Origin of the sequence: Micromonospora sp. 050-3, from assembly GCF_046549335.1 — a bacterium.
In the GTDB taxonomy this organism is placed as follows: Bacteria; Actinomycetota; Actinomycetes; order Mycobacteriales; family Micromonosporaceae; genus Micromonospora; species Micromonospora trifolii.
Genome location: NZ_JAJPVX010000002.1, coordinates 2497775 through 2722156 on the forward strand (window position 1 = coordinate 2497775; position 224382 = coordinate 2722156).

At 71.8% G+C, this 224382-nt stretch carries 215 protein-coding genes and 1 pseudogene (2 of these 216 only partly in view); 132 read left to right on the forward strand and 84 right to left on the reverse strand.

The annotated features are described in order from the left end of the window. The 4 genes in view from ACLJOK_RS26510 to ACLJOK_RS26525 are tightly spaced (at most 19 nt apart) and all read left to right on the forward strand, a layout consistent with a single transcriptional unit that may run on beyond the window. A protein-coding gene (locus ACLJOK_RS26510) for a FecCD family ABC transporter permease (RefSeq protein ID WP_410821286.1) crosses the window boundary here: on the forward strand, positions 1 to 1040 show its 3' portion. It extends 7 nt beyond the left edge of the window; the window shows 1040 of its 1047 coding nt (coding positions 8-1047); its start codon lies beyond the left edge, outside the window; the stop codon is at positions 1038 to 1040. Next, on the forward strand, positions 1037 to 2110 hold the full coding sequence (locus ACLJOK_RS26515) for a FecCD family ABC transporter permease (protein ID WP_410821287.1): 1074 nt from the start codon (positions 1037 to 1039) through the stop codon (positions 2108 to 2110). Before ACLJOK_RS26510 ends, ACLJOK_RS26515 begins: the two co-directional genes overlap by 4 nt. A 19-nt stretch (positions 2111 to 2129) precedes the next feature. After that, positions 2130 to 3032 (forward strand): ABC transporter ATP-binding protein, encoded by a 903-nt coding sequence (locus ACLJOK_RS26520; protein WP_410821288.1) that lies wholly within the window; start codon positions 2130 to 2132, stop codon positions 3030 to 3032. Continuing rightward, positions 3032 to 3979, forward strand: coding sequence for an ABC transporter substrate-binding protein (locus tag ACLJOK_RS26525; RefSeq protein WP_410821289.1), 948 nt, complete (start codon positions 3032 to 3034; stop codon positions 3977 to 3979). Before ACLJOK_RS26520 ends, ACLJOK_RS26525 begins: the two co-directional genes overlap by 1 nt. A 123-nt stretch (positions 3980 to 4102) precedes the next feature. Here ACLJOK_RS26525 and ACLJOK_RS26530 read toward each other — a convergent pair whose 3' ends face one another. Together ACLJOK_RS26530 and ACLJOK_RS26535 are read right to left on the reverse strand one after the other, a co-directional pair. Beyond that, on the reverse strand, positions 4103 to 5005 hold the full coding sequence (locus ACLJOK_RS26530; protein ID WP_410821290.1) for an endonuclease domain-containing protein: 903 nt from the start codon (positions 5003 to 5005) through the stop codon (positions 4103 to 4105). A 237-nt stretch (positions 5006 to 5242) separates the two neighbouring features. Then, positions 5243 to 5887: a hypothetical protein gene (locus tag ACLJOK_RS26535; protein ID WP_410821291.1), complete on the reverse strand. Its 645-nt coding sequence runs from the start codon at positions 5885 to 5887 to the stop codon at positions 5243 to 5245. A gap of 287 nt (positions 5888 to 6174) precedes the next feature. On the opposite strand from ACLJOK_RS26535, the gene ACLJOK_RS26540 reads away from it, so the two are divergent. Together ACLJOK_RS26540 and ACLJOK_RS26545 are read left to right on the forward strand one after the other, a co-directional pair. Next, positions 6175 to 7278, forward strand: coding sequence for a hypothetical protein (locus ACLJOK_RS26540; protein WP_410821292.1), 1104 nt, complete (start codon positions 6175 to 6177; stop codon positions 7276 to 7278). Positions 7279 to 7405: 127 nt separating this feature from the next. After that, complete coding sequence (locus ACLJOK_RS26545) at positions 7406 to 7618, forward strand: hypothetical protein (protein WP_410821293.1); 213 nt, start codon at positions 7406 to 7408, stop codon at positions 7616 to 7618. Here the strand turns inward: ACLJOK_RS26545 and ACLJOK_RS26550 are convergent. Both ACLJOK_RS26550 and trmB read right to left on the reverse strand, forming a co-directional pair. Then, a complete protein-coding gene (locus ACLJOK_RS26550) occupies positions 7596 to 10109 on the reverse strand; it encodes a DEAD/DEAH box helicase (RefSeq protein WP_410821294.1) in 2514 nt (837 codons plus the stop codon). The genes ACLJOK_RS26545 and ACLJOK_RS26550 overlap by 23 nt on opposite strands. Before the next feature lie 112 nt (positions 10110 to 10221). Then, entirely contained in the window at positions 10222 to 10929 is a 708-nt protein-coding gene (gene trmB, locus ACLJOK_RS26555) for a tRNA (guanosine(46)-N7)-methyltransferase TrmB (protein ID WP_410821295.1), read from the reverse strand. 130 nt (positions 10930 to 11059) lie between these two features. Between trmB and ACLJOK_RS26560 the strand changes: the two genes are divergently transcribed. Together ACLJOK_RS26560 and ACLJOK_RS26565 are read left to right on the forward strand one after the other, a co-directional pair. After that, complete coding sequence (locus ACLJOK_RS26560; protein WP_410821598.1) at positions 11060 to 11797, forward strand: hypothetical protein; 738 nt, start codon at positions 11060 to 11062, stop codon at positions 11795 to 11797. Between the two features lie 146 nt (positions 11798 to 11943). Further along, positions 11944 to 12609, forward strand: coding sequence for a class F sortase (locus ACLJOK_RS26565; protein WP_410821296.1), 666 nt, complete (start codon positions 11944 to 11946; stop codon positions 12607 to 12609). Positions 12610 to 12744: 135 nt separating this feature from the next. Here the strand turns inward: ACLJOK_RS26565 and ACLJOK_RS26570 are convergent, their stop codons facing one another. The 4 genes from ACLJOK_RS26570 to ACLJOK_RS26585 all read right to left on the reverse strand — a co-directional run bounded on the left by ACLJOK_RS26570 (position 12745) and on the right by ACLJOK_RS26585 (position 15869). Next, the gene (locus ACLJOK_RS26570) at positions 12745 to 13620 is read right to left on the reverse strand and encodes an alpha/beta fold hydrolase (protein ID WP_410821297.1); all 876 of its coding nucleotides are present in this window, start codon (positions 13618 to 13620) and stop codon (positions 12745 to 12747) included. A gap of 158 nt (positions 13621 to 13778) precedes the next feature. Beyond that, on the reverse strand, positions 13779 to 14096 hold the full coding sequence (locus ACLJOK_RS26575; protein ID WP_410821298.1) for an antibiotic biosynthesis monooxygenase family protein: 318 nt from the start codon (positions 14094 to 14096) through the stop codon (positions 13779 to 13781). Between the two features lie 17 nt (positions 14097 to 14113). After that, on the reverse strand, positions 14114 to 14911 hold the full coding sequence (locus tag ACLJOK_RS26580; protein WP_410821299.1) for an exodeoxyribonuclease III: 798 nt from the start codon (positions 14909 to 14911) through the stop codon (positions 14114 to 14116). A gap of 37 nt (positions 14912 to 14948) precedes the next feature. After that, positions 14949 to 15869 carry a proteasome assembly chaperone family protein gene (locus ACLJOK_RS26585; RefSeq protein WP_091401570.1) on the reverse strand — a complete coding sequence of 307 codons (921 nt, stop codon included), beginning with the start codon at positions 15867 to 15869 and terminating at the stop codon, positions 14949 to 14951. A gap of 420 nt (positions 15870 to 16289) precedes the next feature. On the opposite strand from ACLJOK_RS26585, the gene ACLJOK_RS26590 reads away from it, so the two are divergent. From ACLJOK_RS26590 to ACLJOK_RS26600, 3 genes are all read left to right on the forward strand, one after another. Continuing rightward, positions 16290 to 17150 (forward strand): peptidase M23, encoded by an 861-nt coding sequence (locus ACLJOK_RS26590; RefSeq protein WP_410821300.1) that lies wholly within the window; start codon positions 16290 to 16292, stop codon positions 17148 to 17150. Positions 17151 to 17256: 106 nt separating this feature from the next. Next, entirely contained in the window at positions 17257 to 17403 is a 147-nt protein-coding gene (locus tag ACLJOK_RS26595) for a hypothetical protein (protein ID WP_167457721.1), read from the forward strand. 49 nt (positions 17404 to 17452) lie between these two features. Continuing rightward, positions 17453 to 18208 carry an EcsC family protein gene (locus tag ACLJOK_RS26600; protein WP_410821301.1) on the forward strand — a complete coding sequence of 252 codons (756 nt, stop codon included), beginning with the start codon at positions 17453 to 17455 and terminating at the stop codon, positions 18206 to 18208. A gap of 18 nt (positions 18209 to 18226) precedes the next feature. On the opposite strand, the gene ACLJOK_RS26605 is transcribed toward ACLJOK_RS26600, so the two are convergent. Both ACLJOK_RS26605 and ACLJOK_RS26610 read right to left on the reverse strand, forming a co-directional pair. After that, the gene (locus ACLJOK_RS26605; RefSeq protein WP_410821302.1) at positions 18227 to 19078 is read right to left on the reverse strand and encodes a GDSL-type esterase/lipase family protein; all 852 of its coding nucleotides are present in this window, start codon (positions 19076 to 19078) and stop codon (positions 18227 to 18229) included. A gap of 120 nt (positions 19079 to 19198) precedes the next feature. After that, a complete protein-coding gene (locus ACLJOK_RS26610; RefSeq protein WP_410821303.1) occupies positions 19199 to 19792 on the reverse strand; it encodes an antibiotic biosynthesis monooxygenase in 594 nt (197 codons plus the stop codon). A gap of 122 nt (positions 19793 to 19914) precedes the next feature. Here ACLJOK_RS26610 and ACLJOK_RS26615 point away from each other — a divergent pair, with 122 nt between their 5' ends. From ACLJOK_RS26615 to ACLJOK_RS26635, 5 genes are read left to right on the forward strand one after another with little or no spacing between them, the layout of a single operon-like run. After that, positions 19915 to 20178 (forward strand): DUF6343 family protein, encoded by a 264-nt coding sequence (locus ACLJOK_RS26615; protein WP_354943480.1) that lies wholly within the window; start codon positions 19915 to 19917, stop codon positions 20176 to 20178. Between the two features lie 12 nt (positions 20179 to 20190). Continuing rightward, the gene (locus ACLJOK_RS26620; protein ID WP_410821304.1) at positions 20191 to 21606 is read left to right on the forward strand and encodes an NADP-dependent succinic semialdehyde dehydrogenase; all 1416 of its coding nucleotides are present in this window, start codon (positions 20191 to 20193) and stop codon (positions 21604 to 21606) included. 52 nt (positions 21607 to 21658) lie between these two features. Then, positions 21659 to 22624, forward strand: coding sequence for a TIGR03885 family FMN-dependent LLM class oxidoreductase (locus tag ACLJOK_RS26625; protein ID WP_410821305.1), 966 nt, complete (start codon positions 21659 to 21661; stop codon positions 22622 to 22624). A gap of 37 nt (positions 22625 to 22661) precedes the next feature. Next, on the forward strand, positions 22662 to 24233 hold the full coding sequence (locus ACLJOK_RS26630) for a Na+/H+ antiporter (RefSeq protein WP_410821306.1): 1572 nt from the start codon (positions 22662 to 22664) through the stop codon (positions 24231 to 24233). Next, the gene (locus ACLJOK_RS26635; RefSeq protein WP_366335545.1) at positions 24230 to 24487 is read left to right on the forward strand and encodes a UBP-type zinc finger domain-containing protein; all 258 of its coding nucleotides are present in this window, start codon (positions 24230 to 24232) and stop codon (positions 24485 to 24487) included. The genes ACLJOK_RS26630 and ACLJOK_RS26635 overlap by 4 nt, the downstream gene beginning before the upstream one ends. Positions 24488 to 24578: 91 nt before the next feature. Here ACLJOK_RS26635 and ACLJOK_RS26640 read toward each other — a convergent pair whose 3' ends face one another. Then, positions 24579 to 25493 (reverse strand): hypothetical protein, encoded by a 915-nt coding sequence (locus tag ACLJOK_RS26640; protein ID WP_410821307.1) that lies wholly within the window; start codon positions 25491 to 25493, stop codon positions 24579 to 24581. Positions 25494 to 25606: 113 nt separating this feature from the next. Here ACLJOK_RS26640 and ACLJOK_RS26645 point away from each other — a divergent pair, with 113 nt between their 5' ends. Continuing rightward, positions 25607 to 26263, forward strand: a complete 657-nt coding sequence (locus ACLJOK_RS26645; RefSeq protein ID WP_410821308.1) for an HAD family hydrolase — start codon at positions 25607 to 25609, stop codon at positions 26261 to 26263. A 65-nt stretch (positions 26264 to 26328) separates the two neighbouring features. On the opposite strand, the gene ACLJOK_RS26650 is transcribed toward ACLJOK_RS26645, so the two are convergent. Continuing rightward, complete coding sequence (locus ACLJOK_RS26650; protein WP_410821309.1) at positions 26329 to 28938, reverse strand: glycoside hydrolase family 9 protein; 2610 nt, start codon at positions 28936 to 28938, stop codon at positions 26329 to 26331. A 274-nt stretch (positions 28939 to 29212) separates the two neighbouring features. Between ACLJOK_RS26650 and ACLJOK_RS26655 the strand changes: the two genes are divergently transcribed. After that, positions 29213 to 29938: a PP2C family protein-serine/threonine phosphatase gene (locus ACLJOK_RS26655; protein WP_410821310.1), complete on the forward strand. Its 726-nt coding sequence runs from the start codon at positions 29213 to 29215 to the stop codon at positions 29936 to 29938. Positions 29939 to 29946: 8 nt separating this feature from the next. On the opposite strand, the gene hrpB is transcribed toward ACLJOK_RS26655, so the two are convergent. From hrpB to ACLJOK_RS26670, 3 genes are read right to left on the reverse strand one after another with little or no spacing between them, the layout of a single operon-like run. After that, complete coding sequence (hrpB, locus tag ACLJOK_RS26660) at positions 29947 to 32469, reverse strand: ATP-dependent helicase HrpB (RefSeq protein ID WP_410821311.1); 2523 nt, start codon at positions 32467 to 32469, stop codon at positions 29947 to 29949. 28 nt (positions 32470 to 32497) lie between these two features. After that, the gene (locus tag ACLJOK_RS26665; RefSeq protein WP_410821312.1) at positions 32498 to 32698 is read right to left on the reverse strand and encodes a DUF397 domain-containing protein; all 201 of its coding nucleotides are present in this window, start codon (positions 32696 to 32698) and stop codon (positions 32498 to 32500) included. A gap of 41 nt (positions 32699 to 32739) precedes the next feature. Beyond that, the gene (locus tag ACLJOK_RS26670) at positions 32740 to 33564 is read right to left on the reverse strand and encodes a helix-turn-helix domain-containing protein (RefSeq protein WP_410821599.1); all 825 of its coding nucleotides are present in this window, start codon (positions 33562 to 33564) and stop codon (positions 32740 to 32742) included. Positions 33565 to 33747: 183 nt separating this feature from the next. On the opposite strand from ACLJOK_RS26670, the gene ACLJOK_RS26675 reads away from it, so the two are divergent. From ACLJOK_RS26675 to ACLJOK_RS26685, 3 genes are read left to right on the forward strand one after another with little or no spacing between them, the layout of a single operon-like run. Then, positions 33748 to 34374: a GOLPH3/VPS74 family protein gene (locus ACLJOK_RS26675; protein ID WP_410821313.1), complete on the forward strand. Its 627-nt coding sequence runs from the start codon at positions 33748 to 33750 to the stop codon at positions 34372 to 34374. A 48-nt stretch (positions 34375 to 34422) separates the two neighbouring features. Then, positions 34423 to 35934: an APC family permease gene (locus ACLJOK_RS26680; protein ID WP_410821314.1), complete on the forward strand. Its 1512-nt coding sequence runs from the start codon at positions 34423 to 34425 to the stop codon at positions 35932 to 35934. Next, on the forward strand, positions 35931 to 36521 hold the full coding sequence (locus ACLJOK_RS26685; RefSeq protein ID WP_410821315.1) for a GNAT family N-acetyltransferase: 591 nt from the start codon (positions 35931 to 35933) through the stop codon (positions 36519 to 36521). Before ACLJOK_RS26680 ends, ACLJOK_RS26685 begins: the two co-directional genes overlap by 4 nt. A 138-nt stretch (positions 36522 to 36659) precedes the next feature. Here the strand turns inward: ACLJOK_RS26685 and ACLJOK_RS26690 are convergent, their stop codons facing one another. Continuing rightward, positions 36660 to 37484 (reverse strand): SigB/SigF/SigG family RNA polymerase sigma factor, encoded by an 825-nt coding sequence (locus tag ACLJOK_RS26690; RefSeq protein WP_410821316.1) that lies wholly within the window; start codon positions 37482 to 37484, stop codon positions 36660 to 36662. 392 nt (positions 37485 to 37876) lie between these two features. On the opposite strand from ACLJOK_RS26690, the gene ACLJOK_RS26695 reads away from it, so the two are divergent. Beyond that, positions 37877 to 38626 (forward strand): hypothetical protein, encoded by a 750-nt coding sequence (locus tag ACLJOK_RS26695; protein WP_410821317.1) that lies wholly within the window; start codon positions 37877 to 37879, stop codon positions 38624 to 38626. On the opposite strand, the gene ACLJOK_RS26700 is transcribed toward ACLJOK_RS26695, so the two are convergent. Then, on the reverse strand, positions 38575 to 40164 hold the full coding sequence (locus ACLJOK_RS26700) for a phospholipase D family protein (RefSeq protein ID WP_410821318.1): 1590 nt from the start codon (positions 40162 to 40164) through the stop codon (positions 38575 to 38577). The genes ACLJOK_RS26695 and ACLJOK_RS26700 overlap by 52 nt on opposite strands. 134 nt (positions 40165 to 40298) lie before the next feature. Between ACLJOK_RS26700 and ACLJOK_RS26705 the strand changes: the two genes are divergently transcribed. Further along, positions 40299 to 40427, forward strand: a complete 129-nt coding sequence (locus ACLJOK_RS26705) for a hypothetical protein (protein ID WP_256441970.1) — start codon at positions 40299 to 40301, stop codon at positions 40425 to 40427. A 65-nt stretch (positions 40428 to 40492) separates the two neighbouring features. Here ACLJOK_RS26705 and ACLJOK_RS26710 read toward each other — a convergent pair whose 3' ends face one another. Both ACLJOK_RS26710 and ACLJOK_RS26715 read right to left on the reverse strand, forming a co-directional pair. Next, positions 40493 to 41479, reverse strand: a complete 987-nt coding sequence (locus tag ACLJOK_RS26710; RefSeq protein ID WP_410821319.1) for a pirin family protein — start codon at positions 41477 to 41479, stop codon at positions 40493 to 40495. Between the two features lie 10 nt (positions 41480 to 41489). After that, positions 41490 to 41972, reverse strand: coding sequence for a MarR family winged helix-turn-helix transcriptional regulator (locus tag ACLJOK_RS26715; protein WP_238682906.1), 483 nt, complete (start codon positions 41970 to 41972; stop codon positions 41490 to 41492). 157 nt (positions 41973 to 42129) lie between these two features. On the opposite strand from ACLJOK_RS26715, the gene ACLJOK_RS26720 reads away from it, so the two are divergent. Then, entirely contained in the window at positions 42130 to 42663 is a 534-nt protein-coding gene (locus ACLJOK_RS26720; RefSeq protein ID WP_238682907.1) for a GNAT family N-acetyltransferase, read from the forward strand. A gap of 58 nt (positions 42664 to 42721) precedes the next feature. Here the strand turns inward: ACLJOK_RS26720 and ACLJOK_RS26725 are convergent, their stop codons facing one another. Then, positions 42722 to 43210 carry an FBP domain-containing protein gene (locus tag ACLJOK_RS26725; RefSeq protein WP_410821320.1) on the reverse strand — a complete coding sequence of 163 codons (489 nt, stop codon included), beginning with the start codon at positions 43208 to 43210 and terminating at the stop codon, positions 42722 to 42724. Positions 43211 to 43285: 75 nt separating this feature from the next. Here ACLJOK_RS26725 and ACLJOK_RS26730 point away from each other — a divergent pair, with 75 nt between their 5' ends. Further along, positions 43286 to 43840 carry a TetR/AcrR family transcriptional regulator gene (locus ACLJOK_RS26730; protein ID WP_410821321.1) on the forward strand — a complete coding sequence of 185 codons (555 nt, stop codon included), beginning with the start codon at positions 43286 to 43288 and terminating at the stop codon, positions 43838 to 43840. A 55-nt stretch (positions 43841 to 43895) separates the two neighbouring features. Here ACLJOK_RS26730 and ACLJOK_RS26735 read toward each other — a convergent pair whose 3' ends face one another. Both ACLJOK_RS26735 and ACLJOK_RS26740 read right to left on the reverse strand, forming a co-directional pair. Continuing rightward, positions 43896 to 44309, reverse strand: coding sequence for a VOC family protein (locus tag ACLJOK_RS26735; protein WP_410821322.1), 414 nt, complete (start codon positions 44307 to 44309; stop codon positions 43896 to 43898). Then, positions 44306 to 45313, reverse strand: coding sequence for a hypothetical protein (locus ACLJOK_RS26740; RefSeq protein ID WP_410821323.1), 1008 nt, complete (start codon positions 45311 to 45313; stop codon positions 44306 to 44308). Before ACLJOK_RS26740 ends, ACLJOK_RS26735 begins: the two co-directional genes overlap by 4 nt. Positions 45314 to 45407: 94 nt before the next feature. Between ACLJOK_RS26740 and ACLJOK_RS26745 the strand changes: the two genes are divergently transcribed. Together ACLJOK_RS26745 and ACLJOK_RS26750 are read left to right on the forward strand one after the other, a co-directional pair. Next, positions 45408 to 45812, forward strand: a complete 405-nt coding sequence (locus ACLJOK_RS26745; protein WP_410821324.1) for a winged helix-turn-helix transcriptional regulator — start codon at positions 45408 to 45410, stop codon at positions 45810 to 45812. Continuing rightward, entirely contained in the window at positions 45809 to 46396 is a 588-nt protein-coding gene (locus ACLJOK_RS26750; protein ID WP_410821600.1) for a DUF1684 domain-containing protein, read from the forward strand. The genes ACLJOK_RS26745 and ACLJOK_RS26750 overlap by 4 nt, the downstream gene beginning before the upstream one ends. 52 nt (positions 46397 to 46448) lie before the next feature. Here the strand turns inward: ACLJOK_RS26750 and ACLJOK_RS26755 are convergent, their stop codons facing one another. Then, the gene (locus ACLJOK_RS26755; RefSeq protein WP_366629945.1) at positions 46449 to 47036 is read right to left on the reverse strand and encodes a general stress protein; all 588 of its coding nucleotides are present in this window, start codon (positions 47034 to 47036) and stop codon (positions 46449 to 46451) included. Between the two features lie 111 nt (positions 47037 to 47147). Here ACLJOK_RS26755 and ACLJOK_RS26760 point away from each other — a divergent pair, with 111 nt between their 5' ends. From ACLJOK_RS26760 to ACLJOK_RS26770, 3 genes are all read left to right on the forward strand, one after another. Next, positions 47148 to 48977, forward strand: coding sequence for a glycoside hydrolase family 15 protein (locus ACLJOK_RS26760; protein ID WP_410821325.1), 1830 nt, complete (start codon positions 47148 to 47150; stop codon positions 48975 to 48977). Positions 48978 to 49129: 152 nt separating this feature from the next. Beyond that, positions 49130 to 52006, forward strand: a complete 2877-nt coding sequence (locus tag ACLJOK_RS26765) for a ricin-type beta-trefoil lectin domain protein (RefSeq protein WP_410821326.1) — start codon at positions 49130 to 49132, stop codon at positions 52004 to 52006. A 130-nt stretch (positions 52007 to 52136) separates the two neighbouring features. Then, positions 52137 to 52637, forward strand: a complete 501-nt coding sequence (locus tag ACLJOK_RS26770; protein ID WP_410821327.1) for a metallophosphoesterase family protein — start codon at positions 52137 to 52139, stop codon at positions 52635 to 52637. Between the two features lie 132 nt (positions 52638 to 52769). On the opposite strand, the gene ACLJOK_RS26775 is transcribed toward ACLJOK_RS26770, so the two are convergent. Then, positions 52770 to 52991 carry a DUF3072 domain-containing protein gene (locus ACLJOK_RS26775; protein ID WP_410821328.1) on the reverse strand — a complete coding sequence of 74 codons (222 nt, stop codon included), beginning with the start codon at positions 52989 to 52991 and terminating at the stop codon, positions 52770 to 52772. 100 nt (positions 52992 to 53091) lie between these two features. Between ACLJOK_RS26775 and ACLJOK_RS26780 the strand changes: the two genes are divergently transcribed. Next, positions 53092 to 54030 carry an NAD(P)/FAD-dependent oxidoreductase gene (locus ACLJOK_RS26780; RefSeq protein WP_410821601.1) on the forward strand — a complete coding sequence of 313 codons (939 nt, stop codon included), beginning with the start codon at positions 53092 to 53094 and terminating at the stop codon, positions 54028 to 54030. Between the two features lie 9 nt (positions 54031 to 54039). On the opposite strand, the gene ACLJOK_RS26785 is transcribed toward ACLJOK_RS26780, so the two are convergent. The 3 genes from ACLJOK_RS26785 to ACLJOK_RS26795 all read right to left on the reverse strand — a co-directional run bounded on the left by ACLJOK_RS26785 (position 54040) and on the right by ACLJOK_RS26795 (position 58287). Beyond that, the gene (locus ACLJOK_RS26785; protein ID WP_410821329.1) at positions 54040 to 55335 is read right to left on the reverse strand and encodes a cation:proton antiporter; all 1296 of its coding nucleotides are present in this window, start codon (positions 55333 to 55335) and stop codon (positions 54040 to 54042) included. A gap of 106 nt (positions 55336 to 55441) precedes the next feature. After that, positions 55442 to 56119: an HAD family hydrolase gene (locus ACLJOK_RS26790; RefSeq protein ID WP_410821330.1), complete on the reverse strand. Its 678-nt coding sequence runs from the start codon at positions 56117 to 56119 to the stop codon at positions 55442 to 55444. A 29-nt stretch (positions 56120 to 56148) separates the two neighbouring features. Continuing rightward, complete coding sequence (locus ACLJOK_RS26795; RefSeq protein ID WP_410821331.1) at positions 56149 to 58287, reverse strand: SpoIIE family protein phosphatase; 2139 nt, start codon at positions 58285 to 58287, stop codon at positions 56149 to 56151. A 198-nt stretch (positions 58288 to 58485) separates the two neighbouring features. Here ACLJOK_RS26795 and ACLJOK_RS26800 point away from each other — a divergent pair, with 198 nt between their 5' ends. Further along, positions 58486 to 59295 carry a mechanosensitive ion channel family protein gene (locus tag ACLJOK_RS26800; RefSeq protein WP_238682919.1) on the forward strand — a complete coding sequence of 270 codons (810 nt, stop codon included), beginning with the start codon at positions 58486 to 58488 and terminating at the stop codon, positions 59293 to 59295. A gap of 68 nt (positions 59296 to 59363) precedes the next feature. On the opposite strand, the gene ACLJOK_RS26805 is transcribed toward ACLJOK_RS26800, so the two are convergent. Continuing rightward, positions 59364 to 59717 carry a DUF6401 family natural product biosynthesis protein gene (locus ACLJOK_RS26805; protein WP_410821332.1) on the reverse strand — a complete coding sequence of 118 codons (354 nt, stop codon included), beginning with the start codon at positions 59715 to 59717 and terminating at the stop codon, positions 59364 to 59366. A 161-nt stretch (positions 59718 to 59878) separates the two neighbouring features. Between ACLJOK_RS26805 and ACLJOK_RS26810 the strand changes: the two genes are divergently transcribed. Continuing rightward, the gene (locus ACLJOK_RS26810) at positions 59879 to 60328 is read left to right on the forward strand and encodes a hypothetical protein (protein WP_410821333.1); all 450 of its coding nucleotides are present in this window, start codon (positions 59879 to 59881) and stop codon (positions 60326 to 60328) included. Here the strand turns inward: ACLJOK_RS26810 and ACLJOK_RS26815 are convergent. Beyond that, positions 60325 to 60534: a hypothetical protein gene (locus tag ACLJOK_RS26815; RefSeq protein WP_196922173.1), complete on the reverse strand. Its 210-nt coding sequence runs from the start codon at positions 60532 to 60534 to the stop codon at positions 60325 to 60327. The genes ACLJOK_RS26810 and ACLJOK_RS26815 overlap by 4 nt on opposite strands. A gap of 157 nt (positions 60535 to 60691) precedes the next feature. Between ACLJOK_RS26815 and ACLJOK_RS26820 the strand changes: the two genes are divergently transcribed. After that, positions 60692 to 61999, forward strand: a complete 1308-nt coding sequence (locus ACLJOK_RS26820; protein WP_410821334.1) for an MFS transporter — start codon at positions 60692 to 60694, stop codon at positions 61997 to 61999. Here the strand turns inward: ACLJOK_RS26820 and ACLJOK_RS26825 are convergent. The 4 genes from ACLJOK_RS26825 to ACLJOK_RS26840 all read right to left on the reverse strand — a co-directional run bounded on the left by ACLJOK_RS26825 (position 61957) and on the right by ACLJOK_RS26840 (position 64355). Next, entirely contained in the window at positions 61957 to 62217 is a 261-nt protein-coding gene (locus tag ACLJOK_RS26825; protein WP_410821335.1) for a hypothetical protein, read from the reverse strand. The genes ACLJOK_RS26820 and ACLJOK_RS26825 overlap by 43 nt on opposite strands. A 109-nt stretch (positions 62218 to 62326) precedes the next feature. Beyond that, positions 62327 to 62788, reverse strand: a complete 462-nt coding sequence (locus ACLJOK_RS26830) for an SRPBCC family protein (RefSeq protein ID WP_410821336.1) — start codon at positions 62786 to 62788, stop codon at positions 62327 to 62329. Between the two features lie 51 nt (positions 62789 to 62839). Further along, entirely contained in the window at positions 62840 to 63256 is a 417-nt protein-coding gene (locus ACLJOK_RS26835; RefSeq protein ID WP_088947320.1) for a DUF2795 domain-containing protein, read from the reverse strand. 103 nt (positions 63257 to 63359) lie between these two features. Further along, a complete protein-coding gene (locus ACLJOK_RS26840) occupies positions 63360 to 64355 on the reverse strand; it encodes a YihY/virulence factor BrkB family protein (protein ID WP_410821337.1) in 996 nt (331 codons plus the stop codon). Between the two features lie 176 nt (positions 64356 to 64531). Between ACLJOK_RS26840 and ACLJOK_RS26845 the strand changes: the two genes are divergently transcribed. Next, entirely contained in the window at positions 64532 to 64933 is a 402-nt protein-coding gene (locus ACLJOK_RS26845) for a ChaB family protein (RefSeq protein WP_410821338.1), read from the forward strand. A gap of 69 nt (positions 64934 to 65002) precedes the next feature. On the opposite strand, the gene ACLJOK_RS26850 is transcribed toward ACLJOK_RS26845, so the two are convergent. Beyond that, a complete protein-coding gene (locus ACLJOK_RS26850; protein ID WP_410821339.1) occupies positions 65003 to 66436 on the reverse strand; it encodes an aldehyde dehydrogenase family protein in 1434 nt (477 codons plus the stop codon). A 72-nt stretch (positions 66437 to 66508) separates the two neighbouring features. Between ACLJOK_RS26850 and ACLJOK_RS26855 the strand changes: the two genes are divergently transcribed. Then, entirely contained in the window at positions 66509 to 68116 is a 1608-nt protein-coding gene (locus ACLJOK_RS26855) for a phytoene desaturase family protein (RefSeq protein WP_410821340.1), read from the forward strand. Between the two features lie 131 nt (positions 68117 to 68247). Here the strand turns inward: ACLJOK_RS26855 and ACLJOK_RS26860 are convergent, their stop codons facing one another. From ACLJOK_RS26860 to ACLJOK_RS26870, 3 genes are all read right to left on the reverse strand, one after another. After that, the gene (locus tag ACLJOK_RS26860) at positions 68248 to 69015 is read right to left on the reverse strand and encodes a polyprenol monophosphomannose synthase (protein WP_410821341.1); all 768 of its coding nucleotides are present in this window, start codon (positions 69013 to 69015) and stop codon (positions 68248 to 68250) included. A gap of 149 nt (positions 69016 to 69164) precedes the next feature. Further along, a complete protein-coding gene (locus tag ACLJOK_RS26865; protein WP_410821342.1) occupies positions 69165 to 70166 on the reverse strand; it encodes an SDR family oxidoreductase in 1002 nt (333 codons plus the stop codon). Continuing rightward, complete coding sequence (locus ACLJOK_RS26870) at positions 70163 to 70591, reverse strand: SRPBCC family protein (RefSeq protein WP_410821343.1); 429 nt, start codon at positions 70589 to 70591, stop codon at positions 70163 to 70165. The genes ACLJOK_RS26865 and ACLJOK_RS26870 overlap by 4 nt, the downstream gene beginning before the upstream one ends. 174 nt (positions 70592 to 70765) lie before the next feature. Here ACLJOK_RS26870 and ACLJOK_RS26875 point away from each other — a divergent pair, with 174 nt between their 5' ends. Genes ACLJOK_RS26875 through ACLJOK_RS26910 form a run of 8 tightly spaced genes read left to right on the forward strand, consistent with a single transcriptional unit; the run spans position 70766 to position 79444 of the window. Next, positions 70766 to 72442 carry an HAD-IIIA family hydrolase gene (locus tag ACLJOK_RS26875; RefSeq protein ID WP_410821344.1) on the forward strand — a complete coding sequence of 559 codons (1677 nt, stop codon included), beginning with the start codon at positions 70766 to 70768 and terminating at the stop codon, positions 72440 to 72442. Then, entirely contained in the window at positions 72439 to 73413 is a 975-nt protein-coding gene (locus ACLJOK_RS26880) for a glycosyltransferase (protein ID WP_410821345.1), read from the forward strand. Before ACLJOK_RS26875 ends, ACLJOK_RS26880 begins: the two co-directional genes overlap by 4 nt. Then, entirely contained in the window at positions 73398 to 74615 is a 1218-nt protein-coding gene (locus tag ACLJOK_RS26885) for a glycosyltransferase (protein ID WP_410821346.1), read from the forward strand. Before ACLJOK_RS26880 ends, ACLJOK_RS26885 begins: the two co-directional genes overlap by 16 nt. Continuing rightward, entirely contained in the window at positions 74612 to 75328 is a 717-nt protein-coding gene (locus ACLJOK_RS26890; RefSeq protein ID WP_410821602.1) for an SIS domain-containing protein, read from the forward strand. The genes ACLJOK_RS26885 and ACLJOK_RS26890 overlap by 4 nt, the downstream gene beginning before the upstream one ends. Positions 75329 to 75368: 40 nt before the next feature. Continuing rightward, complete coding sequence (locus ACLJOK_RS26895; RefSeq protein ID WP_410821347.1) at positions 75369 to 76829, forward strand: PfkB family carbohydrate kinase; 1461 nt, start codon at positions 75369 to 75371, stop codon at positions 76827 to 76829. After that, a complete protein-coding gene (locus tag ACLJOK_RS26900; RefSeq protein WP_196927386.1) occupies positions 76826 to 77527 on the forward strand; it encodes an SDR family oxidoreductase in 702 nt (233 codons plus the stop codon). The genes ACLJOK_RS26895 and ACLJOK_RS26900 overlap by 4 nt, the downstream gene beginning before the upstream one ends. After that, positions 77524 to 78477: a glycosyltransferase family 9 protein gene (locus tag ACLJOK_RS26905; RefSeq protein ID WP_410821348.1), complete on the forward strand. Its 954-nt coding sequence runs from the start codon at positions 77524 to 77526 to the stop codon at positions 78475 to 78477. The genes ACLJOK_RS26900 and ACLJOK_RS26905 overlap by 4 nt, the downstream gene beginning before the upstream one ends. After that, the gene (locus ACLJOK_RS26910; RefSeq protein ID WP_410821349.1) at positions 78461 to 79444 is read left to right on the forward strand and encodes a DNA topoisomerase IB; all 984 of its coding nucleotides are present in this window, start codon (positions 78461 to 78463) and stop codon (positions 79442 to 79444) included. The genes ACLJOK_RS26905 and ACLJOK_RS26910 overlap by 17 nt, the downstream gene beginning before the upstream one ends. A gap of 156 nt (positions 79445 to 79600) precedes the next feature. Here ACLJOK_RS26910 and ACLJOK_RS26915 read toward each other — a convergent pair whose 3' ends face one another. Both ACLJOK_RS26915 and ACLJOK_RS26920 read right to left on the reverse strand, forming a co-directional pair. Next, positions 79601 to 80635 (reverse strand): helix-turn-helix domain-containing protein, encoded by a 1035-nt coding sequence (locus tag ACLJOK_RS26915; RefSeq protein ID WP_410821350.1) that lies wholly within the window; start codon positions 80633 to 80635, stop codon positions 79601 to 79603. Positions 80636 to 80644: 9 nt separating this feature from the next. Then, the gene (locus tag ACLJOK_RS26920) at positions 80645 to 81406 is read right to left on the reverse strand and encodes a TetR/AcrR family transcriptional regulator (protein WP_410821351.1); all 762 of its coding nucleotides are present in this window, start codon (positions 81404 to 81406) and stop codon (positions 80645 to 80647) included. A gap of 82 nt (positions 81407 to 81488) precedes the next feature. On the opposite strand from ACLJOK_RS26920, the gene ACLJOK_RS26925 reads away from it, so the two are divergent. Further along, positions 81489 to 83078 carry an MFS transporter gene (locus tag ACLJOK_RS26925; protein ID WP_410821352.1) on the forward strand — a complete coding sequence of 530 codons (1590 nt, stop codon included), beginning with the start codon at positions 81489 to 81491 and terminating at the stop codon, positions 83076 to 83078. Here ACLJOK_RS26925 and ACLJOK_RS26930 read toward each other — a convergent pair. The 4 genes from ACLJOK_RS26930 to ACLJOK_RS26945 all read right to left on the reverse strand — a co-directional run bounded on the left by ACLJOK_RS26930 (position 83068) and on the right by ACLJOK_RS26945 (position 86561). Further along, positions 83068 to 83571 (reverse strand): hypothetical protein, encoded by a 504-nt coding sequence (locus ACLJOK_RS26930; protein WP_410821353.1) that lies wholly within the window; start codon positions 83569 to 83571, stop codon positions 83068 to 83070. The two genes, ACLJOK_RS26925 and ACLJOK_RS26930, sit on opposite strands and share 11 nt — an antisense overlap. 88 nt (positions 83572 to 83659) lie before the next feature. After that, the gene (locus tag ACLJOK_RS26935; RefSeq protein ID WP_410821603.1) at positions 83660 to 85291 is read right to left on the reverse strand and encodes a RecQ family ATP-dependent DNA helicase; all 1632 of its coding nucleotides are present in this window, start codon (positions 85289 to 85291) and stop codon (positions 83660 to 83662) included. A gap of 105 nt (positions 85292 to 85396) precedes the next feature. Continuing rightward, positions 85397 to 86347 (reverse strand): TIGR03557 family F420-dependent LLM class oxidoreductase, encoded by a 951-nt coding sequence (locus ACLJOK_RS26940; protein WP_410821354.1) that lies wholly within the window; start codon positions 86345 to 86347, stop codon positions 85397 to 85399. 88 nt (positions 86348 to 86435) lie between these two features. Then, on the reverse strand, positions 86436 to 86561 hold the full coding sequence (locus ACLJOK_RS26945) for a hypothetical protein (RefSeq protein ID WP_255750123.1): 126 nt from the start codon (positions 86559 to 86561) through the stop codon (positions 86436 to 86438). A 217-nt stretch (positions 86562 to 86778) separates the two neighbouring features. On the opposite strand from ACLJOK_RS26945, the gene ACLJOK_RS26950 reads away from it, so the two are divergent. Next, positions 86779 to 88269 carry a glycoside hydrolase family 3 protein gene (locus tag ACLJOK_RS26950; protein WP_410821355.1) on the forward strand — a complete coding sequence of 497 codons (1491 nt, stop codon included), beginning with the start codon at positions 86779 to 86781 and terminating at the stop codon, positions 88267 to 88269. 10 nt (positions 88270 to 88279) lie between these two features. On the opposite strand, the gene ACLJOK_RS26955 is transcribed toward ACLJOK_RS26950, so the two are convergent. Together ACLJOK_RS26955 and ACLJOK_RS26960 are read right to left on the reverse strand one after the other, a co-directional pair. Further along, the gene (locus ACLJOK_RS26955) at positions 88280 to 88567 is read right to left on the reverse strand and encodes a GNAT family N-acetyltransferase (protein WP_357202622.1); all 288 of its coding nucleotides are present in this window, start codon (positions 88565 to 88567) and stop codon (positions 88280 to 88282) included. Then, entirely contained in the window at positions 88564 to 89790 is a 1227-nt protein-coding gene (locus ACLJOK_RS26960) for a cysteine desulfurase-like protein (RefSeq protein WP_410821356.1), read from the reverse strand. Before ACLJOK_RS26960 ends, ACLJOK_RS26955 begins: the two co-directional genes overlap by 4 nt. Positions 89791 to 89885: 95 nt before the next feature. Here ACLJOK_RS26960 and ACLJOK_RS26965 point away from each other — a divergent pair, with 95 nt between their 5' ends. The 7 genes from ACLJOK_RS26965 to ACLJOK_RS26995 all read left to right on the forward strand — a co-directional run bounded on the left by ACLJOK_RS26965 (position 89886) and on the right by ACLJOK_RS26995 (position 94174). Then, positions 89886 to 90251: a hypothetical protein gene (locus tag ACLJOK_RS26965; RefSeq protein WP_410821357.1), complete on the forward strand. Its 366-nt coding sequence runs from the start codon at positions 89886 to 89888 to the stop codon at positions 90249 to 90251. Between the two features lie 59 nt (positions 90252 to 90310). Then, a complete protein-coding gene (locus tag ACLJOK_RS26970) occupies positions 90311 to 91132 on the forward strand; it encodes a DUF1206 domain-containing protein (protein WP_410821358.1) in 822 nt (273 codons plus the stop codon). A gap of 83 nt (positions 91133 to 91215) precedes the next feature. Next, the gene (locus ACLJOK_RS26975) at positions 91216 to 92403 is read left to right on the forward strand and encodes a mechanosensitive ion channel family protein (RefSeq protein WP_410821359.1); all 1188 of its coding nucleotides are present in this window, start codon (positions 91216 to 91218) and stop codon (positions 92401 to 92403) included. A 204-nt stretch (positions 92404 to 92607) separates the two neighbouring features. After that, positions 92608 to 93042 carry a phage holin family protein gene (locus ACLJOK_RS26980; RefSeq protein ID WP_030338239.1) on the forward strand — a complete coding sequence of 145 codons (435 nt, stop codon included), beginning with the start codon at positions 92608 to 92610 and terminating at the stop codon, positions 93040 to 93042. Then, positions 93039 to 93413: a DUF3618 domain-containing protein gene (locus ACLJOK_RS26985; RefSeq protein WP_210785212.1), complete on the forward strand. Its 375-nt coding sequence runs from the start codon at positions 93039 to 93041 to the stop codon at positions 93411 to 93413. Before ACLJOK_RS26980 ends, ACLJOK_RS26985 begins: the two co-directional genes overlap by 4 nt. Beyond that, the gene (locus ACLJOK_RS26990; protein WP_091401703.1) at positions 93410 to 93682 is read left to right on the forward strand and encodes a DUF4235 domain-containing protein; all 273 of its coding nucleotides are present in this window, start codon (positions 93410 to 93412) and stop codon (positions 93680 to 93682) included. Before ACLJOK_RS26985 ends, ACLJOK_RS26990 begins: the two co-directional genes overlap by 4 nt. A gap of 288 nt (positions 93683 to 93970) precedes the next feature. Beyond that, positions 93971 to 94174, forward strand: a complete 204-nt coding sequence (locus ACLJOK_RS26995; RefSeq protein WP_088962828.1) for a cold-shock protein — start codon at positions 93971 to 93973, stop codon at positions 94172 to 94174. 121 nt (positions 94175 to 94295) lie between these two features. Here ACLJOK_RS26995 and ACLJOK_RS27000 read toward each other — a convergent pair whose 3' ends face one another. Both ACLJOK_RS27000 and ACLJOK_RS27005 read right to left on the reverse strand, forming a co-directional pair. Then, positions 94296 to 94487, reverse strand: a complete 192-nt coding sequence (locus ACLJOK_RS27000; RefSeq protein WP_410821360.1) for a hypothetical protein — start codon at positions 94485 to 94487, stop codon at positions 94296 to 94298. A gap of 88 nt (positions 94488 to 94575) precedes the next feature. Next, positions 94576 to 95559: an aldo/keto reductase gene (locus ACLJOK_RS27005; RefSeq protein ID WP_410821361.1), complete on the reverse strand. Its 984-nt coding sequence runs from the start codon at positions 95557 to 95559 to the stop codon at positions 94576 to 94578. 83 nt (positions 95560 to 95642) lie between these two features. On the opposite strand from ACLJOK_RS27005, the gene ACLJOK_RS27010 reads away from it, so the two are divergent. Together ACLJOK_RS27010 and ACLJOK_RS27015 are read left to right on the forward strand one after the other, a co-directional pair. After that, a complete protein-coding gene (locus ACLJOK_RS27010; protein ID WP_410821362.1) occupies positions 95643 to 96437 on the forward strand; it encodes a trans-aconitate 2-methyltransferase in 795 nt (264 codons plus the stop codon). After that, positions 96434 to 97456, forward strand: a complete 1023-nt coding sequence (locus ACLJOK_RS27015; RefSeq protein ID WP_410821363.1) for an adenosine deaminase — start codon at positions 96434 to 96436, stop codon at positions 97454 to 97456. The genes ACLJOK_RS27010 and ACLJOK_RS27015 overlap by 4 nt, the downstream gene beginning before the upstream one ends. Before the next feature lie 256 nt (positions 97457 to 97712). Here ACLJOK_RS27015 and ACLJOK_RS27020 read toward each other — a convergent pair whose 3' ends face one another. Beyond that, positions 97713 to 99116, reverse strand: a complete 1404-nt coding sequence (locus ACLJOK_RS27020) for an ATP-binding protein (protein WP_410821364.1) — start codon at positions 99114 to 99116, stop codon at positions 97713 to 97715. 29 nt (positions 99117 to 99145) lie between these two features. Beyond that, positions 99146 to 99835 carry a response regulator transcription factor gene (locus tag ACLJOK_RS27025; protein ID WP_091401712.1) on the reverse strand — a complete coding sequence of 230 codons (690 nt, stop codon included), beginning with the start codon at positions 99833 to 99835 and terminating at the stop codon, positions 99146 to 99148. A 73-nt stretch (positions 99836 to 99908) separates the two neighbouring features. Here ACLJOK_RS27025 and ACLJOK_RS27030 point away from each other — a divergent pair, with 73 nt between their 5' ends. Further along, positions 99909 to 100829 carry an ADP-ribosylglycohydrolase family protein gene (locus ACLJOK_RS27030; protein ID WP_410821365.1) on the forward strand — a complete coding sequence of 307 codons (921 nt, stop codon included), beginning with the start codon at positions 99909 to 99911 and terminating at the stop codon, positions 100827 to 100829. 85 nt (positions 100830 to 100914) lie between these two features. Here the strand turns inward: ACLJOK_RS27030 and ACLJOK_RS27035 are convergent, their stop codons facing one another. Next, entirely contained in the window at positions 100915 to 101829 is a 915-nt protein-coding gene (locus tag ACLJOK_RS27035; protein ID WP_410821366.1) for a DUF1775 domain-containing protein, read from the reverse strand. A gap of 188 nt (positions 101830 to 102017) precedes the next feature. Between ACLJOK_RS27035 and thrS the strand changes: the two genes are divergently transcribed. Then, complete coding sequence (gene thrS / locus ACLJOK_RS27040) at positions 102018 to 104027, forward strand: threonine--tRNA ligase (protein ID WP_410821367.1); 2010 nt, start codon at positions 102018 to 102020, stop codon at positions 104025 to 104027. 171 nt (positions 104028 to 104198) lie between these two features. Here thrS and ACLJOK_RS27045 read toward each other — a convergent pair whose 3' ends face one another. Further along, positions 104199 to 104927: a D-Ala-D-Ala carboxypeptidase family metallohydrolase gene (locus tag ACLJOK_RS27045; protein WP_410821368.1), complete on the reverse strand. Its 729-nt coding sequence runs from the start codon at positions 104925 to 104927 to the stop codon at positions 104199 to 104201. Positions 104928 to 105103: 176 nt separating this feature from the next. Between ACLJOK_RS27045 and ACLJOK_RS27050 the strand changes: the two genes are divergently transcribed. Beyond that, a complete protein-coding gene (locus ACLJOK_RS27050; RefSeq protein WP_410821604.1) occupies positions 105104 to 105616 on the forward strand; it encodes an HIT family protein in 513 nt (170 codons plus the stop codon). 49 nt (positions 105617 to 105665) lie between these two features. Here ACLJOK_RS27050 and ACLJOK_RS27055 read toward each other — a convergent pair whose 3' ends face one another. Continuing rightward, the gene (locus tag ACLJOK_RS27055; RefSeq protein ID WP_410821369.1) at positions 105666 to 106160 is read right to left on the reverse strand and encodes a hypothetical protein; all 495 of its coding nucleotides are present in this window, start codon (positions 106158 to 106160) and stop codon (positions 105666 to 105668) included. 86 nt (positions 106161 to 106246) lie between these two features. Here ACLJOK_RS27055 and ACLJOK_RS27060 point away from each other — a divergent pair, with 86 nt between their 5' ends. Continuing rightward, positions 106247 to 107305, forward strand: a complete 1059-nt coding sequence (locus ACLJOK_RS27060; RefSeq protein WP_410821370.1) for an aldo/keto reductase — start codon at positions 106247 to 106249, stop codon at positions 107303 to 107305. 290 nt (positions 107306 to 107595) lie between these two features. On the opposite strand, the gene ACLJOK_RS27065 is transcribed toward ACLJOK_RS27060, so the two are convergent. Beyond that, a complete protein-coding gene (locus ACLJOK_RS27065; protein WP_410821371.1) occupies positions 107596 to 109752 on the reverse strand; it encodes an elongation factor G-like protein EF-G2 in 2157 nt (718 codons plus the stop codon). A 249-nt stretch (positions 109753 to 110001) separates the two neighbouring features. Between ACLJOK_RS27065 and pgsA the strand changes: the two genes are divergently transcribed. From pgsA to ACLJOK_RS27105, 8 genes are all read left to right on the forward strand, one after another. Beyond that, positions 110002 to 110631 (forward strand): phosphatidylinositol phosphate synthase, encoded by a 630-nt coding sequence (gene pgsA, locus ACLJOK_RS27070; RefSeq protein ID WP_410821372.1) that lies wholly within the window; start codon positions 110002 to 110004, stop codon positions 110629 to 110631. 46 nt (positions 110632 to 110677) lie between these two features. After that, positions 110678 to 111610 carry a phosphatidylinositol mannoside acyltransferase gene (locus ACLJOK_RS27075; RefSeq protein ID WP_410821373.1) on the forward strand — a complete coding sequence of 311 codons (933 nt, stop codon included), beginning with the start codon at positions 110678 to 110680 and terminating at the stop codon, positions 111608 to 111610. A gap of 16 nt (positions 111611 to 111626) precedes the next feature. Beyond that, complete coding sequence (locus ACLJOK_RS27080) at positions 111627 to 112787, forward strand: glycosyltransferase family 4 protein (protein WP_410821374.1); 1161 nt, start codon at positions 111627 to 111629, stop codon at positions 112785 to 112787. Between the two features lie 81 nt (positions 112788 to 112868). After that, positions 112869 to 113372, forward strand: a complete 504-nt coding sequence (locus tag ACLJOK_RS27085) for a hypothetical protein (protein ID WP_410821375.1) — start codon at positions 112869 to 112871, stop codon at positions 113370 to 113372. Between the two features lie 147 nt (positions 113373 to 113519). Further along, entirely contained in the window at positions 113520 to 114437 is a 918-nt protein-coding gene (gene pdxS / locus ACLJOK_RS27090) for a pyridoxal 5'-phosphate synthase lyase subunit PdxS (RefSeq protein ID WP_091401733.1), read from the forward strand. Between the two features lie 44 nt (positions 114438 to 114481). Continuing rightward, the gene (gene pdxT, locus ACLJOK_RS27095; protein WP_354943565.1) at positions 114482 to 115087 is read left to right on the forward strand and encodes a pyridoxal 5'-phosphate synthase glutaminase subunit PdxT; all 606 of its coding nucleotides are present in this window, start codon (positions 114482 to 114484) and stop codon (positions 115085 to 115087) included. A gap of 282 nt (positions 115088 to 115369) precedes the next feature. Further along, a complete protein-coding gene (locus ACLJOK_RS27100) occupies positions 115370 to 116122 on the forward strand; it encodes a YebC/PmpR family DNA-binding transcriptional regulator (protein ID WP_112583375.1) in 753 nt (250 codons plus the stop codon). Between the two features lie 157 nt (positions 116123 to 116279). Further along, the gene (locus ACLJOK_RS27105; RefSeq protein WP_410821376.1) at positions 116280 to 116894 is read left to right on the forward strand and encodes a DUF402 domain-containing protein; all 615 of its coding nucleotides are present in this window, start codon (positions 116280 to 116282) and stop codon (positions 116892 to 116894) included. A gap of 36 nt (positions 116895 to 116930) precedes the next feature. Here ACLJOK_RS27105 and ACLJOK_RS27110 read toward each other — a convergent pair whose 3' ends face one another. Next, positions 116931 to 117995: a helix-turn-helix domain-containing protein gene (locus ACLJOK_RS27110; protein WP_410821377.1), complete on the reverse strand. Its 1065-nt coding sequence runs from the start codon at positions 117993 to 117995 to the stop codon at positions 116931 to 116933. A 263-nt stretch (positions 117996 to 118258) separates the two neighbouring features. On the opposite strand from ACLJOK_RS27110, the gene ACLJOK_RS27115 reads away from it, so the two are divergent. Next, on the forward strand, positions 118259 to 119464 hold the full coding sequence (locus tag ACLJOK_RS27115; protein ID WP_410821378.1) for a peptidoglycan-binding protein: 1206 nt from the start codon (positions 118259 to 118261) through the stop codon (positions 119462 to 119464). A gap of 192 nt (positions 119465 to 119656) precedes the next feature. On the opposite strand, the gene ACLJOK_RS27120 is transcribed toward ACLJOK_RS27115, so the two are convergent. The 7 genes from ACLJOK_RS27120 to ACLJOK_RS27150 form a co-directional block, all read right to left on the reverse strand. Then, positions 119657 to 120718 carry an ABC transporter permease gene (locus tag ACLJOK_RS27120; RefSeq protein ID WP_410821379.1) on the reverse strand — a complete coding sequence of 354 codons (1062 nt, stop codon included), beginning with the start codon at positions 120716 to 120718 and terminating at the stop codon, positions 119657 to 119659. Continuing rightward, entirely contained in the window at positions 120715 to 121608 is an 894-nt protein-coding gene (locus tag ACLJOK_RS27125; protein WP_410821380.1) for an ABC transporter ATP-binding protein, read from the reverse strand. The genes ACLJOK_RS27120 and ACLJOK_RS27125 overlap by 4 nt, the downstream gene beginning before the upstream one ends. Positions 121609 to 121688: 80 nt before the next feature. Then, positions 121689 to 122405 carry a response regulator gene (locus tag ACLJOK_RS27130; protein ID WP_410821381.1) on the reverse strand — a complete coding sequence of 239 codons (717 nt, stop codon included), beginning with the start codon at positions 122403 to 122405 and terminating at the stop codon, positions 121689 to 121691. After that, complete coding sequence (locus ACLJOK_RS27135) at positions 122402 to 123739, reverse strand: sensor histidine kinase (RefSeq protein ID WP_410821382.1); 1338 nt, start codon at positions 123737 to 123739, stop codon at positions 122402 to 122404. Before ACLJOK_RS27135 ends, ACLJOK_RS27130 begins: the two co-directional genes overlap by 4 nt. A 121-nt stretch (positions 123740 to 123860) precedes the next feature. Further along, complete coding sequence (locus ACLJOK_RS27140) at positions 123861 to 124811, reverse strand: permease prefix domain 1-containing protein (RefSeq protein WP_410821383.1); 951 nt, start codon at positions 124809 to 124811, stop codon at positions 123861 to 123863. Beyond that, on the reverse strand, positions 124808 to 125149 hold the full coding sequence (locus tag ACLJOK_RS27145; RefSeq protein WP_091401756.1) for a PadR family transcriptional regulator: 342 nt from the start codon (positions 125147 to 125149) through the stop codon (positions 124808 to 124810). Before ACLJOK_RS27145 ends, ACLJOK_RS27140 begins: the two co-directional genes overlap by 4 nt. A gap of 130 nt (positions 125150 to 125279) precedes the next feature. Beyond that, the gene (locus ACLJOK_RS27150; protein ID WP_410821384.1) at positions 125280 to 125879 is read right to left on the reverse strand and encodes a hypothetical protein; all 600 of its coding nucleotides are present in this window, start codon (positions 125877 to 125879) and stop codon (positions 125280 to 125282) included. 134 nt (positions 125880 to 126013) lie between these two features. Here ACLJOK_RS27150 and ACLJOK_RS27155 point away from each other — a divergent pair, with 134 nt between their 5' ends. Then, positions 126014 to 127432 (forward strand): protein kinase domain-containing protein, encoded by a 1419-nt coding sequence (locus ACLJOK_RS27155; RefSeq protein WP_410821385.1) that lies wholly within the window; start codon positions 126014 to 126016, stop codon positions 127430 to 127432. Between the two features lie 142 nt (positions 127433 to 127574). Here ACLJOK_RS27155 and ACLJOK_RS27160 read toward each other — a convergent pair whose 3' ends face one another. From ACLJOK_RS27160 to ACLJOK_RS27170, 3 genes are all read right to left on the reverse strand, one after another. Beyond that, positions 127575 to 128123, reverse strand: coding sequence for a hypothetical protein (locus ACLJOK_RS27160; protein ID WP_410821386.1), 549 nt, complete (start codon positions 128121 to 128123; stop codon positions 127575 to 127577). Next, complete coding sequence (locus ACLJOK_RS27165) at positions 128120 to 128659, reverse strand: RNA polymerase sigma factor (RefSeq protein WP_410821387.1); 540 nt, start codon at positions 128657 to 128659, stop codon at positions 128120 to 128122. The genes ACLJOK_RS27160 and ACLJOK_RS27165 overlap by 4 nt, the downstream gene beginning before the upstream one ends. Before the next feature lie 99 nt (positions 128660 to 128758). Next, positions 128759 to 129379, reverse strand: a complete 621-nt coding sequence (locus tag ACLJOK_RS27170; protein ID WP_410821388.1) for an L-threonylcarbamoyladenylate synthase — start codon at positions 129377 to 129379, stop codon at positions 128759 to 128761. A 145-nt stretch (positions 129380 to 129524) separates the two neighbouring features. Between ACLJOK_RS27170 and dnaE the strand changes: the two genes are divergently transcribed. Further along, positions 129525 to 133055 carry a DNA polymerase III subunit alpha gene (gene dnaE / locus ACLJOK_RS27175; protein ID WP_410821389.1) on the forward strand — a complete coding sequence of 1177 codons (3531 nt, stop codon included), beginning with the start codon at positions 129525 to 129527 and terminating at the stop codon, positions 133053 to 133055. Positions 133056 to 133099: 44 nt separating this feature from the next. Here dnaE and abc-f read toward each other — a convergent pair whose 3' ends face one another. From abc-f to ACLJOK_RS27190, 3 genes are all read right to left on the reverse strand, one after another. Continuing rightward, on the reverse strand, positions 133100 to 134737 hold the full coding sequence (gene abc-f / locus ACLJOK_RS27180) for a ribosomal protection-like ABC-F family protein (RefSeq protein ID WP_410821390.1): 1638 nt from the start codon (positions 134735 to 134737) through the stop codon (positions 133100 to 133102). A 325-nt stretch (positions 134738 to 135062) separates the two neighbouring features. Then, positions 135063 to 135758, reverse strand: a complete 696-nt coding sequence (locus ACLJOK_RS27185) for a response regulator (RefSeq protein WP_410821391.1) — start codon at positions 135756 to 135758, stop codon at positions 135063 to 135065. Further along, the gene (locus ACLJOK_RS27190; RefSeq protein WP_410821392.1) at positions 135755 to 137341 is read right to left on the reverse strand and encodes an ATP-binding protein; all 1587 of its coding nucleotides are present in this window, start codon (positions 137339 to 137341) and stop codon (positions 135755 to 135757) included. Before ACLJOK_RS27190 ends, ACLJOK_RS27185 begins: the two co-directional genes overlap by 4 nt. A gap of 97 nt (positions 137342 to 137438) precedes the next feature. Here ACLJOK_RS27190 and ACLJOK_RS27195 point away from each other — a divergent pair, with 97 nt between their 5' ends. Further along, positions 137439 to 138824, forward strand: a complete 1386-nt coding sequence (locus tag ACLJOK_RS27195; protein ID WP_410821393.1) for a cation:dicarboxylate symporter family transporter — start codon at positions 137439 to 137441, stop codon at positions 138822 to 138824. An 88-nt stretch (positions 138825 to 138912) separates the two neighbouring features. Here the strand turns inward: ACLJOK_RS27195 and ACLJOK_RS27200 are convergent, their stop codons facing one another. Next, positions 138913 to 140055: a serine hydrolase domain-containing protein gene (locus ACLJOK_RS27200; protein ID WP_410821394.1), complete on the reverse strand. Its 1143-nt coding sequence runs from the start codon at positions 140053 to 140055 to the stop codon at positions 138913 to 138915. 76 nt (positions 140056 to 140131) lie between these two features. Between ACLJOK_RS27200 and ACLJOK_RS27205 the strand changes: the two genes are divergently transcribed. Further along, entirely contained in the window at positions 140132 to 140671 is a 540-nt protein-coding gene (locus tag ACLJOK_RS27205; protein WP_410821395.1) for a helix-turn-helix transcriptional regulator, read from the forward strand. Between the two features lie 60 nt (positions 140672 to 140731). Here the strand turns inward: ACLJOK_RS27205 and ACLJOK_RS27210 are convergent, their stop codons facing one another. Both ACLJOK_RS27210 and ACLJOK_RS27215 read right to left on the reverse strand, forming a co-directional pair. Continuing rightward, a complete protein-coding gene (locus ACLJOK_RS27210; RefSeq protein WP_410821396.1) occupies positions 140732 to 141604 on the reverse strand; it encodes a DUF4231 domain-containing protein in 873 nt (290 codons plus the stop codon). A 129-nt stretch (positions 141605 to 141733) separates the two neighbouring features. Further along, positions 141734 to 142372: a hypothetical protein gene (locus ACLJOK_RS27215; RefSeq protein WP_410821397.1), complete on the reverse strand. Its 639-nt coding sequence runs from the start codon at positions 142370 to 142372 to the stop codon at positions 141734 to 141736. A gap of 182 nt (positions 142373 to 142554) precedes the next feature. On the opposite strand from ACLJOK_RS27215, the gene ACLJOK_RS27220 reads away from it, so the two are divergent. The 5 genes from ACLJOK_RS27220 to ACLJOK_RS27240 all read left to right on the forward strand — a co-directional run bounded on the left by ACLJOK_RS27220 (position 142555) and on the right by ACLJOK_RS27240 (position 148567). Further along, positions 142555 to 143967, forward strand: a complete 1413-nt coding sequence (locus tag ACLJOK_RS27220) for an FAD-dependent oxidoreductase (RefSeq protein WP_410821398.1) — start codon at positions 142555 to 142557, stop codon at positions 143965 to 143967. A gap of 88 nt (positions 143968 to 144055) precedes the next feature. Beyond that, a complete protein-coding gene (locus tag ACLJOK_RS27225; protein WP_410821399.1) occupies positions 144056 to 146245 on the forward strand; it encodes an FUSC family protein in 2190 nt (729 codons plus the stop codon). Between the two features lie 78 nt (positions 146246 to 146323). Next, a complete protein-coding gene (locus ACLJOK_RS27230) occupies positions 146324 to 146932 on the forward strand; it encodes a permease-like cell division protein FtsX (RefSeq protein WP_410821400.1) in 609 nt (202 codons plus the stop codon). Beyond that, entirely contained in the window at positions 146932 to 147468 is a 537-nt protein-coding gene (locus ACLJOK_RS27235; protein WP_410821401.1) for a SigE family RNA polymerase sigma factor, read from the forward strand. Before ACLJOK_RS27230 ends, ACLJOK_RS27235 begins: the two co-directional genes overlap by 1 nt. A 61-nt stretch (positions 147469 to 147529) precedes the next feature. Beyond that, complete coding sequence (locus tag ACLJOK_RS27240) at positions 147530 to 148567, forward strand: aminotransferase class V-fold PLP-dependent enzyme (RefSeq protein ID WP_410821402.1); 1038 nt, start codon at positions 147530 to 147532, stop codon at positions 148565 to 148567. Between the two features lie 62 nt (positions 148568 to 148629). Here ACLJOK_RS27240 and ACLJOK_RS27245 read toward each other — a convergent pair whose 3' ends face one another. Further along, a complete protein-coding gene (locus ACLJOK_RS27245; protein ID WP_238681532.1) occupies positions 148630 to 149802 on the reverse strand; it encodes an acyl-CoA dehydrogenase family protein in 1173 nt (390 codons plus the stop codon). A 196-nt stretch (positions 149803 to 149998) separates the two neighbouring features. On the opposite strand from ACLJOK_RS27245, the gene ACLJOK_RS27250 reads away from it, so the two are divergent. From ACLJOK_RS27250 to ACLJOK_RS27260, 3 genes are all read left to right on the forward strand, one after another. Further along, the gene (locus ACLJOK_RS27250; RefSeq protein WP_210784958.1) at positions 149999 to 150655 is read left to right on the forward strand and encodes a TetR/AcrR family transcriptional regulator C-terminal domain-containing protein; all 657 of its coding nucleotides are present in this window, start codon (positions 149999 to 150001) and stop codon (positions 150653 to 150655) included. Between the two features lie 80 nt (positions 150656 to 150735). Next, positions 150736 to 152190, forward strand: coding sequence for an aldehyde dehydrogenase family protein (locus tag ACLJOK_RS27255; protein WP_410821403.1), 1455 nt, complete (start codon positions 150736 to 150738; stop codon positions 152188 to 152190). After that, a complete protein-coding gene (locus ACLJOK_RS27260) occupies positions 152187 to 153362 on the forward strand; it encodes an alcohol dehydrogenase catalytic domain-containing protein (protein ID WP_410821404.1) in 1176 nt (391 codons plus the stop codon). Before ACLJOK_RS27255 ends, ACLJOK_RS27260 begins: the two co-directional genes overlap by 4 nt. A gap of 20 nt (positions 153363 to 153382) precedes the next feature. Here ACLJOK_RS27260 and ACLJOK_RS27265 read toward each other — a convergent pair whose 3' ends face one another. Together ACLJOK_RS27265 and ACLJOK_RS27270 are read right to left on the reverse strand one after the other, a co-directional pair. Then, positions 153383 to 154132 (reverse strand): phosphotransferase family protein, encoded by a 750-nt coding sequence (locus tag ACLJOK_RS27265; RefSeq protein ID WP_410821405.1) that lies wholly within the window; start codon positions 154130 to 154132, stop codon positions 153383 to 153385. Positions 154133 to 154260: 128 nt separating this feature from the next. Further along, entirely contained in the window at positions 154261 to 154548 is a 288-nt protein-coding gene (locus ACLJOK_RS27270) for a hypothetical protein (protein ID WP_030488337.1), read from the reverse strand. Positions 154549 to 154701: 153 nt separating this feature from the next. On the opposite strand from ACLJOK_RS27270, the gene ACLJOK_RS27275 reads away from it, so the two are divergent. Both ACLJOK_RS27275 and ACLJOK_RS27280 read left to right on the forward strand, forming a co-directional pair. Next, positions 154702 to 155067 (forward strand): PadR family transcriptional regulator, encoded by a 366-nt coding sequence (locus ACLJOK_RS27275; RefSeq protein ID WP_091401794.1) that lies wholly within the window; start codon positions 154702 to 154704, stop codon positions 155065 to 155067. After that, on the forward strand, positions 155064 to 156440 hold the full coding sequence (locus ACLJOK_RS27280) for a permease prefix domain 1-containing protein (RefSeq protein ID WP_410821406.1): 1377 nt from the start codon (positions 155064 to 155066) through the stop codon (positions 156438 to 156440). The genes ACLJOK_RS27275 and ACLJOK_RS27280 overlap by 4 nt, the downstream gene beginning before the upstream one ends. Before the next feature lie 21 nt (positions 156441 to 156461). On the opposite strand, the gene ACLJOK_RS27285 is transcribed toward ACLJOK_RS27280, so the two are convergent. Continuing rightward, positions 156462 to 157319 (reverse strand): SPFH domain-containing protein, encoded by an 858-nt coding sequence (locus ACLJOK_RS27285; RefSeq protein ID WP_410821407.1) that lies wholly within the window; start codon positions 157317 to 157319, stop codon positions 156462 to 156464. A 223-nt stretch (positions 157320 to 157542) separates the two neighbouring features. Here ACLJOK_RS27285 and ACLJOK_RS27290 point away from each other — a divergent pair, with 223 nt between their 5' ends. From ACLJOK_RS27290 to ACLJOK_RS27325, 8 genes are all read left to right on the forward strand, one after another. Then, complete coding sequence (locus tag ACLJOK_RS27290) at positions 157543 to 158304, forward strand: ABC transporter ATP-binding protein (protein ID WP_410821408.1); 762 nt, start codon at positions 157543 to 157545, stop codon at positions 158302 to 158304. Then, a complete protein-coding gene (locus ACLJOK_RS27295; protein ID WP_410821409.1) occupies positions 158291 to 158983 on the forward strand; it encodes an ABC transporter ATP-binding protein in 693 nt (230 codons plus the stop codon). Before ACLJOK_RS27290 ends, ACLJOK_RS27295 begins: the two co-directional genes overlap by 14 nt. A gap of 51 nt (positions 158984 to 159034) precedes the next feature. Continuing rightward, entirely contained in the window at positions 159035 to 160285 is a 1251-nt protein-coding gene (locus tag ACLJOK_RS27300; RefSeq protein WP_372471847.1) for an ABC transporter substrate-binding protein, read from the forward strand. Positions 160286 to 160295: 10 nt separating this feature from the next. Continuing rightward, positions 160296 to 161177 (forward strand): branched-chain amino acid ABC transporter permease, encoded by an 882-nt coding sequence (locus tag ACLJOK_RS27305; RefSeq protein ID WP_410821410.1) that lies wholly within the window; start codon positions 160296 to 160298, stop codon positions 161175 to 161177. After that, entirely contained in the window at positions 161174 to 162187 is a 1014-nt protein-coding gene (locus ACLJOK_RS27310) for a branched-chain amino acid ABC transporter permease (protein ID WP_112583339.1), read from the forward strand. The genes ACLJOK_RS27305 and ACLJOK_RS27310 overlap by 4 nt, the downstream gene beginning before the upstream one ends. A gap of 79 nt (positions 162188 to 162266) precedes the next feature. Then, entirely contained in the window at positions 162267 to 162938 is a 672-nt protein-coding gene (locus tag ACLJOK_RS27315; RefSeq protein ID WP_410821411.1) for a transcriptional regulator, read from the forward strand. A gap of 84 nt (positions 162939 to 163022) precedes the next feature. After that, entirely contained in the window at positions 163023 to 164591 is a 1569-nt protein-coding gene (locus tag ACLJOK_RS27320) for an MFS transporter (protein ID WP_410821412.1), read from the forward strand. 11 nt (positions 164592 to 164602) lie between these two features. Further along, positions 164603 to 165211 carry a TetR/AcrR family transcriptional regulator gene (locus ACLJOK_RS27325; RefSeq protein WP_145795537.1) on the forward strand — a complete coding sequence of 203 codons (609 nt, stop codon included), beginning with the start codon at positions 164603 to 164605 and terminating at the stop codon, positions 165209 to 165211. Positions 165212 to 165283: 72 nt separating this feature from the next. Here the strand turns inward: ACLJOK_RS27325 and ACLJOK_RS27330 are convergent, their stop codons facing one another. Both ACLJOK_RS27330 and ACLJOK_RS27335 read right to left on the reverse strand, forming a co-directional pair. After that, positions 165284 to 167203 carry a helix-turn-helix domain-containing protein gene (locus ACLJOK_RS27330; RefSeq protein ID WP_410821413.1) on the reverse strand — a complete coding sequence of 640 codons (1920 nt, stop codon included), beginning with the start codon at positions 167201 to 167203 and terminating at the stop codon, positions 165284 to 165286. Positions 167204 to 167217: 14 nt separating this feature from the next. Further along, entirely contained in the window at positions 167218 to 168000 is a 783-nt protein-coding gene (locus tag ACLJOK_RS27335) for a 3-hydroxybutyrate dehydrogenase (RefSeq protein ID WP_091401815.1), read from the reverse strand. Between the two features lie 572 nt (positions 168001 to 168572). On the opposite strand from ACLJOK_RS27335, the gene ruvC reads away from it, so the two are divergent. From ruvC to ACLJOK_RS27375, 8 genes are all read left to right on the forward strand, one after another. After that, on the forward strand, positions 168573 to 169100 hold the full coding sequence (ruvC, locus tag ACLJOK_RS27340; protein ID WP_112584546.1) for a crossover junction endodeoxyribonuclease RuvC: 528 nt from the start codon (positions 168573 to 168575) through the stop codon (positions 169098 to 169100). Continuing rightward, positions 169097 to 169699 carry a Holliday junction branch migration protein RuvA gene (gene ruvA, locus ACLJOK_RS27345; protein ID WP_091401818.1) on the forward strand — a complete coding sequence of 201 codons (603 nt, stop codon included), beginning with the start codon at positions 169097 to 169099 and terminating at the stop codon, positions 169697 to 169699. The genes ruvC and ruvA overlap by 4 nt, the downstream gene beginning before the upstream one ends. A gap of 16 nt (positions 169700 to 169715) precedes the next feature. Continuing rightward, positions 169716 to 170783 (forward strand): Holliday junction branch migration DNA helicase RuvB, encoded by a 1068-nt coding sequence (gene ruvB, locus ACLJOK_RS27350; RefSeq protein ID WP_410821414.1) that lies wholly within the window; start codon positions 169716 to 169718, stop codon positions 170781 to 170783. A 122-nt stretch (positions 170784 to 170905) separates the two neighbouring features. Continuing rightward, positions 170906 to 171262 carry a preprotein translocase subunit YajC gene (gene yajC, locus ACLJOK_RS27355; protein WP_410821415.1) on the forward strand — a complete coding sequence of 119 codons (357 nt, stop codon included), beginning with the start codon at positions 170906 to 170908 and terminating at the stop codon, positions 171260 to 171262. A 278-nt stretch (positions 171263 to 171540) separates the two neighbouring features. After that, a complete protein-coding gene (gene secD, locus ACLJOK_RS27360; protein WP_410821416.1) occupies positions 171541 to 173445 on the forward strand; it encodes a protein translocase subunit SecD in 1905 nt (634 codons plus the stop codon). Between the two features lies 1 nt (position 173446). Next, positions 173447 to 174646: a protein translocase subunit SecF gene (secF, locus tag ACLJOK_RS27365; RefSeq protein ID WP_410821417.1), complete on the forward strand. Its 1200-nt coding sequence runs from the start codon at positions 173447 to 173449 to the stop codon at positions 174644 to 174646. Positions 174647 to 174724: 78 nt separating this feature from the next. After that, positions 174725 to 175291 (forward strand): adenine phosphoribosyltransferase, encoded by a 567-nt coding sequence (locus ACLJOK_RS27370; RefSeq protein WP_410821418.1) that lies wholly within the window; start codon positions 174725 to 174727, stop codon positions 175289 to 175291. 197 nt (positions 175292 to 175488) lie between these two features. Next, positions 175489 to 178011 (forward strand): RelA/SpoT family protein, encoded by a 2523-nt coding sequence (locus ACLJOK_RS27375; RefSeq protein WP_410821419.1) that lies wholly within the window; start codon positions 175489 to 175491, stop codon positions 178009 to 178011. 100 nt (positions 178012 to 178111) lie between these two features. Here ACLJOK_RS27375 and ACLJOK_RS27380 read toward each other — a convergent pair whose 3' ends face one another. After that, complete coding sequence (locus ACLJOK_RS27380; RefSeq protein ID WP_410821420.1) at positions 178112 to 178951, reverse strand: peptidylprolyl isomerase; 840 nt, start codon at positions 178949 to 178951, stop codon at positions 178112 to 178114. Positions 178952 to 179008: 57 nt separating this feature from the next. After that, positions 179009 to 179893, reverse strand: coding sequence for a peptidylprolyl isomerase (locus ACLJOK_RS27385; protein WP_410821421.1), 885 nt, complete (start codon positions 179891 to 179893; stop codon positions 179009 to 179011). 270 nt (positions 179894 to 180163) lie between these two features. Here ACLJOK_RS27385 and ACLJOK_RS27390 point away from each other — a divergent pair, with 270 nt between their 5' ends. The 3 genes from ACLJOK_RS27390 to ACLJOK_RS27400 all read left to right on the forward strand — a co-directional run bounded on the left by ACLJOK_RS27390 (position 180164) and on the right by ACLJOK_RS27400 (position 183289). Beyond that, positions 180164 to 180874, forward strand: coding sequence for an MBL fold metallo-hydrolase (locus tag ACLJOK_RS27390; RefSeq protein WP_410821422.1), 711 nt, complete (start codon positions 180164 to 180166; stop codon positions 180872 to 180874). 73 nt (positions 180875 to 180947) lie between these two features. After that, positions 180948 to 182276, forward strand: coding sequence for a histidine--tRNA ligase (gene hisS, locus ACLJOK_RS27395; protein ID WP_410821423.1), 1329 nt, complete (start codon positions 180948 to 180950; stop codon positions 182274 to 182276). Positions 182277 to 182347: 71 nt separating this feature from the next. Beyond that, positions 182348 to 183289, forward strand: a complete 942-nt coding sequence (locus tag ACLJOK_RS27400; RefSeq protein WP_410821424.1) for an acyl-ACP desaturase — start codon at positions 182348 to 182350, stop codon at positions 183287 to 183289. A 122-nt stretch (positions 183290 to 183411) separates the two neighbouring features. Here ACLJOK_RS27400 and ACLJOK_RS27405 read toward each other — a convergent pair whose 3' ends face one another. Further along, positions 183412 to 183918 carry a PaaI family thioesterase gene (locus ACLJOK_RS27405; protein WP_410821425.1) on the reverse strand — a complete coding sequence of 169 codons (507 nt, stop codon included), beginning with the start codon at positions 183916 to 183918 and terminating at the stop codon, positions 183412 to 183414. 55 nt (positions 183919 to 183973) lie between these two features. Here ACLJOK_RS27405 and ACLJOK_RS27410 point away from each other — a divergent pair, with 55 nt between their 5' ends. Both ACLJOK_RS27410 and ACLJOK_RS27415 read left to right on the forward strand, forming a co-directional pair. Beyond that, complete coding sequence (locus tag ACLJOK_RS27410; protein ID WP_112677957.1) at positions 183974 to 184450, forward strand: winged helix-turn-helix transcriptional regulator; 477 nt, start codon at positions 183974 to 183976, stop codon at positions 184448 to 184450. Positions 184451 to 184742: 292 nt separating this feature from the next. After that, on the forward strand, positions 184743 to 185789 hold the full coding sequence (locus tag ACLJOK_RS27415) for a S1 family peptidase (protein WP_410821426.1): 1047 nt from the start codon (positions 184743 to 184745) through the stop codon (positions 185787 to 185789). Positions 185790 to 185885: 96 nt separating this feature from the next. On the opposite strand, the gene ACLJOK_RS27420 is transcribed toward ACLJOK_RS27415, so the two are convergent. Further along, entirely contained in the window at positions 185886 to 186512 is a 627-nt protein-coding gene (locus tag ACLJOK_RS27420; protein ID WP_410821427.1) for a DUF998 domain-containing protein, read from the reverse strand. Between the two features lie 124 nt (positions 186513 to 186636). Continuing rightward, positions 186637 to 187368, reverse strand: a complete 732-nt coding sequence (locus tag ACLJOK_RS27425; RefSeq protein ID WP_410821428.1) for a DUF998 domain-containing protein — start codon at positions 187366 to 187368, stop codon at positions 186637 to 186639. A gap of 154 nt (positions 187369 to 187522) precedes the next feature. Between ACLJOK_RS27425 and aspS the strand changes: the two genes are divergently transcribed. From aspS to ACLJOK_RS27445, 4 genes are all read left to right on the forward strand, one after another. Continuing rightward, a complete protein-coding gene (aspS, locus tag ACLJOK_RS27430; protein WP_410821605.1) occupies positions 187523 to 189328 on the forward strand; it encodes an aspartate--tRNA ligase in 1806 nt (601 codons plus the stop codon). Between the two features lie 105 nt (positions 189329 to 189433). Next, positions 189434 to 190297 (forward strand): SDR family oxidoreductase, encoded by an 864-nt coding sequence (locus ACLJOK_RS27435; RefSeq protein WP_410821429.1) that lies wholly within the window; start codon positions 189434 to 189436, stop codon positions 190295 to 190297. A gap of 98 nt (positions 190298 to 190395) precedes the next feature. Next, positions 190396 to 190992 (forward strand): ArsR/SmtB family transcription factor, encoded by a 597-nt coding sequence (locus tag ACLJOK_RS27440; RefSeq protein ID WP_410821430.1) that lies wholly within the window; start codon positions 190396 to 190398, stop codon positions 190990 to 190992. A 55-nt stretch (positions 190993 to 191047) separates the two neighbouring features. Continuing rightward, positions 191048 to 192334: an MFS transporter gene (locus ACLJOK_RS27445; RefSeq protein WP_410821431.1), complete on the forward strand. Its 1287-nt coding sequence runs from the start codon at positions 191048 to 191050 to the stop codon at positions 192332 to 192334. A 15-nt stretch (positions 192335 to 192349) separates the two neighbouring features. Here the strand turns inward: ACLJOK_RS27445 and ACLJOK_RS27450 are convergent, their stop codons facing one another. After that, a complete protein-coding gene (locus tag ACLJOK_RS27450) occupies positions 192350 to 193090 on the reverse strand; it encodes a GNAT family N-acetyltransferase (protein ID WP_410821432.1) in 741 nt (246 codons plus the stop codon). A 139-nt stretch (positions 193091 to 193229) separates the two neighbouring features. Between ACLJOK_RS27450 and ACLJOK_RS27455 the strand changes: the two genes are divergently transcribed. The 8 genes from ACLJOK_RS27455 (at position 193230) to mltG (ending at position 203492) form a co-directional block, all read left to right on the forward strand. Continuing rightward, positions 193230 to 193451 (forward strand): hypothetical protein, encoded by a 222-nt coding sequence (locus ACLJOK_RS27455; RefSeq protein ID WP_030335598.1) that lies wholly within the window; start codon positions 193230 to 193232, stop codon positions 193449 to 193451. 74 nt (positions 193452 to 193525) lie between these two features. Beyond that, positions 193526 to 195064 carry a replication-associated recombination protein A gene (locus ACLJOK_RS27460; protein WP_410821433.1) on the forward strand — a complete coding sequence of 513 codons (1539 nt, stop codon included), beginning with the start codon at positions 193526 to 193528 and terminating at the stop codon, positions 195062 to 195064. A gap of 2375 nt (positions 195065 to 197439) precedes the next feature. Next, positions 197440 to 198135: a hypothetical protein gene (locus ACLJOK_RS27465; RefSeq protein WP_410821606.1), complete on the forward strand. Its 696-nt coding sequence runs from the start codon at positions 197440 to 197442 to the stop codon at positions 198133 to 198135. A gap of 149 nt (positions 198136 to 198284) precedes the next feature. After that, positions 198285 to 198749, forward strand: a complete 465-nt coding sequence (locus ACLJOK_RS27470; RefSeq protein ID WP_238679808.1) for a DUF948 domain-containing protein — start codon at positions 198285 to 198287, stop codon at positions 198747 to 198749. A gap of 29 nt (positions 198750 to 198778) precedes the next feature. After that, the gene (locus ACLJOK_RS27475; RefSeq protein ID WP_091401860.1) at positions 198779 to 199084 is read left to right on the forward strand and encodes a hypothetical protein; all 306 of its coding nucleotides are present in this window, start codon (positions 198779 to 198781) and stop codon (positions 199082 to 199084) included. After that, the gene (gene alaS, locus ACLJOK_RS27480) at positions 199081 to 201759 is read left to right on the forward strand and encodes an alanine--tRNA ligase (protein ID WP_410821434.1); all 2679 of its coding nucleotides are present in this window, start codon (positions 199081 to 199083) and stop codon (positions 201757 to 201759) included. The genes ACLJOK_RS27475 and alaS overlap by 4 nt, the downstream gene beginning before the upstream one ends. A 72-nt stretch (positions 201760 to 201831) precedes the next feature. After that, positions 201832 to 202290: a Holliday junction resolvase RuvX gene (gene ruvX, locus ACLJOK_RS27485; protein ID WP_410821435.1), complete on the forward strand. Its 459-nt coding sequence runs from the start codon at positions 201832 to 201834 to the stop codon at positions 202288 to 202290. Beyond that, positions 202290 to 203492: an endolytic transglycosylase MltG gene (gene mltG / locus ACLJOK_RS27490; RefSeq protein WP_410821436.1), complete on the forward strand. Its 1203-nt coding sequence runs from the start codon at positions 202290 to 202292 to the stop codon at positions 203490 to 203492. The genes ruvX and mltG overlap by 1 nt, the downstream gene beginning before the upstream one ends. A gap of 111 nt (positions 203493 to 203603) precedes the next feature. Here the strand turns inward: mltG and ACLJOK_RS27495 are convergent, their stop codons facing one another. Then, entirely contained in the window at positions 203604 to 204035 is a 432-nt protein-coding gene (locus tag ACLJOK_RS27495) for a peptidoglycan-binding domain-containing protein (protein ID WP_410821437.1), read from the reverse strand. A gap of 271 nt (positions 204036 to 204306) precedes the next feature. On the opposite strand from ACLJOK_RS27495, the gene ACLJOK_RS27500 reads away from it, so the two are divergent. The 15 genes and pseudogenes from ACLJOK_RS27500 (at position 204307) to ACLJOK_RS27570 (ending at position 221789) form a co-directional block, all read left to right on the forward strand. Next, positions 204307 to 205131 carry a shikimate dehydrogenase gene (locus ACLJOK_RS27500; RefSeq protein WP_410821607.1) on the forward strand — a complete coding sequence of 275 codons (825 nt, stop codon included), beginning with the start codon at positions 204307 to 204309 and terminating at the stop codon, positions 205129 to 205131. Positions 205132 to 205854: 723 nt separating this feature from the next. After that, positions 205855 to 206222, forward strand: a pseudogene (locus ACLJOK_RS27505) (shikimate dehydrogenase); the annotation flags it as partial. Positions 206223 to 206459: 237 nt separating this feature from the next. After that, positions 206460 to 208166 (forward strand): glycosyl hydrolase, encoded by a 1707-nt coding sequence (locus ACLJOK_RS27510; protein ID WP_410821438.1) that lies wholly within the window; start codon positions 206460 to 206462, stop codon positions 208164 to 208166. A gap of 222 nt (positions 208167 to 208388) precedes the next feature. Beyond that, on the forward strand, positions 208389 to 210326 hold the full coding sequence (locus ACLJOK_RS27515; RefSeq protein ID WP_410821439.1) for a hypothetical protein: 1938 nt from the start codon (positions 208389 to 208391) through the stop codon (positions 210324 to 210326). Between the two features lie 127 nt (positions 210327 to 210453). Further along, on the forward strand, positions 210454 to 210972 hold the full coding sequence (locus ACLJOK_RS27520; RefSeq protein WP_181518689.1) for an acyltransferase: 519 nt from the start codon (positions 210454 to 210456) through the stop codon (positions 210970 to 210972). After that, complete coding sequence (locus ACLJOK_RS27525; protein ID WP_410821440.1) at positions 210965 to 212563, forward strand: lipopolysaccharide biosynthesis protein; 1599 nt, start codon at positions 210965 to 210967, stop codon at positions 212561 to 212563. Before ACLJOK_RS27520 ends, ACLJOK_RS27525 begins: the two co-directional genes overlap by 8 nt. A 68-nt stretch (positions 212564 to 212631) precedes the next feature. Then, positions 212632 to 213924 (forward strand): O-antigen ligase family protein, encoded by a 1293-nt coding sequence (locus ACLJOK_RS27530; protein ID WP_410821608.1) that lies wholly within the window; start codon positions 212632 to 212634, stop codon positions 213922 to 213924. Then, a complete protein-coding gene (locus tag ACLJOK_RS27535; protein ID WP_410821441.1) occupies positions 213921 to 215558 on the forward strand; it encodes a lipopolysaccharide biosynthesis protein in 1638 nt (545 codons plus the stop codon). The genes ACLJOK_RS27530 and ACLJOK_RS27535 overlap by 4 nt, the downstream gene beginning before the upstream one ends. Positions 215559 to 215566: 8 nt before the next feature. Beyond that, a complete protein-coding gene (locus ACLJOK_RS27540; RefSeq protein ID WP_410821609.1) occupies positions 215567 to 216469 on the forward strand; it encodes a sulfotransferase domain-containing protein in 903 nt (300 codons plus the stop codon). Further along, positions 216466 to 217728, forward strand: a complete 1263-nt coding sequence (locus ACLJOK_RS27545) for a hypothetical protein (protein ID WP_410821442.1) — start codon at positions 216466 to 216468, stop codon at positions 217726 to 217728. Before ACLJOK_RS27540 ends, ACLJOK_RS27545 begins: the two co-directional genes overlap by 4 nt. A 214-nt stretch (positions 217729 to 217942) precedes the next feature. Then, a complete protein-coding gene (locus ACLJOK_RS27550) occupies positions 217943 to 218422 on the forward strand; it encodes a UDP-N-acetylglucosamine--LPS N-acetylglucosamine transferase (protein WP_238679818.1) in 480 nt (159 codons plus the stop codon). After that, positions 218419 to 219093, forward strand: a complete 675-nt coding sequence (locus ACLJOK_RS27555; RefSeq protein WP_410821443.1) for a glycosyltransferase — start codon at positions 218419 to 218421, stop codon at positions 219091 to 219093. The genes ACLJOK_RS27550 and ACLJOK_RS27555 overlap by 4 nt, the downstream gene beginning before the upstream one ends. After that, on the forward strand, positions 219090 to 220013 hold the full coding sequence (locus tag ACLJOK_RS27560; RefSeq protein ID WP_410821444.1) for a glycosyltransferase family 2 protein: 924 nt from the start codon (positions 219090 to 219092) through the stop codon (positions 220011 to 220013). The genes ACLJOK_RS27555 and ACLJOK_RS27560 overlap by 4 nt, the downstream gene beginning before the upstream one ends. Positions 220014 to 220107: 94 nt before the next feature. Further along, positions 220108 to 221286, forward strand: a complete 1179-nt coding sequence (aroC, locus tag ACLJOK_RS27565) for a chorismate synthase (RefSeq protein ID WP_410821445.1) — start codon at positions 220108 to 220110, stop codon at positions 221284 to 221286. Further along, the gene (locus ACLJOK_RS27570; protein ID WP_410821446.1) at positions 221286 to 221789 is read left to right on the forward strand and encodes a shikimate kinase; all 504 of its coding nucleotides are present in this window, start codon (positions 221286 to 221288) and stop codon (positions 221787 to 221789) included. Before aroC ends, ACLJOK_RS27570 begins: the two co-directional genes overlap by 1 nt. Before the next feature lie 115 nt (positions 221790 to 221904). Here ACLJOK_RS27570 and ACLJOK_RS27575 read toward each other — a convergent pair whose 3' ends face one another. Continuing rightward, positions 221905 to 222630, reverse strand: a complete 726-nt coding sequence (locus tag ACLJOK_RS27575; RefSeq protein WP_410821447.1) for an alpha/beta fold hydrolase — start codon at positions 222628 to 222630, stop codon at positions 221905 to 221907. 79 nt (positions 222631 to 222709) lie between these two features. Between ACLJOK_RS27575 and ACLJOK_RS27580 the strand changes: the two genes are divergently transcribed. Together ACLJOK_RS27580 and aroB are read left to right on the forward strand one after the other, a co-directional pair. Further along, the gene (locus ACLJOK_RS27580) at positions 222710 to 223708 is read left to right on the forward strand and encodes a helix-turn-helix transcriptional regulator (RefSeq protein WP_410821448.1); all 999 of its coding nucleotides are present in this window, start codon (positions 222710 to 222712) and stop codon (positions 223706 to 223708) included. 10 nt (positions 223709 to 223718) lie between these two features. After that, positions 223719 to 224382, forward strand: partial view of a 3-dehydroquinate synthase gene (gene aroB / locus ACLJOK_RS27585; RefSeq protein ID WP_410821449.1) — the 5' portion only. The gene runs 416 nt beyond the window's last position; 664 of the gene's 1080 nt are visible here — the first part of the coding sequence; it begins with the start codon at positions 223719 to 223721; its stop codon lies beyond the right edge, outside the window.

Sequence of the window (224382 nt, forward strand, 5' to 3'; positions counted from 1 at the left end):
CCCTCGCCACCCGGCCGACCCCGGCCCGCAACCGGTCCGGCACCCGCACCGGCCGTCGGGTGGCCGTCACGGTCGGGGCCGCGCTGGTGCTGCTGCTCACCGTGCTGGCCAGCTTCGCCCTCGGCAGCCGACAACTCGGCGTCGACCAGGTCTGGCACGCGCTCGTCGCTCCGGACGGCGGCGACGCCAGCACCATCGTCCGTGAGCTGCGGATGCCCCGGACCGCGCTCGGCCTCGCTGTCGGGCTCGCGCTCGCCGTGGCTGGGGTGCTGTTCCAGGCGCTCACCCGCAACCCCCTCGCCGAGCCGCGCATCCTCGGCATCAGCGCGGGCGCGTCGTTCGGGGTGGTGCTCGCGATCTCCGTCTTCGGCGTCAGCACGCTCGCCGGGTACGTCTGGTTCGGCATCGCCGGGGCCCTCATCGCCGGGCTGCTGGTCTTCGCCATCGCCACCCGCGCCCGCGAGGGCGCCAGCCCGGTCACCCTCGCGCTGGTCGGCGCGGCGCTCGACGCCAGCCTGGCCTCCGGGGTGTACGCGCTGCTCAGCATCGACGCCCGCACCTTCGAGGAGTACCGCTTCTGGGTGGTCGGCGGGCTGGCCGGACGGGACCTGTCGGTTGCCGCGCAGGTGCTGCCGTTCGTCCTCGTCGGGTTGGTGCTGGCCGCCCTGGTGGCCCGGGGCCTGGACGCGCTGGCCCTCGGCGACGACGTGGCCCGTGGTCTCGGCCACCGGATCGGTCTGGTCCGCCTCGGTGGTGGCCTCGCGGCCGTGCTGCTGACCGGCGCCGCGGTGGCCGCCGCCGGACCTGTCGCGTTCGTCGGGCTGGCCGTGCCGCACCTGGCCCGCGCCCTGGTCGGCGCGGACCACCGCTGGACCCTCGCCGTCTCCGCCCTGCTCGGGCCGGCGCTGCTGCTCGCCGCCGACATCGTCGGTCGGCTCGTCGCCCCGCCCGGCGAGATCCCGGCCGGGATCGTCACCGCGCTGATCGGCGCGCCAGTGCTGGCCGTGCTGGTCCGCCGCGCCCGGGTGGTGACCGCGTGACCACCACCCGGCACCCAGGCTCGCCTGGTGCCGATGCGGCTCGGCTGCCCGGGCGGTCGCTGCTGCGGATCGGCCCGGTCAGCCTGCTGATCCGTCGGCGCGCGGTACTGGTGGCCGCCGTGCTGACCGTGCTCCTCCTGCTGGCCGTCGTGCTCAGCCTCTCGCTGGGTACCCCGTACGTCGCCCCGGCCGACGTGCTGCGCGCCCTCTCCGGCGCTGGCACCCCGTACGACCTCGTGGTCTTTGATCTTCGGCTGCCGCGGGTCGTGCTGGCGGCCGTGGCCGGCGCCGCCTTCGGCGTGGCCGGCACGCTGATCCAGAGCGTGGCCCGCAACCCACTCGCCAGCCCGGACGTCATCGGCATCACCCAGGGCGCCGGCCTCGCCGCGACAGTGGCCCTGACCAGCGGAATGGCCGCGGTGCTGGTGGCACCCACAGCGCTGGTGGGCGGGCTGCTCGCGGCGGTCCTGCTGTTCGCCCTCGGCGCCCGGCACGGGCTGGCCGCGCAGCGATTCGTGCTCGCCGGGGTGGCGGTCGCGTTCGGCTTCCGGGCGCTCACCGAGGTGGTCATGCTCACCGCCGACCCGATCGACGGACTGCGCGCGCAGATCTGGCTGATCGGCACCCTGGCGGGTAAGGGCTGGACCGAGGCCGCCTGGATCGCCGGCACACTGCTGATGCTGCTGCCGGTGCTGGCCTGGGCCGGCTGGGCGCTGAACAGCACCGCCCTCGACGACGACACCGCCCGGGGCGTCGGGCTGCGCCCGGTGGCCCGCCGGATCGGCCTCGCCGGCACCGGCGTACTCGTCGCCGCGATGGTCACCGCCCAGGTCGGCGCCGTCGATTTCGTGGCGCTGGTCGCCCCGCAGGTGGCCCGACGACTGGTACGCGCCGAACGACCACCGCTGGTCTGCGCGGCGCTGCTCGGCGCCCTCCTGCTCGTGCTGGCCGACCTGGCCGGCCGGCGGCTGTTCGCACCCACCCAACTACCCGCCGGTGTGCTGACCGCCGCGATCGGCGGCCCGTACCTGATCTTCCTGCTGCTGCGCGGCCGGCGGCGGTCGTCGTGACGCCTCAAGGAGTCGTGTGATGCTCTCTACCCGCGATCTGGTCGCCGGCTACGACGAGCGGACCGTGCTCGACGGGCTCGACCTCGACCTGCCCACCGACGCGTTCACAGTGATCGTCGGACCCAACGCGTGCGGCAAGTCCACACTGCTGCGCACGATGGCCCGGCTGCTCACCCCCCGCCGCGGCACGGTACTGCTGGACGGCACCGCCATCCGCGAGCTGCCGACCCGGGAGGTCGCCCGCCGCCTCGGCGTCCTGCCGCAGAGCCCGCTGGTTCCCGAGGGCGTCAGTGTGGCGGACCTGGTCGGACGCGGCCGGCAGCCCTACCAGCGGTGGTGGCGGCAGTGGTCGTCGGAGGACGGCGCGGCGGTGGACCAGGCGATGGCCCTCGCCGACGTCACCGACCTGGCCGACCGGCCGGTGGACAGCCTCTCCGGCGGTCAACGGCAACGAGTGTGGATCGCCATGACACTCGCCCAGGACACCGACGCCCTGCTGCTGGACGAGCCGACCACCTTCCTCGACCTGGCCCACCAGGTGGAGGTGCTGGACCTCCTGCACCGGCTGCGCTCCGAGCGGGGCCGCACAGTGGTCGCCGTCCTGCACGACCTGAACCAGGCCGCCCGCTACGCCGACCACCTGGTCGCCATGCGCGCCGGCGCAGTGGTCGCCGCCGGCCCGCCCCGGGAGATCCTCACCGCCGACCTGGTCCGCGACGTCTTCGGGCTGGCCTGCGTGGTAGTGCCCTGCCCGGTGACCGGCGCACCGCTGGTGGTGCCCGCGTACACCGGCGGCAACGCTCCGGCTCCCGCTGTCGCGGGTGACCACTCTTCGTCGACGGCGTCCGTACCGGACGCCCGACCCGCCACCGGCGACGCGGCCAACCCGCTCGCCGGCTCGCACCCCTCGAAAGGACTCTGATGCGTCGTCTCGTCGCAGCTCTCGCCGCGGCCGTCGCCCTCGGTGCCGGCCTCACCGCCTGCGGTAAGAGCGACCCGGTCGCCGGCTCCACCACCGGGGAGACCCGGGAGATCACCCACGCCATGGGCACCACCAAGGTCCCGGCCGAGCCCAAGCGCGTCGTCGTGCTCGACACCGACAAGATCGACACGGCGCTGTCGCTGGGCATCACGCCCATCGGCGCGGCCACCGCCGGTGAGGCGAAGAGCTGGCCCACCTACTTCGGCGCGGACAAGCTCGCCGGCATCAAGGAGGTCGGGGTGCTCACCGAGCCCGACCTGGAGGCGATCAACGCGCTGAAGCCGGACCTCATCCTCGGCAGCAAGTTCCGCCAGGAGAAGTTCTACGACGAGCTGGCCGCCATCGCGCCGACCGTGTTCACCGACAAGGTGGGCATCACCTGGAAGGACAACCTCCTCCTCGACGGCAAGGCGCTCGGCCGCGAGCAGCAGGCCAAGGATCTGCTGGCCACGTACGAGAAGCGGGCCAAGGACTTCGGCGCGACGCTCGGCGACGCCGCCGCGCGCAAGGTCTCCATCGTGCGGTTCCTGCCCGGCAACATCCGGGTGTACGGCCCGGACTCGTTCTCCGGCATCGTCATCGGCGACACCGGCCTGGGCCGCCCCGAGCGGCAACTGCTCGCCAACAAGGAGGACAAGCGCTTCGACCTGGTCAGCCCCGAGCGGATCAACGAAGTCGACGGTGACGTCATCTTCGTGACCGCGTACGGCGACAAGGCCGCCGCCGAGCAGACCAAGGTCGCCGGCGGGACGCTGTGGAAGGGCCTCGGCGCGGTCAAGGCCGGCAAGGCGTACCCCGTCTCCGACGAGGTCTGGATGACCGGCATCGGCGTCGGCGCCGCCAACAAGATCCTCGACGACCTGACCAAGTACCTCCCCGCCGCCTGACACCCCCGCCGCCACCATGCGTCAGCGAACCCCGCGCGCCGGCTCATGATCGTGCTCGATCCAGGAAGTAGTGGCCTCCTCGTTTAGGGAGGCCACTATTTCCATGTTCGAGCGCGATCATCGTCACCGGGGGGAGCGCGAGCGTGCCCGTAGGGCGGCTCGGACCTCGGCGAGGAACCCGTCGAAGTCGTCCCGGAGGCGCTTGGCAGTCAGGTGCAGCACGATCCAGTCGCCGCCGAGCAGTCGGTTGAGGCGCTGGCGGTCCCGATGGAACTGCTCGGGGTCGTCGTGCCAGAGCCCGTCGTACTCCACCGCGACCTTGAACTGCGGCCAGGCCAGGTCCAGGCGGGCCACGAAGCGGCCCTGATCGGCCACGACCCACTGCGTCTCCGGCCTCGGCAGGCCGGCGAGCACGAGCCGCACCCGGGCGCGGGACTCCTGAGGGGACTCCGCACCCGCGTCGGCCAGGTCGACCGCGCGTAGCAGCGACCGCCAGCCGCGTCGACCGGCCCGGCCCAGCGCGTACTCGCGCAGGGCGGGCATGGTCGTCAGCCGACTGGCCAGCATGGCGTCGATGACGACCACCGCCTCGATCACATCGAGCCAACGGGCCAGGTCCCAGCAGGTACGTGCCGGGCTGGTCACAGTGACCCCGGCCCGTTCCACGGTGTCGCCGGAGTCGATTTCTCCGTGGTGTATCCGGATGCCGGCGGTCGGGCCGGTACGGGTGGCGGCGGAAACGAGGACGTCGACCGGCTCGTTCGCGATCGGCTTCGCGCAGCCGAACAGGCCGGCGGCAGCGCGCCCTGCGATCGCCGCACCGGGCGGAACCAGCCAGCGTCCAACGGCGGCGCATCTGAGGGGGTGGGTGACTGTGACCTCCGCATCGGCGTAGACGTCGCGGAAGAGCGGTCGCCACGCCGAGCTGCGTAGGTCATTGCGGGTCAGTAGGCCTCGCGAGACGGCGGTCGAGCCACGGAAGACCCGACCCCGCAACTGCGGCGGCCGACGAGGAACTTTCGGCATGGACCCCAGGCTGGCCGAAACCCGTCGCGTCACGCTGCCCCTGTGGATAACCGCCGTCGCCACATCGGCGCCGATGCGCGTCGTTATCCCCAAGATCGCGCTCGAACATGGTTGTAGTGGCCTCCCAACAGGCGGAGGCCACTACATCCTGGATCGAGCGCGATCTTGCCTGCCAGGCGCCTGGAGCGGGTGGGGTGCGTGGAGCGGGGGTGGGGTGCGGTGGGATGTGGAGGGGGGTTAGGCGGCGGTGGACCAGATGGCGCGGAAGGCGGCGGCCTCGCCGGAGAGCCATCGTTCGATCTGGTCGGGCTTGGCGTCGGTGGGCATGCGGTGGGCCAGGCCGCGGCGGACGTCGACCAGGACCGGCTCGGCGTGCGGGAGCACCGCATCCATGTGTCGGGCCATCAGGTGCAGGGTGGCGAGCACCGATTCCTCACTCGGTGGAGCCTCGTCGAAGTGCAGGCGGACCGCTTCGGCGCGGCCGCCGGCGTGGCGTACCCCGAAGTGGGGGTTGATCTTGACGGGCAGGTCGCCCAGCATGGCCAGGGCGTCGCGGGTCTGGGCGAGATCGACGGCGGCCGGCTCGCCGAGGGAGTGCAGCCAGGTCGCGGCGCCGGGGACGAGCGCCTGGTAGAGCGGGCGCCATCGTGGCTTGACGATGTCGGCCACCCCGGCCAGGTGGGTGCCGCCGGTGTGGAAGGCGATGTCGGCCTTGAGCGCCTTGACGAACTGGCCGTGCGGGTTGAAGCCGGACCGGCTGGCGCGCTGCTTGCGCAGCCCGCCGACGAAGGTCGCCTTGGTGGGGCCGGTGCGGTCGACGTAGCGGGTGAAACCGAGCAGTGTCGCGTAGGGGGTGAGGGGCGTGGAGGCGGGCGCGGTCACGGGCGTCCTCCCAGGTCAGGATCTTGATTAGTACATACATTCTAATCGACAGGTCTGACATTGCCCAGCAAAGTTGAGGGGTCGACCACCACTTGGCCACCGGACGATTTGCCCGATTGGCTGAGTGTCGTGGGCCGCCGTCGGTAGGTCGTCGCCGATAGCATCTGCCCGGGCTCACCGGCCGTTCCTGCCTCGGAGTGACGCGGCGTAGGGGCACCGTCTTCGCCGTCAGGGCGTCGCGCCGGCCGGGTCGATCCAGCCCGGCTCACCTCATTGCAGGAGCGCCCATGATCAGTATCCGATCGTGGCCACGGCGAGCACTTGCCGCCCTCGGAGCGGTCGTGGTCAGCCTCGCCGGGACGCTGGTCTTCATGACCCCGGCGAACGCGGACTATCCGGGCTTCAGCATCAATCACGAGGTGCGGTGCACGGCCGACGGCACCTACCAGATCCGCTGGACCATCCTTGCCGAGACGCCTACCACCGACGCGACGCGATACCGGTTCGTCAAGGTCGAGGTGATTCCGCCCGACACCAACATCGACCCCATCGCTGCCAGCCCCGAGGGCGTCTTCCCGCACTCCCTCGGCGAGCCGGTGATCGGCAGCCAGGCCCTGCCCGGCACCACCACCTACGCCGACCTGATCGTGTGGGTGCAGTGGGACGACGGCTACTACGAGACGTCCGGCTTCTCCGGCGGCTTCCCGCTCGACGGCAGGTGCGGGCAGCCGCCCACCGATCCGACGGCCACCTTCCAGTCCCGGTGCGACGGCAGCGTGCTGGTCGACCTGGCGAACCCGCCCGCTGGGCGCGCGGTCGACCTGGTGGTCAAGACCTTCCCCGGGAGCTTCTCACGAACCGTCTCCGTGGCCCCGGGGCAGACGGTCAAGGGCATCGTGGTTCCTGGAGGGTTCGACGTCCTCTCGGTGACCGTCGCGGGCGAGCGGGAGTCGTTCGCCGCGTACTCCTGGGCCTTCGATCCCAGTCACTGCGTCGTCCCGGACATTCGCGCGCGCTCCACCTGCGACGAGTTGGTCATCGTGGTGTCGGTTCCGGATGTCGGCCTGTACCTGTTCGTCACCTTCGATCCCAATCACGGCCCGGAGCAGCGACGAACCATCGTCAGCGGCACCACCGTCGACGTCTCCTTCCCGGCCGTTGCGGGGCTGGCTGTCACGCTGCGGTCGGACGAGTTCGACCCGCAGGTCACCCGCCTGAATGGTCCGTACCGGTGGGAGCGGCCGGCGGGTTGCGCCGACGGTGGGGGAGGCGGCCTGCCGGTGACCGGTCAGTCGACCGGCGGCGTGGTCGCCGGTGCGGGCCTGCTGCTGGGCGTGGGTGCGACGCTGTTCGTCCTGGCCCGTCGTCGACGGATCTGGTTCACCGTCTGACACCTGCCGGCCCGCCGGTTGGGGAAGCTGGCTGATCAGAGGAACAGCCGCCCGGGGAGACGGGACGCAGTCCTGGGCCTGGGTTTTCCACATCGGGATCTGGTACGTCGTCACCTATCTGTGGTTGGTGCTGCTCGCGCCGGTGCTGCCGTACAGCTCGGTGGCCTCGATCGCGCTGCGGCTGACCGGGGTGTGCCTACTGACCGCCGGGGCGGTGCTGCTGTTCGGCGGGATCGAGGACGTGGCCGCCCGGCGTACCCCGGCGCTCTTCCGCCCCGGGCCCGTTGGCCCCCGACGGTCCGTCGGGGGCAGACACGTCAGAGCTGGCCGACGTCGGTGATCCGCACGACCGCCGCGCCGACCTCGTCCGAGGCCACCAGGTCGATCTCGGCGCTGATGCCCCAGTCGTGGTCGCCGTTGGGGTCGTCGAAGCTCTGGCGGACGGTCCACCGTTCCCGGCCCTGCTCGATCATGAGCAGCGCCGGACCGCGGGCGTCCGGCCCGACGCCGATCGAGTCGTACTCCTCGAAGTACGGCGCGAGCGCGTCGGCCCACGCGTCGTAGTCCCAGCCGTCCTCGGCGTCCAACTCGGCGAGCAGGTCCCAGCGGCGTAGCGCGGCCAGTTCGACGCGGCGGAACAGCGCGTTGCGCACCAGCACCCGGAACGCCCGCGCGTTGCGGGTCACCGCCGGCGGCCGATCGGTCAGGGCGGCGTGCGCCTGGGCCACCTCGGCCACGTCGGACGGGTTGCGCAGTCGCTCCCACTCGTCGATGAGACTGGAGTCGACCTGGCGGACCAACTCGCCCAGCCACTCGATGAGATCGATCAGCTCCTCGGTCTTGGCGTCCTCGGGCACGGTCTGGCGCAGCGTCTTGTACGCGTCGGCCAGGTAGCGCAGGACGAGACCTTCCGAGCGGGTCAGCCCGTAGAACTGCACGTACTCGGTGAACGTCATGGCCCGCTCGAACATGTCGCGGACGACGGCCTTGGGGGAGAGCTGGTGGTCGGCGACCCAGGGGTGCCCCTGCCGGTACATCTCGTACGCGGCCTCCAGCAGCTCGGCCAGAGGCTTCGGGTGGGTCACCTCGTCGAGTAGTTCCATGCGCGCCTCGTACTCGATGCCCTCGGCCTTCATGGCGGCGACCGCCTCGCCGCGCGCCTTGAACTGCTGCGCGGAGAGGATCTGCCGCGGGTCGTCGAGGATCGACTCGATGACGCTCAGCACGTCGAGCGCGTACGACGGGGACTCGGCGTCGAGCAGCTCGATGGTGGCCAGGGCCAGGGGCGAGAGCGGCTGGTTGAGGGCGAAGTCGAGCTGGAGATCGACGGTGAGCCGGATCCGGCGGCCGGTCTCGTCCGGCTCGGGCAGCTCCTCGACGACCCCGCCGGCCCGCAGCGCCCGGTAGATCGCGATGGCCCGGCGGATGTGCCGGCGCTGTGCGGCGGGCTCCTCGTGGTTGTCGGTGAGCAGGTGCCGCATCGCTGTGAACGCGTCCCCGGGCCGGCCGATGACGTTGAGCAGCATCGAGTGGCTGACCTGGAAGCTGGAGGTCAGTGGCTCCGGCTCGGCGTCGACGAGCCGGTCGAAGGTGGGCTGGCCCCAGCCGATCGAGCCCTCCGGCGGCTTCTTGCGGACCACCTTGCGTCGCTTCTTCGGGTCGTCGCCGGCCTTGGCGAGGGCCTTCTCGTTGTCGATGACGTGCTCCGGGGCCTGCACCACGACCCGGCCGATGGTGTCGTAGCCGGCCCGGCCGGCCCGCCCGGCGATCTGGTGGAACTCCCGGTTCTTCAGCAGCCGGGTACGGACCCCGTCGTACTTGGACAGCCCGGTGAACAGCACGGTGCGGATCGGCACGTTGATGCCGACGCCGAGGGTGTCGGTACCGCAGATGACCTTCAGCAGGCCGGCCTGGGCGAGGGTCTCCACCAGGCGGCGGTACTTGGGCAGCATGCCGGCGTGGTGCACGCCGATGCCGTGCCGGACCAGCCGGGAGAGCGTCTTGCCGAAGCCGGCGGTGAACCGGAAACCACCGATCGCCTCGGCGATCATGTCCTTCTCTGCGCGGGTGCAGACGTTGACGCTGGTCAGCGCCTGGGCGCGTTCCAGCGCGGCGGCCTGGGTGAAGTGCACCACGTACACCGGGGCCTGCTTGGTCTCCAGCAGCTCCTCGAGCGTCTCGTGCAGCGGTGTCATCGCGTACGAGAAGATGAGCGGGACCGGCCGCTCCGCCGTGCGTACGACGGCCGTGGGCCGCCCGGTGCGCCGGGTCAGGTCGTCGACGAAGCGTGTGGTGTCCCCCAGCGTGGCGGACATCAGGATGAACTGGGCCTGTGGCAGTTCGATGATCGGCACCTGCCACGCCCAGCCCCGGTCGGGCTCGGCGTAGAAGTGGAACTCGTCCATGATCACCTGGCCGACGTCGGCCTTCGCGCCCTCGCGCAGCGCCAGGTTCGCCAGGATCTCCGCCGTGCAGCAGATGATCGGGGCGTCGGCGTTGACGCTGGCGTCGCCGGTGAGCATGCCGACGTTCTCGGCGCCGAACACCTCGCAGAGCGCGAAGAACTTCTCCGACACCAACGCCTTGATCGGCGCGGTGTAGAAGGTCGTCCGGCTGTCGGCGAGGGCCGCGAAGTGCGCGGCGATCGCCACCAGGCTCTTACCCGAGCCGGTGGGCGTGTTCATGATCAGGTTGGCGCCGGAGACGATCTCGATGACCGCCTCTTCCTGATGGGGGTAGAGGTCGAGGCCGCGCTCCTTCGCCCAGCCGGCGAACGCGTCGAAGAGGGTGTCGGGGTCGGCGCTTGTCGGCAGCGCGGCGGTGAGCGTCATAGCCTGTCCATGGTGCCTGGATCATGCCCCGGTACGCCAACCCGGCCCGCACCTGACCCCCGTCCGGACGTTCCGAACGCCCTGCCGCGTTCCGGTTCGGGCGTTTCGTCGGTCACCGTCGGCGGTACAGCAGGTCGGCGACCGGCCGACCGGCCGTGATCGCCCGCCGCTCGAACTTCGTCACCGGTCGGTGCGCCGGACGCGGCGCGAAGCCGCCGTACGCGTCCACCAACTCCGGGTCCGCCTCCAGGGTCTCCCGCATCGCCTGGGCGTACTCGGCCCAGTCGGTCGCGCAGTGCAGCATGCCGCCGGAGCGCAACCGGGACCGCAGCAGCGCCACGTGCGCCGGCTGGATGATCCGCCGCTTGTGGTGGCGGGACTTCGGCCACGGGTCCGGGAAGAAGACGTGCACCGCGTCCAGCACGCCCTCAGGCAAGCCGTTGACCAGGGACAACGCGTCACCCTCCGCAACCCGCACATTGTGCAGGCCACCGCGCTCCACCAGGTAGAGCAGGTTGGCGATTCCCGGCGTGTGCACCTCGACCGCCAGATAATCTCGATCCGGGTCGGCGGCAGCCATCGCAACGGTGCTGTCGCCCATGCCCGAGCCGATCTCCAGCACCACGGGCGCCCGGCGACCGAACAGGTCGGCCAGGTCAACGGGCACCACAGGTCCGTCCGGGACGTCCAGGCCGTACGCGGGCCAGAGCCGGCTCAGCGCGTCGGTCTGCCGGTCGCTCATCCGACCCCGGCGGGGGTGGAACGTGCGGATCGTCCGGCTCACGGGCGGGACGGCGGGGTCATGGTCGGTGGCGGTCACAGCGACCCGAGCGTACGCGACGCCGCAGACGGATCGGGTGTGATGTGCGACCGGAAATGAGAGGATCCAACTGGTACGGCAGGTCGGGTGCTCCACTGCCCGGCCGGGCCGCACGGCGTCGAGAGGGGGCATCGTGACAGTGACCCGCGGCGTCGTGACCCTGTCCCTGGTGACAGTGCTCGCCGGCCCCCTGCTGGCCGCCACGCCGGCCCTCGCGGCGCCCCAGCCTGCCGCCACTGCCCTCGCCGAATCCCAGCCTGCCGTCGCCGTCTTTCCCGTGCCCGAGCAGCCTGGTGGCGTCCTTGCCGTGCCCGAGCATGCTGTTGCTGTCGCGCCCGTGCCCGAGCAGGCTGTTGCTGTCGCGCCCGTGCCCGAGCGGGTCGTCGCCGCCGCGCCCGCGCCGCCGCCCGAAGGGCCGCCCGGTGGAGCGCCTCAACCGACGCCCGCGGTGGACATCTTCGTCGAGGTGAGCCCCAGCACTGTGCAGCCCGGCTACCTGGTCGGGATCCGGGCCAGTTGTCGGGACAACTCGGTGGGCGCAACAGTGGTCTCGGACGCCTTCGGGGCGGTCGGCGTGCAGCCGCAGCGCGGGGTGCTCACCGCCGCGCCGGTGGTCCGCGAGCGCACCCGCCCCGGCAACTACCGGGTCAAGCTGGAGTGCCGCGACGGCGAGACCGCCTCGACGATGCTTCAGGTGGTCAAGAAGGTCCCCGTCCAGCCCAGCCGTGGTCCGGCGACCGGCTTCGGTGGGAGCACCGGCGGGATGACCGGCAAGCTGCTGCTGCCCGGCGGCGCGGCACTGATCATCACCGGGCTGATCCTCGCCGTGATGGCGTTGCGCCGTCCCCGAGCCGCCACGCGTCGCTGAGGCCCGCCATGACGATCTTCCGCCCCACGCCGCCGCCGGCCGGTTCACGCCCGCCAACTCCCCATCGCCCGCCGGATCCCCATCGCCCGCCGGATCCCCATCGCCCGCCGGATCCCAACCGCCCACCGGATCCCGACCGCCCGTCGGTGGCCGCGCGTCCGCCGACCGCCGTCGCCCCCCGGCGCAGTCGTCCCTCCGGGCGCAGCCCCTGGTCCGTACCGCTGGCCGTGGTGTTGGTATTGGCCGGAGTCTTCGCCACCGGGGCGGGGCTGGGCCGTTCGGTCGGCCCGTTCGACCTGGCCCCGACCGGCGGCGACCGACCGGCCCGCAGTGAGTCGGTCGGGCTGTCGGCCAGTCGCCCGGTGCGCCTCTCGGTGCCGGCGATCAAGGTGACCGCGCCGGTGGCACCCGTCGGGCAGGCGCGCGACGGCTCGATCGCCGTACCGCCGTTGGAACGGCACAACGAGACCGGCTGGTACGACCGGGGGCCCACCCCCGGTGAGCCTGGCCCGGCGGTGATCGTCGGGCACGTGGACACGAAGACCGGCCCGTCGGTCTTCTACGACCTGGGCAAACTGCACCCCGGCGACCTGATCGAGGTGGCCCGGGCGGACGAGTCGGTGGTGGTGTTCCGGGTCGACACCGTCGAGCACTTCCCGAAGGACCAGTTGCCCGCCGAGCGGATCTACGGCCACGACGGGCCACCCGGGCTGCGGTTGATCACCTGCGGTGGGCAGTTCATCGGTGGCCGCACCGGCTACGCCGACAACGTCATCGCCTTCGCCACCCTCCAGTCCTCCCGCAAGGCCTGAGATCGACCCCGGCTGACCCACCCGCCCGTTGGGGTTTGATCGACTCGGGATCATTGAAGTCGCGGTATCGGGCCGACCGGGACACCCCGGTTTCATTGAACCCGGAGTGGATCAAGCCGGCGGCGGGCGTCGGCCTCAGCTCAGGAACGCCAGGAGTTGGCGGGTGGTCTCGTCGGGGGCTTCCTCCGGGATGAAGTGCCCGACACCGACCGGCTCGCCGCGTACGTCGTCGGCCCACTCCCGCCAGATCGCGAGCGGGTCGTCGTAGAGCTTCGCGACCTGGCCGTGTTCGCTCCAGAGGAACAGCACCGGGCAGGTGATCTTCCGGTTGCCGCGATCCGCCTCGTCCTGCTGGTAGTCGAGCGTCGCGGCGGCGCGGAACTCCTCGCAGATCGCGTGGACCGTGGCGGGATCGCTGAACTGCTTGACGTACGCCGCCCGGACCTCGGCGGGGAAGGCGTCCTTCACCTTGGGCCAGGTGTCGAGCATGAAGTCGACGAGCACCGCGGGCGCCGCCTTGATGAACTGCTCGGGCACCGGCGTGGGTGCCGCCAGGAAGGACCAGACCCAGTAGGAGAGGCTGAACGTCTTGTCGGCGCGGTTGTAGACGTCGCCGATGGGGACGACGTCCATGACCGCCAGCCGGGTGACGGCGTCCGGCTCGTCCAGCGCGAGACGGTAGGCGCAGCGGGCCCCCCGATCGTGGCCGACGACTCGGAACCGCTCGTGGCCCAGACTCCGCATCACGGCGACCTGGTCGCGGGCGATGGCGCGCATGCTGTACGGCTCGTGATCCTCGGTGCTCGGCGGTTTGCCGCTGTCGCCCCAGCCCCGCAGGTCGGTGGCGACGACCGTGTAGTTCTCGGCGAGCCGTGGCGCTACCTGGTGCCACATGAGGTGCGTCTCGGGGATGCCGTGCAGCAGCAGAACGGGCGGCCCGCTTCCGCCTCGGCGCCCGTGGATCGTCGCGCCGGGCGTCTCGATGTCGAACTCTTCGAAGCCGTCGAACATGGCGGGACCCCGCACCTTCCTGGGACCGCCCGGCGCGAACGGCCTGTGCCGGCGGGCAGGGCGACTGGTGGCCGGCTACCGCTCGGGCCACTTCGACGCTATCAACGGAAACGTCCGGCCTGGCCCGGTTTGGCGGCGGTGCGGGATCCTCGGCGCGGCTAGGGCTGGGGGACGTGCAGCGCCACCTCGAACTCCAGCAGGCTGGCGCCGGTGGAGACCGGGGGACGGGGCTTGTCGCCGGGGGCGGGGGCGTGGGCGGCGCGTGAGGGACCGGCGGCCCACGCCTGGAACGCTTCTTCGCTCTCCCACTTCGTGTAGACGAAGTAGCGGGTCTCGCCGGCCACCGGGCGGAGGAGTTCGAAGCCGAGGAAACCGGGGGAGTTCTCCACAGTTCCGGCCCGGGCGGCGAACCGCTTCTCCAGCTCCGCGCCGCCACCGGGCGGGACGTCGATTGCGTTGATCTTCACGACTGCCATCTGCCCACCCTAGCCACTCAGAACGCCTCGACCGCCGGGACCAGGTCCGCGTCGACCACGATCGGCGCGTGGTCGGAGGGGCCCTTGCCCTTGCGGGCCTCCCGGTCCACGTACGCGGCGCGGACCGCTCGGGCGAACGGCGCGGACGCGTACACCAGGTCGATCCTCATGCCCTTGTTCTGGTGGAACATGCCGGCCCGGTAGTCCCAGTAGGTGAAGGGGTGCGGGCCCTTCATCGGGGTCGGCACGACGTCGCTGAGGCCCAGGTCGCGGAGCGCCGCGAGGGCTGCCCGCTCGGCCGGGGTGACGTGGGTGGAGTGGGTGAAGACCGCCGGGTCCCAGACGTCGGCGTCGGTCGGGGCGACGTTGAAGTCACCGCAGACCGCCAGCGGCAACCCGCCGGCCAGCTCGGTGTCCAGCGCGTCGCGCAGCGCCGCGAACCAGGCCAACTTGTACGCGTAGTGCGGGTCGTCCGGCGTCCGGCCGTTGGGCACGTACACCGACCAGACCCGCACCCCGTCGCAGGTGGCGGAGATGGCCCGGGCCTCGGGCTCGGGGAAGCCGGGCTCGTCGGCGAACCCGACCCGGACGTCGCCCAGCCCGACCCGGGAGAGGATGGCCACCCCGTTCCACCGGCCGTCACTGTGGCTGGCCACGGCGTAGCCCAGCTCGCCGACCTCGGCCACCGGGAAGGCACCGTCCGGACATTTAGTCTCCTGGAGGCAGACGACGTCCGGCTCGGTGTCGGCCAGCCACTCCAGCAGCCGGGGTAGGCGGGCCTTCACCGAGTTGACGTTCCAGGTCGCCAGGCGCATGCCCCCAGCCTGCCGTATCCGACGCCGCGACGCCCTGTCAGCTGCCCGGGGTGTCGCCGGGACGGGTCTGCTCGGCCAGGAACCGTTCCAGTTCGGCGCCGAGTTCGTCGGCCGTGGGCAGCGGGCCGGCATCCGGGGCGAGCAGGCTCTTCTCGCCCCGACCTCGGGCGAACGCGTCGTACTGCTCCTCCAGGGCCTGGACCAGGGCCGCGGCGTCCTCGGTCTGCGCGACCTGCCGGTCGATCTCCACCCGGACCACCTCGGCGGCCGAGCGCAGCCCGTCGCCGGGCAGCAGCAGCCCGGTGCTGCGCGACACCGAGGTGAGCAGCACCTCGGCGGCCGCCGGGTACTCGGTCTGCGCCACGTAGTGCGGCACGTGGGCGGCGAAGCCCAGCGCGTCACGGCCCTGCTCGCCGAGGCGGAACTCCAGCAGGTGACCGACGCTGCCGGGCACCTGGACGCGTTGCAGCCAGGGCTCGTAGCCGGCGATCAGCTCGGGTCGGGTGGCGTGCGCTGTCACCCCGGTCGGCCGGGTGTGCGGGACCGCCATCGGGATCGAGTTGAGCCCCACTGTGAGCCGGACGTCCAGCCGGGCGGCAAGCCCTGCCACGGCGGCCACGAAACGCTCCCACTGCAGGTCCGGTTCGGGGCCGGTGAGCAGCAGGAACGGGGTTTCGTCGTCGTCCTGCAACAGGTGTAACTCCAACTTGGGCGCGTCGACGCTCTCCCAATGGTCCTCGACGAAGGTCATCACCGGTCGTCGCGATCGGTAGTCGAAGAGCTGGTCGACGTCGAAGGTGGCGATCGGCCGACCCTCCAGCGAGGTGAGTAGCTGCTCACGCGCCAGTCGGCTGGCGTTTCCGGCGTCCACGAACCCGGTGAGGGCCTGGATGAGGACCGGCTGCCCGAGGTCGGGCAGATCGTCGGTGAGCTGGTAAAGCTCGTGTGGGTCGAGCACCGGTGCGGACCTCCCTGAAATGTGCCTGCGGGGCGCCGTCGCGACGGAGGGCACCCGTTCGGGCAACGTACCCGCCATCCTGGTGCATTCCTGCGCCGGGCGATCCGTTGGCCGGGTGGTGGGCGTGACCGGACTTATCGGCTGTTTACGCCACCAGGCCGAGCCTCGTGGCCGATCGGCCGAGGGGCGGTTCGGCCCAAAGGCCGAGTTTGTCGATCATGTCAGGCTCGGCGGTCGGATGTCCGGCGCTGTCCCGGCCCGTGCCGGTCCGCGTGCGGCGCCAGCTTCATCCGGTACGCGAGGTCCGTTCCCCGGGCGGGTCGACCCGCCCAGGTCGTCCACCAGTACGGGTCAGATCTGTGTCGAGCGCCACGTGATCACCGTGCGTGATCAGGGTTTCCACCTGCCTAGCCTCGGTTGATGCGTGACGACGGCACCCTCGACGACCCGTACGCCCCGAGCAGGCCCACTGCCGATACGGAGGATGGCACCTCAACCGAACGGACAACCGCCGCGAGCCGGCTCCGGGCGTACGCCCGGGACCTGACCGGTCGACGCCGGGCACAGATGGCGCTGGCCACCGGTGTGGTGTGCTGCCTCGGTCTGACCGCCGTCGTCCAGGTTTGCAACGAGGACGCCGACGCGGCGACCCGGAGTGGATCGCTCTCCAGCTCCGAGCTGGCGCAGCGCGCCGAGCAGCAGAGCGCCTCCCGTTCCCTGGACCGCACGGCTGCCCCGAGCACCTCCGCCGCCGCCCAGTCCGCGTCGGCGAGCCCCGCCGACCCGGACACCAGCGCGCCGGCCCGCAAGGTCGCCCCGGCTCGCCCGACCGACCCGGCGCCCGTCGCCGGGCTGGACGAGGACCAGATGGAGAACGCCGAGGCGATCGTCCGCGCCGGTCGCAAGATGGGGGTGCCGCGCCGGGGTCTGGTGATCGCGGTGGCCACCGCCATGCAGGAGAGCAACCTCTACAACGTGGCCAGCGGCGTGCTGCCCGAGTCGCAGGACTATCCGCACCAGGGCGTCGGCTGGGACCACGACTCGGTTGGGTTGTTCCAACAGCGTTCCAGCAGCGGCTGGGGCCCGGTGGGGCGGCTGATGGACCCCGAGTTCGCCACCCGGCAGTTCCTCAGCGCGCTGGAGCAGGTGCCTGGCTGGCAGCGGATGCGGCTCACCGACGCGGCTCAGGCGGTGCAGGTCTCCGCGTTCCCCGAGCACTACCAGCAGCACGAGTGGCGGGCCACCCGGGTCGTTGACGCCATCGTGCCGGCGGGGCGGTAACCTACCGCCCACTATGGACGGTCAGGGTTGAGGCTGTCGCATCCCGGGTACATGTGTTGCAGGTTCGGGGTACACATGAGTACGGGATCATCGACAGGAGGACGCCATGTCACTGATGCAGCGGATCACCACGTTCTTGAGATCGCCGAAGGGGCAGCAGTTGGTCGAGCGAGGTCGTCGAGAGATGGCCAAGCCGGGCAACCAGCAGAAGCTGAAGGGGTTGGCGGCTCGGCTGTCCAACCGCCGCCGCTGACCGCTCCATCGGCCGCCCTGTCCACCGTTTCCACCCCTGGGGAGACCTGGTGACCGACACCCCGCCCGTCGGCGGTCAGCCCGCCGCCCCTACTCCGCAGCCGTCCGTCGACCTGCCGGCCGGGCCGGTGGACGCCCCCGAGGGTCCGCCGGCCCGGCTCTGGGACCGGATGCGGGACGACCCGCAATACGCGCCCGAGCACCTGGCCCTGGAGGCGGTGCGCCGCCTCGGGCCGGAAGCCGTGCAGTGGGCCGCCCGAGCCCGGGCCGAGCAGCCCGGGGTTTCGGCCGACGTCCTGGCCGACCAGGCGGCCCGTAAGTTCGTCAACCTGGCCCGACTGTCCGGCGCGGTCTCCGGCGTGGCCGGGCTGCCCGGCGCCGTGATCGACGTGGGTGTGCTGGCCTGGACCCAGGCGCGGATGGTGCTGCACGTCGCCGCCGCGTACGACGTCGACCCCCTGCACAGTGATCGGGCCACCGACCTGCTGGTGCTACAGCGGGTGCACAAGGTCGCCGAGAGCGCCCGGCTGGCGCTCGGCGTGGCCGCCGGCCGGGAACGCGCCGACGCCCTCTTCGGTCTGGGTGGCCAGCGTCCCCTGGGTCGGGTCATGCTGCAACTCGGCATCCGGCTGGCCCAGATGGCCGGCGTCCGGGCCGCGAAGCGGATGATCGCCAAGATCGTCCCCGGTGCGGCCATCGTGCTCGGCACCTGGGCCAACTCGTCGGCTACGAAGGATCTCGCCCAGCGATCCCGGGCCCTCTACGGCGCCCGCGGCAACGGCGTTCCGGAGCCGCGCCAACCCTGACGGCCCGTCCGGCGGTCGTCAGCCGGCCAGGCCGGAGGAGCGCCAGGTCACCTCGGCGATGCGGCCCTGGCCGGTGGCGTTGGGGTGGAACCAGTCCAGCGGGTTGAGCAGGTCCAGGGTGAAGCGGACCTTGTGCAACGCGCCGCCGTCGTGCCGGCACCGTGACCCGTACGCCCGGCAGGCCGCCTTCAACTCGGCGTTGTACGCGTCGATCCGGTCCCGGACGGCGGCCCGGCGCGCCCGGTCGGCGGGTGCGGTCGAGGTCGCCTCGGCCAGCAGGGCCGGGCAGATGCCCCGCCGCCACGCGCGGGTCGCCCGGGCGTCGTCGTGCCCGACCTCCCAGAGCCGGTACAGGTCGGGGATGCTCACCACCAGCACCCGGGCCTTCGGCCGGCCGGTCCGCAGGACCCGCAGCCCCCGGTCGACGTCGGCCCGGAACTGCGCCACCGGCGTCATCGCGTCCACCCCGCCCCGACAGACGTCGTTGGCGCCGATCAGCACCGTGACGTAGTCGGCGCGGTCGCGTACCGCCGCCTGGGCCTGACCGACGAGGGCGTCCGCGCGGGCGCCGGGACGGGCATGGTTGTACGTCCGGTCGCGGATCGCCGGGTTCTGTTCGAGCAGCCGTCGGTAGTGGCTCTGCACCCGCAGCCCGTCCCCGGTCGACCAGGAGTTGCGCTCGCACGAGGTGAGCACCAGGCAGGAGGCGAAGCCGGTGCTGATCGAGTCGCCGAGGGCGGCGATGCCGCCGGGCCCGCTCGACGGCGGGGCACTCGTGGTGGGGCGGGGTGTTGCGGAGTTGCCGCCCTCGCAGGCCAGCGCGACCAGCGCCGCGAGACAGGCCAGGGCGGCGACCCAGCGTCGAGGCATGACGTCTCCCGTTCCCGCAGCACAGAGCGACAGCGCGGTAACTCTATGCGCAGGATGTGGTTTGCCGGGAAGTTGCTGTCGGCTATGCGGCAGAGTGCCGACGCGGAAGCCGTCGGCGTGCTATGCGTCCCGCCACGGTGCCCGCTGACCGTGCAGCCACCAGTGCAACGCCCGGGTGATCCGGGGCAGCACCAGATAGGTCATCAGCGGGGTCAGGCAGAGCGTCATCAGCAGCACCCGGGCCGCCAGCGGCACCGCGTCGAGGAAGCGGCTCGTCAGCAGGGTGGCGGTCAGGCTCAGGGGGAAGAACGCCAGCCAGATGGTCACCGCCTGCTTCCAGCGCGGCGGCGACGCGGGCGGGGCCGGCTCCACCGGGTCCACCGCATGCTCCAGCGGCCTGTCGAACCAGCCCTCGATCCCGGTACGCCGCTCGACCCGGGTGTGCTCGACGATTCCCTGTGCAGAGCTGAGCCACCAGTGCCGCTGCGGCGACTCCTCCCACCGGCGCAGCGTCTCGGCGTCGGCGAAGCGGTAGAGCATGTGCCACTCCGGCGAACCGGGGCCGCTCTGCACCCAGCCGGCGCCGAGGAAACCGGGGAACGCCTCGGCCAGCGCGGTGCCGGCCCGCATCCAGGCCACCATCTCGCTCGCCCGGCCGGGGTCGACACGGCGGGCGATGGAGACTGTCACCGGCACGGCGAGGGTCATTGACATGCGCCCATCCTGCGGTCGACGGGGCCGCGGCGCGAACGGATGTGCCGGAGCACACCGGCGGGTGCGGGTTCACAGGCGCGCGGTACCGGTTATTTCGGCCGATCGGGGGTAGGTCCCTGGGCATGACGAGATCGCAGCCCCGGCGCGCCCGTGGCACGGTCGGCCACGCGAACAGCGCGTTGAACCTTCGGCTCACCCTCGCCAGCTTCGGGCTGGTGATCATGGTGCTCTTCGCGGTGCTGGCGTTCTGGGCCGGCATCGCCTGGCTCGGCGTGGTCTGCGCGATCCTCGCCGTGGTCGCCGTGGTCGACCTGGTCGTGATCCAGCGCCGCCGCGCCGCCCGCCGCCGCGAGGAGCCGGGCGTACGACACTCGTTGTTCGAGTAACAGGAGGACGAGATGCCCCACATCGCCACCACCAACCCCGCCACCGGACAGGTGCTCAAGACCTATGAGGCGATGTCCACCGAGCAACTCGACGACGCCATCGAGCGCACCGATCTCGCGTTCCACCAGCTGCGGTCGACGACCGTCGACCAGCGCGCCCAGTGGATGAACGCCGCGGCCGACCTGCTGGACGCCGAGCGCGACGAGATCGCCCGGATCATGACAACGGAGATGGGCAAGACGTACGTCGCGGCGCAGGCCGAGGTGACCAAGTGCGCCACCGCCGCCCGCTTCTACGCCGACAAGGCCCCCGCGTTCCTCGCCGACGAGCCCGCCGACGCCGACGCCGTGAAGGCCACCCGGGCGTTCATCCGCTACCAGCCGATCGGCGTGGTGCTCGCGGTGATGCCGTGGAACTTCCCGCTCTGGCAGGTGATGCGCTTCGCCGCCCCGGCGCTGATGGCCGGCAACACCGGCCTGCTCAAGCACGCCTCGAACGTGCCGCAGACCGCGCTGCTGCTGGAGGACGTGTTCCGGCGAGCCGGCTTCCCCGAGGGCGCCTTCACCACAGTGCTGGTCGACTCGGAAGCCGTCGACCACATCCTCAGCGACCCCCGGGTACGCGCCGCGACGCTCACCGGCAGCGAGCCCGCCGGCCGGTCCATCGCGCAGATCGCCGGGCGGGAGCTGAAGAAGACCGTCCTCGAACTCGGCGGCAGCGACCCGTTCGTGGTGATGCCCTCGGCCGACGTGGACCGGGCGGCCGAGGTGGCCACCACCGCCCGCTGCCAGAACAACGGCCAGTCCTGCATCGCCGCGAAGCGGTTCATCGTGCACACCGACGTGTTCGACGCCTTCGCCGAGAAGTTCGCCGCCAACATGGCCGCGCTGCGCGTCGGCGACCCGATGGACCCGAACACCGACGTCGGGCCGCTGGCCAGCGAGCGTGGCCGCGACGAGGTGCACGCCCAGGTCCGCGACGCGATGGACAACGGCGCGACAGTGCTCTGCGGCGGCCAGCCGCCGGCCGGCGACGGCTGGTTCTACCCGCCGACAGTGGTCACCGACCTCACCCCGAAGATGCGGATGTGGTCCGAGGAGGTCTTCGGCCCGGTCGCCGGCCTGTTCCGGGTCTCGTCGTACGAGGAGGCCATCGAGGTCGCCAACGGCACCAGCTTCGGGCTCGGCTCGAACGCCTGGACCCGGGACCCGGCCGAGCAGGAGCGCTTCGCCACCGACCTGGACGCCGGCAACGTCTTCATCAACGGGATGACCACCTCCTACCCGGAGTTGCCGTTCGGCGGTGTGAAGAACTCCGGGTACGGGCGGGAGTTGTCGGCGCTGGGCATGCGGGAGTTCTGCAACACCAAGACGGTCTGGGTGGGCGAGGGCGCCGCCTCGGCCGGTGCCGGCGCGCACGCCGAGTAGTTCGGGGCGCGGCACGCGTCAGCCGGTGCCGTCGTGGGTAGGAAGTGTGCCCATGACGTCGTTCGGGTTTCACGCCTCGCATGAGCAGATCGGTCCACGCGCCCTGTTGGAGGCGGTGATCCACGCCGAGCGGGCCGGCTTCGACGCTGCCATGTGCTCCGACCACTTCTCCCCGTGGAGCGCCCGGCAGGGCGAGTCCGGCTTCGCCTGGTCCTGGCTGGGCTCGGCGTTGCAGGCCACCGGCATGCCGTTCGGCGTGGTCAACGCGCCCGGTCAGCGGTACCACCCGGCGATCATCGCGCAGGCGATCGGCACCCTCGGCGCGATGTACCCGGGCCGGTTCTGGGCGGCCCTGGGCACCGGCGAGGCCAGCAACGAGCACATCACCGGCGACCCGTGGCCGCGCAAGGACGTGCGCAGTGCCCGGCTGCGCGAGTGCGTTGACGTGATCCGGGCCCTGCTGGCCGGCGAGGAGGTCAGCCACGACGGTCTGGTCCGGGTGGATCGGGCCCGGCTGTGGACCCGCCCCGAGCAGCCGCCCGCGCTGGTCGGCGCCGCGGTCAGCGTGGCCACCGCCCGCTGGTGCGCCGAATGGGCGGACGGGCTGATCACAGTGAACGCCCCGGTGGCGCACCTGCGCGAAATGATCGACGCGTACCGGGACGCGGGCGGGCGCGGGCCGCTGCACCTCCAGGTGCACGTCTCCTGGGCGCCGGAGCAGGCCCAGGCCGAGGCGCTCGCGTACGACCAGTGGCGCAGCAACGTCTTCGCCCCGCCGGTCTGCTGGGACCTGGAGACCGTCGAACACTTCGACGCGGTCTCCGCCGACGTGCCGGCGCAGCGGGTCGCCGAAGTGGTGAACGTGTCGGCGGACCTGGGCCGGCACGTCGGCTGGTTGGAGGAGTACGCGCAGCTCGGCTTCGACCAGATCGCCCTGCACCACGTCGGGCAGGAGCAGCGCGGCTTCATCGACGCCTTCGGCGCGGAGGTGCTGCCAAAGCTGCGCCCGGGCGGCTGATCGAGGCCGAACAGGCGTACCCCTAGGCTCGTACCCCATGGAAAGCCTGTTTCCGGTCGTCGTCTTCCTGGCGATCGCCACCCTGGGCGCCGCGTTGGCCCGCCGGCTCGGCCTGCTCGCGCCGATCGTGCTGGTCGTCCTCGGCCTGGCCCTCTCGTTCGTGCCGGGCTTCCCGCAGATCGAACTCGACCCGGAGCTGGTGCTGGTCGGCATCCTGCCGCCGCTGCTCTACGTGGCGGCGCTGGAGACCTCGGTGCCGGCGTTCAAGAACAACATCCGGCCGATCCTGCTGCTCGCGGTCGGCCTGGTGTTGTTCACCGCGTTCGTGGTCGGGTTGGTGCTGCACCTGCTGTTGCCGCAGCTTCCGTTCGCGATCTGCCTTGCGCTCGGCGCGGTGGTCGCCCCGCCGGACGCCGTGGCCGCCACGGCCGTAGCCCGCCGGGTCGGGCTGCCCCGCCGGGTCGTCACCATCCTGGAGGGCGAGAGCCTGGTCAACGACGCGACAGCGCTGGTGCTGCTGCGGGTCGCGACGATGGCCACCGTCGGCTCGGCCGTCGGCGCCGACAAGATCGCCATCGAGGTGCTGCGATCCACTGGCGGTGGCATCCTGATCGGGGCGCTCGGGGCTCTGGTGTTCGGCTTCCTGCATCGGCGGATCACCGACCCGCTGCTGGACAACGCGCTGTCGTTGATCATCCCGTTCGCTGTGGTGTTCACCGCCGAACACCTGCACGCCTCCGGTGTGGTCGCGGTGGTCGTCACCGGTCTGGTGCTCGGGCACAAGCTGCCCCAGCTGCTGTCGGCGGCGTCCCGGTTGCAGATCGGCGCGTTCTGGCGGCTGGTCCGTTTCCTGCTGGAAGGTCTGGTCTTCCTGCTGGTCGGGCTGCAACTGCGGGAGGTGCTGCGCGACCTCGACGAGCCGATCGGCTCGCTCATCCTGATCACCTTCGCGGTGCTCGCCGCAGTCTTCCTGACCCGCTTCATCTGGCTCTTCCCGGCCACCTACCTGGCCCGGTTGGTCCCCCGGGTCCGCCGCCGTGACGCCCGGCCGTCGCCGAAGTTCCCGATCATCATCGGCTGGGCCGGCATGCGGGGCGTGGTGACCCTGGCAGCCGCGCTGGCCCTGCCGCTGACCCTGGCCGACGACGAGCCGTACCCCAGGGCGTTGTTGATCTGGCTGGCCTTCGCCGTGATCGTTTTCACCCTGGTCGGTCAGGGCGCCACCCTGCCGCTGGTCGCCCGTCGGTTGAAGCTGCCGCAGGACGACCCGGTGCAGGACGCGCTCTCCGCGGCCGCCGTACAGCAGCAGGCCAGCAAGGCCGCCCAGGACCGCCTCGACGAGTTGGCCGACAGCGCCCCGGACGCGGTGGTGGACCGGCTGCGCCGAGCGGTGGAGGACCGCACCAACATGGCGTGGGAACGACTCGGCGGCGACGAGCGGGAGACCCCGTCGCAGGCGTACGGTCGGCTGCGGCAGAAGATGATCGACGCCGAGCGGGATGTGTTCCGGGCGGCCCGGGACTCCGGTCGGATTCCTGAGGAAGTGTTGGTGCGGGCCTACCGTGACCTGGACCTGGAAGAGTCGTTGCTGCGAGAGGTTGAGAAGTGAGCTGTCAGCACCTGACCGAGGCCGGCGCCGCCGAGCCGCGCACCCCCGACGAGTGCGCGGACTGCGTCGCCATCGGCGACACCTACTGGGTGCACCTGCGCACCTGCCTGAGCTGCGGGCAGGTCGGCTGCTGTGACTCGTCGCCGAACCAGCACGCGAGCAAGCACTTCGCGTCCACCAGCCACCCGGTGATCCGCTCGGCGCAGCCGGGCGAGGCCTGGCGCTGGTGCTTCGTCGACGAGGAGATCGGCTGAGAAGTCACGTCCGTCGGTGGTACTGGCTGCGGCGGGGGACTCGGGGTGGCCGCGGCGGTGGGCGACCACTGTGGTCGTCGCCCGGCCCCGCTCAACGGCTGATGGAGTCGACGAGACGTTCGGTGGCGATGCAGGAGACGAGGCAGCGTTCCTTCGCGTCGCCGCTCAGCCGGGCGGTCCAGTCGGTGAGGCCGCCGTCGCCGATCTCCAGGCTCCCGCCCAGAGCGGTGATCCGCAGGGCGCAGCCCGTGTAGTAGCCGCGACCGCGAGACCGCTCCGGGTCGTCCACGAGCGGCACCACACCCCCGTCGAGTGCCGGTCGGACGGTGTCGGCCAGCCGCTCCCGGACGGTCCGGTCGTCGAAGGTGGTGACGTGCAGCTGAGGCGCGACGGCCGGCGCCAGCTCGGCGAGGACTGTCCGCCAGTAGGTGAGGTGCCGGACGAGCAGCCGGGCCTGCGTGCCGCCCGAGCCGGTGTCCCGGGCGCTGGACACCAGGGCGAAGAGCCGGAAGTGCGGCGATACGTCGCTGCCGAAATCCTGCGCCCGCAGCACCCGATGGGCAGCGGCCAGGTGCACCTCACCCTGTCGGCGGCGGCGTACGGCCGCCTCGACGGCGAGGGCGTTGGTGGGATCGCTCAGCACCTCGCTGGCGCGCATCGTGGTGACGATCCTGTTCTGGCTGACCGGTGCGACCGCCGAGCAGGTGCCGACCGGTACGACCGGCGGCAACTCCACTCCGGCGACGTCGGCGGGCAGCAGTTGCCACATCCGGGCCTCCACCCGTGCGAGCACGCGCGGGTCGGTGCCGGCGGGGCGGACGAAGCGGTCCTCGCGCCATCGTCGTACCACCTCGGATGGACGCGTAGCCGCCGCCCGGTCGCGGGCCACGCTCAACAGCAGACTGCGCAGGTCCGCGCTGGAAAGCCCGGACAGTGCCCTGCGGGTTCCCGCAGGCATCGCCGCCCACACCCGACGCTCCGCACCAGCCAGATCACCGCCATCCATGGCGTCACCATCGCTTACTCGGCGCGTCGGATCCATCGGTTTTGCGGCGTGCCCGGCCGCTCGTGCCCCCGTCTATGCTGCACCGACGGTGCGAGCGTCGACGGGGGACGGGCATGATTGGCACGGTCATCTTCGATGTTGGTGGGACGATTCTCGATGAGTCCCATGAGTTCGCTGCCTGGGCCGACTGGCTCGGCGTGCCCCGGCACACGTTCTCGGCGGTCTTCGGTGCGGTGATCGCCCGGGGTCTGGACTATCAGGAGACGTTCCGGGTCTTCCGGCCTGACTTCGATCTCACCATGGAGCTTGAGCGTCGGGCGGCTGCCGGCCAGCCGGAGTCGTTCGCCGAGGAAGATCTCTACCCGGACGCGCGGGGGTGCCTGGAGTCCTTGAAGGACCAGGGCCTGTTCGTCGGCCTGGCCGGTAACCAGCCAGCTCATGCGGAGGCGACCCTGCGCGATCTCGACCTTCCGGTTGACGTGATCGGCACGTCGCACGGGTGGGGCGTGGCGAAGCCGTCACCGGCGTTCTTCGAGCGGGTCGTCGCCGTTGGCGGTGGTGTCGCGTCGTCGATCCTGTACGTCGGCGACCGGCCCGACAACGACGTGCGCCCGGCCCTGGAGGCGGGCATGAGGACGTGCCTGATCCGACGCGGCCCGTGGGGGCACATCCTCGACCCGTCCACAGTGGCCGAACTGTGCCTCTTCCGGATCGACTCGCTGGACGAACTCCCGAGCCTGGTCGCGAAGCACAACGCGGCCGGCGGTTGACCCGCCGGCCGCGCGATCGTGCGATCCCGGTGGCCGCCTTCCCCGGGCGGCCACCAGGACGTCGGTCAGGTCAGTGAGCAGGCCGCCCCGTTGACAGTGACCAGGCCGGGGCTCGGGTTCGCGCCGCCGCCTGTCGTCGCGTTGAAGCCGAACGTCACACTGCCGCCGGGTGCGATCTTGGCGTTGTACGACTCGTTGCGCGCGGTCACCGTCGCGCCGGCCTGGGTGACCTTCGCCAGCCACGCCTCGCGGACCCGCTGGTCACCGGTGAACGCGAAGCGCACGCTCCAGCCATTGATGGCCGCGGTGCCCGTGTTCTGGATGGTCAGCTGCCCGGTGAACCCGGTGCCGCCCTGCCAGGCGCCGTAGTTGGTGTAGCGCGCCGTGCAGGTGGTGGCCGGCACGGCGCCGGCGTCACCCTGGTCGGCCAGGAACGAGGAGATCCAGGCCAGCGCGGAGTTCCAGTTGATCGCCACCTCGTTCGTCGAGTACGAGTTGATGTCGTCGACGTAGCAGAACATCGGCTTGCAGCCGGCGAGCAGTTGCGCCACGAACGGGTCCTGGAGGGCCGCGTTCGGGCCACCGGCGAGGGAGCCCGCGGGCGGTCGGGGCAGGTTCGGGTCGAGCTGGTGGCCGAAGATCCGGCTGTGCTGGTTCTGCGCGGCGTGCTCTCCCCACCCGGTGACGTAGGAGATGTTCAGGGCGTTGCGACCGAGGATGTAGTCCATGGCCTGTACGGCGCCGTCGCGGTACACGGGGTTGCGGGTCAGGTCGAACGCGGTGGCCAGCACCACGGCGTTGTTGATGACGTTGCTGTTGCCGCCCCAGAAGTAGCTGTTGGCGTCACCGGGCATCGGCAGCCCGTACGCCTGCTGGCGCAGCTCGGCGAGGTACGTGTCGGCGGCGGCGGTGACCGAGGCGCGGACCCGGGCCAGATCGGCGGCGGGCAGCCCGTTCGGCACGGTGGCCAGGTCGAGGCGGCCCAGCGCGGCCACGCTCTGCCAGCCGAAGCCCCGTGCGTCGAACACGTTTCCGGTGTGGTGCGGTGATGCGGTCACGTCGGTCAGGTAGTTCTGCGCCCCGGTGGTCAGGTACAGCTCGGCCGCCGCCCAGTAGAACTCGTCGGTGACGTTGCTGTCGTCGTACGCGCCGCCGCCGGTGCCGTCGGTCGGGCTGGCGTACACCGCCGGATGGGCCTTGGCCGCGGCGTAGGCGGTCTTCGCGGCAGTGCCGCAGCGGGTCGCGAACGCCGCGTCGTAGGGGGCGAAGAGCCGGGCGCACTGGGCGGCGGTGGCGGCGAGGTTGAGGGTGGCCGCTGTCGACGGCGGGTGCAGCTCGCGCGGCTGCGGGTCGTCGTGCGGGGCGAGGGGCAGCCCGGTCCAGTTCTGGTCGTGGATCTTGTGGTGGACCATGCCGGCGAGCGGCTTGCCGGCGGGCACCTGCATGCGCAGCAGGAACTCCAGTTCCCAGCGGGCCTCGTCGAGGATGTCCGGCACCCCGTTGTCGCGCTCGGGCACTCGCAGCGTGCCGTCGGCGAGTTCGGCGCCGCCGTTGGCGGTGGCCGCCGTCCTGGTCCGCTCGAAGGTGTTCAGCAGCTGGTAGGTGGCGATGCCGCCGTTGACCACGTACTTGCCGTGGTCGCCGGCGTCGTACCAACCACCGCGCACGTCCAGGGAGTAGTCGCAGACACCCGGCTGGCAGGGCACGTTGGTGTCGCCCTGGTTGGGTGCGACGCCGAGGTGGCCGGCGGGCCGGGCGTACTCGTCGCCGATCAGGTCACCGTCGATGGCGATGCCGCTGCGCTGTGCGTAGAAGAACTGCAACGAGTCGGAGCGCAGCTGGTCGTAGAGGGCGCCGGAGATGTCGAACGGGTGGCTGGTCTCGCCGTCCACGGTGAGCGTGAGCCCGGTTCCGGGGGTGCGGTAGCTGGAGAAGTCGACGGTCTGCACGTTCTGCCCGGAGGCGGCGTCGACACCGCGAGCGGTGGTGGTGCCACTGGCCACGACGGCACCGGCGGCGCTGCGTAGCTGCCAGGGCAGCGCTGCGGTGGCCTCGGTGACGACAGTGGCGTTCTTCGGGCCGCCGGGAAGGTAGCCGACCTGGTTGACGCGTACCCGTGGCCCGGTGTCCGGCTCGTACGGCTCGGGCGGCTCGCCGCCGCGCAGCGAGACGTCGTCCAGGCAGATGGTCTGCGCCTGGGCGGAACCGCCGACCTGGAAGATCAATTGGGCGTTGGGGTTGTCGTCCGGAACGGTGAAGGTCTGCTCGAACCGCTGGAGGGTGCCGGTCGCTGTGGCGTCCACTGCCGCGTACGTGGTGTACGGGGCGCTGCCGAGCTGCAACACGGCCTTGACCGCGGCGCCGGGGGTGGCGGAGACAGCGAAGCCGAGGGTGTATTCGGCGCCGGCGATCAGTGGCACGCCGTCCTGGCCGATGCCGGCGTCCCACGGGTTGGCGAGCCCGCCCGCGACGGTGGTGCAGAGCTGGCCGTCGGTGACCGCCAGCGCGCCGGTGCCGAAGGAGAACCAGGGGCTCACCCCGGCGCTGAAGTCGCCGTTGTCGATCTGCTCGGGGGCGTCCGGCGGTGGGTCGGCGTGGGCCGCGCCGGCGCCCGCGCCGGTGAGGGCCAGAGTGGTCGCCGCAGCCAACAGCAGGCGGCGTCGGGATGGCGTCACGGGGAGTCCTTCCGGGACGGAAAGTGGGACGGTGGCGGTGGCACTGTGGTGCGGATAGACCTGGGAGCGCTCCCAGGTATCGGCTCGATGTTTCCAGTGCCGGTACGCCATGTCAATTGATCTGGTTGGATGGGTTTCAGCATCCGACGAGGGCGGTCAGCTCGACTGGCATCCCCCGACGCACCGCCACCCGGACGTGAGATTGGCCGCGCCACGCGCCGACGTCCTGATCTCCTAGAGACAACTGCGCCCTTCGCCTGGCAGGCTGCCTCCCATGACCCTGAAGCTGCGTTCCGTGGGAACGAGCGACCGTGGGCTGATCCGCAGCGGAAACCAGGACGCCCTGCACGCCGGCACCTGGCTCGTCGCCGTCGCCGATGGCATGGGCGGAATGGCCGCCGGCGACCTGGCCAGCGCCCTCACCATCGACGCGTTCGCCCCGCTGGACGTGGAGACACCCGAGGACGCCCTGGTGGCCGCGCTCGAAGGTGGCATCGCACTGGCCACCTCCCGGATCCGACAGGCGGTCGCCGAGGATTCCGAGCGCCAGGGCATGGGAACCACGCTGACCGCCCTGCTCTTCGCCCGTACCGGCAGCTGCCTGGCACTCGCACACGTCGGCGACTCCCGGGCCTACCTGTACCGCGAGAGCGTGCTCAAGCAGGTCACCCGGGACGACACGTTCGTCCAGATGCTGGTGGATCAGGGCGTGATCACCGCGGACCAGGCCAGCAGCCACCCGCGCCGGGCCGTGGTCACCCAGGCGTTGCAGGGCGAAGAGGTCTCCCCGTCGTACGCGACAATGGTGCCCCGGGCCGGCGACCGGTGGCTGCTGTGCAGCGACGGCCTCTCCAACGTGGTCCGCCCGGACACCCTCACCGAGGTGCTCAGTGGCTATCCGGACCGGGACGCCTGCGCTGCCAAGCTGATCGACCTGGCCCTGCACGCCGGCGCGCCGGACAACGTCACGGTCGTGGTGGCCGACGTCGTCGAGGAGTAGACCGACGCTCAGCGCCGGCGCGGCGTGGCGTGCCGGGTGGGTGCCGCCGTTCCCGGATCCTCCGGCCACGGGTGCCGGGGATAGCGCCCGCGCAGCTCGGAGCGGACCTGCGGATAGCCGGTACGCCAGAAGGACGCCAGGTCGGCGGTGACCGCCACAGGGCGGCCGGCGGGGGAGAGCAGGTGCAGCAGCACCGGCACCCGACCGTCGGCGATGCGGGGGGCCGCCGGCCAACCAAAGGTCTCCTGGAGTTTCACGGCGAGCACCGGCGCGCCCGGGTCGCCGTAGTCCAGCCGGATCCGAGAACCACTCGGCACCTCGATCCGCTCCGGGGCCAGCTCGTCGAGGCGGGCGGCCTGCGCCCACGGCAGCAGCCGACGCAGCGCCGACGACACGTCCACTCGCGCCAGGTCGGCCCGGCGTCGCGCGGCGGCCAGCTCCGGGCCCAGCCAACTCGGCGCGGCGTCGAGCAACGAGTCGTCGCCGACCTCCGGCCATGGCTCGCCCAGGTGGTGCCGGAGGAACGCGAGCCGCTCGCGCAGCGCCCGCGCCGCCGGCGTCCACTGCAACAGGCCCAGCCCGTCCTGGCGCAGGCCGGTCAGCAGCGCGGCGGCCACCTCCGCCCGGTCCGGCCGGTCCAGGCGCCGCTGGACCAGCTCGATCGCGCCCAGCCGGGTCACCTCCCGGGCCACCACGTCCCCGTCGGACCAGCCGACCTCGCGGCCGGTGCGCAGCAACGGACCGGCCGCCTCCCGGGCCGTCGCCTCGTCCACCGGGGAGGCCCGGCGGATCCGGGCCGACGGCGCGCCGGGGGTGCGGTCCGCGACCGCCACCGCCAGCCAGTCGGACCCGGCCAGCCCCGAGCCGGCCGCCAGCTCCGCGGCGGTCCCGCCGGTCATCAGGTACGCCGAGCCGCCCGGCCGCCGCACCCGGGCCAACCGTTCCGGGTACGCCAGACCGACGAGCAGCCCGGCGGCGAGATCGTCGCTCAGCCCACCCGAGCCGGCGCGGCCCTTCGGCGGGGCGCCGGCCGGCAGCGCGGCCCGCAGCCGGCGTACCTCGGTGCGCCAGCGGGCTGTCGCGCCCGCGTCCACACCGGCGCGTAGCCGACGCCAACCGGCGACCAGATCGTCACCGGGGCCGGCCGCGCTCTCCTCGGCGAGCAGGGCGACCACCTCGGCGGCCCGGTCGGCGCCGACCCGACCGGCGCCGTCGAGCAGCGCCCGGGCCAGCCGTGGGTGCGCCCCGGCCGCGGCGATCGACCGCCCCCGCGCCGTGATCCGACCGTCGGCGTCGACAGCGCCCAGCGTCTCCAGGGTGTCCCGGGCCACCGTCATCGCGGCGACCGGCGGCGCGTCGGGCAACGCGAGCCCGACACCGTCCGGTCGGCCCCAGGCGGCCAGCTCCAACGCGAAACCGGTCAGGTCGGCGGTGGCGATTTCCGGCTCGGCGCGTGCGGGCAGCCGCTCGTGGGTCGCCGCCGACCAGCAGCGGTACACGTACCCGGGGGCCTCCCGGCCGGCCCGGCCGGCCCGCTGGGTGGCGGCGGCGCGGGAGACCGGCACGGTGACCAGCGCGCCCAGCCCACGGGCCAGGTCGATCCGGGGTACCCGGGACAGCCCGGCGTCCACAACGATCCGCACACCCGGGACGGTCAGGCTGGTCTCGGCCAGCGCGGTGGCCAGCACCACCCGCCGTCGGTCCGCGCGACGCAGCGCGGCGTCCTGCTCGGCGCCGCGTTGCCGGCCGTGCAGCGGCAGCAGCGCGACAGCGTCCCGCAGGTCGGCCAGCCGGCCGGTGACCGCCGCGATCTCGCCGGCCCCGGGCAGGAAGACGAGCACGTCGCCGTCGTGCTCGCGCAGCGCCCGCCGGACGGTGGCGGCCACGTGGTCGAGCAGGGCCCGGTCCACCGGCCCGGCCCCGGGCGGGGCGATCGGGCGCGCCGGGGGCACCCAGATCCGCTGCACCGGATGCAGCGCCGAGTCGGCCCGTACCACCGGGGCCGGGGTGGGCCCGCCGAGCAGCGCGGCGAACCGGTCGGTGTCCGGGGTCGCCGACATGGCCAGCAGCCACAGGTCCGGCCGGAGGGTGGCGCGCGCCTCCACTGTGAAGGCCAACGCGAGGTCGGCGTCGAGTTGGCGTTCGTGGCACTCGTCCAGCAGCACGGCCCCCGTGCCGGGCAGCTCCGGGTCGTGGTGCAGCCGGCGGACCAGCAGACCGGTGGTGACCACCTCGATCCGGGTGGCAGGGCCGACCCGCCGCTCGCCGCGCACCGCGTAGCCGACCCGCTCACCGACCCGCTCGCCGAGCAGCTCGGCCATGCGCCGGGCAGCGGCACGGGCCGCCACCCGGCGGGGTTGGGCGATCACCACCCGACCGGTCACCCGGTCGGCCACGGCCAGCGGCGCGAGGGTGGTCTTGCCGGTGCCCGGCGGGGCCACCAGCACACCGGCGCCGGCCGCGTCGAGTGCCGCGACCAGCGCCGGCAGCACCGGGCGGACCGGCAGGTCAAGGGTTACGTCGGAGAGCACGGCCCAGTCTCGCACCGGGACGGGTGCGTCAGGAGCGACGGACCTCGCCGGCGCCGAGCACGAAGGCGCGCCAGGCCGTCGCACCGAAGGCGAGCACCGGGCCGGAGCGGTCCTTGCTGTCCCGGACGGCGACCTGACCGTCGACTGTCGCGACCTCCACGCAGTTGCCGTTGCCGCTGCTGCGCGTGCTGGTGCGCCAGTCCGCTCGGGTCAGGTCGTACGCCGTCATCCGCGGTACCTCTCGTCTGCGTCGGCGTGCCGCAGAAGCGGTCACGCAAAGTTACGAGAAGCATGCTCAAGACGGGTCAACGACGCCGTCGGATCGAGCGCCATCCGGCACAGCTCCTCGTGCAGAAGGCTATACCCGAGCACATGATCGGCTTCCTCCAGAGCCAGCCCCATCGTGAGGTTATCCAGGTAAACCACGGACGCGTCGGCGGCATCGGCGAAGTTGAGGATCACGTACGGGGTGCTCATCGCGGGATGCCCGCCGGCCGTGAAGGGAAGTACCTGGATTGTCACGTTGGGTAGCTGCGCGATCCGGCTCATGTGGACCAGTTGTTCGGCCATCACCGCGGCGCCGCCGACCGGGCGCAGGAGCACCGCCTCGTTGAGGATCACCGACAGGTCGACCGGGTCCTCGTGGCGCAGCACCTCCTGCCGGCGGAGTCTGGCGGCGATCTTGCGCTCCAGACCGTCCTCGCCGGCGGTGCGCCGGAAGATCTCCCGGGCGTACGCCTCGGTCTGCAACAGCCCGGGTACCGACTCGGCCTCGTACGTGCGCAGCGCCGCCGCCTCCGCCTCCAGCCCGACGTAGAACTCGAACCACTCGGGGAGCACGTCGCTGTAGTTCTGCCACCAGCCGCGCTGCTGTGCCCCCCGGGCGATCTCGATCAGCGCCTCGGCATCCGAACCGGTCACCTCGTACAGGGCGAGGGCGGCCCGGACGTCGCGCGGCTTGATGCCGATCTGCGCGGTCTCGATCCGGGAGAGGTTGCTCTTCGACATGTCGAGCTGACGGGCGGCCACATCGAGGGTCATGCCCGCCCGTTCCCGGAGTTGGCGGAGCTCCCGGGCGATGCGGCGGCGCCGCACGGTCGGGCTGGCGGCGGGTCGGATGGTGGGAGTGGCAGTCACCGTCCGAGTCTGCCACGACAAGATCCGCAGGTCGCGGATGCACGGAGTGCAACTTTCAAATCTGGGAGTTGCGTTGCAGTAGCTGTCGGTGCATCCTTTCCCGGTCGCGATCACTGTGGACACACCTGTGCGGGAGGACCGTTGCTCATCGCCGACGAGTTCTTCCTGATCGCACACAACGACAGTCGTGGCAAGGCCAAACTGCACCCGGCGGCGACCGGGCTCGGGCTGGCCGGCGGGCTCCTCGGTGAACTGATCCTTTATGGACACATCACAGTGACGGGCGGGCAGGTCACCGTCATCGACCGACGTCCGCCGGCCGACGCCCTGGCGCACACCGTGCTGGACCAGTTGGTCGGCGAGGCTCAGCACCGGGAGCTGCGTACCTGGCTGAGTTTCCTGGGGCAGAGCGCGACGGCCTCGGTGGGAGAGCGGCTGGCCCGCGCCGGGGTGCTGCGCCGCCAGGAGAGCCGCCGGCTGCTGCGTACCTCGGTCAGCTACCTGCCGATCGACCTCAACGCGGTGGCCTGGCCGGCCACCCGGCTACGGGCCCTGCTGGACCGGCCGGACCCACCGGGTGTGCCGGACGCCCTGCTGCTCGGCCTGGTCGTGGCCGCCGGGCTGACCCGCGAGGTGCTGTGGAGCGCCGGCCCCCGCGCGCACCACCGGCTGAACGTCCTCATCCCCGCGCTGCCGGCTCCCCTCAAGGAACTCGTCGGGCACACCGAGGCCGCCGTCGGCGCCGCCGTGCTGCGCGGCATCCCCTGACCCCCCCCGGTAACCCCCAACCCTCCCCTCGACAATCGGAGTAGTCGTATGCCCCCGACATCGACAGTCGACCGACCCAGCAACGTCTCCGAAGCCCTGGCCCGAGGCCGCCTCGGCATCCCGTCGGTCATCTTCTTCGTTCTCTCCGCCGCCGCGCCGCTGACAGTGGTGGCCGGCGTCGTCACCACCGGCTACGGCGTCATCGGGGTGACCGGAATCCCGCTGGCCTTCCTGCTGATCGCCGCGGTGCTCGCGCTGTTCTCGGTGGGTTACGTGGCGATGTCCCGCCGGGTGGAGAACGCCGGCGCCTTCTACGCCTACATTTCCCGAGGGCTCGGCCGACCGGCCGGCGTGGGTGCCGCCTGGGTCGCGCTGATCGCGTACAACGCGCTCCAGGTCGGGCTGTACGGCACCATCGGTGCGGCGGCCCAGCCGGTGCTCGACCGGCTCTTCGGCGGACACCCGCACTGGGCCGTCGTGGCCCTGGTGGCGTGGGCGTTGGTCGGCCTGCTCGGCCTGCTCCGGGTCGACCTCAACGGCATGGTCCTGGCCGCGCTGCTGGTCGCCGAGATCGTGGTGGTCCTCGTCTTCGACCTGGGGCAGCTCGGCAACCCGGCCAACGGTGAGGTCAGCTTCGCCTCGTTCTCGCCGGACAACCTCTTCGTGCCGGGGGTCGGCGCGGTGCTGGTGCTCGCCGTCCTCGGCTTCGTCGGCTTCGAGTCGGCGGTGGTCTTCAGCGAGGAGAGCAAGGACCCGAAGCGGACGGTGCCGATCGCGACCTACCTGTCGGTGGCGATCATCGCCGGGCTGTACGCGCTGTCGTCCTGGACCATGACGGTCGCCGTCGGGCAGGACCAGATCGTCGCCGAGTCCGGCGCGCAGAGCGTCGAGCTGATCTTCAACCTGGCCGCCGCGCAGCTCGGCAGCACTGTGGTCACCATCGGGCAGGTGCTCTTCCTGACCTCGGTGCTCGCCGCGATGATCTCGTTCCACAACACCACTGCCCGCTACACGTTCGCGCTCGGTCGGGAGCGGGTGCTGCCGGCGGTGTTCGGGCAGACCTCGGCCCGTACCGGGGCGCCGCGGGCCGCCTCGGTGGCGCAGAGCGTCCTCGGACTGCTGGTCATCCTGCTGTACGCGATCAACGACTGGGACCCTGTGGTCCAGCTGTTCTTCTGGGTCGGCACCACCGGCGGCTTCGGCGTCCTGCTGCTGATCGCCACCACCTCGGTGGCGGTGATCGCCTACTTCGCCCGCTCCGCCAGCGGCGAGAACCTCTGGCGACGGGCCATCGCGCCCGGCCTGGCCACCATCGCGCTCTTCGTGATCATCTGGTTGGCCGTGTCGAACTTCGCCAACCTGCTCGGCGTCGCGCCGGACTCGACGCTGCGCTGGGCGTTGCCCGCCGCGTACCCGGTGGCCGCCCTGCTGGGCATCGGCTGGGCCCTGCTGCTGCGCAGCAACCGCCCGGACACGTACGCCCGGATCGGCCTGGGCGCGGCTAGCGCCGCGGCCGCCGTCAAGCCGGAGGCGCCGGCCGCCGTGGAGGTGACCCGATGAGCGTGGTCATCGAGCAACTCGGGCCGGAGGAGACCACCCTCGTGGCGGGTCGGATCGCCGAGGCGTTCACCGTCCTGGAGGTGACGTACTGGCTGGTCCCCGACCCGAGCAAGCGGGAGGCCGTGCTGGCCGGCGACTTCGAGATCCTGGTCGCGCACGCGATGCGGCACGGCATGGTCCACGCCACCGCGGACCGGGCCTCGGTCGCGGTCTGGTTCGCGTCGGTCGGTGAACCGGCGCCGCCGCCGGCGGACTACGACGCCCGACTGGCCGCCGCCTGCGGCGAGTGGACCGACCGGTTCCAGCACCTCGACGAGCTGTTCGCGGCGAACCACCCGCACCCGGACCACCACCACCTCGCGTTCCTGGCGACCCGGCCGGACCGGCAGGGGCAGGGCCTGGGGAGCGCGTTGATGCGGCACCACCACGACTGGCTGGACGCCAACGGGATGCCGGCATACCTGGAGGCGAGCAGCCCGCGGAGCCGGGACCTGTACGCGAAGCACGGCTACCTGGCCGGCGAGCCGTTCCGGGTGCCCGACGGCACGCCGTTCTGGCCGATGTGGCGGGAGCCGGTCGGGCGCTGAGCTGGTCTGGTCAGGTCGACGCGACCAGCACGCCCTGTGGTGGCACTGTAACGCTCACGTGACAGCACGGACAGCACGGACAGCACGGACAGCACGGAGGGCCGGGTCCATGGACCCGGCCCTCCGCTCGTGAACCGATCAGTACGTGCCGTCGAGCTGGCCGCGCAGCTTGGTCAGCGCCCGGGTCAGCAGCCGCGAGACGTGCATCTGCGAGACACCGATCTGGTCGGCGATCTGCGACTGGGTCAGGTTGCCGTAGAAGCGCAGCGTGAGGATCTTCTGCTCGCGCTCGTCGAGGGTGGCCAGCGCCGGGCCGAGGGCGACCCGCAGCTCAGCCAGCTCGAACTCGCTGTCCTCGCCGCCGAGCATGTCGCCCAGCTCGGTGGCGCGCTCGCCGTCGCCGGTCGGGGTGGACAGCGACACCGCGTTGTACGCGCGGGCGCCTTCCAGGCCCTCCAGCACCTCTTCCTCGGTGAGCTTGAGGTGCGCGGCGATGTCGGCGACCGTCGGCGAGCGGCCGAGGGTCTGCAGGAGCGAGCTGTTGGCGTCGGAGATGGCCAGCCGCAGCTCCTGGAGCCGGCGGGGCACCCGGATGTCCCAGGTGCGGTCCCGGAAGTGCCGCTTGAGCTCGCCGATGATGGTGGGGATCGCGTAGCCGGCGAAGTCGACACCGCGCTCGGGGTCGAACTTGTCGATGGCCTTGATCAGGCCGATCGCGGCGGTCTGCGCCAGGTCGTCGTTCGGCTCGCCGCGCCCGCTGTAGCGGTGGGCCAGGTGGTTGGCGAGCGGCAGCCAGGCCTCGATCGCCCGGTCCCGCAGCGCGGCGCGCGACGGGTGGTTGGCGGGCAGCGCCGCCATCGCGTTGAGCAGGTCGGCGGCGCTGTCGGTGAGAGCGCGCGGGTCGAGCTTGGTGGTGGTCTTGACTGTGGCGCTCGGCTGCTCGGTGATCGTTGGCGCGGTCATGGGTGGTCCTCCCTGCACCTCGTCCGCTGACGAAAAAGACGTGACGCTTTGGTTTAGCTTCCAATTGGCCGTTCGGGAGTCACCTTAACCTGATCGTCTCCCAGAAATCTAGCCGAAAGGTTGACGTACTTAAGGTGTGTCGAGTAACAAAAGGGGCAAATAGCGCGGAAGTCGGGGTGGCTGTGAGGATCCTTACCCGTTTCCCCCCGCTGCCCGGTCCGCTGCCCGGTCCGCTGCCCGGTCCGCCGACCGGCTCGGCCGATCGGCCCACGGGTAGCGTCGACTGGTCAACATGAAATCCGACAAGTCGCCAGGAGTGTCGACTATCCGTCCTTGTCCCGCTGGTGGGACCGGCCGTAGCGTCGCGTGTACACACCCGGTTCGGAGGCACCGTGCTCGATCCAGCCGCTCCCCAGCTTGTCGTGAACAGTCGCACCCTCTACTTCAGCTGGCTGCCGGCGGACCCCGACGCGGTCGCCGCGCTGGTCCCGCCAGGGCTCTGCCCCCGTCCCGACCGGCAGGTCTTCCTCAACCAGTACATCGTCGACGACGAGACGCAGACCTCCGGCTTCGGCGCGTACTCGCTGACCTACCTCGGCGTCTCGCTCCTGGGCGTCGACGCGCCCGGTGGCCTCAACGCCGGAGGCTGGTGGACCCACTACGTGGCCTCCAGCCGGCGGGTCCGTGAGTACGCCGTCGCTCGCGGCGCCCCGGTGCTCGCCGGGCGCACCCGGATCGACGTCAACGGCGAGGACCTGGTCTCCGAGACGGCGATCGACGGCACGCCGCTGGTCCGGGCGCGGTGTCGGGTGGGGGAGACCGGGCACGTGATCAGCAGTGGGCACCACCGCTACTTCACCCGGCGCGACGGCCAGTTGCTCAGCTCGGCGTACCCGTTCGTCGCCGAGCCGGTCGCCCCGTTCGAGATCGAGTCGGTGGAGTTCCTCCAGCCGGGCCACCCGATGTACGCCATGCGCCCGGCCAACCCGCTGACCATCGGCTTCGGCTACTACTCACCGCGCTCGTCGTTCGCCTACCCCGGCGGGCTGAACGTGCACGCGGTCGCCGCGCCGGAGCCGGCTCGACCGCCTCACCAGGTGCCGGCCAGCCTCGCGCGCAGCGGCCTGCCGTCCGGGTCGTAGACCAGCCGGTACACCGGCAACGCCCAGGCCCGGGTGTACCACGGCAACCGCTCGGGGCGGTGCGGGCGCAGCCGCCCGGGCGGCCGTTCTCCTACCTGGCCGTCGTCGTACCACTGCTGGAGCGCGTCGGCGGCGGCCGTGACGGCCGCGACGGCGTCCGCCGGGTCCAGCAGGTCGGCGTCGTCCGCGCCGTGCGGGTCGCGGTCCAGGTGCTCGCGCCACAGCCGCAGTCGTAGATCCCGGGCGAAGCTCCGCGCGCCGTCGCCCCGCCCAGCCGGGTCGGTGGGCTCCCGCTGGTCCGGGGTGTCGTCGAGCACCGCGCAGGACAGCTCGCTGTCGTGCGTCCAGGACCTCCGGTTGAAGTTGTCGCTGCCCACGCTGGCCCACACGTCGTCGATTACGCAGACCTTCGCGTGCACGTAGACCGGGTCGCCGGCGTGGTTCTCCACGTCGAACACGTGCACCCGGTCCGGTGCGGCCCGCTCACACAGCGACAGGGCCTGCTCGCGCCCGACCATGTTCGGCGGCAATGCCAGCCTGCCGTCCACGTCCGGGTGGCGGGGGACGACGGCGATCAGGTGCAGGTCCGGGTTGTCCCGCAGCGCGTGCGCGAACAGGTCCGCCACCTCGGCTGACCAGAGGTACTGGTCCTCCAGGTAGATGAGCCGGCGGGCTCGGCGCACCGCCTTGGTGTAACCCCGGGCCACGGTCCGCTCGCCGTCAGGCGCGAACGAGTAGCGAGGGCGGACAGCGGGGTAGGTGCGCAGCACCTGGATCTGGTGCGGACCGCAGGGCGGCGGATCGGCCGGCTGTTCGGGTAGTGGGTCGGGGCGCAGGTCCGAGCCGCGCAGCCGATCCCGCAGGTAGGCCATCGGGTTCTCCGAGTCCAGCGGCATCGGGTCGGTCCAGCGTTCCCGGAACAGGGTGTCCAACGCGCCGACCACCGGACCGCGCACTGCGAGCTGCACGTCGTGCCAGGGCGGATTGGGTCCGTACCGGGGGGACATCTGCACCGGCTGGGGGTCGCCGTGGTGCGCGGCGTCATCGCGGCGGCTGTGGCACAGGTCGATACCGCCGGCGAAGGCGACGTCCCGCTCGGGCGCGCCCTGGTGCCGCAGCACCACGAGCTTCTGATGGTGCGAGCCGCCGCGCCGGACCCGTTGGTCCAGCAGCACCTCGCCACCGGCGGCCGAGATCGTCTCGCTGAGGTCGCGGTTCTCCGCCTCGCTGTACGCCAGGACGTCGAGGTGCGAGCGCCAGATCAACCCCTTGACCACCACACCGCGCTGCGCGGCCTGCGCGAAGAGTTGGGCCACCGTCGGACCGTCCGGGCGCAGCCGCTGGTCCGGGTCACCCCGCCAGTCGGTGAAGAACAGGTGGTCGCCGGGGCCCAGGGCCTCGACCTCGTCGACCAGTCGGTCGAAGTACGCGGCACCGTGAATCAACGGCTCGGCGAGGTTTCCCGTGGTCCAGACGGGTATGCCAGAGACCGGGTTGGCGCGTTCCTCAGCGGTGAGAAACCAGTCCTGCAACGGCACCGTCCAGCCCCCCTGGAGGTCGGCAACGTCCTCACGGTAGGACCCCCGACGCGGGTCCGCACGCCAGGCCGACATACCGGTGGCCTGGCCAACGCCATCGGAAGCGACGCGACAACAGCCGAGGAGGCCACACTATGCCCCGCGACACGACGAATCCCGTGACCGAGAACCGCGAGCCGGCGGTGGAGAGCGAACGGGGTGCGCTGGTAGCGGTGTTGGTGATGGTGATCCTGGGTGTCGCCGGGATTTTTGCGGTCTCCTGAGGCGGCGCCGACGCCCCCGGGGGTGAACCGGAGGCGTCGGCGCCGAACTCAGCGGTCGACGGTGGTCAGGGCCGGGTGCCCTGGCCGCCGGTGTGCGGGAGCCGCTCGGTGGGGATCACGCCGAGGCGACCGGCCTGGAAGTCCTCGAACGCCTTGAGCAGCTCGTCCCGGGTGTTCATCACGAACGGGCCGTACTGTGCCACCGGCTCCCGGATCGGCTGACCACCCATGATGTAGAGGTCCAGTGCCGGGGTGTTGCTGTCCTGCGTGGTGTCGGCGCTGAACCGCAGCGCGTCACCCGCGCCGTGCACCGCGAGCTGACCGGTGCGCACCGGCCGCCGGTCGGTGCCGACCGTGCCGCGGCCGCCCAGCACGTACACCAGGGCGTTGAAGTCCGGCCGCCAGGGCAGGTCGACCTGCGCGCCCGGCTGCACTGTGACATGCGTGATGGTGATCGGGGTGAAGGTCGAACCCGGGCCGCGGTGCCCGGCGACCTCGCCGGCGATGACCCGGATCAGCGCGCCCCCGTCGGGCGTGGTGAGCAGCGCCGACTCCCGACCCCGGATGTCCTGGTAGCGGGGCGGGTTCATCTTGGCCGAGCGGGGCAGGTTGACCCACAGCTGGGTGCCGTGGAAGAGCCCGCCGCTCACCACCAGGTGCTCCGGCGGCGCCTCGATGTGCAGCAGGCCGCTGCCCGCCGTCATCCACTGGGTGTCGCCGTCGGTGATGGTGCCGCCACCGCCGTTGGAGTCCTGGTGGTCGAAGACGCCGTCGATGATGTACGTGACGGTTTCGAAGCCGCGGTGCGGGTGCCACGGGGTGCCCTTGGGCTCGCCCGGCGCGTAGTCGACCTCGCCCATCTGGTCGAGGTGGATGAACGGGTCCAGGTCGCTGGTCGACACCCCGGCGAAGGCGCGGCGGACCGGGAAGCCCTCACCCTCGAAGCCGCTGGGCGCCGTGGTCACCGTGCGGACCGGCCGGATCGTGGTGGCCTCGTCGAGTCGGGGCAGGCGGGGCAGGACGAGGACGTTGTCGACGGTGATCGCGGGCATGTCGAGGCTCCTAGCGTGAGGCGGGGGTGGTCGAGCTGACCCGCGATGCCCGCAGGCGCTCGCCGAGCCGGTCGAAGACCCGGGTGAGGCAGGCGACCTCGGCATCGTCGAGGTCGTCCATGAGATGGGTGCGCACCGACGCCAGATGGTGGGGTGCGGCTTCCCGCAGAGCGAGCAGCCCGGCGGCGGTGAGCACCGCCTCGCTGCCGCGCCGGTCGTCCGGGCAGGGCTCCTTGCTGACCAGGCCACGACGCTGCATGGAGGAGACCTGGTAGGTGAGGCGGCTGGGCGAAAAGATCAACCGGCCGGCCAGCTCGCCCATCCGTAACCGCTGCCCGGGTGCCTCGGAGAGCAGGACCAGCACGTGGTAGTCGGCGAAGCTGAGGTCGCTGTCGACCCGCAGATCCTCTTCCAACTGGGTGTAGAGACGCTGGCTGGCCTCGATGTAGGCGCGCCAGGCGGCCTCTCGGGTGCTGTCCAGGCTCTCGGTCATGTCCACGACGATAGCACTCTTTCAAAATTTAAATAATGCTGTTGAGCGTCGCCTGGGTCACTTCTCCACGCCCTGGCCGCCGGATCGTGCAGCTTTGAAGGAAATGTGCGTTAATCCGGCGGCGCGTAAGCCTCGGGTTGTGTCAGACTCCGGCCTCGTGGAACACGTGGAACTCTCCGCCGCCGACCTGTTGCTGCGCCCGTGGCGAGACGAGGACGCCCCGGCGGTGCGCGACGCCCTCCGGGACCCGGCGATCGCCCAGTGGAACCCGCAGGGCGGCGACCCGATCGACGACGAGGTCGCGCTGCTCTGGGTGCGTCGCCGGGCCGACTGGTCCACCGGTGGTCATGCCTCGATGGCGGTCACCGCGGCGGCCGACGGCAAACTGCTCGGCTCGGTGTCGCTGCACCGCATCCACGACGGCGACGCGTCCATCGGCTACTGGACGGTGCCCGCGGCACGGGGGCGTCAGGTGGCGGTCCGCGCCGTCGTCCGGCTCACCGACTGGGCGTTCGCGGATCTCGGGCTGCACCGGGTGGAGCTGTGTCACGCGGTGGCCAACCCGGCGTCCTGCCGGGTCGCCGACCGCGCCGGCTACCCGGCCGAGGGGACCCTGCGCGAGTCGTACCGGTACGGCGACGGCCGCCGCTACGACGAGCACCTGCACGCCCGCCTGGCCACCGACCGCTAGCCGGCGGACCGGGGCTCGAACACGCTCCGGCCCCGGCCGCGCCCGGTCGCCTCGACCGTCACTCGCTGACCTTGCGGAGGAATGTCGCGAGGGCGGTCCTGACGCGGTCGATCCGCTCCGGCAGGGGCAGCGGCTCGGGCGCGGGGGGCCCGGCGTGCTTCTTCCCCCGCAGATACAGCGAGCAGGCCAGGTCGGAGCACAGGTACGTGCCCACGGAGTCGCCCTGCCGTCCGCTCGGACCGGCCTTGGGGGCGGTCATCAACGAGACGCCTCCGCCGAGGTGCGTGGTCAGGCAGAACGAGCACATGCTGTGCCGCACGCGCCCCGTCTGGTGCGTCGCGGCCCGCAGCACCACCCCGGCCAGTTTGCCGTCGGTTTCGGCCACCAGGTAGGCCCGCTGCGGCGCGGAGGGATCCCGCCAGCCGAGGAAGTCGAGGTCGTCCCAGGGGCGCATTACAAGATCATTCGGCATCGCCAGCCGCTTCGCCTCGCCCCGGCTGCAATTGACGAAGGACGCGCGGATGACGGATTCGGTCAGGACCAACATAGGTAGTAGCCTAGCTCTCCTAGGCAAACGATTATTACGGCTAGGTTGGGGTGTGCTGGGGTGGTACGTGCCAAGGTGACCGTCGAACGTCTGACACTGGCTGCGGCCGAGCTGGCCGACGAGGTGGGCGTGGAGAACGTCACGGTCGCCGCGCTCGCACGCCAGTTCGGGGTGAAGGACGCCAGCCTCTACTTCCACCTCAAGAACGCGCACGACCTGCGGGTCAGGATCGCCCTGCTGGCGCTGGCGGAGCTGGCCGACCGGGTCGCCGCAGCGCTCGCCGGCCGGGCCGGCAAGGACGCGCTGGTGGCGTTCGCCAACGCGTACCGCGACTACGCGCGGGAGCACCCGGGCCGCTACGCCGCCATGCAGATCGACCTCGACCCGGAGACCGCCGCCGCGAGCGCGGGTGTCCGGCACGCCGAGATGACCCGGGCGATCCTGCGCGGCTACCGGCTCTCCGAGCCCGACCAGACCGACGCGGTGCGGATGATGCACAGCACGTTCCACGGGTTCGTGAGCCTGGAGAAGACCGGCGGCTTCCGGCACACCCCGCGCCCCACCGACGACTCCTGGTCGCGCACCCTGGACGCCCTCGACGCCGTCCTCACCAACTGGCCGTCGCGCTGACGGCCGAGCGGGCATGTGTCCGCCCACCCGGCCGGCGCTCAGGGTTGTGCTCAGATCAGGGTGTCGCCGACGCGGTGACGTTCACCAGCCAGTCGGTTCCGAACCTGTCGGTGCACCTGCCGTAGAGCGCGCCCCACGGCGATCTGGCGAACGGCACCGTGACCGTCCCATGCGAGGACAGCCGCTCGAAGTACGTGGCGAGGTCCGCCTCGTCGCCGCCCAGGGTGATCGACGAGCTGCCCCCGGCCCCGTCGTCGCCCGGCGTCCGATCGGAGGCCATCAGCACTACCCCCGTCGCCCCTCTGAGCGTCGCGTGCGCGATCAGCTCGTCCTGCGCTGTACCCGTCGCCCCCTGGAGAGCGCCGACGGTGGTGATCTCCAGGTTGCCCCCGAACACCGACTGGTAGAACCGCATCGCCGGTCGAGCATTGCCGGGAAAGCTGAGGTACGGGCTGACCCGGGCGGTCACCGTCCCACCTCGGCGGTGAGCGGGCGGCGCCGAGCGGTTTGCTGCCGGAGCAGGACGAATCCGAGGCCCGCAAGGAACCAGGTGGCGAGGACGGCGAGGGGCGCCACTGTGTGTGCGCCGTCGAAGTAGCCGAAGTTGTTTACCGCTCGCACGGCCGCGCCCGGTGGGAGCTTCCCCGAGATCGCCTGTGCCCATTCCGGCAGCAGGTCGACCCCGATCGTCGCTCCGCTCGTCGCGTTGCCGATGGTCGTGAGAGCGAGGACGGCGAGGGCGATGCCCGCCGGGCCGAGCCAGGCCCCCAGGGCCTTCGTCGTGAAGGCGCTGGCGGCGGACAGGAGGATGAGCGAGAGCGCGAGCAGCGGGAACGGGGCCGTCAGTGATCCGTAGATCGGACCCGCGACGGTCGCCGCGATCACACCGATCAGGACGGCGAATCCGCCCATCGCGTAGATGCGGTGGCGCAGCCGCACCTTCGCGGTGGCTGCGGTGAGCCCCTGCGCGAGGACGAACGACGAGAGGGTGACGCCGAACACCACATAGAAGGCGGACAGACCTCGGCTGTCATAGGTCGCCAGCGGCACGATGTCGTTCTCCTGGATGGTCGCCCCAGCCTTCTTGGCGAGACCGGCCGCGAGCTGACGCGCGGCGCCGCTCTCGCTGAACCCGCTCGCGCCGGCGTAGTCGAGTGTCAGCGTGGTGGGGGAGGTCGCGCCGAGGACGGCGACGGCGTCGCCGTGTCGCACCATCGCCTCGCCGTCCGCGACGCTCGCGACCTCGGTGACGGCCACGGCGTTGCCGAACCCGGTCTGTGCGGTGTTCGACAGTTGCGCGCTGACCACGGCGATCGGCAGCTGGCTCGGCTGAGGGCTGCGTTGCAGTCCGACATAGACCGCGATGAACGCCGTGCCGATGATCAGCCCGGTGATCACGAGAGTGGTCCAGGCTCGGCGCTGGGTGACGACGAGCGATGGTCCGTCGGTACGTGGATCGGATGGCGACGTCATGGGTGCTTCCTCGGGTAGTGTGGTTTGAATGTCCAACCACACGAACCGTAGCACCGACGGTTTGAAAATCAAACCAGAGCGAGACTCCCTCGCTGTGGCGCTCGACGCGGTCAACGACAGGTGGTCACTGCACATCGTGCGAGCGCTCGCATTCGGCGCATCGCGGTACACCGAGATCCTTCGCGCCGTCGGCGCGCCCAGGGACGTCCTCGCCGCCCGACTGCGAAAACTGGCCGAATCCGGCATTCTTCAGGCCCGTGCCACCGAGAACGGCAAGGTCGCGGGGTATGAACTCACCCAGAAGGGCAAGGATCTCGGGCAGGTCATCCTCGTGCTCAAGCGCTGGGGTGACACCTACAGCGAGGGCGACGTGCCCAGTGTTGAGTTCATCCACGACGTCTGCGGCCAGGTCTTCGTCGCCGAGGTGCGCTGCCAGGCATGTGGCAAGCCCGTCCGGTCCGGCGAGCTGTCATTCGATCAGGAGTCCCCGGCATGCTGAGCGATCTGGAGTTGGCCGACTGGCGGGAGCGGGTCGCCCGGTTGTACCTCTCCGACGTCGACCTGGCCGGCTTCCGCGCCGGCCGCGACGAACTCTTCGCCACCCACCCGCAGAGCCCGATCCCGCCAACGGAGCGGGCCGGCTTCAGCGGGGTGCGCTACTTCCCGCCCAACCCCAATGCCGTGGTCGAGGCGCCCCTGCGATCGGCCAGCGGTGAGCTGCGGATCGACACCGGTGGCCCGGACGGGGTGGTCGCGTACCGGCGGGTGGCGGTGGCCGAGACGCCGTGGGGGCCGTTGACCCTGTGGTGGATCGAGGCGTACGGGGGCGGGCTGTTCGTTCCGCTGCGCGACGGCACCTGCGGGCGGGACAGCTACGGGGGAGGCCGGTACCTCACCGACACGGTGAAGGGCACCTTCGGTCGGGGTGTGCAGCTGCTGCCCGGCGACCGGGTCAGGCTGGACGCCAACTACCTCTACAACCCGAGCTGCGCCTACGACGACCGCTGGGCCTGCCCGCTGGCACCACCGGAGAACCGGGTCGAGGTCGACATCCACGCCGGCGAGCTGGCGTACCACGACTGAACGACGAAACGGCCGCCCCGGCTTGTTGGCGGGACGGCCGGTCGATCGTCGGTCAGCGGGCGTTCGCCGCCGAGTTGGGCATCTGCATCCGACCGAGCAGCTGTCGCGCCTGGTCGGCGAGCTGCGCGTCGACGGTCACCGCGTACTGGCCGGCGCGCAGTGAGCTGGCCGAGGTGAAGTCGCGCTGCCCGCCCGTCATGGCGTGCGCGACCGCGCCGAAGACGGCACCCCAGATCGCACCGATGACCAGCCCGACCAGGATCACCGCCAGCCAGTTGCCGACTGTGAAGATGCCGAACAACAGGCCGATGAAGAGCCCGAACCAGGCGCCGGTACCGGCGCCGAGCAGGCCGGCTCGACCGGTGGTCATTCGCCCGAGCACCGTCTCCACCAGGGTGAGGTTGGTGCCGACGATGGCGCTGTGCTCCACCGGGAAGCGGTTGTCGGCCAGGTAGTCGACGACCCGCTGCGCGGTCGGATAGTCCGGGTACGAGCCGATCGTCACGGTCGGCGGGCCGGCCTCCGGCCCGTGGCCGTCACCGGCCGGTGTTGACAGGCGGCCGGCCGGCCCGGATGGAAGCAGGTCGCCACCCTGTGTGCCGGACCGCCAGGCGGCGGTCGGCCCCGAAGCTGACGTCATGAGCATCCTCCCTCGTCAGCTCTGCGCGTTCCCCTCCAGGCCGACCGGTAACGCGGTCTTCACCGCCGGGCAGGAGGGGAATGGGCGCGGACTGCCCGGGTAGGCAGTCAGGTGGAGAGCGGACAGATCAGCGACTACGGTTTCCTCGCCGACGGCCGCAGCGCGGCGCTGGTGGACGCCTCGGGCTCGGTGAACTGGTGGTGCCCGGGGCGGTTCGACGCCCCGTCGGTGTTCGGGCGGCTGCTCGACGACAACGCCGGGCACTGGTCGATCCAGCCCGAGGGCGACTACCGGGTCGAACGCTCCTACCTCGAGGACACCCTGGTGCTGCGGACGGTCTTCCGCACCGCCCAGGGTGAGGTCGCGCTGACCGACGCGCTCGCCTTCGAGCCCGGCTCACGCAGTCACGACATCGGCCTGCACTCGCCGCAGGTGCTGGTCCGTTCGGTGGAGGGGCTGTCCGGTTCCGTGCCGATGCGGTTGCACTACCGGCCGCGCTTCGAGTACGGCCGCACCGTCGCGTACCTGATCGAGCGGGAGGACATGCTGGAGGCCATCGCCGGGGCCGCCCGACTCACCCTGCGCGGCAGCGAGCGGTTGACCGCCGGGGACGGCGAGGCCACCGGGACGTTCACCGCCCGCGAGGGCACGAAACACAACTTCACCCTCGGGTACGCCCCGACCTACGACGCCCCGCTGCCCGAGGTGCCGGACGCCGACCAGACCATCGCCGACACCGTCGCCGGCTGGCGCTCCTGGTCGGCCGATCACCCCTATGACGGGCTCTACCCCGAGCAGGTGCGGCGCAGCCGGCTGGTGGTGCAGGGCATGACGTACAGGCCCAGTGGAGCGGTGGTGGCCTCGGTGACCACCTCGCTGCCGGAGAAGCTCGGCGGGGACCGCAACTACGACTACCGCTACGTCTGGGTGCGCGACTTCAGCCTGACCCTGCGGGCGCTGTGGCGGACGGCGTGCCTGGACGAGGTGCAACGGCAGTTCGCCTGGTTGGGCCGGGCGATGGGCCGTATCGACGACAAGCCGGTGCCCATCATGTACGGGGTGCTGGGGGAGCGGGATCTCACCGAGCACCGCCTGGAACAGCTCGGCGGCTACCGCGACAGCCCGCCGGTGGTGATCGGCAACGACGCGTGGCAGCAGCGGCAGACCGACATCTTCGGCGAGGCGCTCGATGCCGCCTGGTTGATGCGCGACAAGCTGGAGCCGCTGGGCCCGGAGGTGCAACACGTGCTCCGGTTGCTCGCCGACCAGGCCGCGCGGGACTGGGCGTTGCCCGACGCGGGGATGTGGGAGGAACGCGGCGTCCAGCACCACCACGTGTCCTCGAAGGTGCAGTGCTGGGTCGCCCTGGATCGGGCGGTCCGTTTCGGTGACAAGCTCGGCGAGCCGCAGGACGTGGCCCGCTGGGCGGCCGCCCGCGACTTGGTGCGCACGGAGGTACTCGAGCGGGGCTGGAACGAGCGGCTCCAGTCGTACACCGGGAGCTTCGAATCCGAGGACCTGGACGCCTCGGTGTTGGTGATGCCGCTGGTCGGCTTCGTGCGGGCCGACGACCCGCGGATGCGCTCGACGATCCGTGCGGTGGAGCAGCGGCTGTCCCACGACGGCCTGCTGCGGCGTTGGGAGGGCGACCCGGCGGGGTTTCTCATCTGCTCGTTCTGGCTGGTGTGTTGCCTGGCGCTGGCCGGTGAGCGGGACCGGGCGCACGAGTTGTTCCGGGGGCTGGCGGAGCGGGTCAACGACCTCGGCCTGTTCGCCGAGCAGATCGACCCGCTGACCGGGGAGCAGCTGGGCAACTTTCCTCAGGCGTTCTCCCACATCGGACTGATCAACGCGGCCGGTGTGCTGACCGACGTCGAGCGGGACCCGACGCTGCGTCAGTGCGGAATGCCGCCGGCGCACTTCTCGCCGATGCGCCAGTGAGCCGGACTTTCGCGCGAAACGTGACAACTTTCTATCTGGTGACGCGAAGTTCTATCGCTTTCCAGTGAAAGGCGTTAATGTCCGGGACACCCTGCGGTGCTCCTCCAGTCGGCGGGAGCGGCACCGAGATCCCCCGGACAGCTGGAGGTCTCGTGTCCCGCACACCGCGCCGACGTCTCGTCAGCGCCACCACACTGCTCACCGTCCTGGTCACCCTCTGCCTCGTCCCGCAGGCAAGCGTTCTGCCGGCCGCCGCGTCCCCGGCCCAGGCCGCCGCTCTCGCCCCGCCCGCCACCGTCGGTTTCGAGAAGGTCGCCCTCGACGGAGGCCTCTCCATGGGCGAACCGATCGAACTGGCCGTCGCCCCCGACGGCAAGGTCTTCTACATCAACCGGGGCACCAGTGCCGCCGGTGGGCAGGTCCGCCTCTACAACCCGGCGACCAGGTCCACCACTGTGGCCCTGACCCTGGCGCTGGACGCCCGCTTCGAGGACGGCCTGATCGGCATCACCCTGCACCCGAGCTTCGCGAGCAACCGCTGGGTCTACCTCTTCTACTCGCCGAAGGTCACCCCACTGGTCAATCGGATCAGTCGGTTCACCTTCAACCCGTCCACCCTGCTGCTCGACCCGGGCAGCGAGGACGTGCTCATCGAGTGGCCCACCGAACGCGATCTCTGCTGCCACTCGGCCGGCTCGATGAGCTGGGACACCGCCGGCAACCTGTACTTCGCGGTCGGCGACAACACCAACTCCGGCGGCGACTCCGCCGGGATGGCCCCCATCGACGAGCGGACGAGCCGCAACGCGCAGTACGACGCCCAGCGCACCTCGGGCAACACCAACGACCTACGCGGCAAGATCAACCGGATCCACCCGGAGAACGACGGCAGCTACACCGTCCCCACCGGCAACCTCTTCGCCGCCGGCACCGCGCGAACGCGCCCGGAGATCTACGTGATGGGCGTGCGCAACCCGTACCGGATCTGGGTGGACCGCAAGGCCAACAACACCCTCTACTGGGGTGAGGTCGGCCCGGATGCCGGCACCGACCTCGCCAACCGTGGCCCGGCGGCCTACGACGAGTTCAACCGGGCCAACGGGCCCGGCAACTACGGCTGGCCGTACTGCGGCGGTCCCAACGTCGCCTACAACGACTGGGACTTCGCCACCGCCACCCCGCGTGGCTGGTTCCCCTGCGGGGGCTCGGCCGGCCCGGTCAACAACTCACCCCGCAACACCGGCGTCCAGCAGCTTCCGCCGACGAAACCGGCACTGGTCTGGGAGCAGCACGGCGGCAGTGAGGACTGGCCGGCGCTGGACAACCCGGGTGGGTGCGGGTCGCCCAACCACGTCGAGGTCTACCACTACGACCCGAACCTCGTCTCGGACGTGAAGTGGCCGGCCTACTACGACAACAAGTGGCTGATCTCCGAGTACTGCCGCAACTGGATCAAGGAGGTCCAGTTCGACAACGGCAACCCGTCAACCGGGGCGCCGACCGTCATCGAGCCGGTGCTCGCCGGCATGAAGCTCGTCCACCCGATCGACTGGCAGTTCGGCCCGGACGGCTCGCTCTACCTGCTCGAGTACGGCAGCGGCTACTTCTCCGGCGCTGTCGACGCCGGTCTCTACAAAATCAACTATGTCCAGGGTGGCCGGTCGCCGGTCGCCAAGGCCACCGTCAACCGGGACAGCGGCCTGGCCCCCCTGTCGGTGACCTTCTCCAGCGCCGGCAGCTCGGACCCGGACGGCGACCCTCTGACGTACGCCTGGGACTTCACCAACAACGGCAGCACCGACTCGACCGCCGCGAACCCGTCCTTCACGTACTCCGCCAACGGCAGCTACAGCGCCCGGCTCACCGTCAACGACGGCACCGGCCGCAGCGCCACCACAGTGGTGTCGGTGGTGGTCGGCAACAATCGGCCGACTGTCACGTTGACCGGCCTGCCCGCCGGCGGGCTCTTCGACTGGGGGCAGGACCTGGCGGTGGGCGCTTCGGCCAGCGACCCGCAGGACGGCACGCCGGCCTGCTCGGCGGTGGTCGTCAGGGCCGCCCTGGGCCACCAGGAGCACGCCCACGAGGAGGGGGAGGGGACCGGCTGCGGCGCCACCTTCAACACCGGCCCGGTGCACGCCGGCCCCGACTCGGTGCTCTTCTTCGTCCTGCGTGGCAGCTACACCGATCGCGGCGCGACCGGCTCGGCCGCACTCACCGGTGAGCAGGAGATCAGCCTCTACCCGAAACAGTGGCAGGCCGAGCACTTCGTCCAGCTCAACGGCCCCAAGGTGATCGACCAGGCGGCGGCCGAGGGCGGCAGGCGGCTGGGTGACGTTCAGAACGGCGAAAGCGTCCGGCACCACGCGGTGAGCCTCAAGGGGATCACCGGCGTCCGGGCCCGGATCTCCTCCGGCGGCCCCGGCGGCACCCTCTCCTTCCGGTACGACTCACCGACCGGCACCGAGGTCGCCCGGATCGCGGTGCCGAACACCGGCGGCTGGGACAACTACACCGAGCTGAGCGCCACGGTGACCAAGCCCGACGACGGCACCCACGACCTGTACCTGGTCGTCACCGGTGGCAGCGGGGCGTTGCTGGACGTGGACAGCTACACCTTCACCGGCCCGGGCGTCGGCACCGGCGGGGCGCGCACCGGTGAGGTCAAGGCCCTCGGCAAGTGCGCGGACATCGCCTCCAGCCAGACCGCGAACGGCACCAAGGTGCAGACCTGGACCTGCAACGGCACCGCCGCTCAGAGCTGGACACTGCCCGGCGACGGTACGGTGCGGGGGCTTGCCAAGTGCCTGGACGTGAAGGCGAGCGGCACCACCGACGGCACCCTCGTGCAGCTTTACGACTGCAACGGCAGCGGGGCCCAGCAGTGGGCCGCCCAGTCGGACGGCAGCCTGCGCAACCCCCAGTCCGGGCGTTGCCTGGACATCCCCAACTCGGATCTCACCGACGGTCGGCAACTGCGGATCTGGACCTGCAACGGCACCGGGGCGCAACGCTGGACCCTGCCGTGACCGCCCCCTGACCGGCTCGGCACCCGTACCCGAGCGTCGATGACGCACGGGGCCGGGCGGCGGAGGCGGAGCCCGGCCGTCCACCCACGTCCCCCGGGTGGGCGGCCGGGACTCGGGGCACAATGCCGGTATGCGGCTGGTGCTCACGGCGGACACCCACGTACCGAAGCGGGCCCGGGACCTACCCGGGCCTCTCTGGGCGGCGATCGAGGCGGCCGACGTGGTGGTGCACGCCGGCGACTGGGTGGACGAGGCACTGCTCGACGCCATGACCGCGCGATCACGCCGACTGATCGCTGTGTACGGCAACAACGACGGCCCGGCGCTGCGCGCCCGGCTGCCGGAGGTGGCCCGGGTCGATCTCGACGGCCTGCGGGTCGCGGTGGTGCACGAGACCGGGCCCCGGACCGGCCGGGAGAAGCGGTGCGCGGCCCGCTTTCCGGATGTCGACCTGCTGGTCTTCGGGCATTCGCACATCCCCTGGGACACCGAGGCGCCCGGTGGGCTGCGCCTGCTCAACCCCGGCTCACCCACCGACCGCCGCTCCCAAACCCACGGCACCTACCTCACCGCCGAGGTGCACGCCGCCACCCTCAGCAAGGTGAACCTGCACAACCTGCCCCGTCCCTGACGGGCCCACCCCGCCCCTCACCCGGGCCAGCACGCCCCTTCCCCGCGATCTTGCACTTGCTGTCGATGGTTTGCGCGTTAAGCGGCTTCTATCGCGACAGGAAGTGCAAGATCGCGGGGAAGGGGTCGGGTCCTACTGGCCTCGGCCGGTCTTGGCCTGGAGTTCGTCGATGCGCTTGGACGCCTCGGCCTTGGTGAGGTCGTCCGGGAGATCCGCGTCGGCCTCACGGGCGAGCGTGCTCAGGTAGGACTCCTGTGCCGCCGTCGGCGGCTCGTCCCCGGTGACCCACTCGTCCGGGTCCTTGATCGCGGCGTTCTGGTCGGCCTGCTCGGTGCGGCGGTCCGTCATCGTCATCACCCTCTCTTTCGAACAGGTGTACCAGTACCCCGCTCTCCGGTGATTCATGCCGAACGCCGCCACCTACGATCATCTGATGACGGAGGACCGGTCGAGCGTGGTGGTGGTCGGGGCGGGCATCGCCGGAATGGCCTGTGCGGTCGAGCTGACCCGGGCCGGGGTGCCGGTGCAGGTCCGGGAGCGGGGGCACGTCTGCGGTGGCCGGATGGCCAGCAAACGCTTCCAGGGCCGGCCCGCGGACATCGGCGCCGCCTACTTCACCGCCACCGACCCGGACTTCGCCGCACTGGTCGAGCAGTGGCGCGCCGCCGGGCTGGTCCGCGAGTGGACCGACACCTTCCAGGCGTACGACCGGAGCGGAACCCACGAGGTCCCCGGACCGATGCGCTTCGCCGCCCCCCGTGGGCTGCGCTCGTTGGTCGAACACCTGGCCGGCGCGGTGCCGGTGACAGTCGACCGGCTGGTGCTCACCGTGGAGCCCGGCCCGATCGTGGACGGGCAGTCATGTTCGGCGGTCGCCCTGGCCATGCCGGGCCCGCAGGCCGCCCTGCTGCTCGACCCGGCCCTGACCGACGCCACCCGGGTCGTGCAGGAGCAGCGCTGGTCACCGTCGCTGGCCGCCGTGCTGCGCTTCCCGACCCGGCACTGGCCGGACTTCCGGGGCGCGTTCGTCAACGAGCACCCGGTCCTCAACCTCGTCTGCGACGACGGCGACCGGCGCGGAGACGGCGCGCCGGTGCTGGTCGCGCACACCGTGCCGGAGTTCGCGGCTGGGCACCTGGCCCAACCCACCGGGGCCGGCCCGGCGATCGAACAGGCCGTCCGAGATCTGCTCGGGCTGCCCGAGCAGGCCGTCGACGTGCACGTGCACCGCTGGACGTACGCGAAGCCGACCAGCGACGCCGGCGGCGCCACCCACCACCTCGACGCCGACGGGATCGGCCTGGCCGGCGACGCGTTCGGCAAACCCCGGGTGCAGAGCGCCTGGCGCTCCGGCCGGGACCTGGGCCGGGCGCTGGCCGCCCGCCTGGGCTGAGTTACCCGCTCAGGCGTGCCCGGCTGCCGCGACCGGCCGCGCGTCGTCGCTCCGCTCGGCCGGGTCGGAGGTCCGCTCTCCCTCCCGGTCCAGCAGCTGCATGACCGGGGTCGCCGTGATGCCGTGCACCACGACGGAGACGAGCACCACCAGCCCGACCGTCGCCCAGAGCAGCTCGGCCTGCGGGAAGTCGGCTTTGGTGGTGGCGTACGCGAGGTAGTAGAACGAGCCGACGCCACGAATGCCGAACAACGAGATGACCCAGTGCTCGGCCGGGCGTCCCGGGGCGCCGCGCAGCGACAACCAGCCGATCAGCGGCCGCACCAGGAACACCAGCGCCAGCCCGACGGCGGCCGCCGGCCAGGTCAGCGGGCCCAGCAGGCCACCCACTATCGCGCCGCCGAGCAGCAGCAACAGCACCAGTGTGAGCAGCCGTTCGACCTGCTCGGCGAAGTCGTGCAGCACCGAGTGGAACTCGCTGGTCCGCTCGGCGGCCCGAATGGCCCGGGCGGCCACGAACACCGCCAGGAAGCCGTACCCGCCGACCACCTCCACCAGCCCGTACGCCAGGAACGTGGCGGCCAGCGCCAGGAAGCCCTCGGCGTGCCGGGCCAGCCGCAGCTTGCTGGGCGCGCGGAAGAACAACTTGCCGAGCAACCAGCCGATGAGCAGGCCACCGCCGACGCCGACGCTGATCTTCCAGAGCACGTCCACCGTGAACCACTCGGCCAACCAGTCGCTCGGGGCGAGGCTGGTCGAGGCGATGGCGATGGCGGCGTAGACGAACGGGAACGCCAGCCCGTCGTTGAGGCCGGCCTCGGAGGTCAACGCGAAGCGGACCTCGTCCTCGGAATCCTCCACGTCGGTCGGCTCGCCGACCTGCACGTCCGCGGCGAGCACCGGGTCGGTGGGCGCCAGCGCGGCGCCCAACAACAGCGCGGCGGCCGGCACCAGCCCCGCCCACCACCAGCCGAGCAGGGCCACCGCCGCGATGCACAGCGGCATCGCGATCGCCAGCAGCCGCCAGGTGGACGACCACCGCCGCCAACTCAACGGCCGGTCGATCTTCAGCCCGGCACCCATCAGCGCGACGATCACGCCGATCTCGGTGAGGTGGGTGGTCAGCTCCGGGTGGGCCAGGGGGTCCGGTGACGGCAGCCCGACCGGCAGCAGGAACACCAGCATGCCGAGGGCGAGGAAGGCGATCGGCATGGACAGCGGGCGTTGCTCCAGCACCCGCGGCAGGATGCCCGCGAGCAGAGCGCCCAGCCCTACCAGCGCAAACGCCACATCTACCGGCTCCACGGCACCACCCTTCTGCCCGCACCCGCGAGGCGCGGGCAGGTGGTGACGTCCTTGCCCCGCAAGGGCTCCGGCTATGCGCGTCCGCGTCGGTGGAGCCGAGTGATCCTCACCGGGGCCGGGTGAGTGGCGAGTCCGTCAACTCGTGCAACAGCGCGGCCGGGTCGTCGTACACCGCCACGGCACCCGCGCCGGCGAGCTCACCTCGGCTGGTGCCACCGCAGGTCAGGCCCACACACGGGATGTTCAACGCCCCGGCCGCGACGACGTCCCACACCGAGTCGCCGACGAAGACCACCCGCTCGGCGGTCAAGCCGGACTGCTCCAACGCGGCGACCAGGATGTCCGGTGCCGGCTTGCTCTGCTGGGCGTCCGCCGAGGAGGTGATCGTGTCGATCACGTCATCGGCGGCCAGCGCCCGACGAAGCGCGCCCACTTCGGGTTCCGAGGCGGAGGTGGCCAGCACGACCCGCAACCCCCGCTCGGCGCAGGAGCGCAACAGGTCGGCCGCCTGGGGTAGCGGCGTGAGTCGTTCCCAGTACTCGGCGTAGAGGGTGTCGTGCGCGTCGCGCAGCCTCGAGTCGGCGTCGCGGTCCCGCTCCGGGCCGAGGAGATGGTCCAGGAGTTTGTCCGACCCCATCCCGATCGAGCGGTGCACCACCGCCATCGGCACCGGCTGGTCGGTCTGGCGTAACGCCTCCCACCAGCTCACCGTGTGCAGGTAGGTGGTGTCGACCAGGGTGCCGTCGACATCGAAGAGGACCCCGGCGGGCCGGTCGGTAGCCATGGTCCTTCCTCCTCCTACCCTCGAGCGGCTCAGGGGTGCACGGTCGGCGGCGTGAGGATCTCGAACCAGACCGTTGAGCCCCGAACCGACGGGTCGGTGCCCCAGGCGTCGCTGAGCTCCTCGATCAGGCCGAGGCCGCGCCCGCGACTGCTCAACGTGTCGGTACGTGCCCGGGTCACGGTGCCCCGGGTGCCGGAATCCGCTACCGAGACGAGCAGCCGTTCGGCGCTGAGGTCGATCTCCACCCGGGCGGCAGTGCCGGCGTGCAGCAACGCGTTGGTGGTCAGCTCGCTGGTGCAGAGCACCGCCGCCCCGATCACCGACTCGGGCACCTGCCACTCGGTGAGATGGCCGGTCAGCCAGTGCCGTACCCGGCTGGGCGCGGTCGGCTCGGCGGGCACCTCCATGCTCGCCGAACGACTCGGTTTGAGCGCGTGCTCAACCGCCAGCACTGCCACGTCGTCCTCCGTGCCGCCCGGGACCGCCGCGGTGGCCACCGCGCAGAGCGCGCGGGGGTCGCCGCTGCCGGCCTTGGCGATGGCGTCGCTCAGGGTGGCCAGCCCGGCGCTCAGGCTCTGCCGGCGACGCTCCACCACCCCGTCGCTGAACAACAGGAGGGTGTCACCGGGACGGAACGGGACAGTCGTGGTGCCCGGCCGGCCGCCCAGCCCCAGCGGCGGCCCGGCCGGGACGTCGACGTACTCGGCGTGAAACCGACCATCCGGGGCGCCGCGGCGGATCAGCGGCGCGGGATGCCCGGCGCTGGACAGGGTCAGCTCCCGCCGCTCCGCGTCGATCACCCCGAACGCCACAGTGACGAACAGCTCGTGGGTGCCGGCCTCCGCGCCGAGGCTGGTCACCAGCCGGTCCAGGCCGGCCAGGACCGAGGCGGGCGTCGGGTCGGCCAGGGCCAGGGCGCGCAGCGCGGCCCGGACCTGCCCCATCCGCGCGGCGGCCTGCACGTCGTGCCCGGCGACGTCGCCCAGCACCACGCCGAGCGAGCCGTTGGGCAGCAGGAACGCGTCGTAGAAGTCACCGCCGGCCGCGTTGCCGTCCACGCCCGGGTCGTAGCGGGCCGCGATCCGCAACCGGGGAAGATCCGGCAGGTGCTCCGGCAACATGCTGCGCTGCAACAGTTGGGCAGTGCCGTGCTGGGTCTCGAACCGGCGGGCCCGCTCGGCGGCCTGGCCGATGAGCTCGGCCGAGGCGGCCAGCAGTGCCCGCTCGGCGGGAGACCAGGTGTGCGGGACCTGATAGCCGACCGCCAGCCCGCCGCGGACCACCGAGGTGCCCAGCGGCAGGGCCGCCATCGCCTGAACCTTCTGGTCGTGGCGGTCCACGGCGGTGTCCCGCAGCGGCTGCCCGTCGCGGGTGAACGACGGGGCGCCGGAGCGGGCCGCCTGCACCACCGGAGCCGACCAGTCCGCAGATGCGCGCCGCCAGAGCGGGGGAAGCCGCTCATCGGCCTCGTCCAACAACTCGCCACGGACCCGACGCACCATGCGCCAGCCGCCGCCGCCCTCGTCGACAGCGAACGAGGCCTGGTCGGGGTCGAACGTGGTGATCGCGTACCGCAGCGCCACCCGGGCCACGTCGTCGAGGGTGAGGGTGCCGGCGAGCGCTGCGGCCACCTCGCTGAGGCTCTGCAGCTGCTCGGTGACGTGGGTGGTCTCGGCAGCGACCGTCAACACGCCGACGATCTGCCCGGCGCTGTCACGCACCGGTGAGTAGCCCCGGGTGAAGACCGCCTGCTCCACCGTCGCGGAGTGCCCACGGACAAGCGGCAGGGTGGACTCCTTCTCCAGGAAGGGCTCGCCCTGCCGGTAGCAGCGCTCGATCACCGCACCGACGCCGGGAAGCGCCCAGATCTCCGCGAACACCTCGGCGGCCGGACGGCCGAGGGCGCTCGGGTGCTTGGTGCCCAGCAGTTCGGCGTAGCCGGCGTTGTAGAGCAGGACGAGATCGTCGCCGTACGCCAGGGCCATCGGCATCGGCGAGGTGAGGACCAGCTCCACCACGGCCTGGAGGGCGACGTCCCAGTCGTCGACCGGGCCCAGCGGGGTGTTGGCCCAGTCGTGGGCGAGCACGCCGACGGCCGGGCCGGACCCGGTGGGTGCGCCCGGGCCCGGAGTTGCTGGCGTGGGGACCCGCCCGACCGTTCCTGGCATGTTCGCAGCCTAGTCGGCCGACCGGAAAAGGCATCCGACCACGGCCGCGGGCCGTCGCCGAGTCCGTCGCGGTGGCCGTTCGGGCAGTTCAGGGCCCCTGTCCGGAGGTCTGTCGGGAAAAACGCCGCTCGCTGCGCGGAGTGCCGGACCGGTTGCCGGGTATGCGCCCGGCGCAGTCCATGCGACAGGAGGGACATCATGCTGAAAACCCTCGCGGTCCGGCAGGCCGACATCGGCGATGCCATCGCCGACACCTGGAGGTCGGTGCTGCTCTTCATCCCGAAGGCAGTGGCCTTCATCGTCATCCTCGTGGTCGGCTGGCTCATCGCCAGAGCCGTCCTCAAGATCGTGGATACGGTGCTGGAACGGGTGCGTTTCGACCAGGCGGTCGAACGCGGTGGTATCAAACGGGCCCTGGAGAGAACGAAGTACGACGCCAGCGACATTCTGGCCAGACTGGCGTACTACGCCGTACTGCTGTTCACGCTGCAGTTCGCTTTCGGAGTCTGGGGGCCCAACGCGATCAGTGACCTGATCAGCGGCGTGGTGGCCTGGCTGCCGCGCGCGTTCATCGCGATCGTCATCGTGGTGGTGGCGGCCGCGATCGCCAACGCTGTCCGGGATCTGGTCACCGGGGCGCTGGGAGGGCTCTCGTACGGCAAGGTCCTGGCCGACCTGACGGCGATCTTCATCATCGCGCTCGGTGTGATCGCCGCCCTGAACCAGGTGGGTATCGCCACCACGGTGACCACTCCGGTGCTGATCGCGGTGCTCGCCACTGTGGCCGGCATCCTGATCGTCGGCGTCGGCGGTGGTCTGGTGAAGCCGATGCAGAACCGCTGGGACGGCTGGCTGCAGCGGGCGGCCCAGGAGGCTCGGGCGGTGCAGCAGCAACGTCAGGCCGCCTCGGCCGGGCGTAGCGACGTGGAGCGGCAGATGGCCGACCGCGGGGGTGACCGCACCCAGGCCATGCCTCGGGTGGACGAAGCCCAGCAGTACCGCTCGTAGCGGCGAGGAACGGCACAAAGGGTGGGAGGGTGCTCCGCGTACGACGCGGGGTGCCCTCCCGTCGCGTGTCAGTGCCGGTCGAGTGCGCGTGCCAGCGCGCAGACCGCGACCAGGCGGGTGAGCAGCCACTCCGGCTGGCTCCAGTCCACCGGCCCGCTGGGCGGCGTCCACCCGTGCTCCAGGGCGGCGGCGCGCACCCCCTCGGCGTAGCCGGCGAGCGCCGCGGAGGTCAGCGGCGTGCGGTCCCCGTCGAGGCTGTCCCGGACGGCCGCCGCATGCTGGTCGACGAGGGCCAGCAGCCCCGGCCGTGCGGCGGCGGCGGCGAGGCCGACAGTGCCCACGGAGACGGTGAGGGCGGCCAGGGTGGACCGCGCCGAGTCGACGGCGGTACGGGAGGCGACCCGGTTGAACGGCACACGCATGGTGACCGAGGCTAACCGACCAGTGACCGGGTCGACCTCGTCCGCTCGGTGGATGTCGGCTGCGCCACTGGGCGCTCGCCGCTGACCTGGGGGACTGATCCGGCACAGACGGGGCAGCAGGAGAACACCCACTGATGACGGGACACGGCACGGAGGCACGGATGGGACAGCACGCGGACGGACCCGACGAGCGGCACCGGCGGCCGGACGGCGTCAGCGACGCGACGGTCGCCGCGCTCGGCAAGCTCAGCGAGGCGCTGGAGTGTGTGGAGCGGGCCCGGGGGCACCTCTACTCGATGCACCAGTTGATCGGCCATGCCGACCTGATGCTCGACGACGCGGTGGAGCAGTTCCACGCCGCCGGCCATCCGCACCTCGCCGACCGGATCGCCACCGAGTTGCGCGGCCGCAACGTCATCGCCGGACGGTGGACGTTTCAGATCGTCGAGGACTTCGACGACGGCTACCACGCGCTGTTCCGGGAGTTGGACCAGCAGGCCCGCGACGAGTTGGTGTGCGGGCGACGCCACCTGTACGAGGCGGAGATGAAGGAACGCCGCCGTAGCCGGGGCCGGCCGGGCCACGAGGCCCGGCCGGGCGCCGAGGGCTAGTCGCTTGTCGCGTCGGCCGGGCGACGCCGTGCCGCGTCGTCAGCGATGATCACGGTGGCCACCATCAGCGCGACGCAGAGGCTGAACAGCCACGACTCGTCGGCGACGAGCCAGGCGGACACGGGCGCCTGAAGCGCGGCGAGCAGGAAGCCGAGCCAGGCGAGCCGGCGCTGACGCGTGGAGAGGATTCCGGAGCCTTGATGCATCCCGAAATTCTTACGCGAACCGGCCGGCTTGCCGTCCTCCGATCGGCCGATTCTGGTCGAGCTGTCCGTTTTCTCGACCGTACGGACACGACTTCTTTGCGTCGGGGGCGGTTGGGTCCCGACGGCGTTAGGGTGCGCTGCGGCAGGATGGTGTCTCGTGTCCACCGCGCCCGCGCGTCCCCGCGCCTCGCTGCTCCTGCTGGCCTACCTCGCGTTCGTCAGCCTCGGTCTGCCCGACAGTCTGCTCGGCGTCGGCTGGCCATCGATCCGGGGCGACTTCGACGTACCCACCGAGGCGGTCGGGTGGGTGCTCACCGCCGGTACCGTCGGCTATCTCACCTCCAGCGTGCTGGCCGGTTTCACGCTGGCCCGGGTCGGCGTGGGGGCCCTGCTCGCCGGCAGCACCCTGCTGGCCAGCCTGGCGCTGACCGGCTACTCGGTGAGCTCGACGCTGGCGGTGCTGGTGGGCTGTGCGCTGCTGGTCGGGCTCGGCTCCGGCGCTGTCGACTCCGGGCTCAACGCGTACGCCGCCGGTGCCTTCGGGGCCCGCCACATGAACTGGTTGCACGCCTTCTTCGGCCTCGGTGTGGCCATCGGTCCACTGATCATGACCGGGGTGCTGAGCGCCGGGCTCGCCTGGCGCTGGGGGTACGGCATCGTGGCCGCCGCCCAACTCGTCCTCGCCGTCGCGTTCGCGCTCACGATACGGGCCTGGCACCGCGGCGTACCGGCCGGCGTCGGCGCCGGGGTGCCCACCGAGGCGGGCGCATCGGTCCAGGCCACGCCCGCCGCACCGATCCTCGGGGTCCCGGTTCGGGACACGCTGCGGCTGCCGGCGGTCTGGTCGGGGATGCTCGCCTTCATGCTGTACGTCGCGATCGAGGTGTCCGCCGGGCTGTGGGCGTTCCTGCTGCTGACCGAGGGGCGCGGGCTCAGCGCGGCGCTGGCCGGCGGCTGCGTCTCCGCGTACTGGGGCAGTCTCTTCGTCGGTCGGATCGTGCAGGGCCTGGTGGCCGAGCGCCTGGGGGCGGGGCTGGTGTTGCGCGCCAGCCTTGCCGGGATGGCCGTCGGCGCGGCGCTGATCGCCGTTCCCGGGCCGGCCGTCCTGGCGGTGCTCGGCCTGGTCGTTGTCGGTTTCGCCGCCGCACCGGTGTTTCCGCTGCTCACCCTCACCACCGCCGAGCGGGTCGGCGCGGCGCACGCGGACCGCGCCATCGGCCTCCAGATCGGCGCCTCGGGCGTCGGCGCGGCGCTCGTTCCGACCGGGCTGGGCGTGCTGATCGGCAACACCTCGGTGCAGGTGCTGGGCTCGGCACTGCTGGTGCTCGCGCTGGCGCTGATCGCGCTCTACGAGTGGGGCGCACGCCGACCCACCGTCGGGCCACCCGTGCCGGCGGTGCCCGCCCAGCCCGGGAGCGATCCTCAGACGTCCGGCCCGGTCCTGCCGGTGGTGGACGGGCGGTAGGCGCGCTGCGGGTCGGTGTCCTCCCGGCTGTTGCCCCGGACGGCACCGTCTCGGTCCGACGCGGCCGGTCCGTGCCCGAACGCGGACTCCTCGCCGGCGTCGTTACCCGTCACGTCGTCAGCCTCCCCGTCGAGGCTGGAGCCCGACACGGCGCGCTCCAACTCCTCCAACGGAAGCCGCTCCTCGTCCCGCCACACCCTGATGTTGTCGTCGGTCATACCTTCAGCCGTACCCGGGCACGATGATCGCAAACGGTGCCCGGCGAGCATGCTCGGGTACGGCGATGGCCGCCGGGATACCGGCGGCCATCTCAGGTCCTGCTCACTGTCACGGCTGCGGACGGTCCACCTGTCCGCGCCAGGCACCGGTCTCCTGACCACGCCGCTCGATGTAGGTCTTGAACCGTTCCAGGTCGCCCTTGGCCCGCCGGTCGACGATGCCGAGCTTGTCGCCGGCCTGCTCGACCACACCGTGCGGCTCGAACTCGAGCTGCAGGGTGACACGGGTCTTGTCCTGGTCCAGTCGGTGGAAGGTCACCACGCCGGCCTGCTGGGAGCCGTCGGTCGAGCGCCAGGCGACCCGCTCGTCGGGGAGCTGCTCGGTGATCTCCGCGTCGAACTCGCGCTTCACCCCGGCGATCTCCACCGTCCAGTGGGTCATCGTGTCGGAGAGCTGCCGGACTTCCTGCACACCCTCCATGAACTCGGGGAACTCCGCGAACTGCGTCCACTGGTCGTACGCGGTGCGTACGGGTACGGACACGTCAACATGTTCGGTTACGCCACTCATCGGGGAACCTCCTTCAGCCGCTGGGGATTGCCGGATCGGGGGCGATCCTGCTCACCAGCGAGTTGTCTCGTTCTTGTTGCCGAGCGCGGCCCACACCTCGGAGACCGTCTGGTAGACGGTGCCCTCGGGCAGCCGTTCCAGCGCCGCCACGATGTCGTCCGGCGCCTCGTTCTCGCGGGCGCTGGCGATGAGCACCAAGCGGTCGCCCGGCAGCGCGCTCATCGAGATGAACCGGCCGAGCCGGCTGCGCTGCTCGACGTCCGTGGAGCTCATGCCCTGTGGGGTGCCGGTGCGCAGGTCGCCGGCCGGGGCGGTGGTCGTCTCCGGCTGGTCCTCGCCAGCCGGTTCCGGCACCCGCGACTCGTCGACCCGAGAGCCACCGGTCCCCGGCCCCTGTACGAGGCCGCTGACCTCCTGACTCATCTGTTCGTCGATCCTCGGTCCGTGCTTGCTGTTGCCACGCTCCATGCCTTCTGCGCTACCCGGCACCTCGTCCGATAAACCGGCACCGGGCCACGAACCGGCCCTCGGCCCGACCGTGGACCGGACATGCGAGCCGGAAAGCGAAGGCTCAGTCGTCGGCGGGCTTGCGCGGCGGCAGCACCGGCTCCTCCGGGTCCGGGTCGCCGGCCTGCAACTGTCGCCCGCGTTGCACCTCGGAGTTGATCTGCGCGCCCAGCATCAGCGCCGAATTGGACAGGTAGAGCCAGACCAGGAACGCGATGGCCGCTCCGAGGCTGCCGTAGGTGGTGCTGTACGAGCCGAAGTTCGCCACGTAGAGGCCGAAGCCGAAGGAGGCCGCCGCCCAGGAGATCAGGGCCACCGCGCCGCCCGGGGTGAGCCAGCGGAACCGGGGCTGACGCACGTTCGGAGCGATCCAGAACAGCAGGGACAGCAGCACCATCATGATCATGGCGAGCACCGGCCACTTCGCCACGCTCCAGGCCGTGCGGGCCAGGCCGCCGGCGTTGACCAGGTCGCCGACCGCGTCGGTGACCGGCCCACTGACGATCAGGCCAAGGGCGACCACCGCGAGCAGCACCAGCGTGATCGCGGCCAGGCCGATCTGTAGCGGCCGAAGCTTCCAGACCGGGCGGCCCTCGGTCACCCCGTAGACGGCGTTCGAGGCCCGGGTGAACGCGCCGATGAAACCCGACGCGGACCACAGCGCGCCCAACAGGCCGAAGCTCAGCAGCAGCTTGGGGTTGCTCTGGTCGAGCACGACGGTCCGGATCACCCCGACCACGCCGCCCTCGTCGCCCTTGTCGTCCGTCAGCACCGACCCGGCGCCCACCTGGTTGGCCAGGTCGACCACAGTGTCCAGGGTCCGCTCCCCGTCGGAGACCAGACCGACCAGGGCCACCACCACGATGGCGGACGGAAAGAGCGCCAGAACCCCGTAGTAGGTGAGCGCGGCGGCCCAGTCGGAGCAGTTGTCGTTGACGAAGTTCTGCACGCTGCGGACCAGTACCCCGCGCCAGGTTCGCCAGCTCAGCTGCCGCATCCGTCGGGGCACCCGGGTGCCCGGTGTGCCGTCGAGCGTCGTACCGGGGTCCGTGGTCGTCATGCCCGCTCCCTGCGCCCCGGCCGCCGGATGACCGGTCGTCCGGTCTGGCCTGGCCCGGCGGTACCCGGATGGGGAAATTGACAAACCCGCCCGGTACCCGGCCGGCGCCGCTAGGGTTTGCCGCCACGTCACCGGGGAACGGTCACAGTGACCCTGTCGACACGGAGGAGGACGAGATGCCCGGGCGCGAGGACCTGCCCAGCACGCTGCGACGCTCCCCGGAGAAGGCGCAGCACACCTGGGAGAAGACGCACGACTCGGCGGTCGAGACCTACGGCGAGGGGGAGCGGTCGCACCGCACCGCCTTCGCCGCAGTGAAGCACCAGTTCGAGAAGGTGGGCGACCACTGGGAGCCGAAGGGCCGCAAGGGCCCCAGCGACCAGCAGGCCGCCGGTGGCGGGCCGGAACGACGGGCTCCCACCGCCGGCGGCGTGGACGCCAACGCCACCAAGGACCACCTGATGTCGGTGGCCCGCAAACTCGACGTGCCCGGGCGGTCCAGCATGACCAAGCCGGAGCTGGTCACGGCCATCGAGAAGGCCAACGACCGCGCCACCCGAAAGGCCCGCGGCGACTGACGCCACCGCATCACAGCACAACAGACGCGGTACGGGCGGACGCGCCACTCCTGCGTCCGCCCGCACCGTTCACCAGTGCCCGCCGCCCGGCGCCTCGATGTGCACCGCCTTCGTGGCGGTGAACTCGTCCAGCAACTCCGGGCCGTACCCGAAGCCCTGCCCGCTGGCCCGGCGCGGATGCGCGGCACCCCCCGGCGCACCCCCGAACACCGCGTTGACCTTGACGGTTCCCACTGGCAGCTCCCGCCAGGCCCGCTGCGCGTGACTCATCGACGGGGTCAACACCGAGGCGGCCAGCCCGTACGGGGAGTCCGCCGCGCACTGCAGCGCCTCGTCGAACGAGTCGACGACCACCACCGGGGCTACCGGCCCGAAGGTCTCCTCCCGGACCAGTGGCATGTCGTGGCGGCAGTCAGTGACGACGGTGGCCGGGTAGAACGCCCCCGGCCCGTCCGGCACCTCGCCGCCCACCCGCACCCGGGCGCCGTCCGCCATCGCGGCCGCCACCTGTCCGTGGACGTGGTCCCGGTGCGACCGGTCGACCAGCGGACCCAGCTCGGTGCCCGGGTCCCGGCCCGGCCCGATCCGCAGCGCTCCGGCGCGTCGTACCAGCGCGGCCACGAAGTCGTCCGCCACCTCCCGGTGCACGTAGAGCCGCTCCACCGCCACGCAGATCTGCCCGGCGTTGGCGAACGCGCCGAGCGCGGCCTGCTCCGCCGCCCACTCCGGGTCGACGCCCGCGTCCACGATCAACGGGTCACTGCCGCCGTTCTCCAGTAGCACCTTCGCGCCGGTCCGGGCCGCCGCGGCGGCGATCGCCCGCCCGGTCGCCGTGGAACCCACATGGGCCACCACGTCGACCTCCTGCGCCGCCAGTGCCGCACCCACCTCCGGGCCGCCGGTGAGCAGCGACAACACCCCGGCCGGCAGCGCCTGATCCAGTGCCCTGGCCAGCAGCCAACCCGTCGCCGGTGTCCGTTCGCTCGGCTTGTAGAGCACCACGTTCCCGGTCACCAGGGCCGCGCCGAGCAGTCCACAGGAGACCGCCACCGGGTCGTTCCAGGGGGTGATCGCCGCGACCACCCCGCGTGGCTGCGGGGTCAGGAAGTCCAGCGCGTCGGTTTCGCCGTTCAGCGTGCGCCCGCCGCGCAGCGGCGCCAGTTCCGCATACTGTCGCAGGGTGCCGATCCCCGCCTCGACGCCGCCGCGGGCGTCCGCCAACGGCTTGCCCATCTCCGCGGTGACCGCCGCCGTCAACTCCTCGACGACCGCCTCCACCGCGTCCGCGGCCCGGTGCAGCGCCGCCGCCCGTTCCGCCGGCGCGGTCGCCGCCCACTGGGCCGCCGCGTTGCGGGCCGCCTGGGTCGCCTTGCCCACCTCGTCGGCAGTGGCCACCGGCACCGTGCTCACCGGCGCGTCGTCCGCCGGATCACGCACGACCAGTTCGCCGCCGTCGCCGCCCGCACCCCACACCCCGCCCACCAGCTGCGCAACCGTGTACATGCGGCGCTGGTTGCCCCGGCCTCGACGAGGCAAACGCGTTTCGCCCGGTTGCGCGCCGGGTAGGCGGATCCGATGACTACCACCACCGCGCAGAGCGCTGACGCCGTCATCGTCGGCGCCGGGCACAACGGCCTGGTGGCGGCCAACCTGCTGGCCGACGCCGGCTGGGACGTGGTGGTGCTGGAGGCGACAGCGGTGCCCGGCGGCGCGGTCCGCTCCGCCGAGGTCACCGCGCCCGGCTACCTCAGCGACCTCTACAGCTCGTTCTATCCCCTCGGGTACGCCTCGCCGGTGCTGGGCGGCCTCGACCTGGGTCGACACGGACTGTCCTGGCGGCACTCGCCGGACGTGCTGGCGCACCTGCTGCCGGACGGTCGGGCCGCCGTGATCAACCGGGACCCGGACGTCACGGCCGCGTCGCTGGAGCAGTTCGCCCCCGGGGACGGTAAGCGCTGGCTCAACGCGTACACCGACTGGCTCGACGTGGCCGAGCCGATGCTGGAGGCGATCACCTCGCCGTTCCCGCCGGTACGTGGCGGACTGGGCCTGCTGCGCCGGCTGCGCGTCGCCGGCGCGCTGCGACTCGCACGCCGGCTCGTCGTACCGGTCCGCAAACTGGGCGACGAACTCTTCGACGGCCCCGGCGGGCCGGCCCTGCTGGCCGGCTGCGCCCTGCACACCGACCTCTCCCCGGAGGAGGCCGGCTCCGGGGTGTACGGCTGGCTGCTGGCCATGCTCGGCCAGCAGATCGGTTGGCCGGTGCCCGACGGCGGCGCGCAGCAGATCACCAACGCGCTGGTGGATCGGCTACAGGGGCGCGGCGGAACGATCATCTACGGTGCACGGGCCGACCGGGTGCTCACCGCCCGGGGCCGGGCGATGGGGGTCCGGACCGTCGGCGGGGCACTGTGGCGGGCCCGGCGGGCCGTGCTCGCCGACGTGCCCGCGCCGGCGCTCTACCTCGACCTGGTCGGCGCGGCGGCACTGCCGTCGCGGCTGGTGGAGGACCTGGCGCACTTCCGGTGGGACGGCTCCACCCTGAAGGTGGACTGGGCGCTCTCCGCGCCGGTTCCCTGGACGAACCGGCAGTTGGCCGGCGCCGGCACCGTGCACCTCGGCGCGGACCTGAACGGGCTCACCCACTACGCCAGCGAGTTGGCCCGTGGCGAGCTGCCTCGCGACCCGTTCCTGCTGGTCGGGCAGATGTCGGTGGCGGACCCGAGCCACTCCCCGCCGGGCACCGAGTCGCTCTGGTCGTACACCCACCTGCCGTTCCGGCGGAACTGGCGGGCCGAGGAGGTCGCCGGGCACGTGCAGCGGGTGGAGGACGTGCTGGAAGCGGCGGCACCGGGTTTCCGGCAACTGATCGTGGGCCGACACGTGGCCGGGCCGGCCGACCTGGAGAAGGGCAACCCGAGCCTGGTCGGTGGCGCGCTCGGTGGCGGGACCGCAGCCGCGTACCAGCAGCTCTTCCTGCGCCCGATCCCTGGCCTGGGCCGGGCCGACACGCCGGTGGACCGGCTCTTCCTGGCCAGCGCGTCGGCGCACCCCGGCGGCGGTGTGCACGGCGCACCGGGCGCGAATGCGGCCCGCGCGGCGCTGGCCCGCGACCGCGCGCTCACCGGCCGCGCCTACGCCGCAGCCATCTCCACCGCCCACCGAGCCATCTACCCCACCTAACCCCACCCCCCACCTAACCCGCCTCGCTCGTCGATCAAGGAGTTGTGGTGGGTGACAAAGCGCCCGCCGAGGCTCTAAACGGGCACCACAACTGCATGATCGACCAGGGCGGGTGGGTGGGTGGGGTGGGGTCAGCGGGTGATGTTGCGGTGTTTGCTGCGGAGGCGGAAGGGCATGAGGGCGCTCTCCACCTTGGTCGCGGTGGTCATCTTGGAGACGCCGTCGCGCCGCTCCTCGAAGCGGATCGGCACCTCCAGGATGGTGTGCCCCAGCTTGGTGGCGAGGTAGTGCATCTCCACCTGGAAGCTGTAGCCGTTGGACTGCACCCGCTCCAGGTCGATGTCGCGCAGGGCCTCGGCCCGCCAGATCTTGAAGCCGGCGGTGAGGTCCCGGATGCGTACCCGCAGCAGCGTGTGCACGTAGAGGTTGGCCCAGCCACTGAGCGCCCGACGGTAGAGCGGCCAGTTCTCGTCCAGCTCGCCGCCGGGCACGTACCGGGAACCGATCACCACGCTGGCCTGGGTGGAGAGCAGCGCGCCGAGCATCCCCGGCAGCGCCTCGGGCGGGTGCGAAAGGTCGGCGTCCATCTGCGCCACGTACTCGGCGCCGCCCTCGATCGCCCGGGTCATCCCGTCCACGTACGCCCGGCCGAGGCCCTCCTTGCCGGCGCGGTGCACGACCTCGATCCGGTCGGGGTGCTCGATGGCCAGCTTGTCGGCCACCTCCCCGGTGCCGTCGGGGGAGTTGTCGTCGGCGACGAGGATGCGCAGCCCCGGCAGCGACAGCGCGAGCAGCCGCTCGACCAGCGCCGGGAGGTTGCCCGCCTCGTTGTACGTGGGCACGACGACGGTCACGCGTGCGTCCCGCCACGGCGACGGCAACTGCACCGGCTTGATCATGTCGGTCATCCTCGGTTTGCGGACAAGGGTCATGGAAAGGGTATCTAGTTCCCGCATTCGGTCCGAGGGAGGCACCCCTCCCGGGCGTTGCGGACCCTCGCCGCCCGCCGCCTGCGGACGTCGAAGCCCTGGTCAGAGGCTTGCGCCGGTCAGCGCCGCCGGCGAGCGACAGCACTGAGGGCGAGCGCCGCGAGGGCGAGCGCGACACCGGAGAGCGCCGGTTTGTGCGTGCCGACCCAGAGCGCCGCGGAACGGTCACGCGCCCGTTCGCGGAACACCCCCGCGGTGCCCCGGTCCGTGTCCGCATCGCCGGGGTGATCCAGATTGTCCCGCCAGGTCGCCGGATCGATCTTCTCACCGGTCTGCTGGCTGTCATAGCCGTCGCGGGCCAGCTTCCGGTCCAGCAGGCCGGGGAACAGGGCGTCGCCCACCCGCGCCTGCCAGGTCGGGCCACCCACGTTCAGCTCCCTGGTGCCGCGGTCGGCGGCCCAGACGATGGCCCGGGCGGCCAGCTCCGGAGTGAAGATCGGCGGTACCGGCTGCGGATGGCGGGGCAGCCGGGTGCGGACCCAGGAGAACTGTGGCGTGTTGACAGCGGGCAGCTGCACCATCGACAACTTCACCCCCGGGCAGTCGTGCAGCAGCTCGGCGCGCAGCGAGTCGTTGAACCCCTGGACGGCGTGCTTGCTGGCGCAGTACGCCGACTGGAGCGGAATCCCCCGGTAGGCCAACGCCGAGCCCACCTGCACGATCGTGCCCCGCCCGTGCGCCCGCATGTGCCGCAGCGCGGCGAGGGTGCCGTGCACCGTGCCCAGGTAGGTGACCTCGGTGACCCGACGGAACTCGCGTGCCGGGATCTCCCAGGCCGGCGCGAACACCGACGCCATCGCGTTGTTGACCCACACGTCGATGCCGCCCCAGCGGTGCACCACGTCGTCGGCGGCCTGCTGCACCGCGCCCGCGTCGGCCACGTCGACCTGGTACACCCGGACGTCGGTCGCGCCGCGCAGCCGGCACTCCCGTTCGGCGGCGACCAGACCCGCCTCACCCCGAGCCAGCAGCGCCAGCCGCGCGCCGCGCGCCGCGTACGCGTGGGCGACGGCCCGGCCGACGCCGGCGCTCGCGCCGGTCACCACCACGGTCCGGGTCATGAGGCCCCCTTCTGTCGGACGGCGATGTCGGAGAGTCGGGCCAGCGTCTCCCGGTTACGCCGGTGCAGCACCAAATCGTTGACCTTGTTGTGGACCCAGCGCAGCGGGCCGGCGGCAAAGTCCTCCCCGAGGCGGACCCGGGTGGCGCCCTCGCCCACCGGTTGAAGGGTGAAGGCCACGATCGCCTCGCCGGCCGGCCAGAGCCCGGCCTTGAGCACGAGCCGGTGCGGTGGTTCGCAGACCAGCACCGTCGAGGCGTCCTGCAAGGAGAGCGGCCACGGCCCGGCCCGGTGATGCAGTTGGCTGCCCACCCGGGGCCAGGCGTCGTCCACGTCACGTACGTGTGCGGTGCCCACCACCCAGTCGCTGTACGTCCACCCGTCCGCGAGCACGTCGAACACCTGCTGCGGGGGGGCATCGATCACTTTCTCCACAATCGCCACCGGGATCCCATACCCGGAGCACGGGACGGGCTAACGGCTGACCGGGTTAGCTTCTCGGCGACGGCGGGTAAGGCCGACCCGGGGCATCGCTGGCGGCGCTGGCCCACCGCCTGTACGACGACGTTTACTCCTCGGGGCGCAGGGAACCCGCCGCCTGTGCGACAGGACCAGGAGGATCCGTATCAGCGCAGGTCAGCCCAGGTGTACGCCGCTGCTGACCGCGCCAGCTCCGGGTCTGTCGCAAGCCCTCGACCGGTGCTCTACGACGCGGTGCTGCTGGACCGCGACGGCACCCTAATCGAGGACGTTCCGTACAACGGCGACCCGGAGAAGGTGCGGCCGGTGCCGGGCGCGCGGGCAGCGCTGGACCGGCTGCGCGTGGCCGGGCTGCGGCTGGCGGTCGTCACCAACCAGTCGGGCCTGGCCCGGGGTTACTTCAGCGGTGAGCAGATGCGGGCGGTGCACGCCCGCGTCGAGGAGCTGCTGGGCCGGTTCGACGCGTGGCTGGTCTGCCCGCACGACGACGCCGACGGCTGTGACTGCCGCAAGCCGGCGCCCGGTCTGGTGTACGCCGCCGCCCGCGAGCTGGGAACGACGCCGTCCCGGTGCGTACTGGTGGGCGACATCGGCCGGGACGTCGGCGCCGCCATGGCCGCCGGCGCCGCGGGGGTGCTGGTGCCCACCCCGGTGACCCGGCCGGAGGAGGTCGCCGCCGCCGGCTGGGTGGCCACCGATCTGCCGGCGGCGGTGGCGGAGATCCTGCGCCGCCAACAGGCAGTGCAGCCGTCGACCCCGCCCACCGGACCGGTACGGACGGCGCTGGTGGTCCGCTCGGACTCGGCGGGCGACGTGCTGGTCACCGGCCCGGCGATCCGCGCCGTCGCGGCCGGAGCGGAGCGGGTGGTGCTGCTCTGCGGGCCGCGCGGTCGGGCCGCCGCCAACCTGTTGCCCGGCGTCGACGAGATCATCGAGCATCCGCTGCCCTGGATCGACCCCACGCCGGGGCCGGTCGACAGGGAGGCCATGCGGAGTCTGACCGAGCGGTTGGGCGCTGTCGACGCGGACCAGGCGGTGGTGTTCACCTCGTTCCACCAGTCCGCCCTGCCGCTGGCGCTGCTGCTGCGGATGGCGGGGATCGACCGGATCGCGGCGATCAGCGACGACTATCCGGGCTCGCTGCTGGACGTCCGGCACCGGGTGCCGGTGGGCGTCCCCGAACCCGAACGCGCCCTCTCCCTGGCCGCCGCCGCCGGTCACCGGCTGCCCGACGGCGACGAACCGGTCCTGCGGCTGCGCCGCGACGCCGTGCCGCCGCGCCCGGCCGACCTCGGCGAGCCGGGGTACGTGGTGTTGCACCCCGGGTCGGCCGCGTCGAGCCGGGCGTGCCCGCCCGAGGTGGCGACCCGGATCGTCGGGGCGCTGACCGACGCCGGGCATCGGGTGCTGGTCACCGGCGGCCCGGACGAGCGCGCGGTCACCGCCCGGGTCGCCGCGGCCGGCGGCACCGACCTGGGCGGCCGTACCGACCTGGCCGGGCTGGCCGCGATCGTCGCGGACGCCAGCGCGATCGTGGTCGGCAACACCGGGCCCGCGCACCTGGCGGCCGCCGCCGGTGTGCCAGTGGTGAGTCTCTTCGCGCCGACCGTCCCCTTCGGCCAGTGGGGGCCCTACCGGGTGCCCACCGTCCGGCTCGGCGACGCCGCCGCGCCCTGCCGGGACACCCGGGCGGCCAGTTGCCCGATCCCCGGGCACCCCTGCCTCAGTGGCGTCGACCCGGACGACGTGGTCGACGCGCTCCGGACCCTCGCCGTCAGCGGTGGTGGCGGCCGATGAACATCCTGCTCTGGCACGTGCACGGCTCCTGGACCACGTCGTTCGTGCACGGCAGCCATCGCTACCTGATTCCCACCACACCTGACCGCGGCCCGTACGGCCTCGGCCGGGCCCGCACCTACCCGTGGCCGGACAGCGCGGTCGAGGTCAGCCCGGAGGAACTGCCGGGCGCGGACATCGACCTGGTCATCCTGCAACGCCCCGAGGAGATCGACCGGGCCGGGCAGTGGCTTCGTCGCCGTCCGGGCCGCGACCTTCCCGCGATCTACGTCGAGCACAACACCCCGAAGGGCGACGTGCCGAACACCCGCCACCCGATGGCCGACCGCGACGACCTGCTCATCGCCCACGTCACCGGGTTCAACCAGATCTTCTGGGACACCGGGGGAACCCGCACCACAGTGGTCGATCACGGCATCGTCGCCCCGTCCGCGTCCTACACCGGCGAGCTGGACCGGCTCGCCGTGGTGATCAACGAGCCGGTACGGCGAGGTCGGGTCACCGGCACCGACCTGCTGCCCCAGTTCGCCGAGATCGCGCCGCTGGACGTGTTCGGCATGGGCGTCGCCGGCCTCGCCGACCACCTCGGGCTGCCCGCCGACCGGCTGACCAGCCACGACGACGTGCCCCAGGAGCGGATGCACACCGAACTGGCCCGGCGGCGGGCGTACCTGCACCTGTGCCGGTGGACCTCCCTCGGGCTCAGCCTCATCGAGGCGATGGCGATCGGCATGCCGATCGTCGCGCTCGCCACCACCGAGGCGGTGATGGCGGTGCCCCCGGAGGCGGGGGCGCTCGCCACCCGGACCGACACCCTGCTCGACGCCGCCCGCCGGTTCATCGCCGAACCGGCGACCGCGCGGCAGGCCGGAGCGGCGGCGCGAACCGCCGCGCGCGACAGGTACGGCCTCGACCGTTTCCTCGCTGACTGGGACCGGCTGCTGGAGGAGGAAGTATGCGGATCGCGATGATCTCGGAGCACGCCAGCCCGCTCGCCGTCCTCGGGGGGGAGGATGCCGGCGGCCAGAACACGCACGTCGCGGAGCTGTCCGCCGCGCTCGCCGCCGCCGGGCACGAGGTGCGGGTCTACACCCGCCGCGACGCGCCCGACCTGCCGGTGACCGTCCGCAGCCCGGACGGGTACGACGTGGTGCACGTGCCGGCCGGTCCGGCCGAGCCGGTGGCGAAGGACGCGCTGCTGCCGCACATGCGGGAGTTCAGCAACTGGCTGATCGAGCGCTGGCGCGGCGGCGACTGGGTGCCCGAGGTCGTCCACGCGCACTTCTGGATGAGCGGCCTGGCCGGGCTGACCGCAGGCCGGCAGACCGGGGTGCCGGTGGTGCAGACGTACCACGCGCTGGGCACTGTGAAGCGCCGCTACCAGGGTGTGCAGGACACCAGCCCGGCCCGACGGGTCTCCTACGAGCGGGAGCTGGGCCGATCGGTGGACCGGATCGTCGCGCAGTGCCGCGACGAGGTGGGCGAGTTGGTCCGGATGGGCGTGCCCCGGTCCCGGATGACTGTGGTGCCCTCCGGGGTCAACCTCGCCACCTTCGCCCCGCTCGGGCCGGCCGCCGATCGGGAACCGGGACGGGCCCGCATCCTCACCGTGGGTCGGCTGGTCGAGCGCAAGGGCTTCCAGACCGTGATCCGCGCGATGGAGCTGGTCCCGGGCGCCGAGTGCGTGGTCGTCGGTGGCCCACCCGAGGGGCTGTTGGAGACCGACCCGTACGCCCGCCGGCTGCGGGCCCTCGCCGAGTCGTGCGGGGTGGCCGACCGGGTGCACCTGGTCGGCGCGGTGCCCCGGGAGGAGATGGGCCGCTGGTACCGCTCGGCGGACCTGCTGGTCGCGGCGCCCTGGTACGAGCCGTTCGGGTTGACCCCGCTGGAGGCGATGGCCTGTGGGGTGCCGGTCGTCGGCACGGCCGTGGGCGGCATCCGGGACACCGTGGTCGACGGGACGACAGGTGACCTCGTGCCGGCCCGCGACCCGCACGCGTTGGCCACCGCGATCCAGGGGTTGCTCGACGACCGGATCAGGCGCTTCGCGTACGCGACGGCGGCGCGTGAGCGGGCCCGGGAGCGGTACTCGTGGGCGGCCACCGCCGAGCGGCTGGTCGAGGTCTACAGCGAGGTGGCCGCCGTGCGTCGGCCGACCCGAGTGGTGGCCTGATGCCGGCGGGCAGCCTGCTCGACACCCACCTGACGAATCTCGCGGCGGCGCTGGTGCCGTACCGACGGTGTGAGCGACAGCTGGCGCGCTGGGGCGCGGACCTGGCCCACCGGCTGGCCGCCGGGGGTCGCCTGCTGGTGGCCGGCAACGGCGGCAGCGCCGCCGAAGCCCAGCACCTCACCGCCGAGCTGGTCGGCAAGCTGCACGACGACCGTCAGCCGCTGTCCGCCATCGCGCTGCACGCCGAGACGAGCGCGCTCACCGCCATCGCCAACGACTACGGCTACACCGACGTCTACGCCCGCCAGGTGCGCGCCCACGGCCGCCCGGGCGACATCCTGCTGCTGTTGAGCACCAGCGGAACCAGCCCCAACCTGGTCGCCGCCGCGCAGGCGGCACGCGACGTCGGGGTGACCACCTGGGCGCTCACCGGCGCCGCCCCCAACCCGCTCGCCGACGCCTGCGACGACGTGCTGGCCGTGGCGTCCCCGGACACCCAGGTGGTCCAGGAGCTGCACCTGGTGACCAGTCATCTGCTCTGCGAGTACCTCGAACAGGAGTTGCCCGCCGCGCAGGCGGCAGTCGCCGATCCGGCTGTCGTCCACCCCGTGCCCGGGGAGCCCGCACCGGCCGGTCGGCTGCCTGCCGCACCGGTACGCACCGGGGTCGAGGTGGTGCTCGACGGCGGGACCGGACAGCAGGTCGACGCGTGAGCCGGACAGCAGGTCGACGCCTGAGGATGAGGAGGCAAGCGTGAGGGGACCGGTGGTGGTGCTCGGGGACACCCTGCTCGACCGGGATGTGGAAGGTGTGGTGAACCGGCTCTGCCCGGATTCCCCGGTGCCGGTGCTCGACGAGACCGCGGCGACCGACCGACCGGGGGGCGCCGGTCTGGCGGCGGTGTTCGCCGCCGCGCAGGGCGCCGAGGTGGTGCTGGTGACAGCGCTCGCCGACGATGCTGGCGGGGCTCGGCTGAGCGCTCTGCTCGCCGCCGCCGGCGTGCAGGTGTACCCACTGGCCCTTGCCGGCGCGACGCCGGAGAAGATCCGGCTGCGGGCCCGGGGGCGGGTCCTGCTGCGCCACGACCGGGGCGGCACGTTCGGGGAGCCGGGTCAGCCCTCCGACGAGGTGCTCCGGGTGATCGCCGCGGCGTCGGCGGTGCTGGTCAGCGACTACGGCCGGGGGGTGGCCCGGCAGCCCGCGCTGCGCGACGCGTTGGCCGCCACCCGCGCGCCGGTGGTGTGGGACCCGCATCCGCGCGGCCCGGCGGCCGTGCCCGGCGTACACCTGGCCACACCGAACGAGTCCGAGGTGCGCGAGCTTGTCCCCGCGCTGCCCGGCGCCTCCCGACTGGCCACCGCGTCCCGCGGCGCCCAGGGGCTTCGGCGGCGCTGGCGGGCCGGCGCGGTCGCCGTGACGCTGGGCGGTGACGGTGCGCTGCTCTGCCACGCCGGTTCGACGCCGCTGGTGGTGCCGACGCCGGGTAGCGCCGAAGGGGACACCTGCGGTGCCGGCGACCGGTTCGCTGCGGCGGCCAGCCTCGCGTTGGCCCAGGGCGCGCTGGTCTCCGAGGCGGTGCAGGTGGCGGTCGCCGAGGCGTCCGCGTACGTGGCCGGTGGGGGAGTGGCCACGGCGCTGCCTCCGTCGGCGCCTACGGTGCGGGCCAGGAGCGCGCCGGGGCCGCGAGCCCTCCAGCCGGTACCACGAGGTGCTGCGGTGGCCGACCGGGTGGGGGTGGCCGCTGTGGCCACACTCCTGGGTGAGGTACGCGCCGCGGGTGGCACCGTGGTGGCGACCGGAGGTTGCTTCGACCTGCTGCACGCCGGGCACGTGGCCACGCTGGAGGCGGCCCGGCAGCTTGGCGACTGCCTGATCGTCTGCCTGAACTCCGACGCCAGCGTGGCCCTGTTGAAGGGGCCGGATCGGCCGGTGCAGTCCGAAGCTGACCGCAGCCGGCTGCTGGCCGCCCTGAGCTGCGTCGACGCGGTCCTCATCTTCGACGAGCCGACCCCGGAGACGGCGCTGTCCTGGGTACGCCCCGACGTCTGGGTCAAGGGCGGCGACTACGCCACCGGCGGTGGGGACGCGAGCGCCACCCTGCCGGAGGCGGAGGTCCTGCGCCGGTGGGGTGGAAACACAGTGGTGGTGCCCTATCTGGACGGTCGGTCCACCACCGACCTGATCGTCCGCACACTTGCGGAGCGGACCCGATGACCGCCACACGGCCCGGTGCCGGGCCCACCGTCCTGGTCACCGGCGGCGCCAGCGGCCTCGGCGCCGCCGTGGTCGCCGCGGTGGCCGCCTCCGGTGGTCGACCGCTCGTACTGGACCGGCAGCCGCCGGTCGACGGGGTGTCCTGGACCGAGTGCGACCTGGCCGACACACGAGCCGCCGAGGTGGCCACCCAGCACCTCGCCGAGCAGGCCGGTGGCCTGGACGCGGTGGTCACCGCCGCCGGCACTGACGTGCCGGGCCGACTCGCCGACCTGCCGGGGGAGACCTGGGACCGGATCGTCGCCGTCGACCTGCTGGCCACCGCGGCGGTGATCCGGGCCGCGCTGCCGTTCCTGCTGACCTCCCGGGGCCGCATCGTCACTGTCGCCTCCACCCTGGGCGTCAAGGCGGTCAGCGACGCCACCGCGTACTGCGCGGCGAAGTTCGGCGTGGTGGGGTTCACCCGGGCCCTCGCCGCCGAGCTGGCCGGTCAGGTCGGCGTCACCCTGCTCATTCCGGGTGGGATGCGCACCGCGTTCTTCGACGAACGTGACCCGCAGTACAAGCCGGGGCCGGACGCGATCCTCAACGAGCCCGCCGACACCGCCGCCGCGATCATGTTCGCGCTCAACCAGCCGCCCGGTTGCGCGGTGCGCGAGATGGTGGTCTGCGCCGAGCAGGAGACCTCGTACCCGTGATCCTCGTGCTGCGCGCCCTCGGCGTCGGCGATCTGGTGACCGCGGTGCCCGCGCTGCGGGCGCTGCGGGCCGCGTACCCGTCGCGGGAGCTGGCGCTCGCCGCGCCCGGCTGGCTGGCCCCGCTGGTCGACCTGGTCGGTGGCGTCGACCGGCTGGTGGACACCGCCGGGCTGGAGCGACCCCTCCGGGTCTCCTCGGCCCCGCGGGTAGCTGTCAACCTGCACGGGCGCGGCCCGCAGTCGCACCGGCTGCTCGCGGCCACCAGGCCCGGTCGGCTGCTCGCCTACGCCAGCCCGGACGCCGGCCACGCCGACGGCCCGCGCTGGGTCGTCGACGAGCACGAGGTGGACCGGTGGTGCCGGCTGCTGTCCTGGTACGACATCCCGGCCGACCGCGCCGACCTCGCTTTGCGTCGGCCCGGGCCGACGGAGGTGCCCAGCGGTGTCACTCTGCTGCACCCGGGAAGCAAGATCCCGGCCAAGCGGTGGCCGGCCGAGCGGTTCGCCGCGCTGGCCCGGGCGCTGACCGACCAGGGGCACCGGGTGCTGCTCACCGGCTCGGCCGACGAACGGGCGTTGGCGGCCCGGGTGGCCGACGCGGCGGGCCTCAGCTCGGACGCGGTGCTGGCCGGCCGGACCGACCTCGGCGCGCTCGCCGCGCTGGTGGCCGACGCCCGGCTGGTGGTCAGCGGGGACACCGGCGTCGCCCACCTGGCCACCGGATACGGCACCCCGTCGGTAGTCCTCTTCGGACCGGTGCCACCGGCGCACTGGGGGCCACCGCCGGACCGGCCACGGCACCGGGTGCTCTGGGCCGGCGAGGCGGATTGGCCCAGGTGGGACGGGGTAGGAAGCCACCCGACGATGGCGGCTCTGCGCCTCGACGAGGTGCTGGCCGCCGTGGCCGAGGTGGAGAGGGTGGTGCGGGTCTCCGGTGCGGTTGCGGCGTAGCGACCCGGGTCGACCGGGGTACGGACGGCGTCGGCGCGGACGGGGTTGGCTCTTCGTCGACCCGTCCGGCGCTCCGGTGCGGGATCCGGACGTGCTGGCCCGGCTGCGGGAGTTGGTCATCCCGCCGGCCTGGCAGGACGTCTGGATCGCGCCGCATCCGAACGGGCACATCCAGGCGATCGGGATCGACGCGGCCGGGCGCAAGCAGTACGTCTACCACCCACGGTGGCGGGAGAAGCAGGACGAGGCGAAGTTCGACCGCGTGCTGGAGGTGGCCCGGCGGCTGCCGGCGCTGCGCGAACGGGTGGGGCGGGACTTGGACGGGCATGGCCTGGGTCGGGACCGGGTGCTGGCCACTGTGGCCCGACTGCTGGACATGGGGATGTTCCGGGTCGGCAGCGACCAGTACGCGGCCGGCGACGACCCGACGTACGGGGTGGCAACCCTGCGCCCCGAGCATGCCCGGTCCCGTGGCGACTGCGTGGTGCTCGTGTTTCCCGCAAAGGGGGGCATCGAGCAGGTACGCCGGATCGATGACCCGGAGCTGTGCCAGGTGCTGGCCAACCTGCGCCGTCGTCGGCGACGGGCGGAGCGGCTGTTCGGCTACTGGGACGGCCGGGAGTGGCGCGACGTGCGCAGTGACGAGGTCAACGGCTACCTGCGCGACGCCAGCGGTGGGGAGATGACAGCGAAGGACTTCCGCACCTGGCACGCCACAGTGCTCGCGGCGACCGAGTTGGCCACCGCCGGTCCGGCCCGCTCGGTGACCGCCCGGCGCAAGGCGGTGGTCGCCGTGATGCGTGCGGTGGCGGAGCTGCTGGGAAACACGCCGACGGTGGCTCGCGCGTCCTACGTGGACCCCCGGGTGGTCGACCTCTACCACGACGGGGTGGTGGCGTCGGTGGATCCGCGGGCGCCTCGCGAGGAGGCGGAGCGAGTCGTCCTGGAGCTGCTGGAGAAGTCCTGACCGGCCCCGTCGGCGATTCTGGGGGGAAGCGCGACGGGACCGGAGCCTCGGGCGTCAGCCGGGGTGCCACCGGGCGGCCGCCCGCCGCTCGCGCGGCGGGCGCCTCGCCACGGCCCCCGTTGGCGGCCCACCAGGTGATGGCCGACCGCGTTGGTGTCAGTCTGCCGTCAGCGAGTTGACCGTGGACGCCTGACGGTTGACGATCCGCGCCACATCTGAGGCATTGTCGCGATGTTCCTGCGGGGTGGTGCCGTACGCGGCCCGGAATGCCCTGCTGAAGTGGGCCTTGTCGGGAAATCCCCAGCGTGCCGCGACGGTCTGCACGGGCTGGTTGCGCAGCGCCGGGTCGGTCAGGTCGCGCCGGCACCGGGCCAGCCGCATATCCCGGATGTACGACGCCACAGTGGCGTCCTCGGCCTCGAACAACCGGTGCAAAGACCGCACCGAGATGTGGTGGGCGTCGGCGACGACCTGCGGGCCGAGTGTCGCGTCGCCGAGGTGGCGGTGGATGTACGACTGCACCTGGGTGAGCAGCGCCCGGCGGCGGACCTCGGTGGGCACGGCGTCCTCGGCGACGAGGTGCCGGCCGAGCATCGTGGTGGCCAGGTCGAGCCCCACCCCGCCGAGCCGGCTGGCGTCGGCGGCATGGTACTGCTCGGGGTGCCCGGTCACCTGGAGCAGGAACTGCGCGAGTAACGCCCCGATCCCCTCGCTGCCGGACATCCGGCCGCCGTAGAGCGCGGCCATCCGCTGTGGTGGCAGTGGCAGCGCCGCGTGCGGGATCATCGTGACGATCGAGGCGGCCTGGTCGCGCTCGGGCTCCGTGGCGTGGTGGCAGACGTCGTGTGGCCGGGACGCGTCGTAGAAGGTGAACTCGCCGGTCAGGATCTCGCTGCGACGACCGTCCTGGCTGGACGTGCCGACGCCGCCGGTGGTGAGGGCGAGGATGTACAACCCCGGGTCGGACTGACGGACCAGCTTCGGGGTCCGGGTGGCGTCAAGCGACGGGTACTCGTACTGCGCCAGCTCGATCGGGCCGAGCGCGATGAAGCTGGCCCGGGCGGTGAAGTCGTCGCTGTGCGCGGAGCGGATGCGCAGCGGCACCGAGGTGCGCGCGATCAGGTCCAGCCACATGCCGAACCGTTCGCCAGGTGGCAGGGCCGTGGTGTCGATGGTGTCTCTCGGCAGCATGGAACTCCCTCAGCCCGTTCGGCGTTGGATCAGCGCCTCGACGCCGTCGAGGATCCGGTCCAGACCGAAGACGAACTCGTCGTCGGGGTCGTCGTCCTGGTAGAGCACGCCGGCGCTCAGCACCCGGTGCAGCGCGGGGAAGCGGGCCGGGTCGATGAGTCGGGCCACCAGCCGACCGTACGCCGGCATCATCTCACTGGGCTCGACGCCGGCCGCCTGGCTGCCCTCGGCGATCTGCGAGGTGAGGGTGGCCTCGTTGCGGACGTACCCGGTGATCAGCAGGAGCACCGACATCTTCTCGCCCTCGCCGAGGGTGGTGCCGTCGAGGCAGCGCAGCCCGTCCTCCATCCAGCCGAGCTGCTGCGGGGTGATCGGTGGGCCGCTGATCGGCACGTGCAGCAGCCAGGACCGTTGCCGCAGCACGTCGTGCTCGGCCCAGGCCCACCGGGTGAGGCCGGCGCGCCAGTCGTCCTCCGGCGCGGGCGGCCCGGGGGATGGGCCGTACCCGGTGTCGACCATGAGCATCAGCAGCTCGTCCTTCGAGCCGACGTACCGGTAGAGGGCCATGGTCGCGGCGCCCAACTCCTTGGCCACCCGGCTCATCGAGACGGCCGCCAGGCCGTCGGCGTCGGCCACGCGTACGGCGGCGTCCACGATGGTGGGCACGCTCATTCCCGGCCGGGGGCCCTTGGGCGGCCGCTCCCGCAGCCCCCACACGCTCTCGATGGCCGGCGGGAGTACGGGCCCGCTGTCGTCTGTCTTCGCCGCCACATTTCCTCCTTGCCTCGCCATCCTAGTTCTGCGTATGGTCTACGCATAACAGCGTACGCCATACGCAGAAGGGAAACTGATCATGACGGTCACCACCACATCGGCGCCTCGAGCGGGCCGGCGGGAGTGGATCGGGCTCACGGTGCTGATGCTGCCGCTGCTCCTGGTCTCGATGGACGTGTCGGTGCTCTACTTCGCCGTCCCGTTCATCAGCGCGGAGCTGCGCCCCACCGCCACCGAACAGCTCTGGATCTTCGACATCTACGGCTTCGTGCTGGCCGGGCTGCTCATCACCATGGGCGCGCTGGGTGACCGGATCGGCCGACGCCGACTCCTGCTGATCGGCGCCACCGCGTTCGGGGCGGCGTCGCTGCTGGCCGCTTACGCCGACAGCACCGCGACCTTGATCGCCGCGCGTGCCGTCCTCGGCGTCGGTGGGGCCACCCTGATGCCCTCGACACTCGCCCTGGTGCGCAACATGTTCCACGACGCCAAGCAGCGCGGCACCGCCATCGGCATCTGGACCGCCACCCTCACCGGCGGCATCGCGATCGGCCCGGTGCTCAGCGGCATCCTGTTGGAGCACTTCTGGTGGGGCTCGATCTTCCTGATCAACATCCCGGCGATGCTGATGCTGCTCCTGCTCGTCCCGCTCCTGGTGCCCGAGTTCCGCAACCCGGCGATCGGGCGGTTCGACCTGATCAGCGCGGCACTGTCGCTCGGCGCGCTGCTGCCGGTGATCTACGGCATCAAGGAGATGGCCCGCGACGGCCTCAGCCCGGCGCGGGTCCTCGCCATCGTCGGCGGTCTGCTGGTGGGCGCGCTCTTCCTGCACCGGCAGCGGACCCGGGCGTACCCGATGGTCGATCTCGCGTTGTTCCGCCGTCGCGGCTTCGCCGGATCGCTCGCGGTCAACCTGCTGGCGATGTTCGCCATCGTCGGCTTCGCCATCTTCACCACCCAGCACCTCCAGCTGGTGCTCGGCCTGAGCCCGCTGCGGGCGGCGCTGTGGAGCCTCGTGCCGTCCCTCGCCGTGGGCGGAGTCGCGCCGGCCGCCGCCGCCCTCGCCCAGCGCGTCGAACGGGCGTACCTGATCGGTGCGGGGTTCGGAATCGCCGTGATCGGCTTCGTGGTGCTGACCCGGGTCACCCCGGAGACGCCGCTGTGGCTGCTGCTCGTCGGCGCCAGTGTCTACGCGGGTGGTCTGGTGATGGTGATGTCCCTCGTCACCGAGCTGGTTCTCGGCGCGGCGCCGCCCGAGCAGGCCGGTGTCGCGTCGGCGCTGACCGAGTCCAGCAGCGAGCTGGGCGGTGCGTTGGGAATGGCGATCCTGGGTAGCGTGGGCGCGGCGGTCTACCGCCGCGAGATCGTCGACGGCCTGCCGGCCGGGCTGCCCGCCGACGCCGGCGCCGCGGCCCAGGAGACCCTGGGCGGTGCGCTCGCGGTCGCCCAGGGGCTGCCGGCGGATCTGGCCGACGCGGTACGGCACGCCGCCGGTGTCGCGTTCACCGACGGGCTGCACCTGGCCGCGTACGCCGCCATGGCGGCGATGCTGCTGGGCGCGGTCACCGCGCTGGTCGCGCTGCGCGGCGTCCGGCCAGCCGACTCCACGGCACTGGCCGTCGAGCCGACCGGTCCGGCCGACACGTCGTTGTCGTCGGTCAGTCGATGAGCACGTGCGCGAGCCGGTCGCGGAAACGTCGCTCGGAGTCGCTGACCGACTCGCCGCCGATGCCCAGCAGCCCACCGCTGGACGCGGCGCCCACCACCTGCTCGGCGATCTTCACGAGCCAGTGCTTGTACGCGCCGGCCTCACCCTCGTCGACCCGCGCGGCCAGCAATGCGCCGGCCTCGCCGGCCCGCAGCAGCACGTCGTCGATGTACGCCCCGGGGTCGGCGGGCGCGATGGCCGGCAACTCCTCACCGGTATCCGGGTCACCGACCCGGGTGACGATCTCGCCGGCCACGGCGGCGACCAGCGGGCTGGCCGACTCCCGGCCGGCGGCGATGGTCTCCAGCCCGGCCGCGTTCTCCGCCATGGTCCGGCGGGTGCCGTCGGACTCGGCGGCGCTCGCCGCGGTCAGCACCGACTGCGGCAGGCCGACCAGCAACCCCCACTCCCCGTCGGAGAAACCGAACCCGGTGTACGCCGGCTGCTCGATCACGGCAACGCCCCTTCCGCCTTGCTCTGCTTGGTCAATCGATGCTCTGCTTGGTCGATCCACCGGGCCCGAAACCGGCACCCGGGTCAGGCTAGTCCAGGGTCAGCAGGCCCTGTTCGGACACCACGCGCACCGACAACGTCTTGTACCCGACCTCATCGAAGAGAACCGTCATCCTGTCCTCCTCGTACGAGAGCACCAGGCCGGGCCCCCACTCCGGGTGACGCACCTGACTGTGCACCGGGAACGGCCCGACCGCACCCTGGTCGGCAACGCTGGTGCCGTTGTGGCAGTTGTCGCAGTGGCCGCAGACCTGCGTCATCTGCTCGCCGAAGTAGGCCAGCAGGGTCTGCCCCCGGCAGGCCCGGGTCTCGGCGAAGGCCCGCATCATGTCGGTGCGGGACCGGGTCACGGTCTGTTGGCGCTCCGCCTCGGCCAGCGCCGCCGCGGCGGCGTCGGTCGGGTTCGGGGAGTAACGGGGCGCGCCGATGCGCTGCCGGGCGCGCGGCTCGGCCGCGCCGACCTGCTCCAACAGGGAGAGGTACTGGCCCAGCTTGCGCGGCCCGAGGCCGCTGGTCTCGCGCAGCTCGGTCTTGGTGGCCGGCTTGCGGCGTAGCAGTGCGGCGAGGTCGCGCAGCTCCTCGACGTCGGGCAGGCCGCCGCTGAAGAACCGTTGCAGGCCCACATCCTCGGCCTGCCAGAGCAGCAGCACCCGGGCCGGTTGCCCGTCGCGGCCGGCCCGGCCGATCTCCTGGAAGTAGCTGTCCGGTGAGTCGGGCAGCGCCATGTGCACCACCCAGGCGATGTTCGGCTTGTCGATGCCCATGCCGAACGCCGACGTCGCCACCATGATGGGGACCTCATCGGCGAGGAACGCCTCGTGCAGTTCGTGGCGTGCGCCGGGCGCCATCCCACCGTGGTAGAACTGCGCCGGGTAGCCGGCGTCGGTCAACCGGGTGGCCAACTCCTCGGCGGCGCGACGGGTCGGCACGTAGATGATCCCGGGCCGCTCCTCGTCGCTCAGCAGCGCGATCAGTCGCCGCCACCGGTAGTCCTCGGTGGGGCAGTGCGCGACCTCGACGAACAGGTTCGGCCGGTCCAGCCCGGAGACCACCACCTCCGGGTCGCGCAGCCGCAGCCGGGCGATGATGTCGTCGCGTACCGGAGGGGAGGCGGTGGCGGTCAGCGCGACCACCGGCGGTCGGCCGATGCCGTCGATGAGGTGCCCGAGCGCCAGGTAGTCGGGGCGGAAGTCGTGCCCCCACGCGGAGATGCAGTGCGCCTCGTCGATCGCCACCAGGGCGGGCTTCAGCTCGGCGACCTCTGCCATCCGGTCCGGGTTGCTGAGCTGTTCCGGGGTGATGAAGAGGAACTCCGCCCGGCCCTCGCGGATCTCGGTGATCGCCTCGGCCTGCTGGCTGGCCGACTCGTTCGAGCTGATCCGCACCGCCCGCAGCTCCGGGCGTTGCCGCTCGTTGAGGGAGGCGATCTGGTCCTGCTGAAGGGCCAGCAGTGGGGAGATCACCACTGTGGGGCCGGGGATCAGGCTGGCCGGGATCTGGTAGATCGCCGACTTGCCGGCACCGGTGGGCAACACCACCAGGGCGTCTCGTCGCTTCATCACGGCGCGCATGGCGGCCAGTTGGTTGGGCCGCAGCGCCTTCCAGCCGAAAAGGCTGCGGGCCGCGCGGCGCAACGTCATCGAGTGCGTGGACAGTTTCATCGAGGGCCGGAGGTACCCGAGCCCCTGACCGCCGAAACGCATTCGGACGATCATAGGCAGGGCCCCCGGGCCATGCCCTCGATGGCCGGCCCGTTGATCGCCGACTCAGCGCAGCCGGGGCAGGACCTCCCGCTGGTAGAGGTCGAACAGACCCTGGTAGTGCGGGCCGGTGTTGGCCACGTAGACCTCGTCGAAGCCGGCCTTGGCGTACTGGTCGATCATTTCCAGGTGCGCGTCGGCGCTGTTGCCGCAGACGAACGCCTTCTTCAGCATCTCCGGCTTGACCAGCTCGGCGGCCTGCTCGAAGTGCCGCGGCGAGGGCAGCACCTGGGACAGCTCACCCGGCACCCCGGCGTTGGGCCAGCGCTCGTACGCGATGCGCAGCCCCTCCGCCTCGCTGTCCGCGTACGCCGCCTTGAAGCCGGCCTGGCACGGCTTGTCGCCGCCGCCGTTCTCGCGGAAGCGCCGGACCATCTCGCCGTCGGGCATGGTGCTCACGTAGCCGTCGCCGATCCGCGCGGCCAGGTCGATGGACTTCGGCCCGAAGCCGGAGACGTAGATCGGCGGGGGAGTGTCGGGCAGCGTGTAGATCCGGGCCTGCTCCACTGTGTAGTGCTTGCCGTGGTGGCTGACGAAGTCGCCGCCCCACAGCGCGCGCAGCACCTCGACGGCCTCCTCCAGCATCTCCAGCCGGACGTCGGCCTGCGGCCAGGCGTCGCCGAAGATGTGCTCGTTGAGCGCCTCGCCGGTGCCGACGCCGAGCACGAACCGCCCGCCGTGCAGCACCGCGCTGGTCGCCGCCGCCTGCGCGATCACGGCCGGGTGGATCCGCACGGTCGGGCACGTCACCGCCGTGGTCACCGGAAGTGAACAGACCTGGCTGAGCGCGCCGATCATCGACCAGACGAACGGGCTCTGGCCTTGTGCGTCCACCCAGGGGTGGTAGTGGTCGGAGATCCACAGCGCCTCGAAGCCGGCCCGTTCGGCACCGCGCGCCTGCTCCACCAACTCGGCTGGCGTGAACTCCTCGCTGGACAGAAAGTATCCGATCTTCATGGCTTACCCCTTCGGCACGCGGACCTGCTGTTGGGGAGAGCCGTACCCCGGCGACGCCCGGTCACACCGGTCGTCGACGCGGGGCGGGTCAGCGTCGACCGAACATCGCCCGGATCGCGGCGAGGAGCAGCAGGGCGCCGACCACCAGGCCGAGCAGGCGTACGCCGGGGATGTCGGCCGGGCTCGTCGCGTCGGCCAGCAGGACGGGATCCATCCCCGCACTCTCCCCGGGGAGCGGGCCGCCAGGCAACTGTAAGGTTTATTGACTATTGAATCGCTCAGTGTGACCATGGCAGGACCGCCTGCCGGTGGCGGTGCGCCGAGGGCGCGCGAGAGATGGGGTACGGGGGCCGCATGAGCGAGCGCAACCAGCGGGTCGACGGGGGCGCACCGTCGCCGGTGATCGACATCGATCACTGCAAGGGGGCGGAGTGACAACTACCAACGGGCACCTCCCGGCGCTCGCCGCCGCCGTCCTGCAACCCGGCTTCGTCGGCACCACCCCGCCGCCATGGGTGTGCCGCTGGCTCGGCGAGGGTCTCGGCTCGGTGGTGCTCTTCGCCCGCAACGTCGTCGACACCGAGCAGGTGGCCGCGCTCACCGCGACGTTGCGCGCGGAACGGCCGGACGTCATCGTGGCGATCGACGAGGAGGCCGGCGACGTCACCCGGCTGGAGTCGGTGCACGGGAGCTCCCGGCCGGGCAACTTCGCCCTCGGCGCGGTCGACGACCCGGAGCTGACCGAGGCCGTCGCCCGGGACCTCGGCGCCGAGTTGGCCACGGCAGGCGTAACCCTCAACTACGCCCCGGACGCCGACGTCAACTCCAACCCGGCGAACCCGGTGATCGGCGTCCGCTCCTTCGGCGCCGACCCGGTGCTGGTCGCGCGGCACACCGCCGCCTGGGTCCGCGGGCTTCAGGCCGGCGGCGTCGCGGCCTGCGCCAAACACTTTCCCGGGCACGGCGACACCCGGGTCGACTCACACCACGACCTGCCCCGGATCACCGCCGACCGGGACCGGCTGGACGCCTGCGAACTGGCCCCGTTCCGGGCCGCCGTGGCCGCCGGGGTGCAGGCGGTGATGACCGGCCACCTGCTGGTGCCCGCGCTCGACCCGCACCTGCCGGCGACGCTGAGTCAGCGCATCCTGGGCGGGTTGCTCCGCGACGAGCTGGGCTTCTCCGGCGTGGTGGTCACCGACGCGGTGGAGATGCGCGCGGTCGCTGACCGGTACGGCTTCGCCGGTGCGACGGTCCGCGCCCTCGCCGCCGGGGCCGACGCCATCTGCATCGGTGGCGAACGGGCCGACGAGCAGGCCGCCCGCGAGCTGCGCGACGCCATCGTGGCCGCCGTCGTCTCCGGTGAGCTGCCCGAGGAACGTCTCGCCGAGGCCGCAAAGCGCGTCGGTCAACTCGCCGCCTGGACGGTGGCCGCCCGCAGCGCCGGCTCGGCCGGCGCACGCGCCGCCGCCGACGTCGGGCTGGTCGCCGCCCGCCGGGCCGTCCGGGTCACCGCCGCCCCGGGCACGACTGTCGCGCTGCCCCTGACCCGCGCGGCACACGTCGTCGAGTTCGAGCCGCTGCGCAACATCGCCATCGGCGCCGAGACACCGTGGGGCATCGGCGGACCACTGACCGAGCTGCTGCCCGGCACCAGCACGGTCCGCTACGCCGAACCCGACGTGCCGGCGGACCCGGGCGCCGGGGCGGGCAGCCGCCCGCTGGTCCTGGTCGTTCGCGACCAGCACCGGCACGACTGGATGCGCGCCGCCGTGCACCGCGCGTTGGCCGCCCGGCCGGACGCCGTCGTTGTCGAGTTGGGCGTGCCCGAGCTGGTCACCGGGGCGGTGCACCTGGCCACCCACGGCGCCACCCGGGCCAGCGGACAGGCCGCCGCCGAGGTGCTCACCGGCACCCGCTGACCGGCCCGCGCTACGGCAGGTCGGCGACCAGGTCGGCGTACTCGGGGTGCTTGTCGATGAACGCGGCCATGAAGGGGCACTGCGGCACCACAGTCGTGCCGCGTGCCCGGAGCTGGTCCAGGGTGCCGCGGATCAGCGCGCCGCCCACCCCCTTGCCCTGAAAGCCCCGGTCCACCTCGGTGTGGGTGAAGACCAGGACCTCACCGCGCGGCAGGTACGCGGTGAAGCCGGCCAGCGCGTCGTCGACCAGGATCTCGAAGCGGTGCTTCGCCGGGTTGTCCTCGACCAGGGTGCTCATCCGGCCATTCTCCCCGCCTGCTCGGCCAGCGCGTCGAGTTCGCCGAGCAACCGGTCCACCTCGTCGGCCGTGTTGTAGTGGTAGATGCTGGCCCGCACCGCGCCGCCGCTGTCGCGAAGACCCATCAGCTGGAAGTACTCGTAGGCGTAGTAGTCGCCGACGGAGAGGCAGAACCCGGCGGCGCCCAACGCCTCCTGGGTGGCCGCCGGCGACATCCCGGCGACTCGGAACGAGACCGTCGGGCAGCGCCGCGCCGGCGAGCCGTAGACGGTGATCGCCGGCCGCTGCGCCAGCCCGGCGAGCAACCGGTCCAGCAGTGCCTCCTCGTGCGCCTGGGCGGCGGCCAGCCCGGCCCGCAGCCGGACCCGCCGGTCCCCGACCGCGTCCGGGTCCAGCCCCGCCAGGTGATCCACCGCGGCGGCCATGCCGGCCAGCAGTGGGAAGCTCGGCGTGCCGTACTCGAACCGGTCCGGCACCGCGTCGGAGGACGGCACCAGCTTCGCCGGGCGCAACGCCGCCCACCGGGCCGGGTCCGCCACCATCGCCGCCAGGTGCGGGCCAGACCACTTGTACGCGCTGGTGACCAGCACGTCGGCGCCGAGCGAGGCCAGGTCGGTCGGCCCGTGCGGCACCGAGTGCACCCCGTCGACGTAGACCAACGCGCCGACCGCGTGCGCGGTCTTGGCGATCGCCGACACGTCCGGCATGGTGCCGATGGCGTTGCTGCCGGCGGTCACCGCGACCACCCGGGTCCGCTCGCCCACCAGGTCCGCGTACTGGGCCGCGGGCAGTTCACCGGTGTGCCGGTCGACCTCGGCCCAGCGCACCGTCGCGCCGGCCGCCTCGGCGGCCTGCACCCACGGTCGCACGTTCGCGTCGTGGTCGAGCCGGGAGACCACCACCTCGTCACCCGGGCGCCAGGCCGCGCCGAGCGTGCGGGCGAGGGTGTACGTCAGCGCGGTCGCGCTCGGGCCGAGCACCACCCCGGCCGGGTCGGCGCCGAGCAGGTCGGCCACCGCCGAGCGTGCCTCGGCCACCAACTCCAACGACCGGCGACCCGGTACGAAGGCGGCGCTGCGGTTGCCCACCGCCGACCGCATGGCGTCGGTGACCGCGTCGATCACACCGGCCGCGGTCTGGGTGCCGCCGGCACCGTCGAAGTGGACGAAGCCCTCGGTCAGGGCGGGGTAGGCGGCCCGGGTGCGGGCGATGTCGAACGGCATGCCCGGACCCTAGCCGGTGCTCCCCGTACCCTTCTCGGCCGCCGGGTGATCACCGTTCGGCGGCGACCTCGCAGATGTCTCGTACTCTTGGCGAGGTGACGAACCGACCCGCCACCATGCCCATTTCCCCCGTCCGCCGCGCCGCCGGTCTCTTCGCCGGTCTGGCGCTCGGCCTCGCCGTGCTCGCCGGGTGCAGCTCCCAGGGCGCCTCCACCGACTGCGGGCTGGACGCCTGCACCGTCACCTTCGAGCGGGGTGTCGACGCGAGCGCCACCATCCTGGGCGTCGAGGCCAAGCTGGTCGGCGCCGAGGGTGACCAGGTGACCGTCGAGGTCGCCGGTGAGCAGCTCACCCTCACCACCGGTCAGCAGGCAGCCGAGGCCGAGGGCTTCGCGGTCACCCTGGACAGCGTGACCGACCAGCAGGTCAAGATTCGCGTATCGCGCAACCCGGGCAGCTGACCTGGGCGGGCGGCGGTGGCCGACGTTTGGGAATCTTCAGAATCGGAGATTGTGACGCCATGTCACTCACCCGTAGCGCCGAAGCCACCGCCTCCCGTACGGCGGACAGCCGGTGGCTGGAACTTCTCGCCCGGGCCGGCTTCATCGGCTACGGCATCGTCCACCTTCTCTTCGCCTGGTTGGCGTTGCAGATCGCGTTCGGCACGTCGTCCGACGACGGCGACCAGTCCGGCGCGCTGCGTACCCTCTCCGCACAGCCCCTCGGCAAGTTCCTGGTCATCGCCGTCGCGGTCGGCCTGCTCGCGATGGCGATCTGGCAGGCGCTGGAGGCGGCGGTCGGGCACCGCGCCGAGCGCGGCAAGGAGCGGGTCCTGGAACGGCTCGCCTCGGCCGGCCGGACCGTCGTCTACCTCTACTTCGCCTGGACCGCCTTCAAGGTCTTCAAGGACGCCGGGTCGAACAGCGCCGACCAGCAGGAGGCGTTGACTGGCAAGCTGATGACCTCCAGCGGTGGCCGCTGGCTGGTCGGCCTGGCTGGCCTGGTGGTCGCCGCGATCGGCATCGGCCTGGTGATCTACGGTGCCCGGAAGAAGTTTGAGAAGCACCTCAAGACCGGCGAGATGAGCCCGAAGACCCGCCAGCTCGCCCGCCGGCTGGGCATGGCCGGATACATCGCCAAGGGCGTCGCCTACGGCATCGCCGGTCTGCTGGTCATCGTGGCGGCGGTGAACTACGACCCGGAGAAGGCCCGTGGTCTGGACGCCGCGCTGCACACCCTGCGTGAGCAGTCCTATGGCGCCTTCCTGCTGGCCCTGGTCGCCCTCGGCATCGCCGCCTTCGGCGTCTACTGCTTCCTCCAGTCCCGGTACCGCAAGGTCTGAGCTGGTCGATACCACGGATGTCGGGCACTCTTGGGCTTTTGCCCGAAGTGCCCGACGCCTGGTCGAAGGGGAGCACCGAAGCCGTGCAGAACTATCTCGAAACGGCCGTCGCCGCGCTCGTCGCGGCGGCGGTCGCCCTGTTCCTGGTCGAGGTCATCCACCGGATGACCCGGCGGTTCGGCCGCCGGTCACTGCTGTTGACCGAGTTGACCGACCACGCGCACCGCCCGTTCCAGGTCGCCGCAACGGTCCTGGCCGTGCAGTTCGCCGCCCGCTTCACCACCGGGTACGCGGTCGGCGAGAGCTGGCGTCGGCTGCTGCTGCACCTGCTCATCCTCGGCGTCATCGCCACCCTCGCCTGGCTGCTCGCCGGTCTGCTGGTCGTCGTGGAGGACACCGCATTGGCCCGGTTCCGGGTCGACGTACCGGACAATCGGCACGCCCGGCGGGTCCGCACCCAGGTGGTGATGCTGCGCCGACTGACCATCGCGGTGGTCGTCATCCTGGCCGTCGGCGTGATGCTGATGACGTTCCCCAGCGTGCGGGGCATCGGCGCGGGTGTGCTGACCTCGGCCGGTGTGGTCGGTGTGGTGGCCGCGCTCGCCGCGCAGAGCCTGCTCGGGAACGTCTTCGCCGGCCTCCAACTGGCCTTCAGCGATGCCGTCCGGCTCGACGACGTGGTCGTCGTCGAGGGGGAGTGGGGTCGCATCGAGGAGCTGACCCTCAGCTACGTCGTGGTGCAGATCTGGGACGACCGCCGGTTGATCCTGCCCACCTCGTACTTCACCAGCAAGCCGTTCCAGAACTGGACCCGGACGGAGGCGGCGGTGCTCGGCACCGCCGAATTCGACGTCGACTGGGCGGTGCCGGTGCAGACCATGCGCGAGGAGCTGCGCCGCCTCGTCGAGGGCACCGAGCTGTGGGACGGGCGGGTCTGCGTCCTCCAGGTCACCGACGCCACCGGCGGGACGGTCCGGTTGCGCGCGCTGGTCAGCGCCGCCGACGCGGGCAGCCTGTGGGACCTGCGCTGCCTCGTCCGGGAGCACCTGGTCGCCTGGATCCGGGACAACCGCCCGACCGCGATGCCCCGGCTGCGCACCGAGCTGGGCGACTCGAACAGCAACCTGCCCTGGCAGTGGGTGCAGCCGCGGCGGCCGGCCCGCCGCCTGTCCGACACCGAGGCGCCCGACGACGCCCGTGTCTTCGGCGGCAGCGACGACGGCGACGCCCGCAGCGAAGCCTTCGTAGGCCCCGAAGAAACCCGCCACTGACAGGACCCCCCCGCGGTGGGGGAGGTTTGGTCGGGCTTGGGTTGGGGATGTGCTGCCGGACGTCTCTGGCGTGATCGCGGCGGCTGACCGCGCATTGGCGGCGCGGCGTCCGGACAACGGGGACGGTGAGCTGCCTGGCGCGCTTTAGGATTGACGAGCGGCGACTTCGGGCATACAGCGCGGTGATGAGGAAAGGAGGACAGCATGGCTGACGTGGCGAAAGCCCGTACATCCCAGAACGGGAGCGAGCCCTCCACCGCCGAGTTGGTGCAGCGGGCCACCGAGCAGATCTCCCGCCTCGTGCGGGACGAACTGACGCTGGCCCGAGCGGAGTTGACCCAGAAGGGTAAGCACGCGGGCATCGGGATCGGCCTGTTCGGCGGCGGTGGCGCGCTCGCGTTCTTCGGTCTGGGTGCGCTGGTCGCCACGGCGATCCTGCTGCTCGACCTGGTGTTGCCCGCGTGGGCCGCAGCGCTGATCGTGGCGGTGGCCTGCTTCCTGGTGGCCGGCATCCTCGCCCTGGTGGGCAAGAAGCAGGTCAGCCGTGCCGTCCCGCCGGTGCCGGCGGCCACGGTCCGTAGTCTCCGGGCAGACATGGACACCGTCACCGCCGCAGTGAAGGACAGGGGGCGGCAATGACCGGTAACGGGACCGGCGACACGGAGGCCCTCCGCGAGGAGATCCGTCGCACCCGGGTCGAGTTGGGCGAGACGATGGAGGCGTTGGCCGCCAAGGCCGACGTCAAGGCGCGTCTCAAGGAGTCCGCCGAGCAGGCCAAGGAGCGGATGCGGGAGCAGGCGGCGCAGACCGTCGCTCGGGTCCGCGGGCAGGCCGCACGTGGTGCCGGTATGGCGCGGGCGCAGGCGTACGAAAAGGGCGAGATGGTACGCGCACAGGCGTATGACAAGGGCGAGTTGGTGCGCCGCAACCCGGTGCCGTGGGCGGCCATCGCGGCCGGTGCGGTGGCCACCGTGGTGGTGCTGATGATCGTGCGGGGGAGGCGTAGGTGAGTAAGAGCATCGGCAGGGTCGCGTACCGGCCGGTCGGCGTGTTGTTGGGTATCGCCGCAGGCACGGTGGCCGGGGCGATCTTCCGGCAGGTCTGGAAGGTCACCGCGGGCGACGGTGAGGCGCCCAACGCGACCGACGAGGATCGCGGCTGGGGCGAGGTCCTGGCCGCCGCGGCGTTGCAGGGCGCCATCTTCGCGGTCGTCCGGGCCGCCGTGGACCGGGGCGGTGCGGTCGGCGTACGCCGGATGACCGGCAGCTGGCCGGACTGACCTGGCAGCGACTTCAGCCCCCTTCCCGCATCGATGGGAAGGGGGCTTTCGCATGGCATCGCACGCCGCCCAGCGCACCAGAGGCATCCGTCAGGTCACATGTCGGAGAAATTCGTCGGAGAGGTCGTGACAGACTTTTTACCTCCGTGATTTGCTGATCCCCGCTGTTGCGAGATGGCGTGGGTTGAGAGAAGTCTCCTTCGTGGGGCCGCCTCAGGCGCCGCTGCTCAAAAACGGCCAATCGGCCGGACGGCGTGCACGGCCGCCAGTTTTTAGAGGGAGATACACATGGCTCAGGGAACCGTGAAGTGGTTCAACGCTGACAAGGGCTTCGGCTTCATCACCGTCGATGGTGGGGGTGCTGACGTGTTCGTCCACTTCTCGGCCATCCAGTCCAGCGGCTACCGCTCGCTGGAGGAGAACCAGCGGGTGGAGTTCGAGATTGCTCAGGGTCAGAAGGGCCCGCAGGCTGAGCAGGTTCGTCCCATCTGAGTAGGACGGCCGGCCCCCGCCGGCCAGTGGGACGATCCGGCTCAAGGGTCGCGGTAAAGCCCCGCATCCCGGTTGGGATGCGGGGCTTTCGCCTGCTCAGGCTCCCCGGTGGAGCGACTGGTCAGCGTCGACGCGAGCGCAGGCCGAGCCAGAGCACCATCAGCCCGGCCGCCGTCACGAGCGGGCCGATGACCGCCCAGATCTTCTCGTCGGTCATCACGCTGCCGCTGATGTAGCCGAGGCCCTGGACCGTCCACACCGCACCGATCACCACGGCCAGGAGGCCGAGGGTGAGCGGAAGCCAGCCCCTCATCGTGTCCCCTCTCCGCCGCCCGGGGCGGCGCACCGCCGTCCAGCATCGCCGACCGGGCGGCGCGACGCGAGCACCCCGGGCGCGCGGGTCACCACCGGTCGTGCACCTGCGGGCGGATCAGCTCGTCGTAGGTCTCGCGGACGGCTGCCAACTGCTCGTCGGTGAGCGGGGACAGGGCCGCCGCGGCGGCGTTGCGTCGGGCCTGGTCAGCGTCGCGGGCACCGGGGATGACCACTGTGACGCCCGCCTGGTCCAACACCCAGCGCAGCGCGAACTGCGCCATCGTGCGGTCCGCGTCGACAAGCGGAGCCAGCCGGCGTACGGCGGCGAGACCTCGGTCGAAGTCGACTCCGGAGAACGTCTCGCCGACGTCGAAGGCTGCGCCGTGTCGGTTGTAGTTGCGGTGGTCGTCGGCGGGGAACTCGGTGTGCTCGTCGTAGCGGCCGGAGAGCAGACCGCTGGCGAGCGGCACGCGGGCGATGATGCCGACACCGGCTGCCGCCGCGGCCGGCAGCACCTGCTCGAGGGGCTTGTGGCGGACGGCGTTGAGGATGATCTGGACGCTCGCCACCCCTGGTCGGGCGATCGCGGTGAGGGCCTGGTCGCAGGTCTCGACGCTGACTCCGTACCCGGCGATGGCCTTCTCGGCGACGAGGGTGTCCAGGCCGTCGAAGACCTCGTCGGAGGAGAAGACCTCGGTGGGCGGGCAGTGCAGCTGGACCAGGTCGAGGGTGTCCACGCCCAGGTTGGCCCGGGAGCGGTCGGTCCACTGCCGGAAGTTGGCCAGGGTGTACGCCTCCGGCCGCTGCTCGACGCGGCGGCCCATCTTGGTGGCGATGGTCAGCCCGGCGTCGGGTCGGGTGCGCAGGAAGCGGCCGATCAGCTGCTCGCTGCGGCCGTCGCCGTACACGTCGGCGGTGTCGAGGAAGGTGACCCCGGCGTCCACGGCGGCGGCGAGCACCGCCATCGCGTCGTCCTCGCTGACGGTGCCCCAGTCGGCGCCGAGTTGCCACGCGCCCAGGCCGACCGCGCCAACGGTCCGGCCGAGCCGGTTGAAGCTGCGCTGTTCCATGCCCCGAGCCTAGTGATCGGGTTGCCACCCTGCCACGCGAGCCGTACCTTTAGCAGTACGGACGTACGGTTTGGGAGGCGACCATGTGGGACCCGACGACCTACCTGCGCTTCGGCGACGAGCGATCCCGGCCGTTTCACGACCTTCTCGCCCGGATCCCGGCCGAGCGACCCCGGGCGGTGATCGACCTCGGCTGCGGCCCCGGCCAGCTCACCGCCGTCCTCGTCGAGCGCTGGCCGACCAGCCGGGTGCGCGGCCTCGACTCCTCACCCGACATGATCGAGCGGGCCGAGGCCCTCGATGCGCCGGTCGACTTCGCGGTCGCCGACCTGCGCGACTGGGCTCCGGCCGGCGACGAGGACGTGGTGGTCAGCAACGCGGCGTTGCAGTGGGTCCCCGGCCATCAGGAGCTGCTGCGCCGCTGGGCTGCCGAGCTGCCCGCCGGTGCCTGGCTCGCCATGCAGGTCCCCGGCAACTTCGCCGCCGACTCGCACCGCGCCCTGCGGGAGGTCGCCAACCGGCCGACCTGGCGGTCCGAGGTCGCCCCGCTGCTGCGCGCGGACCCGGTCGACGACCCGGCCGACTACGCGGCGCTGCTGACCGCCGCCGGCTGCGCGGTGGACGCCTGGGAGACTACCTACGTGCACCTGCTGCCGGCTCGACCCGCCGCCGAGCACCCGGTGCTGGCCTGGATGGAGGGCACCGCGCTGCGCCCGGTCCGGGCCGCACTGGACGCCGCCGGCTGGTCCGCCTTCCGGGCCGAGCTGGGAGTACGGCTCGCCGCGGCGTACCCGGTGCGGCAGGGTCAGGTGTACTTCCCGTTCCGCCGCGTCTTCGTCGTCGCCCGCACCGGCGACCATGCCCAGGAGAACCCGTGACCGACCTTTCCACCTTCATCGCCGGCCTGCCCAAGGTGGAGCTGCACGTGCACCACGTCGGCTCCGCCTCGCCCCGGATCGTCGCCGAGTTGGCCGCCCGCCACGAGGGGCGTACCCCCGTGCCGGCTGACCCGGACGCGCTCGCCAGTTACTTCGAGTTCCGCGACTTCGCGCACTTCATCGAGGTCTACCTCAGCGTCGTGGACCTCATCCGCGACCCGGAGGACGTCTGGATCCTCACCCACGAGGTGGCCCGCGAGCTGGCCCGCCAACAGGTCCGGTACGCGGAGCTGACCATCACCCCGTACTCGCACGTCCGACGGGGCATTCCCGCGCCGGCGTTCTGCGAGGCCATCGAGGACGCCCGCAAGCGCGCCCTGGCCGACTTCGGCATCGAGCTGCGCTGGTGCTTCGACATCCCCGGCGAGGCCGGCCTGCCGGCAGCCGAGGAGACGCTGCGCATCGCGCTGGACGAGCGCCCGGACGGGCTGGTCAGTTTCGGTCTGGGCGGCCCGGAGATCGGCGTACCCCGACCGCAGTTCAGGCCCTACTTCGACCAGGCCCGCGCCGCCGGGCTGCGCTCGGTGCCGCACGCCGGGGAGACCACCGGCCCGCAGACCGTCTGGGACGCGCTGAACGAGTTGGGCGCCGAGCGGATCGGGCACGGCATCTCCGCCGCGCAGGACCCGCAGCTGCTCGCGTACCTGGCCGAGCGGCAGATCGGGATGGAGATCTGCCCGACCTCCAACGTGCGCACCCGGGCGGTGGCCACCCTCGACGAGCATCCGCTGCCCCGGCTGGTCGAGGCCGGGCTGCTGGTCACCATCAACTCCGACGACCCGCCGATGTTCGGCACCACCCTCAACGACGAGTACGCGGTGGCCGCCCGCCTGCTCGGCGTCGGCGCCGAGGGTGTGGCCGGGCTGGCCCGCAACGCGGTGACCGCGTCCTTCCTGGACGCCGCCGGTCAGCAGCGGATCCTCGCCGAGATCGACGCGTACCTCACCACCGCCGGCTGAGCTCGTCTGTTGGCTGGGCCGGTCGGTCGGCTGGGCCGGTCGGTTGAGCAGGGCGCGCGGCGGGAGCGTGGGTGTGGGGGGACCTGTGACTCCCGCCGCGCGCGCGGCTCCACCGGCCGTGGGTGCGTGGTGCGCTCGGCCGGTGGAACTGGTGGGTTCGTGCTCTGATCCTGTCAGCCCGTGGCCGATCCAACGCGGTCGTTAACCGCGATCTAAGGAAGACTTGCGCCGGCGCACAGCCCCGGGTTCGGCCGGGTCAGTCGTCGGTGGGGCGCTGGCGGGGCCAGCGACGTCCGGTGGCCTTCGTGTCCCGGGCGTCGCGGGCCATCCGACCGACCAGACCGAAGCGGCTGACCTGCCGGGGGGTCGCTTCCGGGTCGGCGAGCAGCATCACCACGCTGGCCCCGCCCAGCCGGGCGCGGTCGATGCTCACCGAGCCGTTGGCCTGCAACGCGACCCGCTTGGCGATGTCCAGCCCGAGCCCGGTCGAGCCCTGGTCACTGGTGCCCCGGCGCAGTGCCCGGTCCGGGTTGGCGATGCCGGGGCCGGCGTCGTCGATCCGGATCGCCACGTAACCGTCGCGCCGGGACACCGCCACCTCGAACGCGGTGCCCTGCGGGGTGTAGCGGAAGACGTTGCCGATCACCGCGTCCAGCGCGGCGGCGAGTTCGGCACGGGGCACCGGCGCCGGGATGCGCAGCTGGGCGCCGTTGACCCGGTGCGGGCGGTTCTGGTCGCCGGCCAACGCCGCCCAGAACACCATCCGGTCGCGGACCACCTCGCTGACGTCGCACATCGCCGGCCCGGCCTCGAGCGCCACCGTCTTACGGGTGGTCTTGATCAGCACGTCGATCTCACCCTCCAGGGTGACGATCGCCTGCCGGATCCGCCGGATCCCCCGCAGCCGGTCCAACTCCGCCGGGCTGAACGAACCCACGCTGGTGTCGTCGGACTCCAACGCCTCAGCGTCCAGGCGCAGCACCGTCAACGGGGTACGCAGACGGTGCGACAGGTCGGCCACCAACTCCCGCTCGTCGGTGCGGGCGGCGTCCAGCCGGTCCGCCATCCGGTTGAAGGCGTACCCGGCCTCGGCCAACTCGCGCGGACCGGTCGGCTCGACGCGTACGCCGAGGTCGCCGTCGCCGACGGAGAGCGCGGCCTTGACCAGACCCCGGGTGGAGTCCACGGCGCGGGCAGCGACCCGGTCGACCACCAGCACCGCCGCGCCGGCCATCGCCGCGCCGACCGCGAACAGCAGCAGCCAGGTGCCGCCAGCGCCCTCACCCAGCGTCGACTCCGGAAGGAACACCTCGACCACTGCCGTCCGGTCCCCGAGGACGACCGGGTCGAGCCGGGCCACACCCCCGTCGACGTCGACGACCAACGACTGGCGCTCGGAGCGGGCCCGGTCCAGGTCGCTGCCGCTGGCCCGACCGGCGGACTCGTCCAACCCCAACCCGTGCACCACGGGTCGGGTGGGGGCGCCCTCGGCGCTGGCCACCACGGCACGCTCGACGACCGCCGGGTCGGTGCTCACCGCCAGCGCGCCGGTCACCAGCGCGCTGCGCCGCGCCGCGTCGGCGATCGCCTCGTCCCGGCTCTGCTCCCGCAGGCTGAGCCCGAGCGGGATCAGGAACGCGAGCGCCACGAGACTGCACATGCCGGCCGTGAGCAGGGCCAGCGCCGTCCTCAGTCCGGTGCCACCAGCCGGAATCCGACCCCCCGCACGGTGCGCAGGTAGCGCGGCTTCGCCGCGGACTCGCCCATCTTTCTGCGGAGCCAGTACAGGTGAACGTCGATGGTCTGATCCTCGCCGACCGATGGCTGCCGCCATACCTCCTCCAAGAGTTCCCGGCGGGACACTACCCGCCCCGGTCGTGCGGCGAGATACGCCAACAGGTCGAATTCCTTGCGGGTCAGCGCCAGCGGCTCCCCGTCGAGCTGGGCGCTGCGTTCGCCCACGTCCACCCGCAGCCCGCCGACGCTGTGCACCGCGGGCTGCACGGACCGACTGGCCCGGCCGGCCCGACGCAGCACTGTGGTGATCCGGGCGTCCAGGTGCGCGCCGGTGAACGGCTTCACCATGTAGTCGTCGGCGCCGGCGCGCAGCAGCTTCACCACCGACTGTTCGTCGTCGCGGGCGGTGGCGATGATGATCGGAACGTCGGTGATGCCGCGCAGCATCCGCAGCGCGTCCGAGCCGTCCAGGTCGGGCAGGCCGAGGTCGAGCACCACCAGGTCGGGTGTCTCCGCGGCGACCCGACGCAGGGCGTCCAACGCCGTACCCACGGCGTGCACGGCATGCCCCCGGTCGGTGAGGGACCGCAGCATCGCGCCGCGTACGACGTGATCGTCTTCGACCAGGAGCACGGAGGCCACGACAAGACCGTACTTGGCCTGGCAAGTTGATCGCGTTGCGGCGTGCCTGGCGACCGGGCAAGCTGGTACGACGATGTCGTTCACCCTGTTCGCCGATGCTCGCCTGGCGCTCGCCCGGGACAGCCTCGCCGGTCTCTCCACCGGCGACGCGCTCGGCGCGCAGTACTTCCTGCCGGGCCCGGCGCCCGTGGATCTCGACTCCGACGCGCTGCCGCCAGCGCCCTGGGAGTGGACCGACGACACCGAGATGGCCTGCTCGGTCCTCGCCCAGCTGGCCGAGTCCGGCGGCATCGACCGGGACCGGCTGGCCCTCTCCTTCGCCGAGCGATGCAGTGAACGCCGGGGCTACGGCGCGGGAGCGATGCTGATCCTCGGGCTGATCCGTGCCGGCACCCCGTGGCCGCTGGCCGCCGCCTCCGCCTTCGACGGGCAGGGCTCCTGCGGCAACGGCGCGGCGATGCGGGTCGGCCCGCTGGGCGCGTACTTCGCCGACTCGACGGCGCGCGCCGCGGCGCAGGCCCGCGCGTCCGCCGAGGTGACGCACGCGCACCCGGAGGGGATCGCCGGGGCGGTCGCCGTCGCCGTCGCCGCCGCGCTGGCCACCCGGGCCCGCCTCGACGGGCACCGGCCGGCCCCGGAGCGCCTGCTCGCCGGGATCGCCGCCGCGCTCGATCCGAGCACCGAGGTGCACCGGGGCGTACACCGGGCCGTCGGGCTGCTCGGTCGGCCGCTGCCCCAGGTGGTCGCGGCGCTCGGCAACGGCTCCCGGGTGACCGCCCAGGACACCGTCGGGTTCACCCTCTGGGTGGCCGCCACCCACCTCGACGACTATCCGGCGGCCATCGGGACGTGCGTACGGGCCGGTGGGGACGTGGACACCACGGCCGCCATCGCCGGAGCGGTGGTGGCGGCGCACACCGGCGTCGGCACTCCGGGCGGGGTGCCCGAGCAGTGGCTGGCCGCCCGCGAGCCGCTACCTACCTGGCTGCCCTGACCACCGGCCCACGATCACCTCGGCTTCCTGCAAATCGGGTCGTCCGGGCGGCGGGGATGCCGCGGTTTCCTGAAAGCCAAGTGGATCACCGCGATGCTGCGGGAACAGCCGCCTGCGGGTCGGCGGGCTGCGGGTTGGCGGCCGTCGGGTCTGGCGTTGCGGCGTCGTCTCCGCGGCCGGTTATCTCGGCCAGCGTCGCGGCCTCGTCGGGGTCGCCGGTCACCTCGGCGAGCGCGGCCGCCTCGCCCGGGTCACGTCGGCGCCACCGGCTGACCAGCCAGCCGATCGCCGCGCCACCGCCCAGCCCGGCCAGCAGGCCGGCGGCCAGCATCCCGTCGGCGCTGCCCTCGTCGGCACCACCCGATTGGGCCGGCGGTGCGGCGTCCACACCGTTGTCCGCGGCGGGCGGTGCCCCGGCCGCCGGGCCGGCGTGCCCGCCGTGTGCGGCCGGACCCGCCGCGCCGGGCGCCGCCGGCAGCAGGGTGAGCGCCGGGGCCCGGTGCGGGCCGGTGGCGTCCGCCCACCGGACCACGGTGCCGTCGGCGTACGTCTGGACGACCTCGAAGGTGAGCCGCTCGGCCTGTGGCATCGGCCCCATGGAGAGCGCCAGCCGAGCCGGCCCTGGGTCACTCGTACCGACCCGGACCCAGGTCACCGCCGTCGTCACAGTGGTCACCCCGGAGGAGTGGATACCGGCCACCGGCTTGTCCAGGGTGCGGGAGCTGATCCGGGGCGCCCAGCCGTCGACCGACATGGGGTAGACCTCGGCGATCGGCGCGTCGGCCGGTAGCCGGACCTCGATCTGGTTGGTCTTCGTGCCGGCCCGCTCCTCCGGAACGCTGAACTCCAGCCGTACCGCGTCGCCCTGCCGGGCCTCGGTCGGGGTGGTCGTCACGTCCGCCGCGTACGCCGTGCCAGGCCAGAGCAGCAGCCCAGCGGCGGTCACCGCGGTCGCCGCCACGATCCGCCGCCGACGGCCACCGCCGTACGTGCTCGCCATCTCGTGCCCCCATCCGTGTCGACGCGGCCGGCACCGGTTTCCGGCCACACCTTCTAGTTCGGCTGCGAGGCGCGAAAGGTTCAACGTCGGCGGTAAGGAGGTGCCGTTCCCGGTCGGGGGCGGGGCGACCGATAGCATCGGCAGGAGCCGAGGATCGGCACCGTTTCGTACCACTTGGAGGAGTCCCCGTGTCCGCACCCCGTACCCCCGCCGTGGCCGACCCCGTCGTCGTCGCCGCCGGGACCACGGCGGCCGACGCGGTGGCCGCGGCCGGACTGCCCGCGAACGGTCCCAAGGCGATCGTCGTGGTCCGCGACCCGCAGGGCCAGCTGCGCGACCTGGACTGGACGCCGGCCGAGGAGACCGTCGTCGAGCCGGTCAGCCTGGACTCGCCCGACGGGCTCAACGTGCTGCGTCACTCCACCGCGCACGTCCTCGCCCAGGCCGTGCAGGACATCTTCCCCGAGGCCAAGCTGGGCATCGGCCCGCCCATCGAGAACGGCTTCTACTACGACTTCGACGTCGCCAAGCCGTTCCAGCCCGATGACCTCAGCAAGCTCGAGAAGCGCATGCAGGAGATCATCAAGTCCGGGCAGCGGTTCCGTCGCCGCCGCTTCGGCAGCCTGGAGGAGGCGCGCTCCGAGCTGGCCGACGAGCCGTTCAAGCTGGAGTTAATCGAGGTCAAGGGCGAGGGCCTGGACACCGACGAGGTGATGGAGGTGGGCGGCGGCGAGCTGACCATCTACGACAACCTCGACGCCAAGGAGGACAAGGTCTGCTGGTCGGACCTGTGCCGGGGTCCGCACCTGCCGACCACCCGACTGATCGGCGCGTTCAAGCTGATGCGCTCCGCCGCCGCGTACTGGCGGGGGTCGGAGAAGAACCCCCAACTACAGCGGGTGTACGGCACCGCGTGGCCGACCCGCGACGAGCTCAAGGCGTACCTGAAGCTGTTGGAGGAGGCCGCCCGGCGCGACCACCGCAAGCTCGGCGCGGACCTCGACCTGTTCAGCTTCCCCGACGAGATCGGCTCCGGCCTGGCGGTCTTCCACCCCAAGGGCGGCATCATCCGCCGCGAGATGGAGCACTACTCGCGCCAGCGGCACGAGGCGGCGGGGTACGAGTTCGTCAACACCCCGCACATCACCAAGGCGCAGCTGTTCCAGACCTCCGGTCACCTGCCGTACTACGCGGACACCATGTTCCCGCCCATGCAGCTGGAGGGCGCGGACTACTACCTCAAGGCAATGAACTGCCCGATGCACAACCTGATCTTCAGGTCGCGCGGGCGGTCGTACCGGGAGCTGCCGCTGCGGATGTTCGAGTTCGGCACTGTCTACCGGTACGAGAAGTCCGGCGTCGTGCACGGCCTGACCCGGGTCCGTGGCCTGACCCAGGACGACTCGCACATCTACTGCACCCGCGAGCAGATGGCCGGCGAGCTGTCCGCGCTGCTCAGCTTCGTGCTCGACCTGCTGCGCGACTACGGCCTGGACGACTTCTACCTGGAGTTGTCGACCCGGGACGACTCGCCCAAGTTCATCGGCGCCGAGGAGGACTGGGCCGAGGCCACCGAGGCGCTGCGGACCGCCGCCGCGACCTCCGGCCTGGACCTGGTGCCCGACCCGGGCGGCGCGGCGTTCTACGGGCCGAAGATCTCCGTGCAGGCCCGCGACGCCATCGGCCGGACCTGGCAGATGTCCACCATCCAGGTCGACTTCAACCAGCCGGAGCGGTTCGCGTTGGAGTACCAGGCCGCCGACGGCAGCCGGCAGCGGCCCGTGATGATCCACCGTGCGCTGTTCGGGTCGATCGAGCGGTTCTTCGGGGTGCTCACCGAGCACTACGCCGGGGCCTTCCCGGCCTGGTTGGCGCCGGTGCAGGTGGTGGGCATCCCGATCCGCGAGGACCACACCGACTACCTGCACGGCTTCGTCGCCGCGCTGCGCGCCGAGGGCATCCGGGCCCAGGTGGACGCGGGTGACGACCGGATGCAGAAGAAGATCCGGACGGCGCAGCAGCAGAAGATCCCGTTCATGGTGATCGCCGGTGACGACGACGTGGCCGCCGGCACGGTCTCCTTCCGCTACCGCGACGGCTCCCAGCGCAACGGGGTACCGATCGCCGAGGCGGTGACCCACGTGCTGGACGTGGTCAGCTCCCGGACCAACATCGGCCCCTCCGCCGCGGCAGAGTAACGGGACCACCGCAAGGCCCGCGTGCACGGCCGGCCCGCTTTGCCGCCGGCGTGCAGCGGCATGATCGTGCTCGATCCAGGAAGTAGTGGCCTCCCCGGTGCGGGAGGCCACTACTTCCCTGTTCGAGCGCGATCTTCGCCGGGAGGCCCGTGCGGCAGAGAGGGCTGGGGGTCAGATGCCGCAGTTCGGCGCTGACCAGCCTCCGACCGCCGCCACGTGGGTGTGGTCGTTGTGGTCGGGGTAGCCGGGGCCGAGGATCTGCCCGAAGCCGTGGTTGCGGGCCTGCTGCGCCAGCCGGCAGAACGACGGGGAGCCGACCAGGTCCACCCCGTCGCCGTACAGGTGTCGGCTGTTCGACGCTCCGCCGACCGCGCTGTTGCAGGCGTAGCTGCGGAAGCTGCTGCTGATCGCGATGGCCACGTCACCGAGGGCGTGCCGCATGGCCTGGAGTTTCCACATCGAGACGAGCGCGTTGAACCGGGCGGTGCTTGCCGAGACCGCACCACCGGACCAGTCGCTGTTGCACTTGTTCAGCTCGGGGTAGCTGAAGTTGGCCGGGGTGCAGTCGTCGTCCTGGAGGGCGTAGAGCCGGTTGAACGTCTGTGGGCCGGCGATGCCGTCCGCGGGCAGCCCGTACGCCTGCTGGAAGCGGATCACCGCCGATCGGGTGGCCGGGCCGTACGCGCCGTCGAGGGTGAGTACCGCGCCGTAGCCGGGGTAGCCGGCGACCCGGATCTGGAGTTGCCGGACGTCCTCGCCGGACGCCCCCTGGGACAGGGTGCGTCCCCAGGTGTAGCAGCCGTCCGCCTGGGCCGCGCCGGCAGTGAGGGTGACGCCGGCCACTGTGGTGGCGGCGGTCAACGCCAGTGCCGCGAGGAACCTGCCGAGCCGTCGGAACATGTAGCCCTCCATCAATGCATGGAAGTACTTGGATGCATGGAAGTTTCATGCTTCCGCTTTGATCCGTCAAGAACTTGCAGTGCCGGGTTTCCCGACGGCGGGTGTCGCGGCGTGCCCGTGGGGCTCCGTAGGATCGGCTCGTGACAGGGGCGGAACGGCACACGGACAGTGACGGCATGGCGGACGGCCTGGAGCGGCTCTGGACGCCGCACCGGATGACCTACATCTCCGGCGAGGACCGCCCTGCCGAGGGCTACGAGAAGCCGACCGGCTGCCCCTTCTGCCGGGGGCCGAAGCTGCCCCCGGAGGAGAGCCTGGTGGTGGCCCGGGGCGAGCACGTCTTCGTGGTGCTCAACCTCTACCCGTACAACCCGGGGCACCTGCTGGTCTGCCCCTACCGGCACGTGGCCGACTACACCGACCTGGACGTGCCGGAGACCACCGAGCTGGCGTCGTACACCCAGACCGCCATGCGGGTGGTCCGCAAGGTCAGCAACGCCCACGGCTTCAACCTGGGCATGAACCAGGGCGGGGTGGCCGGCGCCGGCATCGCCGCGCACCTGCACCAGCACGTGGTGCCGCGTTGGGGTGGTGACGCGAACTTCATGCCGGTGATCGGCCGCACCAAGGTCCTGCCGCAGCTGCTCGGCGACACCCGCGACCTGCTCGCCCGCGCCTGGCCGTCCTGACCGCCGCCGGCCGCGCCACGCCGGTCGCGAGGCCTCCGCGCCGGTCCGGCTAGTCGGCGCGCAGCAGCGGGGTCAGCTCCGACCAGCTCTCCACCCGGTGTACGCGGGGCAGCAGCGCGGCGTGCGCGGCGACCTCGGCCTTGCGGGGCCGGAACAGGAAGCGGCGCGGCACCGAGTCGAGATAGCCGAGCACCTCCAGCTTGTCGTCCACGAAGTGGGTCAGGCCGAGGCGTCTGGCGATCGGCGCCTTGTCCGGTCGGGTGCGGCAGAAGTGCACCCGCTCGACCGGGATGCCGGTGCGCGCCGGAAAGTCGTGGTGGGCCAGCCACTCCCGGGTACGCCGCTCGGTGGCCTCCCCGCACTTGGACACCAGGTGCACCTCGTCGAACGCCGGACCGAGCGCCGCCAGCGCGTCGAACGCCCCGACGACGGCCGGGGTGCGCAGGTAGTGCGCGCCGAAGAACGAGGTGTCCGCGTCGTCGTCGGCCGGCTCGATGATCACTCCGCCGATGTCCACCCCGAGCCGCCGCATGGCGTTGATCATGCCGCACCGTGACCGGCACCGTGCACCCGCGTGTCCGCCCGCAGATCTGCTACGCCAGGGCCCGACGAAGGTGGCACGATCGGCCGATGGCAGTCACGACACGGTTGTTGGGGCGCAGCGGCATCGAGGTCAGCGCCCTCGGCATGGGGTGCTGGGCGATCGGCGGGCCCTGGGCGGAGGGCACCCAGCCGCTGGGCTGGGGCGCTGTCGACGACGACGAATCGGTGCGGGCGGTACGCCGGGCACTCGATCTGGGCATCACCCTCTTCGACACCGCCGACACGTACGGGGCAGGGCACGGTGAGCGGGTGCTCGGTCGCGCGCTCGCCGGTCGCCGCGACGACGCCGTGATCGCCACCAAGTGGGGTTACACCTTCGACGAGGCCGGCCGGCAGGCCACCGGCGAGGACGCGTCGCCCGCGTACCTGCGCAGTGCCGTGACCGCCTCGCTGCGCCGGCTGGACACCGACCGGATCGACCTCTATCAGCTGCACCTGGCCGACCTGTCGGTGCCGAGGGCGCAGGCGCTGATCGGGACCTGCGAGGACCTGGTGGCCGAGGGCCTGATCCGCGCGTACGGGTGGAGCACCGACCGCCCCGACCGGGCCGCCGCGTTCGGGCACGCCGCCGCCGGCGCCACCGCCGTGCAACACGCCCTGTCGGTGCTGCGCGACGCCCCCGAGCTGCTCGCCGTCTGCGACAAGTACGACCTGGCCAGCGTCAACCGCAGTCCACTCGGGATGGGTCTGCTCACCGGCAAGTACACGGCCGCATCGACGCTGCCGCGCGACGACGTACGCGGGCTGGCCCCGGGCTGGCTGGAGTGGTTCCGGGGTGGCCGACCGGCACCGGAGTGGCTGCGCCGGGTCGGCGCTGTCCGTGCCGCGCTCACCGCCGACGGGCGCACCCTCGCCCAGGGCGCGTTGGGCTGGATCTGGGCGCGCAGCGGTCGCACCGTCCCGATCCCGGGCTGCCGTACCGTCGCCCAGGTCGAGGAGAACGCCGCAGCGCTGCACCGGGGCCCACTTCCAGCGGACCAGTTCGTCGAGGTGGAGCGTCAGCTCGCCGCCGTCCGCACCGCGGCCCTGCGCGAGGCCGACCGCCCCCACTGGCCCCGCCCCACCCACCCCACAGTCCACCCGTAACCAGCTCCCACACCCCGCCCCACCCCGCCGCCGCCCCACCCCGCCCGCCCCGCCCCGCCCCGACCGCGTCGATCATGGAGTTGTGGTGCCTCGCAAATCGGGCATAGACCAATCTTCTGCCCACCACAACTCCATGATCGACCCGCGACTCACCCCAGCCGACGCCGATCTTGCATTTTCTGCGGGGACTTATGCCGCGACAGCGACATAAGGACGACAGGAAGCGCAAGATCGCCGGGGCCGGGGCCGGGGCCGGGGCCGGGGCCGGGGCGGGGCGGGGGCGGGGCGGGTTAGGGGAGTTGTTCCTTGCGGGTCTGGTCGGCCAGGTGCGCGGGCATGGGGTCGTGGCGGACGAAGTGGCGGCGGAACGTGCCGGTGCCGGCCGTCATCGAGCGCAGCTCGACGGCGTACCGAAGCAGTTCGGTGGCCGGCACTTCGGCGCGGACGAGGGTGCGGCCCTCGGTGTCCGGGTCCGGTTCGGTGCCGAGCACCCGGCCGCGCCGGCCGGACAGGTCGCCCATCACCGTGCCCACCGAGCCGTCCGGAACCCGGATGGTGACCTCGTCGATCGGCTCCAGCAGGGCCGGCTGGCCACGCTCGGCGGCGTCGCGCAGCGCCAGCGCGCCGGCGGTCTGGAAGGCCGCGTCGGAGGAGTCGACGCTGTGCGACTTGCCGTCGACCAGTGTCACCCGCAGGTCCACCACTGGGTGCCCGGCGACCAGCCCGTGCTCCAGTTGGGCGCGGACGCCCTTCTCCACGGACGGGATGTAGTTGTGCGGCACCGCGCCGCCGACCACCCGGTCGACGAACTCGAAGCCACTGCCTCGGGGCAGCGGCTCGACCTCGATGTCGCAGACCGCGTACTGGCCGTGGCCCCCGGACTGCTTGACGTGGCGGCCGTGCCCCTTCGCGGGCACTGTCAGCGTCTCGCGCAGCGACACCTTGACCGGCTCGGTGTCCAGTTCGACGCCGCCGGCGCGTAGCCGGTCGAGCACCACGTCGGCGTGTGCCTCGCCCATGCACCAGAGCACCAGCTGGTGGGTCTCCGGGTTGCGCTCCAGCCGCAGCGTGGGGTCGCCGGCGACCAGGCGGGCGAGATTGCGGGCCAGGGCGTCCTCGTCGGCGCGGCTGTGGGCGGCGATCGCCACCGGCAGCAGCGGCTCCGGCATCTCCCAGGGGGCGATCAGCAGCGGGTCGTCGCTGGTCGAGATGGTGTCACCGGTCTCGGCGCTGCCCGACTTGGTGATCGCGCAGATGTCGCCGGCCACGCAGAGCGACACCTCCCGCACTGTGGCGCCCAGCGGGGTGTAGATGTGCCCGACCCGCTCGTCGGCGTCGTGGTCGGGGTGCCCACGTTCGGCCATGCCGTGCCCGGAGACGTGCACGGTCTGGTCGGGACGCAGCGTGCCGGAGAAGACCCGGACCAGCGAGACCCGACCGACGTGGCGGTCGACGGTGGTCTTGACGACCTCGGCGACCAGCGGCCCGGCCGGGTCGCAGCTCAGCGGCGGACGCGGCGAGCCGTCCACGCCGGTCACCGCCGGCAGCTCGTGCTCCAGCGGCGACGGGAACGCTGCGGTCAGCACCTCCAGCAGCACGTCCAGCCCGACTCCGGTCTGGGCGCAGACCGGAACCACCGGGTAGAAGTGGCCCCGGGCGACGGCCTTCTCCAGGTCGTCGATGAGCACCTCGTCGCCGATCTCCTCGCCGTCGAGGTAGCGGTCCATGAGGGTCTCGTCCTCGCTCTCGGCGATGATCCCCTCGATCAGCTCGTCGCGGGACTCGTCGATGGCCCGCTGGTGCTCCGGGTCCGGGTCGCGGACGTCGGCGGGGAGCCCGGCGCTGTAGTCGAAGACCCGACGGGTGATCAGGCCGAGCAGACCTTCGGTGGACACCCCGTCGTCGCCGAGCATCGGCAGGTAGAGGGGCATCACGTTGTCACCGAAGAGGCGCTGGCAGAGCGCCACCGTCTCGTCGACGTCGGCGCGGGGCTGGTCCAGTCGGGCCACAGCGACCGCGCGGGGCATGTCGACAGCGGCGCACTCCTCCCACAGCGCGACCGTGGCTGCGTCCATGCCGCCCGCGGCGGAGACCACGAAGAGCGCGGCGTCGGCGGCCCGCAGCCCGGCGCGCAGCTCACCGACGAAGTCCGCGTACCCGGGGGTGTCCAGCAGGTTGACCTTGATGCCGTTGTGCAGCAGCGGCGCGCAGGACAGGCTGACCGAGCGCTGCTGGCGTACGGCGGCGGGGTCGTGGTCGCCGACAGTGGTGCCGTCGACGACTGTGCCGGCGCGGCCGATCGTGCCGGTCGCCGCGAGCAGGGCCTCGACCAGTGTGGTCTTGCCCGCCCCGGAGTGCCCGACGAGCACCACGTTGCGAACCCGCTCGGGCTCGGTGACCACCGGCGTGCCGCCGGTGGAACCCTTCTCGTGACTCTTCTGCGCCATGGGGCGCACCTCCCTCAGCCGGTGGTGGTGGCGACCGCCGCGCGACGGGAAGCGGCCCGGGGCGAGTGCGCGGCGATATCCTCCGGTGGTCTGCTGCACAGCGGGAACGGGACGGGCGGACGGGTGAGCTGGCTCACCTCCCGGCTCGATCTCACACCCGTTGCCGGGTAGGCACAAGCCTCCCCCGGGCGGGTCGGCGGTACCGTCCGTATCGCCGGAGCTGGGCGGACCGTTATCGTGGGGACCGCCATGGCGAAGATCTTCCAAGTGTCGGCCCGCGCGGGGATGACCCGCGTCGTCGAGCCGATTGCCCGCGCCCTGCTGCGCGCGGGCGTCACCCCCAATGCCGTCACCGTCGCGGGCACCGTTGGTGTGCTCATCGGCGCGCTCGGCTTCGGTGCCCGCGGCCATCTGGTCGCGGGCGCGTTGATCGTCACTCTGTTCGCGCTCACCGACCTGCTCGACGGGACGATGGCCCGAATGAGCGGCGGCTCCACCAGGTTCGGCGCGTTCCTCGACTCAAGCATGGACCGGGTCGCCGACAGTGCCGTCTTCGGCGCTGTCGCGTACTGGCTGGCCACGCAGGGCGACCCCTCCGGGGTGGCCGCCGCGTTGGTCTGCCTGGCCGTTGGTGGCCTCGTCTCCTACGTCAAGGCCCGCGCCGAAGGGCTCGGCATGACCTGCAACGTGGGCATCGCCGAACGCACCGAGCGACTGCTCATCGTCGGCGTCGGCGGGATCCTCACCGGTGTCGGTGTCGATCCGGCCCTGGAGATCGCGCTGTGGCTGCTCGCCGCCGTGTCGATCTTCACGGTGGGGCAGCGGATGACGCACGTCTACCGCCAGGCCCAGCAGCTCCAGCCGGACGGCCAGGCGTGAGTGGGGTGCCGGCGACCCGGCGTCGGACGACCGGCGGCCAAGTCGCGTGAACCTCACCGAGCTGGGCTACATCGCCGGGTGGCGAGTGGTCCGCGCGCTACCCCGGCCGTTGGTGGCGGCGGCGTTCCAGGCGGGCGCGGACCGCGCCCACCGCGCCGGCGGCGGGGGTACGGCCCGACTGCGCGCGAACCTGCGCCGGGTGGTCGGCCCGGAGCTGCCCGACGCCGAGTTGGACGATCTCGTCAAGCGCGGGTTGCGCTCGTACGCCCGATACTGGATGGAGGCTTTCCGGCTGCCCGCCCTGAGTCGGTCGCAGATCCTGTCCGGTTTCCGGCTCGACGGCGCCGAGATGCTCGCCGCCGACGTGGCGGCGGGCCGAGGCGCGGTGGTGGCCCTGCCGCACGCCGCTAACTGGGATGCGGCGGGCGCCTGGGTGGCGGCCACCGGTTGGCCGATCACCACTGTCATGGAGCGGCTCAAGCCGGAGGGCGTGTACAAGCGTTTCCTGGCCTTCCGGGCGAGTCTGGGGATGGAGATCCTTCCGACCCACGGAGGGCCGCGTCCGGCGTTCGACGTGTTGCTGGACCGGTTGAGGGCCGGTGCGGTGGTGCCGTTGCTGGCCGACCGGGACCTCTCCGCCCGGGGGGTGGAGGTGGACTTCTTCGGTGGGAAGACGCGGATGCCCGCCGGGCCGGCGTTGCTCGCGTTGCACACCGGTGCGCCGCTCTACGTGGCCTCGCTGTGGTACGAACCGGATGCCGCCTGTGCGTCGCTGGCTGGTCCGTTGCCGGTGCCGGGGCCCGAGGTGGGGCCGCTGGACCAGCGGGTCCGGTCGCTGACCCAGCTGATCGCCGACCGTCTGGCGGCGGGTATCGCCCGGCATCCGGAAGACTGGCACATGTTGCAGCGGATGTGGCTGGACCAGGCGAGGTCGGGGGAGGGCGCGGCGCTGCCCTCGTCGGCCTCCGGCCAGGCCTGAGGAGGTGGGCTGACGGATGCGGATCGGCATCGTGTGCCCGTACTCCTTTGACGTGCCCGGTGGGGTGCAGAACCACGTCATGGACCTCGCCGAGGCGCTGATCGCGCTGGGCCACGAGGTCAGCGTGCTCGCGCCGGCCGACGAGGATTCGCCGCTGCCGGAGTACGTGGTGTCCGCCGGCCGGGCCGTTCCGCTGCCGTACAACGGGTCGGTGGCCCGGATCGCGTTCGGCCCGGTGTCGACCGCCCGGGTACGGCGGTGGATCACCAACGGCGACTTCGACGTGCTGCACGTGCACGAGCCGCTCACGCTGAGTCTGTCGCTGCTGGCCGTGCTCTCCGCCCGTGGGCCGGTGGTGGCCACGTTCCACACCGCGATGACCCGTTCGCGGGTTCTCGCCGCCGCGCAGGGTGTGCTCCAGATCGTGTTGGAGCGGATCACGGCCCGGATCGCGGTGAGCGCGCTGGCCCGCAAGGTGCAGGTCGAGCACATGGACGGCGGTGCGGTGGAGATCCCCAACGGGGTGGCCGTGGCCAAGTTCACCGACGCCGAGGCGTTGCCGGGCTGGCCGGGGGAGTGCGCGGCAGGCACCGGTGGCACGCTCGGCTTCCTCGGCCGGTTCACCGAGGCACGCAAGGGCTTCCCGGTGCTGCGCGACGCGTTCGTGGCGCTGGCCGCCACCCGGCCCGGTCTGCGGTTGCTCGTCGCCGGCCCGGGTGACCCCGACGACCTGTACGACCAGTTCCCGGCCGAGCTGCACGAGCGGATCACGTTCCTCGGCCTGGTCAGCGAAGCGGACAAGGCGCGCATGCTGCGCAGTGTGCACCTCTACGTCGCACCGAACACCGGCGGTGAGTCGTTCGGCATGATCCTCACCGAGGCGATGGCGGCCGGTACGACGGTCGTCGCCAGTGACCTGGACGCGTTCCGGCGGGTGCTCGACGGTGGGCGGGCAGGTCGGCTCTTCCCCACCGGTGACCCGGTGGGGCTGCGTGACGTGCTGGGCGAGCTGCTGGACGACCCGGCCGCACGAGCCACCCTGAGTGCCTGCGGCGATCAGGTGGTCGCGAATTTCGACTGGCCGGTGGTTGCTCGCCGCGTTCTGGAGGTATACGCAGCGGCGATCGAGGCAACCGACGGGCGGGTCATCGACCAGGAATGGGTGGGGCTGAGCTGAGCCGGTGTGACGGATGGTGCGGTGGTGACCGGCGGGACCGGTCCGGCCGCGCCCAATCGGACGAAACGGAGCAGCACTACGATGCCGCACATGTGGTGGGTGGTGGCCGCGAGCGTGGTCGTGGGGCTGGTTGCGGCGTACCTCGTCTGGACCGCCGGCCGGGTCGAGCGGCTACAGGGCCGCGCGGAGCTGGCGGCCCGGGCCCTCGACGCCCACCTGCTGCGCCGCGCGGCGGCAGCCGCGGTCCTGGCTGAGCGGCGTTTCGGCGTCGAGCTGTACGCGGCGGCCCGGATCGCCCTGGACGCCAGCCCGGACGAGCGGGAAGCGGCGGAGAACGACCTAACCCGGCAGTTGCGCGGCGTCCAGTTGGACCCGGGCGACCCGGACTGCTCGGCGGTCATCGCCGCGAGTCGTCGGCTCGCGTTGTCCCGGCAGGTGCACACCGACCTGGTCCGGGACGCCCGCTCGGCGCGCAGCCGGCCGCTGGTGCGCCTGTTGCGGATGGAGCGGGGCCGGGAGTGGCCGCGCTACTTCGACATCGACGACCCGACCCTCGTCGTGCCGGCGGACGTCCCCGCCGCCTGACCCTCTGCTCCCAGACGGGCGCGGGCGAGCTGGTGACCACTGCCACACAGCAGGCCACCGGGGGTCTGATTGGCTGTCGGTACGGCGTTGAACCGCGCGTAGCATTTTCGCTGCCACCCCCAGAGCATGTCCAAGGAGCGATGACCCGTGCCCGAAAACACCGCCTCGAACACCGGTACCGCCCCCGTCGTCGGCACCGCCCGCGTGAAGCGTGGCATGGCCGAGATGCTCAAGGGCGGCGTGATCATGGACGTCGTCAATGCCGAGCAGGCCAAGATCGCTGAGGACGCCGGCGCCGTCGCGGTGATGGCCCTGGAGCGGGTGCCCGCCGACATCCGCGCGCAGGGCGGGGTGTCCCGAATGAGCGACCCCGACATGATCGACGGGATCATCGAGGCGGTCTCCATCCCGGTGATGGCAAAGGCCCGCATCGGCCACTTCGTGGAGGCGCAGATCCTCCAGTCGCTCGGTGTGGACTACGTCGACGAGTCCGAGGTGCTGACCCCGGCCGACTACGCGAACCACATCGACAAGTGGGCGTTCACGGTGCCCTTCGTCTGTGGCGCGACCAACCTGGGCGAGGCGCTGCGCCGGATCACCGAGGGCGCGGCGATGATCCGCTCCAAGGGCGAGGCCGGCACCGGTGACGTCTCCAACGCCACCACCCACATGCGGAAGATCCGCCAGGAGATCCGCCGGCTGGCCTCGCTGCCGACCGACGAGCTGTACGTCGCGGCCAAGGAGTTGCAGGCCCCGTACGAGCTGGTCAAGGAGGTCGCCGAGAGCGGCAAGCTGCCGGTGGTGCTGTTCACCGCGGGCGGGATCGCCACTCCGGCCGACGCGGCGATGATGATGCAGCTCGGCGCGGAGGGTGTCTTCGTCGGTTCCGGCATCTTCAAGGCGGGCAACCCGGCGCAGCGGGCCGCAGCGATCGTCAAGGCGACCACCTTCCACGACGACCCGGACGTGCTGGCCAAGGTCTCCCGGGGTCTCGGCGAGGCGATGGTCGGCATCAACGTCGACGAGATCCCTCAGCCGCACCGCCTGGCCGAGCGCGGTTGGTGAGCGCTCGTTCCGGGTGGGGTGACGCGGAGAGGATCGGTGCGAACATGACGGCACCCGTGATCGGTGTGCTCGCGCTCCAGGGCGACGTCCGCGAGCACGTGGCGGCGCTGGCCGCGGCGGGCGCGGACGCCCGCCCGGTCCGCCGTCCGGCGGAGCTGGACGCTGTCGACGGCCTGGTCATCCCGGGCGGCGAGTCGACCACCATGAGCAAGCTCGCCGACATCTTCGAGATGCGCGAGCCGATCGACAAGCGGATCGCCGACGGCATGCCGGTCTACGGCTCCTGCGCGGGGATGATCATGTTGGCGACCGAGGTGCTCGACGGCCGACCCGATCAGCGCGGCTTCTCCGGCATCGACATGACCGTCCGGCGTAACGCGTTCGGCCGGCAGGTCGACTCGTTCGAGGCGCCGGTGACCGTGGCCGGGGTGCCGGGTGAGCCGTTCCACGCGGTGTTCATCCGCGCGCCGTGGGTCGAGCGGGTCGGTGCCGGCGTGCAGGTCATCGGGGTGGTGTCCGACGGTCCGGCCGCCGACCGGATCGTGGCGGTCCGACAGGGCAACCTGGTGGCCACCTCGTTCCACCCGGAGCTCACCGGTGACCTGCGGGTGCATGCGTACTTCGTGGACCTGGTCCGCGCCGTCCGCTGAACGGCGGGCGACAGCGCCGGGCTGTCCATGATGCTCGCCGCGGTCGTGACATCGTCCAGGGGTTTTGTCCCGTCTGCCCTGGTCCGTAGGGGCCGGGCGGTAGTGCCGCGCGCGGTGCATGACAGGGACCCGGGGGACGTCGGTAGGATTGCGGAGATTCGGCAGGGCCATCTGCCCGCCACGGCTTCCACCAGAGCTGACCGGCACCTCCGCGTGCGCCGGCGGGAGCGGGGCGTGAGCGGTGCGGTCGATGCAGACGGCGGGTAGCAACGGAGGTAGAAGATGTCCGGCCACTCAAAGTGGGCGACGACCAAGCACAAGAAGGCCGTCATCGACGCCAAGCGCGGCAAGATGTTCGCCAAGCTGATCAAGAACGTCGAGGTAGCCGCGCGGATCGGCGGCGGTGACCCGACCGGTAACCCGACGCTCTTCGACGCGATCCAGAAGGCGAAGAAGAGTTCGGTGCCGAACGACAACATCGATCGCGCCGTCAAGCGCGGCTCCGGCCTGGAGGCCGGCGGCGCCGACTGGCAGACGATCATGTACGAGGGGTACGGCCCGAGCGGCGTGGCCATGCTCATCGAGTGCCTCACCGACAACCGCAACCGCGCGGCGACCGAGGTACGGACAGCGCTGACCCGCAACGGCGGCTCGCTCGCCGACGCCGGCTCGGTGTCGTACATGTTCTCCCGCAAGGGCGTGGTGATCGTCCCCAAGGAGGGCACCAGCGAGGACGACGTGATGCTGGCCGTCCTCGACGCCGGCGCCGAAGAGGTCAACGACCTCGGCGAGGCGTACGAGGTGGTCTCCGAGCCGACCGACCTGATCCCGGTGCGCACGGCGTTGCAGGACGCCGGCATCGAGTACGAGTCGGCCGAGTCCTCGCTGATCCCCAGCGTCAACGTGCCGCTCGACGAAGAGGGCGCACGCAAGATCTTCAAGCTGATCGACGTCCTGGAGGACTGCGACGACGTGCAGAACGTCTACGCCAACTTCGACGTCAGCGACGACGTGATGGCGGCGGTCGACGCCTGACCCGCCCCCCGCCCCCTGCCCGCGCCTCTCCGCCTCATCCCACCGCGATCTTGCACTTTCTGACCCGACAGAACGGGTCACACATGGCATATCGTCAACAGAAGCTGCAAGATCGCGGCGGGGTTGGGGTGGCGCTGAGCGAGGAAGGGTTGCAGTAATGGGGCGGTTTGCATTTGGCGACACTGTGGTGCGGCGTGAGGTGCTGCGGGGTGAGGTTTGGTTTGGGTGCCCGACGATCTGCGTCGAGGATTCACCCGACCTGCTCGCGCTCTACCTCCCACCGGGGGCCGAGTTCGGCTTCCCGGACACCGGCGTCTTCCCCTGCGGGCGGCACCCGTGGGAGGCCGCCGGGCACCGCTCCTGGTCCGGGCACGGCAAGCTGATGCTGCAACGCCCCGGTGAGGCGCACTCGATCGACGTGTTCTGGGCCGGGCCGGGGCGCGACTTCGCCGGCTGGTACTTCAACCTCCAGGACCCGGTCCGGCGTACCCCGATCGGGGTGGACACCCTGGACCACGAACTGGACCTGTGGTGGGCGGCGGACGCCGACCGGTACGTCTGGAAGGACGTGGAGATGTTCGCCCAGCGCCTCGTCGAGGGGCGCTACCCGGGCATGGCGGACGCCATCCAGGCCGAGGGTGACCGGATCGCCGCCCTGCTCGACGAGGGTGAGCGCTGGTGGGACCCGGCGTGGGCATCCTGGCAGCCCGACCCCGCCTGGGCGGTGCCCCCGCTGCCCGCCGGCTGGGATCAGGTGCCGCCCACGCGCTGACCGGCGGCGCTCCACCCGGCCGCTCGACCCGGCCCGTCAGCCTTCCGGTCGGGGATCGACCAGGAACACCTGGTCCGCGCCGTTGGTGCACGGCTCGACCAGCGCCTCGGCCGACACCTCGGTGTCGTCCTCGCGGAGCCCGACGCACAAATTCGTGTCGCTGGGCCTGATGCGGTACGAGATCGGCGCGGATGCGGTCGGCTCGAAGCGGAACTGCTGCGACAAGTTGGTGTCGCTGCATTCCTGCCAGGGTTCGAGCATGTTCCGACCGGGATCCTCGGCGCGGACGGTGAGGCAGCCCGGCCCGTGCACCGGGTGGTTCCACTTGATGAAGTACAGCCCGTCGGCCGCCGGCTCCAGGTAGGTGTCCGGCGGGGTGGCGTCCACGCAGGGACGCTGGACCAACACCTCGCTCTTGTACTGCCCGGTGCGGTCGCGCCCCTCGCTGAGGCACAGCTGCGGGCTGCGGACGGGGTGGATCCGGCTCAGGCGCGCGTCCGGTGCGATCGTCGGGCTGGCGTCGGCCTCGGGGCTTGCCTCGCCGTCCGGGCTGGCGCTGTCCGCCGAGGGGACGTCGGAAACCCCCGGGGTCGGGCCGCCGCGCTGACCCGTCTGCTGTGTGTCGTCGGGTCGTTGAATCCAGACGACCACGCCGACCACCGCCAGCAGCACCACGACGGCGAGGATCGTCAGCGGTGTACGCCGAGCGAACCACCACGTCCGCACCGGGCGTTGCACCACGGCCGGTGCCGCATCGGCAGGCGAACGGTCCGCTGTGCTGCCGTCGGTCGGCTGGTCCGACGCGGGCGACCTCGGCGCGTACGCGTTCACCGCGAGATGGTGTCGCGCCCGTAGCCACGTCTCGACCTGATCTCCCGCGCCGCACGCCCGCACGAACGCCGCCACCACCTCGGGTCGCGGCAGTGTGGACCGGCGCATGATGTCAGCCGCGGTGCTACGGGCCAGCACGTCACCCGCCGATGCGGCCCGCTGCTCCAACTGCCGGTAGGTGAGCCCCGACCGGTCCTTGAGCTGGCGCAGCATCTCGACGAACTCGGCCGGGTCGGACGCGTCGTCCGGGCGTAGCTCCCCCGTGGTCATCGCACGATTCTCCAGACACCGCCGACGCGGTGGCAACTGGGGTCCCAGTGACTGTCCGAGATGGTCGGACAGGATCCGGACAAGATCCGGACATGCCGCCGTGAGCTGCGCGGACAACGCTCCCCGGCGACCAGGGCATTGTCCTCGTCCGCCGGTTTATCTAGCGTCGATGCTCGATGGTCGCGCCGTTGACCGGGGTACGGCCGACGGGCTCGTGCCGGCAACGGTCCGGGCCCGACCAGATCGACGAAACGGGGAAATCAATGGATGACGGTGCCCGGGATGCGGTGCCGCAGGCGGCCACGGCGGGGGACTACGTCGCGTTGCTGCGGGACGTGCGGCGTTGCTCGGGCCTGACCTACCGGGAGATCTCCCGGCGGGCCTCGGCGGCCGGACACTGGCTGCCGGCCAGCACGCTCGCCACGATGCTGGGGCGCATCACCCTGCCCCGGGAGCGCACCGTCGTGGCGATGTTGGCGGCCTGCGGAGTGCCCGACGTTGAGCGGTGGGTGGAGATGCGGCGGGACATCGAGGCCCGCCTCAGCGAGCGGGACCGATGGGAGACGTCAGCGCCGCAGACCACTGCGGCGCCCGCCGTCAGCCAGCCCTCACCGGCTGAGCCGGTCCCGCCCGATGGCCCGATACCGTCGGCCGAGCCGACCTCGCCCGCTGATCCGGCCGCTGGCCCGACCCTGTCCGCTGGTCCGGCCCTGTCCGCCGGCTCGGCCCTGTCGGCCGACGCGGTGCCGTCCGCCGGTCCCGGTCCCACGGACGAAGCGACACCGACGGTCCGGCCGGTCCTGCCGGAGCGGTCGCGGTCCGCAGCGCCCCGGTCGGCCCGTCGCCGCCTCCGGCTGGCGGGGCTCGCGGTGCTCGGCGCGCTGACGATCGGTGGCGCCGGCACGCTGCTGCCAAACCTCACCGCTGCGGCGAAACCCTCGCCGACCGACGGTTGCCCGCTGGTCCTGCGCCAGGGCATGTACGGCCCGTGTGTGCTGAACCTCCAGGAGCGGTTGGTGGCCCGTGGACTGAACGTGCCGGTGGACGGCTGGTTCGGCCCCGGCACCACCAGCGGGCTGATCGCCTTCCAGGCCCTGGGGAGCCTGCCGGTCAGCGGCACCGCGGACGGGCAGGTGCTCGACGAGTTGGCGAGCCAGCCGACGGCGCCGGCGCCCTGGCCGGAGGACCGGATCGGCAAGTACCTGCGGCGGTCCTTTCCGGAGGACCCGAGCGGGGCTGTGGAAATGGCGCGGTGTCTGTCCGAGTTGGACCCGTACCGGGTGGTGGTCGTCGCGGACGGGTCGCGGCGCTGGGGGCTGTTCCAGTTCACCGACACGGAGTTGTCCCGGTTCGGGGTCGACCCCCGGACGGCACTGGACCCGTACTGGAACATTCGGACCGCACGCAACGTCTGGTCGCTCACCGGCGGTTTCGGCCACTGGCAGTGCGCACCGTCACCGTCGATGTGACAGCTGATCGGTGCGGTCATCGAGAGCCCCTCGGTCCGGAACCGGCGACAGCCAGGCCGCTGCCGTGCGATGGACTCACCGTAGGAGTGCCCGCGCTGTTCGCAGCCTCCGAACAACGCTCGGAACGGTGCCGTACGGCAGCGGGCGCCGGTATCCGACCAGGACACCGACGCCCGCGCGGGGCGGGACCCCTCAGCCGATCGTCTCCCGTTCCCGCCAGGCGGTACGTAGCGAGGTCCGGCCGTTGGTGCGCAGGAGCGACCCCTCGTACACCCGGGCACCGGCGAGGAGGAACGCGCCGGCGGCGAGCACCAGGACGACCAGCGAGACGATCGGCTCCCAGCCGGCCGCGTCGCCGGTGAACAGCCGCAGCGGCATGGCCGTGGGCGACGAGAACGGCAGGTAGGACAGCACCCGCATCGCTGTGGCGTTGTCGTTCAGGAAGATCACCGCGAAGAACGGCAGCATGACGGCGAACTGCACGGGCGTCGACACGGCGGCGATGTCCTCCTGCCGGTTGGCCAGCGCGCCGGCCGCCGCCCACATGGCGGCGAGCAGCACGAAACCGATCAGGAAGAACGGCACGAACCAGCCGATCGCCGGGGCGAGGAGGCTGAGCAGACCTCCGCTGTCGCCAATCTGCAACCCGATCACCGCCACCACCGCGATCAGGGCGATCTGCGCGAACGCCAGGGTGGCCCCGGCCACCACCTTCCCGGCCAGCAGGGCCCGGACCGGCACGGCGGCGACCAGGATCTCCACGATCCGGGTCTGCTTCTCCTCGATGACGCTCTGCGCGATCTGCACACCGAACGTCTGTGAGGTGATGAAGAAGACGAACGCGAAGACGAACGGCACCAGGAACGCCACCACCGGATCGACAGCGTCCGGGTCGAGCAGGCGGACGGTCGGCTGGGTGCTCAGGGCCTTCACCACGTCGTCCGGGGCGTCGTCCATGGCCAGGACGGCCGGTCCGGTGACCACCGCAGCGTCCACGTCGTCGTCGCGGACGGCCTGCTCGGCGGCCCGGTCGTCGGGGACGACCCGGACCTCCAGCCCGGCGGCGCGCAGCGGCGCGGCCATGCTCTCGGTCACTGCCACTGTGGACGGCCCGCCGGAGAACAGCGGCGGCAGGATGGTGCCCGCCGCGGCGATCAACAGGAAGAACAGCGTGCCGAACAGGAAGGTGCGGTCGCGCAGCTTGACCCGGATCTCGCGTTCGGCGATCAGCCGGGTGGCCTGGGTGACGTTCACTGGGTGACCTCTCGGAAGATCTCGGTGAGCGAGGGGCTGACCGGGCGGAAGGCGCGGACCGGGCCGCGCGCGAGGGCCGCCCGCAGCACGGGCTGTTCGTCGGTGCCGGCCGGCAGGTCGAAGACCACCCGGGCGCCGTCCAACTCGACCACTGTCACCCCGGGGTGGTCGCGTACCCAGCCGGCGTCGTGCTCCACCACCAACTCGAAGCGGGGCACCGTGTACGAGTCGCGCAGCTGCTGCCGGCTGCCGGCTGCCCGGATCACCCCGTCCCCGATGATCACCAGGTCGTCGCAGAGGCGCTCCACGACGTCGAGTTGGTGACTGGAGAAGAGCACCGGCGCGCCGGCCGAGGCCCGTTCCCGCAGCACGGCCACGACGGTCTCCACGGCCAGCGGGTCGAGGCCGGAGAACGGCTCGTCGAGGACCAGCACCTCGGGGTCGTGTACCAGCGCGGCGGCGATCTGGGCGCGCTGCTGGTTGCCCAGCGACAGCGTCTCCAGCAGGTCGTCGCCGCGTTCACCGAGCCCGACCCGGTCCAGCAGCGCGTCGGTGGAACGTCGTGCCGCGGCGGGGTCCAGCCCGTGCAGCCGGCCCAGGTAGGTCACCTGCTCGCGGGTGGTCATCTTGGGGTAGAGGCCCCGTTCCTCCGGCATGTAGCCGAAGCGCCGGCGGTCCTGCCGGGTCAGCGCGGTGCCGCCCCAGGTCACCTCGCCGGCGTCGGGGGCGAGGACACCCAGGATGATCCGCATGGTGGTGGTCTTGCCGGCGCCGTTGGCGCCCACGAACCCGGTCATCCGGCCGGCGGACACCTCGAAGGACACGTTCCTGAGCACCTGACGGTCGCCGAAGCTGCGGTCGACGCCGTCGAGGCGAAGCGTTCTGGTCACGCACCCACGCTAGATCGATCACGCCGCTGCGCCGTCCGCCCGGCGGGTGAGGGGGCGGGTCCACCTCGCGGCGGACGCCGTCACCCGCCGGGCCGGACCACCCCGTTCTCGTACGCGAACACCACTGCCTGCACCCGGTCGCGCAGGCCGAGCTTGGCCAGTACCCGACTCACGTGCGTCTTCACCGTCGCCTCGCCCAGGTGGATGGCCGTGGCGATCTCCGCGTTGCTCGATCCGGCGGCGAGCAGCATCAGCACCTCCCGTTCGCGCGGGGTCAGCTCGGCCAGCGTGGCCTCGGCGTCCGGACCCCGGTGGGCGGTGCCCGCCGGGTCGCCGGGTCGGGCGAAGGTGGAGATCACCCGCCGGGTGATCTCCGGGGCGAGCAGACCGTCGCCCCTGGCCAGCACCCGGATCGCCTCGATCAGCTCCTCCGGCGTGCCGTTCTTGAGCAGGAAGCCGCTGGCCCCGGCCCGCAGCGCGGCGAACAGGTAGTCGTCGCGATCGAAGGTGGTGAGGATCAGCACCGCGGGCGCCCCGGGGCCGTCGGCGACGATCTGCCGGGTGGCCTCCAGGCCGTTCATCCCGGGCATCTCCACATCCATGAGTACGACGTCGGGGCGGGTGGCTCGGGTCATGGTGACGGCCCGTTCGCCGTCGGCGGCCTCACCGACCACCTCGATGTCGTCCTCCACCTCCAGGATGACCCGGAAGCCGGTGCGGACGAGGTGCTGGTCGTCGGCGAGCAGCACCCGGACCGTCGGCCCGGTGTCGGGTGCGTGCTGGGCTGGCGCGCTCATGCCGACGGCTCCGCTCCGGCTGCCGCCTGCTGCCTGTCGTTCGGCTCCCGCTGTGGGCCCACCGACCGGTCCGTTGACGCCGCGAGGGGGAAGCGGGCGCGTACCCGCCAGCCGCCGCCGGCCCGCGGCCCGGCCTCCAGGTCGCCGTCGTGGGCGGTGACCCGTTCGCGCATGCCGATCAGGCCCAATCCGACGGTGTCGGTCGGGCCGCCGCCCCGCCCGTCGTCGGTCACGTCGACCTCCACCTCCCGGGCCAGGTACCGGACCCGCACGTCGAGCAGGGCGGCCTCGGCGTGCTTCAGGGTGTTGGTCACCGCCTCCTGCGTCACCCGGTAGGCCGTCTGGGAGACCGATTCGGGCAACGCGACCGGGTCGCCGTACACCCCGAGGGTGGCCGTCAGCCCGGCGGCCCGAGCCCGCTCGACCAACTCGTCGATCCGCTCGACGCCGCCAGCCGTCGGCGGCGCGGCGTCGGTGCCGGCGGAGGTCCGCAGGACGCCGAGCATCCGACGCAGCTCGTCGACGGCGGTGCGGGCGCTCTGCTCGATGGCGGTCAGCGCCGTGCGGGCCTTGCCCGGGTCGCGGTCGAACACGCGGCGGCAGGCGGATGCCTGTACGCCCATCACCGACACGTGGTGGGCGACCACGTCGTGCAGCTCCCGGGCGATCCGGACGCGTTCGCCGAGCACCGCCCGTTCCCTCCCCTCGGCCTGCGACCGGCGCAGGTCCTCGGCCTGCGCGCGCAGCTCGTGCTCGCGGCGTGCGGCCACCCACGCGGTCTCGCCGAAGAAGTAGGCGAACCCGAGAGTCAGCACGTTGACCAGCACGCCGGTGACCATCGCCGCGAGCACTGGTGGCACCGGGCCGACCGCGTCGTCGAAGGCATCAGGGGGGATGTGGTCGATGGTCACGGCGTAGTAGACGCCCAGCCAGATGAACATGGTGGCGATCACGCCGATCCGCAGCCGGCGGGCCAGCCGATGGTCCTGCCCCCAGGCGCCGGCGGTGTAGATGACGCAGAACAGCGCCCAGGCGGAGAACTGGGTCTCCGGGGCCGATCGTGCCTGGGCACAGATGAACACCACCGAGACGATCAGCAGGGTCGCCAGCGGCCAGCGTCGTCGCCAGACCAGCGGCAGCGTCACCGCGACGGTCCAGAACAACTGCTCCGGCCCGGATGGTGGTGGGCCCAGCAGGAACGCCCCGGCGCTGCGGGCCAGGGTGAGGCTGACCAACGCCAGCCCGGTCACCGCCAGCCCGATCCACAGGTCGAACCGGCGCTGTTCGGCTGTCGGACCCGGCCGGCGCCATTCGTCTCGTGCTGCCACGGTCATCCGGGAACGATGCCACGCCGCCCACCAGGCCCGTCGACCGGGCACGCCGCTTCCTGCACGGCCACGCCGACGGGCGACGGCCCGGCGCGGGGTACGCGCCGGGCCGCCTACGCTGGTGCGCTCACGCGGTCGTCTGCTGGCGGGTCTTCCGGGCTGTGTCGACCAGGTCCCAGACCACGATCGCGGCCGCGCCGACCGCGATGGCCAGGCCGAGGGAGTCCCGGTTGTCTGCCTCCGCCACCCAGCTCAGGCGCTCACCCAGGGCCGGGTTGAGCAGTCGGTCGGAGAGCGCCAGCCATGCCAGCGGCACCGCGAACGCCAGGTTGAGCAGCGCCTTCACGCCGAACAGGGCCCAGGTCCAGCGGTCGATCCGATACTTGACGACCTCGAAGATCACGCTGAGCGCCAGCACCCCGATCAGCGCCGGCAGCCAGAACGACCACAGAGCCGGGTCGAGGATCGGGATGTTCTCGCCGTCGGTGCCGCGTACCCAGGAGTGGTAGTGCTGGAGCGGCAGGTACGCGATCGTCAGCAGCAGCATGATCACCGATGCGATGGTGTCGGCGAGGGGGATGCCTCGTCGCACCGGTGCGTCGGGCAGTTGGTCGACAGTCCATTCCGGCAGGTCAACGGCCGTCTGGGTGCGCTCGATGATGGCGAACGTCACTGTGAGCCAGAAGGCGATCTGCACGGCCACCTGCATGGCCGCGACGATGCCCGGCCCGATGGCCCCGAAACCTTTTCCTTCGGCCGCGTCGACCACTGTGACGATCGTGCCGACGAGCGCTGGAATGAAGCTGAGCAGCAGCTTCAGCAGCCGCAGCCAGAGCAGGTAGTAGGTCGGGCCGATGAGCTGCAGCCGGCGGTCGGCGTACCGGGCGGCCAGCACGTCCGGGTTGCCCAGCTCGGTGAGCACCTCGCGCTCGGCGGCCGTCGGGTCCGCGCCGCCGCCGGTGCGGTCGTCGATCATGTCCTCGATGGAGGCCCGCAGCTCGGTGGCGATCTCGTCGCGGCGCTGAGTGGGCACCGATCGCAGGGTGGCGGCGAGGTAGCGGTCGGTCAGGGTGTTCATCGGTCCACTCCTTGGATCAGCCCGGTGATGGAGGTCTGCACGGCGGCGAGGTCGTCGAGGAGCCGGTTCAGCATCGACTCGCCCTCGTCGCTGGTCCGGTAGAACTTGCGCGGTCGGCTCTCTTCGGTGTTCCACTCGCTGGTCAGCAGCCCCTGGTCCTCCAGACGGCGCAGCAGCGGGTAGAGGGTGTTGGCGTCGACCGGGAAGCCGTGGTCGCTGAGCCGTTGCAGTAGTGCGTAGCCGTAGTCCGGTCGGCGTAGCGCGACCAGGCTGGCCACCACGACAGTGCCTCGACGCAACTCCTGCAGGTGCGTCCGTAGAACGTCCTCGCTAACCATGTGTCACACCATACTGTGTGGCACACACTATTGTCTACGCCGACATCATCGTGTCTGCCCAACCTCCGTTCGGGCCGACACGACGGACGGGGCGCCCGGTCGACACCGGACGCCCCGTACCTGGGAAAAGTCAGCAGGTCGGGCCCTGCCGGAAGTTCCGCTCGACGAAGCTGGCCGGACCAACCTGGAAGTAGCCCGCCCCCGGCCGGATCGGGTGGCCGGTGAACAGTTCCACCCGCGACCCCACCCGGACCAGGTACGCCTCGGCGTCCCCCGCGTCGTTGCGGATCAGCGAACCCCGCCGCCCGTAGATCGCCTCCAACTCGTCGAAGGACATGCCGACCGTGGCGCCGGCGGGGGACCGCGGCGGCGCGGTGGCCGTACCGACCTCCACCAGTCGCCCGTCGCGGAAGGCCAGCAGGATCACGCCCGCCCAGGATCCGGTCGCGCCGGCGTGTACCACCCCGCCGCAGGTCGGCACGGTCCAGTCGATGTGCCCGTTGGTGGTGAGCGACGCCAGGCTGGCGCCGATGCGGTAGACACCGACGCCACGAACGCTGAGCACCTGCGGGTGGCTGTGCCCGGCGGCGGCGGCGAGCGGACCGCGCGCCGAGGCGGGCGCGGTGCCGCCGGCCACTGGCGCTGCCGCCGCCGGGCCGGCGACGGTCGCCGGGACGAGCGTGCCGAGCGCCAACGCGGCGGTGGTGAGGAGGATCGCGGGACGGTTCATTGTGGCTCCTTCGGTGATGGGTCTCCTGCCCTGTTAGTCACCGCGCCAGGGCCAACGGTTCGTCGGGATTCCAACCGGCCGGGTCTACTGTGCAGAGAAACGCCGACCGACCATGCTGGCCGGGGGTGACGCGGGTGACGGCTCCACTGCGGATCGGCCCCTACGCGATCGAGCGACTGCTCGGCGTCGGCTCGTTCGCGACGGTCTGGCTGGGCTACGACCGGGCGCTCGACGCGCACGTGGCGATCAAGGTGCTGGCCGAGAACTGGAGCCACGACCTGCGGGTGCGGGAACGCTTCCTCGACGAGGCTCGGCTGCTGCGCCGGTTGGAGCACGAGCGGCTGATCCGGGTGCACGCCGTCGGTGAGCTGCCCGACGGCCGCCCGTACGCGGTCCTGGCCTGGGCGGACGGGGGCAGCCTGCGCGACCGGCTGGCCGCTGACGAGATCCCCGCGCCGACGGCGTTGCGGCTGCTCGGCGAGGTCTGCGCCGGGGTCGCCGTGCTGCACCGCCACGGCGTCGTGCACCGCGATCTCACCCCGGGCAACATCCTGTTCCGCTCCGCCGGCCCCGACGGGCCGGAACAGGTGCTGATCGCCGACCTCGGCCTGGCCAAGGCGCTCGCCGCCGCCTCCGGGCTGACCGCCCGGGCCGGCACACCGGGCTACATGGCCCCCGAGCAGGACGATCCGGGCGCTGTGGTCGACACCCGCGCCGACGTGTACGGACTCGGCCGGCTCGGCATCCGACTGCTGGCAGCCGACCCGTCGAGCGCGAACCCGACCCGGCTCGACCCGCCTCGGCACCCCGGGGAGATCCGACTTCGGGACGACGTGCCTGCGGCCGTGGCTGCGGTGCTCGCACAGGCCACCGCCCACCGCCCTGCCGACCGCTACCCCGACGCCGCGACCCTGCACGCCGCGTTGATCCGCGCGAGCGCCCCGGCCGTGGCGGCCGGTCCCGCGCGGCGACAGCCGTCACCCCGGGCGGGGGCGCGCCGCCGGTACTGGTCGCGGCGGGCCGGGGCCGCGGTGGTGGCCGTCGCCGCGGTGGGTGCGGTGGGCGCCGAGCCGGGTGGCGCCGGGTCGGCTCGGCCGGTCGGCGGCACGTACACGACCGGGCCGCTGACCGTGACGTTGCCGCCCGGCTGGTCCGCCACGGGTGCCACCTGGGCCGGTCAGTACGGTGCCGACGGCGAACCCGAACCGGCGTTGGTGATGTCGCCGCAACCCCGCCGTTGGGCCGCCGACCTCCACCTGCCCGGCGCGTTCGTGGGCCTCTCCGTCAGCACGGCCGCCCGCGCCACGCCCGCCGGTTTCCTGGCCGAGCGCACGCACGGCGACTGCACGCCCGCGCCGGCCCGCGCCACCCGGCAGGCGGGCGTCGAGTGGACCGTTGTGGCGTACCGCTGCGACCGGGGCCGGCCGCAGATCATCGAGTCGGCAGCCCTGCACCCCGGCCGACCCGCCCTGGTGTACGTGCAGGTCGCCCCGCCCGCGGACGGCGGCCCCGACTTCGTGGACACCCTGCTCGCCGGGGTGCGCCTGCGGTAGGTGCGGCGGAACGCGCCCGGCGGCGACCCGCCGGGTGTGAAGCTGTCACAGTGGCCCAGAAGCGCGAGCCGGTGAGCGGCAGCGCGGTGCTGCTGGGGGTCGCCACCGCCGAGTTCCTCCGGGCCCGGCACCGATCCACCGGCTAGCGGACCACAACTGTGATGGTGTGCTCCCGGCCGTCCTTGGGGATCGTCACGGCGACAGTTCCGGCGCGGACGAAGCGGATGTCCACCACGCCCGCCTCGTACTGCTGGGAGACCAACTCCGGGCGGTCCACGGTGACGAGCCCGGGCCCGATGCCCTGGATACGCAGCACCGCGCCGGTGGCGAAGCAGAGCGATTTCAGCAGCTCGATCTCGGTCTCGGCGAGCGGCAGGTCGTAGCGGACCGCGCCCTGGCAGGCCGGCGTCGCGTCGGTCGGCGGGGGAGTCGTGCGGGGCGTACCCCTGGGCCTGGTGGGTGCGGGCGGTGGCGCGGCCGCGCGCGCGCTGGTCGGCGGCGGTCGGGACGGCGACCCGGTGAGCGCGGGGCTCGCGGAGATCGTGGCGATCGCGGAGGGGGCCGGCGTCGTACGGGTCGGACCGGGCGGTTGGACGGGCAGGGGCGAGACGGCGTCGCCGCCGCCGCAGGCGGCGACCCCCACGGTGGCCGCGAGGAGGACGCCGAGCCGGCGGAACGACGCGCGGCTCATTCGACGCCGAGCCGTTGCCGGACCTGGTGGCGGGCCGAATGCAGGCGGGACTTCACCGTGCCCACCGGTACGTCGAGCAGGGTGGCGATCTCGGGGTAGCTCAGCCCGAGGACGTCACGCAGGGCCACCACCTCGGCCAACTCGGGGCGCACCGCGTCGAAGGCGTCGAGCAGGTCGAGGCGGGTGCCCGCGACCACGCTGGTCCGGCGGGGGTCGGGCTGGTCGGGCAGCGGGACGCCGCCGGCCTCCAGTCGACAACGGCGGCGCAGCGTGCGGTAGGTCGAGCGGGCCCGGTTGGCGGTCAGCCGGTGCAGCCAGGTGCGGAACGAGGAACGCCCCTCGAACCGGGTGATGCCGCCGGCCAGCGCCAGCAACGTGTCCTGGCAGGCCTCTTCGGCGTCCTCCCGACTGGGCAGGAATCGGGCGCACAGTCGCAGCACCTCCGGGCGCACCGCGACCAGCAGGGCGTTGAGCGCCGCGGGGTCGCCGTGCGCGGCGGACCGGGCCAGGGCGTCGATGTCGTCCGCGTCGGGCATGCCGGGTGTCCAATGCTCGCCGGTGCCGATCCCTGAGCGTAGGACAGGTGCCGCCGCAGCGGCCCCGTAGCGTCCGGCACCCGACGTGAAACCGGCGCGCTACTCGAAGCGGGACACGTCCCCGGCGCCCCGGCGCAGGATCTCCGGCTCCGGCCCGGACAGGTCGATCACGGTCGTCGGCTCCTGACCGCAGTCGCCGCCGTCGAGCACCGCGTCGAGCTGGTGGTCGAGCCGTTCCTTGATCTCCCAGCCCTGGGTCATCGGCTCGTCGTCGCCGGGCAGGACCAGGGTGCTGGACACCAGCGGCTCGCCCAGCTCGGCCAGCAGCGCCTGGGTGACCGTGTGCCGGGGCACCCGTACGCCGACGGTCCGCTTCTTCGGGTGCAGCATCCGGCGCGGCACCTCCCGGGTAGCCGGCAGGATGAACGTGTAGCTGCCCGGGGTGGACGCCTTGACCAGGCGGAAGACGGCGTTGCTGATCCGGACGAACTGGCCGAGCTGCGCGAAGTCCCGGCAGATGAGCGTGAAGTGGTGCCGATCGTCGAGGTGCCGGATCTGGCGGATGCGGTCCAGCCCGTCCTGGTTGCCCAACTGGATGCCGAGCGCGTAGCAGGAGTCGGTGGGGTAGGCGACCAGCCCACCACCGCGGATCAGGTCCGCGACCTGCCCGATGACCCGGGGCTGTGGGTTCTCCGGGTGCACGTCGTAGTACCTCGCCATCCTGAAGAGCCTAGGCCCTCGCCGGGGAGATCAGGAGACGAGGGACACCCTCGGCGCGGACGGTGGAGCCGCCGAGATCACCTCGGTAGGGTAGGTGCCGGTCGGCTCCGACCAACAAGATCCACACCGCCGGGGGGCGCCACGCATGGCTGATTCGTTCGCGCATCTGCACGTGCACACCGAGTACTCGATGCTCGACGGAGCGGCCCGACTGAAGGACCTGTTCGCCGAGGCCAAGCGGTTGGGCATGTCCGCGGTGGCGATCACCGACCACGGCAACATGCACGGCGCGAACGACTTCTACAACCAGGCGATGGCCGCCGGGATCACCCCGATCCTGGGCGTCGAGGCGTACGTGGCGCCGGAGTCGCGCTATCACAAGGCGCGGGTCAAGTGGGGGCGCCCGGAGCAGAAGAGCGACGACATCTCCGGTAACGGCGCGATCACCCACAAGACCATGTGGGCGAAGAACGCGCAGGGCCTGAAGAACCTCTTCACCCTCAACTCGCGCGCCTCCATGGAGGGGCACTACGTCAAGTGGCCCCGGATGGACATGGAGCTGATCGCCGAGCACGCCGAGGGGATCATGGCCACCACCGGCTGCCCGTCCGGCGCGGTGCAGACCCGGCTGCGGCTGGGCCAGTTCGACGAGGCCCTCAAGGTCGCCGCCAGCTACCAGGACATCTTCGGCAAGGACAACTACTTCCTGGAGATCATGGATCACGGCCTCTCCATCGAGAGCCGGGTCCGCGAAGGGCTCACCGAGATCGCCCGAAAGCTGGACATCCCGCCGGTGGTCACCAACGACTCCCACTACACCCACGAGGCGCAGGCCACCGCCCACGACGTGCTGCTCTGCGTGCAGACCGGCAGCAACATCGACGACCCCAACCGGTTCCGGTTCGAGGGCGGCGGCTACTTCATCAAGAGCGCCGACCAGATGCGCGCGGTGGACTCGTCCGAGTTGTGGCAGGAGGGCTGCCGCAACACCCTGCTGGTCGCCGAGAAGGTCGACCCGAAGGGCATGTTCGAGTTCCACAATTTGATGCCGCGCTTCCCGGTGCCCGAGGGGGAGACCGAGGAGTCCTGGTTCCGCAAGGAGACCTTCGCCGGCCTGGCCCGCCGCTATCCGGGCGGCATCCCCGAGGGGCACGTCGTCCAGGCGGAGTACGAGCTGGGCGTCATCAACCAGATGGGCTTCCCGTCCTACTTCCTCGTGGTCGCCGACTTCATCCAGTGGGCGAAGAACCAGGGCATTGCTGTGGGTCCGGGCCGTGGTTCGGCTGCCGGGTCGCTCGTCGCGTACGCCCTGGGCATCACCGACCTGGACCCGATCCTGCACGGGCTGATCTTCGAGCGGTTCCTCAACCCCGAGCGGGTCTCGATGCCGGATGTCGACATCGACTTCGACGAGCGTCGGCGCGGCGAGGTGATCAAGTACGTCACCGACAAGTGGGGCGAGGACAAGGTCGCCCAGATCGCCACCTTCGGCACGATCAAGGCGAAGGCCGCGATCAAGGACTCGGCCCGGGTCCTCGGTTTCCCGTACGCGGTCGGTGACCGGATCACCAAGGCGATGCCGCCGGCGGTGATGGGCAAGGACATCCCGCTCACCGGCATCTTCGACAACAAGCACCCCCGCTACGCCGAGGCGGGCGAGATCCGCGGCCTGTACGACTCCGACCCGGACGTCCGCAAGGTGATCGACACGGCCAAGGGCATCGAGGGGCTGATCCGGCAGACCGGTGTGCACGCCGCCGGCGTCATCATGTCCGCCGAGCCGATCATCGAGCACATCCCGCTGACGCGCCGCGACGCCGACGGGGCGATCATCACGCAGTTCGACTACCCGACCTGCGAGTCGCTCGGGCTGCTGAAGATGGACTTCCTCGGCCTGCGCAACCTGACGATCATCGACGACGCGGTCAAGAACATCGAGCTGAACCACGGCCGGAAGCTCGACCTGCTGGGCCTGCCGCTGGACGACAAGGCCGCGTACGAGCTGCTGGCCCGCGGTGACACCCTGGGCGTGTTCCAGCTCGACGGTGGGCCGATGCGGTCCCTGCTGCGGTTGATGAAGCCGGACAACTTCGAGGACATCTCCGCCGTCCTGGCCCTGTACCGGCCCGGCCCGATGGGCGTCGACTCGCACACCAACTACGCGCTGCGCAAGAACGGCCTCCAGGAGATCACGCCGATCCACCCGGAGCTGGAGGAGCCGCTGCGGGAGATCCTGGCGCCTACCCACGGCCTGATCGTCTACCAGGAGCAGGTGCAGCGCGCCGCGCAGATCCTCGCCGGCTACACCCTCGGTCAGGCGGACCTGCTGCGCCGGGCCATGGGTAAGAAGAAGAAGGAGATCCTCGACAAGGAGTTCATCCCGTTCCGGGATGGCTGCCGCGAGCGCGGCTACTCCGACGAGGCGATCCAGGCGGTGTGGGACGTCCTGGTGCCGTTCGCCGGGTACGCCTTCAACAAGGCGCACTCCGCCGCGTACGGCCTGGTCTCCTACTGGACCGCGTACCTGAAGGCGCACTATCCGGCCGAGTACATGGCCGGGTTGCTGACCAGTGTCGGCGACGACAAGGACAAGATGGCGCTCTACCTGGCCGAGTGTCGCCGGATGCGCATCCAGGTGCTGCCGCCGGACGTGAACACCTCGGCCGGGCCGTTCACCCCGGTCGGCAGGGACATCCGCTTCGGCCTCGCCGCCGTGCGCAACGTCGGGGCGAACGTGGTCGCCTCGATCATGCGCTGCCGGGACGAGAAGGGCGAGTACGCCGACTTCTACGATTTCCTGTCCAAGGTGGACGCGGTGGTCTGCAACAAGAAGACAATCGAATCGTTGATCAAGGCGGGGGCGTTCGACTCTCTCGACCACCCCCGCAAGGGCCTGCTCGCGGTGCACGCCGACGCGATCGACGCGTACGCCGACGTCAAGCGCAAGGAGGCCGTGGGCCAGTACGACCTGTTCGGCGCCGGCTTCGGTGACGCCGACACCGGCAGCACCACTGTGATGCCGACCATCGGCGACAGCGAGTGGGACAAGCGCGACAAGCTGGCCTTCGAGCGGGAGATGCTCGGCCTGTACGTCTCCGACCACCCGCTGTTCGGCTTGGAGCACATCCTGAACGCGGCGGCCGACACCACCATCGCCTCCCTGGCCGAGGACGGCGCGGTGCCCGACGGGGCGGTCGTCACCCTCGCCGGCATCCTGTCCGGGGTGCAACGCCGGGTCACCAAGCAGGGCCGCGCCTGGGCGTCGGCCACCCTGGAGGACCTGGCCGGCGGGGTGGAGACGTTGTTCTTCCCCAACACCTACGAGGTGATCGGGCAGTACATCGCCGAGGACGCCATCGTGGTGGTCAAGGGTCGGGTGGACCGCCGCGACGACACCCCACGCATCATGGCGATGGACATGTCCATGCCGGACGTCAGCACCAGCGCCACCAACAAGCCGGTCACCCTCACCATCCCGGTGCACCGCTGCACACCGCCGCTGGTGGAGAAACTCAAGGAGACCCTGGTGCTGCACCCCGGCGACACCGAGGTGCACGTCAAACTCCAGAACGGCGGGCGCACCACCACCCTGCGGTTGGGTCCGTTCCGGGTGGCGGCGACGACAGCGCTGATGGGTGACCTGAAGAGCGTCCTCGGCCCGGCCAACGTGAGCTGACCGGGCCTCGGTCCGGCCGGCGTGCGCCGGCCGGACCGCCGGGCTCAGCCCTGGTCGGGGGCGCTGATCTCCCGCAGCTGGCCGTCGGCCAACCGCAACCACCGCCGCACGCCGATCTCGGCGAGGAACCGTTCGTCGTGGCTGACCACCACGAACGCCCCCTGGTACGCCGACAGCGCGCTCTCCAACTGACCCACGCTGACCAGGTCCAGGTTGTTCGTCGGCTCGTCGAGCAGCAGCAGTTGCGGCGCCGGTTCGGCGCAGAGCACGCAGGCGAGGGTGGCGCGCAGCCGTTCACCGCCGGAGAGCACCCCGACCGGCAGGTTCACCCGGGCGCCCCGGAACAGGAACCGGGCGAGCAGATTCATCCGCTTCGCGTCCGGCAGGTTCGGCGCGTACGCGGCGAAGTTCTCCGCCACCGTACGGTCGAGGTCCAGCAGGTCCAGCCGCTGCGACAGGTACGCGATCCGCCCGTCGGCCCGCCGGATCTCGCCGCCGGCCGGGTCCAGGTCGCCGTTGACCAGGCGCAGCAGAGTCGACTTGCCGACGCCGTTCGCCCCGGTGAGCGCGATCCGTTCCGGACCCCGGATCACCAGGTCCGCGCCGTCGCCGCCGAACAGGTCCCGGTCGTCGAAGCGGGCCCGCATCCCCTGGCCGGAGAAGACAGTGCGCCCACCCGGGACCGTGGTGTCCGGTAGGTCCACGACGATCCGGTCCTCGTCGCGTACCGCCCGCCCTGCCTCGTCGAGCCGGGCCTTGGCCTGACCGAGCCGGGACGAGTGCGTCTCCTGCGCCTTGCCCGCCGACTCCTGCGCGCTGCGCTTGAGCCCACCGGCGACGATCCGAGCCAGGCCTGCGTTCTTCAGGTTCTTCGAGGCGTTGCTGGCCCGCCGGTCGGCGCGTTCCCGGGCCTGCTGCATCTCCCGCTTCTCCCGCTTGACCTCCTGCTCGGCGTTGCGCAGGTTGCTCTCGGCCACCTCCCGCGCCGCCTGCACCGCCTCGGTGTACGCGGTGAAGTTGCCCCCGTACCAGCGGATCTCGCCCTGGTCCGGTTCGGCGATGCGGTCCATCCGGTCCAGCAGTTCCCGGTCGTGGCTGACCAGCAGCAGGCACCCGGACCAGTCGGTCAGCACGTCGTAGAGCTTGTGCCGCGCCTCCAGGTCCAGGTTGTTCGTCGGCTCGTCGAGCAGCAGCACGTTCGGACGGCGCAGCAGTTGCGCCGCCAGACCGAGCGAGATCACCTGACCGCCGCTGAGGGTGTGCAGCCGGCGGTCGAGCGACAGCTCACCGAGGCCGAGCCGGTCCAACTCCGAGCGGGTGCGCTCCTCGATGTCCCAGTCGTCGCCGATGGTGGCGAAGTGTGCCTCGCTGGCGTCGCCGGCCTCGATGGCGTGCAGCGCCGCGATCCGCTCGGCCACGCCCAGCACCTGCGCCACGCTCAGGTCGCCGACCAGCGGCAGCGTCTGCGGGAGGTAGCCGAGCACACCGTCGACGGTGACGCTGCCACTGCTGGGCCGCAGCTCGCCGGCGATCAGCCGCAGCAGGGTGCTCTTGCCGGCGCCGTTGGGCGCGACCAGGCCGGTACGGCCGCCGGGAACGGTGAAGGACAGCTCCGAGAAGACCGGGGTGTCGTCCGGCCAGGAGAAGGACAGGTTCGAGCAGACAATGAACGCATCAGACATGCGAGTGACCTCAAAGGGTGGGGTGGGCGCGCCTCAGCCGCCCGACGACAACGGGAACCGGTGGAACGACAAATGGCCACGGCGGCTGCGCAGGAGGCGCGCCGAACCGATGGCCGAACACATCCGGTCTCACCCGGAGATGTCGTCGTCACCCGCCATGTCTGGTCTCCCTGGTCGTACCGCTAACCCAACTCGCCGAGTCTAACAACGGATCGTCGCCCCGCCACCGCGTTCCCGCCGACCCCGCCGATCTTGCGCTTGCTGTCGCAGAAATGCCGCTTCTGTGGGCAACAGTCCCAGCAGAAGACGCAAGATCGGCGAGGTGTCAGCGGGGTCGGTACTCGACCTCGGGGCGGCCGGGGGTGCCGTAGCGGGGAGTGCGGGCGGCGCGGTCGACGGTCACCAGGTACTCGAGGTAGCGGCGGGCGGTCACCCGGGAGATGCCGGTCAGCGCGCTCACCTCGGTCGCGGACAGCCCGGCCTCCGTGCGGGTGCCGTCGGTGAGCGCGGCGCGTACCCGGTCGAGAGTCTGCGCGTCGAGCCCCTTGGGCAGGCTGTGCCCGGCGGTGCCGCGCAGGGTGGCGAACATCTGGTCCACCTCGTGCTGGGCGGCGACCTCGCCGTCGGCGAGCGCCTGGGCGCGGTAGTCGGCGTACCGCTCCAGCTTGTCGCGGAACGCGGCGAACGTGAACGGCTTGAGCAGGTAGTGGGTCACCCCGAGGGACACCGCGGTGCGCACCACCGCCAGGTCCCGCGCGGACGTCACGGCGAGCACGTCGACGCTGCTGCCGGCCGCGCGCAGCGCCCGGCAGACGTCCAGGCCGTGCAGGTCGGGCAGCCGAAAATCAAGGAGTACGAGGTCCACGTCGCCGCCGCCGTTGGCGCGCAGGGCCGCCATCGCCGCCCGTGCGGTGTGCGCCACCCCGACCACCACGAAACCGGGAACGCGTTCGGTGTACGCGCTGTGCGCCTCGGCCAGCAGCGGCTCGTCCTCGACGACCAGCACCCGGATGGCGGTCACGACCGCTCGATCCTGCTCGGCAGCCGGACGGTGAACAGGCTGCCGCCGTCGTCGGAGCGACAGACCTCGGCGCTGCCGCCGTGCCGGCGCACCACCTGCCCGACCAGCGCCAGGCCGAGACCCCGGCCGGTGCTCTTGGTGGACCAGCCGCGCCGGAACGCGTCGGCGACCCGCTCCGGTGCCAGCCCGGGGCCGCTGTCGGCGACCCGGACCACCAGCTCGTCGTCGGCCGCGCCGACGAAGACCCGCACCCGGCGCGGCGCCGGCGTACCGGCCACCGCCTCCAGGGCGTTGTCGACCAGGTTGCCGACCACTGTGAGCAGGTCACCGGTCGGCAGGGGACTGTCGTCGAGGCGGCAGTCCGGCTCGATGACCAGATCCACTCCGCGCTCGCCGGCCTGTGCGGACTTGCCGAGCAGCAGGGCGGCCAACGCCGGCTCGGTCACCGCGCCGACCACCCGATCGGTCAGCTGCTGGGCGAGGGCCAGGTCCCGGGTGGCGAGCCGGACGGCCTCGTCGGCGCGACCCAGCTCGACCAGGGTCAGCACTGTGTGCAGCCGGTTGGCCGACTCGTGGGTCTGCGCCTGCAGCGCCTCGGTCAGCGCGCGCACCGAATCCAGCTCGCTGGCCAGGGTGCGCAGCTCGGTCTGGTCGCGCAGGGTCAGTACGGTGCCGAGCACCGCGCCCTCGAAGCGGGTGGTCCGCTGGTTGGCGACGAGCACCCGGTCACCGGCGACGATCGGCTCGTCACGGGCGTCGCGCCCGGACTCGAGCAGCTCGGCCGCCGCGGGCGGCAGGTCGATCCCGGCCACCGGCTGGTCGATCACCGGCGCGTCCGCGTCGAGCCCCAACAGTCGGCGGCCCTCGTCGTTAACGAGAGCCACCCGACGATCGGTGGTCAGCACGACGAGACCTTCGCGCACCGAGTGCAGAACGGCGTCGTAGTACTCGTACATCCGGGTCATCTGCGCCGGTCCCAGACCGTGCGTCTGACGACGGAGCCGGCGGCTGAGCAGCCAGGAGCCCGTCGCGGCGAGCGCCAGAGCGGGCGCGACCACTCCGAACAGCACCGGCAACTGGCCGAGCAGCTTCTTGTCGATCTCGCGGGTGGTGATGCCCACCGAGACCAGACCGATGAGGCGTCGCTGCTCGTCGTACACCGGAACGACAGCGCGTACCGACTCGCCGAGCGTCCCGACGTTTGTGGTGGTGAACGCGCGGCCCGCCAGGGCGGGCCCGATCTCACCGACGAACGGCTCGCCGATCCGGTCCTGGGTAGGGTGCGAGAAACGGGTGCGGTCGGGGGCCATCACCACCACGAAGTCGGTGCCCGTGGCCTGCCGGGTCGATTCGGCGTACGGCTGGAGGACCCTCGCGGGGTCGGCGGTCGTGAGGGCCGCGCGGACGTCGGGGGAGCCGGCCACGGTCTGCGCCACCGCGAGCACCTCCTCCTGCGCGGCCTGGCGGGAGTCGCTGCGGGCCAGCCAGACGGCGCCCGCCGCGCCGGCCAGCACGAGCAGCGTCACCACCATCGCCTGGAGGGCGAAGAGTTGCCCCGCGATGCTCCACTGGCGTCGGGCCATCTCCACCACCTCCTCGTCGCGCCACCGTTTCGGCCATCGCGGTGAACAGAATGACCGCAAGGCTGTCAACGGGTGAGACGCGCTTCACATTGTCGACATGGACACCACCGCATCCGCCACCACCCCGGCACCGGCGGTCCGCCGGGACCGTACCCGTTACCTGTATCTGGCCGTCATCGTGGCCGTGGTCGCCGGCATCGTGGTCGGCCTGGTCGCCCCCGATTTCGGCAAGGAACTCAAGCCGATCGGCACCGGCTTCGTCAACCTCATCAAGATGATGATCAGCCCGGTCATCTTCTGCACCATCGTGCTCGGCGTCGGCTCCGTCCGGCAGGCCGCGAAGGTCGGCAAGGTCGGCGGCCTGGCCCTCGGCTACTTCCTGACCATGTCGACAGTCGCGCTCGCCATCGGTCTGGTCGTCGGCAACCTCATCCACCCCGGCTCCGGCCTGAACCTCGGCCCGGACCTCGTCGGCTCGGGCAAGGCCGCCGCCGGTGACGAGGCCGCCGGCACTGCCGACTTCCTGCTCGGGATCATCCCGACGACGCTGCTCTCCTCGCTCACCGAGGGCAAGGTGCTCCAGACGCTGCTGGTCGCCCTGCTGGTCGGCTTCGCCGTCCAGGCCATGGGCCGGCGGGGTGAGCCGGTGCTCAGCGCCATCACCGTCATCCAGCGGGTCGTCTTCAAGGTCCTCGCCATGATCATGTGGCTGGCGCCGATCGGCGCGTTCGGCGCGATGGCCGCCGTGGTCGGCGCGACCGGCGTGGACGCCCTCAAGAGCCTCGCCCAGATCATGGTGGGCTTCTACGCCACGTGTCTGATCTTCGTGCTGGTCTTCCTGGGCGCGCTGCTGTGGATCGTGGCCCGGATCTCGATCTTCTCGCTGCTGCGTTACCTGGGCCGGGAGTTCCTGCTGATCCTGTCGACCTCGTCGTCGGAGTCGGCACTGCCGCGGCTGATCGCCAAGATGGAGCACTTCGGCGTGAGCAAGCCGGTCGTCGGCATCACGGTGCCGACCGGCTACTCGTTCAACCTGGACGGTACGGCGATCTACCTGACCATGGCGTCGCTGTTCATCGCCGACGCGCTGGGCAAGCCGCTGGCCATCGGCGAGCAGATCTCGCTGCTGCTGTTCATGATCATCGCGTCGAAGGGTGCCGCCGGGGTCACCGGCGCCGGGCTGGCCACGCTGGCCGGCGGCCTCCAGTCACACCGGCCGGACCTCGTCGACGGGGTCGGGCTGATCGTCGGCATCGACCGGTTCATGTCCGAGGCTCGGGCGCTGACCAACTTCGCCGGCAACGCGGTGGCGACAGTGCTGGTGGGAACCTGGACCGGCGAGTTCGACCGGGAGCGGGCGACAGCGGTGCTGAGCGGCAACGACCCGTTCGACGAGGCCACCATGCTCGACGAGCACGACGACGACGAGGCGGAGTCCCGCCCCGACGAGAAGCAGGTCGCGCCAGCCGGAGCCCCGGCCTGAGTCACGGCGTGGACCGGGGGTCGCGGCGGCGCAGCGCCGCCGCGACCCCCGGCTCGGCAGTGGGACAACAGCCGCGAGCCACCGCCCGTCAGGCTCGCCAGGCGTCCAGGCACCGCGCCATCACCCGGAAGGGGATGGCCTGCCCCCTGGTCTGGTCGACGGTGCCGGCCAGGTGCAGGTCGAGCTCCGGGCAGTGGAAGAGCCACGTCCCGGTGGCGCCCGAGTGGCCGACGAGCGTGACCGGGCGGTGCCCCGGCGAGACGAGCCGACCGGCCGTGAAGACCATGGTGCCCAGTCCGTACCGCAGGATGGGGATGTTGCGCAGTCGGTTGCGCCGTTCGGTCAAACGCTCCAGTGAGCGGGCGTCCCGGAAGAGTTCGCCGGCGAGCAGCGCTCGCTGAAAGGTGAGCAGGTTGTCGGTGGTGCTGAACAGGTCGTTGCAGGACTCGACCAGCGCCGTCACCTCCACGCGACGCCGCTTCGCGTAGAGCGGCGAGGGCGGCGCGGTCGCCGGCTCCGGCGGACGATGCCCGGGGAGCCAGGTCCGCGTCAGGCCGAGCGGGCCGAGGATCCGCTCGGTCAGCAGGTCGGCGAACGGTCGTTCGGTCACCGTCTCCAGGATGCGGATGAGCAGTTGGAAGCCGGTGTCGGAGTAGCGGGCCCGCTGCCGGCGGGCGGTGAGGTCCTGCGGCGCGAAGTGCGGACGCTGCTGCTCGCGCGTGGTGCGCATCGTGTCCTCGAAGGTCCACGCGACGTCCCGGCCGGCGGCGAGGTGCTCGTACAGGCTGGGGCCGCCAGCACGCTTCTCGAACTGGTCCGGCAACCCGGACGTGTGACTCGCGAGGTGGCGCACGGTGATTGCGGACGTCCGGTCGACTCCCTTCAGGACGTGCAGCGCATCGGTCGTCGCCGCTGGTAGGTAACTGTTGATCGGTGCGGCCAGGTCGAGCTCGCCGCGCTCCTGCGCCTGAAGCACCAGGGTGATGATGAACCGCTTGGTGACGCTGGCGATGAAGAACGGGGTGTCGGGGCGCCACGGCTGGACGTCGGCGCCGGTCGGGCCGCAGGCTGCGGACCAACGCAGGTCCCCGACGCCGTTGGTGACGGCGAGATTGGCGTGGTGCACCACGCGTCGCGCGACCAGCTTTTCCAGCAGGCTCGTCAGCCGCGCGTCGACGTCGGCGGGAACGTGGTTGTCCTGGGCGGGGGTGGTGCTGAGCGGCGGTGTCACATGGATGCTCCTCGCGGTGGCGACTCCATATGTCTACTAGACATGTCTATGAGAGACAACGGTCTAGACTCGGCCGATGGCCCACGTGATCCTCGGTCTGCTCCTGATCACCCCGCAGAGCTTCTACGACCTCATCAGAGGGTTCGAGGCCGGCATCGCGCTCTTCTACAGCGCCAGCTCCGGCAGCATCAAACGCGCGCTGGACACCCTGCTCGCCGGCGGGTCCATCGAGGTCGCCAGCGCCGAAGCCGGCGGTCGAGGACGGAAGGTGTACCGCGTCACCGACGCCGGTCGGCAGGAGTTCCACGCGTGGATGACAGCCGAGCTGACCGGGCCCGATCTGGAGACCGCAGCGCTGTCCAGGCTCTACTTCCTCGGGCTGCTGCCGCCAGCCGAACGCGTACCGGTGCTGCGCCGCATCACGACCCGCGTCGAGACCGACCTCGCCCGGCTCTCGGCCCTCGACCGGCACCTCAGGGCCCTGGAGGTCCCCGAGGAGCACCGCGACCTCGCCACCCATCAGCGCGCGACACTCGACTACGGCATCGCCGCACACCGCTTCACCCTCGACTGGTTCCGTGCTCACATCGCTCAGCACGAGCCGCCGAGCCGGTGACACCACACCGACGATCGGCTCTGGCCGGTCGGAGCCGTGCGGTCCGGTGCGCGGCGTGCGTCAGCGTCGGCGTGCTCGCCACATCGTGTGCTCCCGGGAGATCGCCGTCTCCGTGTCGTTCACGAACCGCGACAGGTCGGCTTCCGAGCCGATCCGGGTAGCGAGGGACCCGATGGCGGCCAGTTCCTGACTCGCCAGGGCATAGGCGGTGGCCACCGCGCCGTGTTGCCGTGTCTGCGTCCATGCCGCGCCGGCCGCGACCGCCGCGGCGGCCACGCCGAGCAGGTCGAGGTCGGTCAGCCCGGCAGCCCGCGACACGGCCAGGGTCACGCCGGCTATCTCCAGCACGAGCATGCTGACCGACCAGCGGGTCGCCAGCGCCCGATTCGACAGTGATCGTTCGGCGTACCAGGCTCGCTGGGCCTCGAGACGGCCGGTCAGGTACGCGGCGCGGCGCTCCTCAAGGGAGGAGGCCCGCAGTGTCCGCATTCCTTCCGTGATCTGTTGCCCAGCCACCGCTGGGGCCGCCAACCCGGCGGCCGCCATGTCTCGGGTCAGGCCCAACAGTCGGTTGGTGAATTCCTCGACACTGTCCGAGTCGCTCTGCGCTCGGGGAAAAGGGTCAGCCGCCATGGTGAATCGCCACGTGAGCGACTTGATCGATTCGGAGAGGGCTCTGCCGACGTACCAGCGCTCGTTGGGGCGACTGGTGAGGAGGAAGACCTCGACGATCGAGGTGGCGGCGAAGGCGCCCGCCGCGAGCGCCGGGCCCAGGGCGAAATCGTCGAGCTTCCACGTGGCGACTCCCGCGATCGCGGCCACCAGGAGCAGGGACAGCCGCAGCGCGATCAGGGTCGCGTAGACGCGTTGGCCGCGCTGCGACTCGTAGGAGACGGCACGCTGAAACGGGGGAAGATCCTCGGCCTTCAGCATGTCGTTGACCTCTCGACAGAACGTCCAGGGCGTCGACGGGGGTGAACAGCGATCCCGGCGAACAGTCGGTACGCAGGCTGTGTAGACAGTAGACCCCGCCGTCCACCCGGCCGGGCTGAGCGCGCGGGGCTAGGGCGCGGTGGTCCTGTAGCAGGGGAGGCCGATGCCGAGGTCGACGGGGTCGTCCTGACCGTCCGACGTCACGATGAGCGGTACACACGCGGCCTGCGCGACCCAGGTGCCGCCGACGAAGGCCATCCACTGGGCCTGCCCACCCTCCGGCGCGCAGGCGTGCACCGTGACGGTCGCCGCGGGCGTGCCGGTGCCGCCCCAGCCGAGTCGGGCCCTGTCCTGCCAGCCCGGGGCCACCCGCAGGTCGACGACTGCGCCGGCGCGAACGACGAGCCCCCATTTGGCGAACAGCCGCGCCGCCGGGTCGGCCTCCCCGGAATCGTCCGTCGAGATCACGGGGGCGTCGGGCACCGCCACGTCCTTCCCCACCAGCCGGTAGCCCGCCGGCGGTGCCGCCAACGTGTCGACCGATGGCGTGCACGGCGGCCCACCTGCGCTGGCGTCCGTCGACGGCGCTGCGTTGTCGGCCGGCGGGGCGGCGTGCTGGCGCGAGTCACCTCCTGGCGTGCAGGCGGACAGGACCACCACCAGGCTCAGGAGGCCCCACCAGGCGATCGGCCTGGTCCGGCTGCCCACCCCGGGCTCCGGTTGGGCCGGGGCACGTGGGGTCCGGGTCGTACCGGCGTGGGCACTCATCCGATATTCATAGTTGCTGGCCGGGCCCGGCGCGACAGTGGACAGCGGTGCCCGCCGCGGACCTGGCCACCGCATCCGGGGCGCCAACTCGACATGGCGAGCCAACTCAGCGCTGACGGCGGGCACCGCGATGGTTACGGTCGTCAATGCCGAGGTTTCCCGACCGATCGAGGAGTGATCGCATGCCCCCCTCTCCGTCCCGGCTCTTCGCCGCGATAGCGACGGCCGAACCACCCGCCGAGACCAGAGTGGTCATGCGACGCGCGGTGGTGCTCGGTGGCAGCATGGCCGGGTTGCTGGCCGCCCGGGTGTTGAGCGACCACGCCGAGGAAGTGCTGATCATCGAACGGGACCCGTCCGATGTCGACGCCGGGCCACGGCCGGGCGTGCCCCAGGGCAGTCAGGTTCACGCTCTGCTGCCCGCCGGTCAGGTCCAGTTGGAGCGCTGGTTTCCCGGCATCGCCGAGGAGGCGCTCGCGCTCGGCGCCCCGCCGCCACCGCGCGACCCGGGCACGGCGAAGGTCTTCGTGAACGGCATGCTGGGTCTGCCGCCCGCGGCGACCGGCACCGGGCCGGCGCTGATCACCACGCGCCCGTTCCTGGAGGCGCTGGTCCGTCGGCGCACCCTCGCCATCGACAACATTCGCATGGTGTACGGCCGGGCGGAGGGCCTGCTCTTCGACGAGCGGCGGGTCAACGGCGCCCGATACGTGCCCGAGGGTGGCACCGAGCCCGTCGTCGAAGCCGCGGACCTGGTGGTCGACGCGATGGGGCGCTCCAGCCGGTTGAGCGACTGGCTGGCCGAGCACGGGTGGCCGCGCCCGCCGCTGTACCGCATGCCCATCAAGCTGAACTACGCCACGGCGCTCTTCAAGCGCGACGAGAAGGTCAGCGACGCCTGGGTGGCGGTCTTCCACACCATGGCGGGCAAGGGCCGTACCGCCCGGATCGGCGGGATCAACTCGGTCGAGGGGGACCGCTGGATCATGCTGGTGGCCGGCTACGACGGGGACCGGCCCAGCCGCGACGTCGCCGACTTCACCGCCCGCTGCCGGGAGCACTACCCGCAGATGTTCGGCGACATCGCCGAAAACGGGGAGATGCTCGGCGGGGTGGTCACGTACCACCAGGCAGACAGCCGACGCCGCGACTTCCACAAACTCGACCGCCTGCCCGCCGGGTTGGTCGCCGCCGGCGACGCGGTCGCGTCCTTCAACCCGGTGTACGGCCAGGGCATGACCTCCGCGACACTGCACGCCTCCTGCCTGTCGACGTACCTGCGGTCCGGTGCGACGCCGCACGACGAGCCCGCGCACGCGTACTTCGACCAGGTCCGCGTGGTGGTCGACGCCGCCTGGCAGATCTCCACCACCGCCGACATCGAGTTGCCGCACGTCGACGGGCCGTACCCGCCCGGCTACAAGGTCACCAAGTGGTTCGGGGACCTGCTCTTCCGGGCGTCGCTGACCGACCCGGTGCTCAACGCTCGGCTGGGTCGGGTCACCACAATGCTCGACCACCCGGCCGCCCTGAGCCGCCCCGGCACCCTGTTGCGGGCCCTCCGGCTCGGCCTGCTCGGTGGCTCCCGGCGGTGACTCGTCGCCAAACCCGCCGCTCACCGCGGGGCGCGGTGGAGAATGGTGGGCCGGGGAGGGGTGCTGCGACGAACCGGGGGGAGCGGTCGTGCTCGGAACCAGCCTCCTTGGCCGGCTTCGCCGCCGTGACCCGGGTGACGCCATCCTGCGACGCGCGGCCCGGCTGACGCTCGTCGCGTCCGTCGTCTTCTACGGCTGCCGGTACGGGGCGGGCAGCTCGACGCTCGCCACGTACGGGTTGTTCGGCACGATCGCCGCCGGATCGTTCGCGCAGCTACCTGGCCCGGCGCCGCAACGGGCGCGGATCCTCGTGCTGTCGCTGCCGGTGGTGTGGGCGTTGATCGCAGCGGGCTCGCTGTTGGCGTGGAGCACCTGGGCGGCCGCCGGCGGCATGCTGGTCATCGGGTTCGTGGTGGCGTTCGCCGGGGTCGGCAATCCGCGCCTGGTGGGGTTGGCGAGCGCGTTCCAGCTCTTCTACATCCTGGCGTCGTTCCCGCCGTACCAGCCGGGCACCCTGCCGGAGCGACTCGGTGGGGTGACCCTCGCCGTCGTGCTGCTCGCCGCGGCCGAGGTGTTCCTCTGGCCCGACCCGGTGCCGGTCTCGTACCGGCAGCGCCTCGCCGAGGCGGCGGACGGCGTCGCCGCCTTCCTCGACGCCGCCGCCGAGAGGTTGACCGACCCGCACGCCGCTGCGGGTGATCGGGACGCGCGGCGCGAGCGGGCGTACGACGTGGTGGCGGCGATCGAGCTGAACCGCAGCCCTCCGGCGTGGGCTCCCACAGCGGCGGGCGCTCAGGATCGGGCGTTGCGGATCTGCGCGGCCGCGTTACGGGAGGTGCTCACCGAGGTGGACCGGTTGGCGGCGGACGCCCCGCCGGAGCCGATCCCGGACCTGGCGGCGGCGCGTCTGCTGCGCTCGTGCGCGGACACCACCCGCGCGGCCGGCCGGAGCCTGTCGCCGGGTGCCCCGGCGGTGGCCCCGGCCGACCTGGACGTGGCGGTCGGACGAGCCGAGGCGGCGTATCCCATCGGCGAGGGTCAGGTCCGCGACGCGCCGGACGTACCCCGGTTGTGCCGGGACGCGACAGCGCTGGCCCTCGCGGACCAGGTGCGGGTCTTCGTCGTCGGCTCCAGGGTGGCCACCGGGGCGCGGCTCGGCGGGGACGACGCCTCCTCGGCGCTGTTCGAGTACGCCCGCCGCAGCCCGTGGACGCTGTACTGGTGGCAGTTCCGCTCCCACCTGGCGCCGCGCTCGGCCCACCTGCACAGCTCGCTGCGGCTGGCAGTGGCGCTCGCCATCGCCCGGGTGGCCGCCGGGGTGTTGCAGCTGACCCACGGCTTCTGGGTGCTGCTGGCCACCCTTACGGTCCTGCGCACGTCGGCCGCCGACACCCGCACGGCGCTGCGGCCGGCCGTGCTGGGCACGATCATCGGCGCGGTCGTCAGCGGCGGGGTGATGCTCGTCGTCGACGAGCCGATCGTGTACGCCATCGTGCTGCCGATCACCCTGCTGCTGGCCTTCGGCGTCGGCCGCCTGCTCGGTCCGGTGTGGCAGCAGGCGCTGTTCACACTGCTGCTGACAGTCGTCTTCGCCCAGCTCAGCCCGGAGGGGTGGCGGCTCGCCGAGGCCCGCCTCGTCGACGTGCTGCTCGGCGCGGTGATCGGCGTGCTCGCCGGGGTGGCGATCTGGCCGCGCGGCGCGGGCCACGACCTGCGGCACAACGCCACCCGCTACCTGGAGGCCAGCGCGGACGCTGTCGAACAGACGGTCAAGGCGATGCTCGGCGATGCTCCGCCGCCCGCGAGTGCCCTCGGCCGGGTCCGTCGCCGCATGGTCCTGATCGACTCGTCGTACTGCCAGTACCACTCGGAGCGGCACGATCCGCACCGTCAGCAGGTGAACTGGGACGCCGTGCTGAGCGCCGGGCACCACGTCGTGCCCGGCGCGGAGTCGCTGCTGCGCCGCAACCCGCCCGGCTGCCTCGCCGGTTGGCCCGGGGCGGCGGCGCTGCTGCGAGACTCCGTCGGACGCCTGCGATCGGCGTACGACGCCCTCGCCGACGAGGTCGTCCACGGCCGGACATCGCACCGGGCGCCGGTCTCGACCAACTGCGTCGACCAGTTGGACCGAATCCGTCCGCTCCTCGGAGAGGCCGACCATCAGTCGGTCCGGCACCTGGTGGAGGTCGACAGGTGGCTCGCCGGGCTCGCCGACAGTCTCACCCGGATCCCCCTGCCCGCCGCCGAGGAGTCGCTCGGGCGCCGCCGTCAGCCGTGAGGCCGTTGTCGATGTGACCGATCCGGTGGGCCAACCAGTCAACACCTGTGGAAGCCCATCGGGGTCACGGGAGGAAACATGGATCAGAACCTGCGGGTGCTCTTCGACCGCGCTGTCGCCGACGAGCCCGAACTACCCCTGGTCGACCTGGTCGGTGACGCGGTGGTCGCCGGCACCGGCCTGCGTCGACGCCGACAACGGCTGGTGGCGACAGGTGTTGCCGCCGTGATCGCCGTCGCGGCGGTGGGGGCGGTGAACGTGGCGACACCCCCGCAACGGTCGTCGCCGCCACCAAGGGTGCCGGCGGCGTTCGGCATGCTGGTGAACAAGGACTGCGGGGCTCCCGCCGGGGAGACCGCGACCGACGCCGTGGTCTTCCTGGCCCTGAAGGTCACCGACCAGCAGCGCAGTGCGGTCAACCGCGCGCTGGACGCGGACCCGGCGGTGGGGACCGTGTCGTATGAGAGCCGCGAAGAGGCGCTGCGGAAGTTCAAGAAGGTGTACGTGGACGCTGCCGAACTCGACGAACACATCGTGGCCAGCCAACTGCCGGAGTCATTCCGGGTCAGGCTCGCCGCGCGGTCCCAGTACGTGGAACTGGCCGCCCGGGTCGAACGTCTACCCGGTGTCGAGGCGATCATCGGCATCGACTGCCCGGCCGGCACGAGCGCGTCGGCGGTCGACTGATGGCGGCTGCCCGCTGGGGCGCGGCTCGACGGCGTGAGCAGACCGCCCAGCAGGCGGAGTTCACCGCGTTCGTCGAGACCACCGCACCGAGGCTGCGGCGTACCGCCTACCTGATGTGTCGCGACTGGCACCTCGCCCAGGACCTGACCCAGACGACCTTTGCGAAGATGTACGCGAACTGGGGCCGGATCCGGCGCACCGCGAACCTCGAGGCGTACAGCCGCCGGGTCCTCATGAACGCCGTCTTCGACCAGAACAAGCGGCACAGCGCCGCCGAGGTCGTGCTCGCCGAGCTGCCGGAGGTGTCGTCGCAACGGCCCGACGACACCACGGAGCTGCACGTCGCGCTGCTCCAGGCGTTGGCCACCCTGCCGATCCGCGACCAGGCCATCGTGGTGCTCCGGCACTGGGAGGATCAGAGCGTCGAGGCCGTCGCCAGCACCCTCGACGTCTCCGTGTCGGTGGTCAAGATGCAGAACGCCCGCGCGTTGACCAAGCTGCGGGCGTTGCTCGGTCAGGACTTCGTCCGAATCTGACAGGCCGCCGATCGCCGATTGGCAGTGCCCGTCGCGCGTCGCTCGGCCTAGCGTCGACGGCATGGAGATCGAGCAGGCGCAGAAGCTGTGGCAGCCGGAGCCGGGCTGGTTGAACACCGCCAGCTACGGGTTGCCGCCGGAGCCGGCGTGGGCGGCGTTGCAGGATGCTCTCGCCGCCTGGCGGGTTGGTCGTACGTCGTGGGAGGGCTGGGGCGAGTCGACGCACCGGGCTCGCGTCGCCCTCGCCGGCCTCATCGGGGTGCCGGTCGGTGACGTGGCGGTGGGTGCGGCGGTGTCCCAGCTCCTCGCGCCGGTCGCGGCGGCGCTGCCGGCCGGTGCCACTGTGGTGGTCCCCGAGGTCGAGTTCACCTCGAACCTCTTCCCCTGGCTGGTGCAGGAGGAGCGTGGCGTCAAGGTCCGCACGGTGCCGCTGGAGTCCCTGGTCGACGCCATCGACGCCGACACCGATCTGGTGGCGTTCAGCCTGGTGCAGTCGGCCGACGGGGCGGTCGCGGCGTACGACGAGATCGTGGCCGCGGCCCGCGCGCACGACGCGCTGGTGGCGGTGGACGCGACCCAGGCGTGTGGCTGGCTGCCGTTCGAGGGCAGCCAGGCCGACGTGGTGGCGGTGGGCGGCTACAAGTGGCTGATGAATCCCCGCGGGACCGCGTACGCCTATCTGGCCCCCGGGTTGCGCGAGCGGCTGCGCGCCGACGCGGCCGGCTGGTACGCGGGCCGCGACCCGCACGCCTCCTACTACGGCCCGCCGCTGCGGCTGGCCGACGACGCCCGACGGTTCGACATCTCACCGGCCTGGTTCAGCTGGGTCGGCGCGGCGCCCGCCCTGGAGGTGGTCGCCGAGATCGGCGTGTCGGCGATCGGGGCGCACAACGTGGCGCTGGCCAACCGGTTCCTGACCGGGCTGGGCCGGGCACCCGGGGAGAGCGCCATCGTCAGCGTGGACGTGCCGGACGCGGAGCAGCGCCTCGCGGCGGCCGGCATCCGGGCGGCGGTGCGCGCCGGACGGGTCCGGGCCTCGTTCCACATCTACTCCACCGAGGCCGACGTGGACGCCGCGCTGACCGCGTTGACCGGCTGAACCCGACGTCGAGGACGGCCGGGCGAGCAGCCGGCCGTCCTCGACGGCATCAGACATCCGGCTCAGGCCAGGTGGCCACCGATCTTCGTGTACCCGCGCAGCAGGTCCCGCGAGATGATCAGTCGCTGCATCTCGTCGGTGCCCTCGAAGATCCGGTAGAGCCGGACCTGCCGGTACCAGCGTTCGATCGGCAGCTCGCGGGTGTAACCCATGCCGCCGTGGATCTGGAGCACCCGGTCGACCACCCGGTTGACCATGCCGGCGCCGTAGAGCTTGCCCATCGACGAGGCGTGCCGGGGGTCCAGGCCCGCGTCGACAGTCCACGCCGAGCGCAGCACCAGCCAGCGGGCCGCCTCCAGCTCCGTCTCGGAGTCGGCGATCATCCACTGGATGGCCTGGTTGGTGCCGATCTTCGTGCCGAAGGTCTCTCGGGTGTTGGCGTACTCGATGGCCATCTGCAACACCCGCTCGGCGATGCCGATGGCGTGCGACGGGATGGTGTAGCGCCCCTTGCCGATCCACTCCATGCCGAGCGTGAAGCCCTGCCCGATCTCACCGAGGATGTTGCGGTGCGGCACGCGTACGCCGTCGAAGATGAGTGACGCGGGCCCGCCCTCGCCCATCGTCTGGATGAACTCGGAGCGCCAGCCCATCGACCGGTCCACCAGGAACGCGGTGGCGCCGCCCTTGCGGGCGCCCTTCTCCCGGTCGGTCACCGCGACCACGATGGCGAAGTCGGCGTCGTGACCGCCGGTGATGAAGGTCTTCTCGCCGTCGAGGATCCAGTCGTCGCCGTCACGGCGGGCGGACAGCCGGATGTTGGCCGCGTCGGATCCGGCACCCGGTTCGGTGATCGCGAAGCAGGAGCGCCGCTCGCCCTCGATGGTCGGGATGAGGAACTCCCGCTTCTGCTCCTCGGTGGCGTGGAACAGGATGTTGTCCGCCTCGCCGCCGAAGCGGAACGGCACGAACGTGCGGCCCAGTTCGGTCCAGATCAACGACTGGAGTACGGCTGGCAGGTTCATCCCGCCGTACTCCTCCGGGGTGGCCAGGCCCCAGAAGCCGAACTTGCGCGCCTTGAGTTGCAGTTCGCGAACCTCGGAGTGGTCGAGGCCCGGCTGGTGCGCCCGTTCCCGGCGGAGCACCTCCGCTTCCAGGGGCATCACCTCGCGGGTGATGAACGCGCGCACGGTGTCCCGGACGGCGCGTTCCTCGTCGGACAGTGCGAAGTCCACGGTTCCCCCTCGGTCGGCGTGGTGGTGCGCCGCCACGGGCCGTAGCGGTCCCTCATAAACTAGCGGTGTAAGTTTTCATTCGTCCAGACCCCTTCTCCGGCCGACGTGGTGACGCCTGCCCGCAGGCGGTCCCCGATAGGGTGCGTGAACAGGTGGTTCCCACGGGGAGGGACACCGCAGACCGAGGAGTTCTGACGTGCCCCGACCTCGACGGCCTCTGCTCACCCGCGACCGGATCGTCGAGACGGCGCTCGCGCTGATCGACGCCGACGGGCTCGGCGCGCTCTCCACCCGCCGACTCGCCGCAGCGCTCGGCGTACAGGGTCCCTCGCTCTACAACCACTTCGCCACCAAGGACGAGATCCTCGACGCGGTCGCCGACACGGTCACCGGTGCCGTCGACACCAGCGGCTTCGCCAGCCGCGACTGGCTCGCCGCTCTGCGGGACTGGGCCTGGTCGTACCGGAGGGCGCTCACCGCCCACCCGAACATCGTGCCGTACCTGGCGCAGGGGCCGGGTCGTCGACCGGCCGCCCTCGCCATGGCCGACGCTGTCTACGGCGGGCTGGTCCGGGCCGGTTGGCCGCCGGCCCGCGCCACCCACATCGGCGCAGCGCTGCGGTACTTCGTGGCCGGGTCGGCGCTCGGCTCGTTCGCCCGCGGTTTCGTGGAGGACCCGGAGCTGTACGCGGCGCACTACCCGCACCTGCGCCAGGCCCACCGGCTCGCCGAACACCAGCAGAGCGTGGACGAGGGCGCCTTCGCCCTCGGCCTGGACGCCCTGCTGCATGGACTGGCCGCCGAGTACACCCGGACCGTCGAGACGGTGGAGTCCGCCCGGCCCAACGGGTAGCGTCCAAACTCCCAGCGCTAGTTTCACCGCCCGTCGCGACCCCCGTCGCCACCGCCCACGCCCACCCTCGAAGGGACGACATGGACCTCGCCGCCCCGCCGTCGCTGTTGCCCGACTCCCTGCGCCTGCGGCGCCACCTGCACATCGGCGGGGAGTGGACGCCTCCCGCCGACGCCGGTCTCATCGACGTGGAGAACCCGAGCACCGGGGAGCTGATCGGGCAGGTGCCGGCCGGCACCCCGGCCGACGTGGATCGCGCCGTAGCCGCGGCCCGGGCCGCGTTTCCCGGCTGGTCAGCCGCCATTCCCGCCGAGCGCTCCGCCCACCTCGACCGGCTGCACGCGGCGCTCACCGCCCGCGCCGACGATCTCGCCCGCACCATCGCCGTGGAGCTGGGCTCGCCGCTCAAGCTCGCCACCCGAGTGCAGGTCGGGCTCCCGCTGACAGTGCTGCGCGACCACGTCGCGCTCGCCGCCCGCGCGCCGGTCGAGGAGAGCATCGGCAACTCTCTCGTGGTCCGCGAGCCGATCGGCGTGGTCGGCGCGATCACCCCGTGGAACTACCCACTGCACCAGGTGATGGCGAAGCTCGCGCCCGCCCTGGCCGCCGGCTGCACTGTGGTGCTCAAACCCAGCGAGCTGACCCCGTTGACCGCGTACCTGCTCTTCGACGCGGTCACCGAAGCCGGCCTGCCGCCGGGCGTGCTCAATCTGGTCCCCGGCACCGGGCCGGTGGTCGGCGAGGCGCTCGCCGGGCACCCCGACGTCGACCTGGTCTCGTTCACCGGCTCCACCGCCACCGGCGCGCGGATCATGCGGCTCGCCGCCGACCGGATCGCCCGGGTCGCGCTGGAGCTGGGCGGGAAGTCCGCCAACGTGATCCTCCCCGACGCCGACCTGGCCACCGCCGTCAAGGTGGGCGTCGGCAACGCCCTGCTCAACTCCGGGCAGACCTGCACCGCCTGGACCCGGATGCTGGTGCACCGCGACCGGTACGACGAAGCCCTCCACCTGATCGCCACGGCGGTGGCCGGCTACCGACTCGGCGACCCGTTCGACCCGGCGACCCGGCTCGGCCCGCTGGTCTCCGCCGCCCAGGCCGAGCGGGTGCGCGGCCACATCGACCGGGCCCTCGCCGACGGGGCCCGGCTGGTCGTCGGCGGGCCTGACGCCCCGGTGCCGACCCGGGGGCACTTCGTCGCCCCGACCGTCTTCGCCGACGTGCACGCCGACAGCGCGCTCGCCCAGGAGGAGGTCTTCGGCCCGGTGCTCGCCGTCATCCCGTTCGCCGACACCGACGAGGCGGTCGCCATCGCCAACAACTCGAAGTACGGGCTGGCCGGCGCGGTCTGGTCCGCCGACACCGACGCGGCGCTCGCGGTGGCCCGGCGGCTGCGCACCGGCGCTGTCGACATCAACGGCGCCCCGTTCAACCCGCTCGCCCCGTTCGGCGGCTACAAGCAGTCCGGCCTGGGCCGGGAGTTGGGCGTGCACGGGCTGGCCGAGTTCTGCGAGCTGAAGGCGATCCAGCGATGACCGACCCCGAGCTGTCCCCGGCCGCGCCCAGCGGCGGCATCGAGCTGTCCCCGGCCGCGCCGGGCGGCGGCACCGAGCCGGCGCCCGCGCCGGTCATCGTTCGCGCGCTGGTCGCGCGCGGTTCCGGCGCCGAGCTGCGGGTCGAGCGGGTACGCCTGCCCGCGCCCGGCCCCGGCGAGGTGCGGGTGACCATCAGGGCGGCCGGTGTCTGCCACTCCGACCTGTCCATGGTCAACGGCACCCTCGCCGCGAGGTTCCCGCTGGTCCTCGGGCACGAGGCGACCGGAGTGGTGGCCGAGGTCGGGCCGGGCAGCCAGCTGACCGTCGGCACACCGGTCGTCCTCAACTGGGCACCGGCCTGCCGGACCTGCTGGTGGTGTCGGCGCGGCGAGCCGTGGCTCTGCGCCGACACCACGGCCCCGACAGTGCCACGCGGCGAGACCGACGACGGGGTACCGCTGCACCTGACCCTCGGCCTCGGCGCACTCGCCGAGGCGGTGGTGGTACCCGAGCGTGCCGTCATTCCGATCCCCGCCGGGCTGCCGCCCGAGCAGGCCGCACTGCTCGGCTGTGCGGTGCTCACCGGTGTCGGCGCGGTCCGGAACACCGCCCGGGTGACACCCGGCGAATCGGTCGCGGTCGTCGGGCTCGGTGGGGTCGGGCTCGCCGTGCTCAGCGCGGCCCGCCGGGCCGGTGCCACCACGATCCTGGCCATCGACGTCGCCGAGGCGAAGCGGGACCTGGCGCTCGCCGCCGGGGCGACCGACTTCCTGCTCTCCGACGACCGGCTCTCCAAGGAGGTACGGGCGCGCACCGAGAGCCGCGGCGTCGACCACGCCTTCGAGTGCGTCGGACGCGCCGCGACGATCCGGGCTGCCTGGCGGCTCACCCGGCGTGGGGGAGCGGTGACAGTGGTCGGCATGGGCGCCAAGGACGACATGGTCAGCCTGGGGGCGCTGGACATCTTCCACTCCGCGCGCACGCTGCGCTCCTCGGTGTACGGCTCGTCCGACCCGGACCGGGAGGTGCCGGTGTTGGCTGCCGAGCTCGCCGACAGCGCACTGGATCTGGGTGTGCTGGTCAGCGGGACGATTCCGTTGGACGAGGCGCCCACTGCGTTCGACCGGCTGGCGCGGGGCGAGGGCGCTCGCTGGGTGGTCACCCTGGACTGACGCTCGTCACAGCCGGGATCTCAGCTCGTCGACGATCTCAGCACGTCGACTTCGCAGCCTGATGCGGACGGGTCGAAGCCGTGCTCGACGAGCCAGCGGATCGCCAGCAGGCTTCGCAACGACCACCACGCGCGGATCACGTCGACGTCGACGTCGGCGCGATAACCGGCGAGGACGTCGCCGAGGTGCTCCTCGTGGCCCAGCGTCAAGGTGGCGAGGTCGAAGAGGGCGTCGCCCTGGCACGCCTCGGACCAGTCGAGCACGCCGGTGATCTCGTCACCGTCGACGAACACGTGGGTGATCTGTAGGTCGCCGTGCGTGAAGACCGGAGTCCACGGGCGGAGCGCCACCTCGGCGACCTGCCGGTTGCGCGTGACCAGGTCGGTGGGGAGGACGCCGTTGCCGACGAGCCACTCGCACTCGACGTCGAGCTGCGATGTCAACTCGTCCCGGCTGCGGCCGGGCCATGGCGGTAGCGGCGCGTCGTGCAGCTTGCGAGCGGCGGCGCCCGCCGCGGCCCACGCCGCGGGCGACGCGGTCGACGGCTCGCCGAGGCGGCCGAGCGCCGTTCCGGGCAGGGCGGCGAGCGCGAGCACGGGCGGCTTGCGCCAGAGAACCTCGGGGGTCGGGACCGGCGCCAGCGCCATCGCCTCGACCTCGACGTCGGTGCGCCCCGGATCAGCGTCGATCTTCAGGAACACGTCACCGACGCGCACTGTCGCGCGTTCCTGGTGGGCGACGACGACTTCGACCTCCGGCACAACGGCCATTGTCGCGAAGCGGCCATCGACGTCCCAGCGGTTTCTCGGGAGCGACCGGCGTGGTTGGCCAGGTGCCCTGGGTCGACCCGGGGAGGGTCAACCCAGGGCACCTGGGCGACGGGAGCCGGGGCGACCGGTCAGAAGGGCGGGGCGTCCTCGCCCATCAGCGCCAGCACGACGCCGCCCTTGCCGCTCTTGAGGCCCTGGACCACGACCTTGCCGGTGCTGCCGTCGGGCAGCTCCAGGGTGAAGGTCTTTCCGACCGCGTTCTTGGGGCCGTTGCCGGCGCTGTTGGCAGGTCGGAAGTCGCCTGCCCAGGGAGGAATCCCGCCCCTACGGGCCGGCTCGGCGAAGAGCGCGGCGGTGCCGGGGGTCCTGGTGCCGTCTGAGGAAAGGAGCACTGAGGCGCTGCGAAAGGTAGCCATATGCGCCAAGGCTAACCCGGACCATGCCGTTCGCGTCACCACAGCTGCGCGGATCGGCGATTCGGGCGACCTTTTCGTCCCGGGACGTTGCGCCGGGAGCTATACCTAGCAGTACTATGCATCGTACCTCTAGGTTTGGGAGCGGGAGGTTTCGTGAAGGTCGCCAAGGATCTGGTCGCCGCCTCGGCGACGCCGATGGTGCTCGGCATCCTGGCTGAGGGCGAGAGCTACGGCTACGCCATCCTCAGGCGGATCAACGAGCTGTCCGGGGGTGAGCTGGACTGGACCGAAGGGCTGCTGTACCCGTTGCTGCACCGGCTCGAGCGCCTCGGTCACCTGGAGTCGAGCTGGCAGGCGGTCGCCGGTGAGCGCAAGCGAAAGTACTACCGCATCACCGACCGGGGTCTGGCCGAGCTGGCCGAGCAGCGCCGGCAGTGGGACACGGTGGTGGGCGCGCTCAAGGAGATCTGGCACGACCGCGCGCCGCTGACGGTGCACCCGTTGGAGGGCCTGGCATGACGGCGCACGAGGGGCCGCAAGAGTTGGAAGCGCAGTTCGAGCAGTGGCGCCAGTACGTGCTGCGTCGCCGAGAGCTGCAAGCGGCCGACGCCGACGAACTGGAAGACCACCTTCGCGGCTCCGTCGACCAGCTCGTCGCCGCCGGCCTGAGCCCGGACGAGGCGTTCCTGGTCGCTGTGAAGCGGATGGGCAGCCTCGACGACCTCTCCCGCGAGTTCGCCCGGGAACATTCCGAACGGTTGTGGAAGCAGCTGGTGCTGACCGGCGACTCCGGCAGCCCGGTCGGAGGCGCTCGCTCCCGCCGGGACCTGTGGGTCATGCTCGGGTGTGCGGCGGGTGCCGTGGTGTCCGTCAAGGCGCCGGCGCTGTTCGGGCTGAGCTTCGCCGACGACGGCTCGTTCTACGCGCGGAACTTCACACTGTTCGTGCTGCCCTGGCTGGCGGCGTTCCTGGCCTGGCGCCGGGGAGCCCGACGGTCGGTGATCGCGGCGCTGGCGGTGCTCTTCGTCCTCGGTGCCGTGGCGGCCAACGCCTACCCCCTGGCGGACGATTCGCAGTCAGTTGTCGTCACCAGCATCCATCTGCCCATCGCTTTGTGGCTGGTGGTCGGTCTGGCCTATGTCGCCGACGACTGGCGCTCCTCTCGTCGACGCATGGACTTCATCCGGTTCACCGGCGAGTGGTTCATCTACCTGGTGCTGATGGCCCTCGGTGGGGGCGTGCTCTCCGCGTTCCTGTTCAACACCTTCGCAGCCATCGGGATCGTCCCGGAGGCGTTCATCTCGCAGTGGCTGCTGCCCGGAGGTGCCGCGGCCGCGGTCGTGGTGGCCGGGTGGCTCGTCGAGGCCAAGCAGAGTGTCGTCGAGAACATCGCGCCGGTCCTCACCCGGCTGTTCACCCCGCTCTTCACCGCCGCCCTGCTCGCCTTCCTCGTCGCTGTTGTTTGGACCAGCCACGGCATCGACGTCGAGCGGGAGGCGCTGCTGCTGTTCGACCTCCTGCTGGTCGTGGTGCTGGGGCTGCTGCTCTACTCACTCTCGGCCCGCGACCCGCTGGCCCCGCCCGGCCCGTTCGACAAACTCCAACTCGCGCTCGTGGTCAGTGCGTTGGCCATCGACGTGCTGGTGCTGCTGGAGATCACCGGACGCATCACCGACGAGTACGGCGGCACGCCCAATCGTGCGGCCGCGCTCGGCGAGAACGTGATCCTGCTGGTCAACCTCGCGTGGTCGGCGTGGCTGCTGCTGTCCTTCATCCGTCGGCGCACGCCGTTCGCGACGCTCGAACGGTGGCAGACCGGCTACCTGCCGGTCTACGCCGTCTGGGCCTGGATCGTGGTCCTCGTCTTCCCGCCGCTGTTCAGCTTCGCCTAGGCGAAGCTCGACCTCCGTGCGTCACTTGCCGGTGACGATGCCCGGGTTGATGCAGAGCCCCGGGTTCGCGCCGTTCTTCTCCGCGATCTCCAGACAACGGGTCACCTTGTCGACCTTCGCGTTGGTCTCGGTGATCTGCTTGGAGATCTCGGCGTTCTTGCGGTCCTGCTCCAGGTTGCGGGTCTGCGCCAGCTTGTCCTGGAACGCCTTGATGTTGCCCTCGGTCTTGTCGTCGTGGTTCACCCGGGTGATGGTCACCGAAAGGATGTCCACGTCGGTGGCGAGGCGGGTCTCCGCGCTGGTCTTGATGTTCGCGGCGAACGGCTTCAGGTCGACGTTGAGGTCGCCGGTCTGGGCGTCGATCTTCTCCAGCGGGTTGTACGCGGCGAAGGCGTCGTTGACGGCGCTGTCGAGCTGCACACCCACCCGCTGACCCCGGAAGCTGCCGAAGTCGCCCTTGTAGTCCATGAACTGCTTCGGCGCGTTCTCCGGCTTGACCTGCCATTCGACCAGCACCTCGACGCAGGCGTCGGCGAGGGTGCCGGTGCGTACGCGTACGCAGTTGTTGCCGCCGATGTGGTCGTACTTCTGGCGGCCCGCGTCCCACTCGCCGACCTTCTGCCAGGGCGCCACCCATTTCAGGCCCGAGCCGGTCACCTCGCCGGTGGGCTTGCCGAAGCTGGTGACGATCCCGACCGAGCGGATGGGCACCGAGTGGGCGCTGGAGACGATGCCGACCACCAGCGTGAGGGCGAGGAAGCCGAGCGCCGCGAGGGCGGCCATCCGCTTGATCGGCCGTGCGGGGGCGACGAGAGCGACGACGGCGCTGACCGCCAGGGCGACGGCGAAGACGATCGCCATGGTGAAGCCGACGGGCATGGGGTGGGGACCTTCCGGTGGGCTGTGTGGATCATCAACCTAGGGGGTCCGGTCAAGTCGACGGCGCGGGGGAGTGGAGTTCACGCACGTCAAACGTAGGTTGAATGTGGAGCCCATCGACATGGTTCGACTCCAGCGGCCCGCCGTAGGTTTCGTCCACGCGACGGGCCTGTGACCACGGTCACCGAATCGACCGTCGCCGCGACGTGCGGAGGATGAGGCGATGGCCGGGCAAGCGCTCCTGTCGGCCCGTGGGCTGACCCGCGACTTCCGGGGCTTCCGGGCGGTCGACGACGTCGACCTCGACGTGGCGTCGGACAGCGTGCACGCGCTGGTCGGCCCGAACGGCGCGGGCAAGACCACCCTGTTCAACCTGCTCACCGGCTTCCTGCGGCCCAGTGGTGGCCGGATCGAGCTGGCCGGGCGGGACGTCACCGGGCTGCCCCCCGAGCAGGTGGCCCGGCTCGGCGTGGCCCGTTCGTTCCAGATCACCAGCCTCTTTCCCCAACTGTCCGCCCGCGAACACGTCGCGCTGGCGTTGCAGTCGCCCAGCGGGCTGGGCTGGCGGTTCTGGCGGTCGGCGAAGCTGATGGGCCGCTACACCGAACGGGCCGACGAACTGCTGGCCATGGTGGGGCTGGCCGAGCTGGCGCAGACCCCCTCGGCGGCCCTGGCGTACGGCCGGAAACGCGCCCTGGAGCTGGCCATCGCCCTGGCTCTGGACCCGACGGTGCTGCTGCTCGACGAGCCGACGGCGGGCATGGGCCTGGAGGACGTCGACCGCACCGTCGAGCTGATCGGTCGGGTCCGCCAGGGCCGGACCGTGGTGATGGTCGAGCACAACATGAGCGTGGTCGGCCGTCTCGCCGACACCGTCACAGTGCTCCAGGCCGGCAAGGTCCTCGTCGAGGGCCCGTACGAGCAGGTCCGCGCCGACGAGCGCGTGATCACCGCCTACCTGGGAGCCGCCGATGCTGCGCATTGAGAACCTGTCCGCCTTCTACGGCGAGGCGCAGGTGCTGCGCGACGTCAACCTCGAGGTCTCCGCCGGCGAGGTGGTCACCCTGGTCGGCCGCAACGGTGCCGGCAAGTCCACCCTGCTGCGCTGCGTGATGGGGCTGCACACCGGTCAGCGCGGCACTGTGGAGCTGGACGGGCGGGACATCACCAGGTTGCCGGCGCACAAACGGGCCCGCCTGGGTCTGGGTTGGGTGCCCGACGACCGCGGCAGCTACGCCACGTTGACAGTCACCGAGAACCTCACGCTGCCACCCACTGTCGGCCCCGACCCGTGGTCGCTGGAGCGGGTGTACGAGGCGTTCCCGGCCCTGCACACCCGACGGGACTCGGCGGCCACCATGCTCTCCGGCGGCGAGCAGCAGATGCTCGCGCTGGCCCGGGTGCTGCGGATGGGCGCCCGGCTGCTGCTCTGCGACGAGCCCACCGAGGGGCTGTCGCCACTGCTGGTGCAGCAGGTCGGCGACCTGCTGCGCGAGGCCAAACGGCACCGGGTGACAGTGCTGCTGGTCGAACAGAATCTGCACTTCGCCACCGGTGTCGCCGACCGGCACTACCTGCTGGCCGAGGGCCGGGTCGCCGAGGCGATGGACAACTCCGAGGTGCGTTCGCGCGAACGCGAACTGCTCGCGTACCTCGGGATCTGAATTCTCTCAACGACGACCCGCGCGACGCCGCGCGGGATGGATGGAGTGGGCATGCGCAGGACGATGGGTGTGGCCGCGGCGTCGGCCGTGGTGGTGCTGGTCGCCGGATGCGGCGGCGGTGGCCCTCAGTCGAGTGGCGACCAGAAGCTGACCGGCGACAAGATCGTGCTGGGCGTGCTCAACGACCAGTCCGGCGCGTACTCGGAGTTGTCCGGAAAGAACTCGGTGGCGGCGGTGGAGATGGCCATCGCCGACTTCACAGCGAAGTACGGCGACAAGGCGGTGACCACCGACATCACTGTGGAGACCGCCGACCACCAGAACAAGCCGGACGTGGCCAACTCCAAGGCCCAGGAGATGTACGACCGTAAGGGCGTCGACCTGATCCTGGACGTGCCCACCTCGTCGGCCGCGCTGAAGGTCGCCGACGTGGCGAAGGAAAAGAAGAAGCTCTACTTCAACATCGGCGCGGCGACCACCGACCTGACCGGTAAGAGCTGCAACAAGTACACCTTCCACTACGCGTACGACACCTACATGCTGGCCAACGGCACCGGGAAGACCACCACCGAGCAGATCGGCAAGAACTGGTACATCCTCTACCCGAACTACGCCTTCGGTCAGGACATGGAGAAGAGCTTCTCCACAGCGATCACGGCGGCCGGCGGCACCGTCGTCGGCAAGGACGGGGCGCCGTTCCCGAACACCAGCGGTGACTTCTCCACCTTCCTGCTCAAGGCGCCGAACCTGAACCCGAAGCCGGACGTGCTGGGCACCATGCAGGCCGGCGCGGAGCTGGTCAACGTGGTGAAGCAGTACAACGAGTTCAAGCTGCGGGACAAGGGCGTCGGCCTGGCGGTGGGGCTGATGTTCCTCACCGACATCCACTCGCTCACCCCGGCCGCGTTGGCCGGCACCACGTACACCGACGCCTGGTACTGGAACTTCGACGCGAAGAACCGGGAGTTCGCCGACCGCTTCCAGCAGAAGGCCGGCACCCGGCCGACCTTCGCGCACGCCGCCAACTACTCGGCGGCGTTGCAGTACCTGGAGGCGGTGCAGGCCGCCGGCACCGACGACGCGGACGCCGTGGTCAAGGGACTGGAGGGCAAAACGGTCGAAGACGTCTTCCTGCGCAACGGCAAGATCCGCGCCGAGGACCACCGGGTGGTGCACGACGCGTACCTGGCCCAGGTGAAGCCGCAGTCCGAGGTCGCCGAGCCGTGGGACTACGTGAAGGTGCTCAAGACGATCCCCGCCGCGGAGGCGTTCCGCGCGCCCTCGGCGGACTGCAAGCTGTGAGCGGCTCGCTGTGAGCGGCTTCGCGCAGAACACGTTCAACGGGTTGGTGAGTGGGGCGTTCTACGCCCTGCTCGCCCTCGGGCTCGCTGTCATCTTCGGCATGCTGCGGGTGGTCAACTTCGCCCACGGCGCGTTCTACATGCTCGGCGCGTTCGGGGCGTACGTGCTGCTCAGCGAGGCGGGCGTGCCGTTCTGGGCCGCCTTGGTGATCATGCCGGTGGGGCTGGGTCTGCTCGGCATGGCGCTGGAACGCGCGGTGATCCACCGGCTGACCAAACTGGACCCGCTCTACAACTTCCTGCTCACCTTCGGTCTCACGCTGATCCTTCAGGACCTGGTGAAACTGCGCTACGGCGTGCAGTCCAGCCCGTACGAGACACCGTCGCTGTTGAACGGGTCGGTCGACTTCGGGCTGTTCGACTTTCCGACGTACCGGGTGTTCATCCTCGGCTTCGCGGTGCTGCTCTGCGTCGCGGTGTGGTGGGTGCTGACCCGGACCCGGATCGGGATGGTGGTCCGTGCGGCCACCGAGCGGCCGGACCTGACCCGTGCGTTCGGCATCGACGTCGGACGGTGGGTGACCCCGGTCTTCGGCTTCGGCATCGGGCTGGCCGGCCTCGCCGGTGTGCTGGCCGCGCCGATGCGCGCGGTCAACCCGCTGATGGGCGCCGACCTGATCATCGTGGTGTTCGCGGTGGTGGTGATCGGCGGGCTGGGCTCGATCTTCGGGTCGGTCGCCGCCGGCTTCGGCATCGGGCTGGTGCAGGCGTGGGGCGAGGCGTACCTCTCCAACTTCCCGCTCGTCTCGCAGACGATCGTCTTCGTCGTGATGGCCGGCGTGCTGCTCTGGCGCCCGTCCGGCCTGTTCGGTCGGGAGGAGGCCCCCGCATGACCAACACCGTGGACACTCCCACCGACGCGTCCCGCTCGACGCCACCGTCCGGGCTGATCGCGGTGGCCCGGGCCCCCGGCTGGGTCCGGTACGCGCTGCTCGCCGTCGGCCTGGCCGTCGCGGCGTGGCTGCCCAACGGCCTCTATCCGGCGGTCGCTGTGGACATTCTCTGCTGGGCGCTGTTCGCCGTGGCGGTGGACCTGCTGCTCGGCTTCACCGGGCTGATGTCCTTCGGTCACGCCGCGTTCTGGGGCACCTCCGCGTACGTCACCGGGTTGGTGGCCATCCACGCCGGCCTGCCGTTTCCGCTCGCGGTGCTGGCCGGGGCCCTCGCCGCGGCCGTGCTGGCGGTCCCGATCGGGTACCTGGCGGTCAAGCGGACCGGCATCTACTTCGCCATGGTGACCCTGGCCTTCGCGCAGATGGTCTACTACGTCGCCAACGAGTGGCGCTCGGTGACCCAGGGCGAGAACGGCCTCCAGGGTGTGCCCCGCGAGCTGTTCGGCGTCGACCTCACCGACGACTACTTCTTCTACTACGCGATCCTGCCGATCGTGCTGCTCGGGCTCGCCGCCGCCTGGCGGATCGTGCACTCACCGTTCGGTCGGGTGCTGGTCGGCATCCGGGACAACCCGGCCAGGGCGCGGGCGCTGGGCTACCCGGTGCACCGTTACAAGCTCACCGCGTTCGTGCTCTCCGGGTTCATCGCCGGCCTCGGCGGCGGGTTGTTCGCTGTCGGCCACCGGTTCGTCTCGCTGGACGTGCTGCACTGGACCACCTCCGGCAAGGCGGTCATCGTGGTGGTGCTCGGCGGGATCGGCACCCTCTGGGGTGGGGTGCTCGGCGCCGCTCTCGTGGTCCGGCTGGAGGACTGGTTGTCGTTCTCCGGGTTCGAGGCGATCGGTCTGGTGACCGGTGGCATCTTCGTCCTCGTCGTGGTGCTGTTCCGGCGCGGCATCTGGGGCAGCGTCGCCGCGCTGGCCCACCGGCTGGCGGCACGCCGCCGCTGAAATTCCCCGGACGGCGCATCCGCCACGCGCTCTCCGAGCGAACCCCCGGGTAGAGAACGTCTACCCGGGGGTACGTCTGGTGCTGACCGAACCGATGCCGGCGGATGCCGTGGAGATCGCGCACAAGCAGGTTTCGCTGGCGGCCGAGGACCTGGACGCCAACGGCGTCGCCTCGGTGCTGCTGGAGCTGGTCGAGGCGTGGGGCGTGCCGGCGGTCTGGGAGCAGGTCTGCCGTCCGCTGCTGGCCCAGCTGTCCGGGCGTACCGCCGCCGAGATCGTCGTCGAGCACGCCCTCTTCGAGGGCATCCGGGTCGGGTTGGACGCGTACCGCCGGGAGCCGGGCCGGTCACTGCCCACCGGCGGGGTGCTGCTGGCCGGCGCCGAGAGGGAGGCGCACAGCCTGGGTCTGCTCGCGCTGGCCGCCGCGCTGCGCGAGCAGGGTCGCGGCTGTCTGAACCTCGGCCCCGCGCTGCCCTGGTCCGCGCTCACCAGCGCGGTGTACCGGGCGCGCCCGCGCACCGTCGTGATCTGGTCGCAGACGCCGCTCACCGGCCGCGCCTACCGCCTGGTGCGCTTCGCTCGGGACTTTCCGCTCCTTCGGGTGTACGGCGCGGGGCCGGGCTGGATCGAGCCGCTCCGCCGTCCGGCGGTCCGTCTCGGCACGTTGACGGAGGCCGTCAACGCCTGCCTGGCGGTCGTGCCGGAGCGTGATGCCCACCACATACGATACGGATCGGTGCCGTATCGTTAATACGCGTCGTAGGCTGACCCGCGTTACGAGTCTGACCCGTATCGTATTTCGTCGCGGGTGATCAGCGTAAGGGGAAAGCAAGGCATGGAGCTGCACAACAACACCGGACACCCGAGGCGGTGGGCGATCCTGGGGGTGCTGGTGATCAGCCTCCTCGTGGTCGTCCTCGACAACACGATCCTCAACGTCGCCCTGCGCACCCTGGCCGACCCGGTACACGGCCTCGGCGCCAGCCAGGGCGAGTTGGAGTGGTCCATCAACTCCTACACCCTCGTCTTCGCCGGGCTGCTGTTCACCTTCGGGGTGCTCGGCGACCGCGCCGGCCGCAAGCGCTTCCTGATGATCGGTCTGGTGCTGTTCGGCCTGGCGTCGCTGCTCTCCGCGTACGCCCAGAGCCCCGGACAGCTCATCGCGGCCCGCGCCCTGATGGGGGTCGGCGGCGCGGCCATCATGCCGGTGACGCTGTCGATCATCTCCAACGTCTTCGACCCGCGCGAGCGTGGTCGGGCCATCGGTGTCTGGGCCGGCGCTGTCGGTCTCGCCGTGGCGATCGGTCCGATCCTCGGCGGCGCGCTGCTGGAGCACTTCTGGTGGGGCTCGGTCTTCCTGATCAACGTGCCGGTGGTCGCCGCGGGCGTGGTCCTGGTGGCGCTGCTGGTCCCCGAGTCGCGTGACCCGCGGCCCGGCCGGATCGACGTGCTCGGCGTGCTGCTCTCCGTGGTCGGTTTGGTCGCCCTCTCCTACGGCATCATCGACGGCGGCGAGCACGGCTTCGACCGCCCGCTGGCCTGGGGTTCGATCCTGGTCGGCATCGCGGTGCTGGGCTGGTTCGTGCAGCACGAGCGGCGCAGCGACCACCCGTCACTGGACGTCCGACTGTTCAAGGTGCCCCGGTTCGCCGCGCCGGTCGCCATCGTCGGCCTGGTGTTCTTCGCCGCGATGGGCTCGATGTTCTTCGGCTCGTTCTACCTGCAACTCGTACGCGACTACAGCCCGTTGCAGACCGGTCTGCTCTTCCTGCCCTTCGCCGGCGCCCAGCTGGTCTTCGCGCCGCGCAGCGCCGCGATGGTCCGCCGTTACGGCGGTAAGGCCGTCGCCACCGTCGGGTTGGCGCTGACAGTGGTGTCACTCGGCGCGTTCGTCTTCATCGGCGCGTCCACCCCGATCTGGATCGTGCTGCTCGTCTTCCTGATCCAGGGCGCCGGAATGGCAAACATCATGCCGCCGGCCACCGAGTCGATCATGTCGGCGCTGCCCCGGGAGAAGGCCGGGGTGGGCTCCGCGGTCAGCAACACCATCCGCCAGGTGGCCGGCGCGCTCGGCGTGGCCATCCTCGGCTCGGTGCTCTCCGCCGTCTACCGCAGCGACATCGGCGACGCGCTGACCGGTCTGCCCACCCAGGCCCAGGACGCGGCCAACGAGTCGATCTCCGGGGCGTACGCGGCGGCGGGCCAGCTCGGCCCCGCGGCGCCGGCGCTGATCTCGGCGGCCAACGACGCCTTCGTCACCGCCATGCACTGGGCGGCCGGGCTCTCCGCGGTCATCGCCGCACTCGGGATCATCGTGGTGCTGCGCTGGATGCCAGGCAAGGAGGACGTGAGCGTCGCCCCGGCGGCGCCGGTCGCCGAGCCTGAGCTGGCCGGCACGGCATAGGTTCGGGGAGAATGGCGGACATGACGTCCACTGCCGATGCTCCGCGGTCGCCCGGGCGACCGCGGAGCATCCGCGCCGACGAGGCGATCATCGAGGCCACCCTCGACCTGCTCGCCGAGGGCAGCACCATCGAGGCGCTCTCGATCGAGGCGATCGCCACCCGCGCCGGGGTCGGCAAGGCCACCATCTACCGCCGCTGGGCCGGCAAGGACGCGTTGCTGCTGGACGCGCTGCGCCGCCTCAAGGGCGTCCTGGCGCAGCCCGCGGGCCACTCCGTCCGCGACGACCTGGTGCTGCTGGTCGGCGCGATCGGCAAGAACGTCGACCCGCGAGCGGCCAAGATCATGCCCTGCCTGGCGCCCGCCGTGAACCGCAGCGCCGACCAGTTCCAGCTCTACCAGAACATCATCTCGCCGAGGCGACAGCTGATGCGCGAGGTGCTGCGGCGCGGCATCGACGAGGGGGTGCTGCGCGCTGACATCGACGTCGAGGTGACGATGGCGCTGCTCACCGGGCCGATGCTGATCCAGCGGGTGCTCCAGTGGAACCCGGACCTGGACGAGCAGTCCCTGCCCGAACGGGTCGTCGACGCCGTGCTGGAGGGCATCCAGGCCCGCTGACACCAGCGCTCGGTCGGCGGCGTTCGTGCCTGCTGGTGTCGGGCGGCGTTCGTGCCCGCCGGCCGGCGTCGGTCAGCCGGCCGGTGCGCGCAGTCGGTGCAGGCGCAGCGCGAGCTGCACCTCCAGCGCCCGCTCGGGTCGCTGCCAGTCGACGCCGAGCAACTGCCCGACCCGCTCCAACCGCTGGGTCACCGTGTTGACGTGCACGTGCAGTTGCTCGGCGGCCCGGGCCAGGCTGCCACCCACCCCGAAGTACGCCTCCAGCGTCTTCACCAGAGCCGTGCCGCGCCGCGCGTCGTAGTCGAGCACCGGCCCGACGGTGGCGCTGAGGAACTCGGTCACGTCCTTCTCGCCCCGGTCACCGACAGTGCCCAGCAACAACCCGACGAAGCCCAACTCCACGGTGCTCGCACCCTGCCCGGCGCGGCCCAGCGCGCCCAGCGCCGTCAGGCACCGGTCCGCCTCCTGGAACGTCCCGGCCAACGCCGCCGGCGTGTTCGACGGGCCACTCGCCCCGGCGGTCACCGGTCGACCGGTCACCCGGGACAGGTCCCGGGCCACCGCGCGGGCGCTGCCGCCCGCGTCCAACCCCGGCAGCATCAGCACCACCCGGCCGTCGCGCGCCGCGGCCAGTCCGCCGCGCGCCGAGGCGTACGTGGTGGCCCAGGAGAGCACCCGCTGCCGCGCCGAGCCGGTCGCGGCGATCGCATCGTCGCCCACCGCCACCAGCACGTGCGGCGCGTCCAGGTCCACCCCGAGCCGACGGGCCCGACTGCGCAGCGCGTCGGTGTCGCGCAGCGGGCGGGCGATCAGGTCGTCCAGCAACTCGCCACGCACCCGCCCCTCCGCCTCAGCGACCGTCCGGCGGAACAACAGCAACAGTGCGGTCACCAACGCGGCCCGCTCAAGGATGCGCTGGTCGGCGTCGACCAACTCGTCGTCCGGGCGCAGCACCAGGGCGCCCAGGTTCTCCGCGCCGGCCACCACCGCCGCGTACCAGAGTGGACCCCGGCGTACGCTGCGCCCCTCGGTCCGGGACGCTGCCACCGCCTCGACGATGTCCGCGCGGTCCGGCTCCTCGATCTCACCCACCCGGGCCAGCAGGCGGCCCTCGGCGTCCAGCGCCAGCAGCGCGCCGCCCAGCACCTCGGTCACCGCCGCCGCCACGTCCTCCACGCCGCCGCCGCGCAGCACCAGTGCAGTCATCCGGTCGTGTGCCGCAGCGGCCCGCTCCACCGAGCTGCTGTGCGCCCGGATGGTGGTGTTCGCCGACGACAACTCGGCCAACGCCGAACGGGTCTCGGTCAGCAGCCGGGCGGTGTCGATCGCCACCGCGGCGTGCGCGGCCAGCGACACCAGCAGCGCCACCTCCTCCCGGACGAACGGACGGGCCGAACGGTTGGCCGCGTAGAGCACCCCGATCGAGGTCGAGCCGAGCCGCAGCGGCACCCCCAGGATCGCCACCAGCCCCTCCTCGCCCACCCCGGCGTCGATCTCGCCGGTGTGGTGGAAGCGCGCGTCCTCGCCGTAGTTCGCGGTGACGTACGGGGCGCCGGACTGGGCCACCAGGCCACCGAGACCGGCGCCCATCGGCAGGCGCAACCGCTGGAAACGGGCCGAGACCGACCCGTCGGTCACCCGCATGTACGTGTCGCCACGTTCGTCGTCGTTGAGCGTCATGTACGCCACGTCCGCGCCCAGCAGGTGACGGGCCCGGTGCACGATCGCCCGCAACACGTCGTCCAGGTCGCGCAGCCCGGCCAGGTCGCTGACAGTGTCGTACAGGCCGGACAGCTCGCTCTCCCGACGGCGCCGGCGCTCCAGCAGCGCGCGGACCCGCAACGCCACCGACTTGGCCTGCTCCAGCTCGGCCAGCCGGTCCGGCGGCAGCCCGGCGGCCCGCGCGGCCACCAGCGGTCCCTCGAACTCGACCGCCGCGGCCTCTCGGGCGAGCAGCTCCAGGAACTCCACCGGCGAAGACATGGTCGACATTGTGCTCAGCCCCACTAGTTGGCCGTCCAGCCCCCGTCGAGGGCGATCGACGCCCCGGTGATGAACGCCGCCGGCGGCGAGCAGAGGTACGCCAGCAGCTCGGCCACCTCCTCCGGCTCGATCAACCGTTTGATCGCGGCCCGGGCCAGCATGATCTTCTCGATCACCTCGGTCTCGTCGATGCCGTGACTGGCCGCCTGGTCGGCGATCTGGCTCTCCACCAGGGCGGTACGCACGTACGCCGGGTTGATGCAGTTGGCGGTGACGCCGTGCGCGGCGCCCTCCAACGCGACCACCTTCGACAGCCCTTCCAGAGCGTGCTTGGCCGAGACGTAGGCCGCCTTGTACGGCGAGGCGCGCAACCCGTGCACCGAGGAGATGTTGACGATCCGTCCCCAACCCCGGGCGTACATGTGCGGCAGCGCCCGGCGGATCAGCAGGAACGGCGCCTCCACCATCACCCGCTGGATGTACTCGAACCGCTCCACCGGAAAGTCCTGCAACGGCGCGACGTGCTGGAGCCCGGCGTTGTTCACCACGATGTCCACGTCCACGTCGAGTGAATCCACCGCCGCGGCGTCGGACAGGTCCACGCCCTCGGCCCGGCCACCGGCCTCGGCGGCCACCGCCTTGGCCGCCTCCAGGTTGCGGTCCACCACGAGCACCTTGGCGCCGGCCGCGCCCAGCCGCAGGGCACACGCCCGCCCGATACCGCCGCCGCCCCCGGTGACCAGGGCGGTCCGACCGGAGAGGTCGACCTGTACGACGTGGGGGACCACCACGGGTTCTGCCGTCATGGCGCAAGAAGTTACGAGCTGTGTGCTCCCCGGCACATGGGCCAGCGACACATACTCCGTACCAAAGCTGTGTGGCCCCACCCGCCCCTGCCGTCCGTTCCCACCCCGCCGCCGCCCCCTTCCACCCGCGCCTCGTGCCGCACCTGCCGCGCCTGCCGCCCCTGCCGCGTCTCGCGCCGCAAGATCGCGCAGCATCCTGGATGTAGTGGCATCCCGGCTCGTCGTGGCCACTACGACCTGGATCGAGCGTGACCTTGACGGCGGCGGGCGCCCCGAAGGCCGCTCCCGGTCGGTCGGCACGGGTGTTCGTCGTCAAGATCCGCGCAATATCAGGGATGTTGCTGTCTCTCGCGGGTCGGAGGCAGCAACATCCGCGAAGTTGCGCAGATCTTGGGGCGCGGGGCGCGGGGCGCGGGGCGCGGGGTGCGGGGTGCGGGGTGCGGGGGTGTGGGGGTGTGGGGTGCGGGGTGCGGGGGTGTGGGGTGCGGAGGGCGTGTCCCGTGGGGCTGGTGGGAAGGGCGCCGGTTAGGGTGTCGAACACACGTACTGCTGACGGCTGGGGAGGGGGCGGCGTGCGCGTGCTCGGTGTGGACCCGGGGTTGACCCGGTGTGGGGTGGGCGTGGTCGAGGGTGTGCCCGGCCGGCCCTGCACCCTGGTCGCCTACTACGTGGTCTACACCGACCCGGCCGACGACCTGGCGCTGCGCCTGCTGCACCTGGACCGGTCGCTGAACAAGCTGGTCGCCGAGCATCAACCGGAGAGCGTCGCCGTCGAGCGGGTGTTCAGCCAGCACAACGTTCGTACCGTGATGGGCACCGCGCAGGCCAGTGGCATCGCCGTGCTGGCCGGGGCGCGGGCCGGGCTGCCGGTGCAGACGTACACCCCGAGTGAGGTGAAGGCGGCCGTGACCGGGTCCGGTCAGGCCGACAAGGCGCAGATGACCGCGATGGTGACCCGGTTGTTGCGGCTGGCCGAGCCGCCGAAGCCGGCGGATGCCGCCGACGCGCTGGCCCTGGCCATCTGCCACGTGTGGCGCGGCGGTACCCGCTCCAAGCTGGCCGCCGCGGCCGACCGGGCACGACGAGGAGGAGCACGATGATCGCCAGCGTGCGCGGCACGGTGACCGCGACCGGTCCGGACCAGGCGGTGATCGAGGTCGGTGGGGTCGGGCTCGCCGTGCACTGCGCCCCGGGGACCCTCGCGGAGCTGCGGGTCGGCCAGGTCGCCCGGCTCGCCACCAGCCTGATCGTGCGGGAAGATTCGCTGACTCTCTACGGCTTCGCCGACGACGACGCCAAGTCGCTGTTCGAGCTGCTCCAGACCGCCAGTGGGGTCGGCCCGCGACTGGCCCAGGCGGTGCTGGCGGTGCACACCCCGGACGCGGTTCGCAAGGCGATCGCCAACGCCGACACGGCCGCCCTGACCCGCGTACCCGGGATTGGCAAGAAGGGTGCGGAACGTCTGGTGCTGGAGCTGCGGGACCGGATCGGCCCGGTGCCGATCGGTGCCGACGGGGTGGCCGGTGTGACCCGCGGCAGCTGGCCCGACCAGGTCCGCCAGGCGCTGGTGGGGCTGGGCTGGACGGCCGGTCAGGCCGATCAGGCGGTGGCCGCGGTGGCGGAGTCGATCGAGGGTGAGACGCCGCCGGTGCCGGTCCTGCTCAAGCAGGCCATCCGACTGCTGGGCCGCACCCGATGACCGCCCGGATCGCACGATGAGCGAGACCGAGGGGCTCGTCTCGGCGTACGTCAGCGACGCCGACCGGGACGCGGAGGCCACGGTACGGCCGAGGCGGCTGGCCGAGTTCATCGCACAGGACCGGGTACGCGACCAGCTCGACCTGTTGTTGCAGGGCGCCATGCGGCGGGGGTCACCGCCGGATCACATCCTGCTCTCCGGTCCACCCGGGTTGGGCAAGACGAGTCTTGCCAACATCGTCGCCGCCGAGCTGGGCGCGGGTATTCGGGTGACCAGCGGCCCGGCGATCGAGCGTTCCGGGGATCTGGCGGCGATCCTGACCAGCCTCGGCGAGGGCGACGTGCTCTTCATCGACGAGATCCATCGGATCGCGCGGCCGGCCGAGGAGCTGCTGTACAGCGCGATGGAGGACTTCCGGGTCGACGTGGTGGTGGGTAAGGGGCCGGGGGCGACGGCGATCCCGCTGGACGTCGAGCCGTTCACCCTGGTCGGCGCGACGACGCGTTCGGGCCTGTTGACCGGGCCGATGCGGGACCGGTTCGGCTTTGTCGCGCACCTCGACTTCTACGCGCCGGCGGATCTGGAGACGCTGCTGCACCGTTCGGCGCGGATCCTGGGGGTGCCGATCACCCCGGAGGGCGCGACCGAGATCGCCGGTCGGTCGCGGGGCACGCCGCGGATCGCGAACCGACTGCTGCGCCGGGTCCGCGACTACGCCGAGGTCCGGGCGAACGGGGTGGTCGATCTCGACACCGCCCGCGCGGCCCTGATCGTGTACGACGTGGATGCGCTGGGCCTGGACCGGCTGGACCGCGCCGTGTTGACCGCGTTGGTCGAGTCGTTCCGGGGCGGCCCGGTCGGGTTGTCCACCCTCGCCGTGGCGGTGGGGGAGCAGCCGGACACGGTCGAGGAGGTCTGCGAGCCGTTCCTGGTGCGGGCGGGGCTGTTGGCCCGTACGCCCAGGGGTCGGGTGGCGACCGAGGCCGCCTGGCGGCATCTGGGGCGCACGCCACCGAATGGTACATTTGGCATGGATAGTCCACCTGTGCCCGACTTGTTCTCCTTGGATGTCGATCAGCCGTGATGTGAACGTGATCTGTGCCGCATTCGGCGTTCTCAGGTGCAGGGTTTAGACTTCGCCGCGGTCTGTACAGGACGTGAGAATCCGCCTCCGCTCCGGCACCCACGGTGCCGGGCAGGTGGCCAATGGGAAGGTCAGTAACCGTGCATTTGGCAGCAGCGGGTGGCGGGGCCGGCGGTTTCACGCCGATCCTGATGATCGCCCTGCTCTTTGGCGTCATGTATTTCATGATGATCCGGCCCCAGCAGAAGCGCCGCAAAGAGGCGGAGTCGATGCAGTCCAATCTCGGCCCCGGCGACGAGGTCGTGACCATCGGTGGGCTCTACGGCACTGTCACCGGCATCGAGGACGACACCGTCCTGATCGAGGTCGCCCCGGGCGTGCAGACCCGCTACGCCCGCCCGGCCATCGCGCGGGTGGTCACCCGCGCGGAGCTGCCGAGCGAGCCGGTCACCGAGGACGCGGACACCGCCAAGGACTGACCCTCCCCCCGGGAGCGGCGAGTCCGGCGTACGGCCGGTCGGTCGGCTTCCGGGTTGTCGCGCCCCGACGGGGCAGCGGACGAGACGTGAAAACTGGATAGTTGGGTCGACGCCGGGCGTCGGCACGTTCCCGTGACCGTCGGCGTTCCGCGCCGGGGGTGCCTGGTCCTCGTGTCGACATTCCGTCGGCTCAAGGCAGACCCCGTCGGGCGGGACCCCCGGCCCGACACCGCCGCCGCTGCGACAGCGGCGCGACCGTACAGGGAGACAGGACAGCCGTGGCACCACCTCAGGGACAGATGCGCCCCGGGCGGCAGCTCGCCGTGCTCGGGTTCATCTTCGTGGTCCTCTATCTTTTGGTGTTCTTCGCCGGCGCCAGCGGCAGCTGGAAGGACCGGCTCGAGCCCAAGCTCGGCCTGGATCTCATCGGCGGCACGCGGGTGACGCTCGAGGCGACCAACAGCGTCGACGGCAAGCCCCCGACGGCGGAGAACCTCGAGGAGGCCCGCGAGATCATCGAGAGTCGGGTCAACGCGTTCGGCGTGGCCGAGGCCGAGGTGGTCACCGAGGGCAACCGCAACATCGTCATCTCCCTGCCCGGTGAAAACCGGAACCTCGACGACGTCGGCGAGGCGGCTGAGCTGCGCTTCCGCAAGGTGCTCAAGGCTGCCTCCGGCAGCGGGGTGGCCGAGGCGCCGCCCGCCGCCACGCCGGCTCCGTCCGGTAGCGCCGCCCCGACCGGCGCCGCGACCCCGACCCCGGCGGGCAGCGCCTCGCCGAAGGTGACCTCGTCGCCCAGCGGCGGTCAGGGCGGAATGGCCCCGGCGTCGCCCAGCGCCACGCCGACTCCCTCCGCGTCCGCCACGGCCTCGCCGAGCGCCGCCGCGCCCAGCGCCAGCGCCGAGCCGGTGCCGGCCAGCGTCGAGCAGCAGCGCAAGGCTGTCGAGCAGAAGGTCGGCGCCGCCGCGTGGCAGGCCGCCAACGGGTTGCAGGCCCCGGCCGATCTGACCGCCGACCCGTCGCTGGCCGAGAAGCTCAAGCCGTTCGGCACGCTGTCTCCGCAGGAGGTCGCGGTGCTGCCGGCGCAGATGCAGTTCAACGTGCCGACGATCGGCTGCGCGCAGCTCGACCAGCGCCCCCCGGCGTCGATCTCCGACGCGAAGCAGCAGGTGGTCTCCTGCGAGGACGGCGCGTCCAAGTACCTGCTCGACCAGGCCAAGGTGCTGGGCACCGACGTGTCCGACGCCGACGCGGTGCTCGACCAGACCAACGCCTGGGTGGTCAGCCTGGACTTCACCGGCGACGGCCAGGGCAAGTGGACCTCGCTGACCCGTGAGGCGTTCAACAACGAGGGCCAGGCCTGCGACGCGACCGCGCTGGGTCAGGACGGCAAGTGCCGGGTGGCCGTCGTGCTGGACAACAAGATCGTCTCCTCCCCGGAGATCCAGGCCGTGCTGACCGGCAACTCCCAGATCACCGGCACCTTCACCCAGAAGGACGCCAGCACCCTCGCCGGCCAGCTCCGCTACGGCGCGCTGCCGGTGACCTTCGAGCAGCAGGAGGCGCAGAACGTCACCGCCACGCTGGGTGCCAGCCACCTGCGCGCCGGTCTGCTCGCGGCCGGTATCGGCATGCTGCTGGTCATCATCTACGCGTTCTTCTACTACCGGCTGCTCGGCTCGGTGATCTTCCTGAGCCTCATCCTCTCCGCGCTGCTGGTCTTCGGCGCGCTGGTGGTGCTCGGCCGGCAGATCGGCTTCACGCTCACCCTCGCCGGCATCGCCGGAATGATCGTCTCGCTCGGTGTGGCGGCGGACTCGTTCGTCATCTACTTCGAACGACTGAAAGACGAGATCCGGGAGGGGCGCAGCCCGCGTAGCGCGGTGCCCCGCGCCTGGATCCGGGCCCGTCGGACGATCATCTCGGCCAACGCGATCACCCTGCTCTCCGCTGTGGTGCTCTACGTGGTCTCGGTCGGCACGGTCAAGGGCTTCGCGTTCGCGCTCGGTCTGGCCACAGTGCTGGACCTGGTGGTGGTCTTCCTCTTCCGCCACCCGATCATGACGATGTTCGCCCGGACGCAGGCGTTCCTGTCCCCGCGGGTCAGCGGTCTGGGCCGGGCACTGCCGGCCCGCAACCAGCCGACTCAGCAGCCCCGCAACCCGCGCGCCAAGGAGGCCTGAGATGGCTGAAAACGGTCTGGCGAGCCGCCTCTACAACGGCGAAGCCGGTCTCAACATCGTCGGCCGGCGCAAGCTCTGGTTCGGCGTCGCCGGGATCCTGGTCCTGATCGCGATCCTCAGCTTCTCGATCCGTGGGTTCAGCCTGGGCATCGAGTTCGCCGGCGGCAACTCGTTCCAGGTGCCGGCCAGCGTCGGCACCCTGGACGACGCCGAGCGGGAGGTCAACTCGGCCCTCGCCGCCGAGAACACCGGCGTCACGGTGGCCACCACGCAGAAGGTCGGCGGCACGGGCGGCGACTCCTACGAGCTGCGCACGCCGCAGCTCACCGCCGAGCAGGCCACCGCGGTCAAGGGTCAGATCGCCGAGGACCTCGGCATCAGCGTCGACCAGATCAGCGACAACCAGGTCAGTGAGGCCTGGGGCAGCCAGGTGACCGAGCGGGCCGTGCTCGGTCTGGTCATCTTCATCGCGCTGGTGATGGTCTACCTGATCCTGCGCTTCGAGTGGCGGATGGCAGTGGCCGCGGTCGCCTCGCTGATCACCAACCTGATCCTCACCGCCGGCATCTACTCGCTGGTCGGCTTCGAGGTCACCCCGTCGACGATCATCGGCTTCCTCACCATTCTGGGCTTCGCGCTCTACGACGTGGTGGTGGTCTTCGACAAGGTCCAGGAGAACACCCGGGGCATCACCGCCAACAACAACCAGACGTATGCCGAGGCGTCCAACCTGGCCATCAACCAGAGCCTGATGCGGTCGTTGAACACCTCGGTGGTCGCCCTGCTGCCGGTCGGCGGTCTGCTCTTCATCGGTGCCGGCCTGCTCGGCGCCGGTACGCTGAAGGACCTCGGTCTGGTGCTGTTCGTCGGTATGGCGGTGGCGTTCCTGACCTCCATCCTGGTGGCCACCCCGCTGCTGGCGCTGCTGAAGAACTACGACCCGCGGATCCAGGCGCACAACAAGCGCATTCTGACCCGGCGGGGCGGGGTCGCCCGCGGCGAGGTCACCGGTAAGGGTGCTGCCGGGAGCCCGGCAGCCCAGGCCGACGCGACCGACGAGCCGGTCGACCAGGACGCCGCAGCGCTGGCCGGTGCCGCCCCCAAGGTGGGCGCTCGGCCGGCGGGCAAGCGGCCGACCGGTGCCCGGGGCGGTCGCCCGGGTGGCGGCGGCAACCGGCCGGGTGGCGCCAAGCGGCGCTGACCCGACAGGAAACACCCGAGCGGCGTCCGGCATGCTGTTGCCGGACGCCGTTCGTCGTTGAAGGAGAGCGAAACAGCCGTGACGGAGACCCACAGCGCCGCAGCACACGGGGACAGTGGCCCGGAGGTCGCCCGACTGGTCGCCAGTCGAGTGCTGGACGTGCCCGACTTTCCCAAGCCCGGCGTCATGTTCAAGGACCTGATGCCACTGTTCGCCGACGGCAGGGTCTTCCGTGAGGTGATCGACGGGATCGTCGCGTACCACGGGCGGGACGCCTTCGACGTCGTGGTCGGCATCGAGGCGCGCGGGTTCGTCGTCGCGGCGGCCATCGCGTACGCGACCGGGGTGGGCGTCGTGCCGGTGCGCAAGGCCGGCAAGCTGCCACGCCCGGCGCACTCGGTCTCCTACGAGTTGGAGTACGGCGAGGCCACCCTCGAAGTGCACGAGGATGCCTTCACCGCCGGGCACCGGGTGCTGGTGGTCGACGACGTGTTGGCGACTGGTGGCACCGCCGAGGCGACGCTGGACCTGGTCGAGCGGGCCGGCGGCACCGTCAGCGGCTTCACAGTGCTGCTGGAGCTCGGCTTCCTGGGTGGGCGTGAGCGACTGGCGCCGCGTCCCGTCCACGCCCTGCTGACCGTTTGAACCGGTCGATACGCCGCTGACCGTTTGATCCCGGACCCGTCGGGTGCACCCGGCGCCGACCGTCCGGCGGAGCGGCAGGGGGCCGTCCGTGCGGGTAGCATTGCCCTTTGCTGACGCCGGCGGTATCCCGTCCGGCGAGCGAGACCAGGTCGGCCGATCTTCGGCCGGCGTGTTTCCGGCGAGCGGTGAGGAGGCCGGTGTCCCACGATGTCGTCCCTCCGGCGGAGGGCACGGTGCACCCGACAGGCGACGCTGACGGCTCGGTGACCGACCGGACAGGCGACGCGCCGGCCCGGGTGACGGGCACCGCCAACGGCTCCGGCGGGGCTTCCGGCGAGAGCGCGGTGCGTCCTACCAGCGGCCCGCCGAGCGCCGAGGCGTCCCCCGGCGCCGATGGCGTCGTGGTGCCGTTCCCGACCGACGCCGGCGTCGACCCGTCGCCCAGTGGTGGCTTCGGGCTGTCCAACGCGCCCACCGGTCGGCGGGTCCGGGCCCGGCTGGCCCGGTTCAACGCGCCCTGGCAGACCTCCCAGGTCAGCGAGGTGCTGGAGCCGCTCATCGCCAGCCACCGGGACAACCACCCCAAGGCGGACGCCCGGCTGCTCCAGCGCGCCTTCGACACGGCCGCGCGGTGGCACTCCGGGCAGTACCGCAAGTCCGGTGACCCCTACATCACCCACCCGCTCGCGGTGGCGACGATCCTCGGCAACCTGGGGATGGACACCACCACACTGGTCGCCGCGCTGCTGCACGACACCATCGAGGACACCGAGTACACCCTCGACCAGATGCGGGCCGACTTCGGTGGCGAGGTCGCCCTGCTGGTCGATGGCGTCACCAAGCTCGACAAGGTCAAGCTGGGCGACGCGGCCAAGGCCGAGACGATCCGCAAGATGGTCGTGGCCATGGCCAAGGACCCGCGCGTCCTGGTGATCAAGCTGGCCGACCGGCTGCACAACATGCGCACCCTGACCTTCCTGCCCCGCCCCAAGCAGGAGCAGAAGGCCAAGGAGACGCTGGAGATCCTGGCGCCGCTGGCGCACCGGCTCGGTATGAACACGATCAAGTGGGAGCTGGAGGACCTGTCCTTCGGCACGCTCTTCCCGAAGCGCTACGAGGAGATCAACCGGCTGATCGGGGAGCACCAGCCGCAGCGCGAGTCGCTGTTGCGGCAGGTGACGCAGAAGGTCGGCACCGACCTGAAGGCCGCCAAGATCAAGGCGGAGACCACCGGGCGGCCGAAGCACCTCTACTCGATCTACCAGAAGATGATCGTGCGGGGTCGCGACTTCAACGACATCTACGACCTGGTCGGCGTGCGGATCCTGGTCGACACGGTTCGGGACTGCTACGCGGCGCTGGGAGTGATCCACGCCAACTGGCAGCCGGTGCCGGGCCGGTTCAAGGACTACATCGCGATGCCCAAGTTCAACATGTACCAGTCGTTGCACACGACGGTCATCGGGCCCACCGGCAAGCCGGTGGAGATGCAGATCCGCACATACGCGATGCACCGCACCGCGGAGTTCGGCATCGCCGCGCACTGGAAGTACAAGGAGCACAAGGGCACCCAGATCGTCGGCCCGCCCGCGCACATCGACGAGATGACCTGGCTGCGGCAACTGCTCGACTGGCAGCGTGAGGCGGCCGACCCGAGCGAGTTCCTGGACGCGCTGCGCTTCGACCTGTCCAGCCAGGAGGTGTACGTCTTCACCCCCAAGGGTGACGTCATCCCGCTGCCGACCGGCTCGACACCCGTGGACTTCGCGTACGCGGTGCACACCGAGGTGGGGCACAAGTGCATCGGGGCGCGGGTCAACGGCAAGCTGGTGCCGCTCGAGTCGACGCTGTCCAACGGCGACGTGATCGAGATCTTCACGTCGAAGTCCGAGACGGCCGGCCCCACGCAGGACTGGCTGGGCTTCGTCAAGAGCCCGCGCGCCCGGACGAAGATCCGGCAGTACTTCAACAAGGAGCGGCGCGAGGAGGCGATCGAGGCCGGCAAGGACGCGATCGTCAAGGCGATGCGCAAGCAGGGCATGCCGTTGCAGCGGATGCTCACCTCCGACGCGCTGATGTCGATCGCCCGCGACCTGCACCTTGCCGACGTGGCGTCGCTCTACGCGGCGGTCGGCGACAGCCAGGTCTCCGCGCAGTCCGTGGTGCAGAAGCTGATGGCCGCGTACGGCGGCGAGGAGGGCGCGGCGGAGGACATCGCCGAGACCGCCGTCGCCACCCGGCCGCCGCGCAGCCGGCAGAGCAGCAGCGACCCGGGCGTGGTGGTCCGGGGCGTCAGCGACGTCTGGATCAAGCTCGCCCGCTGCTGCACCCCGGTCCCACCGGACTCGGTGTTCGGCTTCGTCACCCGCTCCGGCGGGGTGAGCGTGCACCGCGACGACTGCGCCAACGCCGAGGACCTGCGCGCGCAGGCCGAGCGGGTCGTCGAGGTGAGTTGGAAGCTGACCTCCGCCTCGACGTTCCTGGTCGCCATCCAGGTCGAGGCTCTGGACCGGCACAAGCTGCTGGCCGACGTCACCCGGGTGCTCTCCGAGGAGCGGGTCAACATCCTCTCCGCCACCGTCACCACCACCCGCGACCGGGTGGCGGTGAGCCGGTTCAGCTTCGAGATGGCCGACCCGAAGCACCTGGGCCACCTGCTGGCCACGGTCCGCAAGGTCGACGGCGTCTTCGACGCCTACCGGGTCACCTCCGGGGCCTGACCACCCACCGGATCAATGCCCGGGGCCTCGACGCGTACCCCCGAGAACACGACAGCGCCCGCCGGCTCAGCCGGCGGGCGCTTCGTCGTGCGCGTGGGGGTCAGCCCTGCGGGTTGCTCATCGTGAGGTCCTTGATGATGACCTCCTTCTTCGGGTGGCCGCCGCCGGCCTGCTGGGCGAACGCCCCGTCGTCGCCGGCCTTGGCCACGTCCTTGACCAGGTCCAGGCCGCCGGTGATGGAGCCCAGCACCGTGTACGCCGGGTCCAGCGGCGAGTCGCCGTAGACGATGAAGAACTGGCTGCCGGTGCTGCCCGGCTGGCCGGAGTTGGCCATCGCGATGACCCCCTCCGGGTACGGCGGGCGCTTGTCGGTGGGCAGGTTCTCCTCGGGCAGGCGGTAGCTCGGGCCGCCCTGGCCGTCAGTGGGCCGCCAGCCGTTGCCGGTGGCGCTGGGGTCACCGCACTGCAACACCTTGATGCCCTCGGTCACCAGTCGGTGGCACTTGCTGTTGTCGAAGAAGTTCTTCTCCGCGAGGTAGGTGAAGCTGCCCGCCGTGCACGGCACCAACGACCTGTCGACCTTTGCGGTGATCGGGCCGAGGTTGGTGTCGATCGTCATGGTCTGCACGCCGGTGCTGGACTGCTCGTTGCTCGGCAGCCCCACATCCTTGATCTGCGGGGGCCGCTGCTCCGTGGGCAGCGCGTTGTACGCGCACTCGGACGCACCGGGCGCCGCGGCGGTGGTGTCCGGCTTGTCGTCGCCGCCGAGGCTCACCGCCAGCCAGACGGTGCCGGCGACCACGAGGACCAGCGCGGCACCCGCGCTGATGATCGCCGTCGTCTGCCGGCGCTTGCGGGCCTTGGCCGCGCGCTCGGCCATCTCCTTCTCAAGCCGGGCGCGTCGTGCCGCCGCTTGCTGCCGCTCTCTGGTGGACGTCACGCCTGGATCCTCCTGCTATCTGCTGCTGGGTGCCGCGTGAATGGGTAGGGCGACCGGTCAGCCGGCGCTCGGGCTGCTGGCCGGGGTGCCGGAGGCCGACGGCGCCGGTGCGGCACCGGTGACCGGCTCACCGACCGTGAGGCTCTGGATCGTCACATCGGTGCTGGGCTTGACCTTCGCCCCGGTCCCATTGTCCACGGTCGGGAGGGCGCCGATCTTCTCCACCACGTCCAGCCCGCCGGTGACCCGGCCGATGACCGGGTACTTCGGGTCGGCGGTGGTGAAGTCCTTGAAGAAGACCAGGAACTGACTGCCGTTGCTGCCCGGCGGGTTGGAGACCATCGCCACAGTGCCCTTCGGGTACGTCGGCGGCTGGCCGGGGGCCGGGGTGGCCGACGGCGACGCCGACGGCACGGTCGGCAACTCCTCGTCGTAGAACGAGTAGGTCGGCCCACCAAGACCCGTGCCGCTGGGGTCGCCGCAGCGCAGCGCGCCCTCGGCGGTGATCTCGTGGCACTTGGTGTTGTCGTAGAACGACCGGCTCGCCAGGTGGGCGATGCTCGCCGCCGCGCACGGGGAGTTGGTCAGGTTCAGCTCCGCGGTGATCGGCGCGCCCTGGTTGGTGGTCACTGTCATCGCCCGGGTGCCGTCGGTGGGCAGATCCTTGGTGGCCGGCGTGCCGACGTCCTTGAGGTTGGTGTTGGCCGTCGCGTCCTGCGGCGTCCAGAGGCAGGTGTCCTCCGCGGCCGTGTTCTGCTTCGGGTCGGAGTCGAACGCACCGAGCGCCCAGGCTGAGCCGGCCACTACCAACACGAGGATCAGGGCGGCGCCAACTCCGGCCTGGATCTGCCGTCGGCGCCGCGTCGAGGCGGCCCGGCGAGCCAACTGCCGGTCGAGCTTGGCCCGCGCCAGTTTGCGCTGCCGGTCCCTGCTGGAAGCCACCCGTGCTCCCCTTTCCTCTACCTGGTCGTCGCCGGCGGCCGGTCGCCCCGGCCCGTCCGGGCGACACGTGTGCCGCGCCACACGCCCGCCAGAGTGTACGGCTAGTGACTGGGAATGTGGTGTACGAGGTCCACCCCGTCCCGAGCAGCGCTTATCGGAGGTTGTCACTGTGCCCTGCGGGGCGTGTGGGACGGACGCGGCAAACTCGCTCGGGCCGCCCGATAGGCTGCTGTGCAGGACGACAGCTGCTCGACGGAAAGGACAGCGCCTGTGCTCGTGGCCGGCTTTCCCGCGGACGCCTTCGGCACCAACTGCTACGTGGTTGCCACCGCGCCGGGGGAGCAGTGCGTGGTGGTCGACCCCGGCATCGGGGTGCTCGACCAGCTCGACGCGCTGCTCGCCGAGCACCGCCTGCATCCGGCCGCCGTGCTGCTCACCCACGGCCACCTCGACCACACCTTCTCGGTCGCGCCGGTCTGCGGTGCGCGCGGCATCACCGCGTACGTGCACCCCGGTGACCGGGAGATGCTGGCCGACCCGTCCAAGGGCCTGTCGACCGACCTGACGTCGCTCTTCGGCGGCCGGCTGAGCTACACCGAGCCGGAGGACGTGGCGGAGTTGACCGACGGCGCCACCCTCACGCTCGCCGGCCTGGAGATCGCCGTCGACCACGCCCCGGGCCATACCGGCGGGTCGGTGCTGTTCCGGCTGCCGGCCGCCGGGTCGGGCTGGGAGGCTGACGAGCTGTGCCTCTCCGGCGACGTCCTCTTCGCCGGGTCGATCGGTCGCACCGACCTGCCGGGCGGGAGCATGCCAGCCATGCTCACCAGCCTGCGCGACAAGATCCTTCCGCTGGCCGACGACACAGTCGTGCTGCCCGGCCACGGCCCCAGCACCACCATCGGCCGCGAGCGCGCCAGCAACCCGTACCTCATCGAGGTGGCCGGCACGTCGCCGGCCGCTCCCACCCGGGGCCTCTAGATCTTCTGTCCGCGCCGTGCGCGGACCCACGACACCACCGCGCCACCGGCGCGGAACCGCAAGGAGTACGCCGATGAGCAAGCCCACGCCCATCTCCGGCTTCCCGGAGTGGACCCCCGGCCAGCGGATGATCGAGCAGTTCGTGCTCGACAAGATCCGGGCCACCTTCGAGCTGTACGGCTTCGCGCCGCTGGAGACCCGCGCCGTGGAGCCGCTGGACCAGTTGCTGCGCAAGGGCGAGACCTCGAAGGAGGTCTACGTGATCCGGCGGCTGCACGCCGACGCCGAGGGTGCCGGTGGTGACGACCAGCTCGGCCTGCACTTCGACCTGACCGTGCCGTTCGCCAGGTACGTGTTGGAGAACGCCGGCAAGCTGAGCTTCCCGTTCCGCCGCTACCAGATCCAGAAGGTGTGGCGGGGCGAGCGGCCGCAGGAGGGCCGCTACCGGGAGTTCGTCCAGGCCGACATCGACATCGTCGACCGGGACACCTTGGCCGCGCACCACGAGGCGGAGATGCCGCTGGTCATCGGGGACGCGCTGCGCTCGTTGCCGATCCCACCGGTGACGATCCAGGTCAACAACCGCAAGATCTGCGAGGGTTTCTACCGGGGCATCGGGCTGACCGACCCGGAGGCGGCGCTGCGTGCCGTGGACAAGCTCGACAAGATCGGCCCGGCGAAGGTGGCCGAGCTGCTGGCCCAGACCGCCGGGGCGAGTGAGGCGCAGGCAAAGGCGTGCCTGGCGCTGGCCGAGATCTCCGCACCGGACGCCTCGTTCGCCGACGCCGTCCGGGCGCTCGGGGTGAGCGACCCGCTGCTCGACGAGGGCATCGAGGAGCTGGTCCGGGTGGTGGACACCGCCGCCGAGCACTCGCCCGGCCTCTGCGTGGCGGACCTGCGCATCGCCCGTGGCCTGGATTACTACACGGGCACCGTCTACGAGACCCAGCTGCGCGGCTATGAGCGCTTCGGCTCGATCTGCTCCGGCGGCCGGTACGACAACCTTGCCAGCGCCGGCGCTGTCTCGTACCCGGGGGTGGGGATCTCGATCGGGGTGACCCGGCTGCTCGGTCTGCTCTTCGGCGCGGGGGAGCTGTCGGTCTCGCGGGAGGTGCCGACCGCCGTGCTCGTCGCGGTGACCAGCGAGGAGCAGCGTACGGCCAGCAACCGGGTGGCCGAGGCGCTGCGGCGGCGCGGGGTGCCGACCGAGGTGTCGCCGAGCGCGGCGAAGTTCGGCAAGCAGATCCGCTACGCCGAGCGGCGCGGCATCCCGTACGTCTGGTTCCCCGGTGCCGAGGGAGCGCCGGACGAGGTGAAAGACATCCGCTCGGGTGAGCAGGTCACGGCCGGTGCGGGGGAGTGGACGCCGCCCCCGGGAGACCTCAAACCCACTGTCGGTTGAGTGTCTCCACTGGCGCTGACGGCCGCGGGGACCTACGGTAGCGTAAGTTACGCCACCGTAGGGAGTTTCTCGTGACCGTCAGCACCACAGTGAGCCAGACCGCGCTGCTCCTCGAGTTGGAGCCGGTTGTCGCACGCAACCTGGACCGCCACCTCTCGCTCGCCAAGGAGTGGTTCCCGCACGAGTACGTGCCGTGGAGCGAAGGGCGGACCTTCGACGGGCCGCTCGGCGGCGAGGCGTGGTCACCGACCGACTCCACCATCCCGGACGTGGCCCGCACCGCGCTGATCGTGAACCTGCTGACCGAGGACAACCTGCCCTCGTACCACCACGAGATCGCCACCCTGTTCGGTCGCGACGGCGCCTGGGGCACCTGGGTGCACCGGTGGACCGCCGAGGAGGGTCGGCACGGCGTCGCGATCCGCGACTACCTGACCGTCAGCCGGGCGGTCGACCCGGTGGCGTTGGAGCGGGCCCGGATGACGCACATGTCGGAGGGCTACACCAACGCCCACGGCGACGAGGTGCTGCACTCGCTGGCGTACGTCTCGTTCCAGGAGCTGGCCACCCGGATCTCGCACCGCAACACCGGCAAGGCCACCGGCGACCCCACCTGCGAGGCGCTGCTGGCCCGGGTGGCCGCCGACGAGAACCTGCACATGGTCTTCTACCGCAACCTGCTCGCGGCCGCGTTCGAGCTGGCCCCGAGCCAGGCCATGCGGGCCGTCGCCGACGTGGTGGCCGACTTCCAGATGCCGGGCAGCGGCATCGACGGGTTCGCCCGCAAGTCGGTGGCGATCGCCCTGGCCGGCATCTACGACCTGCGCCAGCACCGTGACGAGGTGCTTCAGCCGGTCTTGCGCCAGTGGGACGTCTTCAACGTGACCGGCCTCAACGCCGACGGCGAAGCCGCCCGCGAGCAGCTCGCCGCCCAGATGGAGAACCTGGACCGCGCCGCGAGCCGCTTCGAGGAGAAGCGCGACGCCCGAGCCGCCCGCCTAGCCCTCCGCTAAAACCCCACCCCTCGCACCCCCACCCCCACACCCCCACCTCGTTGATCATGAAGTTATTGCCACTCGCGTCGGCGTGTCGGGGCAATAACTTCATGATCAACCCATAGGGGTGGGGAGTGGGGTTAGGGGAGGGGGAGCAGGAGGCAGGTGCTGGTGGCGTGGGCTATCAGGCGGTCGGTGGCGTCGGTGATGCGGGCCTCGGCCAGGGCCGTACGGCGGCCGCGTTGCAGCACCGTGCCCTCGCAGCGCAGGGTGCCGCTGTCGACGGTGACCGGGCGGAGGAACTTCACGTTGAGGTCCAGCGAGGTGTAGCCGACGCCGGCGGGCAGGGTGGTGTGCACGGCGCACCCCGCGGCGGTGTCCAGCAGGGTGGAGAGCACGCCACCGTGGACGCTGCCGAGCGGGTTGTAGTGGAACTCCTGCGGGATCAGCTCGACGAGGACCCGACCCTCGTCGGCTTCCATCCGGGTCATGTCGAGTAGGTGCATCACCGGCGGCGCGGCCAACTCGCCGGCGATCATCGCCCGGAGCATGTCCAGGCCGCCTCGTCGACCGATCTGGGCGGCGTTGACCGACGGGTCCGCCCAGGTGAAGGTACGGCTGCGCACTGGTTCCTGCGTCTGCGTCATGGACGCAGCCTGGCAGCAGGTTGCTGAGTCTGTCAACGAGATCTAGCCTGGTCCGATGCGACCCGCGGCTCTGGACTGGTCGGTGGAGAACTGCACCATCGCCCGCGCGATGGAGGTCCTCGGTGAGCGGTGGACGCTGGTGGTCCTCCGCGAGGTGTTCACCGGCGTACGCCGCTTCGACGACATGCGGGTACGCACCGGCATTCCGCGCCAGGTGCTGACCAACCGCCTCGCCAGCCTGGTGGAGCAGGGCGTGCTGAGTCGCGAGCCGTACCGGGAGCCCGGCAGTCGGCTGCGCCACGAGTACCGGCTCACGGAGAAGGGCCTGGATCTGTGGCCGGTGCTGGTCGCCGTCCTCGGTTGGGGCGACCGGTACCTCGCCGACGCGGAGGGCCCGCCGCTCAGTGTCACGCACCGCGACTGCGGCGCCGAGGTGCGCGCCGAACTGCGCTGTGCCGACGGGCACGACGTGGGCCGGCCCCGGGACGTGGTGCCCAGTCCGGGTCCCGGCGCCCGTCGCCGTACCCCCTGACCCGTCGCCCGCCGCACCCGACGCCCGGCGCGGGGAGACATCGATGATCGTGCGCACGAAAAGTGGGTCGGATGTCGGTGGGGTGTGACGGTGGCTGTTCGCCAGCGTGTCGGGGGTGTTGCGGCCGTGCGACCAACCGGGATCGATGAATCCGGGTGAATCCAAGCCTTGTTAATGATCTTAAGTATGTGAATACTTCAGTCTCATCCGGCCAGTTTCCCCAGATCGGCCGGGTTGCCCTCGGGTCAGCTGCCCCCGGCAGACCCGCTCCCCCGCCCAGGAGGTTTGTTACATGCGACCCACGAGGTCCTCATTCCGCGTTGCGGCCACAGTCGCCGTTTCCGGAACCCTGGTCGTCGGCTCGCTCATCGGCGCGCCCGCCCAGGCCGCTCCTGCCGCGTCGCCCGACGCCGCCGCCGCGATCTCCGCGGAACTCGGCGACCGCTCCGCCGGCTCGTACATCGACGCCAGCGGCAAATCCGTCGTCACAGTGACCGACGCGGCCGCCGCCAGCAAGGTGAGCAAGGCCGGCGCCGTCGTCCGCTACGTCACCCGCGGCGCCGCCGAGCTCAACCGGGCCACGGCCGAGCTGGAGCGCTCCGCCAAGATCCCGGGCACCGCCTGGTGGAGCGACCCGGTCACCAACCAGGTCGTCGTCTCCGTCGACAGCACCGTCACCGGTGCCAAACTGGAGCGGGTCAAGGCCGCCGCCGCGCGGGCCAACGGCGCGGTCCGGGTCGAGGCCGAGGCCGGCGTGCTGAGCACCCGGATCTCCGGCGGCCAGGCCATCTACGCCGGAGGGGGCGGGCGTTGCTCGCTCGGCTTCAACGTGCGCAGTGGCAGCACCTACTCCTTCCTGACGGCCGGGCACTGCACCAACATCTCGGCCAGCTGGTACTCGAACTCCGCCCAGACCTCGCTGCTCGGTACCCGTACCGGCACCAGCTTCCCGGGCAACGACTACGGCATCGTGCGGCACAGCAACTCGGCCAACGCCGCCGGCAACGTCTCCCTCTACAACGGCAGCTTCCGCGACATCACCGGTTCCGGCAACGCCTCCGTCGGCCAGTCGGTACAGCGCTCCGGCAGCACCACCGGCCTGCGTAGCGGCTCGGTGAACGCGACCAACGCCACGGTGAACTACGCCGAGGGTTCGGTCTCCGGTCTGATCCGCACCAACGTCTGCGCCGAGCCGGGCGACAGCGGCGGCTCGCTCTTCGCGGGCGGCACCGCCCTGGGTCTGACCTCCGGTGGTAGCGGCAACTGCCGCACCGGTGGCACGACCTTCTTCCAGCCGGTCACCGAGGCGCTCAGCCGCTACGGCGTCAGCGTCTTCTGATCCACGCACCGCTCGCGGGCCGCCGGAACACTCCGGCGGCCCGCGTCGCGTTGACGGCCACCGAACCCCGCCGACAGCGGGCGAACGCGACGGCGCTCAGCCAGGCCCGGACGGTCGCGGCCGCCGCCGCCGGGAGACCAGCACAGCGGCCAGCGGTACGCCCGCCTCGGCCGCGGCCGCCAGCCGCTCGGTCAGCCCGATCCACGCCCCGTCGGTGAAGAACTCGACGGCGAACCAGCCGACCAGCCCGAGGAGGACCACCGCCGCCGCGAGCGCCACCCGGCGTACGGGTGACGGCGGGTGACGGCGCTCCCGGTCGAGTGACGGCACCGCTCGACGGGGCACCGCCAGGGCCGGCCAGACGGCCAACGCCCCGAATGCCACCCCGGCGGCCACGGCATGCGTCGTCGAGTCACCGTCCGGGTTCTGCGGGAAGGCGACCAGCACCAAGGTCGCCAGCCCACCCAGCGCCAGCAGTGCTCGGCCCGTCGGCGCGGCGCTGACCAGACCGAGCGCGGTCGCGAGGTGACAGAGGCCCAGGCCGGCCAGCCCAATCGTCATGATCCAGCGATGGTCCGCGCCCGCGGCGGCAAGCGCGCTGATGGTCTGCCGCACGGGGTCGAATCCGTCGGGCTGGGCGGCCTGTGCCAGTGTCCAGCCACCGACGAGGAACAGCGGTGCGGCACCGGCCGACAGCAGTGCCCAACGGGGAACGGCGGACATCCGGCGATGGTAGCGGTGCGGCCGGCGGAGTTCCCGGGCCGCGCGCCAGGGGCCGACGCGCCGACGGCGGGGACGCCGGAGCAGGCGGGGACAACGAGGCCAGATCAGGCGAGGCGGCGAATCATCACAGCCGGTCGGGTCGCCCGGGAGCGGGCCCGCTCGGTGGTCCGAGGGGGTCCGGGGGTACGACGCCGATGGTCGGCAGGTCCGGGCCGACGCGTACGGTGCCGCCGGCCGACCAGGCGAGGTGCGCCCGCCGGGCGGAGAGGACCGCCAGCAGCGGCCAGAGGGAGACCGCCACCGCCGTCACCCGCTCGGCCAGCCCGGTGCGGGACCCACTGGTCACCTCGAACGCGCACCAGCCGAAGAGCGCGAGCAGCACGAGCGTGGCACTCAGCCCCACCGCCCGGCGGAACGCCCAGGGCGGCTCCGGTCGGTTGGGGTGCTCGGCGTCGTGGCCGCGGGGCAGCCGTAGCGCCGAGCCGGCCGGCCAGAGCACCAGGGCGAGGACGGCCACCGTCGCCGCGATGCCGTGGCTGAGCGAGCCGCCGACCGGCGGCCGGGGGAAGGCGACCAGCGCGATGGTGGCCACGCCACCGATCGCGAGCAGGAAGCGGCTGGGCAGCCCGGCCGCGTGCAGAACGGCGGCGACCGACAGGTAGCAGCAGCCGAGCAGCACCAGGGCCACCACCATGATCCAGGCGTCGGTGGCGTCCTGTCCTGCCAACTCGCTGATGGTGTCCCGGACCGGGTCGTACCCGACGGGCTGCCGGGCCTCCGCCACCGTCCAACCGGCCACCAGCAGCACGGGTGCCGTCGCCGCCGTGGCGACGGCCCAGTTCGGTACGGGCCGCATTTCGCCACGTTAACCGGCGTGGCTGCCGGGGAAGTCGGGTTCGCCGGTCCACCCCACCAGCGAATCGTGCCGGCCTGCCGGGTGCCCGGAGGCGGGGCGGCCACCCCTGACAGAATGCGGGTGAGGACTGTTCCACGATGAGGAGTTGCCAGCCGTGATCCGTACCCACAATGCCGGAAGCCTGCGCGCTGCGGACGCCGGCTCGACGGTGACGCTCGCCGGCTGGGTGGCCCGCCGCCGCGACCATGGCGGGGTCATCTTCGTCGACCTGCGCGACGGTTCCGGTGTTGTCCAGGTGGTGTTCCGCGAGGAAGATGCGCACGCGCTGCGCAACGAGTTCTGCGTGAAGGTCGTCGGCGAGGTGACCCGCCGCCCGGCCGGCAACGAGAACCCGGAGCTGCCCACCGGCGAGGTCGAGGTGACAGTCGTCGACCTGGAGGTGCTCTCCGAGGCGGCGCCGCTGCCGCTGCCGGTGGACGACCAGATCGAGGCCGGCGACGACATCCGACTCCGGTACCGCTACCTGGACCTGCGCCGCAGCGGCCCGGCGAACGCGCTGCGACTGCGCTCGCGCGCCAGCCAGCTCGCCCGGGGTGTGCTGCACGAGCGGGACTTCCTGGAGATCGAGACGCCGACGCTGACCCGCTCGACGCCGGAGGGCGCCCGCGACTTCCTGGTGCCGGTGCGGCTTCAGCCCGGCAGCTGGTACGCGCTGCCGCAGTCGCCGCAGCTGTTCAAGCAGCTGCTGATGGTCGGCGGCATGGAGCGGTACTACCAGATCGCCCGCTGCTACCGCGACGAGGACTTCCGCGCCGACCGGCAGCCGGAGTTCACCCAGCTCGACATCGAGATGTCGTTCGTCACCGAGGACGACGTGATCGACCTCGGCGAGGCGATCGTCTCGACGCTGTGGAAGGACCTGGCCGGGCACGAGATCACCCGACCGATCCCGCGGATCACCTGGCACGACGCGATGGCCCGTTACGGCTCGGACAAGCCGGACCTGCGCTACGGCGTCGAGCTGACCGAGCTGACCGAGTACCTGCGCGGCACCGAGTTCCGGGTCTTCGCCGGTGCGATCGACGCGGGCGGCTACGTCGGCGCGGTCGTGATGCCGGGTGGCGCGGCGCAGAGCCGCAAGGAGCTGGACGGCTGGCAGGACTGGGCTAAGGCGCGTGGCGCCCGCGGCCTGGCGTACGTGGTGCTGGACGCCGAGACCGGCGAGGCGCGCGGTCCGGTGGCGAAGAACCTCTCCGCCGAGCACCTGGGTGGGCTCGCCGACGCGGTCGGCGCCAAGCCGGGTGACGCGGTCTTCTTCGCCGCGAGCGCCACCACCCGGGAGGCGCAGGAGCTGCTCGGGGCGGCCCGCGTCGAGATCGCCAAGCGGTCCGGCCTGATCGACGAGAGCGCCTGGGCGTTCTGCTGGGTGGTCGACGCGCCGATGTTCGAGCGCACGGACGAGGGCGGTTGGACGGCCGTGCACCACCCGTTCACCTCGCCGAACTCCGACTGGGTCGACCGGTTCGAGGAGGCCCCCGATCGGGCCTTGGCCTACGCGTACGACATCGTCTGCAACGGCAACGAGATCGGCGGCGGGTCGATCCGTATCCACCGGGGTGACGTGCAGAAGCGGGTCTTCGACCTGCTCGGCATCACTCCCGAGGAGGCGCAGGACAAGTTCGGCTTCCTCCTGGAAGCGTTCAAGTACGGCGCCCCGCCGCACGGCGGCATCGCCTTCGGCTGGGACCGGGTCTGCATGCTGCTCGCCGGTGCCGACTCCATCCGTGAGGTCATCGCCTTCCCGAAGACCCGGGGTGGCTTCGACCCGCTGACCAGTGCCCCCACCCCCATCACCGCCCAGCAGCGCACCGAGGCCGGCATCGACGCCAAGCCCAAGCCCGCCGCAACGGCCCACACGGGAACGGCCGGCCCCGCAGCCCCGGTAGCAGACCCAGTCTGACCCCCACCACCTCCCGCCCTTGCTTGGTCGATCAAGAGGTTTGCGTCATCATCGCCCCGCGAGATGACGCAAACCTCTTGATCGTCGGTGGGGGAGTGGGCTGGGATGCGGGTGCTTGTTGTTGGGGGTAGTGGGCTACTCGGGCGGTCGGTTTGTCGGCGGGGCCTCGGCGCCGGGTGGTCGGTTGTGGGGACCTTTCACTCCGGTGAGATCGCCGTGCCGGGGGTCGCGGCACGGCGGCTGGACGTGACCGACCGGTCCGCCGTGCGCGCGCTGGTCGCCGAGGTGCGGCCGGACGCCGTGGTCGGAACCCCCTATCGGTACGGGGACTGGGCGGTCACCGCCGACGGGGCAGCGCACGTGGCGCTCGCCGCCGCCGAGGTGGGTGCCCGGCTGGTGCACGTGTCCAGCGACGCGCTGCACGCCGGACGACCCGTGCCGTATACCGACGACGAACCACCCACGCCGGTGCACGCGTACGGTGCCGCGAAAGCCGCTGCCGAGACCGCCGTGCGGGCGATCGACCCGGGGGCGGCGCTGGTGCGGACCTCCCTGATCCTGGGGGAGGGCAGCAAGCAGATCCAGCTCTGCCGGGACGCGCTCGCCGGCCGGGCCACCCTGTTCAGCGACGAACTGCGCTGCCCGATCGATGTCACCGATCTGGCCGGGGCCGTGCTGGAGCTGGTCGCCTCGACGTACGCCGGTCTGCTGAACGTGGCCGGCCCGGACGCGGTCAGCCGGGCGGAGCTGGGCCTGCTGGTCGCCGAGCGGTACGGCCTGGACGCGACCGGGTTGAAGACCACCACCAGCGCGGCCACCGGACTGGTCCGCCCTCTGGACGTACGCCTCGACTCCGCGCGCGCCACCGCCCTGCTGCGCACCCGGCTACGCGGAGTACGCGAACTCCTCGCCCCCCGCGATCTTGCACTTTCTGTTGGGACAGATCGGGCTGAAAACGGCAAAAGCTAGTTCGAAAGTGCAAGATCGGCGGGAGGCATGGGGGTTTCAAGCACGCTTTCTTTGCATAGCTACTATGCAAAATAATTGTGCAGAGATAGTGTGCGAGTATGACCTCTGGATCCGACGGCCCGGCTGAGCCGAGGCGTGTTCATCTGGACAGTCGCCAGGTCCGCACCCTGGCTCACCCACTGCGGATGCGACTGCTCGGATCGCTGCGCATCGACGGTCCCGCGACAGCGACGGCGCTCGCTGAGAAGTTGGGCACCAACAGCGGCGCGACCAGCTATCACCTGCGCCAACTCGCCGAGGTGGGGCTGGTGACCGAGGACCCCGACCGGGGCAGCAGCCGGCAGCGCTGGTGGCAGGCCGCGCACGACATGAGCGACTTCGAGCCCACGGACTTCGACGACGACCCGGATGCCCGCGCGGCCGTTCAGTGGATCCAGGGCGACCAGGTCCGGCTGATGGCCGACCTGGCCGAGCGCTGGATGGCTGTCGAACACCACCAGTCGCGCGCCTGGCGCGACGCCGCCGGGATGAGTGACCTGGTGCTGCCGCTCGACCCGGACCGACTACGTGCTCTCAGTGACGACCTCTGGGCGGTGCTGATGCGCTACCGCGACGAAGCCGCGACCGATGCCCCGGACGTCAAGCCCGTGCACGTGTTCCTGGCCGGCTTCCCACGTCTGGACGAGCGGTGGTGAGCGCGAGGAGTGAGCCGGTTTTGCGAGCCCCGCAGTCGCGAACGGAGGTGGCGTCGTGAGCGCGTTGACCGTACGCCAGGTTCGGCGTCGTTACCTCACGCTCTACGGTTTGCGCTGGCTGCCCACGGGTCTGATGATCCCGGTGATGATCCTGCTTATGCAGGAGCGCGGCCTGTCGCTGCCGCAGATCGGCTTGGTCGGTACGGCGCAGGGGCTGTTGGTGCTGGCGCTGGAGTTGCCCACCGGCGGGCTCGCCGACGCCCTCGGTCGTCGACCGGTGCTGCTCGCCGCCGGAGTGCTGAACCTCGCCTCGCTGGCGCTGTTCGCGGTGGCCGACTCGTTCTGGCTGTTCTTCGTGGTCTGGGCCTTGCAGGGCGTCTACCGGGCGTTGGACAGCGGCCCGTTGGAGTCCTGGTACGTCGATGCCACCCTGGCCGCCGACCCGGAGGCGGAGTACGAGCGCGGCCTTGGCTACGCCGGCACCGTCGTCGGCGGGGCCATCGGCGGTGGCGCGCTGCTCAGCGGTGGCCTCATCGCGCTCGGCCCGATCGGGCCGGTCACCGCGCTCACCGTGCCCGTGCTGGCCGCCATCGTCGCGCAGGTGGCGGCGCTCGTCGCGCTGGTCGTGCTGCTGGTCGAGGAGCGGCCGGCCACCGGGGTCGCGGCGCTGCGGGCCTCGGTGGTCCAGGCACCCCGGATGATCGGCCAGGCCGTCGGGCTGCTGCGTCGCTCCCGGGTGCTGTTGGCGTTGGTGGCCGTCGAGCTGTTCTGGGGCTTCGGCATGGTCACGTTCGAGTCGCTGCTGCCGGTCCGGCTCGCCGAGGTGATCGGCAACCCGGAACGCGCCGCGGTGCTGCTCGGGCCGGCGAACTCGGCCGCCTGGCTCGCCTCGGCCGCCGGCGCGGCACTGACCCCACTGCTGCTGCGCTGGTTCGGCGCCGCGCCGGGTGCGGCCCTGCTGCGCATCCTCCAGGGCGTGACTGTGGTCGGAATGGGGTTGTTCGCCGGGCCGGTCGGCGTGCTGGTGGCCTACCTGGCCTGCTATGCCGTGCACGGCGCGTCCAACCCGTTGCACAGCGGGCTTCTGCACCGGCAGGTCGACGGCCCGTACCGGACCAGCGTGCTCTCGCTGAACTCGATGATGGCGCAGCCGGCCGGCGCGCTCGGCGGGGTGGTGCTCACCGCGCTCGCCGCCAGCACCAGCGTCAGCACCGCGATGGTGGTCGGCGCGGTGGTGTTGGCCGTCGCCGCACCGCTCTACCTGCCCGCCTGGCTGGCCGGCCGTCGAGCCGTCCCGGCCGTCGAGCCGACAGCGGTCCCGGTACCCGCCGCCGACCGCTGACGAGGAGGGCCGCTCTCAGGCGAGGCGGATCGAGCTGAGCGCAAGGGTGTTGGTGTACCCGAGTCGACGGTAGAGCCGCGCCGCACCGACATTGTGCGTGTAGACGCCGAGCCCAACCATGTCGTGGCGCGCCAGCAGCGCCCGGGTCATCCCCGCGGTCAGGGCCGCGCCCAGCCCCCGACCTCGTTGGTCGGGGGCGACGGTCAGGCCGGCGAGGAAGCCGATGTCACCCTGGCTGCGGTCCGCGCCGCACGCCACCAACCGGTCGCCTGCCCGGATGCCGTACCAGTCCACCACCCGTGGGTCGCCCGGGCGGGAGGTGCTGCTGGGGAACGACTCCTCCACCAGCGCCGCCAGCGCCGGTTGGTCGGCGTCGGTGAGTCGTACCACCGGCTGCTCGTCCGGCTGCGCCGGCGGCGCCGCATCGGCCCAGCGGAAGTCCCAGTCGCTGTGCTCGGCCACCGCCAGCCGGTCGGCCAGTCGACCGCGATCGTGTCGAGGCAGGTGCAGCCGCTGTCCGGGCTGGAGCATCCCGTCGGCGGCGAGCGCGACACAGATCTCCAGCGCCGCTTCGGCCGGGCCGATCGCGCAGCCGGCCGGTCCGTACTCGGGCGGGACCAGCCACAGCACCGCGCCATCACGTCGATACGCGTGCGCCGGCACGGCTCGCCCGAGCGCGTGCCGGGCGAACGGGTGATGCCCGACGGCGGCCAGGATGGCGCTCCGGTCCTGGAGCACCTGGTCGTCGATGATCATGCGTCCAGCCTAGGAGCCGGGGGTCGAATGCTTCCGCCGGGCCGTCGCGGCGTGGCCATCTCCACGGTGGAGATTGGCGAGTCGACCGATTGGGTACATCACGCGCCGACCTACTGGGAACCCCCACCGGAGGACCGACATGCTCGCCATTCTCGCGGCCATCGTCTTTGGCTTCGCCCTGCTGCTCGACCTGCTCGACACCAACTTCGGCGCACCCGACCTGTTCAACTGGAACACCCTCGTACTCATCGGGTTGCTCCTCCTCTCGCTCTACCTGGCCGGCGTGGGCAGCGGCCCGCGCGGCGGCGGCGGCGGTGGCGGTGGCCGTTGGTACCGGGGCCGTCGCCCCGGGCGTGGCTGACCGTAACCGATCACCGGTGGCGGGCCCGCGGCGCGATTCCGGCGTCGTGGGCCCGGCCCGGTACTGTCTTCGTGATGGAGTCCGACGCCCTCTTCTCCCTCGGTGAACCCGCCGGGTCGCGCAGCGCGCCCGACGGACCCGCCGGTGTCGACGGCTTCACCGCGGTGGCCGACGATTCGCCCCTGCCCGTCCGGATGCGCCCGGTGACCCTCGACGAGCTGGTCGGGCAGGAGCACCTGCTCGCTCCCGGCGCACCCCTGCGGCAACTGGTCTCCGGCGGGGCTCCGATGTCGGTGATCCTCTGGGGCCCGCCGGGCAGCGGCAAGACCACCATCGCGCACCTGGTGGCCGGGGCGACCGACCGCCGCTTCGTCGCCATGTCGGCGCTCTCCGCCGGTGTGAAGGACGTCCGGGCGGTGATCGAGGCGGCGCGCCGCCAGCGCCGTTCCGGCGGCCCGCAGACCGTGCTCTTCATCGACGAGGTGCACCGGTTCAGCAAGACCCAACAGGATTCCCTGCTCGCCGCCGTCGAGGACCGCACTGTCACCCTGCTGGCGGCGACCACCGAGAACCCGTACTTCTCGGTCATCTCACCGCTGCTGTCGCGGTGCGTGCTGCTCACCCTGCAACCGTTGGACGACGAGGCGGTGCGGGGCCTGCTGCGCCGGGCGGTCGCCGACAAGCGTGGCCTGGACGGCGCACTGGCCCTGACCACCGAGGCCGAGGATCACCTGGTCCGACTGGCCTCCGGTGACGTCCGTAAGGCACTCACCGCCCTGGAGGCGGCGGCGGCCTCCGCCACGGCCCTCGGCGGCGGGCGGATCGACCTCGCCACCGCCGAGCAGGCGGTCGACGTGGCGGCGGTGCGCTACGACCGCGACGGCGACGCCCACTACGACGTGGTCAGCGCCTTCATCAAGAGCATGCGCGGCTCGGACGTGGACGCGGCGGTGCACTGGCTGGCCCGCATGCTGGTCGCCGGTGAGGACGCCCGGTTCATCGCGCGTCGTCTGGTCATCTTCGCCAGCGAGGACGTGGGCATGGCCGATCCCGGAGCGCTGAGCGTGGCGACCGCCGCCGCGCACGCGGTCGAGTACGTCGGGCTGCCCGAAGCGCAGCTCAACCTCGCCCAGGCGGTGATCCACCTGGCCACCGCGCCCAAGTCGAACTCGGCCACCACCGCCATCGGCGCCGCGATCGCCGATGTCCGGGCCGGTCGCGGTGGCCCGGTGCCGCGAGGGCTGCGCGACGCGCACTACGCCGGCGCCCGGGGGTTGGGCCACGGGACCGGCTACCGCTACCCGCATGACGACCAACGCGGCGTGGTCACCCAGCAGTACGTCCCGGACGACCTGGTGGGCACCGACTACTACCAGCCCAGCCCGCACGGCGCGGAGCGGTCGGTGGCCAGCCGCCTGCCGCTGCTGCGCCGGATCGTGCGTGGTCTGCCCGCCCCGGCCGCCCGCCCGGAGACGCGGACAGCCGAGCCGTCCGTAACGGCGCAGACCGCGCCAGCGCTATCCCCGGGGGCCGCCCGTCCGACGACGGGCACGGGTGCCCCCGGCACGATGCAGGACAGCGGCACCGACGCCGCAGGAGAGGGTCAACAGTGAGATCGCGTGGTGGGGACCGCCCGGACGAGGGCCCGGACGAGCGGCGCGATCCCCGCGCCAAGACCCGCCGTTGGGGTCGCGGCCGGGCGGCTGAACCCGAGCCGGAGGAGCCGGTAGCCGGCGAGGAGTTCGGCTGGATCGACGACCTGCGCTCGGCGAAGCAGCAGCGCACCGAGTTGGGCCCGGACGGTGCACCGGTGGAGCCGAACCAGCCCCGTGGGGGCATGCCGCCGGCAGACCCGGCCGGACCGCCGGCACAACCCAACCCGCGTACGCCGGCAGAGCCGGCAGGTGCGCGCGGCAGCGGGCCGGAGTCCGCAGCGCCGCCGGCCTCGCGCCAGAGTGAACCGGGCATCACCGCCGCCCGTCGACCGGTCGACGGCCCCTGGCCCGGGGAGACGCCACCAGCGGGTCGTCGCCCGGATGACCGGCCACCCGCCGCCGGCCCCGGCGCGCCGGGGCAACCGCCGCGCCGCGGCGTGCAGCCGGTGCCCGGCGCCCGCGCTGCCGTGCCGCCCACCGCTCGCCCGGGCGGGGATGACCCGGCCGGCCCGCAGGGGCCTCGCCCGGCACCAGGCGCGCCCGGCGGCCCGGCCCGTGCTCGCGGTGCGGCGGCCCCTCCCGGCCCGCCCGTGGGCCCACCGACCTCAGGCCCCCCGGCCGGCCGCCGTCCCGAGGCCGCCGCTGCGCCGAGCCGTCGTCCGGACGCCGCTGTTCCGCCGGGCCGTCATCAGGATCCCGTCGCGCCCGGCGGTCATCCCGACGCCATGCCGCCGCTGCGCCGTCCGGACGCTGGCTCGCCGACCCACCGACCCGGCCCGGAGCAGCCGGTCGAGCCCGGCCGTGCCCGGCCCCCCGCCGACGGCGCCCCCGTCGGTCGACGCGCCGTCGGCCCGACCTCCGACCCGGCGCGGGCCGCCGGAGCAGCCGCCGCCCCCGGGCCGGCCCGCTTCGACGGCGCACCGGCTGGCGTCGTGCCGCCGGCTACTGATGGCCTGCGGCCCGACCCCGCCATCGACGCTGACCCGCGTGCCGCCCGGCGTCGTCCCGGCCCGGCCGACCCCGGCGCGCCCGAGCCCACCGGGCGGCGCGCCGCCGATGCTCCCCGTCCGGCAGCGGGCGGGCGTCGCCGCGCCGCGGAACCCGACGAGCCGGTGGTGCCCCGCTCCGGCAACGCGCCGCCCGTGCCCCGCTCGGGGAACGCGTCGTCGGTGCCCCCGGCGACCGGCGCGCACAGCGGCGCCCTACCCACTACCGGCCCCGCCGACGGCACCGGTCGCCGCCGAGTCGTCTCCGGTGAACCGGAACGCCGAACGCCACCCGGCGGCGAACCCCGCCTGGACCGGCCGGAGCGACCCGCGGACTGGCTCCGCCAGGCCGGTCGCCTGCCACACACCGACCCTGGCCTGCCGGTCGTCAACCGCCGAGACGGCAGCCCGCCGGCCGGGGGTCGCCGTCCGGCGCCGCCCACCGGGCCGGGAGACCTCACCGACCAGGCGTCCGGTCGGCTCGCCGTGCCCGACCCGGCCGCGGAGCGCACCGCCGCCCGCCGGCCCGCCGGTCCGCCGGTCGACCCGGGCGCGGACGCGCCGACCGGTCGCCGCGCCGTCCGGCCCGACGCGTCGGGATCCACCGGAGAGCAGGCGCTGACCTACCCGACGCCGCCCGGTGACCGGCCCGGCCGTGGGCGGGGCGCTGCGGCGGTACCCACACCTGACCCCACCGGCCAGCGCGGCCGTGCCGTCGACGACCCCTACGCCGGTGGTCGACCCGGCGCCGGTCCCGCGGCGCGGGGCGCCGCCCGCTCCGCCCCACCCGGCCGGGCCCGCCCCATCCCCGGCGACGCGCCGGCACCTGGCACCGGGCGCCGTGGCGCTGACGGGTCACCGCGCCCCGGCCCTGGCGGCGAGGCGGCACCCCGGGACGCGACCCGTCCGGACGGGTCGGCTCGTGCGGCGGTGCCACCGGGTGTGGATGGTCCGCCACGTTCGCGTCCGGACGGTCCGGCTCGTGCGGCGGTGCCGCCGGGTGTGGATGGTCCGCCACGTTCGCGTCCGGATGGTCCGGCTCGTGCCGCCGTCCGCCCACCCGGCGCGCCGCTGCCCACCGACGACCGGACGACCGGTGACCCGGTGCCGGCCGGACCGGCCCGTGGCGCTGGGCCGGCCGGTCGACCCGCGCCGGCCGACCGTGCCGCCGGACGTGCCCTGCCTCCGAATCGGGAGCCCGGTCGTGCCGAGCCGAGCGGTGTCGCGCCCGTGCCGCCGCCCGGACGTCCCGGCGAGCCCCTCGGCGTGGCCCGTGCCGCCGCCGTGGTGCCCTCCGTGTCCGGCCCGGTGGGCCGGCCGGAACCGGAGCCCTCCGACGGGCCGGCGCTGCGCTCGGCCGGTCAGGACGCGCCGGACGACGACGCCGCACCGGGTGCCCGTTCCGAGGAACGCCGGCAGACCCGTGAACGACGCCGACTGCGCGCGGCGGTGTTGGCGCTGGTCAGCGTCGTGCTGCTCGGCGCGGTGCCGCTCTTCTTCGGGATCCGGACGCTGAGCCGTGACCCGGTCTTCGACAACCTGGACCAGCTCGGTGTGCCCGCCTGGGCGGCCGCGAAGACTGTCGACGACGTCAGCGGCAGCCGCTGGTGCCTGCTCGACTGTCGGCTGCGTGAGCGCACCGTGACCTCGGAGAAGGCGCCCAAGGAGACGGCGCAGGTCTACGAGGACGCGCTGCGCCGCGACGGGTGGCAGCCGTGGAAGGTGAGCCGCTGCCCGGAGCAGCAGACGAAGGGCAGCTACACCTGCTGGCGTCGCGACGAGTTGACCCTCGACCTGTGGGTACGCGAGCCGACCTGTGTGCCGCCGCCGGTGGACGGCGAGCCGGCAGTCGTGCCGTCCGCCGACCCGTCGGCCGCTGCGACCGAGTGCACCGGCTCGTTGGTGTCGGTGAAGGTGCGCAACGCGATCGACGACGAGCGGACCAGGCCGCAGCCGACCACCGACCCGTCACTGACCGGTGAGGATCCGTTCCCGACGGTCAGCGCGGATCCGCTGGGCGAGCTGACACCCTCACCGTCCTGAGCCGGTCTCCATCACGGACGGTAGGGTCTGGGGCTGGCGGGCACGCCCGCTACCGGTGACCGCCGACGGCTCGGCGGCCGGTACGGGTGGCATGGTTGTGCGTTCCGGGGACGTCGGGTCCTGCGGAACTCTGCTTGAGGAGGACAGGCGTGGGCGACATTGGAGCGATCGCGGCGCTGATCGCGGCATCCGCGTTCGCGGTGCTGGTGCTCATCCTGACGCTGCCCATCCTGCGGCTGCGGCACACGGTTGACGCCACCACCCGCATGATCAACGATCTGAACGATCGGACCGGACCGCTGCTCGGCGACGTGAACACCACTGTGAAGAACGTCAACACCGCGCTGGAGCAGGTGCAGACCTCGCTCGACGGTGTGAACCTCCAGCTGGCGAAGGTCGACACCATGACCAGCCACGCACAGAACGTCACCGCCAACGTCGCCAACCTGGCCACCGTCGTCTCCGCCGCAGCCGCCAACCCCCTGGTCAAGGTGGCCGCGTTCGGCTACGGCGTGCGTAAGGCCGCCGCCGGCCGCCGGCACGCCGAGACCGAGCGCGAGGTACGCGACACCATCAAGCAGCAGCGACGGGCCGCGCGACGCGGCAACAGCTGACCGCCCGGCGCACCAGGAGGTAGCGGGACATGAGGCGCTTGTTCTGGCTCGGCATCGGAGTGGCCGTCGGTGTGATCGTGGTCCGCAAGGCGACCCGGACCGCGCAGGCGTACACGCCAGCGGGCATCGCCAGCTCGCTGACGGAATCCGCTGGCGGGCTCGTCGAGTCGCTGCGTAGTTTCGTAGAGGACGTCCGGGTCGGGATGGCCGAACGCGAGCAGGAGATCCACCACGCGTTCGCCCAGGGCGAGGCGTTCGACGACAAGTTCGCCGACCTGCGGGAAGACCCGCGGATCGGCGATCGAGAAATCTTTCCGGAGGAACACCAGCGATGAAGACGGCGGAGATCAAGCGGCGGTACCTCGCGCACTTCGAGGCGAATGGCCACACCGTGGTGCCGTCCGCTCCGCTGCCCGCCATCAGCGACCCGAACCTGCTGTTCGTCAACGCCGGCATGGTGCAGTTCGTCCCGTACTTCCTGGGTCAGCAGACGCCCGCGTACCAGCGGGCGGTCAGCGTGCAGAAGTGCATCCGCACCCCGGACATCGACGAGGTCGGTAAGACCAGCCGGCACGGCACGTTCTTCCAGATGAACGGCAACTTCTCCTTCGGTGACTACTTCAAGGCCGGCGCGATCCCGCTGGCCTGGGAGTTGTCCACCAAGCCGATCTCCGAGGGTGGTTACGGGCTGGATCCGGAGCGGATCTGGCCGACGATCTACCTCGACGACGACGAGGCGTACGAGATCTGGCGGTCGGTTGGTGTGCCGGCCGAGCGGATCGTCCGCCGAGGCAAGGCGGACAACTTCTGGTCGATGGGCATTCCCGGGCCGTGCGGTCCGTCGTCGGAGCTGTTCTACGACAGGGGCCCGGAGTACGGCCGGGAGGGCGGCCCGGCGGTCGACGAGGACCGGTACATGGAGTATTGGAACCTCGTCTTCATGCAGTTCGAGCGGGGTCCGGGCACGACCAAGGAGGACTACCCGATCCTGGGGGACCTGCCGGCGAAGAACATCGACACCGGCATGGGCCTGGAGCGGATGGCCTCGATCCTGCAGGGTGTGGACAACCTGTACGAGATCGACGAGGTTCGGCCGATCCTGGCCCGGGCGGCCGAGCTGACCGGTAAGCGCTACGGCGCGCACTCCGGGCACGTGGCCAGCGAGTCGCACCCGGACGACGTCCGGCTGCGGGTGATCGCGGATCACGTGCGCACGGCGCTGATGCTGATCGGCGACGGCGTGACCCCGTCCAACGAGGGCCGCGGGTACGTGCTGCGCCGGATCATGCGCCGGGCGATCCGGTCGATCCGGCTGCTGGGCTGGCAGGACCGGGCGCTGCCCGAGCTGCTGCCGGTGGCCCGGGACTGCATGGCGCCGTCGTACCCGGAGCTGGCGACCGACTTCGACCGGATCGCGGATTACGCGTACGCGGAGGAGGAGGCGTTCCTGTCCACCCTGCGGGCCGGCACCACGATCCTGGACACCGCGATCGCGGAGACCCGCACGGCGGGCGGCTCCGCGCTGTCCGGTGCGAAGGCGTTCCAGTTGCACGACACCTACGGCTTCCCGATCGATCTGACCCTGGAGATCGCCGCGGAGCAGGGCCTCACTGTCGACGACGAGGGGTTCCGGCGGCTGATGGCCGACCAGCGGACCCGGGCGAAGGCGGACGCGCAGGCCCGCAAGACGGGGCACGTCGACCTGTCGGCGTACCGGTCGGTGCTCGACGCGGGTGGTCCGGTGACGTTCACCGGGTACAGCGAGGTGTCTCGCGAGTCGACGGTGCGGGCGCTGCTCGGCGCCGACGGCCCGCGTCAGGCGGCGACCGAGGGCGACACCATCGAGCTGGTGCTGGACACCACCCCGTTCTACGCCGAGGGCGGTGGGCAGCAGCCCGACCAGGGCATGATCACGGTTGGTGGCGGGCAGGTCGAGGTGCTCGACGTGCAGCAGCCGGTGCCCGGCCTGATCGTGCACCGCGCCCGGGTGATCCGGGGCGAGGTACGCGCCGGTGAGGCCGGTTTCGCCGAGATCGACACGACCCGGCGTCGGGCGATCTCCCGGTCGCACACCGCCACGCATCTGGTGCACCAGACCATGCGCAACTTCCTCGGTGAGTCGGCCACGCAGGCGGGGTCGCTGAACGCCCCCGGTCGGCTCCGGTTCGACTTCAACACCCCGACCGGGGTGTCGCCGAGCGTCCTGCGGGACGTGGAGCAGCAGGTCAACGAGGTGCTCCTGGCCGACCTGGAGGTGCACGCCTTCATCACCTCGTTGGAGGAGGCGCGGCGCATCGGCGCGATGGCGCTCTTCGGCGAGAAGTACGGTGAGGAGGTGCGGGTCGTCGAGGTGGGTGACTACGCCCGGGAGCTGTGCGGCGGCACGCACGTGGCCCGCTCGGCCCAGCTCGGCCTCGTGAAGATCCTCTCCGAGTCGTCGATCGGCTCCGGTGTCCGCCGGGTCGAGGCGCTGGTCGGCATGGACGCCTTCGGCTTCCTGGCCAAGGAGCACCTGTTGGTCTCCCGGCTGGCCGAGCTGTACCGGGTGCCCAACGATCAGGTCGCCGACCGGGTGGAACAAACCGTCACCCAGCTTCGGGACGCCGAGAAGGAGCTGGAGAAGCTGCGTGCCCAGCTGGTGCTGGGTGGCGCGGCGGCGCTCGCGGCGCAGGCCAAGGACGTGCGCGGAGTCGCGTACGTGGGCACCGAGGCGCCGGAGGGCGCGGCCGGCAACGATGTGCGCACCCTGGCCCAGGAAATCCGCGGCAAGATCGACCCGGCGCGGCCGGCGGTCGTCGCGGTGGCGGCGCGGTCGAACGGCAAGGCGTCCCTGGTGGTGGCGGTCAACGCGGCAGCGCGCAGCCGGGGCCTGGCCGCGTCGGATCTGGTGAAGGCGGCGTTCTCCGGGCGCGGCGGTGGCAGCCCCGATCTGGCTCAGGGCGGCGGTCTACCGGCGGCCGAGGCGCCGAACCTGCTGCTCACCGTCGAGAAGGCGATCACCGAGGCGTGATAGATCATTACTGTGAGTCAGGGCGGACCGATCGGTCCGCCCTGGTTCGTACCCGGCCGGTGGTGACCATCGGTGGCTGAGCTGACGCGTGGTGTGCGGATCGGCGTGGATGTCGGTCAGGTGCGGGTGGGCGTCTCCCGCTCGGATCCGGACGGGATCCTGGCAACGCCGCTGGTCACCCTGGCCCGCGACAACACGGCGGCGCCGGACACGGTGCCGAGCGACCTCGCCGAGCTGGCCGCGTTGGTGGCCGAGCACGAGGCCGTCGGGGTTGTCGTCGGCCTTCCGGTCAATCTCGCCGGCAAGCACGGTCCTGCGGCCGTCCATGTGAAGGCGTACGCTGACCGACTGGTCGATGTGATAGCGCCTGTCCCGGTAACGCTCACTGACGAGAGGATGTCGACCGTGGTCGCTTCTCGTAGGCTTGCCGAGCGTGGCGTCCGAGGTAAACGTCAACGTGCGGTTGTCGATCAGGCGGCCGCAGTGGAGATCCTGCAGAGCTGGCTGGACGCGCAGCGGAGGCGGACGTAATGATCGACGATCTGGACCTTGGGTTCGACGAGCCGGAGCGGGGGGAGAAGGGTCGGCACCGGCGCGGCTTCCGCAAGGGCAAGGGTAAGGGCGGGTCCGGCGGCGGCCGGGGCAAGACCTTCCTGGCTCTGCTGATGGCCCTGCTCCTGTTGGGCGGCATCGGCGGTGGCGCGTTCTACGGCTTCGACCGCATCCAGAACTACTTCGTCACCCCCGACTACGACGGCAGCGGGGCCGGTGAGATCACCGTCGAGATCAAGAGCGGCGCGCTGCTCGCCGACATGGCCGACGCCCTCGTGGCGGCCGACGTGGTGAAGAGCCAGAAGGCTTTCATCGAGGCGGCCGAGGCCAACACACGCAGCAAGAACATCCAGCCGGGCACGTACAAGCTGCGCAAGCAGATGAGCGGCGCGAGCGCCGTGACGGCGATGCTCGACCTGAAGAACAAGATCGTCAACGGGCTGACCATCCCCGAGGGCCGCACGAGCTTCAACATCTACAAGCTGCTCTCCGAGAAGACCAAGATCCCGGTCAAGGACTTCCAGGCCGCCGCGAAGGACCCGGAGGGGCTCGGCGTCCCGGACTGGTGGTTCAAGCGCGCCGACGGCAGGAAGAGCGTCAAGTCCATCGAGGGCTTCCTCTTCCCGGACACGTACGAGATTCCGCCGAAGTCCACGGCCGAGAGCATCCTCAAGCTGATGGTGAACCGCTTCCTCTCGGTGAGCGGGGAGATGAAGTTCGCCGACCGGGTGCAGGAGGAGCGGGGCGGCGTCAGCCCGTACGAGGCGCTGATCGTGGCCTCGCTGGCCCAAGCCGAGGCGGGCAACAAGGACGACCTCGGCAAGGTCGCCCGGGTGGCCTACAACCGGGCGTACGGCGAGTTCCCGTGCAACTGCCTGGAGATGGACGTCACTGTCAACTACTACTTGGAGTCGATCGGCAAGCCGACCAAGTCGTCCAAGCAGATGACCGAGGCCGAGTTGAACGACCAGAAGAACCCGTACAACCGCAAGCTGCGGGGCATGATCCCCACCCCGATCAACAACCCCGGCAAGGAGGCCCTGGAAGGTGCGATGAACCCGCCGCCGGGCAAGTGGCTCTTCTTCGTGGCGATCGACAAGCAGGGCCACTCGGAGTTCGCCGAGACGCCCGAGCAGCACGAGCGCAACAAGGACAAGGCCCGGGAGGCCGGCATCATCTGACCGGCCGGGTGACGCCATAAAGGCTCCCTTCCCATTGCCACCGCAATTGCGGCCGCCGTCGGGAAGGGAGCCTTTACGCATCAAGCGTGACGCGCAATTACGGCGTTAGTCTCAGTGACTGGTGCCGGTCCACGTGCCGGTGCGCGGGTTGAGGAACGTCCACACGCCGTTGCTGTTCTGCTTGCGCAGACCGAACGTGCGGTTGTAGCCGTAGTAGAAGTATCCGGTCTGGGTGCTCGTGTCGAACCCGGTGTTGCGGTTGACCGCGCCGTACGCCTCACCCCAGGTCTGCGGCCCGACCGACCCGTCGATGCCGACGTTCATGACGTCCTGCCAGGTCCGGGTCTTGGCAGCGGTGTTGGAACCGAACTCACCGTCGATGAAGCTGGTGCCCACGTTGCCGCTCAGGTCGTCGGCCCAGACGATGGCCTGCCAGAGCCGCACGATGTTGCCGCTACGGACGCAGGAGCTGGACTGGCACAGCTGGTGGTTGTCGGACCAACTGCCCGCTGCGGCGTCCGCCCGCGCGGGAGCTGCGGTCATCAGCGAAAGACTGAAGACCGCGGCAATCGCGATAAGGGCACGGAGAATGCTTTTGTTCAAGGTTTCCCCTTTTTCGATCGGCGCTTCCGTCCCCGGAATGCTTTCACCAACGTCAATGGGGGTCAAGCGATAACCCGGTCGCCCGGGGTGGCCGCAGGGCCGGTTCTCTGGTGCCCGGGCCTGGGTGCTGGGTAGTGTCGATCCCGACGTGCGGGGGAGAGCGGGGACGTGATGTCGACCATGACCGGGCCGTCGGCTGCGACCGGCGGTGATCGTGTCGACCCGTAGGGCCGCGGTGCTGGGCAAGCCGATCGCGCACTCCCTCTCCCCGGTGATCCACACCGCGGGTTACGTGGCCGCCGGGCTGACCGGGTGGTCGTACACCCGGATCGAGTGCGCGGCGGCGGAGCTGCCGGATCTGGTCGCCGGCCTGGGCCCGGAGTGGGCCGGGTTGTCGGTGACCATGCCGGGCAAGGAGGCGGCGCTCGCCGTGGCCGACGCCGCGTCGCCGGTCGCCGCCGCCGTCGGGGCCGCCAACACGTTGGTACGCCGTCCGGACGGCTCCTGGTACGCGGACAACACCGACGTCGCCGGAATGGTGCGGGTGCTGACCGACGCCGGCGTGACCGCCGGTGGCGCCGTGACGGTGCTCGGTGCCGGTGGGACCGCCCGCGCCGCGGTCGCGGCTGCCGCGCAGCTCGCCTGCTCGTCGGTGACAGTGGTGGCCCGCCGACCCGAGGCGGTCGAAGGCCTCCGCCCTGTGGCAGATGCTGTGGGTATCGCGCTGAGCGGCGGATCCTGGGCCGACGCGCCCCGGCACTTGGCCGCCGGGGTGGTCGTATCCACCGTGCCGAAAGGCGTCGCCGATCCGTTGGCCAAAGTGGCCGTCTGGTCGCCGGACGCGGTCTTCTTCGACGCGCTCTATGATCCGTGGCCGACGCCTCTGGCCGTCGCTGCTGTCGCGGCGAACCTGCGGGTGGTGTCCGGCCTGGACCTGCTGCTGGCCCAGGCTGTCGGTCAGTTCGAGCAGTTCACCGGAGTTGTCGCACCCCGCCCGGCGATGGCCGCCGCGCTCGCGGCGGCCATCGCCAACTGACAAACCAAAATTGCGCAGACTTAAGCGCCTGGCGATAGCTCTCAGGTAAGCTCGTGCGCCGCGCGATTTATCTGTCGCCGGACATCATTCGACTGGCTACCGCCCGCAAGTTGGCGAATTCATGATTCGGATTTTGTCCACGATCTCACCACGGATGTGCGCGTTGCCCCTGTTCGGGGGGAGGCAATACTCGTACCCGTTGGTGTAGTGGAGGAGGGCTCCATCATCATTTCGGGTGTTGTAGACGGCGAAGGAACCCTCGCTGCTGGAGCCGAGGTCCTGGTAACCGGTCGTGATGTCTTGGTATGAGGCTGTGGGGTTGTTGGCGAGCGAACGCGCTTCGGTGAGGTAGAAGCAGACGCGCGGATAGGTGCAGCCTCTCGCGGAACCCGCGCTGGCAACAGATGTGTCCACCGCGACTATGCCAACAGTTGCGGCCGTCGTCGCTAGTGCTGCAGCTAATAGAGCTCGAATCCTCACAGTTCTCCCTCGTGATTAACAGGGCACCTGTAGCCCGTGTTGTTTATGAACACTACTGAGCCAGGCATCCATGGTCAACACTGCGAAGTGGAATGGATCGCAAGGGTTGAACGGTCCGAGGTGGCGACCGCGCCGGGATTGAGACCGCCGGCCGGAACGGTGCACGCGTCCCGCCTGCCCCACTGCCGCAGCGCTTGCCTGCCTCTGGATCGCGGATGTCGGTGCGGCTTGTTTGGGTAGTGTCCGGTGGCCGGCGCGCTGGGTGTCGTGCTGACGTCCGCCCCATGGGCCGATGCGCCCCGGCAACTCTCCACCGCCGACGTGGTCGTCTCCACGGTGCCGAACGGGGTCGCCGACCCGCTGGCCGGCGCGGTGGCCTGGCGGCCGGGCGCGGTGTTCTTCGACGCGCTCTACGACCCGTGGCCGACACCGTTGGCGACGCCGCCGACGCGGCCGGTTGCCGGATCGTCTCCGGTCTGGATCTGCTGCTGGCCCAGGCGGTCAGGCAGTTCGAGCAGTTCACCGGCGTGACCGCGCCGAGGGCGGCGATGGCCGCCGCGCTGACTGCCGCTCGCGCCATCCCGCTGGCGATCCGCCGCGGTCGCCTGTAGCCGCGCCATGTCCTGGAGACTGGCAGCTCCCAACGCGTCCCGTTGACTCCGCGCGTGCTCCCCGGGCAAGGTGTGTGACGGGCTTCGGTCGCACCTGCGGCCAGAGCCCCCTGATGTCCCCGAGGTGGTTTCTTAGCTGACGGTTAAGACGCGCTTACGGAAAACTGTCCTACCTGCCACATGTCCTGGTCATCGATACGCTGCTCACCGTTACGGACGCAGACACAGGGAGTTTCCTTGACCAGGCACGGACTGCACCGCATCACCCGGTTCCGCTCCGGACCCCGGCGTAAGGCGATTGCCATCGGCGTGGTCGGCGGTTCGGTGGTGGCCGGCATCGTGGCGACCATGATGCCGCTGCTGGCCAGCGACGACCTGTCGATCCGGGCGGCGGCCGACACCACCGCCACCGCGGTGTCGCAGGACGGTGACAACGCGGCCAAGTCGACGCTGGCCACCTGCGCGGCGCGCTGCGACGGCAACCCGCGCGGTGGCCGCGAGGCGGTCATCGAGTTCGCGGTGACCACGGTGCCGGCCACCGCGGTCAACATCCGGGCGACGCTGCGGGTGCACGCCTGGCAGCAGTTCGCCGCCACTGTGACGGCGCACGCGTCGCCGCTGAGCGCCCGCGAGTCGCGGCCTCCTGTGACGTCGGCCGGTGCCGCGCTGGACAGCGTGACCGGTGTGTCCAAGGGCGTCAACGAGTGGGACGTCTCCAAGTTGGTCACCGGCAACGGCACCTGGACGGTCTCGTTGGCGCAGAGCGGCCTGGAGAGCCGGATCTACTGGGCGTCGGTCGAGAACCGCAACCCGGACCTGCGACCCAGCCTGCTGATCAGCTACGACCTCGGGGCCCGGCCGTCGCCGGTGACGACCACCCGGCCGGCACCGCCGCCGTCACCGAGCGCGTCGCCGACCACCGCCGCGCCGAAGCCGTCGCCGACCATCGCCCCGACCCGGACGGCGACCCCGAGCGCCAGTGGCACCCTGCCGTCGGGCAAGTGTGGCTCCGTCTCGGACAAGCTCGTCCCGTCCTGTGGCGCCTGGTGGGGCATGTACTCGCCCGCCGGGGCGGCCGGCGGCTGGGACCACGGCAAGGCCGTCACCGACGTGGAGACGCAGGTCGGGCGCAAGTTCGACATCGTGCACCGCTACCACGACTTCTCCAACGCCGGCAGCAACGGCGCCTTCCCCGACGTGTACGAGTCGCAGCAGATGCGCGAAGGCCGGCTGATGTTCTTCGCCTGGGAGTCCCGTGACTTCTCCGCCGGCACGACCCTCAAGTGGTCGGACGTCTACGGCGGCAAGCAGGACGACACCATCGACGCTGTCGCGGGCCGGATCCGCGCTGCCGGCGTCCCGGTCTTCATCGGCTTCGACCACGAACCGGAGGACGAGCCGAACAAGGGCAGCGACGCCGACTTCGTCCGGGCCTGGCGCTACGTCCACGAGCGGTTCGCCAACGCGGGCGCCACCAACGCGGTCTGGGTCTGGACGATGATGGGTTGGTCCGGGCACTACTCCCGGTACGCCGGCCTGTACCCCGGTGACCAGTACGTCGACTGGGTGGCCTACGACCCGTACAACTTCCACGTCTGTAACGGCAGCACGGTGTGGAAGAGCCCGAGCACGACTGTGGGTGGCTTCTACCGGTGGCTGGACGACAACGGCATCGGCGCGGGCAAGCCCCGGATGCTCGCCGAGTTCGGCACCAACTTCAACTCCGCCGACCCGGGCGCCAAGCAGCGCTGGTTCCAGGAGTTCCCGGCGGCTCTGAAGGCGCACCCGAAGATCAAGGCGGCGATCTACTTCAACTCGGCCGGTATGACCAGCCGCACGTCGACCTGTGACATGACGATGAATCACGACGCGTCGGCGGTGGCCGGCTTCACGCAGGCCGGGCAGGACCCCTACCTGCGGCAACCCACCGGAGGTAACCGCTGACGTTCGAAACGGGCTGACCGGACGGCGTTCGCCGGGGGGTCGGACAACCGATCCTCCGGCGTTCTGTCGGCTTGCGGATTCATGCACCGCCCAATCGGCGGATTTTGTTAACCAGGCTGGACGAGGCACGCTACCTCGGGTTCTCATCCAATCTGGAGGCGCAGCGTGCCCAAACTCTCGCACTTGTGGCGTTTTGCAGGACGACGTCGTACTCGGGCGGGGATGGTCGCGTTGGCGATCATCGCCGCAGCTCTGGGCGTGCCCACGACCGCGTCGGCCGCTGTGGTGCCGGTCCCGACCACGGCGACCCTGGTGTCGGCGAACCCCGCCGACGCGACCCCGCACGCCCGAGACGGTGAGACCCGTGCCTTCGCGCAGGTGGGCAACACGGTCTTCGTCGGCGGCAGCTTCACCCAGCTCCGGCAGACCGCCAGTTCCGCGTGGATCACGCAGCGCTACCTCTTCGCGTACGACCGGACCACCGGCACCATGTCGACCACCTTCCTGCCGGTGCTCGACGGCGCGGTCAACACGCTGCTCGCCGGCCCCGGCGGCACGCTGATCGTCGGCGGCACCTTCAAGAACGTCAACGGCGTCTCCCGCAAGAACCTGGTGGCGCTCAACCCGTCCACCGGCGCGATCATCAGCAGCTGGGTCGGGCGCTCCGACGGCGGCACGGTCCGTGACCTGGCGCTGCACGGCAACTGGCTGTACGTTGCCGGCGCGTTCAACTGGCTCAACGGCACCGCGCACTCCGGTCTCGGCCGGCTCAACGCGACCACCGGCGCGATCGACCCGAGCTTCAGCATCGACGCCACAGTGGGACGGCACAGCACCACGTCGTACGTCTGGACCATCGACGTCGCGCCGGACGGCAACACCCTGGTCGTCGGTGGCAACTTCACGCTCGTGAACGACCTGCCGCGCAACCAGATGGCGTTGGTGGACGTCTCCGGGACTCCCACGGTGCTCGACTGGAGCACCGACAAGTTCGTCCCGCCGTGCGCCGCGCCGACGACCTTCGTGCACTACGTGCAGGACGTGAAGTTCGGTGGCGACGGCAGCTGGTTCGTGGTCGGCACCAACGGCGGCGCCGGCTGGCCGGCCGCGTACTGCGACGCCTTGGTCCGCTTCGAGACCGCCGCGCGGGGCTCTGCCCTGCTCGCCACCTGGGTCGACTACACCGGTAACGACACCATCACCTCGGTCGAGGTGGCGGACAACGTCATCTACCTGGGCGGGCACTTCCGCTGGGTCAACAACCCGAACGCCAGCGACAACGCCGGCCCGGGCGCTGTCGACCGCCTCGGCATCGCCGCCGTCACTCCGGCAACCGGCATGCCGGTGAACTGGAACCCGCGCCGTAGCGGCAGCGCCTCGATGCCGTCGGGCACCAGCAACTGGGGTTCGTCGGTGCCGGTGCTCTGGCGCGGCTCGGACGGCCTCTACTTCGGGCACAACTCCGATGGCATGGGCGAGGAGTACCACGGCCGGCTCGGTATGTTCCCGCTCGCCGGCGGACGCACCTTCACGCCGAAGAACCCGCCGTCGGCCACCACCGGCAACCTCTACCTCGGCACCGCTTCGGGCACCGTGGAGAAGGTGCCGTTCAACGGCACCGCGCTGGGCACCGCGACCAGCGTCAGTCAGCCCGCGTACACGGGGGCCGGCGCGACCTGGCGGGTCGACGACCGGATCTACTGGTCGCACACGGTGGCCGGCACGCCCACCGGCAGTCGGATCGACATCTCCCTCTTCAACGGAGGCGCGATCGGCTCGCCGTGGGAGGCGTCCGGCTACAACGACTGGTACAACCCGGCGTTGCTGACCGGCGCCTTCTTCCTCGACGGCCGGCTCTACTACACCCGTACCGGGGCGAACAGCCTCTACTACCGCTACTTCGAGATCGACGGCAACTACCTGGGCGCCACCGAGTTCGCGCTGCCGACCACGGGTGTGACCTGGTCCGCGGTGCGGGGCATGGCCTGGGTGGGCGGCCGGATCGTCTACGGCTCCACCGACGGCGCGCTGCGGAGCGTGCCGTTCGACCCGACGGCCGCTCCGAGCGCGGCGGTCGACGGCACCACGGCGACCGTCATCAGCAACGCGACGCCCGAGTTGTCCTGGTCTACCCCATCGACATTCTTCTCCGTACAGTAAGGGTCAACCGTTCGTAACGGAGCATCGGTAGATTGTTCACGTTGGGCCGGTGGCGGTACCACCGCCGCCGGCCCGCGACGGTGGGGGAGGGTCGTTGCTCGGCGCCGTTGGCATCCGAACGAGACGCGTGGTGCGTCTGGTCTTCGCGGTCAAACGCGGCTGGTATCAGCTCCGTTACCGACGGTTGACGCTCGGTCGGGACGTGGAGATCCGTGGCCGGATCCGGCTGCGGCGCGGCGTGCGGGTGACCATCGGTGACCGCACCCGGTTGAACAAACTCGTCCGCTTCGCCGGCCCCGGCGAGGTACGCGTCGGCGCGGACTGTCTGCTGAACGCCACCTGGATCGGCACCTGGACGTCGGTGACGGTGGGGGACCGGTGCCTCCTGTCGGACTGCGAGCTGCTCGACAACGACTTCCACAACCTGCCCCCCGAGCAGCGGCACGCACCGCCCGGCCCGCTCACCCGTGCCCCGATCGTTCTCGAGGACAACGTCTGGGTCGGTGCGCACGCACTGGTCCTGAAGGGCGTGCGGGTCGGCCGGGACAGCGTCGTCGGCGCGGCGACGGTGGTCCGCACCGACGTACCACCCGGCGTCGTGGTCGTCGGTAATCCTCAACAGACGGTGAAGAAGTTCCATGACTGATGCAGCGCCCGCCCCATGGCCCACGGACGGCCCGTCCTCCGGCACCTCACCTGCCGTGACACTGACCGACCTGCTGCGGGTGCCGATGCACCGGTTGCGGTTGGTGGCGGCGGTCGCCATGGTCGGTCTGCTCGCCGCGCTCGGCTACGTGCTGCTGGTGCCGGCGGCGCTGTCCGCGAGCGCCGTGGTCGCGGTCCGGCCGGTGGTGACCGACGCCTTCACCCCCAGCGGCGCGGGCGCCGACCGGGCGGTCAACATGAACGTGGAGAGCGGCATCGCCACCGGCACCGAGGTGGTGCAGCGGCTCGCCGACTCGGCCGGCGGCGACCCGCGGGACATCCGTGACGCGCTCGAGGTCGAGGTGCCCACCGGCGGGCAGATCCTGCGCTTCACCTACCAGGCGCGCGAGTCGCACCAGGCCGTGCAGAGCGCCAACATGGCCGCCGAGGCCTATTTGAGCGTGCGCCGGGCCATGTACGAGCAGCAGCGCGCCGAGATGCTGCGCTCCTACGACGCCAGCATCACCAAGGTCGCCGCCCAGCAGACCGCGTTGCAGAAGCGGGCGAACACCGCCAAGGACACCGCCGCCGGTGACGCGCTGGTGGCCGAGCTGGCCGGGATCAACAACCAGCTCACCCAGCTCAACGCCGCCCGGACCGAGATCGCTGCGGTCGACGTCAACCCCGGCTGGGTCACCCAGACCGCCGAGAAGGCGCTGGTCACCTCCGCCGGGCACCGGCCGCTCTACCTGGTCGCCGGCCTGCTCGGTGGCGCGCTGATCGGCATCGTTCTGGCGTACCTCTGGGAGTCGACCGACCGGCGGGTCCGCTCGGTCGCCGACGGCCGGGAAGCCTCCGGCCTTCCGCTGCTCGGCACCGTGCGCCGGCCGGCGTTCCGGGGTAGCCCCCGGGCGGTCGACGCGGACATCCGGTACGTGGCGATGGCGGTCGCCGAGCGGGTCCGGCAGCCGGCCCGGGTGGCGCTGGTCACCGCCAGGGAGGACGCCACCGCGCTCACCGCCGGGCTCGCCGTGGCGCTAGCCGTGGACGGCCGGGAGGTCTTCGTCGCCGACGACAGCGGACGGATCGAGCGGCTACGGGCCACCGTTCTCGCCGACCGGGGGCGGCTGCCCATCGACCCGTCCCGGCCGCTGGTGCCCAAGCCCCGGCCGGCCGGCAGCACACCGGCCGCCGCTGCCGCCACGGAGAGCACGCCCGCCCGCCGGCCCTCCCCGCATCCACCCGGCGCCCGTCCGTCCACCGACCCCGACGCCACCCTGACGTTGCCGCGGGTGTCGTCCGCCCGTTCGGAGAACAGTCGCGTCGTCACCCCCGACGAGGTTGCCGTGGGTGTGGGCAGTGTCCGGTTCGGCACCTGGCGACAGGGCGCGGACCACGGCTTGGTCCTGTTCAACGCCCCACCGGCCGAGTCCGACGAGCGTGGCGTGGCCGTGGCCCGGCAGGGCAGCGCTGTGGTGGTCGTGGAGCGGGACCGCACCCGGCAGAGCGACCTGCGACGCCTGGTGGAGCGGCTGCGCGCCGCGGGGGTCACCCCGCTGGGCTTCGTGCTCACCCGGAACGGCCGGGCCTGAACGTGTCGGTGACCCGCGCCCCGGCGACCGAACCACCACCCGGAGGCGCTCCGCAGGAGGCCGCGCCGGTGCCGCCGTCCGCGCCGCCGCAACTGCCGCTCTGGCCACTGTCGATGATGTTCGGCCTGGTGCCGCTCTGGTGGCTGTTCGGTGCGTTCTATCTCGGCTGGCCGCTGCTGGGTGCGCTGCTGTTCGCGTTGCTGCTCACCCGGGGGCGCGTGCCGCTGCCTCCGGCGGCCGGTATCTGGCTGCTCTTCCTCGCCATCGTGGTGGTCAGCGCGACCCAACTGTCGTCGCCCGCCTCGCTGCTCACGTTCGCCCTGCGACTGGCCTTCTACCTGACCGCGCTGGTGGTCGGCGTCTACGTCTACGCGGCCGCCCGGGAACGCGCCAGCCTGGTGGCGGTGCTCACCCCGCTCTGCGCGTTCTGGTTCGGGCTGGTGGCGCTGGGATGGCTCGGGGTGCTCGTGCCCCGGCTGGCGATGACCACCCCGATGGAGGTGCTGCTGCCCGGCGGGGTGGCCAACACCCCGTTCATCCAGGACATGGTGCACCTCACCACCGCTGAGTACAGTGCCCGATCGCTCAACCCGATCTACCGGCCGGCCGCGCCGTTCGCGTACACCAACAACTACGGCAGCGCGTACGCGATGACCCTGCCCTGCGTGGTGGCCTTCGCGATGCTGCGCCGGCAGGGGCTGCTGCGCTGGGCGCTGCTGGCGTCGCTGCCGCTGTCGCTGGCGCCGGCGTTCCTCACCCTCAACCGGGCGATGTTCCTCAGCCTCGGCGCCGGGCTGGCGGTGCTCGGGGTGCGGGCCAGCCTGCGCGGCAACATCCGGGTGGCCGCGTCCATCGTCGGGGTGGTGGTGATCGGCGGGTTGGCCACGCTGTTCATCCCGATCACCGAGCTGATCAGCAAACGGGTCGACTCCAGCGACACCAACACCGACCGGCTCTCGCTCTACACCGAGGTGATCCGCCGGGTGCAGGAGTCACCGTGGTTGGGCTACGGCGCTCCGGTGAACGTCGACACCGTGTCGGCGGCCGCGCCGATCGGCACCCAGGGGCAGCTGTGGATGGTGCTGTTCAGCCACGGCGTACCCGCGCTCATCTGCTTCCTGGCGTGGTTCGTCGCCGCCGCGGTGATCTGCGCGCGGGCGACCTCGGCGGCCGGGCAGTGGCTGGCGGTGGTGCCGGTGGTCTGCATCGTGCAGGTCCCGTTCTACGGCATGGCCAACCAGAACCTGGCGGTCGCGTTCTTCGCTGTCGCCTTCGCGATGGCGCTGACCGAACGCGAGCGGCTGACCCGGTCGGCCGGGTCGTCGCCGACAGCCCTACGGACCGCGCCGGTGCCCGCGTGACCGCCGCGACCCGACCATCGGCCGGTGCCGGCGAGGGCCGGCCCACGCCCGCCGCCGTCGAGGATCAGGCCGCGGCGTCGCCGGCCGGGGACGACGGCTCGGCCGAGACCCGCCGCAGCGCGCGTAGCGGCGTGGCCGGCCTGCTCGGCGCGGCCACCAGCGGCCTGTTCGGGTTCGTGCTGGCCGTCGTGATCACCCGGGGCTACGGCCCGGCCGGCGCGGGCGCGTTCTTCGCCGCGATCGGGGTCGTCACAGTGGCCACCGCGATCTGCACGCTCGGCGCGGAGACCGGTCTGATGTGGGCGCTGCCCCGCCGCAGCACCGGCGTGCGCGGTGACGCGGCCCGGGTGCTCCCGGTGGCGCTGATTCCGCCGCTGCTGACCGGGCTGCTGGTCGCCGGCGCGGGCGTGCTGGCCGCCGACGCCCTCGCGCCCCGGCTGCTGCGTGGCTCCGGCGCGAGCGGCGACGCGCTGCTCACCGTCACGTTCGCCGCGGTGCCGGTGGTGGTCGCGATGACCCTGCTGCTGGCCGCGCTGCGCTGCGTACGTCCCATCCGGGCGTACGTCGGGGTGCAGTTCCTGCTGCTGCCGGTCGCCCGCCCGGTGCTGGTCGGCGCGGCCGCGTTGGCGGGTGGTGGTCTGCTCGCCGGCATGACCGGCTGGTTGGTGCCGGCGGCGCTGGCGCTGCTGGCCTGCCTCACCCTCGTCGCCGGCCCGCTCGGGCTGGGCCGGGGCGCGACGCTGCGTCCGCGCCGCGCCGACTGGTCCACGTTCTGGCGCTTCGCGCTGCCCCGGGCCGCCTCGGCGGCCATCGACGCCGGCAGCATGTGGGTGGGGGTGCTGCTCACCTCGGTGCTGGCCGGGCCGGCGGACGCCGGTGTGTTCGGTGCCGTCGGCCGGTACGTGCTGGCCGGTCAGCTGGCCATGCAGGGGCTGCGGGTGGCGGTGTCGCCGCAGCTGTCCCGGCTGCTCGGGCGGGGCGAGCGGGCCGCGGCGGCGGCCGTGCACCGGCAGTTGACCACCTGGGGTCTGGTGCTGTCCTGGCCGGTGTACCTGCTGCTGGCGGTCTTCGCGCTGGCCTTCCTCCAGCTGTTCGGGCCGGAGTTCACCGCCGGTGTGCCGGCGATGACGGTGCTCGCGCTGGCGATGCTGGTCAACACCGGAGTGGGCAACGTGCAGAGCCTGCTCCTGATGGGCGGACGCAGCGGGCTGCACCTGATCGCCACAGTGGCCGGGCTGACGGTGACCGTCTCGCTGGGTCTCTGGCTGATCCCCCGCTACGGCGCGACGGGCGCGGCGGTGGCGTGGGCGGCCGGCATCGCCACCGAGAACCTCACCGCCGCCGGGTTCGCCCGGTCGGTGGTTCGCGAGCCGCTGTTCGACGCCGCGATGGTGCGTGCCGCGGCGGCCACGATCGCCGGTGTGGGCCTGGCCGCCGGGGCCGGCGTGCTGGTGGGTGGTCGTGGCCTGCCCGGCCTCGCGGTGGCGCTGGCGGTGCTGCTGACCGGCTGCGTCGGCATGTTGACGTTGCCCCGGGTGCGCGCCGGCATCCGGGGGACCATGAGGCAGATCCGTGGAGGGGACAACGCGGCCGCGGCCGCCGAGCCCACCTCGGCATCGACGAGAGGCAGGTGAGGTTCGTCGTGGTGTCCATGCGTGACCGGGTCAAGCAGTTGGTTCCGACCCAGGTGACCACCCGGGTGAAGGAGTCGCTCGTCGACTACGGCGTCCGCACCAGCGATCGCCGGCCGCTGCCGGACTTCCTGATCATCGGGACCAAACGGGGTGGCACCACCTCCCTGTGGAACTACCTCATCCAGCACCCGTTGGTGCCCCGGCTCTTTCCCGCGTGGAACACCAAGTCGGCGCACTACTTCGAGGAGCACTGGGGTCGCGGCGAACCCTGGTACCGCTCGCATTTCCCGACCGAGCGGCAGCGCGAGGCCCTGGCCAAGCGGCACGGTGGGCCGGTTCGGGTCGGCGAGGCCGCCCCGCTGTACATGTTCCACCCGCTCGCCGCGGAGCGGGTCGCCGCGCTGATGCCGACGGTGAAGCTCATCGTGCTGCTGCGGGACCCGGTGGAGCGGGCGTACTCGCACTGGAAGGAACGCCGCACCCACGGCATCGAACCACTGGACTTCGCCGCCGCGCTGGCGGCCGAGCCGGAACGCACCGCGGGGGAGCGGGAGCGGTTAATCGCCGAGCCGGAGTCGTTCAGCGAGCCGTACGACTGGTACACGTACCGGGCCCGGGGGCGTTACCTGGAGCACCTGGAGCCGTGGCTGGAGCGCTTCGACCGGCAGCAGATCCTCTTCCTGCCCAGCGAGGACCTGTACCGCGACTCGCGGGCGACCTACCGGCGCACCCTGGACTTCCTCGGCCTGCCGGCGTACGACCTGCCCAACTTCAAGGTCTACAACGATCGGCGCTCCGCACCGCTGGAGCCGACAGTGCGCGCTGAGCTGACCGACTACTACCGGCCGTACAACGACGCGTTGCGCCAACGGCTCGGGCTGGACCTCGACTGGGCGGACCGGGCGGCGTGACGACCCGGGTGGGCCCGGCCGCCGACCCGCGTTCGCGGGTGGACGGCCTGGGTTGGGTGAGCCGCGCGGTCTTCCCGGACGACCGGGTCGGCCTGACCGTGGCCGGCGCCCTGCCGGCCGGTCACCAGGCGGTGGCCCGGTACGCGGTGGTGCCGTCGGTCGCCCGGGCCCGGTTCCTGGTGCCGTTGGGCGCGCCTCGGGCCGGGGCGGCGTCCCTGTTGGCGTACAACGCCCTGCGGCCACCGAAGGTGCGTGCGCTGCGGGCGGTGCTCGGCGGGCTGGCCCGGTTCGGTCGGGTGGGGCTTGCGCCCTTTCCGACGTTGACCGTCTCGGTGCCGGCCGGGGTGCCGGCCGCGGAGCTGTTGCTGAGCGAGCGGCTCTCCGCGGACCTGGGTGACACGCCGCTGCTGGCCGCGTTCGGGGTCCGCCCACCCGATCCGAACGGCAAGCCCACCCTGCAACTCTTCAGTGCCGACGGGCGTCCGCGTGGCTACGCGAAGATCGGCTGGAACGACGCGACCCGCGCGCTGGTCAGCGCGGAGGCGGCGGCGCTGCGGGCGTTGCGCGGGGTGGTCGGCGTCGCCGACCACCCGACGCCACCGAGGCTGCTCACCGAGACGTCGTGGGCGGGCCAGGTGGTAGCGGTGATCGAGCCGTTGCCCCCGGCGGTACGCGGTGTGCCGGTGGACGACCCGCCACGGATCGCGGCGCTGCTCGCGGTCGCCCGGCGGGGCGGCCCGGTGGGTACACCTCGACCGTTTGTCGACTCGACCTTCCTGCACCGGCTGGCCGATCAGGCCGGCCGGGCCGCCGCGACCGAGCCGACCGGCGCGCGGGCGGTGGCCGCGGTCTCGGCGCTGGCCCGCCGGCATGGCGACACCAGCGTCGAGTTCGGTCACTGGCATGGTGACTGGGTGCCGTGGAACCTGGGCTGGCACGCCGGCCGGTTGGTCGCCTGGGACTGGGAGCACAGCGGGCCGGACGTGCCAGTCGGCTTCGACCTGGCGCACGACGCGTTCCAGCGGTCCCTCGTGCTGCGGGGGGAGCCGGCGGACGCTGCCGCGTCGGCAGTGGACGGGTATCTGAGCCGGCACGGCGAGCGGCTCGGTCTCGACGCGGCGCAGCGCCGGCTCGTCGCCGACGCGTACCTGGTGGAGATGTGGTTGCGGACGTGGCGGCTGGCCGACGCGGGTGCTGGCTGGAACGCCGCACTGCATCCCGCACTTCTGGACGTCATCGAGAAAAGACATAGCGGCTGATCTGGAGGAATCGCGGCGACGACGGCGCGCCGCAGAGTGACGACAAAATCGCAGGTGGTGATGACGATCGATGGACCTCGGACGTTCGGCGCACCGAATCGCCCGCTGTGGAGATCGTCATCTCGGCCGGTCGCGCTATTCAACGACCGGGGATCGTGTGATCTGCTTCTGCCTGGCGTGAACTGAAATTCCAAGCGAACTTGTGGGGAGTCGCATGGACACGAACAACGACGACAGTGGGGCGCCGGTGCTGCTGCTGGTCGGCTCCAGCGGCGGCCATCTGGCCCAACTACTGGCCCTTCGGCCCTGGTACGAACAGCAGCGGCGCTGCTGGGTCACCTTCGACACCCCGGAGGCGGTGTCGCTGCTGGCCGGCGAGGACCTCGTGCCGGCGCACCACCCGACCACCCGCAACGTGCCGAACCTGCTGCGCAACGCGCTGCTGGCCTGGCGGGTGCTGCGGGCCCGACGGGTCGCCGCCGTGGTCACCACCGGTGCCGGGGTGGCGGTGCCGTTCGTGGTGCTGGCCCGGCTGCGGCGCATCCCGACCGTCTACATCGAGGTGTACGACCGGATCGACACCCCGACGTTGACCGCTCGGCTCTGCCGGCCGTTCCTGTCCGCGATGCTCGTGCAGTGGGACGAGCAGCGCCGGCAGTACCCCGAGGCGACAGTCGTCGGGACGCTGCTGTGACCGGGGAGACGGGCACCGCCCGGCGTCCGCAATCCCGGCCGGCCACCGAGGCGGCCCGCCTGCCGCGCCAGCGCGACAGCTCGGCGGTCGCCCAGCTCCGACTGCTGGTCGCGGTGGGCACCGACAAGCACCCCTTCGACCGGCTCGTTGACTGGGTGGCGCAGTGGCACGCGCAGGCCGCCGGCCCGATCGGGCTGACGGTGCAGCACGGGCACACCAACGCGCCCCAGCTGACCGGCGCGGTGCCGTTCCTCGGCCACGACGAGTTGCAACAGGCGATGATCGATGCGGACCTGGTGGTCTGCCACGGTGGTCCGGCGACCATCCTGGAGGCCCGCCGGCATGGCCACCTGCCGATCGTGGTGCCCCGCGATCCGGCGCGCGGTGAGCACGTCGACAACCACCAGCTTCTCTTCGCCCGCCGGCTCGGCGCCGCCGGGTTGGTGGCGCTCTGCGAGACCCGGGAGGCCCTGCACGACGCGTTGGCCGCCGGGGTGGCCGACCCGTCCCGGTACGCGGTGGCCGCCGACCCGGAGGCACATGAGGCACGACGGGCGACGGTGGCCCGGGTCGGGCAGATCGTCGACGACCTGGTGGCCCGTTCGGCCCCGCGCCCACCCCGGTGGCGGGCCTGGTCCCGGCCGCGCCCGGGTACGGAGGAGATTCGATGACCCAGCATCCGAGCGTCAGCGTCGTGGTGCCCACCCGGGACCGCCCCGAGCTGCTGCGGGCCGCGGTGCACGCGGCCCTGGCACAGGACTACCCGGGCGTGATCGAGGTCGTCGTGGTGTTCGACCAGTCCACCCCGGACGAGTCGCTGACCGAGCTGGGAAGCGACCCGGCCCGCGTGGTGCGGGTGATCCGCAACGCCCGTACTCCCGGGTTGGCCGGTGCGCGCAACAGTGGCACCCTCGCGGCCGAGGGCGAGCTGGTCGCGTTCTGCGACGACGACGACGAGTGGCTGCCCGGCAAGCTGGCCGCCCAGGTCGACGCGCTGGCCGGCGATCCGGCCGCCGAGTTCGTCTGCTGCGGCATCCGGGTCAACTACGACGGGAACACAGTCGACCGGGTGCTCGACAAGGACCGGATCACCCTGGACGACCTGCTACGCGACCGGATGACGGAGCTGCACCCGTCGACCTTCCTGATCCGCGCCACCGCCTTGCGAAACGGGTTCGGGCTGGTCGACGAGGAGATCCCGGGCAGTTACGCGGAGGACTACGAGTTCCTGCTGCGGGCCGCGCGCAGCGCGCCGCTGATCAACCTACGGACGCCGTCGGTGCTGGTCCGCTGGCACAAGCGTTCGTACTTCGCGCAGCGCTGGGACACCATTTCCGAGGCGTTGCAGTGGTTGCTGCGGCGCTACCCGGAGTTCGCCAGTCAACCGGCCGGCGAGGCCCGGGTGGCCGGGCAGATCGCGTTCGCCCAGGCCGCCTCCGGCGACCGTCGGGGTGCGCTGCGCTGGGCCCGGCGCACCCTGCGGAGCAACCCCCGCGAGCCGCGCGCCTATCTAGCCCTCGCCGTCGCCGGTCGGGTGGTCAGGGCCGACGCGGTGCTGCGCACCCTGCACAAGCGCGGTCGGGGGATCTGAGCCGCCGCCCGCGTGAGCGGGCGGCGGCGTCCGCTGGGCGGGACGCGACGGGGAGCGCGCCGCGTCGGTGGCCCGCCGTGACAGACTGACCGCTGTGTTGCGCTGGCTGACTGCAGGTGAATCGCATGGTCCCGCCCTCGTCGCGATGATGGAGGGGGTGCCGGCCGGCATTGAGGTGACCACCACCGAGATCGCCGACGAGCTGGCCCGTCGACGGCTGGGCTACGGCCGGGGCGCCCGGATGTCGTTCGAGCGGGACGAGGTCGAGCTGCTCGGCGGCCTGCGGCACGGCGTGACCCTGGGCAGCCCGGTGGCGATCCGGGTCGGCAACTCCGAGTGGCCGAAGTGGCAGACAGTGATGGCCGCCGACCCGGTCGACCCCGACGAGCTGGCCCGGCAGGCCCGCAACGCCCCGCTGACCCGCCCCCGGCCGGGCCACGCGGACCTTGCCGGCATGCAGAAGTACGGCCACGCCGACGCCCGGCCGATCCTGGAACGCGCCAGCGCACGGGAGACCGCAGCCCGGGTGGCTGTGGGCACGGTCGCCAAGGCGCTGATCCGTCAGGCGCTCGGCATCGAGATCGTCTCGCACGTCGTCGAGCTGGGCCCGGTGGCCGCGAAGCCCGGGCTGCGTCCCACTCCGTCCGACACGGCCCGGATCGACGCCGACCCGCTGCGCTGCCTCGACCCGGAGGCCAGCGCCCTGATGGTCGCCGAGGTCGATGCCGCGAAAAAGGCCGCCGACACCCTCGGCGGTGTGGTCGAGGTGCTGGCGTACGGGGTGCCGCCGGGGTTGGGCAGCCACGTGCAGTGGGACCGCAAGCTCGACGCCCGGCTGGCCACCGCGCTGATGTCCATTCAGGCGATCAAGGGCGTGGAGATCGGCGACGGCTGGCAGCAGGCCCGGTCCCGCGGCTCGGAGGCGCACGACGAGATCATCCCGTCGGCCACCGGCGTCCGCCGGGTCACCGACCGGGCCGGCGGGCTGGAGGGTGGCATCACCACCGGCGAGCCGCTGCGGGTTCGCGCCGCGATGAAGCCGATCTCCTCGCTGAACCGGGCGCTGGCCACCGTGGACGTCACCACCGGTGAGCCGGCCACCGCGATCAACCAGCGCTCCGACGTCTGCGCGGTGCCCGCCGCTGCGGTGGTCGCCGAGGCGATGGTGGCGCTGGTGCTGGCCGAGGCGGCCACCGAGAAGTTCGGCGGAGATTCGATCGCCGAGATCCGCCGCAACCTGGCCGGCTACCTCGACGCGCTGGTCATCCGCTGATGGCACCGGTCGTCGTGCTGGTCGGCGCGCCCGGCTGCGGCAAGACCACAGTCGGGCGGGCGCTCGCGGCCACCCTCGGCGTGGAGTTTCGCGACACCGACACCGACATCGAGCAGATGGCCGGAAAGCCGATCCCGGAGATCTTCATCGACGAGGGTGAGGCGCACTTCCGTACCTTGGAACGGGCCGCCGTGGCCGCGGCGCTGGCCGGCGGCACGGGCGTGCTCGCCCTCGGCGGCGGGGCGGTGCTGGCCGAGGAGACCCGGGCGGCCCTGATCGGGCACCGGGTGGTGCACCTCTCGGTCGAGCTGCCCGATGCGGTGCGGCGGGTCGGGCTCGGCGCCGGCCGGCCGCTGCTGGCGATCAACCCACGGGCCACCCTCAGGCACCTGATGGACCAGCGTCGGCCGCTCTACACCGAGGTGGCCACCGAGACGGTGGTCACCGACGGTCGAGCCCCGGCGACGATCGTCGCCGAGATCGCCGCCCTGCTCCCACGCTGACGTCGCCCACCCCTGCCGCACCCTGCCGCGCCGATCTTGCACCTGCTGTCCCGGCATCAGGGGCATTCCCCGTATCACGGCAACCGCAACTGCAAGATCGGCGCAGTGGGGGGCCTCAGCTCGCGATCACGTCGAGGACGTCGGCGAGAGCCTTCGGCTCGCTGAGCATCGGCCAGTGCCCGGTGGGCAGCTCATGCAGCTGGCCGTCGGCCAGGCCGGTGAAGAACGGGTGCTCCTGTTGGATCATCTGCCGCACCACAGCGAGCGGGAAGGTGCTGGCGACCAGCACGGTCGGCACCGGCCGCCCACCGGTGCGTCGGACCGGGTCGGTGGCGGCCCGCAGCGGCTGCGGGGTGGCCCGGGTGCGCAGCAGCGCGAGCGTCGGCTCGTCCAGGCCGGCCAGGTTGGTTGGGTCGGTGGCCGGATCCCAGGCCGGCGGCGGCAGCAGGTGCCCGGTGCCGATCGCGGCCCGCAGCCGCTGCTGCTCCTCCGGCGGCAGAGTGTCGAACTGCGCCGTACCGTCCGGCAGCGGCCCACTCTCCACGTAGACGATCCGGGCGATCCGGTCCGGGACGCGGTCCGCCGCCTGGGCGGCCGGCATCCCTCCGCCGGAGTGCCCGACCAGCAGTACGTCGCGCAGGTCCTCGACCTCGATCAGCCGGACGATGTCGGTGGTGTGCGTGTCCAGGCTGACCTCCGGCCCGGCGAGGTGGTCGCGTTCGGCCACCCCGGTCAGCGTCATCGGATAGACGTCGTGCCCCTGCGACCGCAGCGCGACTGTCACGTCCCGCCACGCCCAGGCACCCAGCCAGAATCCCGGTACCAGCACGAATGTCGCCATCTGTCGCTCCTTCTCTTGGTTACCGACAGACCGTACGATCGAATCTGGACAGGATCCGCCCGGTTTGGAGGAGTGGCCCGTGTCACATCCCGCGGGGCGGGTGCTGGCCCTGCTCGAACTGCTGCAGACCCGGCACCGCTCGACGGCCGCCGAACTCGCCGCCCAGCTCGGGGTGGATGAGCGGACCGTGCGCAGGTACGCGACCACGCTGGTCGAGCTGGGCATTCCGGTCACCGCCGATCGGGGCCGCTACGGCGGCTACCGGCTGCACTCCGGTTACAAGCTGCCCCCGCTGATGCTCACCGACGACGAGGCGGTGGCCGTGCTGCTCGGCCTCGTCGTCGCCGAACGGGTTGGGCTCGCCACCGAGCAGCCCGCCACCGCCACCGCGCTGGCGAAGATCCGGCGGGTGCTGCCGGCGGCGCTCGCCGACCGGCTCGCCGCCGTCCAGGAGCACCTGGGCTTCACCCTGCGTCGCCCGGAGCCGGAGCGCGGCCCGGCGTCGGGCACGCTGCTCGCGCTGGCCTCGGCGACACGGCACCGGCAGCGGGTGGCGCTGGACTACCGCTCCTGGCGGGGCGAGCAGTCGCACCGCGAGCTCGATCCGTACGGGCTGGTCTTCCACGCCGGCCGTTGGTATGTCACCGGCCACGACCACCGACGCGGGGAGATCCGCACCTTCCGACTGGACCGGATCGGCGCGGTGACGCCCGGCGTGGCGACGTTTACAGTGCCGGACGGCTTCGAGGCGGTGGCGTGGGTGACCCGGTCGCTGGCCGGCGTGCCGTACACGCACGAGGTGGAGGTCGTGCTGGAGACCGATCTGGTCGCCGCCCGCCGCCGCATCCCGCCCAGCCTGGCCGAGTTGACCGCCACCACCGGCGGGGTGGTGCTGCGGGCCCGAGCGGAGAGCCTGCCCGGCATGGCGGCGCTGCTCGCCGGGCTGGGTTGTCCGTTCACAGTGCGACTTCCGGACGCGCTGCGCGCCGAGGTGGCCGAGCACGCCCGCCGGTTGGCGGAGTGGGCCGACCGGCCAGCAGGTGGACAGCCGCCGTCGCCGCGCCGCCCGCTGGACTAGGCTGCCGGCGATGGACGAGGTGACCCGGATTCCGGTCGGCGGCGAGCGGCCGTACGACGTCTTGGTGGGACGTGACCTGCTGGGCGCGCTGCCCGGCCTGCTGCCCGGTGCGACCCGGGCGGCGGTGCTGCACGCGCCTCCGCTCAAGGCCCTCGCGGACGCGCTCGGTGAGCGCCTTCGCGCCGCAGGCGTCGAGCCACTGCCGATCGAGGTGCCCGACGCCGAGTCGGGCAAACACGTCGACGTGGCCTCCGCCTGCTGGGACCGGCTCGGGGCGGCGGGCTTCACCCGTACCGACGCGGTGGTCGGAGTGGGCGGCGGCGCGGTGACCGACCTGGCCGGCTTCGTCGCGGCGTGCTGGTTGCGGGGGGTGCGCTGGGTGCCGGTGGCGACCTCGCTGCTGGGCATGGTCGACGCCGCTGTGGGCGGCAAGACGGGCATCAACACGGCCGCCGGCAAGAACCTGGTGGGTGCGTTCCACCCGCCGGTCGGGGTGTTGGCCGACCTGGCCACGCTGGACAGCCTGCCCGCGGTCGACCTGGCGGCCGGCCTGGCCGAGGTCGTCAAGTGCGGTTTCATCGCCGACCCGACGATCCTGGACCTCATCGAGAATGATCCGGAGGCCGCCACTGACGCCCGGGGGCCGGTGAGCCGGGAGCTGATCGAACGGGCGA

Bases quoted from the DNA above. Each gene is read 5' to 3' on its own strand.
- ACLJOK_RS26520 (WP_410821288.1), top strand. From the start codon at position 2,130: ATGCTCTCTACCCGCGATCTGGTCGCCGGCTACGACGAGCGGACCGTG.
- ACLJOK_RS26525 (WP_410821289.1), top strand. From the start codon at position 3,032: ATGCGTCGTCTCGTCGCAGCTCTCGCCGCGGCCGTCGCCCTCGGTGCC.
- ACLJOK_RS26530 (WP_410821290.1), bottom strand. From the start codon at position 5,005: ATGCCGAAAGTTCCTCGTCGGCCGCCGCAGTTGCGGGGTCGGGTCTTC.
- ACLJOK_RS26540 (WP_410821292.1), top strand. From the start codon at position 6,175: ATGATCAGTATCCGATCGTGGCCACGGCGAGCACTTGCCGCCCTCGGA.
- ACLJOK_RS26550 (WP_410821294.1), bottom strand. From the start codon at position 10,109: ATGACGCTCACCGCCGCGCTGCCGACAAGCGCCGACCCCGACACCCTC.
- ACLJOK_RS26570 (WP_410821297.1), bottom strand. From the start codon at position 13,620: ATGTTCGACGGCTTCGAAGAGTTCGACATCGAGACGCCCGGCGCGACG.
- ACLJOK_RS26575 (WP_410821298.1), bottom strand. From the start codon at position 14,096: ATGGCAGTCGTGAAGATCAACGCAATCGACGTCCCGCCCGGTGGCGGC.
- ACLJOK_RS26580 (WP_410821299.1), bottom strand. From the start codon at position 14,911: ATGCGCCTGGCGACCTGGAACGTCAACTCGGTGAAGGCCCGCCTACCC.
- ACLJOK_RS26590 (WP_410821300.1), top strand. From the start codon at position 16,290: ATGCGTGACGACGGCACCCTCGACGACCCGTACGCCCCGAGCAGGCCC.
- ACLJOK_RS26595 (WP_167457721.1), top strand. From the start codon at position 17,257: ATGTCACTGATGCAGCGGATCACCACGTTCTTGAGATCGCCGAAGGGG.
- ACLJOK_RS26605 (WP_410821302.1), bottom strand. From the start codon at position 19,078: ATGCCTCGACGCTGGGTCGCCGCCCTGGCCTGTCTCGCGGCGCTGGTC.
- ACLJOK_RS26610 (WP_410821303.1), bottom strand. From the start codon at position 19,792: ATGTCAATGACCCTCGCCGTGCCGGTGACAGTCTCCATCGCCCGCCGT.
- ACLJOK_RS26615 (WP_354943480.1), top strand. From the start codon at position 19,915: ATGACGAGATCGCAGCCCCGGCGCGCCCGTGGCACGGTCGGCCACGCG.
- ACLJOK_RS26620 (WP_410821304.1), top strand. From the start codon at position 20,191: ATGCCCCACATCGCCACCACCAACCCCGCCACCGGACAGGTGCTCAAG.
- ACLJOK_RS26625 (WP_410821305.1), top strand. From the start codon at position 21,659: ATGACGTCGTTCGGGTTTCACGCCTCGCATGAGCAGATCGGTCCACGC.
- ACLJOK_RS26630 (WP_410821306.1), top strand. From the start codon at position 22,662: ATGGAAAGCCTGTTTCCGGTCGTCGTCTTCCTGGCGATCGCCACCCTG.
- ACLJOK_RS26640 (WP_410821307.1), bottom strand. From the start codon at position 25,493: ATGGATGGCGGTGATCTGGCTGGTGCGGAGCGTCGGGTGTGGGCGGCG.
- ACLJOK_RS26645 (WP_410821308.1), top strand. From the start codon at position 25,607: ATGATTGGCACGGTCATCTTCGATGTTGGTGGGACGATTCTCGATGAG.
- ACLJOK_RS26655 (WP_410821310.1), top strand. From the start codon at position 29,213: ATGACCCTGAAGCTGCGTTCCGTGGGAACGAGCGACCGTGGGCTGATC.
- ACLJOK_RS26665 (WP_410821312.1), bottom strand. From the start codon at position 32,698: ATGACGGCGTACGACCTGACCCGAGCGGACTGGCGCACCAGCACGCGC.
- ACLJOK_RS26680 (WP_410821314.1), top strand. From the start codon at position 34,423: ATGCCCCCGACATCGACAGTCGACCGACCCAGCAACGTCTCCGAAGCC.
- ACLJOK_RS26685 (WP_410821315.1), top strand. From the start codon at position 35,931: ATGAGCGTGGTCATCGAGCAACTCGGGCCGGAGGAGACCACCCTCGTG.
- ACLJOK_RS26690 (WP_410821316.1), bottom strand. From the start codon at position 37,484: ATGACCGCGCCAACGATCACCGAGCAGCCGAGCGCCACAGTCAAGACC.
- ACLJOK_RS26705 (WP_256441970.1), top strand. From the start codon at position 40,299: ATGCCCCGCGACACGACGAATCCCGTGACCGAGAACCGCGAGCCGGCG.
- ACLJOK_RS26710 (WP_410821319.1), bottom strand. From the start codon at position 41,479: ATGCCCGCGATCACCGTCGACAACGTCCTCGTCCTGCCCCGCCTGCCC.
- ACLJOK_RS26715 (WP_238682906.1), bottom strand. From the start codon at position 41,972: ATGACCGAGAGCCTGGACAGCACCCGAGAGGCCGCCTGGCGCGCCTAC.
- ACLJOK_RS26725 (WP_410821320.1), bottom strand. From the start codon at position 43,210: ATGTTGGTCCTGACCGAATCCGTCATCCGCGCGTCCTTCGTCAATTGC.
- ACLJOK_RS26740 (WP_410821323.1), bottom strand. From the start codon at position 45,313: ATGACGTCGCCATCCGATCCACGTACCGACGGACCATCGCTCGTCGTC.
- ACLJOK_RS26755 (WP_366629945.1), bottom strand. From the start codon at position 47,036: ATGACGTCAGCTTCGGGGCCGACCGCCGCCTGGCGGTCCGGCACACAG.
- ACLJOK_RS26770 (WP_410821327.1), top strand. From the start codon at position 52,137: ATGCGGCTGGTGCTCACGGCGGACACCCACGTACCGAAGCGGGCCCGG.
- ACLJOK_RS26775 (WP_410821328.1), bottom strand. From the start codon at position 52,991: ATGACGATGACGGACCGCCGCACCGAGCAGGCCGACCAGAACGCCGCG.
- ACLJOK_RS26790 (WP_410821330.1), bottom strand. From the start codon at position 56,119: ATGGCTACCGACCGGCCCGCCGGGGTCCTCTTCGATGTCGACGGCACC.
- ACLJOK_RS26795 (WP_410821331.1), bottom strand. From the start codon at position 58,287: ATGCCAGGAACGGTCGGGCGGGTCCCCACGCCAGCAACTCCGGGCCCG.
- ACLJOK_RS26800 (WP_238682919.1), top strand. From the start codon at position 58,486: ATGCTGAAAACCCTCGCGGTCCGGCAGGCCGACATCGGCGATGCCATC.
- ACLJOK_RS26805 (WP_410821332.1), bottom strand. From the start codon at position 59,717: ATGCGTGTGCCGTTCAACCGGGTCGCCTCCCGTACCGCCGTCGACTCG.
- ACLJOK_RS26810 (WP_410821333.1), top strand. From the start codon at position 59,879: ATGGGACAGCACGCGGACGGACCCGACGAGCGGCACCGGCGGCCGGAC.
- ACLJOK_RS26815 (WP_196922173.1), bottom strand. From the start codon at position 60,534: ATGCATCAAGGCTCCGGAATCCTCTCCACGCGTCAGCGCCGGCTCGCC.
- ACLJOK_RS26825 (WP_410821335.1), bottom strand. From the start codon at position 62,217: ATGACCGACGACAACATCAGGGTGTGGCGGGACGAGGAGCGGCTTCCG.
- ACLJOK_RS26830 (WP_410821336.1), bottom strand. From the start codon at position 62,788: ATGAGTGGCGTAACCGAACATGTTGACGTGTCCGTACCCGTACGCACC.
- ACLJOK_RS26835 (WP_088947320.1), bottom strand. From the start codon at position 63,256: ATGGAGCGTGGCAACAGCAAGCACGGACCGAGGATCGACGAACAGATG.
- ACLJOK_RS26840 (WP_410821337.1), bottom strand. From the start codon at position 64,355: ATGACGACCACGGACCCCGGTACGACGCTCGACGGCACACCGGGCACC.
- ACLJOK_RS26845 (WP_410821338.1), top strand. From the start codon at position 64,532: ATGCCCGGGCGCGAGGACCTGCCCAGCACGCTGCGACGCTCCCCGGAG.
- ACLJOK_RS26850 (WP_410821339.1), bottom strand. From the start codon at position 66,436: ATGTACACGGTTGCGCAGCTGGTGGGCGGGGTGTGGGGTGCGGGCGGC.
- ACLJOK_RS26855 (WP_410821340.1), top strand. From the start codon at position 66,509: ATGACTACCACCACCGCGCAGAGCGCTGACGCCGTCATCGTCGGCGCC.
- ACLJOK_RS26860 (WP_410821341.1), bottom strand. From the start codon at position 69,015: ATGATCAAGCCGGTGCAGTTGCCGTCGCCGTGGCGGGACGCACGCGTG.
- ACLJOK_RS26865 (WP_410821342.1), bottom strand. From the start codon at position 70,166: ATGACCCGGACCGTGGTGGTGACCGGCGCGAGCGCCGGCGTCGGCCGG.
- ACLJOK_RS26880 (WP_410821345.1), top strand. From the start codon at position 72,439: ATGAACATCCTGCTCTGGCACGTGCACGGCTCCTGGACCACGTCGTTC.
- ACLJOK_RS26885 (WP_410821346.1), top strand. From the start codon at position 73,398: ATGCGGATCGCGATGATCTCGGAGCACGCCAGCCCGCTCGCCGTCCTC.
- ACLJOK_RS26900 (WP_196927386.1), top strand. From the start codon at position 76,826: ATGACCGCCACACGGCCCGGTGCCGGGCCCACCGTCCTGGTCACCGGC.
- ACLJOK_RS26915 (WP_410821350.1), bottom strand. From the start codon at position 80,635: ATGCTGCCGAGAGACACCATCGACACCACGGCCCTGCCACCTGGCGAA.
- ACLJOK_RS26925 (WP_410821352.1), top strand. From the start codon at position 81,489: ATGACGGTCACCACCACATCGGCGCCTCGAGCGGGCCGGCGGGAGTGG.
- ACLJOK_RS26935 (WP_410821603.1), bottom strand. From the start codon at position 85,291: ATGAAACTGTCCACGCACTCGATGACGTTGCGCCGCGCGGCCCGCAGC.
- ACLJOK_RS26940 (WP_410821354.1), bottom strand. From the start codon at position 86,347: ATGAAGATCGGATACTTTCTGTCCAGCGAGGAGTTCACGCCAGCCGAG.
- ACLJOK_RS26945 (WP_255750123.1), bottom strand. From the start codon at position 86,561: ATGGATCCCGTCCTGCTGGCCGACGCGACGAGCCCGGCCGACATCCCC.
- ACLJOK_RS26955 (WP_357202622.1), bottom strand. From the start codon at position 88,567: ATGAGCACCCTGGTCGAGGACAACCCGGCGAAGCACCGCTTCGAGATC.
- ACLJOK_RS26960 (WP_410821356.1), bottom strand. From the start codon at position 89,790: ATGCCGTTCGACATCGCCCGCACCCGGGCCGCCTACCCCGCCCTGACC.
- ACLJOK_RS26970 (WP_410821358.1), top strand. From the start codon at position 90,311: ATGTCACTCACCCGTAGCGCCGAAGCCACCGCCTCCCGTACGGCGGAC.
- ACLJOK_RS26980 (WP_030338239.1), top strand. From the start codon at position 92,608: ATGGCTGACGTGGCGAAAGCCCGTACATCCCAGAACGGGAGCGAGCCC.
- ACLJOK_RS26985 (WP_210785212.1), top strand. From the start codon at position 93,039: ATGACCGGTAACGGGACCGGCGACACGGAGGCCCTCCGCGAGGAGATC.
- ACLJOK_RS26995 (WP_088962828.1), top strand. From the start codon at position 93,971: ATGGCTCAGGGAACCGTGAAGTGGTTCAACGCTGACAAGGGCTTCGGC.
- ACLJOK_RS27000 (WP_410821360.1), bottom strand. From the start codon at position 94,487: ATGAGGGGCTGGCTTCCGCTCACCCTCGGCCTCCTGGCCGTGGTGATC.
- ACLJOK_RS27005 (WP_410821361.1), bottom strand. From the start codon at position 95,559: ATGGAACAGCGCAGCTTCAACCGGCTCGGCCGGACCGTTGGCGCGGTC.
- ACLJOK_RS27010 (WP_410821362.1), top strand. From the start codon at position 95,643: ATGTGGGACCCGACGACCTACCTGCGCTTCGGCGACGAGCGATCCCGG.
- ACLJOK_RS27020 (WP_410821364.1), bottom strand. From the start codon at position 99,116: ATGTGCAGTCTCGTGGCGCTCGCGTTCCTGATCCCGCTCGGGCTCAGC.
- ACLJOK_RS27030 (WP_410821365.1), top strand. From the start codon at position 99,909: ATGTCGTTCACCCTGTTCGCCGATGCTCGCCTGGCGCTCGCCCGGGAC.
- ACLJOK_RS27035 (WP_410821366.1), bottom strand. From the start codon at position 101,829: ATGGCGAGCACGTACGGCGGTGGCCGTCGGCGGCGGATCGTGGCGGCG.
- ACLJOK_RS27045 (WP_410821368.1), bottom strand. From the start codon at position 104,927: ATGTTCCGACGGCTCGGCAGGTTCCTCGCGGCACTGGCGTTGACCGCC.
- ACLJOK_RS27050 (WP_410821604.1), top strand. From the start codon at position 105,104: ATGGCGGACGGCCTGGAGCGGCTCTGGACGCCGCACCGGATGACCTAC.
- ACLJOK_RS27055 (WP_410821369.1), bottom strand. From the start codon at position 106,160: ATGATCAACGCCATGCGGCGGCTCGGGGTGGACATCGGCGGAGTGATC.
- ACLJOK_RS27060 (WP_410821370.1), top strand. From the start codon at position 106,247: ATGGCAGTCACGACACGGTTGTTGGGGCGCAGCGGCATCGAGGTCAGC.
- ACLJOK_RS27065 (WP_410821371.1), bottom strand. From the start codon at position 109,752: ATGGCGCAGAAGAGTCACGAGAAGGGTTCCACCGGCGGCACGCCGGTG.
- pgsA (WP_410821372.1), top strand. From the start codon at position 110,002: ATGGCGAAGATCTTCCAAGTGTCGGCCCGCGCGGGGATGACCCGCGTC.
- ACLJOK_RS27080 (WP_410821374.1), top strand. From the start codon at position 111,627: ATGCGGATCGGCATCGTGTGCCCGTACTCCTTTGACGTGCCCGGTGGG.
- ACLJOK_RS27085 (WP_410821375.1), top strand. From the start codon at position 112,869: ATGCCGCACATGTGGTGGGTGGTGGCCGCGAGCGTGGTCGTGGGGCTG.
- pdxT (WP_354943565.1), top strand. From the start codon at position 114,482: ATGACGGCACCCGTGATCGGTGTGCTCGCGCTCCAGGGCGACGTCCGC.
- ACLJOK_RS27100 (WP_112583375.1), top strand. From the start codon at position 115,370: ATGTCCGGCCACTCAAAGTGGGCGACGACCAAGCACAAGAAGGCCGTC.
- ACLJOK_RS27105 (WP_410821376.1), top strand. From the start codon at position 116,280: ATGGGGCGGTTTGCATTTGGCGACACTGTGGTGCGGCGTGAGGTGCTG.
- ACLJOK_RS27110 (WP_410821377.1), bottom strand. From the start codon at position 117,995: ATGACCACGGGGGAGCTACGCCCGGACGACGCGTCCGACCCGGCCGAG.
- ACLJOK_RS27115 (WP_410821378.1), top strand. From the start codon at position 118,259: ATGGATGACGGTGCCCGGGATGCGGTGCCGCAGGCGGCCACGGCGGGG.
- ACLJOK_RS27130 (WP_410821381.1), bottom strand. From the start codon at position 122,405: ATGAGCGCGCCAGCCCAGCACGCACCCGACACCGGGCCGACGGTCCGG.
- ACLJOK_RS27135 (WP_410821382.1), bottom strand. From the start codon at position 123,739: ATGACCGTGGCAGCACGAGACGAATGGCGCCGGCCGGGTCCGACAGCC.
- ACLJOK_RS27140 (WP_410821383.1), bottom strand. From the start codon at position 124,811: ATGAACACCCTGACCGACCGCTACCTCGCCGCCACCCTGCGATCGGTG.
- ACLJOK_RS27145 (WP_091401756.1), bottom strand. From the start codon at position 125,149: ATGGTTAGCGAGGACGTTCTACGGACGCACCTGCAGGAGTTGCGTCGA.
- ACLJOK_RS27150 (WP_410821384.1), bottom strand. From the start codon at position 125,879: ATGAACCGTCCCGCGATCCTCCTCACCACCGCCGCGTTGGCGCTCGGC.
- ACLJOK_RS27160 (WP_410821386.1), bottom strand. From the start codon at position 128,123: ATGAGCCGCGCGTCGTTCCGCCGGCTCGGCGTCCTCCTCGCGGCCACC.
- ACLJOK_RS27165 (WP_410821387.1), bottom strand. From the start codon at position 128,659: ATGCCCGACGCGGACGACATCGACGCCCTGGCCCGGTCCGCCGCGCAC.
- ACLJOK_RS27170 (WP_410821388.1), bottom strand. From the start codon at position 129,379: ATGGCGAGGTACTACGACGTGCACCCGGAGAACCCACAGCCCCGGGTC.
- dnaE (WP_410821389.1), top strand. From the start codon at position 129,525: ATGGCTGATTCGTTCGCGCATCTGCACGTGCACACCGAGTACTCGATG.
- abc-f (WP_410821390.1), bottom strand. From the start codon at position 134,737: ATGTCTGATGCGTTCATTGTCTGCTCGAACCTGTCCTTCTCCTGGCCG.
- ACLJOK_RS27190 (WP_410821392.1), bottom strand. From the start codon at position 137,341: ATGGCCCGACGCCAGTGGAGCATCGCGGGGCAACTCTTCGCCCTCCAG.
- ACLJOK_RS27195 (WP_410821393.1), top strand. From the start codon at position 137,439: ATGGACACCACCGCATCCGCCACCACCCCGGCACCGGCGGTCCGCCGG.
- ACLJOK_RS27205 (WP_410821395.1), top strand. From the start codon at position 140,132: ATGGCCCACGTGATCCTCGGTCTGCTCCTGATCACCCCGCAGAGCTTC.
- ACLJOK_RS27210 (WP_410821396.1), bottom strand. From the start codon at position 141,604: ATGCTGAAGGCCGAGGATCTTCCCCCGTTTCAGCGTGCCGTCTCCTAC.
- ACLJOK_RS27215 (WP_410821397.1), bottom strand. From the start codon at position 142,372: ATGAGTGCCCACGCCGGTACGACCCGGACCCCACGTGCCCCGGCCCAA.
- ACLJOK_RS27220 (WP_410821398.1), top strand. From the start codon at position 142,555: ATGCCCCCCTCTCCGTCCCGGCTCTTCGCCGCGATAGCGACGGCCGAA.
- ACLJOK_RS27230 (WP_410821400.1), top strand. From the start codon at position 146,324: ATGGATCAGAACCTGCGGGTGCTCTTCGACCGCGCTGTCGCCGACGAG.
- ACLJOK_RS27235 (WP_410821401.1), top strand. From the start codon at position 146,932: ATGGCGGCTGCCCGCTGGGGCGCGGCTCGACGGCGTGAGCAGACCGCC.
- ACLJOK_RS27240 (WP_410821402.1), top strand. From the start codon at position 147,530: ATGGAGATCGAGCAGGCGCAGAAGCTGTGGCAGCCGGAGCCGGGCTGG.
- ACLJOK_RS27255 (WP_410821403.1), top strand. From the start codon at position 150,736: ATGGACCTCGCCGCCCCGCCGTCGCTGTTGCCCGACTCCCTGCGCCTG.
- ACLJOK_RS27260 (WP_410821404.1), top strand. From the start codon at position 152,187: ATGACCGACCCCGAGCTGTCCCCGGCCGCGCCCAGCGGCGGCATCGAG.
- ACLJOK_RS27265 (WP_410821405.1), bottom strand. From the start codon at position 154,132: ATGGCCGTTGTGCCGGAGGTCGAAGTCGTCGTCGCCCACCAGGAACGC.
- ACLJOK_RS27270 (WP_030488337.1), bottom strand. From the start codon at position 154,548: ATGGCTACCTTTCGCAGCGCCTCAGTGCTCCTTTCCTCAGACGGCACC.
- ACLJOK_RS27280 (WP_410821406.1), top strand. From the start codon at position 155,064: ATGACGGCGCACGAGGGGCCGCAAGAGTTGGAAGCGCAGTTCGAGCAG.
- ACLJOK_RS27285 (WP_410821407.1), bottom strand. From the start codon at position 157,319: ATGCCCGTCGGCTTCACCATGGCGATCGTCTTCGCCGTCGCCCTGGCG.
- ACLJOK_RS27290 (WP_410821408.1), top strand. From the start codon at position 157,543: ATGGCCGGGCAAGCGCTCCTGTCGGCCCGTGGGCTGACCCGCGACTTC.
- ACLJOK_RS27295 (WP_410821409.1), top strand. From the start codon at position 158,291: ATGCTGCGCATTGAGAACCTGTCCGCCTTCTACGGCGAGGCGCAGGTG.
- ACLJOK_RS27300 (WP_372471847.1), top strand. From the start codon at position 159,035: ATGCGCAGGACGATGGGTGTGGCCGCGGCGTCGGCCGTGGTGGTGCTG.
- ACLJOK_RS27310 (WP_112583339.1), top strand. From the start codon at position 161,174: ATGACCAACACCGTGGACACTCCCACCGACGCGTCCCGCTCGACGCCA.
- ACLJOK_RS27320 (WP_410821412.1), top strand. From the start codon at position 163,023: ATGGAGCTGCACAACAACACCGGACACCCGAGGCGGTGGGCGATCCTG.
- ACLJOK_RS27325 (WP_145795537.1), top strand. From the start codon at position 164,603: ATGGCGGACATGACGTCCACTGCCGATGCTCCGCGGTCGCCCGGGCGA.
- ACLJOK_RS27330 (WP_410821413.1), bottom strand. From the start codon at position 167,203: ATGTCGACCATGTCTTCGCCGGTGGAGTTCCTGGAGCTGCTCGCCCGA.
- ACLJOK_RS27335 (WP_091401815.1), bottom strand. From the start codon at position 168,000: ATGACGGCAGAACCCGTGGTGGTCCCCCACGTCGTACAGGTCGACCTC.
- ruvA (WP_091401818.1), top strand. From the start codon at position 169,097: ATGATCGCCAGCGTGCGCGGCACGGTGACCGCGACCGGTCCGGACCAG.
- ruvB (WP_410821414.1), top strand. From the start codon at position 169,716: ATGAGCGAGACCGAGGGGCTCGTCTCGGCGTACGTCAGCGACGCCGAC.
- yajC (WP_410821415.1), top strand. From the start codon at position 170,906: ATGGGAAGGTCAGTAACCGTGCATTTGGCAGCAGCGGGTGGCGGGGCC.
- secF (WP_410821417.1), top strand. From the start codon at position 173,447: ATGGCTGAAAACGGTCTGGCGAGCCGCCTCTACAACGGCGAAGCCGGT.
- hisS (WP_410821423.1), top strand. From the start codon at position 180,948: ATGAGCAAGCCCACGCCCATCTCCGGCTTCCCGGAGTGGACCCCCGGC.
- ACLJOK_RS27405 (WP_410821425.1), bottom strand. From the start codon at position 183,918: ATGACGCAGACGCAGGAACCAGTGCGCAGCCGTACCTTCACCTGGGCG.
- ACLJOK_RS27410 (WP_112677957.1), top strand. From the start codon at position 183,974: ATGCGACCCGCGGCTCTGGACTGGTCGGTGGAGAACTGCACCATCGCC.
- ACLJOK_RS27415 (WP_410821426.1), top strand. From the start codon at position 184,743: ATGCGACCCACGAGGTCCTCATTCCGCGTTGCGGCCACAGTCGCCGTT.
- ACLJOK_RS27420 (WP_410821427.1), bottom strand. From the start codon at position 186,512: ATGTCCGCCGTTCCCCGTTGGGCACTGCTGTCGGCCGGTGCCGCACCG.
- ACLJOK_RS27425 (WP_410821428.1), bottom strand. From the start codon at position 187,368: ATGCGGCCCGTACCGAACTGGGCCGTCGCCACGGCGGCGACGGCACCC.
- ACLJOK_RS27435 (WP_410821429.1), top strand. From the start codon at position 189,434: ATGCGGGTGCTTGTTGTTGGGGGTAGTGGGCTACTCGGGCGGTCGGTT.
- ACLJOK_RS27440 (WP_410821430.1), top strand. From the start codon at position 190,396: ATGACCTCTGGATCCGACGGCCCGGCTGAGCCGAGGCGTGTTCATCTG.
- ACLJOK_RS27450 (WP_410821432.1), bottom strand. From the start codon at position 193,090: ATGATCATCGACGACCAGGTGCTCCAGGACCGGAGCGCCATCCTGGCC.
- ACLJOK_RS27455 (WP_030335598.1), top strand. From the start codon at position 193,230: ATGCTCGCCATTCTCGCGGCCATCGTCTTTGGCTTCGCCCTGCTGCTC.
- ACLJOK_RS27460 (WP_410821433.1), top strand. From the start codon at position 193,526: ATGGAGTCCGACGCCCTCTTCTCCCTCGGTGAACCCGCCGGGTCGCGC.
- ACLJOK_RS27475 (WP_091401860.1), top strand. From the start codon at position 198,779: ATGAGGCGCTTGTTCTGGCTCGGCATCGGAGTGGCCGTCGGTGTGATC.
- alaS (WP_410821434.1), top strand. From the start codon at position 199,081: ATGAAGACGGCGGAGATCAAGCGGCGGTACCTCGCGCACTTCGAGGCG.
- mltG (WP_410821436.1), top strand. From the start codon at position 202,290: ATGATCGACGATCTGGACCTTGGGTTCGACGAGCCGGAGCGGGGGGAG.
- ACLJOK_RS27495 (WP_410821437.1), bottom strand. From the start codon at position 204,035: ATGACCGCAGCTCCCGCGCGGGCGGACGCCGCAGCGGGCAGTTGGTCC.
- ACLJOK_RS27515 (WP_410821439.1), top strand. From the start codon at position 208,389: ATGGTCGCGTTGGCGATCATCGCCGCAGCTCTGGGCGTGCCCACGACC.
- ACLJOK_RS27525 (WP_410821440.1), top strand. From the start codon at position 210,965: ATGACTGATGCAGCGCCCGCCCCATGGCCCACGGACGGCCCGTCCTCC.
- ACLJOK_RS27550 (WP_238679818.1), top strand. From the start codon at position 217,943: ATGGACACGAACAACGACGACAGTGGGGCGCCGGTGCTGCTGCTGGTC.
- ACLJOK_RS27560 (WP_410821444.1), top strand. From the start codon at position 219,090: ATGACCCAGCATCCGAGCGTCAGCGTCGTGGTGCCCACCCGGGACCGC.
- ACLJOK_RS27570 (WP_410821446.1), top strand. From the start codon at position 221,286: ATGGCACCGGTCGTCGTGCTGGTCGGCGCGCCCGGCTGCGGCAAGACC.
- ACLJOK_RS27575 (WP_410821447.1), bottom strand. From the start codon at position 222,630: ATGGCGACATTCGTGCTGGTACCGGGATTCTGGCTGGGTGCCTGGGCG.